Annotated in this window: 209 protein-coding genes, 8 tRNA genes, 4 pseudogenes and 1 riboswitch (2 of these 222 cut by a window edge); of the genes and pseudogenes, 147 read left to right on the top strand and 74 right to left on the bottom strand. The window is 60.2% G+C overall.

Annotated elements, in window-relative coordinates:
* The 6 genes from ND528_RS12595 to ND528_RS12620 all read left to right on the top strand — a co-directional run.
* Positions 1–489 carry the end of an ABC transporter substrate-binding protein gene (locus ND528_RS12595; RefSeq protein WP_024014061.1) on the top strand. The gene continues 813 nt to the left of window position 1, outside the view, so the window shows 489 of its 1,302 coding nt (coding positions 814–1,302); its start codon lies beyond the left edge, outside the window; the stop codon is at positions 487–489.
* Between the two features lie 119 nt (positions 490–608).
* Positions 609–1,517, top strand: coding sequence for a carbohydrate ABC transporter permease (locus ND528_RS12600; protein ID WP_263470451.1), 909 nt, complete (start codon positions 609–611; stop codon positions 1,515–1,517).
* Positions 1,510–2,355, top strand: a complete 846-nt coding sequence (locus ND528_RS12605; protein ID WP_039758116.1) for a carbohydrate ABC transporter permease — start codon at positions 1,510–1,512, stop codon at positions 2,353–2,355. The genes ND528_RS12600 and ND528_RS12605 overlap by 8 nt, the downstream gene beginning before the upstream one ends.
* A gap of 2 nt (positions 2,356–2,357) precedes the next feature.
* Positions 2,358–3,518: an ABC transporter ATP-binding protein gene (locus tag ND528_RS12610; protein ID WP_073472036.1), complete on the top strand. Its 1,161-nt coding sequence runs from the start codon at positions 2,358–2,360 to the stop codon at positions 3,516–3,518.
* A 193-nt stretch (positions 3,519–3,711) separates the two neighbouring features.
* Positions 3,712–5,061: a carbohydrate porin gene (locus ND528_RS12615; RefSeq protein ID WP_016773536.1), complete on the top strand. Its 1,350-nt coding sequence runs from the start codon at positions 3,712–3,714 to the stop codon at positions 5,059–5,061.
* Positions 5,062–5,174: 113 nt separating this feature from the next.
* On the top strand, positions 5,175–6,029 hold the full coding sequence (locus tag ND528_RS12620; RefSeq protein ID WP_263470452.1) for a D-hexose-6-phosphate mutarotase: 855 nt from the start codon (positions 5,175–5,177) through the stop codon (positions 6,027–6,029).
* 200 nt (positions 6,030–6,229) lie between these two features.
* Here the strand turns inward: ND528_RS12620 and ND528_RS12625 are convergent, their stop codons facing one another.
* Positions 6,230–7,090: a MurR/RpiR family transcriptional regulator gene (locus ND528_RS12625; RefSeq protein ID WP_169842436.1), complete on the bottom strand. Its 861-nt coding sequence runs from the start codon at positions 7,088–7,090 to the stop codon at positions 6,230–6,232.
* Positions 7,091–7,316: 226 nt separating this feature from the next.
* Here ND528_RS12625 and zwf point away from each other — a divergent pair, with 226 nt between their 5' ends.
* The 4 genes from zwf (at position 7,317) to ND528_RS12645 (ending at position 10,918) form a co-directional block, all read left to right on the top strand.
* A complete protein-coding gene (gene zwf / locus ND528_RS12630; protein ID WP_016773537.1) occupies positions 7,317–8,783 on the top strand; it encodes a glucose-6-phosphate dehydrogenase in 1,467 nt (488 codons plus the stop codon).
* Positions 8,770–9,483, top strand: coding sequence for a 6-phosphogluconolactonase (gene pgl, locus ND528_RS12635; RefSeq protein ID WP_263470453.1), 714 nt, complete (start codon positions 8,770–8,772; stop codon positions 9,481–9,483). Before zwf ends, pgl begins: the two co-directional genes overlap by 14 nt.
* 17 nt (positions 9,484–9,500) lie before the next feature.
* Complete coding sequence (locus ND528_RS12640; protein ID WP_016773539.1) at positions 9,501–10,166, top strand: bifunctional 4-hydroxy-2-oxoglutarate aldolase/2-dehydro-3-deoxy-phosphogluconate aldolase; 666 nt, start codon at positions 9,501–9,503, stop codon at positions 10,164–10,166.
* A gap of 170 nt (positions 10,167–10,336) precedes the next feature.
* The gene (locus tag ND528_RS12645) at positions 10,337–10,918 is read left to right on the top strand and encodes a peptidase associated/transthyretin-like domain-containing protein (protein WP_263470454.1); all 582 of its coding nucleotides are present in this window, start codon (positions 10,337–10,339) and stop codon (positions 10,916–10,918) included.
* Here ND528_RS12645 and ND528_RS12650 read toward each other — a convergent pair.
* Together ND528_RS12650 and ND528_RS12655 are read right to left on the bottom strand one after the other, a co-directional pair.
* Complete coding sequence (locus tag ND528_RS12650) at positions 10,915–12,096, bottom strand: aminotransferase class V-fold PLP-dependent enzyme (protein WP_263470455.1); 1,182 nt, start codon at positions 12,094–12,096, stop codon at positions 10,915–10,917. The genes ND528_RS12645 and ND528_RS12650 overlap by 4 nt on opposite strands.
* Positions 12,097–12,126: 30 nt before the next feature.
* Positions 12,127–12,363, bottom strand: a complete 237-nt coding sequence (locus tag ND528_RS12655; RefSeq protein ID WP_003227425.1) for a DUF3820 family protein — start codon at positions 12,361–12,363, stop codon at positions 12,127–12,129.
* Between the two features lie 206 nt (positions 12,364–12,569).
* Between ND528_RS12655 and ND528_RS12660 the strand changes: the two genes are divergently transcribed.
* Complete coding sequence (locus ND528_RS12660) at positions 12,570–13,037, top strand: ferritin-like domain-containing protein (protein WP_016773542.1); 468 nt, start codon at positions 12,570–12,572, stop codon at positions 13,035–13,037.
* Between the two features lie 292 nt (positions 13,038–13,329).
* On the opposite strand, the gene ND528_RS12665 is transcribed toward ND528_RS12660, so the two are convergent.
* Positions 13,330–13,800: a MaoC family dehydratase gene (locus tag ND528_RS12665; protein WP_003227420.1), complete on the bottom strand. Its 471-nt coding sequence runs from the start codon at positions 13,798–13,800 to the stop codon at positions 13,330–13,332.
* Positions 13,801–13,843: 43 nt separating this feature from the next.
* Positions 13,844–14,788, bottom strand: a complete 945-nt coding sequence (locus ND528_RS12670; protein ID WP_263470456.1) for an alpha/beta hydrolase — start codon at positions 14,786–14,788, stop codon at positions 13,844–13,846.
* Between the two features lie 225 nt (positions 14,789–15,013).
* Here ND528_RS12670 and fadD2 point away from each other — a divergent pair, with 225 nt between their 5' ends.
* Together fadD2 and fadD1 are read left to right on the top strand one after the other, a co-directional pair.
* Positions 15,014–16,702, top strand: coding sequence for a long-chain-fatty-acid--CoA ligase FadD2 (gene fadD2 / locus ND528_RS12675; protein WP_263470457.1), 1,689 nt, complete (start codon positions 15,014–15,016; stop codon positions 16,700–16,702).
* 347 nt (positions 16,703–17,049) lie between these two features.
* Positions 17,050–18,747 (top strand): long-chain-fatty-acid--CoA ligase FadD1, encoded by a 1,698-nt coding sequence (gene fadD1, locus ND528_RS12680; protein WP_024014053.1) that lies wholly within the window; start codon positions 17,050–17,052, stop codon positions 18,745–18,747.
* A gap of 238 nt (positions 18,748–18,985) precedes the next feature.
* Here fadD1 and ND528_RS12685 read toward each other — a convergent pair whose 3' ends face one another.
* Positions 18,986–19,363 (bottom strand): hypothetical protein, encoded by a 378-nt coding sequence (locus ND528_RS12685; RefSeq protein ID WP_016775519.1) that lies wholly within the window; start codon positions 19,361–19,363, stop codon positions 18,986–18,988.
* A gap of 194 nt (positions 19,364–19,557) precedes the next feature.
* Between ND528_RS12685 and ND528_RS12690 the strand changes: the two genes are divergently transcribed.
* The 3 genes from ND528_RS12690 to def all read left to right on the top strand — a co-directional run bounded on the left by ND528_RS12690 (position 19,558) and on the right by def (position 21,405).
* The gene (locus ND528_RS12690) at positions 19,558–19,749 is read left to right on the top strand and encodes a CsbD family protein (RefSeq protein WP_042607250.1); all 192 of its coding nucleotides are present in this window, start codon (positions 19,558–19,560) and stop codon (positions 19,747–19,749) included.
* 163 nt (positions 19,750–19,912) lie between these two features.
* Entirely contained in the window at positions 19,913–20,869 is a 957-nt protein-coding gene (locus ND528_RS12695; RefSeq protein ID WP_137213982.1) for a YihY/virulence factor BrkB family protein, read from the top strand.
* Complete coding sequence (gene def, locus ND528_RS12700; RefSeq protein WP_130910672.1) at positions 20,866–21,405, top strand: peptide deformylase; 540 nt, start codon at positions 20,866–20,868, stop codon at positions 21,403–21,405. The genes ND528_RS12695 and def overlap by 4 nt, the downstream gene beginning before the upstream one ends.
* A gap of 114 nt (positions 21,406–21,519) precedes the next feature.
* Here the strand turns inward: def and ND528_RS12705 are convergent, their stop codons facing one another.
* Positions 21,520–21,942 carry a GNAT family N-acetyltransferase gene (locus tag ND528_RS12705; protein ID WP_137214182.1) on the bottom strand — a complete coding sequence of 141 codons (423 nt, stop codon included), beginning with the start codon at positions 21,940–21,942 and terminating at the stop codon, positions 21,520–21,522.
* Positions 21,943–22,767: 825 nt separating this feature from the next.
* Here ND528_RS12705 and ND528_RS28405 point away from each other — a divergent pair.
* Both ND528_RS28405 and ND528_RS28410 read left to right on the top strand, forming a co-directional pair.
* A pseudogene (locus ND528_RS28405) lies at positions 22,768–23,436 on the top strand (PAS domain-containing protein); the annotation flags it as partial.
* Positions 23,437–23,556: 120 nt separating this feature from the next.
* A pseudogene (locus ND528_RS28410) lies at positions 23,557–23,982 on the top strand (methyl-accepting chemotaxis protein); the annotation flags it as partial.
* 228 nt (positions 23,983–24,210) lie between these two features.
* Here the strand turns inward: ND528_RS28410 and ND528_RS12720 are convergent.
* Entirely contained in the window at positions 24,211–24,651 is a 441-nt protein-coding gene (locus tag ND528_RS12720; protein ID WP_263470458.1) for a PACE efflux transporter, read from the bottom strand.
* Positions 24,652–24,773: 122 nt separating this feature from the next.
* Between ND528_RS12720 and ND528_RS12725 the strand changes: the two genes are divergently transcribed.
* The gene (locus ND528_RS12725; RefSeq protein ID WP_263470459.1) at positions 24,774–25,646 is read left to right on the top strand and encodes a LysR family transcriptional regulator; all 873 of its coding nucleotides are present in this window, start codon (positions 24,774–24,776) and stop codon (positions 25,644–25,646) included.
* 139 nt (positions 25,647–25,785) lie between these two features.
* Here ND528_RS12725 and gntR read toward each other — a convergent pair whose 3' ends face one another.
* On the bottom strand, positions 25,786–26,817 hold the full coding sequence (gene gntR / locus ND528_RS12730; protein ID WP_024014046.1) for an HTH-type transcriptional regulator GntR: 1,032 nt from the start codon (positions 26,815–26,817) through the stop codon (positions 25,786–25,788).
* A gap of 216 nt (positions 26,818–27,033) precedes the next feature.
* Between gntR and ND528_RS12735 the strand changes: the two genes are divergently transcribed.
* Positions 27,034–27,567, top strand: coding sequence for a gluconokinase (locus ND528_RS12735; RefSeq protein WP_016773550.1), 534 nt, complete (start codon positions 27,034–27,036; stop codon positions 27,565–27,567).
* A gap of 82 nt (positions 27,568–27,649) precedes the next feature.
* Entirely contained in the window at positions 27,650–29,002 is a 1,353-nt protein-coding gene (locus ND528_RS12740) for a GntP family permease (protein ID WP_016773551.1), read from the top strand.
* A gap of 178 nt (positions 29,003–29,180) precedes the next feature.
* Here the strand turns inward: ND528_RS12740 and alaC are convergent, their stop codons facing one another.
* Entirely contained in the window at positions 29,181–30,398 is a 1,218-nt protein-coding gene (alaC, locus tag ND528_RS12745) for an alanine transaminase (protein WP_263470460.1), read from the bottom strand.
* Between the two features lie 138 nt (positions 30,399–30,536).
* Between alaC and ND528_RS12750 the strand changes: the two genes are divergently transcribed.
* The 3 genes from ND528_RS12750 to ND528_RS12760 all read left to right on the top strand — a co-directional run bounded on the left by ND528_RS12750 (position 30,537) and on the right by ND528_RS12760 (position 32,331).
* Entirely contained in the window at positions 30,537–31,199 is a 663-nt protein-coding gene (locus ND528_RS12750; RefSeq protein ID WP_263470461.1) for a LysE family translocator, read from the top strand.
* A 69-nt stretch (positions 31,200–31,268) separates the two neighbouring features.
* Positions 31,269–31,754 carry a GyrI-like domain-containing protein gene (locus ND528_RS12755; RefSeq protein WP_263470462.1) on the top strand — a complete coding sequence of 162 codons (486 nt, stop codon included), beginning with the start codon at positions 31,269–31,271 and terminating at the stop codon, positions 31,752–31,754.
* Positions 31,755–31,842: 88 nt separating this feature from the next.
* On the top strand, positions 31,843–32,331 hold the full coding sequence (locus ND528_RS12760; RefSeq protein WP_263470463.1) for a GNAT family N-acetyltransferase: 489 nt from the start codon (positions 31,843–31,845) through the stop codon (positions 32,329–32,331).
* Between the two features lie 132 nt (positions 32,332–32,463).
* On the opposite strand, the gene ND528_RS12765 is transcribed toward ND528_RS12760, so the two are convergent.
* Together ND528_RS12765 and ND528_RS12770 are read right to left on the bottom strand one after the other, a co-directional pair.
* Positions 32,464–33,069, bottom strand: coding sequence for a pyridoxamine 5'-phosphate oxidase family protein (locus ND528_RS12765; RefSeq protein WP_212616957.1), 606 nt, complete (start codon positions 33,067–33,069; stop codon positions 32,464–32,466).
* An 18-nt stretch (positions 33,070–33,087) separates the two neighbouring features.
* Complete coding sequence (locus ND528_RS12770; protein ID WP_137213974.1) at positions 33,088–33,573, bottom strand: GNAT family N-acetyltransferase; 486 nt, start codon at positions 33,571–33,573, stop codon at positions 33,088–33,090.
* A gap of 142 nt (positions 33,574–33,715) precedes the next feature.
* Between ND528_RS12770 and ND528_RS12775 the strand changes: the two genes are divergently transcribed.
* From ND528_RS12775 to ND528_RS12785, 3 genes are read left to right on the top strand one after another with little or no spacing between them, the layout of a single operon-like run.
* Positions 33,716–34,141, top strand: a complete 426-nt coding sequence (locus ND528_RS12775; protein ID WP_212616956.1) for a YybH family protein — start codon at positions 33,716–33,718, stop codon at positions 34,139–34,141.
* A 40-nt stretch (positions 34,142–34,181) separates the two neighbouring features.
* Positions 34,182–34,526 (top strand): YciI family protein, encoded by a 345-nt coding sequence (locus ND528_RS12780; protein ID WP_130909739.1) that lies wholly within the window; start codon positions 34,182–34,184, stop codon positions 34,524–34,526.
* Positions 34,519–35,754 (top strand): RNA polymerase sigma factor, encoded by a 1,236-nt coding sequence (locus ND528_RS12785; RefSeq protein WP_212616955.1) that lies wholly within the window; start codon positions 34,519–34,521, stop codon positions 35,752–35,754. The genes ND528_RS12780 and ND528_RS12785 overlap by 8 nt, the downstream gene beginning before the upstream one ends.
* A gap of 755 nt (positions 35,755–36,509) precedes the next feature.
* On the opposite strand, the gene ND528_RS12790 is transcribed toward ND528_RS12785, so the two are convergent.
* Positions 36,510–37,364, bottom strand: a complete 855-nt coding sequence (locus tag ND528_RS12790; protein WP_263470464.1) for a LysR family transcriptional regulator — start codon at positions 37,362–37,364, stop codon at positions 36,510–36,512.
* 89 nt (positions 37,365–37,453) lie between these two features.
* Here ND528_RS12790 and ND528_RS12795 point away from each other — a divergent pair, with 89 nt between their 5' ends.
* Positions 37,454–37,891, top strand: coding sequence for a multidrug/biocide efflux PACE transporter (locus tag ND528_RS12795; protein WP_212616954.1), 438 nt, complete (start codon positions 37,454–37,456; stop codon positions 37,889–37,891).
* Between the two features lie 122 nt (positions 37,892–38,013).
* Here the strand turns inward: ND528_RS12795 and ND528_RS12800 are convergent, their stop codons facing one another.
* A complete protein-coding gene (locus ND528_RS12800) occupies positions 38,014–38,772 on the bottom strand; it encodes an SDR family NAD(P)-dependent oxidoreductase (RefSeq protein WP_263470465.1) in 759 nt (252 codons plus the stop codon).
* Positions 38,773–38,893: 121 nt separating this feature from the next.
* Here ND528_RS12800 and ND528_RS12805 point away from each other — a divergent pair, with 121 nt between their 5' ends.
* Complete coding sequence (locus ND528_RS12805) at positions 38,894–39,790, top strand: LysR family transcriptional regulator (RefSeq protein WP_263470466.1); 897 nt, start codon at positions 38,894–38,896, stop codon at positions 39,788–39,790.
* Positions 39,791–39,914: 124 nt separating this feature from the next.
* On the opposite strand, the gene ND528_RS12810 is transcribed toward ND528_RS12805, so the two are convergent.
* On the bottom strand, positions 39,915–41,528 hold the full coding sequence (locus ND528_RS12810; RefSeq protein WP_137213969.1) for an inorganic phosphate transporter: 1,614 nt from the start codon (positions 41,526–41,528) through the stop codon (positions 39,915–39,917).
* Between the two features lie 247 nt (positions 41,529–41,775).
* Positions 41,776–42,798: a transporter gene (locus ND528_RS12815; RefSeq protein WP_263470467.1), complete on the bottom strand. Its 1,023-nt coding sequence runs from the start codon at positions 42,796–42,798 to the stop codon at positions 41,776–41,778.
* Between the two features lie 855 nt (positions 42,799–43,653).
* Here ND528_RS12815 and ND528_RS28415 point away from each other — a divergent pair.
* Both ND528_RS28415 and ND528_RS28420 read left to right on the top strand, forming a co-directional pair.
* Positions 43,654–43,812, top strand: a pseudogene (locus ND528_RS28415) (HAMP domain-containing protein); the annotation flags it as partial.
* 117 nt (positions 43,813–43,929) lie between these two features.
* Positions 43,930–44,697, top strand: coding sequence for a methyl-accepting chemotaxis protein (locus tag ND528_RS28420; RefSeq protein WP_408005036.1), 768 nt, complete (start codon positions 43,930–43,932; stop codon positions 44,695–44,697).
* A 261-nt stretch (positions 44,698–44,958) separates the two neighbouring features.
* Here ND528_RS28420 and ND528_RS12825 read toward each other — a convergent pair whose 3' ends face one another.
* Together ND528_RS12825 and ND528_RS12830 are read right to left on the bottom strand one after the other, a co-directional pair.
* On the bottom strand, positions 44,959–45,264 hold the full coding sequence (locus ND528_RS12825; RefSeq protein ID WP_016773566.1) for a PepSY domain-containing protein: 306 nt from the start codon (positions 45,262–45,264) through the stop codon (positions 44,959–44,961).
* 156 nt (positions 45,265–45,420) lie between these two features.
* Positions 45,421–46,548: a glycerophosphodiester phosphodiesterase gene (locus tag ND528_RS12830; RefSeq protein WP_263470469.1), complete on the bottom strand. Its 1,128-nt coding sequence runs from the start codon at positions 46,546–46,548 to the stop codon at positions 45,421–45,423.
* A gap of 220 nt (positions 46,549–46,768) precedes the next feature.
* On the opposite strand from ND528_RS12830, the gene ND528_RS12835 reads away from it, so the two are divergent.
* Positions 46,769–47,095, top strand: coding sequence for a DUF2025 family protein (locus ND528_RS12835; RefSeq protein WP_263470470.1), 327 nt, complete (start codon positions 46,769–46,771; stop codon positions 47,093–47,095).
* Positions 47,096–47,203: 108 nt separating this feature from the next.
* On the opposite strand, the gene ND528_RS12840 is transcribed toward ND528_RS12835, so the two are convergent.
* The 3 genes from ND528_RS12840 to ND528_RS12850 all read right to left on the bottom strand — a co-directional run bounded on the left by ND528_RS12840 (position 47,204) and on the right by ND528_RS12850 (position 50,000).
* Positions 47,204–47,725 (bottom strand): DUF1003 domain-containing protein, encoded by a 522-nt coding sequence (locus ND528_RS12840; RefSeq protein ID WP_137213966.1) that lies wholly within the window; start codon positions 47,723–47,725, stop codon positions 47,204–47,206.
* A gap of 114 nt (positions 47,726–47,839) precedes the next feature.
* Entirely contained in the window at positions 47,840–49,159 is a 1,320-nt protein-coding gene (locus ND528_RS12845) for a methyl-accepting chemotaxis protein (RefSeq protein ID WP_212616948.1), read from the bottom strand.
* 232 nt (positions 49,160–49,391) lie between these two features.
* Complete coding sequence (locus tag ND528_RS12850) at positions 49,392–50,000, bottom strand: TetR/AcrR family transcriptional regulator (protein WP_016773570.1); 609 nt, start codon at positions 49,998–50,000, stop codon at positions 49,392–49,394.
* A 212-nt stretch (positions 50,001–50,212) separates the two neighbouring features.
* Between ND528_RS12850 and ND528_RS12855 the strand changes: the two genes are divergently transcribed.
* Positions 50,213–51,268 carry an MBL fold metallo-hydrolase gene (locus ND528_RS12855; protein WP_263470471.1) on the top strand — a complete coding sequence of 352 codons (1,056 nt, stop codon included), beginning with the start codon at positions 50,213–50,215 and terminating at the stop codon, positions 51,266–51,268.
* 10 nt (positions 51,269–51,278) lie between these two features.
* On the opposite strand, the gene ND528_RS12860 is transcribed toward ND528_RS12855, so the two are convergent.
* The 4 genes from ND528_RS12860 to ND528_RS12875 all read right to left on the bottom strand — a co-directional run bounded on the left by ND528_RS12860 (position 51,279) and on the right by ND528_RS12875 (position 53,174).
* A complete protein-coding gene (locus ND528_RS12860; protein ID WP_122602120.1) occupies positions 51,279–51,596 on the bottom strand; it encodes a helix-turn-helix domain-containing protein in 318 nt (105 codons plus the stop codon).
* Positions 51,586–51,933: a type II toxin-antitoxin system RelE/ParE family toxin gene (locus ND528_RS12865; RefSeq protein WP_263470472.1), complete on the bottom strand. Its 348-nt coding sequence runs from the start codon at positions 51,931–51,933 to the stop codon at positions 51,586–51,588. Before ND528_RS12865 ends, ND528_RS12860 begins: the two co-directional genes overlap by 11 nt.
* Positions 51,934–51,995: 62 nt before the next feature.
* Positions 51,996–52,313 (bottom strand): helix-turn-helix domain-containing protein, encoded by a 318-nt coding sequence (locus tag ND528_RS12870; RefSeq protein ID WP_137213962.1) that lies wholly within the window; start codon positions 52,311–52,313, stop codon positions 51,996–51,998.
* Between the two features lie 93 nt (positions 52,314–52,406).
* Entirely contained in the window at positions 52,407–53,174 is a 768-nt protein-coding gene (locus tag ND528_RS12875; protein ID WP_263470473.1) for an AraC family transcriptional regulator, read from the bottom strand.
* A gap of 112 nt (positions 53,175–53,286) precedes the next feature.
* Here ND528_RS12875 and ND528_RS12880 point away from each other — a divergent pair, with 112 nt between their 5' ends.
* Genes ND528_RS12880 through ND528_RS12890 form a run of 3 tightly spaced genes read left to right on the top strand, consistent with a single transcriptional unit; the run spans position 53,287 to position 55,248 of the window.
* Complete coding sequence (locus ND528_RS12880; protein WP_263470474.1) at positions 53,287–54,102, top strand: sulfite exporter TauE/SafE family protein; 816 nt, start codon at positions 53,287–53,289, stop codon at positions 54,100–54,102.
* A 60-nt stretch (positions 54,103–54,162) separates the two neighbouring features.
* The gene (locus ND528_RS12885) at positions 54,163–54,525 is read left to right on the top strand and encodes a hypothetical protein (RefSeq protein ID WP_137213959.1); all 363 of its coding nucleotides are present in this window, start codon (positions 54,163–54,165) and stop codon (positions 54,523–54,525) included.
* A gap of 33 nt (positions 54,526–54,558) precedes the next feature.
* Complete coding sequence (locus ND528_RS12890; RefSeq protein ID WP_130911169.1) at positions 54,559–55,248, top strand: DUF6933 domain-containing protein; 690 nt, start codon at positions 54,559–54,561, stop codon at positions 55,246–55,248.
* 3 nt (positions 55,249–55,251) lie between these two features.
* Here the strand turns inward: ND528_RS12890 and ND528_RS12895 are convergent, their stop codons facing one another.
* Complete coding sequence (locus ND528_RS12895; protein WP_263470475.1) at positions 55,252–56,241, bottom strand: hypothetical protein; 990 nt, start codon at positions 56,239–56,241, stop codon at positions 55,252–55,254.
* Positions 56,242–56,426: 185 nt separating this feature from the next.
* Between ND528_RS12895 and ND528_RS12900 the strand changes: the two genes are divergently transcribed.
* Positions 56,427–57,524, top strand: coding sequence for an HNH endonuclease (locus tag ND528_RS12900; protein WP_263470476.1), 1,098 nt, complete (start codon positions 56,427–56,429; stop codon positions 57,522–57,524).
* Between the two features lie 136 nt (positions 57,525–57,660).
* On the opposite strand, the gene ND528_RS12905 is transcribed toward ND528_RS12900, so the two are convergent.
* From ND528_RS12905 to ND528_RS12915, 3 genes are all read right to left on the bottom strand, one after another.
* A complete protein-coding gene (locus ND528_RS12905; RefSeq protein WP_212616941.1) occupies positions 57,661–58,194 on the bottom strand; it encodes a BRO-N domain-containing protein in 534 nt (177 codons plus the stop codon).
* Positions 58,195–58,546: 352 nt separating this feature from the next.
* Positions 58,547–59,797, bottom strand: a complete 1,251-nt coding sequence (locus ND528_RS12910; RefSeq protein WP_016773579.1) for a ribonucleotide-diphosphate reductase subunit beta — start codon at positions 59,795–59,797, stop codon at positions 58,547–58,549.
* Between the two features lie 550 nt (positions 59,798–60,347).
* Positions 60,348–60,608 (bottom strand): DUF2790 domain-containing protein, encoded by a 261-nt coding sequence (locus ND528_RS12915; RefSeq protein WP_016773580.1) that lies wholly within the window; start codon positions 60,606–60,608, stop codon positions 60,348–60,350.
* A gap of 409 nt (positions 60,609–61,017) precedes the next feature.
* Here ND528_RS12915 and acs point away from each other — a divergent pair, with 409 nt between their 5' ends.
* The 7 genes from acs (at position 61,018) to argR (ending at position 69,050) form a co-directional block, all read left to right on the top strand.
* The gene (gene acs, locus ND528_RS12920; RefSeq protein WP_263470477.1) at positions 61,018–62,973 is read left to right on the top strand and encodes an acetate--CoA ligase; all 1,956 of its coding nucleotides are present in this window, start codon (positions 61,018–61,020) and stop codon (positions 62,971–62,973) included.
* Between the two features lie 694 nt (positions 62,974–63,667).
* Positions 63,668–64,441, top strand: a complete 774-nt coding sequence (locus tag ND528_RS12925; RefSeq protein ID WP_024014020.1) for an ABC transporter substrate-binding protein — start codon at positions 63,668–63,670, stop codon at positions 64,439–64,441.
* A gap of 91 nt (positions 64,442–64,532) precedes the next feature.
* A complete protein-coding gene (locus ND528_RS12930) occupies positions 64,533–65,222 on the top strand; it encodes an ABC transporter permease (RefSeq protein WP_016773583.1) in 690 nt (229 codons plus the stop codon).
* A complete protein-coding gene (locus ND528_RS12935) occupies positions 65,219–65,917 on the top strand; it encodes an ABC transporter permease (RefSeq protein WP_130911161.1) in 699 nt (232 codons plus the stop codon). The genes ND528_RS12930 and ND528_RS12935 overlap by 4 nt, the downstream gene beginning before the upstream one ends.
* Before the next feature lies 1 nt (position 65,918).
* Positions 65,919–67,031: a succinylglutamate desuccinylase/aspartoacylase family protein gene (locus ND528_RS12940; RefSeq protein ID WP_137213949.1), complete on the top strand. Its 1,113-nt coding sequence runs from the start codon at positions 65,919–65,921 to the stop codon at positions 67,029–67,031.
* Positions 67,032–67,058: 27 nt separating this feature from the next.
* Positions 67,059–67,823 (top strand): ABC transporter ATP-binding protein, encoded by a 765-nt coding sequence (locus ND528_RS12945; RefSeq protein ID WP_003227281.1) that lies wholly within the window; start codon positions 67,059–67,061, stop codon positions 67,821–67,823.
* A 246-nt stretch (positions 67,824–68,069) separates the two neighbouring features.
* Positions 68,070–69,050 (top strand): transcriptional regulator ArgR, encoded by a 981-nt coding sequence (argR, locus tag ND528_RS12950; RefSeq protein ID WP_024014018.1) that lies wholly within the window; start codon positions 68,070–68,072, stop codon positions 69,048–69,050.
* 7 nt (positions 69,051–69,057) lie between these two features.
* Here the strand turns inward: argR and ND528_RS12955 are convergent, their stop codons facing one another.
* Positions 69,058–76,839: a dermonecrotic toxin domain-containing protein gene (locus ND528_RS12955; RefSeq protein ID WP_263470478.1), complete on the bottom strand. Its 7,782-nt coding sequence runs from the start codon at positions 76,837–76,839 to the stop codon at positions 69,058–69,060.
* Between the two features lie 303 nt (positions 76,840–77,142).
* On the opposite strand from ND528_RS12955, the gene ND528_RS12960 reads away from it, so the two are divergent.
* The 7 genes from ND528_RS12960 (at position 77,143) to astE (ending at position 85,025) form a co-directional block, all read left to right on the top strand.
* Complete coding sequence (locus tag ND528_RS12960; protein ID WP_263470479.1) at positions 77,143–78,363, top strand: aspartate aminotransferase family protein; 1,221 nt, start codon at positions 77,143–77,145, stop codon at positions 78,361–78,363.
* A gap of 246 nt (positions 78,364–78,609) precedes the next feature.
* Positions 78,610–79,629, top strand: coding sequence for an arginine/ornithine succinyltransferase subunit alpha (gene aruF, locus ND528_RS12965; RefSeq protein ID WP_024014015.1), 1,020 nt, complete (start codon positions 78,610–78,612; stop codon positions 79,627–79,629).
* A gap of 51 nt (positions 79,630–79,680) precedes the next feature.
* Positions 79,681–80,706 (top strand): arginine N-succinyltransferase, encoded by a 1,026-nt coding sequence (astA, locus tag ND528_RS12970; RefSeq protein WP_024014014.1) that lies wholly within the window; start codon positions 79,681–79,683, stop codon positions 80,704–80,706.
* On the top strand, positions 80,703–82,172 hold the full coding sequence (gene astD, locus ND528_RS12975; protein WP_263470603.1) for a succinylglutamate-semialdehyde dehydrogenase: 1,470 nt from the start codon (positions 80,703–80,705) through the stop codon (positions 82,170–82,172). The genes astA and astD overlap by 4 nt, the downstream gene beginning before the upstream one ends.
* 138 nt (positions 82,173–82,310) lie before the next feature.
* Positions 82,311–83,657 (top strand): N-succinylarginine dihydrolase, encoded by a 1,347-nt coding sequence (gene astB / locus ND528_RS12980; protein ID WP_130912331.1) that lies wholly within the window; start codon positions 82,311–82,313, stop codon positions 83,655–83,657.
* A 57-nt stretch (positions 83,658–83,714) separates the two neighbouring features.
* Positions 83,715–84,005, top strand: coding sequence for a hypothetical protein (locus ND528_RS12985; RefSeq protein ID WP_016773591.1), 291 nt, complete (start codon positions 83,715–83,717; stop codon positions 84,003–84,005).
* 12 nt (positions 84,006–84,017) lie between these two features.
* Positions 84,018–85,025: a succinylglutamate desuccinylase gene (gene astE / locus ND528_RS12990; protein ID WP_263470480.1), complete on the top strand. Its 1,008-nt coding sequence runs from the start codon at positions 84,018–84,020 to the stop codon at positions 85,023–85,025.
* A gap of 116 nt (positions 85,026–85,141) precedes the next feature.
* Here astE and ND528_RS12995 read toward each other — a convergent pair whose 3' ends face one another.
* Positions 85,142–85,651: a 6,7-dimethyl-8-ribityllumazine synthase gene (locus ND528_RS12995; RefSeq protein ID WP_263470481.1), complete on the bottom strand. Its 510-nt coding sequence runs from the start codon at positions 85,649–85,651 to the stop codon at positions 85,142–85,144.
* Between the two features lie 103 nt (positions 85,652–85,754).
* Positions 85,755–85,926: riboswitch (FMN riboswitch) on the bottom strand.
* Positions 85,927–86,202: 276 nt separating this feature from the next.
* Between ND528_RS12995 and ltaE the strand changes: the two genes are divergently transcribed.
* The 7 genes from ltaE to ND528_RS13030 all read left to right on the top strand — a co-directional run bounded on the left by ltaE (position 86,203) and on the right by ND528_RS13030 (position 92,163).
* Entirely contained in the window at positions 86,203–87,207 is a 1,005-nt protein-coding gene (ltaE, locus tag ND528_RS13000; protein WP_217878692.1) for a low-specificity L-threonine aldolase, read from the top strand.
* A gap of 146 nt (positions 87,208–87,353) precedes the next feature.
* Positions 87,354–89,969: an alanine--tRNA ligase gene (alaS, locus tag ND528_RS13005; protein WP_263470482.1), complete on the top strand. Its 2,616-nt coding sequence runs from the start codon at positions 87,354–87,356 to the stop codon at positions 89,967–89,969.
* Between the two features lie 90 nt (positions 89,970–90,059).
* Positions 90,060–91,301 (top strand): aspartate kinase, encoded by a 1,242-nt coding sequence (locus tag ND528_RS13010; RefSeq protein ID WP_016773595.1) that lies wholly within the window; start codon positions 90,060–90,062, stop codon positions 91,299–91,301.
* A 187-nt stretch (positions 91,302–91,488) separates the two neighbouring features.
* Positions 91,489–91,677: a carbon storage regulator CsrA gene (gene csrA, locus ND528_RS13015; protein WP_002554426.1), complete on the top strand. Its 189-nt coding sequence runs from the start codon at positions 91,489–91,491 to the stop codon at positions 91,675–91,677.
* Between the two features lie 62 nt (positions 91,678–91,739).
* Positions 91,740–91,830 (top strand) — tRNA-Ser (locus ND528_RS13020).
* 107 nt (positions 91,831–91,937) lie between these two features.
* Positions 91,938–92,014 (top strand) — tRNA-Arg (locus ND528_RS13025).
* 72 nt (positions 92,015–92,086) lie between these two features.
* Positions 92,087–92,163, top strand: a tRNA-Arg gene (locus ND528_RS13030).
* Positions 92,164–92,182: 19 nt separating this feature from the next.
* Here the strand turns inward: ND528_RS13030 and ND528_RS13035 are convergent.
* Positions 92,183–92,695 (bottom strand): cell envelope protein SmpA, encoded by a 513-nt coding sequence (locus ND528_RS13035; protein WP_263470484.1) that lies wholly within the window; start codon positions 92,693–92,695, stop codon positions 92,183–92,185.
* 321 nt (positions 92,696–93,016) lie between these two features.
* Here ND528_RS13035 and mgtE point away from each other — a divergent pair, with 321 nt between their 5' ends.
* Positions 93,017–94,459 (top strand): magnesium transporter, encoded by a 1,443-nt coding sequence (mgtE, locus tag ND528_RS13040; RefSeq protein ID WP_016773597.1) that lies wholly within the window; start codon positions 93,017–93,019, stop codon positions 94,457–94,459.
* A gap of 256 nt (positions 94,460–94,715) precedes the next feature.
* Here mgtE and ND528_RS13045 read toward each other — a convergent pair whose 3' ends face one another.
* Positions 94,716–95,042, bottom strand: coding sequence for an Arc family DNA-binding protein (locus ND528_RS13045; protein WP_003178899.1), 327 nt, complete (start codon positions 95,040–95,042; stop codon positions 94,716–94,718).
* A 388-nt stretch (positions 95,043–95,430) separates the two neighbouring features.
* Here ND528_RS13045 and phnN point away from each other — a divergent pair, with 388 nt between their 5' ends.
* Entirely contained in the window at positions 95,431–96,000 is a 570-nt protein-coding gene (gene phnN / locus ND528_RS13050) for a phosphonate metabolism protein/1,5-bisphosphokinase (PRPP-forming) PhnN (protein ID WP_263470485.1), read from the top strand.
* On the opposite strand, the gene ND528_RS13055 is transcribed toward phnN, so the two are convergent.
* Together ND528_RS13055 and ND528_RS13060 are read right to left on the bottom strand one after the other, a co-directional pair.
* Complete coding sequence (locus ND528_RS13055; RefSeq protein ID WP_016773599.1) at positions 95,975–96,154, bottom strand: PA3371 family protein; 180 nt, start codon at positions 96,152–96,154, stop codon at positions 95,975–95,977. The two genes, phnN and ND528_RS13055, sit on opposite strands and share 26 nt — an antisense overlap.
* Before the next feature lie 20 nt (positions 96,155–96,174).
* Positions 96,175–96,408 carry a hypothetical protein gene (locus tag ND528_RS13060; protein WP_041479268.1) on the bottom strand — a complete coding sequence of 78 codons (234 nt, stop codon included), beginning with the start codon at positions 96,406–96,408 and terminating at the stop codon, positions 96,175–96,177.
* Between the two features lie 298 nt (positions 96,409–96,706).
* Here ND528_RS13060 and ND528_RS13065 point away from each other — a divergent pair.
* A tRNA-Arg gene (locus ND528_RS13065) sits at positions 96,707–96,783 on the top strand.
* A 74-nt stretch (positions 96,784–96,857) separates the two neighbouring features.
* Here the strand turns inward: ND528_RS13065 and ND528_RS13070 are convergent.
* Complete coding sequence (locus tag ND528_RS13070; protein WP_263470486.1) at positions 96,858–100,994, bottom strand: CheR family methyltransferase; 4,137 nt, start codon at positions 100,992–100,994, stop codon at positions 96,858–96,860.
* A gap of 185 nt (positions 100,995–101,179) precedes the next feature.
* Positions 101,180–102,532, bottom strand: coding sequence for a lysozyme inhibitor LprI family protein (locus ND528_RS13075; RefSeq protein ID WP_212616930.1), 1,353 nt, complete (start codon positions 102,530–102,532; stop codon positions 101,180–101,182).
* A gap of 217 nt (positions 102,533–102,749) precedes the next feature.
* On the opposite strand from ND528_RS13075, the gene ND528_RS13080 reads away from it, so the two are divergent.
* The 4 genes from ND528_RS13080 (at position 102,750) to ND528_RS13095 (ending at position 107,992) form a co-directional block, all read left to right on the top strand.
* Complete coding sequence (locus ND528_RS13080) at positions 102,750–104,354, top strand: tetratricopeptide repeat-containing response regulator (protein ID WP_016773603.1); 1,605 nt, start codon at positions 102,750–102,752, stop codon at positions 104,352–104,354.
* The gene (locus ND528_RS13085) at positions 104,351–105,043 is read left to right on the top strand and encodes a sensor histidine kinase (RefSeq protein WP_016773604.1); all 693 of its coding nucleotides are present in this window, start codon (positions 104,351–104,353) and stop codon (positions 105,041–105,043) included. Before ND528_RS13080 ends, ND528_RS13085 begins: the two co-directional genes overlap by 4 nt.
* 249 nt (positions 105,044–105,292) lie before the next feature.
* Positions 105,293–106,534, top strand: a complete 1,242-nt coding sequence (locus ND528_RS13090) for a glutamine synthetase family protein (protein ID WP_212617050.1) — start codon at positions 105,293–105,295, stop codon at positions 106,532–106,534.
* A 69-nt stretch (positions 106,535–106,603) separates the two neighbouring features.
* Complete coding sequence (locus ND528_RS13095; protein ID WP_263470487.1) at positions 106,604–107,992, top strand: MFS transporter; 1,389 nt, start codon at positions 106,604–106,606, stop codon at positions 107,990–107,992.
* A 73-nt stretch (positions 107,993–108,065) separates the two neighbouring features.
* Here the strand turns inward: ND528_RS13095 and ND528_RS13100 are convergent, their stop codons facing one another.
* From ND528_RS13100 to flgA, 4 genes are all read right to left on the bottom strand, one after another.
* On the bottom strand, positions 108,066–108,812 hold the full coding sequence (locus ND528_RS13100) for a flagellar brake protein (RefSeq protein ID WP_137213935.1): 747 nt from the start codon (positions 108,810–108,812) through the stop codon (positions 108,066–108,068).
* Positions 108,813–108,904: 92 nt separating this feature from the next.
* Positions 108,905–109,372 (bottom strand): flagella synthesis protein FlgN, encoded by a 468-nt coding sequence (locus tag ND528_RS13105; protein ID WP_041479278.1) that lies wholly within the window; start codon positions 109,370–109,372, stop codon positions 108,905–108,907.
* 48 nt (positions 109,373–109,420) lie between these two features.
* The gene (gene flgM, locus ND528_RS13110; protein WP_042607188.1) at positions 109,421–109,747 is read right to left on the bottom strand and encodes a flagellar biosynthesis anti-sigma factor FlgM; all 327 of its coding nucleotides are present in this window, start codon (positions 109,745–109,747) and stop codon (positions 109,421–109,423) included.
* A gap of 162 nt (positions 109,748–109,909) precedes the next feature.
* Positions 109,910–110,671: a flagellar basal body P-ring formation chaperone FlgA gene (gene flgA, locus ND528_RS13115; protein ID WP_073472167.1), complete on the bottom strand. Its 762-nt coding sequence runs from the start codon at positions 110,669–110,671 to the stop codon at positions 109,910–109,912.
* A gap of 82 nt (positions 110,672–110,753) precedes the next feature.
* Between flgA and ND528_RS13120 the strand changes: the two genes are divergently transcribed.
* From ND528_RS13120 to flgE, 6 genes are all read left to right on the top strand, one after another.
* Positions 110,754–111,686, top strand: a complete 933-nt coding sequence (locus ND528_RS13120) for a chemotaxis protein CheV (RefSeq protein ID WP_016773611.1) — start codon at positions 110,754–110,756, stop codon at positions 111,684–111,686.
* A 46-nt stretch (positions 111,687–111,732) separates the two neighbouring features.
* Positions 111,733–112,560 (top strand): protein-glutamate O-methyltransferase CheR, encoded by an 828-nt coding sequence (gene cheR, locus ND528_RS13125; RefSeq protein WP_016773612.1) that lies wholly within the window; start codon positions 111,733–111,735, stop codon positions 112,558–112,560.
* Between the two features lie 367 nt (positions 112,561–112,927).
* Positions 112,928–113,338 (top strand): flagellar basal body rod protein FlgB, encoded by a 411-nt coding sequence (flgB, locus tag ND528_RS13130; RefSeq protein WP_016773613.1) that lies wholly within the window; start codon positions 112,928–112,930, stop codon positions 113,336–113,338.
* A 3-nt stretch (positions 113,339–113,341) separates the two neighbouring features.
* Positions 113,342–113,785: a flagellar basal body rod protein FlgC gene (flgC, locus tag ND528_RS13135; protein WP_016773614.1), complete on the top strand. Its 444-nt coding sequence runs from the start codon at positions 113,342–113,344 to the stop codon at positions 113,783–113,785.
* Positions 113,786–113,800: 15 nt separating this feature from the next.
* Entirely contained in the window at positions 113,801–114,529 is a 729-nt protein-coding gene (gene flgD, locus ND528_RS13140) for a flagellar hook assembly protein FlgD (RefSeq protein WP_130912377.1), read from the top strand.
* Between the two features lie 31 nt (positions 114,530–114,560).
* Positions 114,561–115,895, top strand: coding sequence for a flagellar hook protein FlgE (gene flgE, locus ND528_RS13145; protein WP_130912376.1), 1,335 nt, complete (start codon positions 114,561–114,563; stop codon positions 115,893–115,895).
* A 1,040-nt stretch (positions 115,896–116,935) separates the two neighbouring features.
* On the opposite strand, the gene ND528_RS13150 is transcribed toward flgE, so the two are convergent.
* Positions 116,936–119,830: a ribonucleoside-diphosphate reductase subunit alpha gene (locus ND528_RS13150; protein WP_263470488.1), complete on the bottom strand. Its 2,895-nt coding sequence runs from the start codon at positions 119,828–119,830 to the stop codon at positions 116,936–116,938.
* An 862-nt stretch (positions 119,831–120,692) separates the two neighbouring features.
* Between ND528_RS13150 and ND528_RS13155 the strand changes: the two genes are divergently transcribed.
* Positions 120,693–121,415 (top strand): response regulator, encoded by a 723-nt coding sequence (locus tag ND528_RS13155; protein ID WP_024013985.1) that lies wholly within the window; start codon positions 120,693–120,695, stop codon positions 121,413–121,415.
* Positions 121,412–123,022 (top strand): ATP-binding protein, encoded by a 1,611-nt coding sequence (locus ND528_RS13160; protein WP_130909940.1) that lies wholly within the window; start codon positions 121,412–121,414, stop codon positions 123,020–123,022. The genes ND528_RS13155 and ND528_RS13160 overlap by 4 nt, the downstream gene beginning before the upstream one ends.
* A 107-nt stretch (positions 123,023–123,129) precedes the next feature.
* On the opposite strand, the gene ND528_RS13165 is transcribed toward ND528_RS13160, so the two are convergent.
* Complete coding sequence (locus tag ND528_RS13165; protein ID WP_263470489.1) at positions 123,130–123,855, bottom strand: 4'-phosphopantetheinyl transferase family protein; 726 nt, start codon at positions 123,853–123,855, stop codon at positions 123,130–123,132.
* A 153-nt stretch (positions 123,856–124,008) separates the two neighbouring features.
* Positions 124,009–124,800 (bottom strand): dienelactone hydrolase family protein, encoded by a 792-nt coding sequence (locus ND528_RS13170; RefSeq protein WP_263470490.1) that lies wholly within the window; start codon positions 124,798–124,800, stop codon positions 124,009–124,011.
* 143 nt (positions 124,801–124,943) lie between these two features.
* On the opposite strand from ND528_RS13170, the gene ND528_RS13175 reads away from it, so the two are divergent.
* The 3 genes from ND528_RS13175 to ND528_RS13185 all read left to right on the top strand — a co-directional run bounded on the left by ND528_RS13175 (position 124,944) and on the right by ND528_RS13185 (position 127,714).
* Positions 124,944–125,549, top strand: coding sequence for a hypothetical protein (locus tag ND528_RS13175; protein ID WP_130909943.1), 606 nt, complete (start codon positions 124,944–124,946; stop codon positions 125,547–125,549).
* Positions 125,550–125,693: 144 nt separating this feature from the next.
* Positions 125,694–126,371, top strand: coding sequence for a response regulator transcription factor (locus tag ND528_RS13180; protein WP_016773623.1), 678 nt, complete (start codon positions 125,694–125,696; stop codon positions 126,369–126,371).
* Positions 126,368–127,714 carry an ATP-binding protein gene (locus ND528_RS13185; RefSeq protein WP_130909944.1) on the top strand — a complete coding sequence of 449 codons (1,347 nt, stop codon included), beginning with the start codon at positions 126,368–126,370 and terminating at the stop codon, positions 127,712–127,714. The genes ND528_RS13180 and ND528_RS13185 overlap by 4 nt, the downstream gene beginning before the upstream one ends.
* 95 nt (positions 127,715–127,809) lie before the next feature.
* Here ND528_RS13185 and ND528_RS13190 read toward each other — a convergent pair whose 3' ends face one another.
* On the bottom strand, positions 127,810–128,808 hold the full coding sequence (locus ND528_RS13190; RefSeq protein WP_130909946.1) for an AraC family transcriptional regulator: 999 nt from the start codon (positions 128,806–128,808) through the stop codon (positions 127,810–127,812).
* A gap of 347 nt (positions 128,809–129,155) precedes the next feature.
* Here ND528_RS13190 and ND528_RS13195 point away from each other — a divergent pair, with 347 nt between their 5' ends.
* Complete coding sequence (locus ND528_RS13195) at positions 129,156–130,490, top strand: dicarboxylate/amino acid:cation symporter (RefSeq protein ID WP_024013978.1); 1,335 nt, start codon at positions 129,156–129,158, stop codon at positions 130,488–130,490.
* 145 nt (positions 130,491–130,635) lie between these two features.
* A complete protein-coding gene (locus tag ND528_RS13200; RefSeq protein WP_263470491.1) occupies positions 130,636–131,817 on the top strand; it encodes a CaiB/BaiF CoA transferase family protein in 1,182 nt (393 codons plus the stop codon).
* A 310-nt stretch (positions 131,818–132,127) separates the two neighbouring features.
* On the opposite strand, the gene ND528_RS13205 is transcribed toward ND528_RS13200, so the two are convergent.
* Positions 132,128–132,622 (bottom strand): SprT family zinc-dependent metalloprotease, encoded by a 495-nt coding sequence (locus ND528_RS13205; protein ID WP_024013976.1) that lies wholly within the window; start codon positions 132,620–132,622, stop codon positions 132,128–132,130.
* A 148-nt stretch (positions 132,623–132,770) separates the two neighbouring features.
* Positions 132,771–133,373, bottom strand: a complete 603-nt coding sequence (locus ND528_RS13210) for a Yip1 family protein (RefSeq protein ID WP_016773629.1) — start codon at positions 133,371–133,373, stop codon at positions 132,771–132,773.
* A 425-nt stretch (positions 133,374–133,798) separates the two neighbouring features.
* Between ND528_RS13210 and ttcA the strand changes: the two genes are divergently transcribed.
* Together ttcA and ND528_RS13220 are read left to right on the top strand one after the other, a co-directional pair.
* The gene (gene ttcA, locus ND528_RS13215) at positions 133,799–134,623 is read left to right on the top strand and encodes a tRNA 2-thiocytidine(32) synthetase TtcA (protein ID WP_024013975.1); all 825 of its coding nucleotides are present in this window, start codon (positions 133,799–133,801) and stop codon (positions 134,621–134,623) included.
* 167 nt (positions 134,624–134,790) lie between these two features.
* Complete coding sequence (locus ND528_RS13220) at positions 134,791–135,465, top strand: DNA-3-methyladenine glycosylase I (RefSeq protein WP_263470492.1); 675 nt, start codon at positions 134,791–134,793, stop codon at positions 135,463–135,465.
* Positions 135,466–135,554: 89 nt separating this feature from the next.
* Here ND528_RS13220 and ND528_RS13225 read toward each other — a convergent pair whose 3' ends face one another.
* Genes ND528_RS13225 through arsC form a run of 3 tightly spaced genes read right to left on the bottom strand, consistent with a single transcriptional unit; the run spans position 135,555 to position 136,926 of the window.
* The gene (locus tag ND528_RS13225) at positions 135,555–135,980 is read right to left on the bottom strand and encodes a DUF2069 domain-containing protein (protein WP_130911304.1); all 426 of its coding nucleotides are present in this window, start codon (positions 135,978–135,980) and stop codon (positions 135,555–135,557) included.
* Positions 135,980–136,576, bottom strand: a complete 597-nt coding sequence (gene wrbA, locus ND528_RS13230; RefSeq protein WP_041479575.1) for an NAD(P)H:quinone oxidoreductase — start codon at positions 136,574–136,576, stop codon at positions 135,980–135,982. Before wrbA ends, ND528_RS13225 begins: the two co-directional genes overlap by 1 nt.
* Positions 136,573–136,926 carry an arsenate reductase (glutaredoxin) gene (gene arsC / locus ND528_RS13235; RefSeq protein WP_016773635.1) on the bottom strand — a complete coding sequence of 118 codons (354 nt, stop codon included), beginning with the start codon at positions 136,924–136,926 and terminating at the stop codon, positions 136,573–136,575. The genes wrbA and arsC overlap by 4 nt, the downstream gene beginning before the upstream one ends.
* Positions 136,927–137,039: 113 nt before the next feature.
* Here arsC and ND528_RS13240 point away from each other — a divergent pair, with 113 nt between their 5' ends.
* The gene (locus ND528_RS13240; RefSeq protein WP_024013973.1) at positions 137,040–137,507 is read left to right on the top strand and encodes a TlpA disulfide reductase family protein; all 468 of its coding nucleotides are present in this window, start codon (positions 137,040–137,042) and stop codon (positions 137,505–137,507) included.
* A gap of 237 nt (positions 137,508–137,744) precedes the next feature.
* Here ND528_RS13240 and ND528_RS13245 read toward each other — a convergent pair whose 3' ends face one another.
* The gene (locus ND528_RS13245) at positions 137,745–138,149 is read right to left on the bottom strand and encodes an META domain-containing protein (RefSeq protein ID WP_123443634.1); all 405 of its coding nucleotides are present in this window, start codon (positions 138,147–138,149) and stop codon (positions 137,745–137,747) included.
* The gene (locus tag ND528_RS13250; protein ID WP_016773638.1) at positions 138,149–138,583 is read right to left on the bottom strand and encodes a hypothetical protein; all 435 of its coding nucleotides are present in this window, start codon (positions 138,581–138,583) and stop codon (positions 138,149–138,151) included. The genes ND528_RS13245 and ND528_RS13250 overlap by 1 nt, the downstream gene beginning before the upstream one ends.
* A gap of 134 nt (positions 138,584–138,717) precedes the next feature.
* On the opposite strand from ND528_RS13250, the gene ND528_RS13255 reads away from it, so the two are divergent.
* Positions 138,718–139,176, top strand: coding sequence for a hypothetical protein (locus tag ND528_RS13255; RefSeq protein WP_122611647.1), 459 nt, complete (start codon positions 138,718–138,720; stop codon positions 139,174–139,176).
* Positions 139,177–139,182: 6 nt separating this feature from the next.
* Here ND528_RS13255 and ND528_RS13260 read toward each other — a convergent pair whose 3' ends face one another.
* Together ND528_RS13260 and ND528_RS13265 are read right to left on the bottom strand one after the other, a co-directional pair.
* A complete protein-coding gene (locus ND528_RS13260; protein WP_197892568.1) occupies positions 139,183–140,172 on the bottom strand; it encodes a 2-hydroxyacid dehydrogenase in 990 nt (329 codons plus the stop codon).
* Between the two features lie 81 nt (positions 140,173–140,253).
* Complete coding sequence (locus ND528_RS13265; RefSeq protein ID WP_130912608.1) at positions 140,254–143,007, bottom strand: response regulator; 2,754 nt, start codon at positions 143,005–143,007, stop codon at positions 140,254–140,256.
* A 206-nt stretch (positions 143,008–143,213) separates the two neighbouring features.
* On the opposite strand from ND528_RS13265, the gene ND528_RS13270 reads away from it, so the two are divergent.
* The 7 genes from ND528_RS13270 (at position 143,214) to ND528_RS13300 (ending at position 151,711) form a co-directional block, all read left to right on the top strand.
* Positions 143,214–143,936 (top strand): response regulator transcription factor, encoded by a 723-nt coding sequence (locus ND528_RS13270; RefSeq protein WP_263470493.1) that lies wholly within the window; start codon positions 143,214–143,216, stop codon positions 143,934–143,936.
* Positions 143,923–145,347: a sensor histidine kinase gene (locus ND528_RS13275; protein WP_263470494.1), complete on the top strand. Its 1,425-nt coding sequence runs from the start codon at positions 143,923–143,925 to the stop codon at positions 145,345–145,347. Before ND528_RS13270 ends, ND528_RS13275 begins: the two co-directional genes overlap by 14 nt.
* A 210-nt stretch (positions 145,348–145,557) precedes the next feature.
* On the top strand, positions 145,558–146,460 hold the full coding sequence (gene cysM, locus ND528_RS13280) for a cysteine synthase CysM (RefSeq protein ID WP_041479583.1): 903 nt from the start codon (positions 145,558–145,560) through the stop codon (positions 146,458–146,460).
* Positions 146,460–147,836, top strand: a complete 1,377-nt coding sequence (rlmD, locus tag ND528_RS13285) for a 23S rRNA (uracil(1939)-C(5))-methyltransferase RlmD (protein WP_263470495.1) — start codon at positions 146,460–146,462, stop codon at positions 147,834–147,836. Before cysM ends, rlmD begins: the two co-directional genes overlap by 1 nt.
* 101 nt (positions 147,837–147,937) lie before the next feature.
* Positions 147,938–150,181: a GTP diphosphokinase gene (gene relA, locus ND528_RS13290; RefSeq protein WP_039757831.1), complete on the top strand. Its 2,244-nt coding sequence runs from the start codon at positions 147,938–147,940 to the stop codon at positions 150,179–150,181.
* A 127-nt stretch (positions 150,182–150,308) separates the two neighbouring features.
* Positions 150,309–151,142, top strand: a complete 834-nt coding sequence (gene mazG, locus ND528_RS13295; RefSeq protein ID WP_024013963.1) for a nucleoside triphosphate pyrophosphohydrolase — start codon at positions 150,309–150,311, stop codon at positions 151,140–151,142.
* Between the two features lie 26 nt (positions 151,143–151,168).
* A complete protein-coding gene (locus ND528_RS13300) occupies positions 151,169–151,711 on the top strand; it encodes a DUF2058 domain-containing protein (RefSeq protein ID WP_016773645.1) in 543 nt (180 codons plus the stop codon).
* A 68-nt stretch (positions 151,712–151,779) separates the two neighbouring features.
* On the opposite strand, the gene ND528_RS13305 is transcribed toward ND528_RS13300, so the two are convergent.
* The 6 genes from ND528_RS13305 to ND528_RS13330 all read right to left on the bottom strand — a co-directional run bounded on the left by ND528_RS13305 (position 151,780) and on the right by ND528_RS13330 (position 159,312).
* Positions 151,780–151,968: a hypothetical protein gene (locus ND528_RS13305; RefSeq protein ID WP_016773646.1), complete on the bottom strand. Its 189-nt coding sequence runs from the start codon at positions 151,966–151,968 to the stop codon at positions 151,780–151,782.
* 390 nt (positions 151,969–152,358) lie between these two features.
* Positions 152,359–153,579 carry a beta-ketoacyl-ACP synthase I gene (fabB, locus tag ND528_RS13310; protein WP_016773647.1) on the bottom strand — a complete coding sequence of 407 codons (1,221 nt, stop codon included), beginning with the start codon at positions 153,577–153,579 and terminating at the stop codon, positions 152,359–152,361.
* A gap of 11 nt (positions 153,580–153,590) precedes the next feature.
* Complete coding sequence (fabA, locus tag ND528_RS13315) at positions 153,591–154,106, bottom strand: 3-hydroxyacyl-[acyl-carrier-protein] dehydratase FabA (RefSeq protein WP_024013962.1); 516 nt, start codon at positions 154,104–154,106, stop codon at positions 153,591–153,593.
* A gap of 247 nt (positions 154,107–154,353) precedes the next feature.
* Positions 154,354–156,258, bottom strand: coding sequence for an ATP-binding protein (locus ND528_RS13320; protein WP_016773649.1), 1,905 nt, complete (start codon positions 156,256–156,258; stop codon positions 154,354–154,356).
* Positions 156,255–157,187 carry an ABC transporter substrate-binding protein gene (locus ND528_RS13325; RefSeq protein WP_137213915.1) on the bottom strand — a complete coding sequence of 311 codons (933 nt, stop codon included), beginning with the start codon at positions 157,185–157,187 and terminating at the stop codon, positions 156,255–156,257. Before ND528_RS13325 ends, ND528_RS13320 begins: the two co-directional genes overlap by 4 nt.
* A 1-nt stretch (position 157,188) precedes the next feature.
* A complete protein-coding gene (locus ND528_RS13330; RefSeq protein ID WP_263470496.1) occupies positions 157,189–159,312 on the bottom strand; it encodes a TonB-dependent receptor plug domain-containing protein in 2,124 nt (707 codons plus the stop codon).
* A 197-nt stretch (positions 159,313–159,509) separates the two neighbouring features.
* On the opposite strand from ND528_RS13330, the gene ND528_RS13335 reads away from it, so the two are divergent.
* The 9 genes from ND528_RS13335 to ND528_RS13375 all read left to right on the top strand — a co-directional run bounded on the left by ND528_RS13335 (position 159,510) and on the right by ND528_RS13375 (position 167,692).
* Complete coding sequence (locus ND528_RS13335; protein ID WP_263470497.1) at positions 159,510–160,535, top strand: NAD(P)H-dependent glycerol-3-phosphate dehydrogenase; 1,026 nt, start codon at positions 159,510–159,512, stop codon at positions 160,533–160,535.
* 23 nt (positions 160,536–160,558) lie between these two features.
* Positions 160,559–160,906, top strand: coding sequence for a DUF4389 domain-containing protein (locus tag ND528_RS13340; protein ID WP_016773653.1), 348 nt, complete (start codon positions 160,559–160,561; stop codon positions 160,904–160,906).
* The gene (gene sixA / locus ND528_RS13345) at positions 160,903–161,355 is read left to right on the top strand and encodes a phosphohistidine phosphatase SixA (RefSeq protein WP_263470498.1); all 453 of its coding nucleotides are present in this window, start codon (positions 160,903–160,905) and stop codon (positions 161,353–161,355) included. The genes ND528_RS13340 and sixA overlap by 4 nt, the downstream gene beginning before the upstream one ends.
* 203 nt (positions 161,356–161,558) lie before the next feature.
* Complete coding sequence (locus ND528_RS13350) at positions 161,559–163,214, top strand: AMP-binding protein (protein WP_263470499.1); 1,656 nt, start codon at positions 161,559–161,561, stop codon at positions 163,212–163,214.
* A 31-nt stretch (positions 163,215–163,245) separates the two neighbouring features.
* Positions 163,246–163,689: a hotdog fold thioesterase gene (locus tag ND528_RS13355; RefSeq protein WP_016773655.1), complete on the top strand. Its 444-nt coding sequence runs from the start codon at positions 163,246–163,248 to the stop codon at positions 163,687–163,689.
* Between the two features lie 313 nt (positions 163,690–164,002).
* Positions 164,003–164,809 (top strand): alpha/beta fold hydrolase, encoded by an 807-nt coding sequence (locus ND528_RS13360; protein WP_263470500.1) that lies wholly within the window; start codon positions 164,003–164,005, stop codon positions 164,807–164,809.
* Positions 164,806–165,660: an alpha/beta hydrolase gene (locus ND528_RS13365; protein ID WP_263470501.1), complete on the top strand. Its 855-nt coding sequence runs from the start codon at positions 164,806–164,808 to the stop codon at positions 165,658–165,660. The genes ND528_RS13360 and ND528_RS13365 overlap by 4 nt, the downstream gene beginning before the upstream one ends.
* Before the next feature lie 115 nt (positions 165,661–165,775).
* Positions 165,776–166,582 (top strand): DUF4892 domain-containing protein, encoded by an 807-nt coding sequence (locus ND528_RS13370; RefSeq protein WP_263470502.1) that lies wholly within the window; start codon positions 165,776–165,778, stop codon positions 166,580–166,582.
* Positions 166,583–166,651: 69 nt separating this feature from the next.
* Positions 166,652–167,692 (top strand): AI-2E family transporter, encoded by a 1,041-nt coding sequence (locus ND528_RS13375; protein ID WP_016773659.1) that lies wholly within the window; start codon positions 166,652–166,654, stop codon positions 167,690–167,692.
* Positions 167,693–168,422: 730 nt separating this feature from the next.
* Here ND528_RS13375 and ND528_RS13380 read toward each other — a convergent pair.
* Together ND528_RS13380 and ND528_RS13385 are read right to left on the bottom strand one after the other, a co-directional pair.
* Complete coding sequence (locus ND528_RS13380) at positions 168,423–169,472, bottom strand: sensor histidine kinase (RefSeq protein WP_212616910.1); 1,050 nt, start codon at positions 169,470–169,472, stop codon at positions 168,423–168,425.
* Positions 169,472–170,221, bottom strand: coding sequence for a response regulator (locus tag ND528_RS13385; RefSeq protein ID WP_263470604.1), 750 nt, complete (start codon positions 170,219–170,221; stop codon positions 169,472–169,474). Before ND528_RS13385 ends, ND528_RS13380 begins: the two co-directional genes overlap by 1 nt.
* Before the next feature lie 262 nt (positions 170,222–170,483).
* On the opposite strand from ND528_RS13385, the gene pyrF reads away from it, so the two are divergent.
* Positions 170,484–171,182, top strand: coding sequence for an orotidine-5'-phosphate decarboxylase (gene pyrF / locus ND528_RS13390; RefSeq protein ID WP_263470503.1), 699 nt, complete (start codon positions 170,484–170,486; stop codon positions 171,180–171,182).
* Between the two features lie 126 nt (positions 171,183–171,308).
* On the opposite strand, the gene ND528_RS13395 is transcribed toward pyrF, so the two are convergent.
* On the bottom strand, positions 171,309–172,313 hold the full coding sequence (locus tag ND528_RS13395; RefSeq protein ID WP_137213906.1) for an NADP-dependent oxidoreductase: 1,005 nt from the start codon (positions 172,311–172,313) through the stop codon (positions 171,309–171,311).
* A complete protein-coding gene (locus ND528_RS13400; RefSeq protein ID WP_161984071.1) occupies positions 172,310–172,447 on the bottom strand; it encodes a hypothetical protein in 138 nt (45 codons plus the stop codon). The genes ND528_RS13395 and ND528_RS13400 overlap by 4 nt, the downstream gene beginning before the upstream one ends.
* Before the next feature lie 101 nt (positions 172,448–172,548).
* Between ND528_RS13400 and ND528_RS13405 the strand changes: the two genes are divergently transcribed.
* The 4 genes and pseudogenes from ND528_RS13405 (at position 172,549) to ND528_RS28430 (ending at position 176,977) form a co-directional block, all read left to right on the top strand.
* Positions 172,549–173,310 carry an SDR family oxidoreductase gene (locus ND528_RS13405; RefSeq protein ID WP_137213905.1) on the top strand — a complete coding sequence of 254 codons (762 nt, stop codon included), beginning with the start codon at positions 172,549–172,551 and terminating at the stop codon, positions 173,308–173,310.
* A 190-nt stretch (positions 173,311–173,500) separates the two neighbouring features.
* Positions 173,501–174,901 (top strand): aminotransferase-like domain-containing protein, encoded by a 1,401-nt coding sequence (locus ND528_RS13410; protein WP_263470504.1) that lies wholly within the window; start codon positions 173,501–173,503, stop codon positions 174,899–174,901.
* 990 nt (positions 174,902–175,891) lie between these two features.
* Positions 175,892–176,116 (top strand): annotated as a pseudogene (locus tag ND528_RS28425) (HAMP domain-containing protein); the annotation flags it as partial.
* Positions 176,114–176,977 (top strand): methyl-accepting chemotaxis protein, encoded by an 864-nt coding sequence (locus tag ND528_RS28430; protein ID WP_371699606.1) that lies wholly within the window; start codon positions 176,114–176,116, stop codon positions 176,975–176,977. The pseudogene ND528_RS28425 and the gene ND528_RS28430, both read left to right, overlap by 3 nt.
* 255 nt (positions 176,978–177,232) lie before the next feature.
* Here the strand turns inward: ND528_RS28430 and ND528_RS13420 are convergent, their stop codons facing one another.
* Complete coding sequence (locus tag ND528_RS13420; RefSeq protein WP_178083664.1) at positions 177,233–177,991, bottom strand: hypothetical protein; 759 nt, start codon at positions 177,989–177,991, stop codon at positions 177,233–177,235.
* Positions 177,992–178,374: 383 nt separating this feature from the next.
* Here ND528_RS13420 and ND528_RS13425 point away from each other — a divergent pair.
* The 5 genes from ND528_RS13425 (at position 178,375) to ND528_RS13445 (ending at position 180,353) form a co-directional block, all read left to right on the top strand.
* A tRNA-Glu gene (locus ND528_RS13425) sits at positions 178,375–178,450 on the top strand.
* A gap of 2 nt (positions 178,451–178,452) precedes the next feature.
* Positions 178,453–178,528, top strand: a tRNA-Gly gene (locus ND528_RS13430).
* 104 nt (positions 178,529–178,632) lie between these two features.
* Positions 178,633–178,708 (top strand) — tRNA-Glu (locus ND528_RS13435).
* 3 nt (positions 178,709–178,711) lie between these two features.
* Positions 178,712–178,787: transfer RNA gene (locus tag ND528_RS13440), tRNA-Gly, on the top strand.
* Positions 178,788–178,991: 204 nt separating this feature from the next.
* Complete coding sequence (locus tag ND528_RS13445; RefSeq protein WP_137213902.1) at positions 178,992–180,353, top strand: MATE family efflux transporter; 1,362 nt, start codon at positions 178,992–178,994, stop codon at positions 180,351–180,353.
* Between the two features lie 60 nt (positions 180,354–180,413).
* On the opposite strand, the gene ND528_RS13450 is transcribed toward ND528_RS13445, so the two are convergent.
* From ND528_RS13450 to ND528_RS13465, 4 genes are all read right to left on the bottom strand, one after another.
* Entirely contained in the window at positions 180,414–182,153 is a 1,740-nt protein-coding gene (locus ND528_RS13450) for a dipeptidase (protein ID WP_263470506.1), read from the bottom strand.
* Between the two features lie 186 nt (positions 182,154–182,339).
* Positions 182,340–182,978 carry a LysE family translocator gene (locus ND528_RS13455; RefSeq protein WP_016773667.1) on the bottom strand — a complete coding sequence of 213 codons (639 nt, stop codon included), beginning with the start codon at positions 182,976–182,978 and terminating at the stop codon, positions 182,340–182,342.
* Position 182,979: 1 nt separating this feature from the next.
* Positions 182,980–183,750 carry a 2OG-Fe(II) oxygenase gene (locus tag ND528_RS13460; protein ID WP_076563824.1) on the bottom strand — a complete coding sequence of 257 codons (771 nt, stop codon included), beginning with the start codon at positions 183,748–183,750 and terminating at the stop codon, positions 182,980–182,982.
* 90 nt (positions 183,751–183,840) lie between these two features.
* Positions 183,841–184,467: an alanyl-tRNA editing protein gene (locus ND528_RS13465; RefSeq protein WP_130911834.1), complete on the bottom strand. Its 627-nt coding sequence runs from the start codon at positions 184,465–184,467 to the stop codon at positions 183,841–183,843.
* An 89-nt stretch (positions 184,468–184,556) separates the two neighbouring features.
* On the opposite strand from ND528_RS13465, the gene ND528_RS13470 reads away from it, so the two are divergent.
* A complete protein-coding gene (locus ND528_RS13470; protein ID WP_024013940.1) occupies positions 184,557–185,555 on the top strand; it encodes a LysR family transcriptional regulator in 999 nt (332 codons plus the stop codon).
* Positions 185,556–186,183: 628 nt separating this feature from the next.
* Here the strand turns inward: ND528_RS13470 and ND528_RS13475 are convergent.
* A complete protein-coding gene (locus tag ND528_RS13475; protein WP_039760212.1) occupies positions 186,184–186,591 on the bottom strand; it encodes a PA2817 family protein in 408 nt (135 codons plus the stop codon).
* 73 nt (positions 186,592–186,664) lie between these two features.
* Positions 186,665–189,112, bottom strand: a complete 2,448-nt coding sequence (locus tag ND528_RS13480) for an acyl-CoA dehydrogenase (protein WP_263470507.1) — start codon at positions 189,110–189,112, stop codon at positions 186,665–186,667.
* 247 nt (positions 189,113–189,359) lie between these two features.
* On the opposite strand from ND528_RS13480, the gene ND528_RS13485 reads away from it, so the two are divergent.
* The 4 genes from ND528_RS13485 to ND528_RS13500 all read left to right on the top strand — a co-directional run bounded on the left by ND528_RS13485 (position 189,360) and on the right by ND528_RS13500 (position 192,528).
* Positions 189,360–190,019, top strand: coding sequence for a transglutaminase-like domain-containing protein (locus tag ND528_RS13485; protein ID WP_071173232.1), 660 nt, complete (start codon positions 189,360–189,362; stop codon positions 190,017–190,019).
* Between the two features lie 43 nt (positions 190,020–190,062).
* Positions 190,063–190,686 carry a glutathione S-transferase family protein gene (locus ND528_RS13490; protein WP_016771011.1) on the top strand — a complete coding sequence of 208 codons (624 nt, stop codon included), beginning with the start codon at positions 190,063–190,065 and terminating at the stop codon, positions 190,684–190,686.
* A gap of 133 nt (positions 190,687–190,819) precedes the next feature.
* Complete coding sequence (locus tag ND528_RS13495) at positions 190,820–191,752, top strand: ABC transporter ATP-binding protein (RefSeq protein WP_122611441.1); 933 nt, start codon at positions 190,820–190,822, stop codon at positions 191,750–191,752.
* The gene (locus tag ND528_RS13500; RefSeq protein WP_056788203.1) at positions 191,749–192,528 is read left to right on the top strand and encodes an ABC transporter permease; all 780 of its coding nucleotides are present in this window, start codon (positions 191,749–191,751) and stop codon (positions 192,526–192,528) included. Before ND528_RS13495 ends, ND528_RS13500 begins: the two co-directional genes overlap by 4 nt.
* Before the next feature lie 139 nt (positions 192,529–192,667).
* On the opposite strand, the gene ND528_RS13505 is transcribed toward ND528_RS13500, so the two are convergent.
* Positions 192,668–193,186 (bottom strand): DUF2062 domain-containing protein, encoded by a 519-nt coding sequence (locus tag ND528_RS13505; RefSeq protein WP_016770668.1) that lies wholly within the window; start codon positions 193,184–193,186, stop codon positions 192,668–192,670.
* 136 nt (positions 193,187–193,322) lie between these two features.
* On the opposite strand from ND528_RS13505, the gene ND528_RS13510 reads away from it, so the two are divergent.
* From ND528_RS13510 to ND528_RS13565, 12 genes are all read left to right on the top strand, one after another.
* Complete coding sequence (locus ND528_RS13510) at positions 193,323–195,557, top strand: DNA internalization-related competence protein ComEC/Rec2 (protein WP_263470508.1); 2,235 nt, start codon at positions 193,323–193,325, stop codon at positions 195,555–195,557.
* 101 nt (positions 195,558–195,658) lie between these two features.
* Complete coding sequence (locus ND528_RS13515; protein WP_016771007.1) at positions 195,659–196,294, top strand: MotA/TolQ/ExbB proton channel family protein; 636 nt, start codon at positions 195,659–195,661, stop codon at positions 196,292–196,294.
* Positions 196,291–196,719 (top strand): ExbD/TolR family protein, encoded by a 429-nt coding sequence (locus ND528_RS13520; RefSeq protein WP_016771006.1) that lies wholly within the window; start codon positions 196,291–196,293, stop codon positions 196,717–196,719. The genes ND528_RS13515 and ND528_RS13520 overlap by 4 nt, the downstream gene beginning before the upstream one ends.
* The gene (lpxK, locus tag ND528_RS13525; RefSeq protein WP_133339569.1) at positions 196,719–197,729 is read left to right on the top strand and encodes a tetraacyldisaccharide 4'-kinase; all 1,011 of its coding nucleotides are present in this window, start codon (positions 196,719–196,721) and stop codon (positions 197,727–197,729) included. Before ND528_RS13520 ends, lpxK begins: the two co-directional genes overlap by 1 nt.
* Before the next feature lie 23 nt (positions 197,730–197,752).
* The gene (locus tag ND528_RS13530; RefSeq protein WP_003179363.1) at positions 197,753–197,938 is read left to right on the top strand and encodes a Trm112 family protein; all 186 of its coding nucleotides are present in this window, start codon (positions 197,753–197,755) and stop codon (positions 197,936–197,938) included.
* A complete protein-coding gene (gene kdsB / locus ND528_RS13535) occupies positions 197,935–198,699 on the top strand; it encodes a 3-deoxy-manno-octulosonate cytidylyltransferase (RefSeq protein WP_130911825.1) in 765 nt (254 codons plus the stop codon). Before ND528_RS13530 ends, kdsB begins: the two co-directional genes overlap by 4 nt.
* Positions 198,699–199,163 carry a low molecular weight protein-tyrosine-phosphatase gene (locus tag ND528_RS13540; RefSeq protein ID WP_130911824.1) on the top strand — a complete coding sequence of 155 codons (465 nt, stop codon included), beginning with the start codon at positions 198,699–198,701 and terminating at the stop codon, positions 199,161–199,163. Before kdsB ends, ND528_RS13540 begins: the two co-directional genes overlap by 1 nt.
* Entirely contained in the window at positions 199,160–200,179 is a 1,020-nt protein-coding gene (gene murB / locus ND528_RS13545; RefSeq protein WP_263470509.1) for a UDP-N-acetylmuramate dehydrogenase, read from the top strand. Before ND528_RS13540 ends, murB begins: the two co-directional genes overlap by 4 nt.
* Before the next feature lie 299 nt (positions 200,180–200,478).
* A complete protein-coding gene (locus ND528_RS13550; protein ID WP_016771000.1) occupies positions 200,479–200,949 on the top strand; it encodes a (2Fe-2S)-binding protein in 471 nt (156 codons plus the stop codon).
* A complete protein-coding gene (locus ND528_RS13555; RefSeq protein WP_263470510.1) occupies positions 200,946–203,267 on the top strand; it encodes a xanthine dehydrogenase family protein molybdopterin-binding subunit in 2,322 nt (773 codons plus the stop codon). Before ND528_RS13550 ends, ND528_RS13555 begins: the two co-directional genes overlap by 4 nt.
* Complete coding sequence (locus ND528_RS13560) at positions 203,267–204,247, top strand: XdhC family protein (protein ID WP_130911821.1); 981 nt, start codon at positions 203,267–203,269, stop codon at positions 204,245–204,247. Before ND528_RS13555 ends, ND528_RS13560 begins: the two co-directional genes overlap by 1 nt.
* On the top strand, positions 204,244–204,840 hold the full coding sequence (locus tag ND528_RS13565) for a nucleotidyltransferase family protein (RefSeq protein ID WP_263470511.1): 597 nt from the start codon (positions 204,244–204,246) through the stop codon (positions 204,838–204,840). The genes ND528_RS13560 and ND528_RS13565 overlap by 4 nt, the downstream gene beginning before the upstream one ends.
* Positions 204,841–205,031: 191 nt before the next feature.
* On the opposite strand, the gene rne is transcribed toward ND528_RS13565, so the two are convergent.
* A complete protein-coding gene (rne, locus tag ND528_RS13570) occupies positions 205,032–208,298 on the bottom strand; it encodes a ribonuclease E (protein ID WP_263470512.1) in 3,267 nt (1,088 codons plus the stop codon).
* A 699-nt stretch (positions 208,299–208,997) separates the two neighbouring features.
* Between rne and rluC the strand changes: the two genes are divergently transcribed.
* The 3 genes from rluC to sppA are packed head-to-tail and all read left to right on the top strand — an operon-like array spanning position 208,998 to position 211,620.
* Entirely contained in the window at positions 208,998–209,957 is a 960-nt protein-coding gene (gene rluC / locus ND528_RS13575; RefSeq protein WP_016770994.1) for a 23S rRNA pseudouridine(955/2504/2580) synthase RluC, read from the top strand.
* Positions 209,944–210,606: an HAD-IA family hydrolase gene (locus tag ND528_RS13580; RefSeq protein WP_263470513.1), complete on the top strand. Its 663-nt coding sequence runs from the start codon at positions 209,944–209,946 to the stop codon at positions 210,604–210,606. Before rluC ends, ND528_RS13580 begins: the two co-directional genes overlap by 14 nt.
* Before the next feature lie 24 nt (positions 210,607–210,630).
* The gene (gene sppA / locus ND528_RS13585) at positions 210,631–211,620 is read left to right on the top strand and encodes a signal peptide peptidase SppA (protein WP_076563808.1); all 990 of its coding nucleotides are present in this window, start codon (positions 210,631–210,633) and stop codon (positions 211,618–211,620) included.
* A gap of 120 nt (positions 211,621–211,740) precedes the next feature.
* Here sppA and ND528_RS13590 read toward each other — a convergent pair whose 3' ends face one another.
* Positions 211,741–212,319 (bottom strand): Maf family protein, encoded by a 579-nt coding sequence (locus tag ND528_RS13590; protein WP_263470514.1) that lies wholly within the window; start codon positions 212,317–212,319, stop codon positions 211,741–211,743.
* A 105-nt stretch (positions 212,320–212,424) separates the two neighbouring features.
* Between ND528_RS13590 and ND528_RS13595 the strand changes: the two genes are divergently transcribed.
* The 19 genes from ND528_RS13595 to ND528_RS13685 all read left to right on the top strand — a co-directional run.
* Entirely contained in the window at positions 212,425–212,952 is a 528-nt protein-coding gene (locus tag ND528_RS13595) for a YceD family protein (RefSeq protein ID WP_003204262.1), read from the top strand.
* Positions 212,953–212,965: 13 nt separating this feature from the next.
* A complete protein-coding gene (gene rpmF, locus ND528_RS13600; RefSeq protein ID WP_003179396.1) occupies positions 212,966–213,148 on the top strand; it encodes a 50S ribosomal protein L32 in 183 nt (60 codons plus the stop codon).
* Positions 213,149–213,152: 4 nt separating this feature from the next.
* Positions 213,153–214,163: a phosphate acyltransferase PlsX gene (gene plsX / locus ND528_RS13605; protein WP_081932528.1), complete on the top strand. Its 1,011-nt coding sequence runs from the start codon at positions 213,153–213,155 to the stop codon at positions 214,161–214,163.
* 123 nt (positions 214,164–214,286) lie between these two features.
* Positions 214,287–215,225 (top strand): ACP S-malonyltransferase, encoded by a 939-nt coding sequence (gene fabD / locus ND528_RS13610; RefSeq protein ID WP_024013921.1) that lies wholly within the window; start codon positions 214,287–214,289, stop codon positions 215,223–215,225.
* A 16-nt stretch (positions 215,226–215,241) separates the two neighbouring features.
* Positions 215,242–215,985, top strand: a complete 744-nt coding sequence (gene fabG, locus ND528_RS13615) for a 3-oxoacyl-ACP reductase FabG (protein ID WP_034155354.1) — start codon at positions 215,242–215,244, stop codon at positions 215,983–215,985.
* A gap of 196 nt (positions 215,986–216,181) precedes the next feature.
* Complete coding sequence (acpP, locus tag ND528_RS13620; RefSeq protein ID WP_003175607.1) at positions 216,182–216,418, top strand: acyl carrier protein; 237 nt, start codon at positions 216,182–216,184, stop codon at positions 216,416–216,418.
* A gap of 108 nt (positions 216,419–216,526) precedes the next feature.
* Positions 216,527–217,771: a beta-ketoacyl-ACP synthase II gene (fabF, locus tag ND528_RS13625; RefSeq protein WP_038860467.1), complete on the top strand. Its 1,245-nt coding sequence runs from the start codon at positions 216,527–216,529 to the stop codon at positions 217,769–217,771.
* Complete coding sequence (gene pabC / locus ND528_RS13630; RefSeq protein ID WP_263470516.1) at positions 217,771–218,586, top strand: aminodeoxychorismate lyase; 816 nt, start codon at positions 217,771–217,773, stop codon at positions 218,584–218,586. The genes fabF and pabC overlap by 1 nt, the downstream gene beginning before the upstream one ends.
* A gap of 3 nt (positions 218,587–218,589) precedes the next feature.
* Positions 218,590–219,759 carry an endolytic transglycosylase MltG gene (gene mltG / locus ND528_RS13635; RefSeq protein ID WP_130911815.1) on the top strand — a complete coding sequence of 390 codons (1,170 nt, stop codon included), beginning with the start codon at positions 218,590–218,592 and terminating at the stop codon, positions 219,757–219,759.
* 19 nt (positions 219,760–219,778) lie between these two features.
* Positions 219,779–220,411, top strand: a complete 633-nt coding sequence (gene tmk, locus ND528_RS13640; RefSeq protein WP_016770985.1) for a dTMP kinase — start codon at positions 219,779–219,781, stop codon at positions 220,409–220,411.
* Positions 220,404–221,387, top strand: coding sequence for a DNA polymerase III subunit delta' (locus ND528_RS13645; RefSeq protein WP_137213887.1), 984 nt, complete (start codon positions 220,404–220,406; stop codon positions 221,385–221,387). The genes tmk and ND528_RS13645 overlap by 8 nt, the downstream gene beginning before the upstream one ends.
* Positions 221,388–221,429: 42 nt before the next feature.
* A complete protein-coding gene (locus ND528_RS13650; RefSeq protein ID WP_016770983.1) occupies positions 221,430–221,786 on the top strand; it encodes a PilZ domain-containing protein in 357 nt (118 codons plus the stop codon).
* Between the two features lie 15 nt (positions 221,787–221,801).
* Positions 221,802–222,593, top strand: coding sequence for a TatD family hydrolase (locus tag ND528_RS13655; RefSeq protein WP_130911812.1), 792 nt, complete (start codon positions 221,802–221,804; stop codon positions 222,591–222,593).
* Positions 222,594–222,944: 351 nt separating this feature from the next.
* Positions 222,945–223,583 (top strand): TetR/AcrR family transcriptional regulator, encoded by a 639-nt coding sequence (locus tag ND528_RS13660; protein ID WP_016770981.1) that lies wholly within the window; start codon positions 222,945–222,947, stop codon positions 223,581–223,583.
* Positions 223,584–223,721: 138 nt separating this feature from the next.
* Entirely contained in the window at positions 223,722–224,690 is a 969-nt protein-coding gene (locus tag ND528_RS13665; RefSeq protein WP_263470517.1) for a GTP 3',8-cyclase MoaA, read from the top strand.
* Between the two features lie 128 nt (positions 224,691–224,818).
* Positions 224,819–225,424, top strand: coding sequence for a DUF4823 domain-containing protein (locus tag ND528_RS13670; protein ID WP_024013915.1), 606 nt, complete (start codon positions 224,819–224,821; stop codon positions 225,422–225,424).
* Positions 225,425–225,438: 14 nt separating this feature from the next.
* Positions 225,439–226,005, top strand: a complete 567-nt coding sequence (locus ND528_RS13675; protein ID WP_130911810.1) for a DUF1285 domain-containing protein — start codon at positions 225,439–225,441, stop codon at positions 226,003–226,005.
* Between the two features lie 192 nt (positions 226,006–226,197).
* Positions 226,198–226,914: a FadR/GntR family transcriptional regulator gene (locus ND528_RS13680; RefSeq protein ID WP_130888455.1), complete on the top strand. Its 717-nt coding sequence runs from the start codon at positions 226,198–226,200 to the stop codon at positions 226,912–226,914.
* A gap of 133 nt (positions 226,915–227,047) precedes the next feature.
* Positions 227,048–227,396: the 5' end (the start) of an SMP-30/gluconolactonase/LRE family protein gene (locus ND528_RS13685; protein ID WP_024013913.1), read on the top strand. Its footprint extends 527 nt past the window's final position; only the first 349 of its 876 coding nucleotides appear in the window; its start codon is at positions 227,048–227,050; its stop codon lies off the right edge, out of view.

Consider the following 227,396-nt stretch of genomic DNA (forward strand, 5'->3'; position numbering starts at 1 on the left):
ATGCAGATCATGGGTGACTGGGCCAAGTCCGAATGGACCGCCGCCAAGAAAGTCGCCGGCAAGGACTACGAGTGCGTAGCGTTCCCGGGCACCGACAAGGCGTTCACCTACAACATCGACTCGCTGGCCGTGTTCAAGCAGAAGGACGCAGGCACTGCGGCCGGTCAGCAGGACATCGCCAAAGTCGTGCTGGGTGAGAACTTCCAGAAAGTCTTCAGCATCAACAAAGGCTCGATCCCGGTGCGCAACGACATGTTGAACAACATGGACAAGCTCGGCTTCGATTCCTGCGCGCAGACCGCTGCCAAGGACTTCCTCGCGGACGCCAAGTCCGGCGGCCTGCAACCGAGCATGGCGCACAACATGGCGACCACGCTGGCCGTGCAGGGCGCGTTCTTTGACGTAGTCACCAACTACATCAACGACCCGAAAGCCGACCCGGCCGATGCGGCGAAGAAACTCGGCGCGGCGGTTCAGTCAGCTAAATAGGCGCCTTGACGGCGAGCTGCAAGCTTCAAGCTTCAAGCTGCAAGTTATAGGCTTGCGCGCTGCTGGTCTTGTAGCTTGCAGCTTGCAGCTGTTCTTCTCTTTCTTTTCTGGATTTGCTCATGAGTTCTGTTGCTGTGTTCAGCAAGGCCTCGCCGTTCGATGCATTGCAGCGCTGGCTACCGAAACTGGTGCTGGCGCCGAGCATGTTCATCGTGCTGGTGGGCTTCTATGGCTACATCCTGTGGACGTTCATTCTGTCGTTCACCACCTCGACCTTCCTGCCCAACTACAAGTGGGCCGGTCTGGCGCAATACGCGCGGTTGTTCGACAACGATCGCTGGTGGGTGGCGAGCAAGAACCTCGCCGTGTTCGGCGGCATGTTCATCGGCATTACCCTGGTGATCGGCGTGTTGCTGGCGGTGTTCCTCGACCAGCGCATCCGTCGCGAAGGCTTTATCCGCACCATTTACCTGTACCCGATGGCGCTCTCGATGATCGTCACTGGTACCGCGTGGAAATGGCTGCTCAATCCGGGCATGGGCCTGGACAAATTGTTGCGTGACTGGGGCTGGGAAGGCTTCCGTCTGGACTGGCTGATCGACCCTGATCGCGTGGTCTACTGCCTGGTGATCGCCGCTGTGTGGCAAGCCTCGGGCTTCATCATGGCGATGTTCCTCGCCGGCCTGCGTGGCGTCGACCAATCGATCATCCGTGCGGCGCAGATCGACGGTGCGAGCATGCCGCGCATCTACTGGAAAGTCGTGCTGCCAAGCCTGCGTCCGGTGTTCTTCAGTGCGGTGATGATCCTCGCGCACATCGCGATCAAGAGCTTCGACCTCGTTGCGGCAATGACCGCCGGCGGTCCGGGTTATTCCTCCGACCTGCCAGCGATGTTCATGTATTCCTTCACCTTCAGTCGCGGCCAGATGGGCATGGGCTCGGCCAGTGCGATTCTGATGCTCGGTGCGATTCTCGCGATCATCATGCCTTACCTGTACTCCGAGCTGAGGACCAAGCGTAATGACTAGTCTCGCTGCCAAACCTGCGATCAGCTTGAGCCGCATCGCAATCTACGCGGTGCTGATTCTCGCGGTGTTCCTCTATCTGGTGCCGCTGGTGGTGATGTTGCTGACCAGCTTCAAGACCCCGGAAGACATCAGCACCGGCAACCTGCTGAGCTGGCCGACCGTGGTCAGCGGCATCGGCTGGGTCAAGGCCTGGGCCACGGTCGACGGCTACTTCTGGAACTCGATCAAGATCACCGTTCCGGCGGTAATCATCTCCACCGCCATCGGTGCGTTGAACGGTTACGTGCTGTCGATGTGGCGCTTCCGTGGTTCGCAGTTGTTCTTCGGTCTGCTGCTGTTCGGCTGCTTCCTGCCGTTCCAGACCGTGCTGCTGCCGGCCTCGTTCACCCTCGGCAAGATGGGCCTGGCGAGCACCACCACCGGCCTGGTCTTCGTCCACGTGGTCTACGGTCTGGCGTTCACCACGCTTTTTTTCCGCAACTACTACGTGAGCATCCCCGATGCGCTGGTCAAGGCTGCGCGGCTGGATGGCGCGGGGTTCTTCACGATTTTCCGCCGCATCATCCTGCCGATGTCGACGCCGATCATCATGGTCTGCCTGATCTGGCAGTTCACCCAGATCTGGAACGACTTCCTCTTCGGTGTGGTGTTCTCCAGCGGTGATTCGCAACCGATCACCGTGGCGCTGAACAACCTGGTCAACACCAGCACCGGCGCCAAGGAATACAACGTGGATATGGCAGCGGCGATGATCGCCGGCCTGCCGACCCTGCTGGTCTATGTGGTCGCAGGCAAGTATTTCGTGCGCGGGCTGACGGCCGGCGCGGTCAAGGGGTAATCATGGCTACGCTTGAACTTCGCAACGTAAACAAGACCTACGGGGCCGGCCTGCCGGACACCCTGAAGAACATCGAACTGTCGATCAAGGACGGTGAATTCCTGATCCTCGTCGGCCCGTCGGGCTGCGGTAAATCGACCTTGATGAACTGCATCGCCGGCCTGGAAACCATCACCGGCGGCGCGATCATGATCGGTGATCAGGACGTCAGCGGCATGAGCCCCAAGGATCGCGACATCGCCATGGTGTTCCAGTCCTACGCCCTGTACCCGACCATGAGCGTGCGCGAGAACATCGAGTTCGGCCTGAAGATTCGCAAGATGCCCCAAGCAGCGATCGACGAAGAAGTCGCCCGTGTGGCCAAGCTGTTGCAGATCGAACACCTGCTCAATCGCAAGCCGGGCCAGCTCTCCGGTGGTCAGCAACAGCGCGTGGCGATGGGCCGTGCTCTGGCGCGGCGGCCGAAGATCTACCTGTTCGACGAACCGCTGTCGAACCTCGACGCCAAGCTGCGCGTCGAGATGCGCACCGAAATGAAACTGATGCACCAGCGCCTGAAAACCACCACGGTCTACGTGACCCACGACCAGATCGAAGCAATGACTCTGGGCGACAAGGTCGCGGTGATGAAGGACGGCATCATTCAGCAATTCGGTACGCCGAAAGACATCTACAACAACCCGGCCAACCTGTTTGTGGCGAGCTTCATCGGCTCGCCGCCGATGAACTTCATCCCCCTGCGTTTGCAGCGCAAGGACGGCCGACTGCTGGCGCTGCTCGACAGCGGCCAGGCGCGCTGCGAATTGCCGATGAGCATGCAGGACGCCGGGCTTGAAGATCGCGAAGTGATCCTCGGCCTGCGTCCGGAGCAGATCGTGCTGGCGAACGGCGAGGGCAATGGTCTGCCGAGCATCCGCGCCGAAGTGCAGGTCACCGAACCGACCGGTCCGGACACCCTGGTGTTCGTCAACTTGAACGACACCAAGGTCTGCTGCCGACTGGCGCCGGACGTGGCACCGCAGGTAGGCGAAAGCCTGACGCTGCAGTTCGATCCATCGAAAGTGTTGTTGTTCGATGCCAATACCGGCGAGCGCCTGGGCGTTGCGGGCCAGGTGCAGACAGAGACCCGGTCGGCGAATGTGGCGCAATTCAAAGGCCGCTGAAGTACAAAATGTGGGAGCGAGCCTGCTCGCGAAAGCGGTCTGACATCCAGCATTGATGTCGCCTGTTCCACCGCATTCGCGAGCAGGCTCGCTCCCACAGGGGGCAAGCAGTGCCCGGCCTGTCGAGCACTGCACTTTATGTAAACCGCGTTAGATAAAAACAGTTAATAACAATAAAGACGAGGATGTAGGGATGAAAAAGAAACACGTCAATGCCCGGTTGATCTGCCAGGTTTCTGCGGCAGCTGCACTGGTGCTGGCCGGTAATGCGATGGCGGCGGATGCCTTCAGCTCGGACTCCAAATGGATGACCGGCGACTGGGGCGGCGAGCGCACCAAGCTGATCGAGCAGGGTATCGACATCAAGGCCGACTACGTTGGCGAGATGGGCGCCAACCTGAACGGCGGCTACAACGACGACAAGACTGCGCGTTACGCTGACCAGTTCGGTCTGGGCGTGGCCCTTGACCTGCAGAAGCTGTGGGGCTGGGACAACACCCAAGCGAAGATCCAGCTGACCAATCGTAACGGCTACAACATCTCCAACGACCGCGTTGGCGATCCGCGTGCCGGCACCCTCAGCTCCTCGCAGGAAGTCTACGGCCGTGGCCACATGGTGCGTCTGACCCAACTGTGGATTCAGCACCAGTTCTTCGACAACAAGCTCGACGTCAAGGCCGGTTACTTCGGCGAAGGCGAAGATTTCAACACCTTCCCGTGCGACTTCCAGAACCTGGCGTTCTGCGGTTCGCAAGTGGGTAACTGGGCGACCAACATCTGGTACAACTGGCCAGTCAGCCAGGCTGCGATCCGTGTGAAGTACAACATCAACGACGAGCTCTACGCGCAAATCGGTGCGTACAACCAGAACCCGTCGCAGCTGGAACACGGCAACGGCTTCAAGCTCAGCGGCAGTGGCACCAAGGGTACCGTGCTGCCGGTTGAGTTGGTCTGGTCGCCGAAGGTCAACAGCCTGCCGGGCGAATACCGCGTCGGTTACTACAAGAGCACGGCCGATGCCGACGACGTTCGCGAAGACGTCAACGGTCTCGATGCGGCAACGACCGGTGATGACTACAAGTCGCACAACAGCAAAAGCGGTTACTGGTTCGTTGCGCAACAGCAACTCACCAGCCACAACGGTGATGCGACTCGCGGTCTGAACATCGCTGCCAACGCGACTTTCCACGACAAGGACACCAACTTCATCGACAACTACCAGTCGGTGATGTTTGTCTACAAAGGCCCGTTCGATGCGCGTCCGAAGGATGACATCGGTATCGGCGCGGCGCGTATCCACGTCAACAAGGACGTCAAGCGCAACGCTGAACTGCTGAACGCTGCGAACGGTGTGTCCGACTACGACAACGCCGCGTTCTCGCCGATTCGTGAAACCGAATACAACTACGAACTCAACTACGGCATCCATGTCACCAACTGGCTGACCGTGCGTCCCAACCTGCAATACATCACCCATCCGGGCGGTGTGGATGAAGTCGATAACGCTTTGGTCGCTGGCCTGAAAATTCAGTCAACGTTCTGACGCGTCTGCGATAAGCTCCTCTCTATGTGCGCATTTTGCGGACAGCCAAGGCTGTCCGCTTTTTTTTGGAGGGTTCGCGCCGCCCATGAAAGTTGAATTCGGAACCGTAGCCAATGCATGAGCATCCGCTGCAACGCTTCTTCAAATCCCTGCGCGAGCGACCGGTGTTCGCCTGGGAGCGCTATCAGATGCGCGACGTGCTGGTGATCGATCATCCGCTGTGTCAGGCGGTGTTCAGTCGTCAGGGCGCGCAGTTGCTGCATTTTCAACCGCGCGGGCAGAAGCCGTGGTTGTGGTGCGCGGCGAAGTGGCCGCATGTCGGCGCGATTCGCGGTGGCGTGCCGGTGTGCTGGCCGTGGTATGGCCGTCATCCGAGCGAAAACGCGTGGCCGTCGCATGGTTGGGCGCGATTGCTCGACTGGAAACTGCTCGACAGCAGCAGCGCCGAAGACGGCGTGCGCCTGCACTGGCAATTGCAACTGTGCGATTGGCAGGTCGACCTGCACGCGCATCTGGGCGAACGCATGGAATTACGCCTGAGCACCGAGCATCAGGACGACATGCCGTGCCAGTTGAGCCAGGCTTTGCACGCTTACTGGCGTATTGGCGATGTCGGTGAGATAGCGCTGTCTGGGCTCGAAGGCGCACAGGGTTATGACCAGTTGAACCGTCAGATTTGTCAGCAGGAAGGTGAGTTGCGCGTTGATGGCGGCTGTCAGCGGGTGTTCCAGCATGACGGCGAATTGCAGCTGAAAGATCACGCCTGGCAGCGCGAGTTGTGCATCGATACCGGTGACAGCGGCGACACCGTCGTCTGGCATCCCGGCGCGCGGCCGTTGCTGGGGGTGAGTTGGGACGAGGTATCGGAATTCGTTTGCGTAGAAGCAGCGGCGGGCGGCACGGACAGCCTGCACTTGGCGCCGGGGGAGAAGGCGCATTTGAGTTTGCAGGCGTGGGCGGCGGCTTAGTGCGTCAAGTACACCGATACCCTAGCCCTCTCCCAGAGGGAGAGGGGACCGAATGGGGGATGCTCAAGAATGACGCCGACATGAAAGTGCAGTTCTGAATCCATAATCGATTGGATATTTCAGGTCGATGTACCGCGCAAGACACCTCGGTCGGCTCCCTCTCCCTCCGGGAGAGGGCTGGGGTGAGGGGCTTTTGATCTTTAGTTGAACTCGTCACCCACTGGATACCGGCTGGCATTCAAACTCTCTTTGATCTTGCGCAGATGCGGCTGGAAGTCCACGCCACGGCGCAAGGTCATCCCCGTCGCCAGCACATCCAGCACCGTCAACTGAATGATCCGCGACGTCATCGGCATATAAATGTCGGTGTCTTCCGGCAGCGGAATGTTCAGGCTCAGGGTACTGGCCTTGGCCAGCGGCGAATTCTCCGCCGTCAGGCCCAAAACCGAAGCGCCGTTCTCCCGGGCGATCCGCGCCACTTCCACCAGCTCGCGGGTACGTCCGGTGTAGGAAATGATCACAAACAGCTCGCCGGTATGCGCCACCGAAGCAATCATCCGCTGCATCAACACATCGGCATGCGCAGTGACCGCGAGGTTGAAGCGGAAGAACTTGTGCTGCGCATCCAGCGCCACCGGGGCTGAAGCGCCGAGGCCGAAGAAGTGGATCTGCCGGGCCTGGATCAACAGGTCGACGGCGCGGCTGATCAGGTTCGGGTCCAGCGCCTGGCAAGCGCTGTCCAGCGAGGCGATGGCGCTGCCGAAAATCTTCTGCGTGTACGCCTCGGGATTGTCGTCCGCCTCGACCGCGCGGCTGACATACGCCGCGCCACTGGCCAGGCTCTGGGCCAATTGCAGCTTGAGTTCGGGATAACCGCTGACACCGAACGAGCGGCAGAAACGGTTGACCGTCGGTTCGCTCACCGAGGCGGCCTGGGCGAGGGCGGCGATGCTGAAGCGGGTGGCCTGCTGCGGGTTGAGCAGGATCACCTCGGCGACCTTACGTTCGGCCTTGTTCAGCTCTTCAAGGCGACTCTGGATCTGTTCCAGTAAATTTCGCACGCGGTCCATATGGAATTCCTGATTCACCGACGCAGAGTTGCGTCGGGCTATGCAAATTGGGCCTTTGATATGGCCCGTGACGGTGGCCTATCCTACTGATGCGTCCGGGCGACCACCACTCGGATTGAGTATTCTGCGAAAATGTTGTGGTTATTACTACATTTTCCCTTGAGTGATGCCTTGAAAAAAGGTATTTGTAGCTTAACTTGATAAAAGAACAAACATCATGCCTTCCATTACGGTTGAACCGTGCACCTTTGCCTTGTTCGGCGCGCTTGGCGATCTGGCCCTGCGCAAGCTGTTTCCTGCCCTGTATCACCTTGACGGTGCCGACCTGCTGCACGAGGACACGCGCATCATCGCGCTGGCCCGTGAGCCCGGCAGCGAGCAGCAGCACATGGCGTTCATCGCCGCCGAATTGCGCCGTTACGTCGGCAAAGAGCTGAACGAAACCGTAGCCGAGCGCTTTCTCGCGCGCCTGACCTATCTGCACGTCGACTTCCTCAAGGCTGAGGATTATGTGGCGCTGGCGGAACTGGCCGGCAGCAGCCAGCGCATGATTGCCTACTTCGCCACCCCGGCGGCGGTGTACGGCGCAATCTGCGAGAACCTCGAGAAAGTCGGTCTGGCCGAAAACACTCGGGTGGTGCTGGAAAAGCCGATCGGCTCAGACCTGGAGTCGTCGCGCAAGGTCAACGACGCAGTAGCGCAGTTCTTCCCGGAAGACCGCACCTACCGTATCGACCACTATCTGGGCAAAGAGACCGTTCAGAACCTGATCGCCCTGCGTTTCGCCAACAGCCTGTTCGAAACCCAGTGGAACCAGAATTACATCTCCCACGTGGAAATCACCGTGGCCGAGAAGGTCGGCATCGAGGGCCGTTGGGGCTATTTCGACAAGGCCGGCCAACTGCGCGACATGATCCAGAATCACCTGTTGCAGCTGCTCTGCCTGATTGCCATGGACCCGCCGGCCGACCTGTCCGCCGACAGCATCCGTGACGAGAAAGTGAAGGTGCTCAAGGCGCTCGCGCCGATCAGCCCGGAAGGCCTGACCACTCAGGTCGTGCGCGGCCAGTACATCGCCGGCCACAGCGAGGGGAAATCCGTTCCGGGTTACCTCGAAGAACCGAATTCCAACACCCAGAGCGACACCGAAACCTTCGTCGCCCTGCGTGCCGATATCCGCAACTGGCGCTGGGCCGGCGTGCCGTTCTACCTGCGTACCGGCAAGCGCATGCCGCAGAAGCTGTCGCAGATCGTCATCCACTTCAAGGAACCGTCGCACTACATCTTCGCCCCGGAGCAGCGTCTGCAGATCAGCAACAAACTGATCATCCGCCTGCAACCGGACGAAGGCATTTCCTTGCGCGTGATGACCAAGGAGCAAGGCCTGGACAAGGGCATGCAACTGCGCAGCGGGCCGCTGCAACTGAATTTCTCCGACACCTGGCGTAGCGCGCGGATCCCCGATGCCTACGAGCGGTTGTTGCTGGAAGTGATGAACGGCAATCAGAACCTGTTTGTCCGTAAAGATGAAATCGAAGCCGCGTGGAAGTGGTGTGACCAGTTGATCGCCGGGTGGAAGAAATCCGGTGACGCGCCCAAGCCGTATGCGGCCGGGTCGTGGGGGCCGATGAGCTCCATTGCTTTGATCACGCGGGACGGGAGGTCGTGGTATGGCGATATCTGATGTGCAACTGCCGACGGGCGTGACTGCCAGCGAATTCAACAGCCCGGTGCTGCTCGCCGAAGGCCTGGCGCTGAACGTTGCCAAGCAACTGAGCGAGGCCATTGCCGCGCGCGGCAACGCGGTGCTGGTGGTGTCCGGCGGGCGCAGCCCGGTCGCGTTCTTCCAGCACCTGGCCAAGCAGGAGCTGGACTGGTCGAAGGTCGTTGTGACCCTGGCCGACGAACGCTGGGTGCCGGTGGAACATGCCGACAGCAATGCCGGCCTGCTCAAGCAGTATCTGCTCAAAGGCCCGGCAGCCAAGGCGCAGTTCCTCAGCCTCTACAGCGCGGCGGCCAACGTCGAGCAGGCTGCGGAACAGGCCGATCGTCTGCTCGCAGAGCTGCCGCCAATCGATGTGCTGGTGCTGGGCATGGGCGATGACGGTCACACCGCGTCGCTGTTCCCCGACAGCCCGAACCTCGCGGCAGCCCTGCAAGCCGATGGCTCGCGCCGTTGCTGGCCGATGCTGGCGCCCAGCGTGCCACGTCAGCGCCTGACCATGAGCCGTGCGCTGCTGGCCTCGGCCAAGCACAAGATTCTGTCGATTTCCGGTCAATCGAAACTGACCACCCTGAATGCCGCGCTGGCATCCGATGACGTTGCGGCCATGCCGGTGCGCGCGTTTCTGCAACCTACGTTAGAGATTTACTGGTGCCCATGAGCCAAGGAACAGCCGCTATGACAACCCCATCCCCGACCGTTTCCATGGCGGACAAAGTTGCCCTGATCGACAGTCTCTGCGCCAAGGCGCGGATCCTGCCAGTGATCACCATCGCCCGCGAACAGGACGTGCTGCCACTGGCCGACGCCCTCGCCGCCGGTGGCCTGACTGCGCTGGAAGTGACCCTGCGTTCGCAGTTCGGCCTCAAGGCCATTCAGATCCTGCGCGAACAGCGCCCGGAACTGATGACCGGTGCCGGCACCGTGCTCGACCGCAACATGCTCGCAGCGGCGGAAGCGGCCGGCTCGCAATTCATCGTCACCCCGGGCATCACCCGCGACCTGCTCGAAGCCAGCGTCGACAGCCCGATTCCGCTGTTGCCGGGCATCAGCAATGCCTCGGGGATCATGGAAGGCTACGGTCTGGGCTATCGCCGCTTCAAGCTGTTCCCGGCGGAAGTCAGCGGTGGCGTGGCGGCAATCAAGGCGCTCGGCGGCCCGTTCGGCGAAGTGAAATTCTGCCCGACTGGCGGCGTCGGCCCGGCCAATATCAAGAGCTACATGGCGCTGAAAAACGTCATGTGCGTGGGCGGTAGCTGGATGCTTGATCCGGAATGGATCAAGAACGGCGACTGGGCCCGCATTCAGGAATGCACCGCCGAGGCCCTGGCGCTGCTGGACTGATTGTCACCCGACACCTCGTTGTGTGCTTTACGGCTTTATGGTGCGCTTGGTCGGCGCACCTTTTTTTTGCGCTGAAAAAAGTGCCGGTACATGTCGCGATACATAGTTACTGCACGCTGTCTTTTTCACGGAGTTAACCTGCGTTCATCTTATGGAAGAGAGAACGCCTCATGGACGACTTTCAGTCTCTGACCCTTGCGCCACAATCCCCTTATCAACCGAAGCAACTTCCCCTCGGCCGCCCCGATCGGCCCGCAGCCGAATCCCATGTGCGCAATATCAGCCAGGGCGTCGAAGGCCTGCCGCTGATCCTGCGTCTTTCGCTGGTCGATGCGATGACCAGCGAGCCGGTTATCGGTGCGCTGGTGCTCATTCGGCAGACGATTGATACCGACACCAGCCTGTGCGGCATTCAATCGACCGACAGCCATGGCATCGTCCGTTTCACCAGTGTCTATCCGGATCGAGCGGTGCACGGCGCTGCTTGCCTGAAGCTGAGCGTATTCATTCCCGGCGACGAAGCAGGAGCGCAAGCTCACCACGAGGCCTGGGCCGGCACCTTGCATTTGCTCGGCCACTGCGGCTGTGAAGCTGCCGCTGAGGACGCCATGCAGTTGGTATTGCAGCCGATCGCCGGCGCCGATCTTGAAGACGGTGCCTTCGCTTGCCAGACCCTCGGCATCGACACGTTCGCCGTGTCGTCGCAGTTGGGTCTTGAAGGCTACGAAAAAAACTCCGGAGCGCCGTTCTAGCGCAGCTGGTTCAATGCGTGGACCAACTGCTCCATCTCGCCAGCCGTGGTGGTCAGCCCCGGTGTGATGCGAATGCATGGCCCGCACGCGGCGCCGGTGCGCACCACGGTGAACAGGTTGAATTCGCTGAGCAGACGCTCGGCCATGGCCTGCTGATCGGCATGCCGGGTGAAGCGCATAGCGGTGATCCCGCAATACAGTTGCGGATCGTCCGGCGTCAGTACCTCGATGCCTGGCAGATGCCGCACGGCGTTGACCCACAGGTTGCGCAGGTAATTCAGGCGTGGGCTTTTGGCTGCGGCGCCACCGAGGGCGTCGTGCTCTTCGAACACCAGCGGCAAGGTCATCAGCGCCGGGATGTTCGGCGTGCTGTACGAGGTGCGCGCGCGAATATCGGTGACCGGGTAATGCATCTCGCCCATGTCCGGATCAATGTCGGCCAGACGCTGCGGAGCGATGTAGATGAAGCCAAGGGTCAACGGTGCGCCGATCCATTTGTGCAGGTTGTAACCGGCGAAGGCGATGCCCAAGGCTTGCAGGTCAAATTCAATCTGGCCGAGAGCGTGGGCACCGTCGAGGATGATGTCGACGCCGTGCTCTTTGGCCAGCGCGGCGATGGCTTGCACCGGCATGACCAGGCCGGTGCGATGGGTGACATGGGTCAGGGCCATCAGTTTGAGTTTCGGGTGGCGGATGAAAGCCTCGCGGTAGCTTTCCAGCAGGCTGTCGAAACTGGCCGGGTGGCGGTGGGATATTTCGATAACCTCAACGCCACGGTGTTGCGCCAGCCAGCGCATGGCGCCTTTGACCGTGTCGTACTCAAGATCACAGATCAGCACCTGATCGCCCGGTTGCAGGCGATTGTAATTGCGGATCAGCGATTGCAGGCCTTCGGTGGCATTGCGCGTCAGCGCCACGCTTTGCGCGCGTACGCCAATCAGTTCTGCCAGTTGCGCGCGGATTTCGAGGTTGCCGTGCTGCTCGAAGCGTTGCCGCGCATAAACCGAGTTGCTGGTGTTGATCAGCTCGATGTTGCGCTGGTACTCCTCGATCACCGTGCGCGACATGCGCCCGAAGTAACCGTTTTCCAGATTGACCGGGCCGGGCTGCACATCGTATCTGTCGGCGAATGTCTGCCAGAAGGCTTCGTCACGGGCGCGGCGGGTGTTGTCAGGCATGTTCGACAAGGCTCAAGAGAGGAGGGCGCATCAGTGGCGCGGGGCGGGTTTGCCATGTTTGGCGCGTAGCGGCTCGAGCAGGTCGGACAAGCCGTTGTGGTCGATCTCCTGCATCAACGCCAACAGGCCACCGAGTTCACCGTGGGGAAAGCCTTCGCGGGCGAACCAGTTCAGATAGGGGCCAGGCAAGTCGGCAATGATCCGCCCTTTGTATTTGCCGAAGGGCATCTCGCGGGTGATCAGTAGTTCGAGTTTTTCCGGATTCATCAGCACGCTTCATCGATTCACATGACCGCCTGGAAAATACAGGCATTCTGCATGCAGGCCAAATGACAGATCATGCAAAAAACCAGCATACAGATGGTTCAATCTTTATTAAGTCACTGAAAACAAAGATATTTTTATCCGAAGCGAAGCTGGCACGCACGCTGCAATATCCCTTGCATCTTCAACCCATCGCAAGGAATTGAAAAATGACCGACATGAATAAAGAAGCCATTTCTGTACTCAACGACCTGATTGAAACCTGCAAGGACGGTCAGGAAGGGTTCAAGACTTGCGCCGAAGACATTAAGCACCCAGAACTGAAAACCCTGTTCGTGCAGCGCTCCGCCGATTGCGCCACCGCAGCAGCCGAGCTGCAGGCTCAGGTACGTTCGCTGGGCGGTGATCCGGAAACTTCGACCAGTGTTGCCGGTGATCTGCACCGTCGCTGGGTCGACGTCAAATCCATGTTCACCGGTAAAGATGAAGAGGCTGTGCTGAACGAAGCCGAGCGCGGTGAAGACCATGCGCTGAAGGCTTATCGTGAAGCGATCGAGAAGATCAACAAGCACAATCTGGTTGGCATCAAGGATCTGGTTGAGCGTCAGTACCACGGCGTACAACGCAACCACGACCAGGTGAAAGCCCTGCGTAACCAGGCTCGTGCGAATTCGTAAGAGTTAGTCGGCTGATAAAAAACGCCAGCTTGTCTGGCGTTTTTTTGTGCCCGCAGGAAAAGCCCCTCACCCTAGCCCTCTCCCGGAGGGAGAGGGGACTGACCGAGGTGAATGCCGGAGTTACGCCGACTTGAGCGATCTGAGTTGAACTCTGGTTCTGGAAGGTCTTGAAGATCGCCCGCGCCGAGCGCAGGATTTGAATCCGATGCAGATCAGCTCCCTTTCCTCCTCGCCCCCTTGGGGGAGAGGGCTGGGGTGAGGGGGTAGCAATCTACCTGACACTTCCCAATCATCAGCCAATACTGATCGCCGGCAAAGTCGGCAACGTTACCGTCTGCTGTTTACGCGGCGCGAGAATCTCCGCCTCGCCATCCACCACCAACTCATCACGCTGATTGAACACGCGAGTGGCAATGCGCACGCGGAATTTCGGCAGTTTCTCCAGAATTTCCAGGCGCACCGTCAGCGTGTCGCCGATCTTCACCGGCTTCTGAAAGCTCATCTGCTGGCCGATATAAATGGTGCCCGGCCCAGGCAATTCACAGGCCACCGCTGCGCTGATCAGCGCACCGCTGAACATGCCGTGGGCGATGCGCTCCTTGAACATGCTGGCGGCGGCAAACTCGGCGTCCAGGTGCACCGGGTTGTGGTCGCCCGACATCGCGGCGAACAGCTGAATGTCGCGCTCTTCGACAGTCTTGCTGTAGCTGGCGGTCTGGCCGACTTCAAGGGCTTCGTAAGGGATGTTGGTAACCTGGGTCATCGGTTTCGATTCCTGTGACGGATTTCAGTGAATCCACAAAAAATTATTCGCTACGCTGCGGGCGCCGGTGGCTCAGGGCCTGGTCGATCCAGGCGAGCACATCGGTAGTCACTTCGTCGCGATTGCTTTCATTGAACAATTCGTGCCGGGCCTGCGGGTAGATCTTCAGTTGCAGATGCTGGCTGCCGGCCCTGCGCAAGGCATTGGCCAGATCTGTCAGACGCTTGCCCTCGCTCACCGGATCACATTCGCCGCCAATCACCAGCAGTGGCAGGCCCGGATCGATCTGCGCGAGATTGGACGCTTTGCTGATTTGCTGCAAGCCGCCGAGCAGGTCGATCCAGAACTGATTGGTACAGCGAAAGCCACACAACGGGTCGGCGGCGTACTTGTCGACCTCCGCCGGGTCGCGGCTCAGCCAGTCGAAACGGGTGCGCACCGGTTTGAATCTATTGTTGAACGAGCCGAACGACAGCCACTCGATCAACGCACTGCGGCCCTTGCCGCCCTGACGCAGTTTTTCCAGCCGGGCAATCTGCCGCGCAGCGCGATACAGCGCCACTGGCTGGAAATTCGAGCCGCTGAGAATCGCCCCGTGCAGACTGGCGCTGTGATGCAGCAGATAGGCCTGGGCGATGTAGCTGCCCATGCTGTGGCCGAGCAGGATGATCGGCACGCCGGGGTGTTGCTGGCCGATGTGCTGGTTGAGGCTGGCCAGATCGCCGACGACCTTGCACCAGCCATCGTCATCGGCGAAGTGGCCGAGGGTGCCGTTGTCGGCTGTGCGGCCATGGCCGCGCAGATCCGGGGCGTAGACGCCATAGTCTTTGTCGCAAAACGTGTCGGCGAGGCGGGCGTAGCGAGCACTGTGTTCGGCCATGCCATGGGCCAGCAGAACCACCGCTTTCAATGGCGTGGCCGGCAGCCAGCGGTTGACGTACAGGCGGCTGCGGTCATTCGCGTCCAGCCAGAAGGTGTCGTGTGTCATGGCGATTCCTTTGCTCAGCATCGCCACAGTGTATAGCGCGTCTGATCAGCTCACGCCATGGCAGGAAGATTCACGGGATCAATGAGGGCTTGCGTCATATTTGCCTCAATGGCCATAGCTGCTAGTGTCCGTGAAGCTCCGCTTTGTGCTTTTCGCCTTCAATGGACGAAGCAGAAACGACAGAAAGCGGCTCCCGGATCGGCTCAGGTAAAGAGGACAAGAACAATGCAACCTGATTTCTGGAATGACAAGCGCCCGGCCGGCGTACCGCTGGACATCGACATGGGTGAATTCAAGTCGGTCATCGAAGTGTTTGAGCGTTCCTGCAAGAAATTCGCCGACCGCCCGGCGTTCAGCAGCATGGGCATCACCCTGACCTACGCCGAACTCGAACGCCAGAGCGCGGCGTTCGCCGGTTATCTGCAGGCCCATACCGATCTGGTGCCGGGGGATCGCATTGCGGTGCAGATGCCCAACGTTCTGCATTATCCGATTGCCGTGTTCGGCGCGCTGCGCGCCGGGCTGATCGTGGTCAACACCAACCCGCTGTACACACCGCGGGAAATGCGCCACCAGTTCAAGGATTCCGGCGCACGCGCGCTGGTCTACCTGAATCTGTTCGGGCAGAAAGTCCAGGAAGTGTTGCCCGACACCGACATCCAATATTTGATCGAAGCGAAGATGGGCGACCTGATGCCCACCGCCAAAGGCTGGCTGGTCAACACCGTGGTCAGCAAAGTGAAGAAACTGGTTCCCGAGTATTCGCTGCCGCAAGCCACCTCGTTCAAAAGCGCGCTGCGCATGGGCCGCGGTCAGGGTATCAAGCCGCTGAACGTCGGCCTCGACGACATCGCCGTGCTGCAATACACCGGCGGCACCACCGGCCTGGCCAAGGGCGCGATGCTCACCCACGGCAATCTGGTGGCGAACATGCAGCAGGTGCGCGCGTGTCTGGCTCAGCTCGGCCCGGACGGTCAACCTCTGTTGCGCGAAGGCCAGGAGGTGATGATCGCGCCGCTGCCGCTGTACCACATCTATGCCTTCACCGCGAATTGCATGTGCATGATGGTCTCGGGCAACCACAACGTGCTGATCTCCAATCCGCGCGACATTGCCGGCTTCATCAAGGAACTGAAAAACTGGCGCTTCTCGGCGCTGCTGGGTCTGAACACCTTGTTCGTTGCGCTGATGGACCACCCGGATTTCAAGACCCTGGATTTCTCCAGCCTGAAGCTGACCAACTCCGGCGGCACCGCGCTGGTCAAGGCCACCGCCGAGCGCTGGGAGCAGATGACCGGTTGCCGTATCACCGAAGGCTACGGCCTGACCGAAACTTCGCCAGTGGCCTGCACCAACCCTTACGGCGATCAGTCGCGGCTGGGCACTGTCGGCTTGCCGGTGCCGGGCACGCTGGTGAAAATCATCAACGATGACGGCGTCGAACAGCCGCTGGGCGAGCGCGGCGAGCTGTGCATCAAAGGCCCGCAGATCATGAAGGGTTACTGGAACAAACCCGAAGCCACCGCCGAAGTGCTGGATGCCGAGGGCTGGTTCAAGTCTGGCGATATCGCCGTGATCGACCCGGACGGTTTCGTGCGCATCGTCGATCGCAAGAAGGACATGATCATCGTCTCCGGCTTCAACGTGTACCCCAACGAAATCGAAGACGTGGTCATGGCCCACCCGAAAGTCGCCAACTGCGCGGTCATCGGCGTGCCGGACGAGCGTTCGGGAGAGGCGGTGAAGCTGTTTGTGGTAGCGCGGGAGAGCGGGGTCAGCCTGGAAGAGCTGAAGGCCTACTGCAAAGAAAACTTCACGGCCTACAAGGTGCCGAAACACATCGTGTTGCGTGAGTCGTTGCCGATGACGCCTGTAGGGAAAATTCTGCGGCGCGAGTTGCGGGATATCGCCTAGGCCTGAACCGCAGCGCGCGTGACATTCGCGAGCAGGCTCGCTCCCACAGGTATCGATGTTTTCTGTGAGAGCGAGCCTGCTCGCGAATCTTTTGTGCCCGCTGAATTCGGGGGTTTTGGGGAGTTATAGGATTTTTGCTCTAAAATGACCGCTGGCAAGTCTTGAGTCAAAAATATGACTGTAGGGGCCTCTTTTGGCTCTGGTCGACCCTTGGCAAAGCTGCTACTCTCGGCGCGCTTTGTGACTTCTCGGCCTGTAAAACGCCGGATTCACCAATACAAAACACACACCAATAATAATCGCATCAAATGCGGTGAAGAATTCGCGTTGCTGAGGAGTGGGCTTCCATGATCGAAGACTTTTGGAAGGATAAGTACCCGGCTGGAATCGCAGCCGAGATCAATCCAGACGAGTATCCGAACATTCAGGCAGTGTTGAAGCAATCCTGCCAACGCTTCGCCAACAAACCGGCTTTCAGCAACCTGGGCAAGACAATCACCTACGGTGAGCTGTACGAGCTGTCCGGTGCCTTTGCCGCGTATCTGCAACAGCATACCGACTTGCAGCCCGGTGATCGAATCGCCGTGCAACTGCCCAACGTCCTCCAGTACCCGGTCGCGGTCTTCGGTGCCATTCGCGCCGGGCTGATCGTGGTCAACACCAACCCGCTGTACACCGCGCGGGAAATGGAACACCAATTCAACGACTCCGGCGCCAAAGCCCTGGTGTGCCTGGCGAACATGGCGCACCTGGCCGAAGCCGTGGTGCCGAAGACCGGCGTCAAGCACGTCATCGTCACCGAAGTCGCCGACTTGCTGCCGCCGATCAAGCGTCTGCTGATCAACAGCGTCATCAAGTACGTGAAGAAAATGGTCCCGGCCTATCACTTGCCCAAAGCCATCAAATTCAACGACGTCCTGAGCAAGGGCCACGGCCAGCCAGTGGCCGAAGCCAATCCGGACAGCGGCGATGTCGCGGTGCTGCAATACACCGGCGGTACCACCGGCGTGGCCAAGGGCGCGATGCTGACGCACCGCAACCTGGTCGCCAACATGCTGCAATGCAAGGCGCTGATGGGCTCCAACCTCAACGAAGGCTGCGAGATCCTGATCACGCCGCTGCCGCTGTATCACATCTATGCGTTCACCTTTCATTGCATGGCGATGATGCTGATCGGCAACCACAACATCCTGATCAGCAACCCGCGTGACCTGCCGGCGATGGTCAAGGAACTGTCGAAGTGGAAGTTCAGCGGTTTCGTCGGCCTCAACACGTTGTTCGTGGCGCTGTGCAACAACGAAGGTTTCCGCAAGCTGGATTTCTCCGCGCTGAAAGTCACCCTGTCCGGCGGCATGGCCCTGCAACTGGCGGCGGCCGAGCGCTGGAAAGCCGTGACCGGTTGCGCCATCTGCGAAGGCTACGGCATGACCGAAACCAGCCCGGTGGCCACGGTCAACCCGATCCAGCACATCCAGATCGGCACCATCGGCATTCCGGTGCCGTCGACCCTGTGCAAAGTCATCGACGATGCCGGTGTCGAGCAGCCGCTGGGCGAAATCGGCGAGCTGTGCGTCAAGGGCCCGCAAGTGATGAAGGGTTACTGGCAGCGTCAGGAAGCCACCGATGAAATGCTCGACAGCGACGGCTGGCTGAAAACCGGTGACATCGCGCTGATCCAGCCGGACGGCTACATGCGCATTGTCGATCGCAAGAAGGACATGATTCTGGTGTCTGGCTTCAACGTCTATCCGAACGAACTGGAAGACGTGCTGGCGACTTTGCCGGGCGTATTGCAGTGCGCGGCGATCGGCGTGCCGGACGAGAAGTCGGGTGAGGCGATCAAGATTTTCATCGTCGCCAAACCGGGAGTGACCCTGACCAAAGAACAGGTCATGGACCACATGCGCGCCAACGTTACCGGCTACAAAGTGCCGCGTTCGGTGGAGTTCCGCGATGCGCTGCCGACCACCAACGTCGGCAAGATCCTGCGCCGCGAATTGCGAGATGAAGAACTGAAGAAGATCAAGGCCAAGTCTGCCGCGTAAATAAAAAGCCCCGCAGATGCGGGGCTTTTTGTTGGTGCGGAGTAGGGCTTGAGTCATGCTTCGAGACTGCCCCTCACCCCAGCCCTCTCCCAGAGGGAGAGGGAGCCGATCAGGGATAATTCGGATCTTGAGTTCGGCTGGATATTTCAGGTCGGCATATTCCGCGAGAGCAACTCGGTCAGTCCCCTCTCCCTCTGGGAGAGGGCCAGGGTGAGGGGAACGGGCCGCGCCGCCGATACTACTGGCGAAACGGCGCAAAATTCACATTGGTCCCCGCCGGACGCATGTCCTGCAGATACGAATCCTTGTCCGCGCTCAATTCCAGGCTCAGCGCCGCCTTGCGTTTGCCTTCGTTGCGAATCACCAGGCCTTCGAGCTTTTCGCGCAGGAACACCGTCGGCACTTTCAGGTGCAGCAACTCATCGGTGGCCGGGGTGTGCAGCAGCAAGTGAATCCACTCGTACTGACCGATGGCCAAGCGCGACACCGGCAGGTCGAACCACCAGATGTTGCGGTTACGGTTCAGTTCGGCGAAGTGGCAGTTGTTGGTGCCGAGCACGGCGCCGCCCAGTTCCTGGTTGCGACGGGCGATGGCCTGGGTTTTATTGAGCTTCATGACATTCCTGCGAATCGGTGTGCCGGGCTCAGCGCCCGTAGGCTGAGCATTCTCGGGGCAACGCCGGCAAACATAAAGCGCAACCTGCATGCCACGACGAAATGCTGGCAAAATAAATGAAACTCGGCGCAAAGCGCACCGGTCAATCGTTACGTAATGACTTTTCTTCCCTTTATGCTTCACGGAGAAACACCATGAGTAGCACAGGCGATAAAGTAAAAGGCATGGCCAACGAAGCCGTCGGCAACGTCAAGCAAGGCGTCGGCAAAGCTACTGACAACGACAAGCTGCGCGCGGAAGGCAAAGTTCAAGAGAAAAAAGGCGAAGCCCAGCAAGCGGTCGGCAACGCCAAGGACGCTGTGAAAAAAGGCGTCGACAAGGCGTAAGCGAGCCTTGAACGAATCACACGAGCGGCCATCCAAGGATGGCCGTTTTTGTATCAGAACCCTGCGGTCATCCGCCAAAGGCTCGTCAACTAGGCTACCTTGAGGTAAAAAACGGCCCCTGAGTCGCCACGACTTCAACCTTTTGCGGCGCAAGGAGACGCGAATGATATTCCCGGACATGAAAGGTCTGCCCCTGCACCGGGTGATGGTGCGCACGGTCACTGAATTCGTCGATGACGAAATGTCGACCTACGCCTCGGCGCTGGCCTACCAGATGCTGTTCTCGCTCTTCCCGTTCATTCTTTTCCTGATCGCCCTGATCGGTTTCCTGCACCTGCCGGACTTTTTCTCCTGGCTGCGCCTGCAATCTGAACTGGTGCTGCCGCCGCAGGCGCTGGAGCAGGTCAATCCGGTGATCGATCAGTTGCAGCAATCCAAGGGTGGCCTGCTGTCCATCGGTATCGTGATTGCCCTGTACACCGCGTCCGCCGGCGTGCGCCTGATGATGAGCGCGATGAACGCCGCTTACGACGTGGTCGAAGGCCGACCGGTGTGGAAGCGTTTCCCCTTGTCGATCGTCTACACCGTCGGCATTGCCGGCATGCTGCTGATTGCCGCGGCGCTGATGGTGCTCGGGCCGCAGGTGATGGGCTGGATCGCCGCACAAGTGGGGCTGGAAGACTTCATCGTCACGGTGTGGACTATCGCGCGCTGGCCGGTGATCGTGATTCTGATGATGGTCGCGGTAGCGCTGATCTATTACGTGATGCCTGACGTCAAACAGGACTTCCGTTTTATCACCCCAGGTTCGGTGCTGGCCGTGGTGGTGTGGATTCTCGCTTCACTGGGCTTTGCCTTCTACGTAAAAACCTTCGCCAACTACAACGCGATGTATGGCAGCATCGGGGCGATCATCGTGCTGTTGCTGTATTTCTACATTTCCGCCGCGGTGCTGTTGCTCGGCGCAGAAATGAATGCGGTGATCGAGCACATGTCCGCCGAAGGCAAGGACAAGGGCGAAAAAGCCCCTGGCGAGCCCGACGAATCCACCAAACAACACGTCTCCGGCCTGGGCCGCGATCACTCGCTCAAGCCGGACACTGATGAAGCCCGACCATGATTCGTGAAATTCTGAAAATGGGTGATGAGCGCCTGTTGCGCATCGCCGCGCCGGTACCGCCTGAGATGTTCAACAGCGCCGAGCTGTGGCAACTGATCGACGACATGTTCCAGACCATGGAAAGCGTCGGCGGCGTTGGCCTCGCGGCGCCGCAGATCGGCGTCGACCTGCAACTGGTGATCTTCGGCTTCGAACACAGCGAGCGTTACCCGGATGCTGAAGCAGTGCCGCAGACGATCCTGATCAATCCGCTGATCACGCCGTTGAATCCGTTGATGGAAGAGGGCTTCGAAGGCTGTCTGTCGGTGCCGGGCCTGCGCGGTGCGGTGGAGCGCTATCAGCAGATTCGCTACGAAGGCTTTGATCCCAAGGGCGAGCCGATCGTGCGCGTGGCCTCGGGGTTTCATGCGCGAGTGGTGCAGCATGAATGCGATCACCTGATCGGCCGGCTTTACCCGTCACGGATTACCGATTTCAGCAAGTTCGGCTTTACCGAAGTGCTGTTCCCGGACCTTGATCCCAACGCTGACGAATGATTGTCAGAACACCATAATACCTGTGGGAGCGAGCCTGCTCGCGAACGCGGAGTATCAGAACCCAATTCGGCGCTGACACACCGCATTCGCGAGCAGGCTCGCTCCCACAGGGTTTCAGCGTAAATCTGCGGGATTAAGCCCCATCGCAATCATCGGCTTGCTCCGCGCGTACCGACTCAACCGCTCGGCCATCGCCTGCGGCAGCAGCGGATCGAAACTGAACCCACGCCGCTCATAAAACCCGCGCAGATCCGGATGGCAGAACAGCCACACCGGCTCGTCCACCTTAGCAACCGCCGCCGCGATCAGTTGCGCAGCAATTCCCTGCTCGCGACACCCCGGATCAACAAACAACCCCGTCAGCCAATGCCCGCCCGCTACCGGACGCAAACACAGCGCCGCAACGATTTCACCGCGCCTTGCCACCCACAACTGCGCCTCGCGCACGGCTTTCATCGACGACTGGTGGCTGCGGTAGAACTTGTTCATCAGTGGCCACAACGATTCGTCGAGCTGGCTGTAGTGGATATCGGACATGGTTCGGGCTGTCGCTGCGAAAAGCGCCGATTATAAAAGAACGCGCGCTTCGGGATAGGTGTATACCTGAACTCACATCCCCTGTGAGTGGAGTATCGATCATGTCCAAAGGTATGGATTCAAAGAAAGCCGCGAAGAAGAAGCCGGCCAAGACTGCGATTGAAAAACGCGCCGAGAAGAAAGCCAAGAAGGTCGACATCTTCGGCCATTGAGCAAACCCTACGGGAGCCCGGTTCGCGGGCTTCCGCTTCGCTGGCGAAAACGTCCGTTCTCACCACGCCGTTCCCCGCGCTGAACCGTTTCTTGTGCAAAAAATGCCAGATACTGGCCGACTAGTGGCCTTGCGCCCGGCGTCGGGCTGGCTATGCTTGCAGGTAACTAACCATGTCGACCGTCATGCCAACCGGCCGACGGCACCGGTTGGTCCGTGATTCATGCTGCCAGAGTGCGCAACCCAAGGCACCGACACTGAACCAACAAGGAGCGTCATCTAAATGGAAGTTCTTCTACGCGTTAGGGCTGGCCCGCTTGCGGGCTATCAAGAAAAGGATGTCTTGATCAGAGCGTCGCTGCACGAACCCTCCGATTGATCATCATTTATCACCTGACAACTTCCTCCCGTGGAGGAAGGCGTGTGCCTGTTCTGTGGAACGTAGTGATGGATCTTGCAAGACCTGAACTTTCATCAAATCAAAAGAACGCGCGGAAGGTGATACAACCATGTTCAACCTACATCACAAGGCTGACCTGCGGGAAATCGAGCGTTTCAGTTGTGCGCTGACTGAGGCCAACGCGAAAATCGAAGCGATCAGCCGCTCGATGGCGATGATCGAGTTCACTCCGGACGGCATCGTTCTCGACGCCAACGAGAACTTCTGCAAGACCATGGGCTACAGCGCCGATGAAGTGCGCGGCAAACACCATCGGATCTTCTGCGAAGAAAGCTTTTATCGCAGCGAGGACTACGCGAAGTTGTGGCGCGACCTGGCCCGTGGTGAACCGCTCAGCGGCACTTTTCTGCGCCTGAACAAGAGCGGCCGCGAGATCTGGCTCGAAGCCAGTTACATGCCGGTGTTCGGGCCAGACAAACAGGTCAGAAGTGTCATCAAGGTTGCGGCGGACATCACCGCACGCATCAACAAAGAACATGAAGAAGAAGCCATGCTGGCGGCGATCGGCCGTTCCATGGCGGTGATCGAGTTCACCCCCGAAGGCCATGTCATCCGTGCCAACGACAACTTTCTGCAGACCATGCAGTACGCGCACCCTGAAATTGTCGGCCAGCACCACAGCCTGTTCTGTCACCGCGCCGAAGCGGAATCTGCGCAGTACAAGGCATTCTGGGCTTCGCTCAATCGCGGCGAATATCACTCGCACCGCTTCGAGCGCAAGAACAAGTCCGGGCAGATGGTTTACCTGGAAGCCTCGTACAACCCGCTGTTCGATGCCAAGGGCCGCTTGTACAAAGTGGTCAAGTTCGCCAGCGACATCACCCGGCAAATGACCACCCTGCAAAACGCTGCGGAATCGGCCCACAGCACCTCGGTACAAAACGACGCCTGCGCGCAAAAAGGCTCACAGGTGGTGCAGCAGACCGTGCAGATCATTCAGGACATTTCCCGCGACCTGAACGAAGCCGCGGTGAGCATCGATGCGGTAAGCAAACAGTCGGACATCATCGGCACCATCGTCCAGACCATTCGCGGCATTGCCGACCAGACCAACCTCCTGGCGCTCAACGCAGCGATCGAAGCGGCGCGGGCCGGTGAACATGGACGCGGTTTCGCGGTGGTTGCCGATGAGGTGCGCAGCCTCGCCGCGCGAACCAGTCAGGCGACGCTGGAAATTGTCGATGTGGTACGCAAGAACCACGACTTGTCGCTGAGTGCGGTGTCGAGCATGCAATCGAGCCTGAGCCGCACCGGGCTGGGCGTGGAACTGGCGAACGAGGCGGGCGAGGTGATTCTGGAAATTCAGCAAGGGTCGCGGCATGTGGTGGATGCGATCAGCCAGTTCAATGAGACCCTTCAATTGAATTGAGCTGTTTCAACATCACCAATACCCAATGTGGGAGCGAGCCTGCTCGCGAAAGCGTTTTGTCAGCTAGAACATGCTTGTCTGACACGACGCCTTCGCGAGCAGGCTCGCTCCCACAGTTGGGTCCTGTTTTGGCCTTCAGCGATGCGCAATATTCTCCAACGCCAGATTGCGCGTGCGCGGGCCGAATCAGCCAATGGTCAACATCGCGATCAATATGTTACTGGCGCGTCACGCGCTTGTTGCTGAGTCGGGCAGTGCCGACGTTGGCAAACCGAAAATCCGGTCAAACAACCAGTTGAACGCAAACGTGTAGCATGGGATGAAAATGATTAGAGCCAGATCCAGCAGGAACGCCTGCACCAGACTGATGTTCATCCACCACGCAATCAACGGAATCAGGAACACGATCAGCGTCAGTTGAAAGCCGACGGCGTGGGCGATACGTCGTTTGACCGTACGGGTGCGCGAGACCTGGCGACTTTCCCAGCGCTCGAACAACGAGGTGTAAATGAAATTCCAGGTCACGGCGATGCTGGTGATGATCACTGCCAGTGGTCCTGTGCTGCCCGGCGAAGTGCCCGACAACAGGGCCAGACCGAGGGCCGAGAAGGTCATGCCGATCACTTCATAGAGCGACACATAGACCAGTTTGCGTTTCACGCCTTGCATGCAGATTTGCCTCTTTCTTGGCTAATGTTGGCCAGCAGGGCTGGCGAAGGCGGCGAAAGATAGCTTCAATAGACCTGACAGAAAAAGTCGGTAGCTTTCAGTTTTATTGATAGGTGGGCGGGTTGAATTTCAACAGCGACAGCATCGAATTGTTTCTCGCGGTCATCGAGCGCGGCTCGTTTTCCGCCGCTGCCCGGCAATTGGGCAAGGTGCCGTCGGCGGTGAGCATGGGCATTGCCAATCTTGAGGCCGAACTCGGTTACCCGTTGTTCGACCGCAGTCATCGCGAGCCGCTACCCACGGCGATGGCGCAGTCACTGGTGCCGCACGCGCGACTGATCGCCGAGCAGCTCAAGCAGCTGCAAGTGCACGCGGTGGAGCTGTCGTTGGGACTGGAAAGCAGATTGTCGGTCGGCGTGGTCGCGGACATCGATCGACGGCGCTTGCTGGCAGCGATCAAGGTGATTGCCGAGCGGCATCCGTTGCTCGACATCGAAGTGCTGACTGCGCCGCAGGATGATGTGCTGGCGATGTTGCACACTGGCAGGGTCAGCGTGTGTCTGGCGTTCGCCGGTTTGAGCGTGAATGCGCTGGAGCGGTTTCAGTTTGTCGGCAGCGAACGCATGATCGCCACGCTGGCGGCGGACAGCCCGTTGTTGCAGGGGCGGGATGTGTTTCTTGAGGATCTGGTGCAGGTGCGGCAGATCATCGTCGCCAGCCGTGACTTGCCGATCAGCGAAACGCGACCGTTGGTGGCTGAATCCTACTGGCGTACGGACAATCTCGAGACGGCAATGGAGATGGTCGAAGCGGGGTTGGGCTGGGGTAATTTTCCGCTGTCGGTGGTACAGCCGTGGCTGGAGGCCGGACGCTTGAAACGGCTGAATTTTCGCAACATCGAAAATGGCCTGGTGCTGCCGGTGCACGCGGTGTGGCTCAAGAGCCAGCCCTTGCAGAAGGGCGCGCAGGCCCTGGTTGACCTGCTCAGCCATTGAATTTGATAGAGATCCCCTGTGGGAGCGAGCCTGCTCGCGAAGGCGTCGTGTCAGCTGCATCAATGCTGACTGACCCACCGCTTTCGCGAGCAGGCTCGCTCCCACAAGGGTTGTGTTTCAACTCAGCATTTGTGAAGGGTCAGGTACTCTCGCGCACCTTCAGCTCAAACCCCATGTCCTCCACCGGTCGCGCTACCTTGTTGCCCGCCATCAACGTCAGCATCTGCTCCGCCGCGCGCCGGCCTATTGCCTCACGGGGGGTATTGATGCTGCTCAGGCGCGGCACCATGTGTTCGGACATCGGCAAATCGTTGAAACCGAGAATCGCCACTTGCTCGGGAATCTTGATGCCGTTACGCAAGGCTTCCAGCAGCGCGCCTTGGGCCAGGTCATCGTTGCCGAAGAAAATCGCATCAACATCCGGATGCGCCGCCAGCAATTGCAGGAACAACTCGCCACCCAAGCCCACTGACGAAGCACGTGGCGTCAGCACTTCCAGATCCGGGTCGTAGCGGCCCGCCTTCTGCAACGCCTTGCGGAAGCCTTCACCGCGCAACAACGTGCGCTGATCCAGCTGCGCACCAATGTAGGCCAAGCGCTTGCGTCCGCGAGACAGAAGGTGTTCGGCGGCAGTTTCCCCGGCGCTCAACTGCGAGAAACCCACGCAATTGACTCCGGCGGCGCTGTCCAGCTCCATCATGTACACGCAGGGAATGTTGCTGGCCTCGATCATCCGCCGCGAACTTTCCGTGCGATCAAACCCGGTCAGCAAAAAGCCGCGCGGCTGATAGGCCATGTAGTTGCGCAGCAGGTTTTCTTCTTCATCGCGCGAATAGTGAAAGTTGCCGATCAGCACTTCGAAGCCCTTGGGCGTCAGCACCCGATGAATGGCTTCCAGCGTGTCGATGAACAGCAGGTTGGACAGCGATGGCACCAGTACGACAACCGAATGGCTCTGCGCCGAGGCCAAAGCACGGGCGGCGGGGTTGACCACATAGTTGAGTTCGAGCGCGGCTTTCTGCACTTTTTCCACCAGTTCGGTGGCTACCGTGCTCACCCCGCGCAACGCGCGCGAGGCAGTGATCGGGCTGACGCCGGCCAGGCGGGCTACTTCGTTGAGGGTCGGACGGCCGGTGGTGCGGGTATTTTTATCGTTCTTGGGGGAGGTCATCGGGCGGCTTGCCAAACAAAAATCAAGGCACTAAGGTAGCGCTGTCCTGATGCAGCTGCAAATGCGTGAGCGCGGTCCTGCCTGATCTGTGCTCTTTGGCGTCGGGAACAAACCTGCTGCAACCCAAAAAAACGACAAGAAGGCGTCGGCAACTTCTGCCTGTGCACTAGAGTCATAGCTAGCAAAGGTAGCGCTGTCTGCGCGCTGAGGTGTTATATGAGTCATCCCATCACCGCCCTGGTCATCATGGGCGTTGCCGGTTGCGGCAAGACGTGCGTCAGCCAGGCCCTGTGCCAATTGAGCGGCGCCACTGCCATTGAAGGCGATACTTTTCATCCGGCCGCGAACATCGAAAAGATGAGCGCGGGGATCCCCCTGAACGACGAAGACCGCGCTGGCTGGCTCGACAGCCTGTGCGATGAACTGCGTCGCGTCGATGCCCAAGGCCAGCGCCCGGTGTTGACCTGCTCGGCCCTTAAACACAGCTATCGCGAACGTCTGCGCAGTGCCTTGCCGGGCCTGGGTTTCGTGTTTCTTGAATTGACCCCGGAAGTCGCCGCCGAGCGCGTATCGCACCGCCCGGGCCACTTCATGCCGGCGACGTTGATCGAAAGCCAGTTCGCCACCCTCGAATCGCCAAAGGGCGAGCCGCTGACTCTGCCGCTCAATGCCTCGATTCACAGCGTCGAAGAGCTGGCCCTGCAGGCTCACGTCTGGTGGCAGGCCAACGGTTTGAAACAGGCGGTATGAGTATGTTGAAAAAGACAGCGCTGTCCTCCCGACTTCTGTTCAACCCGCTTTAATAACAACAACAATCCAGGAGACACCCCCCATGTTTGGCATGTCCCACGAGACGTTCCTGCTGCTCGATGCGGTGGTCACGGTAATCGGCCTGATTATCCTGATCACCAAATTCAAGATTCACCCGTTCATAGCCCTGACCATCGCCGCCGCTTTCCTCGGCCTGACTTCCGGCATGCCGATCAACACCATCATCAAGGCGTTCCAGGACGGCTTTGGTGGCGTGCTCGGTTTTGTCGGCATCATCCTTGCCCTGGGCACCATGCTCGGCAAAATGATGGCCGAATCCGGCGGCGCCGATCAGATCGCCCAGACCCTGATCCGCGCCTTCGGCAAGGACAAAGTCCAGTGGGCAATGATGTTCGCCGCGTTCCTGGTGGGCATCCCGCTGTTCTTCGAAATCGGCTTCGTGCTGCTGATTCCGCTGGTGTTCATCGTTGCCCGTCGTACCGGTGTGTCGATCATCAAGATCGGTATTCCGCTGCTCGCCGGCCTCTCTGCGGTGCACGGTCTGGTGCCGCCGCACCCGGGTCCGCTGCTGGCCATCGGCGTGTTTGGCGCTGACATCGGCAAGACCATCCTCTACGGTCTGATCGTCGCGCTGCCGACTGCAATCATTGCTGGTCCGATCTTCGGTACCTTCATCGCCAAGCACATTCCCGGTCACCCGAATCAGGAACTGGTCGATCAACTGGCCCGCGAAAACGATTCGGCCAACCTGCCGAGCTTCAGCATTACTCTGGTCACCGTGCTGTTGCCGGTGTTCCTGATGCTGCTGAAAACCTTCGCTGACGTGGCGCTGCCGGACGGCAACTTCTTCCGCATCTGGATGGACATGATCGGTCACCCTATCTCGGCATTGCTGCTGGCGCTGTTGCTGTCGCTGTACACCTTCGGCTACAAGCAGGGCATCGGTTCCAACCAGATGCTCAAGTGGCTCGACGCGAGTCTGGCGCCAACCGCTGCGATCATCCTGATCATTGGTGCGGGCGGTGGCTTCAAGCAGATGCTGGTGACCAGCGGCGTGGGTGACGTGATCGGCCACATGGCGGTCAGCGCGCAGATCTCGCCGATCCTGCTGGCGTGGCTGGTGGCGGCGGTAATTCGTATCGCGACCGGTTCGGCCACTGTGGCGACCATCACTGGCGCTGGCATTGTGGTGCCGGTTGTCGGCATGATTCCGGGCGTCAACCGTGAGCTGCTGGTGCTGGCCACTGGCGCGGGTTCGTTGATCCTGTCCCACGTCAACGACGCCGGTTTCTGGCTGGTCAAGCAGTACTTCAACATGACCGTGGCCGAAACCTTCAAGACCTGGACCGCGATGGAAACCATTCTGTCGGTGGTGGGCCTGGGCTTCATCCTGCTGTTGTCGCTGTTCGTATAAGCGACGCTTTGCAGGCACAAAAAAACCGCAGCGATGCGGTTTTTTTGTGTCCTGATTTCACGGTTCACTGAAAGCCATTGTGGGAGCGAGCCTGCTCGCGAAGGCGTCGTGTCAGCTGCATCTATGCTGACTGACCCACCGCTTTCGCGAGCAGGCTCGCTCCCACAGGGGACAGGTGTCAGGCAGGGGATTTCGGATTGAAGCCATCCGCCCGAAACATCCCGCGAATCCCGCGCACGGCCTGGCGAATCCGATCCTGGTTTTCGATCAGCGCGAAGCGCACGTGGTCATCGCCGTACTCGCCAAAGCCCACCCCCGGCGAGACGCAGACCTTGGCCTCGGCCAGCAGTTTCTTGGCGAACTCCAGCGAACCCAGATGTGCATACGCCTCGGGAATCTTCGCCCAGACGTACATCGACGCTTTCGGATTCTCGACCATCCAGCCCAGTTCATGCAGGCCCTTGACCAGCACGTTGCGACGCTGGCGATACTGCTCGGCGATGTCGCGCACGCACTGTTGATCGCCTTCCAGCGCGGCAATCGCCGCCACTTGCAGCGGGGTGAAGGTGCCGTAGTCGTGGTAGCTCTTGATCCGCGCCAGGGCGCTGACCAGTTCCGGGTTGCCGACCATGAAACCGATGCGCCAGCCGGCCATGTTGTAGCTCTTGGACAGGGTGAAAAACTCCACCGCAATGTCCTTGGCCCCCGGCACCTGCATGATCGACGGCGCTTTCCAGCCGTCGTAAACGATGTCGGCGTAAGCCAGGTCGTGGATGACCAACACGTCGTATTGCTTGGCCAGGGCGATCACTCGCTCGAAGAAATCCAGCTCCACGCACTGCGCGGTCGGGTTCGACGGGAAGCCAAGAATCATCATTTTCGGCTTGGGGATCGAACCACGGATGGCGCGCTCCAGCTCATCGAAGAAATCCACCCCCGGCACCAACGGCACCGAACGCACTTGAGCGCCAGCGATCACCGCACCGTAGATGTGAATCGGATAGCTCGGGTTCGGCACCAGCACGGTGTCGCCCTGATCCAGGGTCGCCAGCATCAGATGCGCCAAGCCTTCCTTGGAACCGATGGTGACGATGGCTTCGCTTTCCGGGTCGATATCGATTTCGTAGCGCTGCTTGTACCAGTTGGAAATCGCCCGGCGCAGGCGCGGAATGCCTTTGGACGTCGAGTAACCGTGGGTGTCCTCACGTTGGGCGACCTGCACCAGTTTTTCGACAATGTGCGGCGGCGTGGCGCCGTCGGGATTGCCCATGCTCAGGTCGATGATGTCTTCACCACGGCGGCGAGCGGCCATTTTCAGCTCGGCGGTGATGTTGAAAACGTAAGGGGGGAGTCGATCTATGCGCGCAAAGCGGCGCGGCGAACCTTGTTCGGCCATTGTTGCCTCGGATAACGTAAGCGCCCGGAACCGTCCGAGCGACGCTGGTCACTGCGGTGACCTGTGGCGGAAGATAAGGGCAGTGATGGCATACTGTCCAGCGCGGTTGTAAACATTTTTTTCAAGGGAAATCGGTCAATGGAATTCACCAGCGGCTTCTTGCTGAGCCTTTCGCTGTGCCTGGATATCGGCGTAGCCAACATCGCGATGATCACCCTGGCCATGCAGCGCGGCTACTATCAGGGCTTCGCCCTGGGCCTGGGAACTTGTGTCGGCGACCTGATCTACGCGGTGCTGGCGCTGGCCGGCATGACCGTTTTGCTCCAGTACGAAACCGTGCGCTGGGTCCTGTGGATTGGCGGTTCGGCGCTGCTGATCTACTTCGCGGCGAAGATGATTTACTCGGCGATTCACCACGAAGCGCTGCTGGCGGAAACGGCGGAAGTGGGGCAGAACTCCCATCGCAAGGAGTTTTTCCGGGGGATCTTTCTAGCCATGTCATCGCCGAGTGCGATTCTCTGGTTTGCTGCCGTCGGCGGTACGTTGATCGCCCGGTCCGGTGGCGGTGGTCCGTTGAGTTCGGCGCTGTTTCTCGGTGGTTTTCTCTGCGCCGGGCTGCTGTGGTCGGCCGGTCTGTGCTTCGCTGCGAGCCACGGCGGCAAACTGCTGGGCGACAAGCTTCTGCGCTACTCCTATCTGGCATCGGCGGCGATCTTCTGTTATTTCGCGGTGTACGTGATCGTTTCCGGCTACAACGAGTTTGTCGGTTCAGGTGCCGTCGAGCAGTTGCACTCGCTGTGAACGTGCGAAACGGGTCGGGCTTTCTATACTCCCAGCCGAATCCACTTTTGCGTTCTGAGGAGTCGCGTCATGGATGAACAACAACGCGTCGAGATAACCGAGCCTCGCTTCGAACACGGGCAATTTCTGCTGATTGCCGGTTTCGGCGGGCGATTCACTCAGGAGACCACCGAAGACATTCCCGCGTTGTGGGAAAAACTGATCCCGCACTTGGGAAAAATCCCCGCGCAAGTCAACGAAGTGACCTACGGCGTTTGCTGCAATGCGGACGGCGAGAGCGGTTTCGAATACATCGCCGGGGTGCAGATCGACAAGCTCGACGACCTGCCGGAAAAGTACCGCTGGGTTGAAATCCAGCCGCAGAAATATGCGGTGTTTGAGCACAAGGGATCACTGGCGCAACTCCCTGACACCTTCCAGTACATCTGGAACACTTGGCTGCCGCAGTCCGGCCACGAAGCGGCGGACGCGCCGGAGTTCGAGCGCTACAGCGAGGATTACAACCCGAAATTCAATACCGGCACCCTGGAAATCTGGCTGCCGATCAAGGCCTGAGCGGCGTAACAATCGAGGCGGAGCATGTCCGCCCCGGTGGTTCTGCATTATGCTGGCAGGCCTTGTTTCCACAGATTTCAGAGCTGCCATGAACACCGTGATCCGCAACGTCAGCGCCGCCGACCTCGAGCGCTGCTACGCCATCGAAACCGTCGCCTACGAAGGCGACGAAGCCGCCACCCGCGAGAAGATCGCCACGCGCATCGCCACCTGGCCGGACGGCTTCATCGTCGCCGAGGTGGACAGCGTGGTCGCCGGTTTCATCAATTCCGGCGCGGCGTTCGACGTGCAGATGTCCGACGAGGCCTTCAAGGAACTGATCGGCCACGACCCGAAAGGCCCGAACGTGGTGATCATGTCGGTGGTGGTGCACCCGGATTACCAAGGGCTGGGCCTGGCCAAGCGCCTGCTCGCCGAATTCGTCGAGCGCATGCGCGCCTTGGACAAAGCGACAATTCATCTGATGTGCAAAGAGCAGCACATTGCGCTGTATGCCGGGTTCGGATTTGCCTACATCAAGCCGTCCGAGTCCGACCACGGCGGCATGGCGTGGCACGAGATGATCCTCACTCTCTAAGCCTCAATCAAAACTGTGGGAGCGAGCCTGCTCGCGAAGAGGCCGTGTCAGCCAACCAATTTGTTGACAGATATGACGCTTTCGCGAGCAGGCTCGCTCCCACAGGGGGTTGTGGCGTTTTGAGTTCCGCGTTTAGTAGAGGGTATCGCGCACCCGTTTCGGCGCTTCCCGGTCGTAGGTTTCGGCGTCGAACTGGCCGTCATTCAGCCGCTTGTGGAACGCGCCAGCAGATGGCAGGGCCGAGCGCGGCAGGTGCGTTTCGGGATTCCACGCATCCGAGCGCACAAACGCTTTCGAACAATGGAAGAACGCCGCTTCCACCGTCACCAGCAGCACCGTTTTCGCCGGTTTGCCATTTACTGCAAAACTCTCCAGCAACGCTGGATCAGCGCTGATTGTGGCGGTGCCATTGACCCGCAAAGTCTCGCCGATCCCGGGAATGATGAACAGCAGCGACACTCGCGGATCGTGCAGCACATTGCGCAAGGTATCGATGCGGTTGTTGCCCGGGCGATCCGGCAGGGCCAACGTGTTTTGATCAATGATCCGAACAAATCCCGGCGCATCACCGCGCGGCGAGTTATCGAGGCCATCGGTCCCCACCGAGCTGACAATCACGAGCGGTGACAGGCGCACCATCGCCTGATAATCCTCGTTGAGAAAGCCGATCTGCTTGCGCACCGCACGTTCGTGGGGCAATCCGTAAATAGCTTCCAGTGCTTCGATTGAATCGATCATCGTGCATCCCTCTACGATCTAGAAAAACAGCCCCATACGCCGCTCGTAACCGATTCGGCCCTTGTAGGCTTCGCCGCTGTCGACGTAGCCGTGTTTGGCGTACAGCGCGATGGCCGCTTCGTTGTCGGCGTCTACCGACAGCTCCAGCCCTTTGATTTCCGGCCAGGCTCCAAGCGCGACGGTGGGCAGTGCTTGCAGACAGGCCTTGCCGTAACCCTTGCCCTGCGCGCGCCGATCGACCTGCAGCGCATGCAACGTGGCGCTGTGTTCGTCGGCCCAGTCGGGCAATACCGGCGGGCGCTTGAGCAGCAGAAACGCCACCGGTACGTCGTCCGCCAGCAGGGCAAAACCTTTCACGCCGGGGCCGGGTTTCGACAGCAGGGTGTGCAGGGCACCGTGGATGTCGCCGGAGAACTTGATCTGCTCGGGATGGATTTCAATCGACTCGACTTGCTCACGCTGCAAAGGGCTGAGGCTGTCGTAAGGCACGAGTTGGGCTGACACGGGAATTTCCTTTTTCCTACAAGGATTGAAGCTCGGATTCTAGCGACATTGTTGTCGGCGAAATTTTTTTGTTTGCCCTGTCGATCTGCGCAAAGGGCAAACGACTAAGGGTGTCTTCACAACAAAAACCACGGAGAACACCATGAGCGCACAAAGCGAAATCCAGACTCTGATCAACACCTACCGCGAAGCGGTAATGGCCAAGGACGTCGAGAAAGTCATGGCCCTGTACGCCGACGACATCGTCTCGTTCGATGCGATCAAGGCGCTGCAATTCAAAGGCAAAGCGGCGTACCGCGCGCACTGGGTCGAGTGCATGGAAATGTGCCCCGGCCCGCACATCTTCGAGTTCCACGAAATCGCCATCGAAAGCGCCGACAACATCGCTTTCGCCCACTGGGTGGCCAACTGCGGCGGCACCAACGACAAGGGCGAAACCCAGAGTTGCTGGATGCGTGTCACCGCCTGTTATCGGCAGACTGGCGGGGCGTGGAAGATTGCCCATGAGCACTGGTCGGCACCGTTCGATCCGATGAGCGGCGCGACGCTGTTCGATGTAACCCCCTGATCTTCAGCCATAGTTGATCCGTTCGATTCAGGAGATCGCCATGAAATACTTATGCCTGGTCTACAGCGATGAACGCCTGCTGCACACCTCGCCCGACAGCCCGGAAGACGCCGAATGCTGGGCCTACGCCGAGTCGGTACAGGGCAGCGGGCGGATGATCGCCGCCGAAGCGCTGGAATCGGTGGAGACCGCCACAACGGTACGCATGCGCAACGGCAAGTTGTCGATCACCGACGGGCCTTTTGCTGAAACCAAGGAGCAACTGGCCGGTTTCTACCTGATCGACGCCAAGGATCTCAACGAAGCGATTCAGGTGGCCGGCAACATTCCGGCAGCGCGGGTCGGCAGCGTTGAAGTGCGTCCGGTGCGGCAGTTGAATGTCTGACGTCAGGGCGCGGGTCGAGCAGGTCTACCGCGAGGAGTCGCGGCGGATCCTGGCCACGCTGATCCGCCTGCTCGGTGATTTCGACCTCGCCGAAGAAGCCTTGCACGAGGCGTTCTTCGTCGCGGTCGAGCGCTGGCAACGAGACGGCGTGCCGGACAACCCGCGCACCTGGCTGGTCTCCACCGGACGTTTCAAAGCCATCGATGTGCTGCGCCGGCGCGCGCGGTTCAAGGCGTCGCAACCGTTGCTGCTGGCGCAACTCGATGAGCTGGAACAGGCTGACTGGAGTGGCGAAGACGTGGAAGACGATCGCTTGCGGCTGATCTTCACCTGCTGCCACCCGGCACTGGCGGCAGATGCGCAAGTGCCGCTGACCTTGCGTGAAGTCTGCGACCTCACCACCGAGGAAATCGCCCGTGCTTTTCTCTCGGCGCCGGCGGCGATTGCCCAGCGCATCGTGCGCGCCAAGGCCAAGATCCGCGACGCGAAAATCCCCTATCAAGTACCCACGCTGAACGAATTGCCCGAGCGCCTCGACAGCGTGTTGCGGGTGATTTATCTGGTGTTCAACGAAGGCTATTCGGCCTCGGTCGGTGCCGAGCTGACCCGCGAGGATCTGACGCGCGAAGCGATTCGGCTGGGGCGCTTGTTGATGGAGTTGCTGCCGGAGCCGGAAGTCATGGGGCTGCTGGCGCTGATGCTGCTGCACGAATCACGTCGACCGGCGCGCACCTCGCCGAGCGGTGAACTGGTGTTGCTCGACGATCAGGATCGCTCGTTGTGGGACGCCGGGTTGATGGCCGAAGGCTGCGCGCTGGTCGAGCGCGCCCTGAGTACGCGACGTTTCGGGCCATATTGCCTGCAAGCGGCGATTGCGGCGGTGCATGCGGAAGCGCCGTCGGCGGCGCAAACGGACTGGGAGCAGATTGTCGGTCTGTATGACGTGCTGCTGCGAGCGGTGCCGTCGCCGGTGATCGAGCTGAACCGCGCGGTCGCGGTAGCCAAACGGGATGGAGCGTTGGCCGGGTTGTTGTTGGTAGAAGGGATTTTGGCGCGTGGGGAGTTGCAGGATTACCACTTGGCGCATTCGGCGCGGGCGGAGTTTTGTCGGCAGTTGGGCCGGGTGGAGCAGGCGCGGGCAGCGTATCAGCGGGCGCTGGAGCTGACGCGGCAGGAGCCGGAGCGGCGGTTTATTCGAGCACGTATCATGGCGCTGGAAATGCTCTGACCTTGGTGCTCTGGCGATTGTGGGCAGCCTGTGGATTGCCCTCACCCTAACCCTCTCCCAAAGGGAGAGGGGACTGATTGGGGGATATTGGAGGGATTCACCGACTTGAACGAATTGTCTTGAATCCATAATCGATAAGGTTTTCAGGTCGATGCATAACGCCAGACACTTCGGTCGGCCCCCTCTCCCAAAGGGAGAGGGGACTGATTGGGGGATATTGGAGGGATTCACCGACTTGAACGAATTATCTTGAATCCATAATCGATAAGGTTTTTCAGGTCGATGAATAACGCCAGACACTTCGGTCGGCCCCCTCTCCCAAAGGGAGAGGGGGCTGATCGGGGGATATTGGAGGGATTCACCGACTTGAACGAATTGTCTTGAATCCATAATCGATAAGGTTTTTCAGGTCGATGAATAACGCCAGACACTTCGGTCGGCCCCCTCTCCCAAAGGGAGAGGGGACTGATCGGGGGATATTGGAGGGATTCACCGACTTGAACGAATTGTCTTGAATCCATAATCGATAAGGTTTTTCAGGTCGATGCATAACGCCAGACACCTCGGTCGGCCCCCTCTCCCAAAGGGAGAGGGGACTGATTGGGGGATATTGGAGGGATTCACCGACTTGAACGAATTGTCTTGAATCCATAATCGATAAGGTTTTTCAGGTCGATGAATAACGCCAGACACCTCGGTCGGCCCCCTCTCCCTCCGGGAGAGGGCTGGGGTGAGGGGCTTTTGATCTCAAGCGCTTATTCAAGCATCTTGCTGAGCAACCAGCTCCCTGCCGGCCCCGGCGGATACAAGCGCGACCACAAGGCGTCGACAAACACCGGTTTCGGCCAGCCGCGCACGTCGAGCTCTATCAGCAAATCATTGGCATAACGCTGCACCAGCCACCTCGGCAACGGTGCCCAGCCAAAGCCTTTTTCCGCCATTTCCAGCAGCATCAGGTAACTCGGCGCCGACCACACCCGGCCTTTGCCGCGACTGTCGTAGGGATTGACGATGGTCGCCAGCCGCAGCTCGCGATGTTGCTCGAGGATCTGCTGATCGACATGCTGAAGCTTGGCCAACGCATGCTCACGGCTGACGAACAGGGCAATCTCGGTGCGCTCGGCCACGGTCGAAGTCACCAGATCCGGCGGGTAGTTGTCCTGCATTTCCGCGAAGGCCAGATGCGCCCGGCCGCGCTGGACCAGTTCGATCAGGTCTTCGCATTCGGCAATCAGGCATTCCAGCTCAAGCTCCGGATAACGCTGCTCGAAATCTACCAGCGCCGCCTCGAAACGATACGACTGATAGGTATCGGAAATCGCCACGGTCAGCTTCGGTTCCACGCCCTGGGCCAATTGCCGTGCGCTCATCTCCAGGCGACTGGTGGCGGCCAGAATCGCCTCGGCTTTCTGCAGCATGACGTGGCCGGCGGGGGTGAGCGTGGGCTTGCGGCTGCTGCGGTCGAACAGCTGCAGATCCAGATCGATCTCCAGGCTTGCCACTGCCGCGCTAATGGTCGACTGACTGCGCCCCAGTTTGCGCGCCGCTGCGGAAAATGAGCCTTGCGTCGCTGCCTGGACAAACGCCAGCAGCACTTCCTGCGAAGCCATGAACTATCGCCTTGATCGATGGTTATTGGTTTTGAAGTATCGGTATTCAATTGGATCATGGCAACCATCGTCAAACAAGGAGTCAGGCCATGACTGCCCACAAGTCCATCACCGAACGCGTTTTCCAGGCTGTTGGTTTCGAGTTTCTTGCCATCCTGATCTGCACACCGTTGCTCGCCTGGATCATGCAAAAGCCGCTGCTCGATATGGGCGTGGTGACCGTGTTGATTGCGCTGTTGGCGCTGGCGTGGAACGTGGTTTTCAACCGTTTTTTCGACCGTGCATTGGCGCGGATGAATCTGCCGCACAACGCCTGGGTCCGTGTAGTGCATGCGTTGCTGTTCGAAGGTGGACTGATCGTGATGGGTGTGCCGCTGATTGCCTGGTGGCTGTCGGTCAGCCTGTGGCAGGCGTTGTTGCTCGACATCGGCGTACTGCTGTTTTTCCTGCCGTACACCTACGTGTATCACTGGGGCTATGACGTACTGCGCGAGCGCTTCATGACCCGCCGCACGTATGAAAGCTGAGCTAAACCTGTGGCGAGGGGATTTATCCCCGTTGGGCTGCGCAGCGGCCCCAAAATCGGTCTGCTACGCAGCCCAGCGGGGAAAAATTCCCTCGCCACAAAGGTGAGTCATCGTGCACAAAGTCAGAGAAACATGCCGCCAGACGCCTCGACCCGCTGACCGTTGATCCACTGTCCACCCTCCGACAGCAGCAGCGCCAGTGCTCCGCCAATATCATCCGGCAGCCCGACACGACCCAGCGCGGTGTTGCTGGCGACCATCGCGTTGACAGCGCTGTTGTCGCGCACCGTGCCACCGCCAAAATCGGTTTCAATCGCACCCGGCGCCAGAACGTTCACGCCAATCTGCCGCGCGCCAAGCTCTTTCGCCTGATACCGCGTCAGCACTTCCATCGCACCTTTCATTGCCGCATAAGCGCCGTAACCCGGCAGGCTGAAGCGGGTCAGGCCGCTCGAGATATTGACGATGCGCCCACCGTCATTGATCAGTGGCAGCAGTTGCTGGGTCAGAAAGAACGGCCCTTTCAACTGCACGTTCATCAGCAGATCGAATTGCTCCGGGGTGGTTTCGCTGAACAGCGCATGCACGCCGACCCCGGCGTTGTTGATCAGGAAATCAAAGCGCTGACGCTCAAAGGTTTGCCCCAATACCTGCTCAACCTGCGCGGCAAACGCGGCGAAATTCTCGCTGCGGCCGACGTCCAGTTGCAGCATCGCCGCTTTCGCGCCAAGTGTTTCTAACTCAGTGATCAGCGCCTGGGCCTCGTCGGCGCGGCTGTTGTAGGTGCCGATGATGTCGATGCCCTGCGCGGCAAGGTGCACGGCGGCGCTGCGGCCGAGGCCACGACTGGCGCCAGTGATCAGTGCGATTTTGCGGTTCATGCTGACTTCCTCGATTGCGTTGAGTGGTGATGGATAAAGTTTATTTATCCGCCCTGAGGTGATAAACACGGCAAAAGCGGAATCACTGATCGGCTCAGCCGAACAATCACCGGGGCTTGTCATGAACAAACTGGAACTGCTGCGTACCTTCGTCCGGGTCAGCGAACTGTCGAGTTTCACTCTCGCCGGGGAAAGCCTCGGCCTGCCGCGCTCCACGGTGTCCGAACAGGTGCAGGCGCTCGAAGCCTTGCTCGGCACGCGGCTGTTGCAGCGCACCACGCGCAAGGTGCAGGCCACTCAGGATGGACTGGTGCTGTATGAGCGCAGCAAGGACTTGCTCTCGCACATGGATGAAATCGAAGGGCTGTTCCGTCAGGACGAGGCTTCGCTGACCGGGCGCATCCGCGTCGATATGCCGAACATCCTCGCGCGACGCTTGATCATGCCGCGCCTGCCGGAATTCATGGATCGCCACCCGAATCTGCAGATGGAAATCAGCAGCACCGACCGCCGTGTCGATCTGCTGGGCGAAGGTTTCGACTGCGTGTTGCGCATCGGCGCGCAGCCGGATCAGTCGGTGGTTGCCCGGCACCTCGGCGACTTCCCGATGGTCAACTGCGCCAGTCCTGCTTATCTGCAACGCTACGGCGTGCCGCAGACCATCGAGGATCTGGCGCAGCATCGACTGGTGCATTACGTCGGCGTACTGGGCTCGCGTTCGGAGGGGTTCGTCTATGAGGAGAACGGCGAGGTGCGGCGTGTGGCGATGGCCGGCAGTGTCACGGTCAACAGCACCGATGCCTATGAAGCGGCGTGCCTGGGCGGCTTCGGCCTGACGCAGGTACCGCGCACCGGCATGCAACCGCATCTGGAAAATGGCGAACTACTGACGGTACTGCCGCAATACACCGCACCGCCAATGGCGATTTCCTTGTTGTATGCACGGCAACGGCATTTGCCGCTGCGGGTGCGGGTGTTTATGGATTGGCTCGGCGATGTGGTTCGTTCGACGCTCTGACAGATCACCTTCGACCGAGCTGTGGGAGCGAGCCTGCTCGCGAAGAGGGCGTGTCAGTTCATGCAGAGTTGTCTGACCCAGCGCTTTCGCGAGCAGGCTCGCTCCCACAGAGATTTGCACAGGGTCAGAAGATTTGGGTGAACAGCCAGTAAAGGCTGCCCGACAGCAGGATGGCCGCTGGCAGGGTCAACACCCAGGCCATGAGCAGATTGCGGATTGTGCGCATCTGCAATCCGGCGCCATTGGCAACCATGGTCCCGGCCACGCCCGATGACAGCACATGGGTGGTCGACACCGGCAAACCGAACATGTCCGCCGCGCCGATGGTCAGCATCGCCACGGTTTCCGCCGAGGCGCCCTGGGCGTAGGTCAAGTGAGTCTTGCCGATCTTCTCGCCGACGGTCACGACGATGCGCTTCCAGCCGACCATGGTGCCGAGCCCCAGCGCGATGGCCACGGCGATTTTCACCCATAGCGGAATGAACCGCGTGGCGTTGTCGATCTGCTGTTTGAACAGCTGCAGTTTGCTGCTGGTGTCGGCATCGAAATTGCCGACCTTGTTCTTCTCCATCAGGCGGATGCTTTCGCTGGCCAGATACATGTCGTTGCGCACGTTGCCCATGGCTTCGGCCGGGACTTTTGCCAGCGAGCCGTAGCCTCTGACTTCCTCGCCGATGTGCCCGGTCAGGGCGGCGAGGGCGGGGATCAGTTGCGGCGTCGGTTCCTTGCTGCGCATGTAGTCCGAAAGAATCGGACGCGGATCGGCCGGTGCCGGCAGTGGCGCGTTTTTCACCAGCGCTTGCTGGGTGACTTGGGCCACGGCGGCGAATTGCAGCGATTGTTCTTCCGGCATGGTGCGGTTCAGTGCATAAGCCATCGGCAGTGTGCCGACCAGAATCAGCATGATCAGGCCCATGCCTTTCTGGCCGTCGTTGGAGCCGTGAGCGAATGACACACCGGTGCAGGTGGCAATCAGCAAACCGCGAATCCACCACGGCGGCGGGGCGTTGCCTTCGGGCGCCTTGTACAGCGCACGGTTTTTGACGAACGCGCGCAACGCCAGCAGCAACAGCGCCGCACAGCCGAAGCCCACCAGCGGCGACAGCAGCAAGGCATAACCGATCTTGGTTGCCTGCGCCCAGTCGACACCGCTGGTGCCATCGCGGCCGTGCATCAGGGCATTGGCCACGCCGACGCCGATGATCGAGCCGATCAGAGTGTGCGAAGAAGAGGCTGGCAAACCCAGCCACCAGGTGCCGAGGTTCCATAGAATCGCCGCGATCAACAGGGCGAAGATCATCGCAAACCCGGCGGACGAGCCGACCTGCAGAATCAGCTCCACCGGTAACAGCGCGATGATGCCGAACGCCACCGCACCGCTGGACAGCAGCACACCGAGGAAATTGAAGAAGCCCGACCAGACCACCGCGACATTCGGCGGCAGCGAGTGGGTGTAGATCACCGTCGCCACGGCGTTGGCGGTGTCGTGGAAACCGTTGACGAACTCGAAACCCAACGCAATCAACAGTGCCACGCCGAGCAGCAGAAACGGCGTCCAGGTGGTGACCACCGTGCCGAGCTCGTGCATGTCGTGCATCAGGCTGTAGGCGGTGAACAACATGCCCATGGCCAGCACGGCGAAAAAGATCACGTAGGTAAACGGACCGGGTTTCTTGTCGAGCGCCGGTCTGCCGCCGGCGGCGGACGCGGGGCTGGCGGTCAGTGAGGGCGTAGCCATGGCGGACAATCCTGAGCGAGGGAAGGAGTGTCGCCCATGATCGTTGCAGAATGTTACAGAGAGACTGCTTCAGGTCAGTGTTTGGGCGTTCAAGCCCGCCGCTGATCCGAAGGCTGAAAAAGAAACCTGTGGGAGCGAGCCTGCTCGCGAAAGCGCCATGTCATTCAACATTGATTTATCTGACACACCGACTTCGCGAGCAGGCTCGCTCCCACAGGGAGGGCTGTGTTGTGTGTGGGATTTGCGCTCAGTAATCGCAACGCTTGCGAAACGCCCAACGTCCGGCAATCACGGTGAACGTCGCCACCAGCGCGACCAGTACCCAAAATCCATGCGGATCCTGCGACAGCGGTACACCGCCGACATTCATGCCGAAAAAACCGGCAATGATGTTGATCGGCAAGGCCAGCACCGTCACCACGGTCAGGGTGAACAGCGTGCGGTTGCTCTGTTCGTTGAGGTTGGCGGCGATCTCTTCCTGCAACAGTTTGATGCGCTCGCCGAGGGCGGTGAGGTCGTTGATGATCAGCGCAAACTCCTCGGTGGATTTGCGCAGCTCCTTGACGTCCTCCTTCTGCAACCACGGCGGCGGACGATTGAGCAAGCGCAGCAACGAGCCCGGTTCCAGCGCCAGCAGCCGTTGCAGACGCACCAGCACGCGGCGATTGGCACCGAGTTCGGCGCGGTTGGTCGACAGGCGCGAGGAGAGCAATTCGTCCTCGACCTGATCAACACTCAGGCTGGTCTTGCGCACGATCTGCGTCAGCACTTCGCCCTGATCGCGCAGCAGATGTACGAGCAATTCCGAGGGCGAGCGAAAGCACTCGCCGGCCTTCACCGACGAGCGCAACTTGTCCACGGAGTGCAGCGGTTGCAGGCGCGCGCTGACGATGAGTTTGCTGCGCACGCAGACCCACAGCGTCGACACGTCGGAGGAGACCATGCTGCTGAGGTTGAACACCACATCGTTGACCACCGCCAGCAGCGCCGAATCGACATGCTCGATGCGCGTCGAACGCGAACCTTCATGCAGCGCTTCGAAAAACTCATCGGGCAATTGCAGATGACTTTTCATCCAGCGCTCGCACGCGGCGTGGGCCAGGTTCAAGTGCAGCCAGAGGAATTCGCCGCTGTCGCTGTCGTCCTGCAAACAGCGCAAAGCCGTCGCCGAATCGATCTCCCGACCGCGCTCACCGGGCAGAAAACGAAAGCCGTAGAGCAAGCCGAACAGGTTCGGGTCGCGATGGCTGATATCGAGGCTGTGGTTCATGGCGGCTCGCTGCGAGGAGGGTCTTTGGTGCGGGATTTTCAGGTTCACCTGAGCGGCATCATCGCAAGCTCACATGACCGTTTTGTGACAGCAAAATGACGTCAAATCAATGCGTTACCGGCTGTCGGAAGTTTCTCAAGGAAGGCTCTGGCGCGCCGATCTCAGGTGAGTCAGGTTGCGCGCCATTGGCGTTTTGCCACGGTGCGACGACAGGGAAGTCTGGCCAATTTTCACGTCCGTTCGGGCGTGCCTCATCCCTGCTTCGAGTACCTTGCAATGCTGCAAAAATCCCTGAGAACGCAAATTCTCGCCCTGTTGAGCGGCAGTCTGCTGGCGATATTGTTGATCGCGCTGGCCTGCTTTCATTTCCTCTCCAACGGCGTGCAAAGCTATAGCCAGTTGATCGCCGGCCCGCTGCACACTTCGCAATTGATCGATGAAGCCAACCTGCAATTCAAAGTGCAGGTGCAGGAATGGAAAAACGTTCTGCTGCGCGGCAAGCAACCGGCGGATCTGGCGAAATACTGGAGCCAGTTCGAAGAGCGTCAGCGCGATGTGCAGAATATTCTCGGCGAACTGGCCAGCCAGAAAGGCATCGAGGCCAATCTCAAATCCCGCATCGAACGCTTGCGCGAGGAGCATCGCCAGTTGGGCGCGGCCTACCAGAAGGGCCGTGATGCCTACGTGGCTACCGGTGGTGATGCGAGCGCCGGCGACGCCGCTGTCAAAGGCCTCGACCGCGCCACCAGCGAGCAGATGAGCGCGTTGGTTGCCGAGCTGCGCGAGCAGGGCACCGCGCAATCGGCATTGATCAGTGCCAGCGCTGATCGCACCGTGTGGCTGGGCCTGTTGGTGATGCTCGCGTCAGGCTTGCTGATCGGTCTGCTGAGCCTGTGGCTGGTCAGCCGCAACCTGATCGAGCCGATCCGCAACCTCATCGATTACGTCACCCGCTTGAGCCGTGGGCAGTTGGCTGAACGTGTTGTCAGCGAGCGTCGCGATGAACTGGGCAACCTCGCCGCCGCAGCGAACACTCTGCGCGATTTTCTGGCGGACACCTTCACTCGCTTGCAACGCAGCGCCGGTGATCTGGACAGCGCCAGCGGCGAGTTGAACGCCATCGCCACGACCATGGCCGGCGGCACCAGCGAGCAATTCAATCGCACTGACCAAGTGGCCACGGCGATGAATGAAATGTCCGCCACGGCCCAGGAAGTCGCCCGTCATGCCGCCGATGCCGCGCGTGCTGCCGACGATGCCGATCAGTCGGCGCAGCAGGGTGAAAAGGTCATGCAGACCACCATTCACTCGATCACGCAGATGCGCGGCGAAATCGCCAACACCGCCACGGTAATCCGTCGCCTGGAAACCGACAGCGGTCGTATCGGCAAGGTGCTGGAAGTGATTCGTGGCATCGCCGAACAGACCAACCTGCTGGCGCTCAACGCAGCCATCGAAGCGGCGCGGGCGGGTGAGGCCGGGCGTGGTTTTGCCGTGGTCGCCGATGAGGTGCGCAACCTCGCTCAGCGCACGGCGGAGTCGATCATCGAGATCAACCAGATCATTCAGAACGTGCAGACCGGCGCTGTCGATGCCGCGCAAGCTATCGAGAGCGGCCAGGCACGCAGTGATGAAAGCGTCGAACAGGTGACCCAGGCCGGCGCGATGCTGGAGCGCATCACCTTGGCGGTGGAGGCTATTCGCGACATGAACCGGCAGATCGCCACGGCGGCAGAAGAGCAGACTTCAGTGGCCGAGGATATCTCGCGCAACCTGACTGAAATCACCGCGATCGCCAGCACCAACCTCGACAACGTTCAGCGCACCGAGAGTGCCAGTCAGAATCTGCATGGGTTGTCGGGGCAGTTGAATGAGGTGACGGCGCGGTTGAGTGCTTGATTTTGGGTGATGGTTTGTCAGCCCCTAACCCTCTCCCGGAGGGAGAGGGGACTGACCGCAGGGAATGTGTGAATTGCACCGAACTTGCAATACCGAGTCGAACTCGGGTTTGAGCGGCCCGCAAATCGGCTCCCTCTCCTGGGGGAGAGGGCTGGGGTGAGGGGGATCGATTTCCCAGACCACACAAAGTTTGCGCCCCAATCCGCAGCCACAAAAAAACCGCACGATCTTTCAATCGTGCGGCTCTTCAACAGCGGTCTATCAAGTGTCTTGCTTGTCGCTCAGCACTTTACCGGTGGTGGCATCAAAGTCCACGTCGAACTCTTTACCATCAGCAGTCTTCAGTTCAACTTCATACTCATAACCGTTGAAGTGGTTATCCAGGTCGGTGTCGGTAATCGTTGCGCCCGGGTGCAGTTTCAGTGCTTCGGCGTTCATCGATTCCAGCGACTTGATCTTGCCGTCCTTGACCAGTTGCGGGATCTGGTCGATGCGAACATCGGCCTGAGCCAGGCCAGCGGTGAGGGTCAGGGCAGCGGCGGTAAACAGGGCAGTCAAAGTTTTCATCGGTTCATTCCTTGGCAGTGCGTTGAAGTGGTTGATCTGTGTAAGTGGGTTCAGATTAACCAGCGCAACTTAACTCACCCTTAAATCTCTGCCTCGCGATAAAACTGCTCTTCGTGGGAGCGAGCCTGCTCGCGAAGCAGACGACTCGATAACAACTTAGAAACCGTTCTTCTTCAAAACTTCATCAACACTGCCAGCCGCCGGACGCTTGTAAAACTTCAACAGTTCACTGGCGCGGTTGGTGAAGATGCCATCAACCCCCGCTGCCATGACTTTCTCGTAGTCCACCGCCTCGTCGACCGTATAAACATGCACCAGCATGCCTTGGTCGTGGGTGTACTGATTCATCCACGGTTGCACCAGATCGGAATAGCTCTGATCACCACCCTGAGTCAGCTGCGCCGAAGGGCCGGTGCCGATCGCGCCCTGGGCCTTGGCGTAGTCGACCCATTGCTTGAATTCAGCTTCGGATTTTGGCTCCTGCTTGCCGTAGAACACGTTTTTGTCTTTCTCGCCGGACGCGGCAAACGTCACGGCGGATTTCGGCTCGATGCTGCCTTCGCCGACCCACAACAGCAGGATCTTCGGCACTTGCGGCATCTCCTTTTCCAACAACTGCAGGCTGTTTTTATCGAAGGTCTGCAGGATCACCTTGCCTTTGCCCTGACCGACGCCCAGCGCACTTTTAGCCAGTTTCGAACCGGCCGGACTGAGCCAGCCGCGATCCTGCAGTTTTTCCTTGAGGTCATGTTCGATGCCGGGAAACAGCTGCGGCTCTTTGGTTTCGATGTACAGGCCCGGCTTGTGCTGCGGGTTGGCGCGGGCGATGTCGATGATTTCATCGAGGGTAAGAATCTTAAGCCCGGCGTAGGAGGGGCGTGCGCGGTCAGGATATTTGCTGTTGAACCAGCTGCCGGCATCCAGGGTTTTCAGCTCGGCCATGGTGAACTCGGTGGCCGGGCTGTCCTTGCGCTCGGGGAATTTGCTGGCGACGTCGGTGGTGCGTTGCAGGTTGTCGTCGTGCAGGGCGAAGAGCACGCCGTCCTTGCTGCGCTGCAAATCCATTTCCAGGTAATCGGCGCCGAGGTCACGGGCCAGCTTGTAGGCCGCAGCGGTGGATTCCGGGGCATCGAACGACGCGCCACGGTGGGCGATCACCGCTGGATGCGGAATGCCATGGGCGGCAGCGATTGCCTTGGGCTCCGGGTGGCTGGCGGCGTGCGCCTGACCGAGGCCGAACAACAGACTCAGCACCAGGGCGCTTCGGGTAAAAGTGGCAGGCATGGTCGAGTTCCTTTCGCAGGTTTTTTTCGAGACGTACCTTTTAACAATTGACGCGCCGCAGGGCTATCGCCAGACCGACATAAACCGAGCAAAACGGAAATTTCCTGCACTTTTGTGGCGCTGTTTGCAGTACGCTTGCCCACGGCAGACGCCCCGGCAGAGGGCGCGCCGCTGCGTTGCCCTGCGTGTAAACCATCGATCATCTTTCGTGAGGTTTACCATGCGCATCACCTCCCAACTCATCTGCCAGGCTGCCGACGATCTCAAAGGCTTCGTCGGCCTCAACCGCAAGACCGGCCAGTACATCGTGCGTTTCAGCGAAGATTCGTTCGGCATGGACGTGGCCGACGACGGCATCATTGCGGCCAGCGAATTCGTCTGGGCACCGCTGTCGGACACCGCCATGACGCTCAAGCGCGAGTTGATTCAGCTGCTGCTCGATCAACATATCGACGAGCGCATCAACATCACTGAGCCGTTGCGGGTTTACATGAGCAAGGTTGAAGTGCCGGAGATTGTTGCGGTGCGGAGTCTGGTGCGCGGTTGAGGTTTTGCTGTGTGGTTGCGGGCCTCTTCGCGAGCAGGCTCGCTCCCACAGGGATTTTGTGAACGCCACAGATCCAATGTGGGAGCGAGCCTGCTCGCGAAGGCGGCCTTAGTTCTGGCACACGTGAGCGTGTAACTCGCTGGTCAGGCCTTCGATGCGCTCGGTGAGGGTTTTCGTCATTTCGGTAAGGCGCGTGTTTTGTTCCAGCAATGCCAGCAATTGCGCGGAATTCTTCGCCGCCTCAGCCTGACGTTCGGTATTGGCCAGTGCCAGCGCTTCGCGGTGCTGCGCATCGGCGTCGGCCTGCGCTTTATCGCGCGCGGCCTGACGGGTTTGTGCAAGCAGGATCAATGGCGCGGCGTAGGCCGCCTGCAGACTGAAGGCCAGGTTCAGCAGGATGAACGGGTAGACGTCGAATTGAGTCACGCCCCATACGTTGAGGCCGATCCATACCGCAACGATCAAGGTTTGCGCTCCAAGGAACAGCGGCGTGCCGAAGAACCGCGCAAAGGCTTCGGCGCGCAGGGCGAAGGCATCGTTGCCGAAGGTCGTATTCAGGTGGGCGTGGGGGCGGTGAAAGCGCAGGTGATCAATCGGGGCGTTGGATACTTCGGGTTTTTCGCTATTCATGGGGCACTCGGCGGGGCTTGGGACGTGTCGTCACTATAGCTCTGCGTTGTGGTGGCCGATCTTCGCGGGCTTGCCGCGAAGATCGCGACTCGTTCTATCGACCCTGCACAAACCTCAATTCGGCGCCCGCTCATTGGCAAACATGCTCACTGCATCCACCGCCTCACTGGCGCCATCGCGAATCTGCAGAATCACCGTGCCGGCCTGATTGGCCAGTTCCACGCCTTCTGCGGCGCGGTCGCGGGTGCCTTGCATGCTCTTGATCGCCTGCCGTGTTTCGCTCTGGATCAGGCTGATCATGGTGGAGATCTCGGCGGTGGAACCGCTGGTGCGCGCCGCCAGTTGCCGTACTTCATCGGCCACCACGGCAAAGCCGCGACCCTGTTCACCGGCGCGCGCGGCTTCGATGGCGGCGTTGAGGGCGAGCAGGTTGGTCTGATCGGCGATCGCGCGGATGGTGTTGACGATGGCGGTGATCTGCTCGGAGCGGTCGCCCAGTTGCGCGATCAGCGTTGAGGACTGGCTGATGTCCTCGGCGATTTCGCGCATTTCGCTGGCAGCCTGTTGAATAACCTGCGTACCTTGCTCGGCGACTTTTCGCGTCGCTACCGAGATGTGATAAGCGGTGCTGGCACTGCGCGCGTCCTGCTCGTGTTGCTCGACACGGGCGGTAACGTCAGACGCGAACTTCACGACTTTGTACAAACGCCCCGAAGCGTCGTAGACCGGGTTGTAGTTGGCCTCCAGCCAGACGATCTGACCGCGTTTATCCACGCGCTCGAACTGCCCGTGGAAGAACTCGCCCTGATTCAGACGGCGCCAGAAATCCTGATAGGCGCTGCTGTTGACCAGCGCCGGGGTGCAGAACAAACGGTGATGCTGGCCCTTGAGCTCGGCGAGGTTGTAACCCATGCGCGTAAGAAAATTCTGGTTGGCGGTAAGAATGTTGCCGTCGAGATCGAACTCGATCACCGCCATCGCCCGATCAATCGCCTGCAGCTTGGCGTTGGCCTCGTTCTCCTGCTGCACCTTGGCGGTGACATCCATGGCGTACTTGACCACTTTGATCACCCGTCCCGACGCATCCTTGATCGGGTTGTAACTGGCCTCGAGCCAGACCGGCTGGCCTTTGCTGTCGACCCGTTCAAAAGTGCCGGACTGGAACTGGCCATTCTTCAGGCGCGACCACAATTCAGTGTATTGGGCACTGCGACCGAATTCCGGCGTGCAGAAATGCCGGTGCGGCTGGCCGATCGCCTGGGCAGCCGTGTAACCCATGGTCTTGAGGAAATTGTCATTGGCACGTAACACCACGCCATCAAGATCGAACTCGATCAACGCCATCGAACGGTTGATCGCTTCGAGCATCGCAGCTTGGTCAAAAACGGTGTGTTGCAGTTCAGCGAGGGCGGCTTTCTGGCGATTGAAAAACATGCTTGCGATACTCGGGAAGTGGGGAAAATCAAAAGGATTCAGTCCCTATTCCTGCGCCGGCAGACCGAAATGCACAGGCGGCATTCGGCGGTGACTGCTCAATGCCAGCGTTCCGTTACTGGCAGTTGGCTACTTATACAAAACTTCATAAAGTTGTACAAGAAAGGAATTTTTCACGAGTTTGTATAACTTTTTGCGAGATTAGTTGTACGCGACTCGACGCGTCAGTGATTCACCGTTGATACAGTGCCAGGAACATCTCCAGCGCCGACTCGGCAACTGCATTCTGCGCGTCTGGATCAAGGGCCGCGCGACCCAGCGAGATCTGCGGCCAGAACGCGAATGCCTTGAGCAAACCTTGTACTTGATGCGCGGCAAATTCTGGATCCACCGGTTTGAGCCGTCCGTCGGCTTGCGCTGCGCGTATCCAGACGGTCAGGCCTTCCTCGCGTTCGCCCATGCGCTCGATCATGTTCTGCGCACGCTCAGGGGAATGAATGGTTGCGGCAATTGCCACTCGGGCGAGGGTGAGAAAATTCTCGTCAGCCATCATCTGCACTTTTTCTCGCAGCATCAGGCGCAGCTGCTCATGCAGCGGTTGCTCGCGGTCGTAGCTCACCGATGGCTCGGCAATGATCCGCGCCCACAACTGATTAAGGATTTCGGCGAACAGCTCTTCCTTGCTCGGGAAGTGGTTGTACACCGTCCGCTTCGACACCCCGGCCGTGGCGGCGATCTTGTCCATGCTGGTGATTTCGAACCCGTGGGCACGGAATTCGGCGATCGCCGCCTGGATGATGGCTTCGCGTTTGCGATCGGTGAGGCGTTGTGGAGCGGTCATGAGCGGACTTCGGCAGAGAAGGGGCGGAAATTACACTCGGCAGTTTACTTGGCGCCGGCTTTGATGCAACCTAGAAACTACACCGCTCAGTGTAATGTTGCGTTAATCCTCGCACCTTACAAACCAGAGCGTTTGGCCTTTGCGTGCAGCTTGGCCATTTTCATTTCCCGTGGAATACCGTGCAGCACACGGTTTTTCGGAGTCGTTCAGCCATGGCCAATCCAGTCTCTCTCCCGGACAACACACCCACGCCTGAAGCCTCGCGCCAGGATCAAGGGCTGTTTCGCAATCATGCGCCGGTTCAGCGCGAAGGCCTGCGCAAAATGCTGCGGATCATGTGGAACATGATTTTCCACAAACCGCGCGACACCCGTCCGAGCGCCGCCATTCCTGTGCAACCGCTGACCCGTGAAGATCTGCTCGCAGCGCCCAATCACAGCGTTTACCGCTTGGGGCACTCGACGCTGCTGCTGAAGATGCGCGACAAATTCTGGATCACCGATCCGGTCTTCGCCGAGCGCGCCTCGCCGGTGCAATGGGCGGGTCCGAAACGCTTCCACCAACCGCCGATCAGCATTGACGAGCTGCCGTCGATCGAAGCGGTGATCCTCTCGCACAATCATTACGACCATCTCGACTACGAAGCGGTGCTCAAACTCGCCGCCAAAACCACTTACTTCCTGACTCCGCTGGGCGTGGGCGACACCCTGATCAAATGGGGCATCGACGCCAGCAAGGTGCGCCAGTACGACTGGTGGCAGGGCACCGAAATCGCCGGTATCCGCTTCATCGCCACCCCATCGCAGCACTTCTCCGGCCGTGGCCTGTTCGACGGCAACAGCACGCTGTGGGCGTCATGGGTGATGATCGATGCCGACACACGAATCTTCTTCAGCGGCGACAGCGGTTACTTCGACGGCTTCAAACGCATCGGCGAACAATACGGCCCGTTCGACCTGACCCTGATGGAAACCGGCGCCTACAACGTCGAATGGCCCCACGTGCACATGCAACCGGAAGAAACCCTGCAAGCCCACATCGACCTCAAGGGCCGCTGGCTCTTCCCGATCCACAACGGCACCTTCGACCTGGCCATGCACGCCTGGCATGAACCGTTCGACCGCATCCTTGCGCTTGCATGGGAACGCAGTATTGCGATTACCACACCGCGGATGGGGGAGGCGTTCAACCTTGCGCATCCACAACGGGGGAGTGCGTGGTGGATGGCGGTTGAAGAGGAGGGGGAGGCGCTTGCTCAGAATGCCTGACGCGTTCGCCTCAAGCGAATACCACCTCAATACGGCCCTCTTTCCGTGATCGGGGGGCCGATTTGACTACAATTTGCACATCTCGCCCGAGACGTGAAAGGCATTCCATCATTTTGGCCTCACTGATTCCGCGAAATTTGCCACGCAACATTTCGGAAAGCTTGGGTTGTGATAGTCCCAAGATTTCTGACGCCTGAATCTGAGTGAGATGACGCGCCTTAATGATTGCGCCAATTTTCGCTGCGAGCTGCGACTTCACCTGCATTTCACTTGCATTGGGTAAGTCCAGATCGTGATAGACGTTTCCGCTACCTACTTCAATCTCCATGGTTTTCTGATCCTTTCGCATGTTCCTGGGCGGCTCGAAGTCTGTTTCTGATCAGATCAATGTCCGACTGGGCGGTTTTAATCCCGCTTTTCGACTTTTTCTGAAAGCAGTGCAAAACGTAAATTGCACTGCCAAAACGAACCGTATAAATGGCGCGGTAGGTGTCGGTGTCGAAGTCTTCTATCAACTCCAGGACACCTGCGCCTCCGAACCCTTTCAATGGTTTTGCATCTGAATACTTCAGGCCACATTGAGCCAGATCCAGTGCGTGACCAAAAACGTCTTGTACCCCTGTGGGCATCTGCTTGAGATCTTTTTTACTACTGCAGACCCACATAAGCGGCTTCCTTGCACTCATGCGAAATATACCTATTTTGGAATAATTATCAAATTGCCATTTCAGTCAGCCATCGCAAAATCCCCACGCCCCACCGATTCCCCCGCCATACCCTGCGCCCTGACACTGCGCCCCGGTGCAAACCCCGGGAAGAACACCAACCCCTGCGCTTCAAACCGATAAGCCAGTGCCAGTCTTGCGGCGTCCGCCACGTCCTGCTGCGCTTCGAACCGCTGGATATCTGCCACCGCCACCTCGGCTTCGCGCGACAGTTGCTCAACGCTCCAGCCCAGGATGGCGCGGGCCTGGACGCAGTGGGTCGGGGTGAACTGGAAAAGGGCAATGCGTTCGAGGACGTGGTTCATCGCAAGAGAGGCCATGGTGTGCTCCGGGCTCAAAAGTGCTGATTGAAAATGTACTGTGTTTTTGTACAGTTGTTTTCGGCCGGGATCAAACGCATTTTTCGAATTTGCCTAGTTCGTCGGCTCCAACCAGACGGACGGTGCCTGTCCCAGCACACGCCGAAACATCGTCGAAAACGCCGCCGGGCTCTCGTAGCCAAAGTCCAGGGCAATCCGCGTCACCGCTTCCCCTGCTGCCAACCGTGCCAACGCCTGCACGACGCACGCCTGCTGGCGCCACTGACGAAAGCTGAGCCCGGTCTGCTGCCGAAACAATCTGTTAAAGGTACGCAAGCTTATGTGTAACTGATCGGCCCAATCCTGCGGGGATTGATGGGTGTTGGGCATGTTCAGAAAGGTCTGACACAGACTGAGGAGCTTTCCTTCGGCGGGCATGGGAATGTGTAGGGCAAGGGGCGCGCTGCGTGCCAGTTCATGCAACAGCAAGTTGATCAGCATACCGTCGCGTCCGGCCTGGTCGTACATCAGTGGCACGTCCACCGCTTCCATCAGTAGATGCCGCAGCAGCGGCGACACGTTGAGCACTTGGCAGTCCGGCCCCAATTCCACGTTGCCCGGCTCGATGTAGAGGCTGCGCGTGCTCACTCCGAGCATTAATACCTCGTGGGCCACGCCCGGCGGAATCCACACCGCGCGCTGCGGCGGGACCACCCAATTACCGTTCCGGGTGCTGACTTGCATCACGCCGGTGGCGCCGTAGAGCAATTGCCCACGGCGATGCGTATGAAACGGGAGTAGGTGGCCGTGGGAATAATCGGTACCGATGGCCACGACCGGGCGAGGCGTGTCATCGAGCTGATTGATCGAAATATTGCGCATCAGGCGTGTTCCAGCGATTGGCGTAAACGCGAACATTATTGGCCCAACTACTGAAGCCGGCCAGTGCATCACGCTCTAATGTCCTGGGCTCCCCCGATCCTGGACGCCCACCATGTTCTACCTCCTGCTTACATTGTTCGGCTGCCTCACCGGCATCAGCGCCGTGCTCTTCGGTTTCGGCGGCGGCTTCGTCATCGTGCCGCTGCTCTATCGCATGCTCACCGCCAGCCACGCAGCCGACGACCCCATCGCCCAGTCGGCCATGCACATCGCCGTGGCCACCTCGACCTGTGTGATGATCGTCAACGCCCTGATCGCCACGCGCAAACACCAGCGCGCGGGCAATCTGCTCCGGGACTACCTCTGGCCATTGGGCGGGTTTATCGGCGTGGGTGCGGTCGTCGGCGCCATCGCTGCGATGTGGGTCAGCGGCGAAGTGATCCGCTACGCCTTCATCGCCTACCTGGGCGTGACCATCGTCGATTGCCTGCTGCGCCGAGGGTTTCTCACACAGTCCCAAACGACAATCCCACGGCGACTGACCATGACGGAAACATCGGCCGGCGGCGTAGGCATCGGCGCCATCGCGACCTTCCTAGGTGTAGGAGGAAGCGTCATGACCGTGCCGCTGTTGCGCCGTTGCGGGTTGAGCATGTCGCAAGCCACATCGATGGCCAATCCGCTCAGCGTGCCGGTAGCGTTGGCCGGCACGCTGACGTACATGGCGCTGGCCGGTTTCACCGGTGCTGATCTGGGTGTTTGGTATGTCGGGTATGTCGATGTGCTGGCATTTGCGCTGCTGACGGTTGGTTCGTTGCTGGGGATCAGATTGGCTGCGCGGTGGATTGGGCGGATACCGGATAGAATGCATGCCCAAATCTATGTTGGCTTACTTATGCTAGTGATGCTGGGTATGTGGACGAGATGAGCTAATGCGGTTAACCGGGTTAATCTTGCTGAGGTCAAACAGAACATACGGGGGAACGTCATGTCGATCAGTGAAAGTGACTGGAAGAAATTCAAGCAACTGCGCAAAGTCGCGCTCGACCGTTTTTGCCAAGGCGTGCTCGCCGATACCAAGACAATCACTCAACACGGTGCGCTGTCCGCCCATGCCCGTTACGGCATGATCTATGGCTTGATCAACGATCGAAACCACGACATGGCTCGCATGTTCGATGGACTGTCTCGTTCCTCCGCAATGTGGAAGCTGACCCTCATGATTTCGCATGATTTATTGACCGATGCGGAGTTGTCGATTCTGAGCGATGAAGTACAGACGCGTATCTCTGATATCGAACGTCAGCGATATGAAATTGAGTGGGTCGAAGAGATCGTTCGAGATGACTGACCCAATGTCACCCGCGCTTCCAAGAGAACCTGAATGTTGATCTTTAATTGCACCGAAGCCGCCAGCAAGTTCTTCAGCCGTGTCCATAAAGGCAAAACGATCACGCCGGTGGACACCAAACCGCCGTCATCAGTTATTGAGGATGATGAGCTGAACGGCGCGGACGAACAGTGGCTGGTTCATGCGATCACTGTGCAGCGCAAACATGTGTTGTTGGTCCTGCACATCAAAACCCGCTATTGCGTGATCCTGGCTGATGCCAAAAAGGCCGACGCCGAAGGGTTTGTAGCGTGGTTTAACGAGCGTTGGCGCGAAGGTCTGATCCGCGATGCAATCAATCATGACCTCATGCAATGGGTTGATGCGGGGACAATGACCGATCGTCTCGAGCTGAGTCGCGAGTATCGTTTTTATCGCCGTGGCCATCGCAGCGCACAAAAGCACATCGAACAAATCGCCTGGTTTTTCGAGGATTGCACGGCAGAGTGGGGCTGTTTGCCCCAAGGCGAACGTGCAGCTATCGGTTTCGATGCGCGGATGAATTCGCAAATTCGAAACACCAAGGACCGAAAAGATTACTTTCGCCCTGATGAAGAAATGCTCGCTCATTGGCTGCGCCAGTATTGCGGAGTGGAAGATCTGGGCGTTCAGGCTGCACTTGAGCGACGCAGGGAGGCGGAGCGGGAGATTCGAGCGTTTGAAGAAGGGGCACGCATCAACTGAGCGTCACTCCAACCCCGGCGCTTCACGAATAATGAAGTGATCCAGGTTCTCGATATTGGCATTGAAGACCTCGAAAGGTTTTTCGGGGTTCTTCTTGCCGGGCACCTGCTTCAACTCCGGCGTCACCCCATAGAAGAAACAGAACAATGCCTTGTCGCTATCCGCCGCGTGCTTGATCTCCTCCAAAAACGCCTTGCGCTTGCGGTAGTTGTCGATCAGCTTCTTGTTCAGATAAACGCTGACCGGATACGGCTTCTTCTTACTATCCTCGGGCTTCTTGAACCAGACCTTGTCTACGAAATCGATGCGAAAACTGGCGCCGCTATGGAAGTCCTCGATCTTCTTGATCCGCCCCCAATAAATCAGCCCCTTGTTGTCCGTCAGATATTCAATCTTCTTGAAGAACGAACTGTACGGCGCCGTATGCTCGCCAATCTTCAACGGCATCCGCTTGAGCAAATCCTTGTCGGCGAAGTTGGAAACAAAACACTCCACCGGATGCGCAAACACACTGGTCTTGTCCGGCGCCGACTCACGACCCACCGACTCTTTATCACTGTCTGCCGCCACCCGCACCGGATCCTCCCGCAACACATCCGCCGCCCCCGCTGGCGCGACAGGCTTGCGCACATACTCACGCCGGGTCAGCAACAACTCCGATGGGAAATGCTCCTCACGCCCGTCATCCACCTCGCCATCCGCCGTCTCAACACCCGACGCCGACGCCTTCAAACTCGCATACGGACAACCCGTCACATGCTGCGTCGTGGGCAGATTCTTGAAGTGCGGCGTGCGCACGTAATTCACATTCTTGGCATTGAACGTACCCAACTCATTGGAAGGCTCAAACGCTGAACGACAAGCATCGTTGGGGCACTGGAAGTGTTCCTTCGCCGAGTCAAACGCCACCGTCTCATCGAAATTGAGATCGCGAACGTCATAGATCGACAACTTGTCGTCGAGGCTGAGGCAGTAGGCGAGATCGAATTTCATGGTGGGGCTCGGATCCTTGAGGAGATGATGGTGAATTAAGACGAGTAAACGAGTAGGGGAGCAAGCCGATATTAAAAGTAGGCCCAGAAATAGTGGCTCTTTGCTCTGTCATGTATTGAAACCCTTTTGGAGTTTGGCGACTATAGGAAATTTCCTACAGCCATTGACTACAAAGGGCGGCACTCGTGGTGATCAAAGCGGTCTCGAAGGAACGAATAGGCAGCGCGATGCTGGAGTTTGATCACAAATTTCGGAGTAGGCCTGAGTGGCAAGGTTGGGAAAAAAACCAATCGCATCGTTATGCCATTAACGCGAGCGGGAACCTGTATCCAGCGAAGAAAATTGTCTCTTTGGCGACTGGCATTGCGGTAGGCGAGTTTTCGGGTGGGCATCCGACCAACAGTTACCTTAAGAAGCGAGGCTTCACTATTGTGGAGTTACCTCGTGAAGAAGGTGAGCTTGTGTTGCAGTTCACGCCAGGGGCTGTTTATGACCGAAGAACTGAAATCAATGGGCCGTTCGGTGGTAGTCGACAAAGCGGCATAGCAGCGTCAGCTTTCTATCCTGTGATTTTTTTGTTCACTGGCGATAGCGGTGAGCAATATGGTTATGCCGACCGTTGTGAAGATGGCGTCTATTTTTACACCGGTGAAGGTCGACGAGGGGCGATGACTTTGACTCGAGGCAACCGCGCTATTGCTGAGCATGCTGTGGATGGCCGAGCACTGCATTTGTTTAAGTCACTCGGCAAAGGTAAAGGCTGCGCTTATGTGGGGGAGTTTTCTTGTGCTGATATGTTCATGCGGACTCAACCGGATGTAACTGGCCAGGCTCGTGCGGCTATTGTGTTTCGACTAGTCCCTGTTGGTATTTCTGGCGGAACGATTGAGGTTGGTGAAGAGGACGAAGATAAGGCTGACCTTCCCGAATCTCTAGCTGCTGCGCGGCTGTTGGCGCTGGATGCTTGTAAGCTTGCTAGTGATGGAGTCGGGCAATCCGCCCCGCGTAAGATTTATCAGCGTAGCCGGAAGGTCTCGTACTACGTATTGATGCGTGCTCAGGGAATATGCGAAAGCTGTGAGATGCCTGCTCCATTCTTGAAGAAAGATGGCACACCCTATTTAGAACCTCATCATGTGAATAGGCTCTCCGATGGTGGTTTAGACCACCCACGGTATGTGGCAGCTGTATGTCCAAGTTGTCACCGGGAAATTCATTCTGGGGTGCATGGCGCATTGGTGAATCAGAGATTGAAGCTTCGGTTGGAAGCAATTGAAGGTTGAATATTCCAATCACGGTTGTTCTTTTTCCTACCCATACGATCGCCGAGGGTGCGAACCCTCGGTCGATATTGAATGGCTGTCATGAACTGCTTATGAAGAGTCGTGGGGCTCGAAAGTGCTCCTATAAACACGTCACCTAGCCCATTGAGCGCTTCGAAGATTGGAACGCCTGAGCAACTCGTCGCCACCAAGGTCGAATCGGAGTTGCTCTCCGCTGCGTCTGATCATTTAACAGGTGCGGCATATCCCGTAGCCGAATCCAGCCCTCATCCTGCCAATGCAGCAAACTCAACGACATCTCCGGCCAATCCAACAAGCTCAACATTGGCCGATTTGAATCTCCCGAATCCGCAGCGTCACGCAAGGTCGGCACGACCTCGTTGGTGAGCCATTCACGCAATAACCGATTTCCCGGAACGTAGTGATAGACCAACAGCGCATAAACCCCAGACTCACTGAGCATCAGATGCTGTTCAGGTTCTCGAAAGTACTCAATCCACATAACGCGGCGCTGGTCGCTATCTAGCTTGTTGACCACCCGATCATTCAGATGGAAACCCATCAAACGGCCGACATCGCGGGCGGAGAACCAAGGCTGGTTCTCTAATAGAAGGGCATGTAGAGAAAGATTGTGGCGAGAGAAGACGGTTACCGAGCATGGATCAGACATATCTATGACCTCTACGTTTTGGATTTTAGGAGAGCCTGGCCCCAACGTAGAGTGGACTTAAAAAATCCCAACGTGCAGGCAATCACTACCGACGACGTACGCGTCTGTAAGTTGACCATGCTTTCTACGTTGGGCGTTTCTTAGGCACCTGAAATTGAGCTTAGAGGTGCTTGTGGTAGGTATCAATGCGGAAGCGGCTGTAACTGCTGTAGGAGATTTGGCGCTGAGATGTAGGGATGGAAAGGGATTACCCATCACCTATAAAAAAGCCCCGATCAGATCGGGGCTTTTTGCTTTTTCGACTTGTCGACTCAGACCGCAATCGTCAAATCGTGGCGAGTGAGACTATTAGTTAGTCCCAGCTCAACGCCCCACCAGTCTGATACTCAATAACCCGAGTCTCAAAGAAATTCTTCTCTTTCTTCAAGTCCATAATCTCGCTCATCCAAGGGAACGGGTTAGTCGTCCCTGGATATTCCTCTTTCAAACCAATCTGCGACAAACGACGGTTAGCGATGAATTTCAGATAATCCTCCATCATCGCCGCGTTCATACCCAACACCCCGCGAGGCATGGTGTCACGCGCATATTCAATCTCCAGCTGCGTACCCTGCAGAATCATCTGGGTCGCTTCTTCCTTCATTTCCGCATCCCACAGGTGTGGGTTTTCGATTTTGATCTGGTTGATCACGTCGATGCCGAAGTTCAGGTGCATGGATTCGTCGCGCAGGATGTATTGGAACTGCTCGGCGACGCCGGTCATTTTGTTGCGGCGGCCCATGGAGAGGATTTGGGTGAAGCCGCAGTAGAAGAAGATGCCTTCCAGAACGCAGTAGTAAGCGATCAGGTTGCGCAGCAACTCTTTGTCAGTTTCCGGGGTGCCGGTTTCGAACTTTGGATCGGAGATCGAGCGGGTGTACTTCAGGCCCCAGGCTGCTTTCTTCGCGACCGATGGGATCTCGTGGTACATGTTGAAGATTTCGCCTTCATCCATGGCCAGCGATTCGATGCAGTACTGGTAGGCGTGGGTGTGGATCGCTTCTTCGAACGCCTGGCGCAGGATGTACTGGCGGCATTCCGGGTTGGTGATCAGGCGGTACACGGCCAGGACCAGGTTGTTGGCAACCAGGGAGTCGGCGGTGGAGAAGAAGCCGAGGTTGCGCATGACGATGCGGCGCTCGTCGTCGGTCAGGCCTTCCGGGTTTTTCCAGAGGGCGATGTCGGCGGTCATGTTGACTTCTTGCGGCATCCAGTGGTTTGCGCAACCGTCCAGATACTTCTGCCAGGCCCAGTCGTACTTGAATGGCACGAGTTGGTTGAGGTCGGCGCGGCAGTTGATCATGCGCTTTTCGTCAACGGCGACACGGGCGGAGGCGCCTTCGAGTTCGGCGAGGCCTTCGGCGACGTCGAGGGAGTTCAGTGCAGCCTTGGCGCGGGCCACGGCGGCCGAGTCGTCGGCGGTGACGGCGCGGGCTTCCAGCGCTGCGGCGCCGCCGGCGTTGTCGAGGCGGTCCATGTTGGCTTCGCTTGCGTGGCCGGCGTTGGCGCCTTTCACGGTTGCGACTTCACTGTCTTCTTTATCGAATTCGTCCCAGCTCAGCATGACGTGTCGTCTCCTGCGTGAGGGCTTGTGCCCGTGTGAAACCTGAAGGGTTGGTTTTTCACACGGCCAAACAAGCCGCGTTGGATGTCGTTTTTTGCAGCGCTGCACGCAGGCAAATAAACAGAAATTTTGACGGGTTCCGAGAGCCTCTGATGGGCGCAATCAGCGTCGGGCACTGTTGCGGGGCTTCAGAATGGCTTTTGCTCCCTGTAAGGGAATATTGCTGACCCGTATAGGGCGGCATTATAGGGAAATTTTTACCGGCGTGGTGCGGCGAATCGGCTCATGGCGAGGCCGAGGAGGGGGGGGATTTCGGTCCGACCGAGGGATTACAGGGCTTTGCGCGGAATCGACCCGAGCAGATTTTTTTTCGTTAATTTTTTGGCAGGTGGTTTTTTGTTTAAAAAATAGCCAGAAAATTGGGTTTTTCACTATATCTAGTGTTTTGCAAGCGTTTTTCACGGCTCCAGACACAACTGAGCCCGACCGAAGCCGGGCTGGAATCGACCCTCAATGTAGCGCTGAGCGATCCGATTCGGTGCAGTCTGATTCAGTTCGTGCAGCCGTTGCCCATGATGCTGTAGCGCAGGATGTGGCGTTGGCCTTTGGAGTCGTCGTATTCCATTTTTGCCGGTACTACTTCGCAGACATTTGGAATTTCGCTCATCGATACAACTTTGGCGATGTCCAGGTGTGTGGAGTAAGTGTATTCCTCGATGACCGGTTGTTGCTGTGCGACATCAGTCGGGACCTCGTCTGCCATGGCGGTTGCGCACAGACTGCTGAGGGCCAGAACCAATAAAGCTTTCATTTCTAATTCACCTTTTTGAGGTCGAGTGGGGTCACGCAACCTTTTTAGGGTTGCGTGTGGAGCTTGAGTAGTTGATGCGTTACTTGGAGAGCTGGATTAACGGCCTTCGTGGGGGCTGTAACGTTGTTAATCGCGGTTGCCTTGTTGGCGAGGTGAATTTTAGGGCGGTGGGGCCGGGGTAAACAGAGCGGGTTTTGATAAACACTTTTGGCATATTTGGTAACAATCCCTCGCGCGGCCCCTGTAGGAGCTGTCGAGTGCAACGAGGCTGCGATCTTTTGATCTTGCTTTGAAGATCAAAAGATCGCAGCCTGCGGCAGCTCCTACAACCATCGTCGAATGGTTCTATGGGGCCCACCCGGCTACAACGGGGTCATACAAAAACAACTATTACACCGAGGTAGGAAAGATGAGTGCGGCTTCTCTGTATCCCGTTCGTCCCGAGGTTCTGGCAAACACGCTGACTGACGAGGCGACCTACAAAGCCATGTACCAGCAGTCGGTCGTCAACCCTGACGGCTTCTGGCGCGAGCAAGCCAAGCGTCTGGACTGGATCAAGCCCTTCACCACGGTGAAACAGACCTCGTTCGACGATCACCATGTCGACATCAAGTGGTTTGCCGACGGCACCCTGAACGTGTCCTATAACTGCCTTGACCGCCATCTGGCCGAGCGCGGCGACCAAGTCGCGATCATCTGGGAAGGCGACGATCCTTCCGAAAGCCGCAACATCACCTACCGCGAACTGCACGAGCAAGTGTGCAAACTGGCCAACGCCCTGCGTGGTCAGGACGTGCACCGTGGCGATGTGGTGACCATTTACATGCCGATGATTCCCGAAGCCGTGGTCGCCATGCTGGCCTGCACCCGGATCGGCGCGATTCACTCGGTGGTGTTCGGCGGTTTCTCGCCGGAAGCCCTGGCCGGTCGCATCATCGACTGCCGTTCGAAAGTGGTGATCACCGCTGACGAAGGCATCCGTGCCGGCAAGAAGATTTCCCTCAAGGCCAACGTCGATGACGCCCTGACCAACCAGGAAACCAGCAGCATCCAGAAGGTCATCGTGTGCAAGCGCACCGGTGGCGACATCAAGTGGAACCAGCATCGCGACATCTGGTACGAAGACCTGATGAAAGTCGCGGGCACTGTGTGCGCGCCGAAAGAGATGGGCGCCGAAGAAGCGTTGTTCATCCTTTATACCTCCGGCTCCACCGGCAAGCCGAAGGGCGTGCAGCACACCACCGGCGGTTATCTGCTGTATGCGGCGATGACCCACGAGCGCGTGTTCGACTACCGCCCGGGCGAAATCTACTGGTGCACCGCCGACGTCGGCTGGGTCACCGGCCACAGTTACATCGTCTACGGCCCGCTGGCCAACGGCGCGACCACCGTGCTGTTCGAAGGCGTGCCGAACTACCCGGACATCACCCGGGTGGCGAAGATCATCGACAAGCACAAGGTCAACATCCTCTACACCGCGCCGACCGCGATCCGCGCGATGATGGCCTCGGGTCAGGCTGCCGTGGAAGGCGCTGATGGCAGCAGCCTGCGTCTGCTCGGTTCGGTCGGTGAGCCGATCAACCCGGAAGCCTGGGACTGGTACTACAAGAATGTCGGCAAGTCGCGTTGCCCGATCGTCGATACCTGGTGGCAGACCGAGACTGGCGGCAACATGATGAGCCCGCTGCCGGGCGCCCACGCGCTGAAGCCGGGTTCGGCGGCGCGTCCGTTCTTCGGCGTGGTGCCGGCGCTGGTCGACAACCTCGGCAACATCATCGAGGGCGAGGCCGAGGGCAATCTGGTGATTCTCGATTCGTGGCCAGGCCAGGCGCGTACGCTCTATGGCGATCACGATCGTTTCGTCGATACCTACTTCAAGACCTTCCGTGGCATGTACTTCACCGGTGACGGCGCGCGTCGCGATGCCGACGGTTACTACTGGATCACCGGGCGCGTGGACGACGTGCTCAACGTGTCCGGCCACCGCATGGGCACCGCCGAAATCGAGAGCGCGATGGTCGCGCATCCGAAGGTGGCCGAAGCTGCAGTGGTGGGTGTGCCGCATGACATCAAGGGGCAGGGCATCTATGTCTATGTGACCTTGAAGAACGGCGAGGAGCCGACCGAGCAGTTGCGCCTGGAGCTGAAGAACTGGGTGCGCAAGGAGATCGGCCCGATCGCTTCGCCGGACGTGATCCAGTGGGCACCGGGGCTGCCGAAAACCCGTTCGGGCAAGATCATGCGCCGCATCCTGCGCAAGATCGCCACGGCGGAATACGATGGGCTGGGCGACATCTCGACCCTGGCGGATCCGGGTGTGGTGCAGCATTTGATTGATACGCACAAGACCATGAATGTTGCTTAAGCGTTAGAAGCATAGGAGCCCTGTCCGGTGATGCCGGATGGGGCTTTTTTGTGCCTAGTGGATTTGTGTTGATCGGGCTGGCCTCTTCGCGAGCGGGCTCGCTCCCACAAGGAAACGGGCGCATTTCAAATGTGGGAGCGAGCCTGCTCGCGAAGGCGATCTGTCAGACACCGCAGTAGTCAGCTGTAGGAACCCGCAACACCCCTACCAATAATTATCGATCTGCACCGTCAGACCTTTCCCGCTGTTACCCGCCACAACCCAATGTGTAACCGCCCGCGCCAAACCGGGGCGAAGGGAAACGCGGTGCGCCGTTTTAGAGCCGCCAAAGCCCCGCGGAAAAATAAGACATAACGCTGCGCTTGCCGGATTAGAAGGGTTTACGAATAATAGGCCCGCAACTTGCAATATGTATCGGTTCACTGTCTTTCGCTCTTGCATGAATTTGCAGGGCTGTCAATGAGCTCAAACCGCTTTCTCGGTGCATCTGTAATTAGTTGTCGCATTGAAGAAATATCGGCTTCGGGCCTGTCGTTAGAATGCCGATCACTCGCTCATCGTGGCTGACGTTGAAATCGCCTGCGGTTTCAACGGGAAATTTCCGCCGATGCGCAACCGATTTCCGATTCACCCATTCGCATATTGGGCTGTCGCTCACTCTGCCGTTTTTGCCCTTTACCGATGGAGTCCCAAGATGAAGAAACTTGTGCTGCTTGGCGCCCTGGCACTGTCCGTGCTGTCGCTGAATGCCGTCGCTGACGAAAAACCTGTGAAGATCGGCATCGAAGCGGCTTACCCTCCATTCGCTTCGAAAGCACCGGACGGCAGCATCGTCGGTTTCGACTACGACATCGGCAACGCGCTGTGCGAAGAGATGAAGGTCAAGTGCGTGTGGGTCGAGCAAGAGTTCGACGGTCTGATCCCGGCACTGAAAGTGCGCAAGATCGACGCGATCCTGTCGTCGATGTCGATCACCGAAGATCGCAAGAAGTCGGTCGACTTCACCAACAAGTACTACAACACCCCGGCGCGTCTGGTCATGAAGGCCGGTACTCAGGTCAGCGAAGGTCTGGCTGAGCTGAAAGGCAAGAACATCGGCGTACAGCGTGGCTCGATCCACGAGCGTTTCGCCCGCGAAGTTCTGGCTCCACTGGGCGCCGAGATCAAGCCGTACGGCTCGCAGAACGAAATCTACCTCGACGTGGCTGCCGGTCGCCTCGACGGTACCGTGGCTGACGCGACCCTGCTGGACGATGGTTTCCTGAAAACCGACGCCGGCAAAGGTTTCGCGTTCGTTGGCCCGGCCTTCACCGACGTCAAATACTTCGGCGACGGCGTAGGTATCGCAGTGCGCAAGGGCGACGCCCTGAAAGACAAGATCAACACTGCCATCGCGGCCATCCGCGAAAACGGCAAATACAAAGCAATCCAGGACAAGTACTTCGCCTTCGACATCTACGGCAAGTAAGACGTCTCTGCGACAAGTCCGAAATGGCGCAAGCAACAGAATCTCTGCGGTTTGCGCCATTTTTTCATCCCAACTTTCGAGGACCTGAATCATGTTGAAAGGCTACGGGGCTGTCATCCTCGATGGCGCATGGCTGACGCTTCAGCTCGCCTTGTCGTCCATGGCTCTGGCCATCGTTCTCGGGCTGATCGGTGTCGCGTTGCGCCTGTCGCCGGTGCGCTGGCTGGCGTGGCTGGGCGACCTGTATTCGACGGTGATCCGCGGCATTCCCGACCTGGTGCTGATCCTGCTGATCTTCTACGGCGGTCAGGACCTGCTCAACCGCGTCGCGCCAATGCTCGGCTATGACGACTACATCGACCTGAACCCGCTGGCCGCCGGTATCGGCACCCTCGGTTTCATCTTCGGTGCGTACCTCTCGGAGACCTTCCGTGGCGCGTTCATGGCGATCCCCAAGGGCCAGGCCGAAGCGGGCATGGCGTACGGCATGAGCAGTTTTCAGGTGTTCTTCCGGGTGATGGTGCCGCAGATGATTCGTCTGGCGATTCCCGGCTTCACCAACAACTGGCTGGTACTGACCAAGGCCACCGCGCTGATTTCCGTGGTCGGTCTGCAAGACATGATGTTCAAGGCCAAGCAGGCGGCAGATGCCACGCGCGAGCCTTTCACCTTCTTCCTCGCAGTGGCGGCGATGTACCTGGTGATCACCAGTGTCTCGTTGCTGGCATTGCGTCACCTTGAGAAGCGCTACTCGGTAGGCGTAAGGGCGGCTGATCTATGATCTTCGACTACAACGTCATCTGGGAGGCACTGCCGCTGTACTTCGGCGGCCTGCTGACCACCCTCAAACTGCTTGCGCTGTCGCTGTTTTTCGGTTTGCTCGCGGCGTTGCCGCTGGGGCTGATGCGCGTCTCGAAAAACCCGCTCGTCAACGGCGCCGCGTGGCTGTACACCTACGTGATTCGCGGCACTCCAATGCTGGTTCAGCTGTTCCTGATCTACTACGGTCTGGCCCAGTTCGAAGCGGTACGCGAAAGCTTCCTGTGGCCGTGGCTGTCCAGCGCAACGTTCTGTGCCTGCCTGGCTTTTGCGGTCAACACCAGCGCCTACACCGCGGAAATCATTGCCGGCAGCCTCAAGGCCACGCCGAACGGTGAGATCGAAGCGGCCAAGGCCATGGGCATGTCGCGCTTCAAACTGTACAAGCGCATTCTGCTGCCGTCGGCCCTGCGCCGCGCGCTGCCGCAGTACAGCAACGAAGTGATCATGATGCTGCAGACCACCAGTCTGGCGTCGATCGTGACCCTGATCGACATCACTGGCGCGGCACGTACCGTCAACGCGCAGTTCTACCTGCCGTTCGAGGCGTACATCACCGCTGGCGTGTTCTACCTGTGCCTGACCTTCATTCTGGTCAAGCTGTTCAAGCTGGCCGAGCGTCGCTGGTTGAGCTACCTCGCGCCACGGAAGCACTGATATGCAACGCATCGACCACGTATTGCCGTGGAGCCATCTGGGCAGCGAGCGCAAGGTTTCGGTTTTCCGTTTCGGCAGCGGCGAGCGCAAGGCCTACATCCAGGCCAGCCTGCACGCCGATGAACTGCCGGGCATGCGCACTGCCTGGGAGCTGAAAAAGCGCCTCGGCGAACTCGAAGCGCAAGGCTTGCTCAACGGTGTGATCGAGCTGGTGCCGGTGGCCAATCCGATCGGTCTCGGGCAATTGCTGCAAGGCAATTTCCAGGGCCGTTTCGAGGCGGGCAGCGGCAAGAATTTCAACCGTGACTTCGTCGAGCTCAGCGCGCCGGTCGCGACGGCGCTGGGCGAAAAACTCGGTGATGATCCGCACGCCAACGTGCGCCTGATCCGCCAGGCAATGGCCGACCACTTGGCCGGCTTGCCTGAAGCGAGCAGCCAGTTGCAGGGGATGCAGCGTGTGCTGCTCAGCCACGCCTGCACCGCCGATGTGGTGCTGGATCTGCACTGCGATGCCGAAGCCGCGCTGCACATGTACGCGCTGCCGCAGCACTGGCCGCAGTGGCGTTCGCTGTCGGCGCACCTGAACGTCAAAGTTGGTTTGCTCGCAGAAGATTCCGGCGGCAGCTCGTTCGATGAAGCCTGCTCCTTGCCGTGGCTGCGCCTGTCGCGGCAGTTCCCCGATGCGCAGATTCCGCTGGCGTGTCTGGCGACGACCATCGAACTGGGCGGCCAGGCCGACACCGGCCGCGTCGAAGCCGAGGCTTACGCCGAAGGCATTCTGGCGTTCCTTGCCGAGCAAGGCCTGATCACTGGCGAGTGGCCGAACCCGATACACGAAGCGTGCGAAGGCATGCCTTTCGAAGGCACCGAATTGTTGTTCGCGCCGCACCCCGGTGTGGTGAGTTTTTCCCGCAAGCCCGGCGAATGGGTCGAGGCGGGCGACGAGATTTTTCAAGTGATCGACCCTGTGTCCGATCGGGTCAGCACGGTATGTGCTGGTACGTCCGGGGTGCTGTTTGCCATTGAACGGCTGCGCTATGCCCAACCCGGTTTCTGGCTGGCCAAGGTGGCGGGGCGCGAAGCGCTGCGTCACGGGCGCTTGCTCAACGACTGACTGACTGTTTTTGTGAGAACCGACCGCATGTACAAACTTGAAGTCCAAGACCTGCATAAACGCTATGGCAGTCACGAAGTGCTCAAGGGTGTGTCCCTGAAAGCCGCCGCCGGCGATGTGATCAGCATCATCGGCTCCAGTGGCTCCGGCAAAAGTACTTTCCTGCGCTGCATCAACCTGCTCGAGCAGCCGCACGCGGGCAAGATCCTGCTCAACAACGAAGAGTTGAAACTGGTGGCGAATAAGGACGGCGCGCTGAAAGCCGCTGACCCGAAGCAGCTGCAGCGCATGCGTTCGCGCCTGTCGATGGTGTTCCAGCATTTCAACCTGTGGTCGCACATGACCGCGCTGGAAAACATCATGGAAGCGCCAGTGCATGTGCTTGGCGTGTCCAAGGCCGAAGCCCGCGAAAAGGCCGAGCATTACCTGAACAAGGTCGGCGTGGCCCATCGCAAGGACGCGTTCCCGGGGCACATGTCCGGCGGCGAGCAGCAGCGCGTGGCGATCGCCCGTGCGCTGGCGATGGAGCCGGAAGTGATGCTGTTCGACGAGCCGACTTCGGCCCTCGACCCGGAACTGGTCGGCGATGTGCTGAAGGTGATGCAGGCGCTGGCGCAGGAAGGTCGCACCATGGTTGTGGTGACACACGAAATGGGCTTCGCCCGTGAAGTGTCGAACCAGTTGGTGTTCCTGCACAAAGGCGTCGTCGAAGAAAGCGGCAACCCGCGCGAAGTGCTGGTCAACCCGCAGTCGGAGCGCTTGCAGCAGTTTCTGTCGGGCAGCCTGAAATAAATCAGGACTGCCGTTGTGCACCAGATTAGGTCATGCTTCGCGACCTGAAGCCTGACCCAGATCCCCTGTAGGAGCTGCCGAGTGCAACGAGGCTGCGATCTTTTGATCTTGTTTTTCGAAAATCAAAAGATCGCAGCCTTCGGCAGCTCCTACATGGATCTGTGTCGGACTCAGGATTTGTATTCATTTCCGGGCTAGCATTGGCCCATGCCTTCATCACCGTTGTTCGTTTCGGATTGCCCGCCCATGACTGCCCATCGAATTGGTTTCCTGATTTGGCCCAGTACTAAAGCGTTGACGCTGGCGCTGGCGGAGGAGGCCTTGCGTGTTGCGCAGCGGGTGCACCCGGACGTGGTTTACGAACTGTCGTTCCTGCAGGCCGAGCCGCAGAGCGAAGGGGCCTGGCAATTGCCCGGCGAACCCTGGGCCGGCAAGCTCGAGAATTTCCAGAAACTGTTCCTGCTCGCTGACGAGCCACCGACCACCCTGGCGCCGGCGCTGAGCAGTGCGCTCAAGCAACTGGTGCGTGCCGGTTGCGTGATCGGTGGGCTGTCGGCCGGTGTCTATCCCTTGGCCCAGCTCGGTTTGCTCGACGGTTATCGCGCCGCCGTGCACTGGCGCTGGCAGGACGATTTTGCTGAGCGCTTCCCGAAAGTCATCGCCACCAGTCATCTGTTCGACTGGGATCGCGATCGTCTGACCGCTTGTGGTGGCATGTCCGTGCTCGACCTGCTGCTGGCGGTGCTGGCCCGCGATCACGGTGCGGAACTGGCCGGCGCAGTCTCGGAAGAACTGGTGGTCGAGCGCATCCGCGAGGGCGGTGAGCGTCAGCGCATTCCATTGCAGAATCGCCTCGGCTCCAGCCATCCGAAGCTCACCCAAGCGGTGTTGCTGATGGAAGCCAACATCGAAGAGCCGCTGACCACCGACGAAATCGCCCAGCATGTGTGCGTATCCCGTCGGCAGTTGGAGCGGATCTTCAAGCAATACCTCAACCGCGTGCCGAGCCAGTACTACCTGGAATTGCGCCTGAACAAGGCCCGGCAGATGTTGATGCAGACCAGCAAGTCGATCATCCAGATCGGCCTGTCCTGTGGCTTCTCCTCGGGGCCGCATTTTTCCAGCGCCTATCGCAATTTCTTCGGTGCCACGCCGCGCGAAGATCGCAACCAGCGGCGCAGCAGCAGCCCGTTCGAATTGTCGTCAGTACCGCCGGAGCGCGGCTGACAGCGCGTCAGTCAGGGTCGCTCGGCGGTAACGGTCGCTCCTCGCCATCGGAAAAATCCGAATCCATGAAATCGTCAAATTCATTCCAGGCGGGAGTACTCGATGCGCGCGTCTCGATGTCGTGCGCGCCAAGGGCCGTGTTGTACCTGTCCAGACGTTGCTGACTTTCCGCTTGCAGCGGATTTGCGCTGAAATCGTACTCGGTCATCATGATGTCGGGACGGGACGGAAACCTGGACGGCAACGCCCTGATTCTGTTGTTGGACAGGTCAGCCTTGCGCAACTGAGTCAGCCGGAACAAGCCAGCGGGCGGCATGGTCAGGCCGGTGTTGCTCAGGTCCAGCAACTGAAGGTCGGGAAAGTGGATCAGATCGGGGCTGTGCCCCAGTGGGTTGTTACTCAAATCCAGAGAACCGAGATTTTTCAGCGGTGCGAAAGCCTCTGCCGTGCGGGCAGTCATTGCGATCTCACAGCCCGAGAGGTTCAGGCTACTCAGGGTTTCGAGGCCAAAGACCGGCGCAGGAACCCGACGTAACGGGTAATTGCGGATATCCAGCACCCTGAGCCGGGGAAACAGCTCCAGCAAGCGATCGACGGGAGGAGGAGTGCTCGCCGTGCTGGTCAGCCGCAATTGGTCGATGTAATCGAAACGCCCAGACAGCGGCGGCAGCTCGCCGGTGAACGAAAGGTCGCAGACGAACTCGCCGTCCATGGGGTTGACCGGGAAGTGCCGCAGGCGTTTTTCCAGGTTGTCCTTGAAGCGTTGGCGCTGGACGACTTGCTCGCGCCACGCTTCATTTTCCGGCACGCCCTGGTTAACCGAATCAGTGGGCGTTGCATTGACCCAGGCATCAAGACTGCCGAGTAACGAGGTGAGCTCGGTCTGCCGACGCAGCAGTTCGCTGCGTCCGTCCGCCATTGAACCGGGCAGGCGATAGACCAGGTCATTGGCATCGAAGGCAGTCAACCCCGGGTACAGCGTCTGGGCCAGATCGAGATCCGCCTGTTCGGCCCAGACACCGAAATTGTCGTCCTTGAGCAGGTAGCATGACTTGATCTGTTCGCGCGAGGTGGCAGACAGTGGATTGGCAGCCAGATCCACGCCGCGGTTGGCGAAAGCCGTGAGATCCTCAGGTAATCCGATGATGTTGTTTTCGCCCAGCAGCGCCGTTTTCAGGCGCGCAGGTCGATCCAGCCCGGCGGGCACACGCTCGATTCCCGTGCGGATCAGATCGATGAAGGTCAGGTTGGCAAGCGTCGATACATCGGGCGTCTGGCCCAGCGGATTACCGAACAGATCCAGCGCCGTCAGGCGACTCAGGGTCGACAACGTGGCTTGTCCGGCAGTATCGAGGGTGATATTGCATCGGCTGAGCATGAGCGTTTCAAGCGAAGGCATGCGCTCCAGCGCTTGCGGGATTCGGCCCAGTGCGAAACCAGGCAATTCCAGTCCCTCCAGCCCAGTGAAGCAATCGAGAAAGCCATCGGCAATACTCAGCTGTGGATTGCCCTGGATTTTCAGGTGCGTGATCTGGCTGAAATCGGCGCTCAGTTGTGGCAGTTCGCCGACGAATGGAGCCTCGGTAGTCAAGACTTCCAGGCGCAGATCCGGCATGTCGATACGACTGCCGCGCCAGAGATCCTCAAGACTTTCGCTGAACTGGTTTCGCGCCTCAAGTTGCGCTGCTCTTTGCTGCGCGGTCCAGAGTTGGCCCGTTGTCGGATCATGACTCGGTACGCGCTGCTGCCACGCTTCGAGGTCGCTGAGCAGTCGGGTCACTTCGGCTTCCCAGCTCATCAGTTGCGCCGTACCTGCCTGCAATGTGCCGGGGAGGCGATAGATCATGTCGATGGCCATATCGTCTCTCAAGTGCGGGAACACTCTGCGCGCCATCGCAACGTCATTCGGGGCGGGCAGTATGCCGAAGTGGCGATTGTGTTCGGCATGGTAGGTCTTGATTCGCTCGCGAGCAGCCAGAGACAGCGGATTGCCGGCCAGCCGCACGCCGGCGGTGCGATTCGGATTTGCGCTGAACAATGCTTCCGGCAACTGTGTGATCTTGTTGTCGTTGAGATACAGGGACTGCAAAGCCGGGTGTTCGGCAATACCTTCGGGCAGAGACGAGAGATTGCAACGGGTCAGAAAAGCGTCCTGCAATGCCGGCAGCGTCTGTAGATCGGGTGTCACGGTCAGTGGATTGTTGCTCAGGTCCAGACGCTTGAGCTTGCTCAGCGACACGAGCACATCATGTCCGGCGGAGGTGTAGTTGATGGCGCAGCCGTCCAGGCGCAGCTGTTCGATATTGTTCAGGTTGGCGATGAAGGGCGGAATTTCATTCAGCGCGAATTTCTTCATTTGCAGCACCCGCAGCTCGGCAAAGGACTCCACGAACGTGTCTATGCCGGTGATCGCTGCATTGCCCGTCAGCTTCAGGGTTGAGACATGGCTGAAGTCGACGTTCAGGCGAGGCATCTGGCCGACGAATTTCAGATCGGTCACAAGGGCCGTGCTGCGCTTGCCGTCCACTTTGGACCGCTGGCGCCAGAAAGCCTCCAGGTCTTGCTTGAATGCGGTCCGTGCCGAATGCTGTTGCGCCTGCTCCATTTCCGAAAGCTCACGGCCTGTGATCGGATGCGTGGACGGCGTTTCCTGCACCCAGCGCTCGAGATCCAGTTGCATCTGCGCCAGCTCCGCTTTCCAGCGAAGCAGTTGCGCGCGGCTGTCGGCCAGATTGCCCGGCAGATCGTAGATCATGCCGCTGGCCTTCTGCTGATCGAGATTGGCGAACAATTCCTGCGCCAGGCCAATGTCCTCGTCGGCGGCCATGACATGGAAGTCCTTGCGATGGCTGCGATAGTAGGTCTGGACGTTGTCGCGCGCCTCGGTCGACAAGGGATTGTCGGAAAGATCAATGCTGCCGCTGCGCTCGGCAGGCAGATCGAACAGGGCGTCCGGTAATTGCGTGATGCGATTGCCGGACAGAATTGCGGAGCGCAGATTCGGGTGGCTGGCCAGTCCATCCGGGACAACGCTGAGGCCGCTGTTGGACAGGTCAATGTCCCACAGCCGGGGCAACAGGTTGAGGTCGGGGAAGGTTCCCAACGGGTTATCGCTCAGATCCAGTTGGTGCAGATGGTCGAAAGACAGCAGCGCCGCCTGATTCTCCGGAGTCAACAGCACGCCGCAGTTTTTCATCTGCAGTTGGAACAGACGAGTCAGCGTATTCATCGGCAACGCCTTCGGTTCGAGTTCGAAGTTGTTCAGCTTGAGCCTGGTCAGTTGGGGGAAGCACTCCAGAAACGGCGCGATCGCCGAAATCTCCCGATTGCCAGTCAGGGTCATATCGTAAACGTGCTCGAAGTTTGCGCTGAGCACGGGCATGTCACCACTGAACGCAGCGCTGGCCTCAAGACTGCCCTCGCGAGTGGACACGGATCTGCTGCGCCAGAACTGCTCAAGTTGTTGCGCGAAGCTCCGCCTGGCATCCAGCTCACGCGTCTGTTCGGCGATCGGCAGGCGTTCACCTGTTTCAGGGTGAAACGTGGCCGCCTGGTTGATCCATTGGCTGAGTTCCAGGTTCAACTGGCTGACCTCGGCTTCCCAGAGCGCCAACTGGGCACGGGCCTCAGTCAGTGTTCCGGGCAAGCGGTAGAACACTTTGGTGGCTTGCTCCTCGTTGAGGTCAGGGAACAGTGCGATGGTGCGCTGCAGATCTGCGCTCTCCGGACGAATGTCGAAGTGTCGGCCGGAATATTCATGGAAGTTTTTCACGCGTTCGCGCGCCGCTGGGGTCAGCGGGTTGTCAGCGAAGGTGAAGTTATCGCTCAAGGAGGGGGGCAAATTGAAGAACCCTTCGGGCACCGCTGTCAGGCGATTGCCATCGAACTGGCCGGAACTCAGCCGAGGATGATCCAACAGGTCATCTGGCAGACTATGTATGCCGGTCCGCGACAAATTGACGTAACGCAACGAGGGCAACGCGTGCAGGTCGGGTGGCAAACCGAGGGCGTTGCCCTGCAGATCGAGGATGGTCAGCTGTGGCATGGAGGCGAGCACTGCCTGCGTGGTGATCGTAAGGCTCAGCCCGCATTTGCGCATTTTCAGTTCGCGCAGATAAGGCATGTGTGTGAGTGCCTGAGGCAGCGACGGCAGCCTCAGGTTTTGTGCATCGAGAATCCGTAATCGCGGAAACTGTCGCAGAAAACTGTCCAGTGAGCCCGGCGTGGCGCCGCCATCAAGGATCAGGGTGGTGATATGCCTGAGGTCAGCCGACAGCGTGGGCAGGTCGCCGATGATCGGGTGCACAAGCTTCATGGCGTGACCTGATGCCATGGCGTAATCATCGAGGTCGGTAGGGTACTCCCGACGCCAGCCTTTGAGGATTTCTTCCCTGAGCAATCGTCGGTTCTGGATTTCCGCGCGTTTCTGCACCGGAGTGAGTGCAATGCCGGTATCGGGATGACTGAGGGGCGGGTTGTTGGCCCAGACATGCAGCTCGTTCTGTAATTGCAGGTATTCATCCTGCAGCCGCTGGATCTCAGCGCGCTGGCCCAGCGGACTGGCGCGCATGTTCTGCTCCACTGTGCTGATCTGCAGGTCGGTCAGCTTCGGGTAAAGCGCACGGATGTCCTGCCGGTAGCCTTCCAGGATTTCCTCATCGCTTTGTTCAACTCGGGAATAACCGTCGCTGCCCAGCAGCCTTAGCGTATCGAAGACCGGTGGCCGAATCGGCGTCTCCTGTAGCACGACGCGCAGCTCTTCACGTTCCATGGCGCGTTCGCGGATGGCGGCTTTCAGCACGTTGCCCTGGCCCACCCTGATATTGAGACTGCTGCGCTCACTGTCGGGCAATGCGTACAACAGGCTGGAATGGAAATCGCCGAATGAGTGCAGTGCCTGGCCGCGGTCGTCGAAGGGCTGATAGCGCCCGTCATCGCGCCTGACCAGTACCTTTTGTTCAGGCGCGTCCTCGCGCCCGATGCTGTCGACCACCGGACCCTCGTAGCGACCGTCGCGGATTTCGATCCGCACATCGCCGCTCCAGCCCGGCAGGAATTTCAGGCTGTGCAGCGACAGCGAGTCGGAATCGGGATTTTTCACCGAGTCCAGTTCGAGCCCCTCGTAGGCCCGGGTCATGCGCACTTCCTGGCTGGCCAATTGCATCAGTTCCTGTTGGCGCGGTGGCAGCTGTCCATCGCTGATCTGTAGCAGTTCACCCCCCGTGGCAGTGTCGAGCAGCTCGCGGGTGACGCTCGCTGGTAATTCGGGGTTGTGAGTCTTGAGCTGTTGCGCCAGCGGATCGTCGAGGTGCTGCAAGGCTCGATAGCGGGATTCGAACAGTGTGCTTCGGTGCGTTCTGGCGAGCTCGACCACTTGCTTGCGCAGGGTCTGGCAGCGCACGTCCAGTGGCGGTGTCGCGGTGAAGGGTTCGGCGAGCAGTGCCTTGATCTGTGCTTGATCGAGAACCGAAAGCAGGCTTTTGAGCAGGTCGCCGCCGATCAGTTGGTCCTGACGCAACTCCGTCAACGGCAGGCTTTCGTCTGCGCTGGACTGCCAGAGCAGCTCGCCCTTGCGATCGATCAGGCGCAGGCGCTGGTTGCTCGGCCAGCGGCCATGTTCGCTGAGCAATTGCAGTTGAGTGACCTGGTCGGCGCGCAGAAATTCTTGCGCAACGTCGCTGTCGAGTTGATCGATGAAGCGCTGCAACTGCTGGTCAAGCTTGAAGCGCTGGATGCTGTCGGCCAGCAGCGGCGGGACTTTCTCCTGATTCACATGCATTTTGCGCACGGCATCTTCGCTGCTGCCGCTGACCTGAAGAATGGTTTTGCGCTCGGCCGGGGTAAAGCTCTCTACCGCCGGGCCGATGCGCCGCAGTGCGGTCTCGCCGTCCCATTCCACGGGGCGTTCGAGCTCGGTGTGCCAGGCCCCGTCGCCGTTGTGCCGTACCACAGGCTGATAAGCGTCGGGGCGAGTCGGATGTTCGATGCGGTACTGGCCGGGCACTGTGTGTTCCTGCACGGAGAAATGCGCATCTTCGAGCGGCAGCAACTGTTTGTCCTGATGTGGATGCAGGCCCAGTGCGGTCGGTTGCGAATCCGGTTCGGGCCGGGCCGGGTATTCGTAGCGCTCGAGATCGGGTTGCCAGTAGCGGGTTTCACCATTGGCGAGTTTTACCGATTTGAAACGGTCGATAAACGCTACGACTTCCTTGGGCAAGACGTTGCGAAACTCAGCCGAGGCAATCGCACCGCCAACCGCAAACATGCCCAACTGGATCAGCGATTCCACGGTGCCCATCAGATGTTCGAAGGCTTCGGTGGTGCGGCCCTGCGCCCATTCGATGATGCCTTCGAACGCTTCGTCGAGCATCTGGTAAGCCATGTACCCCATCATGACTTCGCCCAACACCGGTACGAAGGGGGCGACGATCAGTGCGGCGGTCTGGGCGATCGTGGAAATGATGTCGACCACCGAGTCCCAGAACGCCCAGCGTGCCTTCTGGTCGACTGCTGCGGTGGGCACGGCGATGCTGCGGCCGTCATTGAAGATCTTGTTCAGTTTCGTCTGATAGAGGTGCTGCCACAGGTCGTCCTGAAACGGCACCAGCGCAGTCTGCAGATCGGGTCGCTCCACAGGCGCCTCGCGCCAGGCCGGCAGGGAGCTGCCGGGTTCGTGGGGATGCCACTTGATTTCGCTGAGACGGCTGTTGAGGGTGCCGAAGAAAAATCCGCGCTGTTCATGATTGACGAAGCGGCTGAAGAACCGCTGGTACTCCCTGGAGCGCAACTGGCGCGTCAGTTCAACGACCATTTCCAGCGGCGAGGCATATTCCTTGAACGGGTGCTCGGGATCGTCCGGCACATAGGCCACGATCCGCGCGTTGGTTCGCGACACGGTCAAGTCCGGCCCGAAGACGACGATGCCGGTCAGTGGCGCGCAGAGCATCGTCACGTCATGGCACAACAAGGGCGCACCATGGATGTAGATGCCTTTCATGCCATCGAGCAGGGCCTCGACCAGGCGCACTGCGTTCTCTGACACATCGCGGTTCATCCGTGCCCATTGCAAAGCGGCTTTCATGGCAGCCTTCTCGCTGGCGTCCAGCTTGCTGCGCAATACCGAGGCGATCATGGGATCGGAGTAGCCGAGATTTTCTTCCAGGCTGGCTTGATACTTCGCGCCGACATCCAGTCGGCGACACAACTGGGTGAACGCGGCGATGCTCATCGTTGATTTGATCGCGGGCAAGGTGTCGAACTGTCCCGTCGTGGTCGGTGGCGTGGTGAAAGTTGACTCGGCTTCGAAGGCGTCGGTGCGGGTTTCCTTGTCTTCAAAGTTATGCAATGCGGCGTCGAGCAGCGAAATGCTCCACACCCTTGCGCCGGTCTTGATAGGGAACCAGGGAGTGGTGGCAGGGATGTACAAACGCACATAGGTGTTTCTGACATCCAGATCCAGATCGAAAGCGCGTTTCAGTTCTGCCTTGAGCAGGGGCTCGGCGAACGCTGCCGCGTCCTGCAAATGCTCCAGGCTTTTATCCACTTCACTCTGGGCACTGATGTGCGCGGCATTCAGACTTTTCATCTGCGCATGCTGCTCGGCTGGAGCGGTCTTGAGCGGTTCGGGCAGTTGCGGGACGCTCTTCTTCAGTGCGTCTCGCCGTGTGGCCGAGATGTCGCCCAGCCAGTCGGGGATCGCCTTTTTCAGCGGTTGGTAATGCTCAGCGGGATGTCGCGCGTCGTTGGCGACAGTCGGGGTTGCCGGTGGGTGTCCTTCAGACAGGTGCATGGCCATTCCTTGGCGTTGGGAAGAGCCCTCAGCAAATCAGCAGCCAGCGCACCTCGTGCGGTACATATTTATGTCTCTGCCGCGAGGCTGACTTGGTATTCTGCGCGGCCTGCCGCAAATCGGCCGCGCCCGGTAAACTGCGCCTTTGCGACGCTATATGTCGCATTGCCGTAAACCCGGGAAAATCCGGGGTTTGCGCTATAAGAAGTTGTCGCTTGGCGACAAGGCCGGGCACCCAACTGTCCTTACAATCCCCTCATCGCTCGCCAGTTCCAGGCGGGTGTTCCTCTTCAGGAGACTCCGATGTCCGTTGAGCACGCTGCGGTACAACGCGCCGATTTCGACCAGGTAATGGTTCCCAACTACGCGCCTGCCGCTTTCATTCCGGTGCGTGGCGCCGGTTCCCGGGTCTGGGATCAGGCCGGCCGCGAGCTGATCGACTTCGCCGGCGGGATTGCCGTCAACGTCTTGGGCCACGCGCATCCGGCGCTGGTCGGTGCGTTGACCGAACAGGCGAACAAGCTGTGGCACGTGTCCAACGTGTTCACCAACGAACCGGCCCTGCGTCTGGCGCACAAGCTGATCGACGCCACGTTTGCCGAGCGTGTGTTCTTCTGCAACTCCGGCGCCGAAGCCAACGAGGCCGCGTTCAAGCTGGCCCGTCGTGTCGCATTCGACCGTTTCGGCACCGAGAAATACGAAATCATCGCCGCGCTGAACAGCTTCCACGGCCGTACCCTGTTCACCGTCAACGTCGGTGGCCAGTCGAAGTATTCCGACGGTTTCGGTCCGAAAATCACTGGCATCACCCACGTTCCCTACAACGATCTGGCCGCACTGAAAGCCGCGGTGTCCGAGAAGACCTGCGCGGTTGTGCTCGAGCCGATCCAGGGCGAGGGCGGCGTACTGCCGGCCGAGCTGGCTTACCTGCAAGGTACCCGCGAACTGTGCGACGCGAACAACGCGCTGCTGGTGTTCGACGAAGTGCAGACCGGCATGGGCCGCAGCGGCAAGCTGTTCGCTTACCAGCATTACGGCGTGACGCCGGACATCCTCACCAGCGCCAAGAGCCTGGGGGGCGGTTTCCCGATCGCGGCGATGATGACCACCGAAGCGCTGGCCAAACATCTGGTCGTCGGCACCCACGGCACCACCTACGGCGGCAACCCGCTGGCCTGCGCTGTCGCCGAAGCGGTGATCGACGTGGTCAACACCCCTGAAGTGTTGAACGGCGTGAACGCCAAGCACGACAAGTTCAAGACCCGCCTGCAACAGATCGGCGAGAAATATGGCCTGTTCACCCAGGTGCGTGGCCTCGGTCTGCTGATCGGTTGCGTGCTCAGCGAAGCCTGGAAAGGCAAGGCCAAGGACATCTTCAACGCCGCCGAGCAGGAAGGCCTGATGATTCTCCAGGCCGGCCCGGACGTGATCCGTTTCGCCCCGAGCCTGGTGGTGGAAGATGCCGATATCGACGCAGGTCTCGACCGCTTCGAACGTGCTGCGGCGAAGTTGACGCAAGCCTGATGGACCTTTCGGCGCCTGAACCTTTTCAGGCGCCGAACCAATTTTTGATACCGGGCACATTCACCTGTTGGATTGAACCTGTGGTGAGGGGATTTATCCCCGATGGGCTGCGCAGCGGCCCCAGATTTTTGGGGGTGCTTCGCCCCCCAGCGGGGATAAATCCCCTCGCCACAAGTCCCATTCCTGCATCGATCTTTATGTGGGCCCGGTTTTTTCTGTGAATTTTGAAGAGAAAGGAGTGACACCATGCTGGTGATGCGCCCCGCGCAAATGGCTGATCTGGGCGAGGTACAGCGTCTGGCTGCGGACAGCCCGATTGGTGTCACTTCCTTGCCGGATGACGTGGAACGTCTGAGCGACAAGATCGCCGCGAGCGAAGCTTCGTTTGCCGCCGAAGTGAGCTTCAACGGTGAAGAGAGTTACTTCTTTGTCCTTGAAGACTCGAGCACCGGCAAACTGGTCGGCTGCTCGGCCATCGTCGCTTCCGCCGGTTATTCGGAGCCGTTCTACAGCTTCCGCAACGAGACCTTCGTTCACGCCTCCCGCGAGCTGAAGATCCACAACAAGATCCACGTGCTCTCGCAGTGCCACGACCTGACGGGCAACAGCTTGCTGACCAGTTTCTACGTGCAGCGCGAGCTGGTCGGATCGCCATGGGCCGAGCTCAATTCCCGTGGCCGTCTGCTGTTCGTCGCCAGCCACCCGGAGCGTTTTGCCGACTCGGTGGTGACCGAGATCGTCGGTTACAGCGACGAGAATGGCGACTCGCCGTTCTGGGATGCGATCGGGCGCAACTTCTTCGACCTCAACTACGCCGAAGCCGAGCGCCTGTGCGGGCTGAAAAGCCGCACCTTCCTCGCCGAACTGATGCCGCATTACCCGATCTACGTGCCGCTGCTGCCGGATTCCGCCCAAGAGGCGATGGGCCAGGTGCACCCACGGGCGCAGATCACTTTCGACATCCTGATGCGCGAAGGTTTCGAGACTGATCACTACATCGACATCTTCGACGGCGGCCCGACCCTGCATGCGCGGGTTTCCGGGATCCGTTCGATCGCCCAGAGCCGCGTAGTGCCGGTGAAGATCGGCGAGCCGGTCAAAGGCGCCGGGCGTCAGTATCTGGTGGCCAACGCACAGTTGCAGGATTACCGCGCGGTGTTGCTGGAGCTGGATTACGCGCCGGGCAAACCGGTGACGCTGGATATGGAAGCAGCCGAAGCCCTGGGCGTCGGTGAAGGTGCCAGCGTGCGCCTGGTGGCGGTTTAACGCCTTAGCGAGTTTCACGGGTGGCGCGAGCGGCCCGTTTGAGGAGATAGCATGATTGTTCGTCCCGTACGCAGCAGCGATTTATCCGCGCTGATCGACCTGGCCCGCAGCACCGGCACCGGCCTGACTACCTTGCCGGCCAACGAAGAGCGCCTGACCCACCGGGTCGGCTGGGCCGAGAAGACCTTTCGCGGCGAAGCCGGGCGTGGCGATGCCGACTATCTGTTCGTGCTCGAAGACGATGACGGCCGCGTGGTGGGCATTTCCGCCATCGCCGGTGCGGTCGGCCTGCGCGAGCCCTGGTACAACTTCCGCGTCGGTCTGACCGTCAGCGCTTCGCAAGAGCTGAACATCTACCGCGAAATTCCGACGCTGTTTCTGGCCAACGACCTGACCGGCAATTCCGAGCTGTGCTCGCTGTTCCTCCACGCCGATTACCGCAACGGCCTCAACGGCCGCATGCTGTCCAAGGCGCGCATGCTGTTCATCGCTGAGTTCCCGGAGCTGTTCGGCAACAAGATCATCGCCGAAATGCGTGGCGTGTCCGATGACGCCGGGCGCTCGCCGTTCTGGGAAAGCCTCGGCCGCCATTTCTTCAAGATGGAATTCAGCCAGGCCGATTACCTGACCGGCGTCGGCAACAAGGCGTTCATCGCCGAACTGATGCCGAAATTCCCGCTGTACACCTGCTTCCTCTCGCCGGACGCGCGCAACGTCATCGGCCAGGTGCACCCGGACACCGAACCGGCACTGGCGATGCTCAAGAGCGAAGGCTTCAGCTATCAGGGTTACGTCGACATCTTCGACGCCGGCCCGGCCATCGAATGCGAAACCAGCAAGATCCGCGCGGTGCGTGACAGCGAAGCGCTGGTGCTGGCCGTCGGCACGCCGGGCGATGACGCCACGCCGTTCATCATCCACAACCGCAAGCGTGAGGATTGCCGCATCACGGCTGCACCAGCGCGACTGGCTGCGGGCACCCTGGTGGTCGATCCGCAGACCGCGAAACGTCTTCAACTCAGCGCCGGCGATCAGGTTCGCGCCGTGGCGCTGTCCGCTGCACGGGAGTCGAAATAATGAATTCGCTATACATCGCAGGTGAGTGGCTGGCCGGTCAGGGCGAAGCCTTTCAATCTTTGAACCCGGTGACCCAGCAAGTGCTGTGGGCGGGCGAGGGCGCCACTGCCGCGCAGGTCGAATCGGCGGTTCAGGCTGCTCGCCAGGCGTTTCCTCAGTGGGCACGTCGCACCCTCGAGGAGCGCATCAGCGTCCTCGAAGCTTTTGCTGCTGCGTTGAAAAACCACGCTGACGAACTGGCTCGCACCATCGGCGAGGAAACCGGCAAACCCTTGTGGGAAGCTGCGACTGAAGTGACCAGCATGGTCAACAAGATCGCCATTTCGGTGCAGAGCTACCGCGAGCGCACCGGCGAGAAGAGCGGCCCACTGGGCGACGCCACCGCCGTATTGCGCCACAAGCCCCACGGCGTGGTCGCGGTATTCGGCCCTTACAACTTCCCCGGTCACCTGCCTAACGGTCATATCGTCCCGGCGCTGCTGGCCGGTAACAGTGTGCTGTTCAAGCCCAGCGAACTGACGCCGAAAGTCGCCGAGTTGACGGTCAAGTGCTGGATCGAAGCCGGTCTGCCGGCAGGCGTGTTGAACCTGCTGCAAGGCGCGCGGGAAACCGGTATCGCGCTGGCGGCGAACCCGGGTATCGACGGTCTGTTCTTCACCGGTTCCAGCCGCACCGGCAATCACCTGCACCAGCAATTCGCCGGTCGCCCGGACAAGATTCTTGCGCTGGAGATGGGCGGCAATAACCCGCTGGTGGTCGATCAGGTCGCTGATCTGGACGCGGCGGTGTACACGATCATTCAGTCGGCATTCATCTCTGCCGGCCAGCGCTGCACCTGCGCCCGCCGTCTGCTGGTGCCGCAAGGCGCGTGGGGCGACAGCCTGCTCAAGCGTCTGGTTGAAGTCAGTTCGACCATTCAAGTCGGTGCCTTCGATCAGCAACCGGCACCGTTCATGGGCTCGGTGATTTCCCTCGGCGCGGCCAAAGCCTTGATGGATGCGCAGGAACAACTGCTGGCCAACGGCGCGGTGGCGCTGCTGGAAATGACTCAGCCGCAAGCGCAATCGGCTTTGCTGACCCCGGGCATTGTCGATGTGACGGCCGTGGCCGAGCGTCCGGACGAAGAACTGTTCGGGCCGCTGCTGCAAGTGATCCGCTATGCCGATTTCGGCGCGGCGATCACTGAAGCCAACAACACCGCTTATGGACTGGCCGCCGGTTTGCTCTCCGATTCCGAAGCGCGTTACCAGCAGTTCTGGCTGGAAAGCCGCGCCGGCATCGTCAACTGGAACAAACAGCTGACCGGCGCCGCGAGCAGCGCGCCATTCGGCGGCGTCGGCGCCTCGGGCAACCACCGCGCCAGCGCCTATTACGCAGCGGATTACTGCGCGTACCCGGTGGCCTCGCTGGAAACCCCGAGCCTGGTGTTGCCTGCCTCGCTGACACCCGGCGTGAAAATGGCGTAGCGCCCATTCGCGAGCAGGCTCGCTCCCACAGGGAAATGCATTCCAGTGTGGGAGCGAGCCTGCTCGCGAAGGCCGCGCCTCGGTCTTAAAGAATAGTTACTGAAGCCTATAACAACAGATTCTCGTGGAGCCTCGCTGATGAAATCCTATGAAGTCAATTTTGACGGTCTAGTGGGGCCGACCCATAACTACGGTGGTCTGTCCTACGGCAACGTCGCCTCGCAGAGCAACAGTCAGCAATCCTCGAATCCGAAGGAAGCGGCGCTGCAAGGTCTGGCGAAGATGAAAGCGCTGATGGACATGGGCTTTCAGCAAGGCGTGCTGGCTCCGCAGGAACGTCCTGATGTGGCCGCGCTGCGTCGCCTGGGCTTCAGCGGGACTGACGCGCAAGTGATCGAACGCGCCGCCAAAGAAGCGATGCCGCTGCTGGTCGCCAGTTGCTCGGCGTCGAGCATGTGGGTGGCCAACGCCGCCACGGTCAGCCCGAGTGCCGACACCGCTGACGGCCGCGTGCACTTCACCGCCGCCAACCTCAATTGCAAATACCACCGCAGCATCGAACACCCGACCACCAGTCGCGTGCTCGGCGCGATGTTCGCCAATCAACAGCACTTCGCCCATCACGCCGCTTTGCCGGCAGTGGCGCAGTTCGGCGACGAAGGCGCGGCCAACCACACGCGTTTCTGCCGTGAATACGGCGAAGCGGGCGTCGAGTTTTTCGTGTTCGGCCGCAGTGCGTTCGACAACCGCTTCCCGGCGCCGCAGAAATACCCTGCACGCCAGACCCTCGAAGCCTCGCAAGCCGTCGCGCGTCTGCACGGTCTGCGTGACGAAGGCGTGGTCTACGCGCAGCAGAACCCCAACGTCATCGATCAGGGCGTGTTCCACAACGACGTGATCGCCGTGGGCAATGGTGAAGTGCTGTTCTATCACGAGGACGCGTTCCTCGAGACCGACAAGATGCTCGCCGAACTGCAAGGCAAACTGGCCAAGGTCGGCGGTAACTTCCAGTCCGTTTGCGTGCCGCGTTCGGCAGTCAGCGTCGATGACGCGGTGCGTTCCTACCTGTTCAACAGCCAGTTGCTCTCGCGTGCCGATGGCTCGATGCTGCTGATCGTGCCGCAGGAATGCCAGGCCAACGAACGCGTCTGGGCTTATCTGCAAAGCCTGACCAGTTCCGGCGGGCTGATCCGCGAAGTGAAGGTCTTCGATCTCAAGCAAAGCATGCAGAACGGCGGTGGCCCGGCGTGCCTGCGTCTGCGTGTGGCGCTGAATGAAACCGAACTGGCGGCGGTCAACCCAGGCGTTATCATGACGGCCCCGTTGTACGGTTCGTTGACCGCATGGGTTGAAAAGCACTACCGCGACCGCCTGAGCGAAACCGACCTGGCGGACCCGCAGTTGCTGCTTGAATGCCGGACGGCACTGGATGAACTGACGCAAATCCTTAAACTGGGCGCGGTTTATCCCTTCCAGATCAATTGATCGCCGGCGCGCTGCCTGAACGCGGCGCGCGGCGTGTCACCCCAAGAGAGTAAAAACATGAGCGATTCCCTGCAGCTGATCCTTGAAGACACCGACGGCACGCAATTGCAAACCTCGTGCACCCGCGTCGCGGTGATGTGGCAAGGCAAAGAGCTGTGGATCCAGCAGGACGGCCGTGGCCAGCTGCTGATCGGCGTGGACGTCGAGGAAGGTGACGAAGAGTACGCCAACCTGCTGCTGCGCCCATTGGCGACTAATCTGGTAAGTCTGCAACTGGAAATGGAACCGGCTGACCTCGGCGCTGACGAGGATCACGTACACGGCCCGGATTGCAACCACGACCACTAAGGAAACCGCTCTATGCTCGCCCTCGGCAAACTGCTTGAACTGACCCTCGCCGGCCGCGAACCGGCGGAGAAGACTCAACTGACTGTCGAAGGCGTGCGCATGCGCTGGTTGAGCGAAGGGGCGCTGGAAGTGCGGCCCCCGGAAGCGCGCGACAATGGCCTCGACCTGCTGCTGTCGGCAGGCATCCATGGCAATGAAACCGCACCGATCGAGTTGCTCGATCGGTTGCTGCACGACATTGCACGCGGCGATCTCAAGCCGCGCGCACGCATTCTGTTCCTGTTCGGCAACCCGGAAGCGATTCGCAAGGGCGAGCGTTTCGTCGAGCAGGATGTCAATCGGCTGTTCAACGGCCGCCACGAACAAAGCAGCGGCTCGGAAGCGTTGCGCGCCTGTGAGCTGGAACGGCTGGCGGCGAGTTTCTTCAGCAAGCCCGAGCGCGAGCGTCTGCACTACGATCTGCACACCGCGATTCGTGGGTCGAAGATCGAACAGTTCGCCTTGTACCCGTGGAAGGAAGGGCGCCAGCATTCCCGCCGCGAACTGGCGCGCCTGCGCGCCGCCGGCATGGAAGCAGTGCTGTTGCAGAACAAACCATCCATCGTCTTCAGCTCGTACACCTACGACAAACTCGACGCCGAGGCTTTCACCCTGGAACTGGGCAAGGCGCGGCCGTTCGGGCAGAACGACGGCGTCAACGTCTCACTGCTGGAAACCCGTCTGAAGCAGATCATCGAAGGCACTGAGCCGGAGACAGAAGCAGGGCTGGACGGTTTGCAGCTGTTCAGCGTGGCGCGGGAAATCATCAAGCACAGCGATGCGTTCCGCCTGAATCTGCCGGCGGACATCGAGAACTTTTCCGAGCTGGAACCGGGTTATGTGCTGGCCGAAGACCTGGCCAATACCCGCTGGGTGATCGAAGAGCAGGGCGCACGGATCATCTTCCCCAACCCCAAGGTCAAGAACGGCTTGCGCGCCGGCATCCTGATCGTCCCGGCCACAGACGAAAACCTCGCCTGAGTTCACCACATCCCATGTGGGAGCTGCCGAAGGCTGCGATCTTCTGATCTTGCTCTTGAAGATCAAAAGATCGCAGCCTCGTTTCACTCGTCAGCTCCTACAGGTTTTGCCGCGTCCTAGACCGCTACAGCGCGCGGCTCGGTGCGGCGCAATGCGCGAATCTTCTGCAACGTATCCGCGCAAGTCCGCGCTGCTTCCTGGCCCTTGTGCACAAAGTGCTCGAAGAAGAACTTCTGATGCTCTTCGCCCGAATGGAAGTGATGCGGGGTCAGCGACACCGAGAACACCGGCACTTCGGTTTCCAGCTGCACCTGCATCAGGCCGCTGACCACCGATTGCGCAACGAACTCGTGACGGTAAATGCCGCCGTCCACCACCAGGGCGGCGGCGACGATGCCGGTGTAACGGCCGGATTTGGCCAGCAGCTTGGCGTGCAGCGGCATCTCAAAGGCGCCGCCGACTTCGAAGAAATCGATGTCCGATTCCTGATAGCCCTGCACCAGCATTTCAGCGACGAAGCCTTTACGGCTCTGGTCGACGATTTCCTTGTGCCAGCAGGCCTGGATGAACGCGACGCGCTCGCCCTGTGGGTGTTTGCTTTTGCTGTCGATAGCGGTGGGTTGCATGTTCTGACTCCTGTTTGTGTGAAAAACAGGGCGTTATGAATCGAAAGGGATGCAAGGGTGCGAACGCAGGCACGGATGCACGCGGACGGCCCTTTGGCGTCGATCCCGTTCTCTCTTCATCCGGACTATGACCGTCGGCCCCGGGATCACACCGGGTCTGCTGACCTTGCCGACGCACCCGACTCAAGTCGTGTGCAACGCCAAGCGCTCGCGGGCTATGCGCATTGCGCGCAATTACCGCCGGTGGGGAATTGCACCCCGCCCTGAGAACGTTTGTGCCGCCCATAGGCGGGCGGCGGCAAGTTTGTAACACATATTTCCCGGCCATGCACATGACACTGTGGGAGCGAGCCTGCTCGCGAATGCGGCTTCACATTCAACGCATATGCTGACTGTTACTGCGCTTTCGCGAGCAGGCTCGCTCCCACAAGGATTGTGCTTTTTCCTGAGGGCGGTGATTTTTCCTCGGTCAAGGGTTGATTAATCTGCGCGATGACCGCAGTAATCCCACTTCACAAAGGGATTCCCCCTGCTGACCAGAGGCCAGGTTCATGAGTGTTATCGATCTTCGCAGCGACACCGTCACCCAACCGACTCCCGCCATGCTCGAGGCGATGACCGCAGCGGACACCGGAGACGATGTGTACGGCGAAGATCCGACGGTCAATCGCCTCGAGGCCGAACTGGCCAAACGCCTGGGCTTTGCCGCCGCGCTATTCGTGCCGACCGGTACCATGAGCAACCTGCTCGGCCTGATGGCGCACTGCGAGCGGGGCGACGAGTACATTGTCGGTCAGCAGGCGCACACCTATAAGTACGAAGGTGGCGGGGCGGCGGTGCTCGGTTCGATTCAGCCGCAGCCGCTGGAGGTGCAGGCCGACGGTTCACTGGATCTGGATCAGGTTGCGGCCGCGATCAAGCCTGACGATTTCCATTTCGCCCGCACGCGTTTGCTGGCGCTGGAAAACACCATGCAGGGCAAAGTGCTGCCGCTGGAATATCTGGCGCGCGCGCGACGCTTTACGCAGGAGCATGGCCTGCAATTGCACCTGGACGGCGCGCGGCTGTACAACGCGGCGGTCAAGCTCGGCGTCGATGCCCGCGAGATCACCCAGCATTTCGATTCGGTGTCGGTGTGCCTGTCCAAAGGCCTCGGCGCGCCGGTCGGCTCGGTGCTGTGCGGCTCCGAGCAACTGATCGGCAAGGCGCGGCGTTTGCGCAAAATGGTCGGTGGCGGCATGCGTCAGGCCGGGTTGCTGGCGGCGGCTGGCTTGTACGCGCTGGATCATCACGTCGAACGGCTGGCCGACGACCACGCCAACGCCCAGTTGCTCGCCGAGGGTCTGCGTGAGGCCGGTTTCGTCGTCGAACCCGTGCAAACCAACATGGTGTATGTGCAAATGGGCGACAAGGCCGCAGCACTCAAGGACTTTGCCGGCGAACGCGGAATCAGGCTCAGCGCCGCCGCGCGCTTGCGCATGGTCACGCACATGGACGTCAGCCGCGCGCAAATCGAACAAGTGATCGCGACATTCGTCGAGTTTTCACGCAAGTGACAGCGTCAGCCGTCCAATTGACCGTTTCTATCGTATAAACACGCTGTACCCCGCGCGCAGGGCCGATATAATGCGGCCCTTTGCCGTCGCTTCGTCTCATGACGTTTCGAACAGGCCTTTGGCCGCAGCCTCCGTGGAAGAACCTAATGAAAAGCGCAGAAATCCGTGAAGCCTTCCTTCGCTTCTTCGAAGAGCAAGGCCACACCCGTGTAGCCTCCAGCTCTTTGATTCCGGGCAACGACCCAACCCTGCTGTTCACCAACGCGGGGATGAACCAGTTCAAGGACTGCTTCCTGGGCCAGGAAAAACGTGCGTACACCCGTGCCACCAGCAGCCAGAAATGCGTGCGCGCCGGCGGCAAGAACAGTGACCTGGAAAACGTCGGTTATACCGCGCGTCACCACACGTTCTTCGAGATGCTCGGTAACTTCAGCTTCGGCGACTACTTCAAGCACGACGCGATCACCTTCGCCTGGACCTTCCTCACCGGCGTGCTCAAGCTGCCGAAGGAAAAGCTCTGGGTCACTGTCTACGCCACCGACGACGAAGCGTATGACATCTGGACACAGAAAATCGGTGTGCCAGCCGAGCGCATGATCCGCATCGGCGACAACAAGGGCGCGCCTTACGCTTCCGACAACTTCTGGACCATGGGCGATACCGGCCCGTGCGGCCCGTGCACCGAGATTTTCTACGACCACGGCGAGCACATCTGGGGCGGCCCGCCGGGCTCGCCGGAAGAAGATGGCGACCGCTACATCGAAATCTGGAACAACGTGTTCATGCAGTTCAACCGCACCGCCGACGGCGTGTTGCATCCGTTGCCAGCGCCGTCGGTGGACACCGGCATGGGCCTGGAGCGGATCAGTGCGGTGATGCAGCACGTCAACTCCAACTACGACATCGACCTGTTCAAGTACCTGCTCAAGGCTTCGGCTGAAGCGATCGGCTGCGAAAACGGCGATCAGTCGTCGCTCAAAGTCGTCTCCGACCACATTCGTTCCTGCGGTTTCCTGATTGCCGATGGCGTGCTGCCTTCCAACGAAGGTCGCGGTTACGTGCTGCGCCGGATCATCCGTCGCGCCTGCCGTCACGGCAACAAGCTCGGCGCTACCGGCAGCTTCTTCTACAAGATCGTCGCGGCGCTGGTCGCCGAGATGGGCGAAGCCTTCCCGGAACTGCAGAAGCAGCAAAGCAACATCGAGCGCGTGCTCAAGGCTGAAGAAGAGCAGTTCTCCAAGACCCTGGAGCACGGCCTGAAAATCCTCGAGCAGGATCTGGCCGAGCTCAAAGGCACCGTGGTGCCAGGCGACGTGGTGTTCAAACTCTACGACACCTACGGTTTCCCGATGGACCTGACCGCCGACATCGCCCGCGAGCGCGGCCTGACCGTCGACGAAGCCGGTTTCGAGCGCGAGATGGAAGCGCAGCGTGTTCGCGCGCGTTCGGCCAGCTCGTTCGGTCTGGACTACAACACCCTGGTCAAGGTCGACGTGGCCACCGAGTTCACCGGTTACGCCGCCACCAGCGGCTCGGCGAAAATCGTTGCCATCTATAAGGATGGCCAGTCGGTCGACGTGCTGAGCGAAGGTCAGGAAGGCGTGATCGTGCTCAACCAGACGCCGTTCTACGCCGAATCCGGTGGCCAGATCGGCGACTGCGGTTTCATTCAGGCCGGCAGCAGCCGCTTCGACGTGCGCGACACCACCAAGACCGGCGGCGCATTCCTGCACCACGGTGTGCTGGCCGCGGGCAGCCTGACCATCGGCGCGCCGGTGGAAACCCATGTCGACGCCGAAGTGCGTCACGCCACCGCGCTGAACCACTCGGCGACGCACTTGCTCCACGCCGCGTTGCGTCAGGTGCTCGGCGAGCACGTGCAGCAGAAAGGTTCGTTGGTCGACAGTCAGCGCCTGCGTTTCGACTTCAGCCACTTCGAAGCGATCAAGCCTGAGCAGATCAAGCAGCTGGAAGACATCGTCAACGCCGAGATTCGCAAGAACTCCGCCGTTGAAACCGAAGAAACCGACATCGAAACCGCGAAGAACAAAGGCGCCATGGCGCTGTTCGGCGAGAAGTACGGCGACAGCGTGCGCGTGCTGAGCATGGGCGACTTCTCAGTTGAACTGTGTGGCGGTATCCACGCCAACCGTACCGGCGACATCGGCCTGCTGAAAATCATCAGCGAAGGCGGTGTGGCCTCGGGCGTGCGTCGTATCGAGGCAGTCACCGGTGCTGCGGCGCTGGCCTACTTGAACGCGGCGGAAGAACAACTCAAGGAAGCGGCCAGCCTGGTCAAGGGCAGCCGCGACAACCTGATCGACAAGCTCTCGGCGGTACTGGAGCGCAACCGTCTGCTGGAGAAACAACTCGAGCAGTTGCAGGCCAAGGCAGCCAGCGCGGCGGGCGACGATCTGTCGGCCTCGGCAATGGACGTCAAGGACGTGAAGGTGCTGGCCGCCCGTCTGGACGGTCAGGATGGCAAGGCGCTGCTGGCGCTGGTCGATCAGCTGAAAAACAAACTCGGCCGCGCAGTGATCCTGCTCGGCGGTGTCCATGAGGAAAAGGTCGTACTGGTTGCAGGTGTAACCAAGGACCTGACTGGCCAACTCAAAGCCGGTGATTTGATGAAACAGGCTGCTGCGGCAGTGGGCGGGAAGGGCGGTGGTCGTCCGGACATGGCGCAGGGCGGCGGTGTCGATGCCGCTGCGCTGGATGGCGCACTGGCGCTGACCGTTCCATTCGTCGAGCAGGCTTTATAAGACGGCTCGCCGGGCTCGCAGTCTAGTGGCGGGCCTGGCGACTGTTCGAAAGATTATTGGGCGCCCTTCATGGGCAGAGGCGGCTTTGAAATGGCTTTGATCGTACAGAAATTTGGAGGCACCTCGGTCGGCACTGTCGAGAGAATCGAGCAGGTCGCCGACAAGGTTAAGAAATTCCGCGATGCCGGCGATGACCTGGTGGTTGTGCTGTCTGCAATGAGCGGCGAAACCAACCGTCTGATCGATCTGGCCAAGCAAATCAGTGGCGAGGCGCAACCGGTTCCGCGCGAGCTGGACGTGATCGTGTCCACCGGTGAGCAGGTGACGATTGCCCTGTTGGCCATGGCGCTGATCAAGCGCGGTGTGCCGGCGGTGTCGTACACCGGTAATCAGGTGCGGATCCTGACTGACAGTGCGCACAATAAAGCGCGTATCTTGCAGATTGATGACCAGAAGATTCGCGGTGATCTGAAGGCCGGCCGCGTGGTAGTTGTCGCCGGTTTCCAGGGTGTCGACGAGCACGGCAACATCACCACCCTCGGTCGCGGCGGTTCCGATACCACTGGTGTGGCACTGGCTGCAGCGTTGAAGGCGGATGAATGCCAGATCTACACCGACGTCGACGGTGTCTACACCACCGACCCGCGTGTGGTGCCGGTCGCTCAGCGTCTGGACAAGATCACCTTCGAAGAGATGCTGGAAATGGCCAGCCTCGGCTCCAAGGTGCTGCAGATCCGTGCGGTGGAATTCGCCGGCAAGTACAACGTTCCGCTGCGCGTACTGCACAGCTTCAAGGAGGGTCCGGGCACCCTCATTACTATTGATGAAGAGGAAACCATGGAACAGCCGATCATTTCCGGCATCGCTTTCAACCGCGATGAAGCCAAGCTGACCATCCGTGGCGTGCCAGACACCCCGGGCGTGGCGTTCAAGATTCTCGGCCCGATCAGTGCCGCGAACATCGAAGTCGACATGATCGTGCAGAACGTCGCGCACGATAACACCACCGACTTCACCTTCACCGTGCACCGCAACGACTACCAGGCCGCACAGACCGTGCTGGAAAACACCGCTCGCGAGATCGGTGCCCGTGAAGTCGTTGGCGACACCAAGATCGCCAAGGTCTCGATCGTCGGCGTCGGCATGCGTTCCCACGCAGGCGTGGCCAGCCGCATGTTCGAATCCCTGGCGAAAGAAAGCATCAACATCCAGATGATCTCGACTTCGGAAATCAAGGTTTCCGTAGTGATCGAAGAGAAGTACCTGGAACTGGCCGTGCGCGCGCTGCACACGGCTTTCGAACTGGATGCTCCGGCCCGTCAGGGCGAGTAATCCGATTCTGTGAAGGGCGCGGTCTGACCGCGCCCTTTATTTTTGAATGGCGCGGGCCCCGGAACTGTTCTTTTGCTCGCGCTGGTCAATACTCAGGCATGTAGGGCTACGATCGCTGCGGTTGTAGGTCGGGTGCCTTTTTTTTGCAGACTGTTGTCCCTGAAATGAATGGCGTAAGGAGAAAGGTATGCTGATTCTGACTCGTCGGTGCGCGGAAAGCCTGATTATCGGTGACGGCGAAATCACCGTGACCGTGCTCGGCGTCAAAGGAAACCAGGTGCGTATCGGCGTCAACGCTCCGAAAGAGGTTGCGGTGCACCGTGAGGAAATTTACCTGCGTATAAAGAAAGAGAAGGACGAAGAACCAAGCCATTAATTTTTATCGATTTTTATGTTTGCAAACGGGGAAGAAGCTGGTTAATATACGCCCCGTGTTGCGGAGAGCTGGCCGAGTGGCCGAAGGCGCTCCCCTGCTAAGGGAGTACACCTCAAAAGGGTGTCGGGGGTTCGAATCCCCCGTTCTCCGCCATTATTTGCTTAGTACGTCGTAATCTGGCTTCTTCTGTAAGTTGTTGAAATTACTAGAAAAAGTGTTTGACATAGAGATTAGACGGCCTATAATGCGCGGCAACAAATGCACTCGTAGCTCAGCTGGATAGAGTACTCGGCTACGAACCGAGCGGTCACAGGTTCGAATCCTGTCGAGTGCACCATTTAAGAGTTATTTGCTGTAAGGTGAGTAACTCGGCTTCAGCCAGTTGTGGTCTGGTTTAAAAACACAAAATGCACTCGTAGCTCAGCTGGATAGAGTACTCGGCTACGAACCGAGCGGTCACAGGTTCGAATCCTGTCGAGTGCACCATATACCAAGAAGCCCGCGTTTAACGCGGGCTTTTTGCTGTCCGGGATTTGGCTTTTCCCTTCACACAGCCTCTTTCATCAAAATCAATTTGAGCACTGCGGCCTCGCTTGAGGTCGTAACGATAGCTCGTGGTCGACGTGCGAGTGTTGATCTTGTCGGGCTTGCCCAGTGCGCTTTCGACGTCCCGCTGGCTCATGCCGGCAATCACTCGCCGATTGATGATCGCTTCGCGCCGCTGTTTGTTATCGATCAGGTTTCCACATTTGTGTTCGATGCTGCCGACGATGCCCGGTTCGCGTCCGCTGTCTTTCATGCCGGTCGCGGCTTCGTGATTGAACTCCGGCATGATTGTGACCCAGCCGGGTGAATAGGGGTGGACCTCCTGAATTGAGAGTTGCTCGCCAGTTGCGCAGCTCATCGATGTGAAGGTGACGCCGCCGTCAGTGGCCTGGCAACGATGAAGTGTGGTGGCGTTGGCAGGCGTGATGTGGAGCAGGGCGGTCAGTAGATATAGCGCGGGTTTCGCTGGCATTCGATGTCCTCCATGACGATCTAAGCTCAAGGGTAGTCGCTGCTTTTTGCATTGCCGGTGTGTTTTCTTTTCAAGATGAGTCGTCGCATTTGCACGGGTCAGGCAGGTGCTCAGGTTTGTTTCGCAAGCGCTTGTTTCAGCCGTGATTTTTTCAACGTTTTAAACCGTCAGGCGTGTATCATTGCGCCCGTCAGCCCCGCCGGGGCTTATGGAAAACCTCCATGGACTTACCCAGTAGTTGTTCAGTAAACCGTTTCACCAATCATGAATTGACTGATTGATCCTTCCGGCGTGCCCCGCTGCTGGGAGTGGAGTTCGCCTATGTCCGAAATCGAAGTAAAGAAAACACAGGAAAGCCTGCAGGACCGCCTGGCTCAGGTCGTCGAGTTGCTGCAGCGCCAACGTGTCGTTGAAGACCTGACTCATCGCCAGGAAGGTCCGCACCACGACCGCGTGGAAAACCTGGTTCACCGGCAAAACCTCGTCGAGCTGCAACGCAAGCTCGATGATCTGCACTCCGCCGACGTAGCCTACATTCTTGAAGCCTTGCCGCTGGACGATCGTCTGACGCTCTGGCAACTGGTCAAGGCCGATCGCGACGGCGACATTCTTCTTGAAGTATCCGATTCCGTCCGTGAGACGCTGATCGCCGACATGGACGATCACGAGCTCCTGGCTGCGGCCAAGGACATGGACGCCGACGAACTCGCTGACCTGGCCTCCGAGCTGCCGCGAGACGTTGTCCATGAGCTGATGGAGAGTCTGGATAACCAGCAGCGCGAACGCGTGCGCTCGGCGCTGTCCTATGACGAGGATCAGGTCGGTGCGCTGATGGACTTCGAGATGGTGACGATCCGTGAGGACGTCAGCCTTGAAGTGGTCCTGCGTTACCTGCGTCGCCTGAAAGAGCTTCCTGGTCACACCGACAAACTGTTCGTGGTCGATTACGACGGCGTGCTCAAGGGCGTGCTGCCGATCAAGCGTCTGCTGGTCAACGATCCGGAGAAGCAGGTCGCGGAAGTCATGGCCAGCGATCCGGTCAGTTTCCACCCGGACGAAGATGCCTACGACGCCGCTCAGGCATTCGAACGTTACGACTTGATCTCGGCGCCGGTGGTCGACAAGAACGGCAAACTGATCGGCCGTCTGACCATCGACGAAATGGTCGACCTGATCCGTGAGGAAAGCGAAAGCGAAGTCCTCAACATGGCCGGTCTGCGCGAAGAGGAAGATATCTTCGCCTCGGTGTGGAAGTCCCTGCGTAACCGTTGGGCGTGGCTGGCGGTGAACTTGATCACTGCATTTGTCGCATCGCGGGTGATCGGTCTGTTCGAAGGTTCGATCGAGAAGCTCGTGGCACTGGCGGCGCTGATGCCGATCGTGGCGGGTATCGGTGGCAACTCCGGTAACCAGACCATCACCATGATCGTGCGCGCCATGGCGCTGGATCAGGTCAGCACCGGCAACACCTCGCGCTTGATGCGCAAAGAGCTGGCGGTCGGTTTGATCAACGGTCTGGTCTGGGGCGGGGTGATCGGTGTGGTCGCGTACATGCTCTACGGCAGTTGGTCACTCGGCGTGGTAATGACGGCGGCGATGACGCTCAACCTGTTGCTGGCGGCGTTGATGGGCGTATTGATCCCGATGACGCTGGCGAAAATGGGGCGCGATCCGGCGATGGGCGCCAGTGTGATGATCACGGCAATGACCGACAGCGGTGGCTTCTTCATCTTCCTCGGGTTGGCGACCATCTTCCTGCTCTGACCTCGTGCAATGAAAAGCCCGTCAAATCGACGGGCTTTTTTGTGCCTGCCAAACAGATATAAGCGCAAGTACAAGTAACCGTGGCGAGGGGATTTATCCCCGCTGGACTGCGCAGCAGTCCCATTGTTTTTGGGGCTGCCATGCAGCCCAGCGGGGATAAATCCCCTCGCCACACTCAATTGCCAAGCGGCCATCTGTCATATTGCGGGCAAAAAAAAGCCAGCAATCATGCTGGCTTCAATATGTTCGGTATAACTCAGGACGCGTCTGCGGCCATTTCTGCGTCGTGTGCGATCAGCGACACCAGGGCGTTCTGCTGACGGTGCGACAGCTGACGGAAGCGTTGCAACAGCTCGCGCTCGTGCAGCGACAGCTCCGGGCTGTCCAGGCGCATGCTCAGCTCTTCGCCCAGTGCGCCTTCCTGAATAAGACTCTGCTCAAGGCGCGCAATGATCTCGGAGTTCATGCTGCGATGATGATTGCGAGCCACCTCGGCAATGCGTTCACGCATTCCGTCTGGCAGACGTACGACAAACTTGTCAGCCGTACGGCTGGAATAAATTGCCTGTTTCAATGGGCGCATATATTTAACCGGTTAGTTCAGGGGAGCGGTTCTCGGGATTGGCCGCAGGATGTGTGGTAGGACAAGCATCCGGACCAATTGGTTCAACCTGAATTGTTAAGAGGCCGGCATCATGCCTCAAAATTGCCAGATCATTGGCGTCAATTCTGTGACAAATATTGAGCCGGGTAAAGGCGTAATGCCAGCACCAGTTGTCAGAAATGCGGACTGGTTGGAAAACTTTCCATCCTTCCGTATCGCTGCCCGCTTTTGAATGCACATCTGTTGATGTCCGAAAACTTCGGAACGTGCATGCTATGCGGCTCGCTATTCTTGATCCCTATGTGTACAGGATAGTGGCAATTTGCCGATTTACTAGAGGCAGGACCCGTCGGAGGGCGTTTTCGGGATGGATGGCAAGCTTTTTTACCTGATGGGGCCGTCCGGTTCGGGCAAGGACAGCCTGATTGATGCATCGCGTGAGCCACTGCGGGCGTTGAACTGTGAAGTAATGCGCCGGGTGATTACCCGCTCGGCGGAGTCCGTCGGCGAAGATGCAATTGGCGTGACGCCTGAAGAGTTCGAGCGGCGACAGCACGCCGGCGCTTTTTCCTTGGCCTGGCAAGCCAACGGCCTCTCCTACGGCATTCCAAGGGAAATGGATGAATGGTTGCAAGCGGGCCGGCACGTACTGGTTAACGGGTCAAGAGCGAACCTGCGTCAAGCAATGGAGAGGTATCCAACCCTGGTGCCGATTCTGCTGACAGTCAACGATGATGTCCTGCGCAAGCGCTTGCTCAGCCGAGGCCGGGAAACCCCTGGGCAGATCGATGCGAGGCTGGCTCGCAACGCACTGTTCAAAGACCGAAGATCCAGCGACAGCCCCGTTCATCAGATCGACAATTCTGCTGATCTTGCTGCAGCTGTCTCTGCATTACTCGAGGTGATCCGGCTCAACGCAGAACCGGATCGAACTTGATCTTGCGCCCTGCAATCAGCGCCAGCACGAACAGCACCGCAAACACGCCACAGCCAACCAGAGGCAAGGTGACTTCCGTCTCCTCGAACAGCGCCAGGTGGGTAACGCCACTCAGTAAAGCGAGGATCAGAAATCCTGTCGCCGATTTGGACATGTTGTACTCCTGAAGATATTTCAAAAAACCAGACGTTCGGTGATTGGCGCCGAGGCTTGCTCAGGCTCGCTGACCATTTGTGTAGAAGCGTCGCTGCGTTCACTCAACACTGCCCACTGCGGCGCTTTCTGCACTTGCAGGTAATGCGGCATGCGCTGCGCCACTGGCTGCTCAACGTCAGCCTTGGGAAAAAAATGCGATCCGAGCAAGAAAGCCAATGCCGCTGCGTTTGCAAGCAAGAGGGTGCTGTTCATGGCACGACGCTCCAAATTGTTCTTTTTGATAGAACAGGCATAGCAGCCGCCGTGCCAACAGTGTAACGGCTGATAAGTCCTTTAAAAACAAGGGTTTGGTATGTTTTTTCTGGCGACGCTGATTGCAATCTGCAATGACCGCATTTCCGCGTAGTGCAATTTGCCCGGTAAAAGTTCCCGCAATCTTCCAGGGCGTTTGCCTACACTTAAAAAGCCCTACGGACGACATGACAAAACAGGGGCCGGCCGTTAACATGCACGCCGTCTGTCGCGCCGCATACAGCCCGCGTCAATCAGTGTCTCAGTAGCTCAATTGGATAGAGCATCCCCCTCCTAAGGGGAAGGTTGCAGGTTCGAACCCCGCCTGGGACACCACCTCTTCAAAAACGAAAAGCCCCGCCTCACTTGATTGTGTGGCGGGGCTTTTTGCGTTGGAGCGCTGGCGAGCTCTACAGCAACTCCGAGCGGCGCAACGCCTCGATGGTTTCAATCAGGTCGTCGTACGCCACCGGTTTGCCCAGATGCTGATCGAATCCGGCTTCACGGGACTTCTGCATGTCGCTCTGAGTGCCATAACCGGTGAGGGCGATCGCCGGTACGTTTTTCACCAGTGGCAGCTTGCGCAGGGCAGCCATCAGTTCATAGCCGGTCATGACCGGCATGCCGAGGTCTGAGATGATCAGATCGAAGCGCGTGCTCTCAGCGGCTTTCAGCGCTGCCACCGGATGATCGAAGGCCGTTACGTCGGCGTCTTCCATCTCCAGCAGCAGCTTCAAGGTCTCCAGCACTTCCGGCGAGTCGTCGACCAGCAGAATGCTCAAGCCATCGAGCTTGCCGGAAACCGGTTCAACCTCGGCTGTTGCAGCGGTTTCTTCGACATCAGTCGACAGCGGCAGGCGAACGGTAAAGGTGCAACCGGCGCCGAGCCCCGGCGAAGTAACCTTCACCGTGCCGTGCTGGGCTTCGGTCAGTTGCCGCACCAGTGACAGGCCGATGCCCAAGCCTTCACGTTGATGGTTGGTGTGCTGTTTTTCCGCCTGGCCGAACAGATCGAAGACGTGTTCGAGGTTTTCCGCTGCGATGCCGACGCCGTTATCCTTGACGTCCAGTTGCGCCATTTTCCCGCTCTTGCTGGCGATCAACTCAATGCGCCCGCTCGGTGGGGTGAACTTCAGCGCATTGTTGACCAGATTCCAGATGATCTGCTCGACCCGTGTCGGGTCGGCATGAATGATCAACGGTGCTTCAGGCAATTGCAGGTCGATGCGCGTGGCGTGCTGCTCATTGAGCACTACCGTGTGTATGTCACGCAGAACCGCGCTCAGATCGACACGCGCCAATTGCAGTTTGAGCTTGCCGGTGCGCACCCGTGCTACATCAAGCAGGTCGTCGATGATCCGCGCCTGACTGTTCACGGCATCGCAGATGGTATTGACCGCTTTGGTCGCCGGGCCGGCAGTACGGATCATCGGCAGGCGCCGCAGCAGTTCGGCGTTGAGCTGGATCAGGTTGAGCGGGTGCTTGAGTTCATGGGACATGACCGCGAAGAACTCATCACGCAGGGACACGGTATTGCGCGTCTGCGCCAGTTCCTTGCTCTGTTCATCCTGCTGGCGCTTGTGTCCGGTCAGGTCGCGGGCGATTTTTACATAGCCCTGCAAGCGGTCGCCGCTGAGCCTGGTGACCTCGCCGCTGCAGAAGAATCGGCTGCCATCCTTGCGCACATGCCAGCGCTCATCCTCCGAGCGGCCGTGCTGGCGGGCGGTGGACAATTCGCTTTCAGCCATGCCGGCAGCACGGTCTTCGGCTGTGAAGATGAAATCGTAGTACTGACCTTCGGCCTCGTTTTTGCTGTGGCCAAAGATCAGTTCAGCGCCTTTGTTCCAACTGGTGATCGCACCCATTTCATCGAGGATGATAATCGCGTAATCACGCGTACTCTCAGCGACCAGACGCATGCGTTCTTCGCCCAGGCGCAGCTCTTCCTCGGCTTCGCGGCGTTTGCTGATGTCGATGAAGGTCAACACGGTGCCGTCGATGTGGTCTTCGCTGGAGCGATAAGGCAGCAAGCGGGCGATGTACCAGCGGTTATCGGTACTGTTGACCTCGCGTTCGATCATGTTCAGCGATTCGAACACTTGCGCCGCGTCCTCGGTCATCGCGGGGTAATTCAGGCGATGGGTGATATCCAGCAGTGAACGGCCGGTGTCTACCGGCAACATGCTGAAGATGTCGGTGGCGCGCGGCGTGAACCATTTGATGCGCATGCTGCGATCGACGAACACCGTAGCAATGTCGGTAGAAGCGATCAGATTGGTCAGATAATCGTTGATCTTGTCGGTTTCTTCGACTTTGGTCTTCAGCTCGTAATTGACCGTCAACAGCTCTTCATTGATCGACTGCAACTCTTCCTTGCTGGTCTCGAGCTCTTCGGTGGCCGAGCGCAATTCTTCGTTGATCGCCTGCATCTCCTCGTTGGAAGCCTTGAGCTCTTCGCTGGAGATTTCCGACTGTTCGATGGTGTCCTGCAAATGCAATTTGGTGCGTTGCAGCTCACGTTCCAGGTTCGAGAGCACTTGGCTTTCAGTCTGCAGCACCGTGGTCAGCGCCTGCTCGTGCGCGTCGATCTCCGTTTCATCGAAGGTCACCAGCACGCACTCGCTGTCGAAGTCGTCGTCCTTGTACGGCTGCGCAATCAGCGTGATGCGGTACTGGCGCTCCTCGCGCTTGAGCAGCACTTCACGCGAGCACACAGTGAGGTTGCTTTGCTGCACCTGGAACAGTGTCGTGCGAATTTCCAGGCGCAGTTCCGGCAGGATCAGCGTCAGCAAGTTGCGTGACAGCTCGCCGCCGACATGCCGCAGGAAACGCCCGGCGGCTTCGCTCATGTGAAGAATATCGGCATTGGTGTCGACGATGATGCTCGGCGGGGCGAAGCGTTCTATGGCGCGGCGGTGGATATCGGCAAACGACAGCTTGACGGGCTCGATGGCTTTCGATGGCGGTCGGGAAACGCTGGTGCGCATGTAACCGCCACGTGGCATGGTCGGGGTGCGACGGCTGTTCGGGGTACCGGTCTTGGCGCGGAAGATGCGGTTGCGCTTGTCCACTGGCGCGAACAATTCATGGCAGGCATCGGCGCTTTCAGAGGTGCCGAGAAACAGGAAACCGCCCGGTCGCAGGGCAAAGTGGAACATCTGCAGGATTTCCCGCTGCACCTCGCGATCCAGGTAAATCAGCAGATTGCGGCAAACGATCAGGTCGATCTGCGAGAACGGCGGGTCGGACAACAGGCTGTGCTTGGCGAACAGCACTTTCTCGCGGATTTCCTTGCGAATCCGGTAATGCTCATTGTCCTTGACGAAATAATGTCGCAAGCGGGTTGGCGGTACGTCGGTAACGATGGCTTGCGGGTAGGTGCCGGCGCGGCCGGTGGTGATCGCGCGTTCGTCGATATCGGTGGCGAACACTTGCAGGTTGGCCTTGCTGCTTTGTACCTGCATCTGATCGTCGAGCAGGATCGCCAGGCTGTAGGCTTCCTCGCCGGTCGAGCAACCGGCAGACCAGATGCGCAGTTCTTCTTTTTCCGACGAGTCGGCAACCGACTGCACCAGTTGCGGCAGCACATCGCGCTCGAGGGCTTCGAAGGCTTCGCGGTCACGGAAGAAGTTGGTCACGCCGATCAGCATATCGCCGAGCAAGGCCTTGGCTTCTTCCGGGGTATTTTGCAGGTAGTTGTAGTAAGCGCTGAGGTCAGACTGGCTGGTGACCTGCATGCGCCGCTCGATGCGGCGCAGCACGGTGGCGCGCTTGTAGTGTTTGAAATCGTGACCGGTGCTGCTGCGCAGGTACAACAGGATTTCATGCAGGCGTTGTTCGGCGATCGACGCCTCGTGTTCGTTTGCAGGCTTCAAGGCTTTCAGGTCGGGATCATTGGCGCTGGGTAATTTGATGTTCTGAGAGTTGCGCCACAGCTCCATCAGTTTCTGCGGCATCTCGACCACTGGCAGTATCAGATCGACCATGCGCGTCTCGATGGCGGCGCGCGGCATGCCGTCGAACTCGGCGTCTTCCGGCACTTGTACCAGCGTCACGCCACCCTGTTCCTTGATTCGCGACAAGCCCACCGCACCATCGGAGCCGGTGCCTGACAACACCACGCAGAACGCCCGCTCACGGTGCACATCGGCCAGATCGCGAAAGAACAGGTCGATGGCCGTGTGGCGCGCCTGCGGCGAACCGGCCGTGCTGACCCGCAGATAGCCGTCGTTCATCGACAGCGAATGCGCTGGCGAGATCACGTACACACAGTTCTTTTCGATCGGCACCGGCTGCGTCACTTGCAGCACCGGCATGCGCGTCGATTCCTGAATGATCTGGTCGGCGATGCTTTGGTGATCGGGCGACAGGTGCAAAATGATCACGAACGCCATGCCACTGTCCTTCGGCATATGCTCGAAAAACAGCTTGATCGCTTGCAGGCCGCCCGCCGAGGCGCCGATGCCCACCACCGGGAAATTCAGGTGGCTGGGGGTCACATCCTTGCGCTCGGGCGCAGAGGGCGAGGCAGGGGTTTTCGAGGTCATCACTTCGGCCTTTTTTTGTGGCGGTACAAGCGTATCGCGGACGTCCGGGGGCGCAGGTAATTGAGCAGAATAAACCTCATTTGGGGATCTGCCTGCATTTTTGAAGGACAAATGTGCTGTCTGTGTCTTTGACCTCCGGCGATTGGCAACCGTGCCGATTATTTTGCCGGTGTGATGATCGGTGGTCAGTCGTCGTTGATTTCGACTTTGCCAAGGCTCCCGCTGACCTCGGTAACATGCCGGCGGCCGTAGACTTCGTAGCTAGTCCCGCTGGCCTCGACGCCCGGCTTGCGCACGGCCAGTTGGGCGAATAACCCAGCCTTTTCGCTGTAGCTGCCGAACCAGTTGACCAGCGCCCCGATGTAGCATTCGCCGCCAATCATTACCGGCAGGTCGGTGATCTTTTCGATGGCATAGTGCGTTGGGCCGTAGCTGTAGTAATCGCCGTCTCCGGTACCCGTGGGAGGAATTGGGCAAAGGGGCGAGGTATTGGTTGAGTCGGGGGCGGCTTTCATCGCTTGAGTGACGGCGTGGTCGAGTGCCGCGTGCAAATCCGCTTCGAGGTCATAGGTGCTGGTGCCGTCTTCTTTATGTTGCGTGGTTGGCACTTGCAGGGAGTAAGCGTAACGCACGGACACCGTCGGTACCTGACGGTTGATCTTCAGCGGATTGAGCAGGTACAGATTATCGACACCATAGGCGCCGTTTCGGTAAGCGGCATAAATTCTGTCGTGAAGCCTGATCCAGCTGATTGCCTGATTGGCGCCACGGTCGTTGGTGTAGAACAGCGAGCTTTCCGGCTCGACCGATCTTTTGACAAACCGCTCGCCCGTTCGGCGCCAGGTTTCCACGTAGGTGAACAAGCCAGTGCCGCCTGCGTATGTGTCGACGATAAGGTCGCGCTGGCCATCATTGTCCAGATCCAGCAGTGCGTAGGAAGTCCGTCCGGTCTCGGCGGCGCCTTCAATGCGTGAGGCGTTCAATGCTTTCCATTCGTCCTCGCTCACGCCTTTGGGGCGCGACTTGGGGAAGTGGGTTTGCTCGCCATAACTGTCGACTGGATCGCCCGCGAATGATGTCTGCGAAGACTCGAAAGCCCGTGCGGCCAAGGCATGTTCCAGCGCAAATTCCGGGTGCTTTTTGCTCTCGGCACGAATGCTTTCCTGCAGATCGTTCATCGCCTGAAGATCCACGGCGTCCGGCTGCCACATTGCGGCTCGCGTCCACTGTGCCTGCAATGCTTGCAGGCGCTGGCGGTAGCTGCCATCCAGGCAAGCGACATCGACTGCGCAGGCATTGCGGGTTTTTAGCCAGGCGCGCTGGGTGCGCTTGAGCTCAGGTTGCGTCGCTGTGGCAGTTGTCATCAGTTGGCGATACTGCGTGCCCATTTGCGCGTCGAGCTCATAAAGCGGTTTATTCGCGCAAATCGTGTTTTCCACGTCGTTCGCCGCTTTGGTGCAGTCCATTGCCGCCGCACGCATTGGCTGGATAAACAGCAGCAAAAAGGCCGACAGGATGTAGCGTCCCTTGATGTACACGATTCAGTCCCTATGAAAATCCTTGAGCAGGCGCGCAGAGTAATACTCCAGGCAACATTCTTGAAGCATCACCCTCAGGCCCGGGCATTTTTGGCCGATAACCCGAACGGTGAGTTCAGACTCCAGCGAAATCGCTTGATGGCGCATGGCCTCCAGCTATCATCTGCGCGCCTGAAATCGCCTCGGTTCGTTTTCTTCAATTGCCTGGAAATCCTCGATGTCGTCGTATCACCAAAAAAGCTTTCTGATCGTCGATGATTTTTCCGATTTCCGCAGTTCCGTGCGTTCGATGTTGCGTGAGCTCGGCGTCAAGGATGTCGATACTGCCGACACTGGCGAGCAGGCGCTGAAGATGTGCTCGCAGAAGTCCTACGATTTCATTCTTCAGGACTTCCATCTCGGCGACGGCAAGAAGAACGGCCAGCAGGTGCTCGAAGACCTGATGTCGGAAAAGCTCATCAGCCACGAAGCCGTTTTCGTCATGGTCACCGCTGAGACCAGTCAGGCGATGGTGCTCAGTGCGCTGGAGCATGAGCCGGATGCGTACCTGACCAAGCCGTTCAACCGTTCCGGACTGGCCCAGCGCCTTGAGCGTCTGGAGCAACGCAAGACGTTGCTCAAACCGATTCTGCAAGCCCTCGATCGCGGTAAGCCGGTCGAGGTGCTCAATGCCTGTATTGCCCTGTGCAAACAGGACATCCGCTATTCGCCGCTGTGCCTGCGCTACCGCGCCGATGCGCTGCGCGACATGAATCAGAACGAAGCGCTGGAGCGACTCTACGACGGCATCATTGCCGACCGTCCGTTGCCGTGGGCCTTCGCTGGATTGGGCAAGTTGCTGTTCAAACGCGGGCAGGTCTCGCAGGCCAAAGAGGTCTATGAAAAGGCCTTGAAAGTGTTCCCGATGATGCCGGCGCTGTATGACGGCATGGCTGATGTGCTGGTGGCCGAAGGCGACAGCAAAGGCGCGCAGCGGGTGCTCGAAGAAGCGATCCGTCTGTCGCCGCTCGCGGTGCGCCGCCAGGCTTTGCTCGGCAAATTGGCCATGGCCAACGAAGATTTCGAAACCGCCTCGCGTGCTTATCGCCAAGCGGTAGCGCAGGGCGCGCAGTCGCGTTTCAAGGACCCGGAAAGCAATCTCGGCCTGGCGCACGCGCTGATCAGCAAGGGCAGCGATCGCGGCCTCGACACGCGCACGCGGCTGGAGATCAACACCACCCTCAGCGCCGTGGCCAAGGAGAATCCGAGCGATCCCGGCCTGCAAATTCGCGCGCGTCTGATGAAGGCCACCAGCCTGTTGCTCAACGACGCCGAAACCGCTGACAAACTCACCGAACAAGCGCTGATGCGCCTCGATGGCATGGAGCAATTCATGAGCCCCGAGGCGGCGTTGCTGGTGGCCAAGCAGTTGCAGATGCTCGGTCAGGCCGAGGCGGGCACTTCGATGCTCAAGAGCTGCGCAGAGATCTACGGTGATGACCCGGCGGTGATGAAAGACATTGCCAAGCTCACCGACGATCCGACCATTCTCAGTTCGAGCAACGCTGCGGCCGATCTCAACCGCCAGGGCGTGCGCGTGTACAAGACCGGCAATCTGGTCGAGGCCCGCGAGGTCTTCCGCAAGGCGCTCAAGCTGCAACCGAAAAACATCAGTATTGCGCTGAACCTGGCCCAGTCGCTGCTGCACGGCACCGACACCAGTGTGCCGTCGGCGGAGCTGGAAGAATGTCGGGCCTGCCTGAAACTGGTGGGCCTGATGCCCGACACCGACGCGCGTTTTGCGCGTTATCAGAAGCTGAAAAGCAAGGCGTTTGGCGAATGAACCCAATTGATCCGGCGCTGGATTTTTCCACGGTGATTGCCTCCACCGTCCACGACATGAAGAACTCCCTGGCCATGCTGATGCAGGCGCACAGCCAGTGGCTGGCGCGTCTGCCGAAAGAGCTGCGCGACGGCTCGGAGCAGGGCGTGATCGACTTCGAGTTCGCCCACCTCAACGGCATGCTGGTGCAGTTGCTCGGGCTGTACAAACTCGGCGTGAATCAGTTGCCGCTGCAGCCGGCGTATCACGAACTCGACGATTTCATCGAGGCGCAACTGGCCGCGCATCAGGAAGTGTTTGCCAGTCGCGGCATCATCGCCACCTATGAAGTCGATCCGTTGAGCCCGCTGGGTTTCTTCGATCGCGAGCTGATCGCCTCGGTGCTCGGCAACTGCATCAACAATGCGATCCGTTACGCCCGCGAGTCGCTGCTGATTACCGTCAGCGACGAAGCCGGGCAACTGGTGCTGAGCATCAATGACGATGGCGACGGCTATCCAGCAGAGATGCTCGAGCGTCAGGCCGATTATGTGCAGGGCATCAATCACAGCAGCGGCAGCACCGGCCTGGGCCTGTATTTCGCCAATCGCATCGCCGCGCTGCATCAGCGCAACGGCGTGGAAGGGCGCACCGAAATCAGCAATGGCGGGCCGTTGGGTGGTGGGGTGTTCAGCCTCTACCTGCCCTGAGGTCTCTTGCACTCGTCAGCTCCTACGCAGCTCCTACGGGTTCTGCAGGATAGGGATTTTTGTGGGCGCTGCTTGATATTCCGAACAGGCGAAGCCTATTTTGTCCGGGTCGCCGTTCGCGGCTCGCACAATAACAAGGATTGCGTCATGACAACCGATGGCCAGGGTTCACTCGCGCAGCGATTGACCGGCATTGATGAGATTGAATGTGTCACCCCGGATCTGAACGGTGTGCCACGGGGCAAGGTAATGACCGCCGAGGGTTTCCTCGAGGGGCGGCGTTTGCAGTTGGCGCGGGGTGTGCTGCTGCAATGCATCATGGGCGGCTATCCGCCGGCGCGGTTCTACGGCAGCGATGACGGCGATCTGGCGCTGGTCGCCGATCCTGCGCAGATTCACCGCTTGCCCTGGAGCGACGAGCCGCGCGCCATGGCGATTTGCGACGCTGACGAACTGAGCGGGGAGAGCTCCAGTCTCTCGACCCGTGGCCAGCTCAAAGCGGTCATCGCCCGTTACGCTGCGCACGGCCTGGCGCCGGTGGTGGCGACCGAACTGGAATTTTTTGTCTTCGCACCCAATACCGATCCGACCCAGCCGTTCCGTCCGCCAGTCGGCCTCGACGGCCGCCGCGAGGACGGTTTGTCGGCGTTCAGCGTCAGTTCCAACAACGGTCTGCGGCCGTTCTTCAGCGAAGTGTATAAATGCATGGCGGCCCTCGGCCTGCCGCGCGACACCTTCATGCATGAAATGGGCGTCAGCCAGTTCGAGATCAATCTGCTGCACGGCGACCCGCTGCTGCTGGCCGATCAGACGTTCCTGTTCAAGCACTTGCTCAAGGAAGTCGCGCTCAAGCATGGCCTGAGCGTGGTGTGCATGGCCAAACCGCTGGCGCATACGCCGGGCAGTTCGATGCATATTCACCAGAGCATCGTTGAGATCGGCAGCGGCAAGAATGTATTCACTGACTCGAACGGCGAGCCGACGTCGATGTTCCGCCACTTCATCGGCGGACAACAGGCAGGCCTCGCCGATTTCACCGCACTGTTTGCGCCCAACGTGAATTCCTATCAGCGCCTGTGTCATCCGTACGCGTCGCCGAACAATGCCTGTTGGTCCCATGACAATCGCGCCGCCGGCTTGCGTATTCCCGCCAGCTCGCCGGCCGCACGTCGGGTCGAAAACCGCTTGCCGGGCGCCGACGCCAACCCTTATCTGGCGATCGCCGCCAGTCTGGCTGCGGGTTTGCATGGCATCGAGCAGGAACTGGAGCCGAGCGCGGCAATCCAGGGTGAGTTCGCCGTGCCGGATAATCTGGCCTTGCCGTGTACCTTACACGCCGCGCTGGAGCGTCTGAAACGTAGCCAGTTGGCGAGGGAACTGTTCGGGTCGGAGTTCATCGAAGGCTACATCGCTTCGAAGACCATGGAGTTGACCAGTTTCTTTGATGAAATCACTCCCTGGGAGCGCCGTGTGCTGGCCGCCCAGGCCTGACGTATCGCTGCTGCCGGGCAGTCGTTCTGACCGCCCGGTATTTACTGCAAGGAGCCGCTCGGAACGCCGATGCGCCAAATCTGGAAATCCTTTCGAGCGCTGTATTTCGCCTCGCTGATGATGTTGATCGGCTCAGGTCTTCTCTCTACTTATCTGGCTTTGCGTCTGGCCGCCGACAACGTCGACGGTTTGTGGGTCGGGGCGCTGATGGCGGCCAACTATTTCGGTCTGGTGCTGGGCGGCAAGATCGGCCATCGCCTGATTGCCCGGGTCGGGCATATCCGTGCGTACTCGGCGTGTGCCGGGATCGTCGGCGCGGCGGTGCTCGGCCATGGGCTGGTGGACTGGCTACCGGCGTGGCTGGTGCTGCGGACGATCGTCGGTCTCGGCATGATGTGCCAGTACATGGTCATCGAGAGCTGGCTCAACGAGCAGGCCGACGCCAATCAGCGCGGGCTGGTGTTCAGCGGTTACATGATCGCCTCGTACCTGGGCCTGGTGCTGGGCCAGCTGATTCTGGTCATGCACCCTGGGCTCGGCCTGGAACTGCTGATGCTGGTGGCGCTGTGCTTTGCCCTGTGTCTGGTACCGGTGACGCTGACCCGGCGGATTCACCCGGCGCCATTGCATCCGGCGCCGATGGAGCCGCGCTTCTTTATCAAACGGGTGCCGCAATCGCTGAGCACGGTGCTCGGCGCCGGTCTGATCATTGGTTCGTTTTATGGTCTGGCACCGCTGTACGCCTCGCAGCAAGGGCTGTCGACCGAGCAGGTCGGTCTGTTCATGGGTAGCTGCATTTTTGCCGGTCTGCTGGTGCAGTGGCCGTTGGGCTGGTTGTCCGACCGCTACGACCGCGCGCTGCTGATTCGCTGCTTTGCCGGGTTTCTGGCGGTGGCGGCGTTGCCGTTGGCGATCATGCCGCAGGTGCCGCTGGAGGTGCTGTTCGTCGTCGGTTTCTTCTGTTCGCTGGTGCAATTCTGCCTGTATCCGCTGGCGGTGGCGTTTTCCAACGACCACGTCGAAGGCGATCGCCGGGTGTCGCTGACCGCCATGCTGCTGGTGACTTACGGCGTCGGCGCGAGCATTGGGCCGCTGCTGGCGGGTGTATTGATGAAGTTTCTCGGCAGTCAGAGCCTGTATGCGTTCTTCAGTTTCTTCGCGTTGGTGCTGGTCTGGCGGATTCGTCCGAAAGCAGTGACCAACCTGCACCAGGTCGACGACGCACCGCTGCATCACGTGGCGATGCCGGACAGCATGTCGAGCTCGCCGCTGGTGGCGGCCCTTGACCCGCGTGTCGACGAGCAGGTGGTGCAGGAGCAGATGGTCCAGGACCCGGCGCCGGTCACTCCTGAGCCTGAGCCTGAGCCCGAAGCGCAGCCGGAAGCAGTCGTTGAAACCGAACTGGACAGCGGCAATGACGATAAGCCTGCGCCGGATATCAGCGGTGGCAGGCCCTGAATCGAAGGTAAACACCGGCGCATAAAAAAGGGCAGCCCTGTGCGGGACTGCCCTTTTTTTTGATCGCTGCGACTCAGAGATCGTCTTTGTCAAAACGCCGTGCTTCACGTTGCAACTGGTAAACAAAACGCTCGACGTTGCGCGCAGCCTGGCCACTGATGTTGTGGAAGCGCAGACCGGCGAAGGTGATGTTGAGTTTTTCTTCGAAATGCAGATAGCGCAGCTCCACCGACGTTGGCTGATTGCCGAACAGCGGCGGGGCGATCAGACGATCGTAGACCTGGCCCAGTTGCAGGCGATCAGTGATGTCGCCTTCGAAGCGGAACTTGCAACCGGTCGCGGAAATATCCAGCAGCTTGCCGTGGATAGGCGCCTTGAGCTTTTCGCCGCCCAGTTCGACGCTGACCAGATCGGTGAGTTTCAGCGCAGCGCGGAAGGCGTTACGGCGCTGGTGGTAGACCACTTCGCTCGGCAGGTCGCCGGTGTAGAAACGGTCGCCGTCGGATTCTTCGATGTTCAGCGTGCCGTTGCATTCCCAGGCAATCCGCACGCCGTCATGAAAGCCTTCGACCTTGAACGGTTCGCCAGCCTGGAGGAAGCGCTCTCCATCGCGCGGGATCATTTCGTCCAGCGCAATCGTTGCGGTTTCGCGGTCGACCTTGATCAGGTAACTCTGAAAACGCTGGCTGCGTTCATGGAAGGTGATGATCAGCGGATCGTGGCTGTCTTGCAGCTGGCGCAGATTGCTGGAGATTTCCAGTGGCGTGGTGAGCACCTTCGGAGGCTGCGGAGCATCATCCGCGCTTAGGGTGTTGGACACGGTTCTTCAATCTCCAGACAAAATAAGACTACGGCTGGCCAGTATTTTGCCAGCATGTTGCGCAAGTGGATAGTGCAGGGTCAGCGAATGGCTCATGCCTGGCTGAGCGTTCGCGGCTTGACCGGTTTGGCAAAGGTGCCGCTGGCGTCGTAAAGCGCTGGCGGCTCGCCGCCGGTGAGGATTTTCAGCTGATTGGCCGTGGTCGCCTGCTGGATCTGGATCGACTGGCCATTCTTGACGTTGGCAGCCTGGCACTGGGCGATCAGCGCGGTCAGGGCGTCGCCCTGGGTTAGCAACTGGTCGCCAATGCTCGACTGGCTGGCCAGTTGCTCGAGACCTGTGCGATCGGTCGGCAGGTTGAGGCTGGCGAGGATTTCGCTGCGCTTGCGGCCATGCTGCTCGAGCAGAATGATCAACGCTTGCTTGGTCGCCAGAATTTCTTCCAGCAACGGCATGTCACGACCATGCAAAGCGAGGGATTCGGTTTGCAATAACTCCAGCAATTGTTGCGCTGGAGCAAAGTCGTCGTTGATCAGTTGCAATAAGTTAGTGTCGTGCATGGCTGGCCTTGGGGTTTAAGCGTCCAAAAGCCTGGCGCCGGCAAAAGCCTAGCGCTGGGCTTCGAAGTTGAGCAGTTTGCTGGCTACACGGTTGCTGTCGACTTTATAGCTGCCATCGGCAATCGCGGCTTTCAACTCGGCCACACGGGCTTTGTCGACAGCAGGCTGATCGCGCAGCTTGTCAGTGACCTTCTGCAACTGTTGAGCCTCATTGCTGAGGTGTACCGATTCCCCGCTTTTGGCGGCACTGGCCGGTTCGGCCTGAGTATTCAGCGGTGCGGAGGGGCTGTTTTCAGCGCTTTCCTTGGCGTTGCTGGTACGTGTGCTGCCGGTTAGTGACGAGGAACTGTTCAATCGGTTGAAATCGATAACCATGATAAAAAACCTCTGGGAATTTGGACGCTTGCCATGTTTTCGGCTATCCCCTGAAAAACTTTAGGCCCAATCAACCATAAGCTTGCATGCGCCGTTGCGAGACCTGCTGCGGCACAGTTTAGGGAAGCGACGGGATCGGCGCCAGTTTTCTCCACGAGGCTTTTACATGGCCACTTCGACCTGTCCCGGCGCAATCACCTGCGCCTTGATAACTCTTTGAGAGTTAAGGTTTTTTACTCGAATCTGTTCTTTCATGCCGCCATTGGAGAGCGCTTCCCCCGGCATGCGTACGGCAAGGGTGCCGCTGCGCGCAGTGATCACCACCTGGTCACCCTTGCGCACCACTTCGGCCTGTTCCAGATGCACCAGGGTGATGACCTGATCGGCGACCGTTGGTCGGGTAAGTTTCTGCCCGATCGCTTCGTCGACCGAGGTCAGGAAACCCTGATTGATCGTGCTGACGTCGCGCTCGCGCAAGGTCACGTCCTGCGGCTCGATAATGCCGGCGCGTTTCAGCGGACGAGTGGTTGTCACGATCTCGCGAAACAGGCGGACTTGAGCGGGTACGAACACCGTCCAGGGCGAACTGCCTTCGCAGCGAACCTTCACCGTGACGCGGCCCAGCGGGCGTGCCGGGCTCTCCAGCGTGGCTGTCAATTCCTTGTCGCACATGGGCATGCGCATGCGCGGGTCGAGCTGGTTCACTTCGATTTCGTAGCGGCCTTCGGTTTGACTGGAAGCCAAATAGTCTTCTACGGTGAATTCAAGAAAGCCCTGAGTCACGCCGATAAGCATATCAGGCAAGGTAACCGCATCTGCATGGGCAGGACTGCCAGCAAGCAAGCAGCAAACGGCGGACACCGCGCAAAGCCCTTTGCGAAGGGAGGATGTCAGGCGTCGGGAAAATGTCGTTTGAGCGTTCATACGAGTTAAAAAGCAAGCGCCGTGCCGTTTAGCAATGAATGTGCGTCGCAACAACACTTGGCGTTGGTGTAGGAGTCTGGGCATGGCTGGTGTAATGGATTCGGTGAACCAGCGCACGCAACTGGTAGGGCAGAATCGCCTCGAGCTGCTGTTGTTCCGTCTCGACGGGCCGCAGCTCTACGGGATCAACGTGTTCAAGGTACGGGAAGTGTTGCAATGCCCGTCGCTGACGTTGATGCCCAAATCCAGTCCTGTCGTGTGCGGGGTAGCGAATATACGGGGAGCGACCATTCCGATCCTGGATCTGGCAATGGCAACGGGCTCCGGTGCGTTGAAAGACAAGAACAGTCCGTTCGTGATCATCACGGAGTACAACACCAAGACCCAGGGTTTCCTGGTCCGCTCGGTGGAGCGCATCGTCAACATGAACTGGGAAGAGATCCATCCGCCGCCCAAGGGCACCGGTCGCGATCACTACCTGACGGCTGTGACGCGGGTCGACAATCAGTTGGTCGAAATCATCGACGTCGAGAAGGTGCTGGCCGAAGTGGCGCCGACGCCGGAAGCGATTTCGGTGGGCGTGGTCGATGTCGAGACGCAGACCAAGGCGTTGTCGCTGCGGGTGCTGACGGTCGATGACTCGTCGGTGGCGCGCAAGCAGGTTACCCGTTGTCTGCAGACCATCGGTGTCGAAGTGGTGGCGCTGAACGACGGCAAGCAGGCGCTGGATTACCTGCGCAAGCTGGTCGACGAGGGCAAGAAGCCGGAAGAAGAGTTCCTGATGATGATTTCCGACATCGAGATGCCGGAGATGGACGGGTACACCCTGACGGCGGAAATCCGCGGCGACGCACGCATGCAAAAGCTCCATATCATCCTGCATACTTCGTTGTCGGGGGTATTCAATCAGGCGATGGTCAAGAAAGTCGGTGCTGATGACTTCCTGGCCAAATTCCGTCCTGATGACCTCGCATCCCGGGTAGTCGACCGGATCAAAGCAGCAGATATCAGCTAGGGGCCTTCTGCCCCTGGCGGTCAACACGATTTAAGAGGCGGCATCATTGTCTACGGGTAATTTGGATTTCGAACAGTTCCGGGTCTTCCTGGAAAAAGCCTGTGGCATTCTGCTCGGTGAAAACAAGCAGTATCTGGTCTCGAGCCGTCTCAACAAACTGATGGAGCAGCAAGGCATCAAGTCCCTGGGTGAGCTGGTACAGCGCATCCAGACCCAGCCGCGCAGCGGTTTGCGCGAGCAGGTGGTCGATGCCATGACGACCAACGAAACCCTGTGGTTTCGCGACACCTATCCGTTTGAAGTCTTGAAGAACAAGGTACTGCCGGAAGCGATCAAGGCCAGCCCCAACCAGCGTCTGCGGATCTGGTCGGCGGCCTGCTCGTCGGGACAGGAACCGTACTCGCTGTCGATGTCGATCGACGAGTTCGAGCGCAGCAACCTGGGTCAGTTGAAGATGGGCGTGCAGATCGTTGCCACCGATCTGTCGGGCCTGATGCTCAACAACTGCAAGACCGGCGAGTACGACAGCCTGGCGATCGGTCGTGGCCTGTCGCCGGAACGCCTGCAACGCTACTTCGACCCGAAAGGGCCGGGGCGCTGGGTGGTCAAGGCGCCGATCAAGAGCCGGGTGGAATTCCGCTCCTTCAACCTGCTCGACAGCTACGCAGCGCTGGGCAAGTTCGACATCGTGTTCTGCCGCAACGTGCTGATCTACTTCTCTGCCGAAGTGAAGAAGGACATCCTGTTGCGCATTCACAGCACGTTGAAGCCGGGCGGGTATCTGTTCCTTGGCGCTTCGGAAGCGCTGAACGGATTGCCGGATCATTACCAGATGGTCCAGTGCAGCCCGGGGATTATCTACAAGGCGAAATAAGCGGTTTGCGGCAATACAGAAACGGGAGGCCTTCTAAGCCTCCCGTTTTTATGCCCGAATTATTTTCCACGAACACCACAAACCCTCTGTGGGAGCGAGCCTGCTCGCGAAAGCGGTCTGTCCGTAAGACAGTTGGCGCCTGACACGCCGCCTTCGCGAGCAGGCTCGCTCCCACAGGGATCTGCGCTGACCTGGCAACGACGGCAAGCGGCAGAAAAGCGGCATCCGGCGGTAACCGGTTGCCGCTTTTCTGGCATTGCCGCTTAGCCTGTTCGGCGCAAAGCCCCGGAATACGGGGGTTCCTCCATTTGGCACGGCGCTTGCTAAAGCTCAGATACGAAAAACCGGTCACCTGAAGGTTCCCGACATGAGCATCAGCTTCGACAAAGCGCTGGGCATCCACGAAAAGGCATTGGGCTTCCGCGCCCAGCGTGCCGAAGTGCTGGCCAACAACATCGCCAACGCCGACACCCCGAACTACAAGGCGCGGGATCTGGATTTCTCCAAAGTGCTCGAAGCACAGACCGAGAAGACCAAGACCGGCGGCCACTTTGCCCTGAACATGACCAACAGCCGGCACATCGAGGCTGAAGGGCTGGGCAACGGCGACGAGTCGCTGATGTATCGCACGCCGATGCAGCCTTCGATCGACCAGAACACCGTCGACGCTCAACTGGAACAGTCGAACTACGCGGAAAACGCCGTCGGCTTCCAGGCCAGCTTCACCTTGCTCAACAGCAAATTCAAAGGGCTGGTGTCAGCCCTGCGCGGAGAATAATCCATGTCCCTGTCCAGCGTTTTCAACATTGCCGGCAGCGGCATGAGCGCGCAGACCACACGCCTGAACACCGTGGCCTCGAACATCGCCAACGCCGAAACCGTTTCGTCGAGCATCGACCAGACCTACCGCGCGCGCCATCCGGTATTCGCCACCATGTTCCAGGGCGGCCAGGCTGGCGGCAGCAATTCGCTGTTCCAGAACCAGGACGCAGCCGGGCAGGGCGTGCAGGTGCTCGGCGTCGTCGAAGACCAGAGCAACCTCGAAGCGCGCTACGAGCCGAACCATCCGGCCGCCGACGCCAAGGGCTATGTCTACTACCCGAACGTCAACGTGGTGGAAGAAATGGCTGACATGATTTCCGCGAGCCGCTCGTTCCAGACCAACGCGGAAATGATGAACACCGCCAAAACCATGATGCAGAAGGTACTGACCCTCGGTCAGTAATAAGGGGCGACTGCCATGAGCGTTACGGATACCACCAGCAGCCTGAGCATGAACGACATCCTGGCCAACTCGTCGAAGAAGGCCAGCAGCACTACGTCGGGCGGCATCGCTTCGGCGACCAACAGTGCCACCGGCGGCCAGGCACTGGGCAAGGATGCTTTCCTGCAATTGCTGGTCACCCAGCTGAAAAACCAGAACCCGCTCGACCCGCAGGACAACAGCGCGTTCGTTGCGCAACTGGCGCAGTTCAGCAGCCTTGAAGGCATCACCACGCTGAACTCCACCGTCAGTGGCCTTGCCGGCAACTACAACTCGTCGCAGGCGCTGCAAGCGTCGTCGCTGGTCGGTCGCAACGTGATCGTGCAGACCAACACCGCCCAGCTCGATGACCCGAGCAAAGGCCTGACCGGTTCGGTCACCGTGCCTTCGTCGATTGCCGGCGGCACCGTGACCATCACCGACAAGGACGGCAAAGCCGTGCGCACCATCGACCTCGGCAGCCGCGCTGCCGGCGATGCCAGCTTCACTTGGGACGGCAAGGACACTGCCGGCACCGTGGTGCCAGTCGGCACTTACACGTTCAAGGCCAACGCACCGATCAACGGCACCGCGACCGATCTGGCGACCTACCTGCCAGCGACCGTCAACAGCGTGACGATCAGCCAGACCGGTGGCGAGCTGATGCTCAACCTGGCCGGCAAGGGCACCGTAGCCCTGTCCAAAGTACAAACCATTGGTATATAGAGCCGACTAACCCGGCACGAAGGAGTGGAACATGTCTTTTAACATCGGCCTTAGCGGTCTCTATGCCGCCAACAAACAACTCGACGTCACCGGCAACAACATCGCCAACGTCGCCACCGCCGGGTTCAAATCCTCGCGCGCAGAATTCGAAGACGTCTATTCGTCGACTCGTCTGGGCAGCGGCAGCAAAGTCATCGGCAACGGCGTGCGCCTGGCCAACGTGTCCCAGCAGTTCACCCAGGGTGACATCAACAACACCGGTAACGTGTTGGACATGGGTATCAACGGTTCCGGTTTCTTCACCATGAGCAACAACGGCTCGATCTCGTACACCCGTGCCGGTACGTTCAAGGTCGACAACGCCGGTTACATCACCAACACCGACTACACCTCGCGTCTGCAGGGTTACGGTGTGGATGCCAACGGCAAAATCATCAACGGCGTGTTGACCGATCTGAAGATCGACACCTCGAACCTGGCGCCGAAGTCGTCTTCTTCGGTGACTTCGAGCATCAACCTCAACTCGTCGGCGCCAGTGATCGTTGATACCGGCGCCAGCGCCGTCAAGTTTGATCCGTCGAAGCCTGAGACTTACACCAAGTCGTTCAGCACGCCGATCTATGACACCCAGGGCAACTCCCACGTCATGGACCAGTACATGGTCAAGACCGGCGAAAACACCTGGAAGGTTTACACCCTGGTCGATGGCCGTAACCCGGATGCTACCGGTAGCAACCCCGTGACCACTGCGCCGGTTGCTTCGACATTGTCGTTCGACAGCTCCGGCAAGCTGGTTCAGGTGAGCACGCCTAACCCGGCGGATCCAGCCAACCCGATCATCAGCAGCGATCTGAAGTTGACGGGCTGGGTACCGGGCACTGTGACCAATGGTGTGTTCACGCCTAACGGCGCGGCAGCGAACCCGAATGGCGTGACCATTTCGATGGCCAAGACCACTCAGTACAACGCTGATACCTCGCGTACGATTCCGACTCAGGATGGTTACGCCACTGGCCAGATCACCAACCTGACCATCGACGGCACCGGTACGCTGTTTGCCAACTTCAGCAACAACCAGAGCAAGGCGATCGGTCAGGTTGCGCTGGCCAGCTTCACCAACGAACAGGGCTTGCAGGCTGTGGGTGGCACCAGCTGGAAAGAGACGTTCGCTTCGGGTATTCCGGGCTACGATGCGCCGAAGACCGGTACGTTGGGTGAGGTGGTGTCCAACTCGCTGGAAGAGTCGAACGTTAACCTGACCAATGAGCTGGTTGATCTGATCAAGGGTCAGAGCAACTATCAGGCGAACGCCAAGACCATTTCGACGCAGAGCACGATTATGCAGACCATTATTCAGATGACCTGATTGGGTTTCTGAGCTGGTTTTTTGGGCCCCTCGGTTTTGAGGGGCTTTTTTTTGGGCCGTGGCGGCCTTTGGGCCGACCAGGCTTTTGGGGTTTTGGGTGAATATCCGTTTTTGCGGGTGTTGCTGATTACGGTTCCGCCCTTACGGCGGGTCACCTTTTTCAAACGCCGAGTGCCGGCCCAGCAAAAAGGTAACCCAAAAGGCTTGCTCCTGCGTTCGGCCCTCGCAGGCTCGGGTTCCTTCGCTGCGGGATCGATCCGGGCGCAGCGGCTCCGGTTTGCTTCGCTGCACCTCCTTCCGCTGTGTCTGGCTGCGCCAGACGGTCGCTGCGCTCCCACGCCCGGATCAATCCCTCCACTCAGCCTTCCGACGTCGCCCGTAGATCAAAAGCACTCGAGCTTGCGCTCATTGTTGAGTGGGGCGGCTTCGCCGCGGCAGCTGCGCTGCTTTGCTTTTGCTTTTGTGGGAGCGAGCCTGCTCGCGAAGGCGGCCTGGCGGCCGACCTGGTCTTGAGGTAACACTCGATCCAACTGTAGGAGCTGCCGAAGGCTGCGATCTTTTGATCTGGCTTTTGCTTTTGCTTTTGGTTTTGGTTTTGTTTTGGCTTTTGATCCGGCTCTTGATCTTTTGCCCCTTCGGCAGGCTTCGTTACGGGATCGATCCGGGTGTGGGAGCGCAGCGACCGTACGACGCAGTCGTACACAGCGGAAGGAGGTGCAGCGAAGCAAACCGTAGCCGCTGCGCCCGGATCGGTCCCGTAACGAAGGTACCCCGAGCTTTAGCGAGCGGGCCGTACGCCGGGGCAAAGCCTTTTGGGTTACCTTTTTGGCGTCTGAAAAAGGTGACTCGCTGTAAGAGCGAAACCGCCAGCGGCAACACCCGCAGCAACGGATATACACCCAAAACCTCAAGAGCCCGGTCGGCCCAAAGGCCGCCAAGGCCCTTCAAAAAACAAAACCCCCAACAAACCAGAAGTCTGTCGGGGGTTTTCTCTTGCCTTGAGATATCAGGCGTCTCGCAACGCCTGATCTCAGCTCAGCTTATTGGCAAGCTTCGCAATCCGGCTCGTCAATCGCGCACGCCTTTGGCACGGGTGCCGGACCTGCCGGAGCGGCCAGAACCGAATCGTCGCCGTGGTTGCCGCCGCTGGAAACAGCGTTCAGCTTACCGGTGTTGATGGTCGACTTCTCGGTGCTGGTCGCGGCCAGGGCACGGAGGTAGTAGGTGGTTTTCAGGCCACGGTACCAGGCCATGCGGTAGGTCACGTCGAGCTTCTTGCCCGATGCGCCGGCGATGTACAGGTTCAGCGACTGGGCCTGGTCGATCCACTTCTGACGACGGCTGGCGGCGTCAACGATCCACTTGGTGTCCACTTCGAACGCGGTCGCGTAGAGCTCTTTGAGTTCTTGCGGGATGCGCTCGATCTGCTGCACCGAACCGTCGTAGTACTTCAGGTCGTTGATCATCACCGAGTCCCACAGACCGCGAGCCTTCAGGTCGCGAACCAGGTACGGGTTGATCACGGTGAATTCGCCCGACAGGTTCGATTTCACGTACAGGTTCTGGTAGGTCGGTTCGATCGACTGCGAAACGCCAGTGATGTTGGCGATGGTCGCGGTCGGTGCGATGGCCATGATGTTCGAGTTACGGATGCCTTTCTGTACACGGGCGCGAACCGGTGCCCAGTCGAGGGTTTCCTTCAGGTCGACGTCGATGTACTTCTCGCCACGCTGTTCGATCAGGATCTGTTGCGAATCCAGCGGCAGGATGCCCTTGGACCACAGCGAACCGTTGAACGTCTCGTAGGCGCCGCGCTCGTCGGCCAGGTCGCAGGAAGCCTGGATCGCGTAGTAGCTGACCGCTTCCATCGACTTGTCGGCGAACTCGACGGCAGCGTCGGAGCCGTAGGCGATGTGCTGCAGGTACAGCGCGTCCTGGAAGCCCATGATGCCCAGACCGACCGGACGGTGGCGGAAGTTGGAGTTCTTCGCTTGCGGCACCGAGTAGTAGTTGATGTCGATCACGTTATCGAGCATGCGCACGGCGGTGTTCACGGTGCGTTGCAGCTTGGCGGTATCGAGCTTGCCGTCGACGATGTGGTTCGGCAGGTTGATCGAGCCCAGGTTGCAAACGGCGATCTCGTCCTTGTTGGTGTTCAAGGTGATCTCGGTGCACAGGTTCGAGCTGTGGACCACGCCGACGTGCTGCTGCGGGCTGCGCAGGTTGCACGGGTCCTTGAAAGTCAGCCATGGGTGGCCGGTTTCGAAGAGCATGGACAGCATCTTGCGCCACAGGTCTTTGGCCTGGATGGTCTTGAACAGCTTGACCTTGCCCGGGTACTCGGTCAGCGCTTCGTAGTACTCGTAGCGCTCTTCGAAGGCCTTACCGGTCAGGTCGTGCAGGTCCGGTACTTCGGATGGCGAGAACAGGGTCCACTTGCCGTCATCGAGGACGCGCTTCATGAACAGGTCAGGGATCCAGTTGGCAGTGTTCATGTCGTGGGTACGACGACGATCGTCACCGGTGTTCTTGCGCAGCTCGATGAACTCTTCGATGTCCATGTGCCAGGTTTCCAGGTAGGCACACACAGCGCCTTTGCGCTTGCCACCCTGGTTCACGGCCACAGCGGTGTCGTTCACTACTTTGAGGAACGGCACAACGCCTTGCGACTTGCCGTTGGTGCCCTTGATGTACGAACCCAGCGCACGAACAGGCGTCCAGTCGTTGCCCAGGCCGCCGGCAAATTTCGACAGCATGGCGTTGTCGTGGATCGCGTGATAGATGCCCGACAGGTCATCCGGCACGGTGGTCAGGTAGCAGCTCGACAGCTGTGGACGCAGGGTACCGGCGTTGAACAGGGTCGGGGTCGAAGCCATGTAGTCGAACGAGGACAGCAGGTTGTAGAACTCGATCGCACGGTCTTCTTTCTGCTTCTCTTCGATCGCAAGGCCCATGGCCACGCGCATGAAGAAGATCTGCGGCAGTTCGAAACGCACGCCATCCTTGTGGATGAAGTAGCGGTCGTACAGGGTCTGCAGGCCCAGGTAGGTGAATTGCTGATCGCGCTCGTGGTTGATCGCCTTGCCCAGTTTTTCCAGGTCGAAGGTGGCCAGCACAGGGTTCAGCAGTTCGAACTCGATACCTTTGGCGATGTAGGCCGGCAGTGCCTTGGCGTACAGGTCGGCCATTTCGTGATGGGTGGCGCTTTCGGCGACTTCGAGGAAGTTCAGGCCTTCGGCACGCAGGGTGTCCATCAGCAGGCGGGCGGTGACGAACGAGTAGTTCGGCTCGCGCTCGACCAGGGTACGGGCGGTCATCACCAGGGCGGTGTTGACGTCGGTCAGGGCCACGCCGTCGTACAGGTTCTTCAGGGTTTCGCGCTGGATCAGGTCGCCGTCGACTTCTTCCAGGCCTTCGCAGGCTTCGGTGACGATGGTGTTCAGGCGGCCCATGTCCAGCGGCGCGAGGCTGCCGTCGGCGCGGGTGATGCGGATCGACGGATGCGCGTTGACGGCTTCTTCGGCCGGAGCGTGAGCAGCGCGTTCTTTCGAACGGCCGTCACGGTAGATCACGTAGTCGCGTGCAACTTTCTGCTCGCCGGCACGCATCAGGGCCAGTTCGACCTGGTCCTGGATTTCTTCGATGTGGATAGTGCCGCCCGACGGCATGCGACGCTTGAAGGTCGCGGTGACCTGTTCGGTCAGGCGCGCAACGGTGTCGTGGATTCGCGACGAAGCGGCAGCGGTGCCGCCCTCAACTGCGAGGAACGCTTTGGTGATAGCGACGGTGATCTTGTCATCGGTGTAAGGAACGACAGTGCCATTACGCTTGATCACGCGCAGCTGGCCAGGCGCGGTGGCTGCCAGATCCGAAGTCGAATCGGCGGCCTGCGGCAAGGTGCCCTGCGGGTTCTCGCGAGTTGTGTCGGTTTGCATGGGGGGTGGTCTCCACATTCTCTATGTTTGTTTGGCACCGTCATGGTGCTCACCGTTCTGTACCGAAGCACTGCAACCGACGGGCGTCGGCATTACAAACTTCGGAACAGTAGGAAAAAGGCTGCAACGCCGCGTCCTTGCCGAAGTTTTGGTCGCAAGCACAAGCTCGCTACCGGATTCCTTCGCGGGTGGCAGTCATGACTGCAACACCCATACCGTTTTGTCCGTTTCGGACCAAATAAAACGGTGCCATCCGCCAGTGCGGTTTGGGCTTGAAAAAACTCGCTTGTTCTACCGGAAACTGGCCATAAAGCACTTGAGTTTCAGGTCTGAAATGTGGTTGGGCGTTTTAGGTGAAAACCCTATATGTAGGGTCTCTGTTTTCGCCGTGCTACAAGATAATGCGTTTCAGGGGGGGATTGCAACGTACTACCTGTGGATAAGCCTGTGCGTAATTTGTGTAAGAAACAGGGAAAACGCGTGTAGGCCGCGAACCTGCTGAGCCAGACCGTTTGTCACTGTTTTTTTGCCTGGAAAAACGCTTCAGCGGTTTTTTAAGGGCGCGAACCCTATCACAGAATTCCGCCTTGTCCGAACGCATTTACCGACTTGTTTTCCGGGTGAGCGGCGTTTATACAATCGCTGGGTGCATGGGCATTTTTATCCTCCTGAAACATGACAGATGATCGGGAGGACTCCTGTAGGAGCTGACGAGTGCAACGAGGCTGCGATCTTTTGATCTTGCTCTTGAAAACCACAATCAAAAGATCGCAGCCTCGTTTCACTCGTCAGCTCCTACAGGGGCCGCGTTCATTCAGCGAAACCTTCATATATCAATAAAAACAGCAAGCAGAGGTCACCGGTGGAGCAACAAACCTGGCAGGTATTGATCGTCGAGGATGACCAGCGACTGGCCGAGCTCACCCGCGATTACCTGCAAGCCAATGGCCTGCGCGTGGAGATCGAAGGCAACGGTGCGCTGGCGGCGGCGCGGATCATCAAGGAGCAACCGGATCTGGTGATCCTCGACCTGATGCTGCCTGGCGAGGATGGCCTGAGCATCTGCCGCAAGGTGCGCAGCCAGTATGACGGGCCGATCCTGATGCTCACCGCGCGCACCGACGACGCCGATCAGATCCACGGCCTCGATCTGGGGGCCGACGATTATGTGTGCAAACCGGTGCGTCCGCGCTTGTTGCTGGCGCGGATCCAGGCGTTGCTGCGCCGCAGTGACACACCGGAGCCGGCCGCGGAAAAATCCCGGCGTTTGCAATTCGGTCCACTGGTGGTCGACAACGCGTTACGCGAAGCCTGGCTGAGCGACAACGGCATCGAGCTGACCAGCGCCGAGTTCGACCTGCTGTGGCTGCTGGTGTCCAACGCCGGGCGGATACTTTCCCGGGAAGAAATCTTCACTGCATTGCGCGGCATCGGCTACGACGGCCAGGATCGCTCGATCGACGTGCGCATCTCACGCATCCGCCCGAAAATCGGTGACGACCCCGACCATCCGCGCCTGATCAAGACTATCCGCAGCAAAGGCTATCTGTTCGTCCCGGAAGCCTGCGCAGACCTGGCGCTGTGAATTCGATCTTCCTGCGCATCTACGGCGGCATGTGCGCCGCGCTGATTCTGGTGGCGGTGCTCGGCGTGCTGGCGCTGAACCTGCTCAATCAGGTGCGCAGCGAGCAATACCGCGAGCGCCTGGCCCACGGCACTTTTTCGCTGATGGCCGACAACCTGCAGCCGATGAACCAGACCGAACGCCATCGCGCGCTGCTGGTGTGGGAGCGGCTGCTCGGTATACCGCTGACACTGAAGAAATTCTCTGAAACCGACCTCGATCTGGCCCAGCGCACCCGTGTGCTGCGCGGTCAGGCGCTGGTCGAGCAGACCGGGCCACATGCGGCCAAGGTCTATCGGCTGATCAGCGAAAAAGAGCAAATGATGCTGGTGGGCGAGGTACAGCAAATCAGCGAGCAACTGGCGCGGGCGACCATCTACCTGCTGGCCGATGAACTGGTGCGGGTGCCGGTCGGCGAACAGCCCAAACGTCTGGCGCAGATAAAACAGGAAAAGGGCTTCGGCTTCGATCTGCAGCTGGTCACGGTAAATGAAGCCGACATGGACGAAGACCAGAGTCGTCGCGTGGCCGAGGGCGACACGGTGATGGCGCTGGGCAAGGGCGGCGATTCGATCCGCGTCTTCGCCGGTATGGTCGGCACGCCGTGGGTGCTGGAAATCGGCCCGCTGTATCAGATGAATCCGTACCCGCCGGAATGGCTGGTACTGATTGCCGCGCTGGGCCTGACCCTGATCGGCCTTATCGTTTATCTGTTGGTGCGTCAGCTCGAGCGACGTTTGCGCGGCCTCGAAGCGGCGGCCACGCGGATCGCCAAGGGCAGCCTGGAAACCCGTGTGCCAGCGCGCGGTGCCGACTCGGTCGGGCGGCTGGCGTTGGCGTTCAATGGCATGGCCGAGCACTTGCAGCAACTGCTGGCGATCCAGCGTGAACTGGTGCGCGCGGTGTCTCATGAACTGCGCACGCCGGTGGCGCGGCTGCGTTTCGGGCTGGAAATGATCGGCACGGCTACCACTCCGCAAGCGCTGGAGAAATACCGCGAAGGCATGGATCACGACATCGAAGACCTCGATAAGCTGGTCGACGAAATGCTCACCTACGCACGACTGGAGCAAGGCTCACCGGCGCTGACCTTCCAGCGCATCGACCTGGATGCGCTGGTCAATCAGGTGATCGAAGAATTGGCGCCGCTGCGCGCCGAGGTCACGGTACAGCGCGGTTTGTGTCTGTCATCGGCCGACAACGACGGCGCCTGGGTCGAGGCCGAGCCGCGTTATCTGCATCGGGCGCTGCAGAATCTGGTGGGCAACGCGATGCGCCATGCGCATTCACAAGTGACGGTGAGTTATCAGGTCGGCCAGTTGCGTTGTCGGATTGACGTCGAGGATGACGGGCCGGGCGTGCCGGAGGTGGCGTGGGAGCGGATCTTCACGCCGTTTCTGCGCCTCGACGATAGCCGCACGCGGGCCTCGGGCGGGCATGGTCTGGGCTTGTCGATTGTGCGGCGGATCATTCACTGGCACGACGGCCGCGCGATCATTGGCAAGAGCAAGAGTCTGGGTGGGGCGTGCTTCAGTCTGAGCTGGCCGAGGAATCAGGAGCGCCGCTGAGATGCGGGATACCGCCTTCGCGAGCAGGCTCGCTCCCACATTTGAAATGCAATCCCCTGTGGGAGCGAGCCTGCTCGCGAAGGCGCCATAACAGGCAATGCAAAACTTCAGGCAGGAATGCTGACCAGACTCAACAACTGCCCATCCTGCACTGCAAACTGCGCCTCCAGCTCCGATCCGTTGCGCCATTCGCTGGACAAATCAGTCAACAACCGCAGCCTGACCTGACCCGCCGCAGTCCATTCCAGCACTTCGGCATGCTCGAAATAAAAGCGCTGCTGCACGATCGGGTAGAGCGCCTTGAACAAACTCTCTTTGACCGAAAACGTCAGGGTCACCCGCAGCGCCAATTGCTCCTGAGAACCCGCCGCCATGCGTTGCAGTTCCGCTGGCGTGAGGATTTCCCCGGCCAGGCGTTCAGCGCGCTCGTGGCTCAACAGGTTTTCCAGATCCATGCCCAAGCCGCGCCAGTGCTGTTTGTTGGCGACAATCGCCGCCGCGCGGCCAGTGCTGTGGGTGATTGAGCCGCAGATGCGCGCCGGCCAAACCGGCGCGCGGTCTTCGCCAATCGGCGGGACGATATTCAGACCTTCGAGTTGTTGCAGCGCGGCCCGCGCGCAGATGCGTCCAGCGAGAAACTCGGCCTGGCGCTTGGCTACCGAGCGCTGAATGCTCGGCGGCGCCAGCACAGCGCTGCGCTGGAAGTCATCGCCAAGCAGGCGTGCCGGGTCGAAGTGGGTACTGAGCAGCACGGTGTCGGCCAGGACCGTCGGCAACGGCCAGTGGCTGTCGAGCGCAGTGCAGCAGGCGGGCAGGGCGGGGGTGGTATGCATGGCGGGCATTTTGCCGGTTAGTCGGGGCGAGGTCGAGATCGGCGGTGAAGCCTTCGCGAGCAGGCTCGCTCCCACAGGGGATCTTCTGTGCGACAGGGATCCAATGTGGGAGCGAGCCTGCTCGCGGAAGGCCGCGCCTCGGTCGCTACTGACTCAGCCGAAAATCTTCTTGAAGAACGCCTGCATATCCGCCCAGGATTTTTCATCTGCCGCCTTGTTGTAACCAATATCCGGCCCGCCATGCTCGCCATGGCTCAAACGATCGGCATCCGGATTGCTGAAACCATGCTTGGCGCCATCCAGACTGACGAACCGGTAATCCGCCCCGGCCTTGTCCATCTCCGACTTGAACGCGGTGACGTGGTCCTGAGTGACCATGCTGTCCAGCGCACCGTGCTCGACGAGGATTTTCGCCTTGACGCTGCCCGGAGTCGCCGGGGTCTTGGTTGCCAGCGCGCCATGGAAACTCACCACGCCGGCCAGCGGCACACTCTGACGCGCGGCATTCAGCACCACGCCGCCACCGAAGCAATAGCCGATGGCGGCGATTTTGTTCGGGTCGGTCTGCTTTTGTTTCTTCAACAGATCGAGCCCGGCGGCGAAGCGTTTACTGGCGGCATCGGCGTCCTTGGTCGCTGCCTGCATGAAGGCCATGGCGTCTTTCGGGTGCTCGGTGTTCTTGCCGTCGCCGTACATATCGATGGCCAGCGCGCTGTAGCCGAGTTCGGCAAGATCCCGCGCGCGGCGCTTGGCGTAATCGTTCAGCCCCCACCATTCGTGAACCACGACAACGCCGGGGCGTGGGCCTTTGATCGCGTCGTCATAGGCGTAGTAGCCGATCAGTTGGCTGCCGTCGGCGCTTTGGTAGGGGATTTCTGCAGTCTTGATCGCAGCCTGGGTGAAGCTGCTGACTGCCAGCAAAGTGAGGGCGAGGAACAGGCGCATGGTCGGGTCTCCTTGATGAAAGTGGTCAGAACAGCCTAGTCGATCTGGTTCAGGTCAGGTTCAGAGACGGTTCAGGGGCCGTACAGGGGTGGCTCAGTAATCTTGCGTCATACCCAAACAGCACTGTGAAAGAGGAAATACCCATGACTCGTTTAAACAAATTGCTGCTGGCTTTTACCCTGTTAGGCTCCAGCATCGCGGCGAACGCCGACGACACCAGCAACTTCGCCGGCCTGACGTTCGGCCAGACCAGCGACAAGATCGACAAGTCCCATGCGCTCAACAACAATCTCGGCAACCCCAACGTTACCGGGGCCATCGACGGCAACAACACCTACGGCTTGCGCCTCGGTCAGCAAAACAGCCAGGGCCGCTACTACGCCACTTACGACAACGTTTCCGGCTCGCACAATGGCGTTAAACTGCGCCAGGAAAACCTGCTCGGCAGCTATGACCTGTTCTACCCGGTGGGCGGCAGCACCAAGTTGTTCGGTGGCGCCACGGCCGGTCTGACCAAGCTGACGCAGGATTCGCCAGGCTTCAGCCGTGACAGCGACATCGGTTACGCCATCGGTGGCCAGGTCGGTGTGTTGCAGCAAGTTTCGCAGAACACCTCGGTGGAACTCGGTTACCGTTACCTGCGCAGCAACGCCAGCACCGAAATGAAAGAGAGCGGCGGCAGCAAACAGGGCTCGCTGGGCTTGACCAGCAGCGCGCAGACCTACCTGTCGGCCAACTACTATTTCTAAGCGGTTGCCGTCGATTGAATGTGGGAGCGAGCCTGCTCGCGAAAGGTGTATCAGCCGACACTTGCTTGGCTGATCCACCGCTTTCGCGAGCAGGCTCGCTCCCACAGGTTGTGTCTGGAGTGTTCAAGTGATGGGGAGAAAGGCATGAAACTGTTGGTCGTCGAAGACGAGGCGCTGTTGCGTCATCACCTGCAAACCCGCCTGACGGAGAGCGGTCACGTGGTCGAGTCCGTGGCCAATGCCGAGGAGGCGCTGTACCAGACCGGCCAGTACAACTTCGATCTGGCGGTGATCGATCTCGGCCTGCCGGGCATGGGCGGCCTCGACCTGATCCGCCAGTTGCGCTCGGGCGGCAAGACCTTCCCGATCCTCATACTCACCGCGCGCGGCAACTGGCAGGACAAGGTCGAAGGCCTCGCCGCCGGTGCCGACGATTACGTGGTCAAGCCGTTTCAGTTCGAAGAACTCGACGCACGCCTGAACGCATTGCTGCGCCGCTCCAGCGGGTTCACCCAGTCGACCATCGTTGCCGGGCCTTTGCTGCTCGACCTCAATCGCAAACAGGCCAGCCTCGATGAACAACCGCTGGCGCTGACCGCTTACGAATACCGCATCCTCGAATACCTCATGCGCCATCACCAGCAAGTGGTGCCCAAGGATCGCTTGATGGAGCAGCTGTATCCGGATGACGACGAGCGCGATCCGAATGTCATCGAAGTGCTGGTCGGCCGTCTGCGCCGCAAGCTCGAAGGCCCGGCCGGGTTCAAACCGATCGACACCGTGCGCGGCCTCGGCTACCTGTTCAATGAGCGCTGCACTTGATCCGTTCCCTTCGCGTTCGCTTGATGCTCGCCGCCACCACGTTGGCGGTGTTGTTCATGCTCGCTTTGTTGCCGGCGATGCAGGGCGCCTTCAGCCTTGCCTTGCAGGACTCGATCGAGCAACGCCTGGCCTCCGACGTCACCACATTGATCTCCGCCGCCCGGGTGGAAAACGGTCGGCTGGTGATGCCGTCGCAATTGCCGGACGAACGCTTCAACCTCACCGACTTCCGTTTGCTCGGCTATATCTACGACCGCGACGGCAAACTGGTGTGGCGCTCGAAGGCCACCCAGGAAGAACAGATCAACTACAAACCGCGTTACGACGGCCTCGGTAACGAGTTCGCGCGGATTCGTGAAGCCAGCGGTCAGGAGTTCTTCGTCTACGACGTCGAAGTCAAATTGCTCGGCGGCAAGAGCGCAGCGTTCAGCATCGTCGCTCTGCAACCGGTGCGTGAATACGAAACCACCCTCGAAGGCCTGCGCGAAAACCTCTATCTGGGCTTCGGCGCGGCATTGCTGGTTTTGCTGGCGTTGTTATGGATCGGCCTGACCTGGGGCCTCAAGGCCTTGCGCCGATTGAGCCAGGAACTCGACGAGATCGAAAGCGGCACCCGCGAAAGCCTGACGGAAAAACACCCGCGTGAACTGCTGCGCCTGACCGGCTCGCTCAACCGCTTGCTGCTCAGTGAACGCCAGCAACGCAGCCGCTACCGCGACTCCCTCGACGATCTCGCCCACAGCCTGAAAACCCCGTTGGCGGTGCTGCAAGGCGTCAGCGAAGACATGGCCCAGCGCCCCGACGACCGTGATCAAGCCTGGGTCCTGCAAAGCCAGATCGAACGCATGAGCCAGCAGATCGGCTACCAACTGCAACGGGCCAGCCTGCGCAAAAGCGGTCTGGTGCGCCATCAGGTGCGCCTGCAACCGGTGCTCAAAAGCCTGTGCGACACGCTGGACAAGGTCTACCGCGACAAACAGGTGCGCGTGACCTTTGATCTGCCCGAGCATTGCTACGTGCCGATCGAGCAGGGCGCCTTGTTGGAAATGCTCGGCAATCTGCTGGAAAACGCCTATCGCCTGTGCCTCGGCGAAGTGCGGGTCAGCGTGCGCGAGTCCTTGGCCGGGATCGAGTTGTGCGTCGAGGACGATGGCCCGGGTGTTCCACTCGATCAGCGTGCGCGGATTCTCGAACGCGGTGAACGCCTGGACGCCCAGCATCCCGGGCAGGGCATCGGGCTGGCGGTGGTCAAGGACATCATCGAAAGCTACAACGCGCGTTTGGCTTTGGGCGATTCACCGATGGGCGGGGCGGCGTTCAGGATTCATTTTCCGGCGGTGTAAAGGTTGGCAGTGCCAGCCTCTTCGCGAGCAGGCTCGCTCCCACCTTGAAACGCATTCTCCTGTGGGAGCGAGCCTGCTCGCGAAGGCGTCTGACTTCACAACTCCTGCGCCCGATAAGCCCCCGGTGTCAGCCCCGTCCATTTCTTGAACGCCCGGTGAAACGCCGATGGCTCGGAAAATCCGAGCTGCTCGGCAATCTGCTGCAACGACAGGTCCGCCCGCCCCAGATGGTAGATGGCGATATCCCGCCGCAGCTGATCCTTGAGCTCCTGAAAACTCGTGCCTTCCTCACGCAAATGCCGCCGCAAGGTTTGCGGGCTGATATGCAGATGCGCCGCGACACCCTCCAGATCAGGCCAATTCGCAGCATCGCGGCTGAGCAAGCGGCGCAGGCGGCTGCTCAGGCTGTCGCCGTCGTCCGGGCGTGAGAGCAGGTCGGCGGGGGAGCGTTCGAGAAAATGCTTGAGCGTGCGTTCGTCCTGCAACAGCGGCATGGCCAGGTAGCGACTGTGAAACAGCAGGCTGCTTTGCTCGGCGTCAAAGGTCAGCGGGCAGGGGAACAGCAGGTCGTATTCGCTGCCGTGCTCGGGGCGCGGATAGCTGAAGGTTGCCTGCTCGAGGCGAATGCGCTGGCCGATCAGCCAACTGCCGAGGCGGTGCCAGATCACCAACAAACTCTCGCTGAGAAAATGATCCGGGTCCCACCACTGCGCGTCGTCCAGGCTCAAACGCACCCAGTCGTCTTCGCGACGCAGGGTCAGGCGTGGGGCGTCGGGGAACAGGCTGTAGAACAACAAGCCACGTTGCAGAGCCTTCTCCAGGTTGCGGCAGTGAATCGAGGCGTGGCACATCATGGCGAAGCTGCCGGGCTTGCTCGGGGCGTTACCGAAACCCAGGTATTCGTCGTCCAGCGCCAGCCACAAGCCCTGAATCAGCCGGGTGAACTGCTCAGGAGCAATGCGCGCGCGGGGCTCGTCGAGCAATTCCGCGCTGATCCCAAGTTGCTGCAACAGGCCTGAATAATCCAGGCCGCGCCGGCGTGCACCGCCAAGGGCGGCACGGGCGAAATGGCTGGCGATGGTGCGTTCGCGCATAAGCGGCAATCCTTGTTCAGGCACCGATCGTAACGGCGGGCCGGCAACGCAACAAGGCGGATTTCCGCCAAATTGCAGGACGCTGAATGCTCAGTTGGCGGAAATCCGCCATGCCTCAACTCACTGATTGGTGACAGGAAAATCCCCCAGCCCCTGATATCAAAAGGCTTGCTGCCATTCGCACCAATCTGGCACGACGTTTGCGATACAAGCGACAGAAGCGTGCATTTCTCCCCGCCGGAGAGATGCCGTTCCAACAACAAATCCCTCCAGTGCAGGAGGGTTCGCAATTAAGGTTCGGCGCTCGACAGATGGATGTTGCCGCTGGACGCTTGAGGAAACCTGCAATGACGACTCGTCAGCCACTGTACAAATCCCTGTATTTCCAGGTGATCGTTGCCATCGCCATCGGCATCCTGCTTGGTCACTTCTATCCGCAGACCGGTGTGGCCCTCAAGCCACTGGGTGACGGCTTCATCAAGCTGATCAAAATGGTCATCGCCCCGATCATCTTCTGTACTGTTGTCAGCGGCATCGCCGGCATGCAGAACATGAAGTCGGTAGGCAAGACCGGCGGCTACGCGCTGCTGTACTTCGAAATCGTTTCGACCATTGCCCTGCTGATCGGTCTGGTCGTGGTCAACGTTGTGCAACCGGGCGCCGGCATGCACATCGACGTCACCACCCTCGACGCCTCGAAAATCGCCACCTACGTGACGGCCAGTAAAGACCAGAGCATTGTCGGTTTCCTCCTCAATGTGATCCCGAACACCATCGTCGGCGCGTTCGCCACCGGTGACATCCTGCAAGTGCTGATGTTCTCGGTGATCTTCGGCTACGCCCTGCATCGCCTCGGCTCGTACGGCCGTCCGCTGCTGGACATGATCGATCGCTTCGCCCACGTGATGTTCAACATCATCAACATGATCATGAAACTGGCGCCACTGGGTGCGTTCGGTGCCATGGCGTTCACCATCGGTGCCTACGGTGTCGGCTCGCTGGTGCAACTGGGCCAGTTGATGATCTGCTTCTACATCACCTGCGTCCTGTTCGTCGTGCTGGTGCTGGGTGCAATCTGCCGGGCTCACGGTTTCAGCGTGTTCAAACTGGTGCGCTACATCCGTGAAGAGCTGTTGATCGTACTGGGTACGTCCTCGTCGGAATCGGCATTGCCACGCATGCTGATCAAGATGGAGCGTCTGGGCGCGAAGAAATCGGTTGTTGGTCTGGTGATCCCGACCGGTTACTCGTTCAACCTCGACGGTACTTCGATCTACCTGACCATGGCCGCCGTGTTCATCGCCCAGGCGACCGATACGCACATGGACATCACCCACCAGATCACTCTGCTGCTGGTACTGCTGCTGTCCTCCAAAGGCGCGGCGGGTGTGACCGGTTCGGGCTTCATCGTTCTGGCCGCGACACTGTCGGCGGTAGGTCACCTGCCGGTTGCCGGTCTCGCGCTGATCCTCGGTATCGACCGCTTCATGTCCGAAGCCCGCGCACTGACCAACCTGGTCGGTAACGCTGTAGCGACCATCGTCGTCGCCAAGTGGGTCAAGGAACTGGACACCGATCAACTGCAGACCGAGCTGGCTTCCGGCGGTCGCGGTATCTCCGACGAGCGTGAAGAAGACGACCTGGGTGTGGCTGAAGGCCCAACCCCGAGCAATGTGAAGTAAGCATCGCTTGCACAGAAAAACCCGCTTCGGCGGGTTTTTTTGCCCCCGGAATTTGAGCGCAACGGTCACACCTGCTGACATTTGCGGTGATTGCCCCATCGGCGATGGCTGCCTAGGCTGAGTACATCGCCCAAGGAGTTCGCCCATGTCTGCACCGCTGGCCTCACTGAAGATTCTCGATTTCTCCACCTTGCTGCCGGGGCCGTTCGCCTCGTTGCTGCTGGCGGACATGGGCGCCGAGGTGCTGCGCATCGAATCGCCGACGCGTATGGATCTGCTGCGGGTGCTGCCGCCGCATGATGGCGGGGTCTCGGCCAGCCACGCCTATCTGAATCGCAACAAGCGCAGTCTGGCGCTGGATCTGAAACAGCCCGAAGCGCTGCAGATCATCAAGCAACTGCTGGGCGAGTACGACATCGTGCTCGAGCAGTTTCGCCCCGGGGTGATGGAGCGTCTGGGCCTGGGTTATGAAGCGTTGAAAGCGATCAATCCAAAGCTGATTTATGTGTCGATCAGCGGTTACGGCCAGACCGGGCCGTACAAGGAACGCGCCGGGCATGACATCAACTATCTGGCGCTGGCGGGACTCGCCAGCTACACCGGACGCGCCGACAGCGGGCCGTTGCCGTTGGGCATGCAGGTGGCGGACGTGGCCGGCGGCTCGCTACACGGAGTGATCGGTTTGCTGGCAGCGGTGATTGCCCGCCAGCAAACGGGGCAGGGTACCCATCTGGATGTGAGCATGACCGATTGCGCGTTCAGCCTGAACGCCATGGCCGGCGCGGGTTATCTGGCCTGCGGCGTGGAACCGGGTCGGGAAGACCAGATGCTCAATGGCGGCAGCTTTTACGATTATTACCGCACCCGGGATGGGCGCTGGATGTCGGTGGGGAGTCTGGAGCCAGCGTTCATGCAGCAATTGTGCACGGCACTGGGCCGGCCGGAACTGGCGGCGCAAGGGTTGTCGCCCAGGCCTGAGCAACAACAGGCCTTGAAAGAGGCGTTGCGCGTCGAGTTCGAGCGGCATGATTTTGCAGAACTGTGTGAGTTGTTCGCCGGGGTAGATGCCTGTGTCGAGCCGGTGTTGAGTTTGGGCGAGGCGCTGGGCCATCCGCAAATGCAGGCGCGGAAGCTGGTGACCCAGGTGCCGCGCGGCGATGGCACGACGCAGGCGCAGATGGCCTGTCCGTTGAAATTCTCTCAAGCATTGCCGACGCCAAGGCATGTTGGCGCGGGGTTGGGGCAGCATACGGATGAGGTGTTGGGGGAGTTGGGGTTGAGTGCTGAGCGGATCGCCGAGTTGCGTTCGGCCAAGGCGATTCTGTAGCGCTCATGCCGCCGCCTTCGCGAGCAGGCTCGCTCCCACATTGAAATGCATTCCCCTGTGGGAGAATTGCCGAGTTGCGTTCGGCCAGGGTGATTCTGTAGCGCTCATGCCGCCGCCTTCGCGAGCAGGCTCGCTCTCACATTGAAATGCATTCCCCTGTGGGAGAATTGCCGAGTTGCGTTCGGCCAGGGTGATTCTGTAGCGCCCATGCCGCCGCCTTCGCGAGCAGGCTCGCTCCAACATTGAAATGCATTCCCCTGTGGGAGCGAGCCTGCTCGCGAAGGGGCCAGTCAGGGCACCGCAGAACTGACTATTCCACCCGCATCTCGCCACTGAACACCAGCGTACTGCGGCAGCGCCGGCACAGGTACCGCCGCCCTTGCCGCACAAGGCCATGGCGCTGGGCGGTAAACGGGAAATCACTGTCGGGGCACGGGCATTTGTAGATATAGCGGGTCACGCTGCGCCGCTTGATTTCATAGGTGTGGCAGCGGTCCGGCGGCAGTTCGTAGACGCCGCGCATGATCAGTTGCCACTCCTCGCCATGGGGCTGGATGCGGTCGCCGAACAGTTGATGAGCGATCAGGTGGGCGACTTCGTGGGCCACGGTCTGCTTGAGGAAGTGCTCGGTGTTTTCCCGGTACAGCTGCGGATTGAAGCGCAGCAGGTTCTCGTGCAGATGCGCGACACCGGCTTTCTGCCCGCGCAGCTTGAGACTGACCACGGGGCGTTTGAAGGAGCGTTTGAAAAAGGATTCAGCGAGTTGGTAACAGTCTTCGACGCGGGTATTGAGTTGCTCGGGCATGCTTGATGGATCTCCAGAGACGCCGAGTATGCCGCAACCCCGGCGACTTGCGAATCGCCGACCTGCCGAATGGTCGTCGCCCCAACGAGAAGGCCGCCTTGCGGCGGCCTGTATTGGCAGATGTTGTTTTTCTCAGGCAGGAAACAGGTCAGTTGGTATAGACCGGGCCGACACCCAGGCCCCAGACAATCACGGTGAACGCCATGATCGCCACCAGCACCACCAGGCCGACGGCAAGCACCGAGCTGGAAAACAGGAAACCTTCATCCGAAGGGATGTTCATGAAGGTCGGCAGGCCGACATACAACAGATACACCGTGTAGCAGATGGCCGCTGTGCCGACGATCATCCCCAGCCACATGTGCGGATACAGCGCCGCCAGACCGCCGACAAACAAAGGTGTCGCCGTGTAAGTGGCAAACGCCACGCAACGGGCCAGGCTTGGATTGGCGTCATAGGTGCGGGCCATCCAGTGCACGAAGGCGCCCATCACCGCGACCCCGCCGAGCATCGCCAGGTACGACATGATGGTCATCCACAAGGCGCTTTCGAACGTGAGCATCACCGGCGCGCGGTTGCCGATCACCCAACCGACCTGGGTCGTGCCGATGAACGCCGAGACCGCAGGGATCGCCGCCAGGATCAGCGTGTGCGTCAGGTACATGTGGCTGATGCTTTCCTCTTGGTCGCCACGGATCTCCTTCCATTCCTGATCGGGGTGGGTAAACAGTCCCACTACGTGATGGATCATGCCATTCACTCCTCTTGTCATTGCCATCGCCCCCCAACGGAGCGCCTACGGGCCAAGATGGCCGAGCAAATACAGGTCTTCAGATGTGTGCGACCTTATGTCGCAGTATAGAAAGGACTCCAGCGCACCGGTATGCCGGGCTTAGAGCAAATCGCGCTGTAAACGGGGTGGATAATCGCCTCGGGGTCTTGCGGGGAAGGAATTTTTGGGGTTGAAACACTTTTGTGGCGAGGGGATTTATCCCCGTTCGGCTGCGCAGCAGTCGCCAAGCCATTCACCGCGCAGTGTCAGGCAATACGAGTTCTCGGGTTTTGGGGCTACTTCGCAACCCAGCGGGGATAAATCCCCTCGCCACAGATGCTTCGCGCTACTGGGGTTTTTGCGTAAAATGCCGGCCTTTCGTCACACCTCACGGATTTCGCGTCATGGGCACTCTTACGGTCAACCAGAACAAACTGCAAAAGCGCCTGCGCCGCCTGGCCGGCGAAGCGGTCGCCGATTTCAACATGATCGAAGACGGCGACAAGGTCATGGTCTGCCTGTCCGGGGGCAAGGACAGCTACACCATGCTTGACGTGCTGATGCACCTGCAGAAGGTTGCACCGATCAAGTTCGACATCGTCGCGGTGAACATGGACCAGAAACAGCCGGGCTTTCCCGAGCACGTGCTGCCGGCCTACCTGAAAGAACTGGGCATCGAGTATCACATCGTCGAGAAAGACACTTACTCGGTGGTCAAGGAACTGGTGCCGGAAGGCAAGACCACCTGTTCGCTGTGCTCGCGCCTGCGTCGCGGCACGCTGTACACCTTCGCTGACGAAATCGGCGCGACGAAAATGGCCCTCGGTCATCACCGCGACGACATCGTCGAAACGTTCTTCCTCAACATGTTCTTCAACGGCACCCTGAAAGCGATGCCGCCGAAGCTGCGCGCCGACGATGGCCGCAACGTGGTGATTCGCCCGCTGGCGTACTGCAACGAGAAGGACATTCAGGCCTACTCGGACTTGAAGCAATTCCCGATCATCCCGTGCAACCTCTGCGGCTCGCAGGAAAACCTGCAGCGCCAGGTGGTCAAGGAAATGCTCCAGGACTGGGACCGCAAGACCCCGGGCCGCACCGAATCGATTTTCCGCAGCCTGCAGAACGTGGTGCCGTCGCAACTGGCCGACCGCAACCTGTTCGACTTCACCAGCCTGAAGATCGACGAGACCGCGGCTTCGCGTTTCGTCAATGTCGTCAATCTGTAAACACAACCTGTAGAAGCGAGCCCTGTGGCGAGGGGATTCATCCCCGCTGGGGCGCGAAGCGGCCCCAAAATCTCGGGGTCTGCTGCGCAGCCCAGCGGGGATGAATCCCCTCGCCACAGGGGCCTGCTTCTGCAGGTGTTATTCATTTCCAAACCTCAGGAGAGGGCATGCGCGATTACAAGTGGCTGCACGAATACTGTCTGAACCGTTTCGGTTCGGCGGCTGAACTGGCAGCCCATCTGCCCGTTCCCAAGACCCCCGCACAACTGCGCAAGATCCGCGACGACCGCTACCTCTCGACCATGGCCCTGCGGGTTTTTCGCGCCGGGCTCAAGCACAGCCTGGTTGATGCCAAGTGGCCGGCGTTCGAAGAAGTGTTCTTCAAGTTCGATCCGGAAAAAGTCGTGCTGATGAGCGCCGAACACCTCGAGCGGCTGATGCAGGACGCACGGATCATCCGTCACCTCGGCAAACTGAAAAGCGTGCCGCGCAATGCGCAGTTCATCCTCGATGTGGAAAAGGACAAGGGCAGCTTCGGCGCGCTGATCGCCGACTGGCCAGTGACCGATATCGTCGGCCTGTGGACCTACCTGAAAAAGCACGGCCACCAACTCGGCGGGCTGTCGGCGCCGCGCTTTTTGCGCATGGTCGGCAAGGACACTTTCGTGCCGAGCTACGACGTGGTCGCGGCGCTGAATGCGCAGAAGATCGTCGACAAAGTGCCGACCAGCCAGCGTGATCTGGCGACGGTGCAAAACGCGTTCAACCAATGGCACGAACAGAGCGGCGGACGGCCGATGAGCCAGATTTCGATGATGCTCGCCTATACCGTCAACCATTAAAACCGCGTCGCTGCATTCGCGAGCAGGCTCGCTCCCACCCCTGGAATGCATTCCCCTGTGGGAGCGAGCCTGCTCGCGAAAGCGGTTGGTCAGGCGACGCTGATCTCGCCTTCGCCAGCCAATTTGCGATTCAACTGATAGCGCCAGCGCACATACAACAGCGCCGAGCAGAACACCGCCAGGCTGGCGGCCATTTCCAGCAGGCCGAACAGCTGCCGGTTGGGGTCGTACGCCGCCAGTGCGCCTTTGATGAAATACAGGTTCACCACAAAACACATCCACGAATGGCCACGGGCGCTGCCCATGATCATCGCCGGGGCGAGCACCAGCCACGGGATCAGCTCGACCAGCAGAATCACCCAAGGCCGCGCGCCATGCAGGTCGGCGAACACCAGGTAATAAACAGCGAGCAAGCCGGCGAGGGCGAAAAAGCTCAGCAGGCTGAGCACGCGCATCGCCGTCACCCGTGGCTCAAGCCACTCTATCGAGGGCAGGACTTTCGGCTTCTTCGCCATCAGCCCACCAGCTTCTGCGCGGTTTTCGCCAGACGCAGACCGAGTGCGCGACACAGCGCCACTTCATGCTGATCAAGACCGTTCTTGCCGTCGGCACCGGCGTGATGGCTGGCCCCGTACGGCGTGCCGCCACCTTCGGTTTCGAGCAGCGCCGATTCGCTGTAGGGCAGGCCGGTGATCAACATGCCGTGATGCAACAGCGGCAACATCATCGACAACAGCGTGGTTTCCTGACCGCCGTGCAGGCTGGCGGTGGAGGTGAACACACCGGCCGGTTTGCCGACCAGCGCGCCAGTCAGCCAGAGGTTGCTGGTGCCGTCGAGGAAGTACTTGAGCGGCGCGGCCATGTTGCCGAAACGCGTCGGACTGCCCAAGGCGAGGCCGGCGCAGTTCTTCAGATCATCGAGGCTGGCGTAGAGCGCGCCCTCAGCGGGAATCTCCGCCGCCACCGCTTCGCACTCGGTGGAAATCGCCGGCACTGTGCGCAGACGCGCTTCCATTCCGGCCTGTTCGATGCCACGGGCGATCTGCCGGGCCATCTCGTTGGTCGAACCGTTGCGGCTGTAATAGAGAACCAGAATGTACGGCGTGCTCATGGCAACAACTCCAGCACGTTTTCCGGTGGGCGACCGATGACGGCCTTGTCGCCGACTTCCAGAATCGGCCGCTCCATGAGTTTCGGGTGTGCGGCGATGGCGTCGATCAATTGCTGCTCGCTGAGGCTGGCGTCGGCCAGGTTCAGGGTTTTGTATTCCTCTTCACCGCTGCGCAGCAGCTGCCGCGCGCTGATCCCGAGCTTGCCGAGCAGGGCCTTGATCTGCGTGGCGCTGAGCGGCGTTTCCAGGTAGCGCACGACAGTCGGAGTCAAGCCGCGGGCTTCGAGCAGTTCCAGCGCGCCGCGGGATTTCGAGCAGCGCGGATTGTGATAAAGCGTCAGATCGGTCATGGCGGGTCGCTTCTGGCGTAAAGTGGCGGCTATTCTAACTGTGCGGCGCGCAATCCAGAACCGTCAGAGGCGATGGGTCGCAGGCGCTTTCGAATTTTCACAAGGAACACGACATGACACGGCGATTGGCAGCGGCATTGACGATTCTCGGGGCGTTGATGCTGGGGGGCTGCGGCAATGATTACGGGATCGACCAGAACGGCCAGAAGGTAGCGTCCGAACGTCTGGACAAGCAGTGGGTGGTGCTCAATTACTGGGCAGAATGGTGTGGCCCGTGCCGCACGGAAATTCCCGAGCTGAATCATTTGGCTGATGAGCTCAAGAGCAAGAATGTCGGGGTGTTCGGGGTCAACTTCGACAACGTGCAGGGCGCGGAGCTGAAAGAAGCCAGCGAAAAGCTTGGCATCAAGTTCACCGTGCTCGCGCAGGATCCCGCCGAGCTGTTCGACCTGCCGCGCAGTGAGGCGCTGCCGGTGACGTTCATCATTGATGACAAGGGCAAGGTGCGTGAGCAGTTGCTGGGTGAGCAGACGGCGGCGGGGGTGCTGGCGAAGCTGGAGGCGTTGCAGGCTACGAAGTAAACCGCCAGAAGCCCCTCACCCCAGCCCTCTCCCGGGGGAGAGGGGGCCGACCGAGGTGTCTTTCGTCGTACATCGACCTGAGACACCGAGTTGATTATGGTCCCGTCAGACAGGATCCAGTCGATTATGGATTCGGCGAAGAATTACCACGTCGACATAACTCTTCAATATCCCCCAATCAGTCCCCTCTCCCTCTGGGAGAGGGCTAGGGTGAGGGCCTTGGCGATCCAGGGCGGATCAACCCTCTTCCAGCCACCAGCGCAATGGTTTGCCTTGAGCAGGCCAAAAGCGAACCTGCTCGATCGGCGAAATGTCCCAGCGCTCGACTTTTTCCAGCGCCTGCAAGAAGCGCTGTTCCTGCTCCATCAACGCCGGGGCGCAGAGCTTGCGGGTCTTGCCGATCTTGCCGAAGCTCAGCTTGTCGCCATCCTGCGTGTACGGCGCAAACCAATGGTTGCAACCGCCGTTGCCGTAGGCGCGGCCGTCATCGCCGAGGGTCACGGTCAGGTGGCTGTAATCCATCAGTGGCCGCTCGCCGATCCATTCCAGAATGTAGCTGCGGTTGTGCTGCAGTTGCACCGGCTCTGCGGCGCAACCAACCAGGCCGACACCGATCAGTGCGGTCAGGGCGAGGCGTTTCATCACGCAGGCTCCTGGCATTTCGGGCACAGGTGCTTGTCGCCGACGGCTTTCCAGCCCAGCTCGGCGATGCGCGCGGTGGCGGCGGGTTTCTCGGCGGACTTGCCGAGTTTGGCATCCACGGCGAATTCGAAGCTCAGCTCTTTCGCGCAGCTGTCGCAGTTGACCTGCCAGGTGTGAATGGCCAGTTCGCCGAACACCGGGCCTGTGGTCATCGCGGTCCATTGGCCTGGCGGATTGATCAGGTGGCGCACAGTGTCGACGGTCAGGCGCATGGACAAATCCTTGCTGCCTTTGAGCGTGACCAACAGGGCATCACCGATACGGATCGAGCCACCGTTGCCGGTCACCTGATAGCGGCCCGGAACCAGGGCGCGGCATTCGGTGAGGGTGTGTTGCGGGTTCATCAGGGTGTAGCGGAAATCGTGTTCGACCATGGGTCCTCCAAATATGCGCGACATGCTAGCACGGGCTCGATTGCAGAATGATGCACGCGTGCGACCTTCGATCCGGTTCAAATGCGCCGACAGTCATGGCAAACTGCCGGCCCCCGAATCTGAAGGAACGGAACATGGCGCTGATCGAATGTTATGAATGCAAGCGGAGCATCAGTTCCGAAGCGCTGGTGTGCATTCACTGCGGCGCGCCGATGGCTGAACACGCCGCCATGCAGGCGCAATCGACGGCGGCACCGGTGCAAGCCTCGACGATTTCCTTCGGCAGCCTGCCACGCAACAACGCAGTGCCCGAGGCGGTTGCGCCGCCAGTGTCCGAGCCTTTACCCAAAGTGATGCCGGCAGCGGCGGGGCGCCGACGTCGTCAGCAGGCTGCGGAACAGGCCCGCCAGGAACAACAACCGCTCAACGCCGATGGCAGCCGCCCGGTGGAGGGCTGGCTGAAAATCATGGTGTTTCTGCTACCGGCGTTTTTCGTCTGGTTCCTGCTGCGCAACGGCCATTCCAGCAAGCAGCGCCTGCTCGGCTTCGGCTGGCTGGGCTTGCTGATCCTGGCGTCTTCGCTGTCCAAGTAAAACCGTTCAACCCTCGACCTGGTTCTGCGGCGCACCTGCCGCCCAGGTCGCGATGTTGTGCAGGGTGGTCGCGGCAATCGCGCCCAGCGCCTCGCGGGTCAGAAACGCCTGATGCGCAGTGATGATCACGTTGGGAAACGTCAGCAGACGCGCCAGCACATCGTCCTGCAACGGCAGGTCGGAGCGATCCTCGAAAAACAGCTGCGCCTCTTCCTCGTAAACATCCAGCCCCAGATAACCGAGTTGGCCGTCCTTCAGCGCGTCGATCAGCGCCGGCGTGTCCACCAGCCCGCCACGCCCGGTGTTGATCAGCATCGCCCCGGCCTGCATGTGCGCCAGTGAGTCGCGATTGATCAGATGCTTGCTCTGTTCGTTGAGCGGGCAATGCAGGCTGATGATCCGTGATTGCGCGAGCAACTCCGGCAGGCTCAGATAACGTGCGCCCAAGGCCAGCACCTCGGGGTTGGGATACGGATCGTAGGCGAGCAATTCACAGCCGAAGCCGTGCATGATTTTCGCGAAGGTCGCACCAATCTGCCCCGTGCCGACGATGCCGACAGTCTTGCCGACCAGATCGAAACCGGTCAGGCCATGCAGGCTGAAATCACCTTCGCGGGTGCGGTTGTAGGCACGGTGCAAACGACGATTGAGGGCGAGGATCAGCGCCACCGCATGTTCGGCCACGGCGTGCGGCGAGTAGGCCGGCACACGAACCACGGCCAGGCCGAGGCGTTTCGCCGCCGGCAGGTCGACATGGTTGTAACCCGCCGAACGCAGGGCAATCAGCCGCGTGCCGCCGGCAGCGAGGCGTTCCAGCACCGGGGCGCTGAGGTCGTCATTGATGAACGCGCAGACCACTTCGTGCTGCTCGGCCAATGCCGCCGTATCGAGGCTGAGCCGCGCCGCTTGAAAATGCAGTTCAAGCCCGGCCGGGCAGTCGGCGCCGAGAAAGCTGTCGCGGTCGTAGGTCTGGCTGCTGAAAATGATTGTGCGCATGAATCCTCCTGGAACATCGACGCGGGCCGCAACGGCCCGCGACAACTGTAGCGCTTTGCGCGCGCCGTGCCTTGCCGCAGGTCAGGCGCTGATGCGCGCCTGCGCCGCGAGTCGATTGATCGAGCGCTCCAGTTCATCCAGTGCGGCGGCGGCTTTCGGATCGTCCTGCTTGAGCAGGGTTTCGCTGCGCTGGCAGGCGGCGCGCAGTTGCGGCACGCCGCAATAACGGGTCGCGCCATGCAAACGGTGCACGCGTTCGAGCAGGGCATTCTGGTCGTGGCTGTCACGCGCAGCGCGAATCGCTTCGCGGTCGGCCTCCAGCGAGGCCAGCAGCATGGCGAGCATGTCCGCCGCCAGATCCGCCTTGCCGGCCGCCAGACGCAAGCCTTCTTCATGATCGAGCACCGGCAGTTCCTGCTGACTCGCCGCGCTGTCGCCGCTGCGCTCCGGCGCCTGATTGCGCAGGGCCAGTCCGGTCCACTTCAACACCACCTGCGCCAGTTGCCGCTCGCTGATCGGTTTGGTCAGGTAGTCGTCCATGCCGCTTTGCAGCAGCGCGCGTTTTTCGTTGGCCATGGCGTGGGCGGTAAGGGCGACGATCGGCAGCGGCGTGCAATGCCGTTCGCTTTCCCACTGGCGAATGGTTTCAGTGGTCTGGCGTCCGTCCATGCCGGGCATCTGCACGTCCATCAACACCAGATCGAAGGATTCGCTCTGCACGGCTTTGACGGCCGCGTAACCGCTTTCGACCGCGAGCACTCGGGCGCCCATGTCTTCGAGCAGGGTCTGCACCAGCAGCAGATTGGCCGGGTTGTCGTCGACACACAGCACGCGCGGCGCACGGCTGGACAGCGGCTCGCCCGGTTCGCTGCGGGTCTGGCGCGGATTGACCAGATCGGACAACGCCCGGCGCAGCTTGCGGGTACACGCCGGTTTGGCTTGGAGCTGGCTGTGCGGGTTGGGCACCGACAGATGAAACAGCGTCTGTTCGGTGGTCGGGCACAGCACCAGCACTTTGCAGCCCAGATGTTCAAGGTCCCAGATGTGCTGGTTCAAGCGTTCCGGGAGCATGTCGTTGCTGGTGATGCCGATCACCGCCAGGTCGATCGCCTGATCGGTCTGATGCGCGCCGGTAACGCCATTGCTCAGGCTCTCCAGAGTGTTGAACGGCGTAACTTGCAGTCCGCAGTCTTCCAGCTGATGTTGCAAGGCCTGACGCGCCAGTTCGTGATTTTCCAGCACCGCCACACGGCGCCCGAGCAGCGGCGCGGCGGGCAGGTCTTCGGCGTCGTCGCGAGTCTTGGGCAGGCTCAGGCTGATCCAGAATTCCGAACCTTCGCCCGGCGTGCTGTCGACGCCGATCTCGCCGCCCATCTGCTCGATCAGGCGCTTGGAGATCACCAGCCCCAGGCCGGTGCCGCCGGGTTGGCGCGACAGCGAATTGTCGGCCTGACTGAAAGCCTGGAACAGCGCGCGGACATCCTGACTGGACAAACCGATGCCGGTGTCCTGAATGCTGATGCGCAGTTGCACGCTGTCTTCGTGTTCGTCTTCGAGCATTGCCCGAGCGACGATGGTGCCTTCGCGGGTGAACTTGATCGCGTTGCTGACCAGATTGGTGAGGATCTGCTTCAGGCGCAGCGGATCGCCGACCAGCGACAGCGGCGTATCGCGATAGACCAGGCTGACCAGCTCGAGCTGCTTGGCGTGCGCTGCCGGGGCGAGGATGGTCAGGGTGTCCTGCAACAGGTCACGCAGGTTGAACGGAATGTGGTCGAGCACCAGTTTGCCGGCCTCGATCTTCGAGAAATCGAGAATCTCGTTGATGATCCCCAACAGGCTGTCGGCGGACTTTTCGATGGTGCCCAGATAGTCGAGCTGGCGCGGGGTCAGTTCGCTTTTCTGCAATAGATGAGTGAAGCCGAGAATGCCGTTGAGCGGCGTGCGGATCTCGTGGCTCATGTTGGCGAGGAATTCGGATTTGATCCGGCTGGCTTCCAGCGCTTCTTTGCGCGCCAGGTCCAGTTCGATGTTCTGGATCTCGATGGTTTCCAGGTTTTGCCGCACGTCCTCCGTGGCCTGATCGACGCTGTGCTGCAATTCTTCACGAGCGTTCTGCAGGGTGCCGGCCATGCGGTTGATACCCGAGGCCAGTTCATCCAGTTCCTGACTGCCGAGGGGCGGCAAGCGGGTTTCCAGATGACCGTCCTTGAGTTGCGCGACCGCTTGTTTGATCTGGCTCAGCGGACGGTTGATGGTGCGGCCCATGCGCAACGCGAGGAGGGCGGCGCCAGCAAGTCCGGCGGCGATCAGCAGCAGGCTGGCGAACAGGCTGCGATAGCCGCGCAGCAACATGCCGTTGTGCGACAGCTCCAGCTCGACCCAGCCGAGCAGGCGTTCGGATTCTTCGGGAATGATTTCGCCGGCGAGGTTGCGGTGCTTGCCGAACACCGGCATCAGGTAGCGCGTCGCGTCATTGCCGCTGCGTCGTTGCAGCAGCGCGCTGTCACCGCTCGGGGCCTGATTGAGCATGGTCGGCCCGGCGTGGGCCAGTGGCGAGCGGTCCGCCGCGAGGAAGGTCACTGCGCGCACGTCGGGTTGTTCAAGGGACTGGGTGGCGATGCGTTCAAGCAGATCGGCATCGCCGTGACCCATTGCCGGCGCCACCAGTGGCGCCAGTTGCTCGGCGATCATTTCGCCGCGCTGCATCAATTGGCTTTGCAGGTCGGTCTGCTGCGTCCAGGTGAAATAGCCACCCAGCACCAGCGCCATCAGGCTGGTCGGCAACAAGGTCAGCAACAGCACGCGACCTTTGATTCCCAGTTTCTTGAGCACGCCTATCTCCCGCATCCCGCTGATCTGTTGACACATGCGTGCATCCGGCACGCGACATGGGCGCAGTGTAGCGATTTGCAGGCGGGCAATCTTGCGGAAAATGCAGCGCCGCCCACGCACTCGTTCGTCCGACAGGCCAAGCTTGTGTTGCCCGCTGTCGGACAATCTTGAATAATCCGCCAACTGAGAATTACTTGCAGATACTCATGACTCCTGTTTCCGTTGGCCAGCCACGCATCCTTTCCATTGAAGACGATCCGGTCCTCGGCGCGTATGTGCACGAGCATCTGGGCCGCAGCGGTTTTCAGGTGACCTGGTGCCAGAACGGCCAGGAAGGTCTGAACATCGCCCAGCGTCAGCCTTTCGACGTGGTGCTGATGGATATTCTGCTGCCGGGTCTCGATGGCCTACAGTTGTTGACGCAATTGCGTCAGAGCCATTCGACGCCGGTGTTGCTGATGTCGGCGCTGGGTGCCGAGGCCGATCGCATCAGCGGTTTCCGCCTCGGTGCCGATGACTATCTGCCCAAGCCGTTCAGCATGGCCGAGTTGCATGTGCGCATCGAAGCGATCCTGCGCCGCGTGGCGCTGGATCGGCGCCCGCCTGCGGTTACCGCCGCGGTGGTCAGCGGTACCTTGCGTTTCGATGACGAACAGTGCGATGTGTTTTTCCGCGAGCAAGCGGCGGGGTTGACCCGCAGCGAATTCCGTCTGCTGGAAACCCTGCACCGCAACAACGAGGAAGTGCTGAGCAAGGCCTTCCTTTATCAGCACGTCCTGCAACGCGGCTTTGCGGCGCACGACCGCAGCCTCGACATGCACATCAGCCAGATCCGCCGCAAACTCAAAGCCATCGGTTACACCGAGCGTGAAGTGCGCACGGTGTGGGGCAAGGGCTATGTCTTGAGTGGCGCCGATGAAACTGTCTGAACTGCCGGGGCGGCATTCGCTGTTCTGGAAACTGGCGTGCCTGCTGGTGGCGTTCTGTCTGCTGATGATCTGGTTGAGCTGGTCGTGGGGCCGTTACATGGAGGAGCGCAATCAGTTTCTCTCCAGTGACGCGCGCAGCACCCTCAGCCGTTACGCCGCGCAAGCCGAACAGGCGTGGCAGCGCGGCGGGCGCAATGGCGTGGATGACTGGTTGCAGAGCATGGAATTGCGCGAGGCCAGTTGGGTCGGCGTGATCGGCGCTGATTTGCAGTCGCTGAGCAGCCAGCCGTTGAACGCGGCAGAGGTGCAGCACCTGACCTTTTTGCGCGGCCTCGACTGGCCGATCCACAAGAAGGGCCGACCTTGGCTGAGGGTACCGTTCCCTCAGGATCCGGCCGCCGGCATCCTCGTCATCGAGCTGCCTGAACGTTTTGTGCCAGGCAAGTACCGGGTGTTCTGGCGGGTGATCACCAACGGTGTGATTCCCGGGCTGTTCACTCTGTTGCTCTGCGTCGGCCTGTATCGCCTGTTGGTGGTGCCGCTGAACAACCTGCGCGAACAGGCCAACGCCTGGCGCGCCGACCAGTTGAATGTGCGCCTGTCGAGCGGCATCACCCAGCGCCCGGATGAGCTCGGTGAGCTGGCGCGGGCCTTCGATTCCATGTCCGAGCGCCTGCAAACCACGGTCGCCTTGCAGCAGCAGCTGTTGCGCGACTTGTCCCACGAACTGCGCACGCCGCTGAGCCGCCTGCGCGTGGCCAGCGAAAGCGAACAGGGCCTGTTGCAACTACGCGAGCGCATCGGCCGCGAGGTCGACGGCATGCAACGTTTGGTCGAAGACACCCTGCAACTGGCCTGGCTCGACACCGACCGCTCACCGTTGCCGGATGAAGCGATCCAGATTCAGGCGCTGTGGGAAATGCTCACCGACAACGCCTGCTATGAAAGCGGCTGGCCGAGTCTGCAACTGCAGTGCTCGGTCGAAGCATCGTGCTGGGTGCGCGGCAACCTCAACACTCTGGCGCAAGCACTGGAAAACATTCTGCGCAATGCCATTCGTCACTCGCCCGAGGGCGGGATTGTGCGTCTCGATGCACGGCGCGATGGCGAGTATTGGCATTTGTGGCTGGAGGATCAGGGCGGCGGCGTGGCTGACGAAGATCTGCAGCGAATCTTTTCGCCGTTCATTCGATTGGACGGATCAAGGCCCGGGGATGGTGGGTTTGGGCTGGGATTGAGCATTGCGCGCAATGCGGTGCAGCGCCAGGGCGGGTTGCTCTGGGCGGAAAACGCGGGGGCGGGGCTGCGGTTGAATTTGCGCTTGCTGGCGGATGATGGTGTTGCGCCGACTGACGCTATCGCGAGCAGGCTCGCTCCCACAATGGATGTACATTCACCGCAGATCGCATAAGCAACATTCATCCCCTGCGGGAGCGAGCCTGCTCGCGAATTCCAAGCATCACCACGAGAACTGAGTGTTGCGCAAATAAAAGTCGCACCACTGGCGCGACTTTTATTTGCTTATTCCCATAAACCATAAGCACCGCACTTTGCGTGATATGGCCTGCGCGGGTTTGCCGGTATGATAGGCGCCCCCGCACGTCTGGATTGCGAATACGCCATGACCCTGCAGTACCCAACCATCGCCGATTGCGTCGGCAACACGCCGCTGGTGCGTTTGCAGCGCCTGCCCGGCGCCACCAGCAACACCCTTTTGCTCAAGCTCGAAGGGAACAACCCGGCGGGTTCGGTCAAGGACCGCCCGGCGTTGTCGATGATCACTCGCGCCGAGTTGCGCGGGCAGATCAATCCCGGCGATACGCTGATCGAGGCGACCTCCGGCAATACCGGTATCGCTCTGGCGATGGCCGCTGCGATCAAGGGTTACAAGATGATCCTGATCATGCCGGACAACTCCAGCGCCGAGCGCAAGGCGGCGATGACCGCGTATGGCGCCGAGCTGATTCTGGTGACTCAGGAAGAGGGCATGGAAGGCGCCCGCGATCTGGCCCAGCGTATGGAAGCCGAAGGCCGTGGCAAGGTGCTCGACCAGTTCGCCAATGGCGACAACCCGGAAGCGCACTACACCACTACCGGCCCGGAAATCTGGCGTCAGACCCAGGGCAGCATCACCCATTTCGTCAGTTCGATGGGCACCACCGGCACCATCATGGGCGTGTCGCGCTACCTCAAAGAGCAGAGCGACAGCGTGCAGATCGTCGGCCTGCAACCGATGGAAGGCTCGGCCATTCCCGGCATCCGCCGCTGGCCGCAGGAATACCTGCCGAAGATTTATCAGGCTGACCGCGTCGATCGCATCGTCGACATGGCGCAAAGCGAAGCCGAAGACGTTACCCGGCGCCTGGCCCGCGAAGAAGGCATCTTCTGCGGCGTGTCCTCGGGCGGTGCGGTGGCAGCGATGCTGCGCCTGTCCAGAGAAGTTGAAAACGCGGTGATCGTCGCGATCATCTGCGACCGTGGCGACCGTTACCTGTCGACCGGCATTTTCGACGCGCCCAACTGATGGCAAAGCACGAACGAGGCCTGCGCTTCCAGCCTACCGGCGGCAGCAAGGCGCCACAGATCCCGACCGGCAAAAAGCAGCGCTTGAGTATCGAGCGCCTGGCCAATGACGGTCGCGGTATCGCGTTTTTCGAAGGCAAGACCTGGTTCGTCCTCGGCGCCCTTGCCGGTGAAGAGGTCGAAGCACGGGTGCTCGGCGCCCACGGCAAAGTGGTCGAGGCGCGTACCGAGCGCGTGTTCACGGCCAGCGAATTGCGGCGCCCGGCAGCATGCCCACACTTCGGCCGCTGTGGCGGTTGCAGCGTTCAGCATTTGCCCCACGGCGAACAGCTCGCCCTGAAACAGCGCATGCTCGCCGAGCAATTGTCGCGGGTGGCCGGTGTCGAACCCGAAGAGTGGGCGGCGCCGCTGACCGGCCCGGAATTCGGTTACCGTCGGCGCGCGCGGATCGCCGTGCGCTGGGACATGAAGGCAAAAAAACTCGAAGTGGGTTTCCGCGCTGCTGGAAGTCAGGACATCGTCGCGATCAGCGAATGCCCGGTGCTGGTACAGCCCTTGCAGCCGATCATGACCCGCTTGCCGGAGATGCTGCGGCGCTTGAGCAAACCGCAGGCGCTGGGCCATGTCGAGCTGTTCAGCGGCTCATCACTGGCGCTATTGCTGCGGCACATGGCGCCGTTGTCCGAAGCGGATCTGAGCATCCTCAAGGATTTCTGCCAGTTCCACGAGGCGCAGTTGTGGCTGCATGGCGAAGGTGAACCGCAACCGGTCGAGGCCGGTCAGAGCCTCGGTTATCGCCTGGAACAGTGGGATCTCGAGCTGGCTTATCGGCCGGGAGATTTCGTTCAGGTCAACGCCGGGGTCAACGAAGCGATGATCGCCCAGGCGCTGGACTGGCTGAAACCGACGGCTGAAGAACGCGTGCTCGACCTGTTTTGCGGGTTGGGAAATTTTGCGCTACCGCTGGCCAAAAGCGTCCGTGAAGTGGTGGCGGTGGAGGGCGTGCAGACCATGGTCGAGCGGGCCGCTGCCAACGCCGTCAGTAACAATTTGCATAACACAAAGTTTTTTCAAGCCGATTTATCCCAGCCTTTGAGCGATGCCCAGTGGATCGGAAACGGCTTTTCTGCGGTACTCTTGGACCCACCGCGTGACGGTGCTTTCGAGGTGGTGCGCAAGCTCGCGACCCTGGGTGCCAAGCGGTTGGTATACGTGTCGTGCAACCCGGCCACGCTGGCGCGCGACACGCAGGAATTGATCAAGCAGGGCTACCGGTTAAAACGTGCCGGGATTCTCGATATGTTTCCTCAGACGGCACATGTCGAGGCCATGGCGTTATTTGAAGCGAGCCAGGACGGCTCGTCTGAATCCGTCTGATCTGTCCGCGCAGCGCTCGCCTGAGCCCCGCGAGCGCGAACGGACACTGAGGATCAGCGATTTGACGCATTGAATCTGCGTCGTAGGGAAGGTAAAGCAGCATGGTACAGGTGAGAGCACACCAGCCGATCAACACCGACGGCAGTATCAATCTTGAGGCCTGGCTCGATCACGCGGTCAGTGTCGATCTGGCACTGGATCGCGAGGCCTTGAAAGAAGCCTGCGAGTTCGCTCGCGAGGCCGAACAGCAGTCCAATGCGAAGAAGAACCTGTGGGCCGAAGGCTCCGGCAGTTTCAGCACGGGCCTTGAGATCGCCGAGATCCTCGCCGACCTCAAGCTCGATCAGGATTCACTGGTCGCCGCCGTTTTGTATCGTGGCGTGCGCGAAGGCCAGATTGAACTGGCAGCCGTCGGCCAGCGCTTCGGTCCGGTGGTGGCCAAGCTGATCGACGGCGTGCAGCGCATGGCGGCCATCAGCGCCAGCCTCAGCCCACGGCAATCGATGGTCATGGGCACGCAAGGGCAGGTCGAGAACCTGCGCAAAATGCTCGTGGCCATGGTCGATGACGTACGCGTTGCGCTGATCAAACTGGCCGAACGCACCTGCGCCATCCGTGCGGTGAAAACCGCCGACGATGAAAAGCGCAACCGCGTCGCTCGCGAAGTCTTCGACATCTATGCGCCGCTGGCCCATCGCCTCGGCATCGGTCATATCAAATGGGAACTGGAGGACTTGTCCTTCCGTTATCTGGAACCCGATCAATACAAGCAGATCGCCAAGTTGCTCCACGAGCGGCGGCTGGACCGCGAGCGTTTCATCAGCGACGTGATGACCCAGCTCAAGGACGAACTGCAGGCCACCGGCGTCGACGCCGACATCAGCGGCCGGGCCAAACACATCTACTCGATCTGGCGCAAAATGCAGCGCAAGGGTCTGGAATTCAGCCAGATCTACGACGTTCGCGCGGTGCGCGTGCTGGTGCCGGAAATGCGCGACTGCTACACCGCGCTCGGCATCGTCCACACCCTGTGGCGGCACATCCCGAAAGAATTCGACGACTACATCGCCAACCCGAAAGAGAACGGCTACCGCTCGCTGCACACGGCGGTGATCGGTCCGGAAGGCAAGGTCCTCGAGGTGCAGATCCGCACCCATTCCATGCACGAGGAGGCCGAACTCGGCGTTTGCGCGCACTGGCGCTACAAGGGCACCGACGTCAAATCCGGTTCGAACCATTACGAAGAGAAAATTTCCTGGCTGCGTCAGGTCCTCGAATGGCATGAAGAGCTGGGTGATATCGGCGGTCTGGCCGAACAGTTGCGCGTCGATATCGAGCCTGATCGGGTTTACATCTTCACTCCCGACGGTCACGCCATCGATTTGCCGAAAGGCGCGACGCCGCTGGATTTCGCCTATCGCGTACACACCGAAATCGGCCACAACTGCCGGGGCGCGAAGATCAACGGCCGTATCGTGCCGCTGAACTACAGCCTGCAGACCGGCGAGCAGGTCGAGATCATCACCAGCAAGCACGGCACGCCGAGCCGCGACTGGCTGAACCCGAACCTCGGTTACGTCACCACCTCGCGGGCGCGGGCGAAGATCGTTCACTGGTTCAAATTGCAGGCTCGCGATCAGAACGTTGCGGCCGGTAAAACCCTGATCGAGCGCGAACTCAATCGCCTCGGCCTGCCGGCGGTGGATTTCGACAAGCTGGCTGAAAAGGCCAACATGAAAACCGCCGAAGACATGTTCGCCGCCCTCGGTGCCGGCGACCTGCGTCAGGCGCATCTGGTCAACCTTGCGCAGCAACTGGTTGAACCGGAGCGTGGCAACGAGCAACTGGAACTGATCCCGCGCAAGGCGACCGGTTACAAGCCGGGCAAGCGCGGCGATATCCAGATCCAGGGCGTCGGCAATCTGATGACGCAAATGGCCGGTTGCTGCCAGCCACTGCCGGGCGATGCGATCGTCGGTTACATCACCCAGGGCCGGGGCGTGAGCATTCACCGCCAGGACTGCGCCTCGGTGCTGCAACTGGGCGGGCGCGAACCGGAGCGGATCATCCAGGTCAGTTGGGGGCCGGTGCCGGTGCTCACCTATCCGGTGGACATCATCATCCGCGCCTACGACCGTTCCGGCCTGCTGCGTGACGTCTCGCAGGTGCTGCTCAACGAGCGCATCAACGTGCTGGCGGTCAACACCCGTTCGAACAAGGAAGACAACACTGCGCTGATGTCGCTGACCATCGAGATCCCCGGTCTGGATGCGCTGGGGCGGTTGCTGGGGCGGATTTCGCAATTGCCGAACATCATCGAAACGCGGCGTAACCGTACCCCGTGATGTGGTTTCTCTGTGGGAGCGAGCCTGCTCGCGAAGAGGGCGTGTCAGTCGACATCTTTGTTGCAGACACAGCGCTTTCGCGAGCAGGCTCGCTCCCACAATGGTTCTGTGGTGAGACAGAAAAATGATGTACAGCCTCGAAGACCTGCTCCACCTGATGTCCCGTCTGCGCGATCCGCAGTTCGGTTGTCCGTGGGACATCAAGCAAACCTACGCGACCATCGTCCCGCACACCCTCGAAGAAGCCTATGAAGTGGCCGATGCCATCGAACGTGGCGATCTCGATCACTTGCAGGGCGAGTTGGGCGATCTGTTGTTTCAGGTGGTGTATTACAGCCAGTTGGCCAAGGAAGAGGGGCGGTTCGAATTTGCCGGGGTGATCGACAGCATCACGCGCAAACTGATCCGCCGTCATCCGCATGTGTTCCCGACGGGCGATCTGTACGCGCCGCTCGACGTGCCGCGCTTGAGCGAAGAGCAGGTCAAGCAGCGCTGGGAAGAAATCAAGGCCGAAGAGCGTGCCGAGAAAGCCTCGGCGCCCGAGCAGTTGTCCTTGCTCGACGACGTGCCGGCCACATTGCCGGCACTGTCGCGCTCGGCCAAGTTGCAGAAGCGCGCCGGGCAGGTCGGTTTCGACTGGCCGGATGCCTTGCCGGTGCTCGACAAGGTGCGCGAAGAGCTCGATGAAGTGCTCGAAGCCATGTCGGAAAATGATCCGGTGGCGGTGGCCGACGAGATCGGCGATCTGCTGTTTTCCGTGGTCAATCTGGCCCGGCATCTGAAGGTCGATCCGGAAACCGCCCTGCGCGGCGCCAATGGCAAGTTTGAACGACGTTTCCGTTTTATCGAACAGGCATTGCGCGACACCCACCGTCCCATGGAAGATTGCACCCTCGAAGAGTTGGACGCCCTGTGGGGCGAAGCCAAACGCCAGGAAAAGAATGAGCCCAGCTGCGGCTGAGCCGTTGCCCAAGTGAGTAAGCATTGATGAGCCTTTCCCTTCGCGACCAGTTGCTCAAAGCAGGCCTGGTCAACCAAAAGCAGGCCAAGCAGGTCAGCAAAGACAAGCAAAAGCAACAGCGCCTGGCCCACAAAGGCCAGGCCGAGCTGGACGATTCGCAGCAGCGCGCCGCCCAGGAAGCCATGGCCGAGAAGGTCAAGCGCGACCAGGAGCTGAACCGTCAGCAGCAGGAGAAGGCCGAGGCCAAGGCCCGCGCCGCGCAGGTCAAGCAATTGATCGAGGTCTCGCGTCTGCCCAAGCTGACCACCGAGGACTACTACAACTTCGTCGACGACAAGAAGGTCAAGCGCATCTCGGTCAACACGCTGATGCGCAACAAGCTCAGCAGCGGTTCGCTGGCGATCGTGCACCACAATGGCGGCTATGAAGTGATTCCCCGTGAAGCGGCGCTGAAGATCCAGGAGCGCGACCCGCAGCGCATCGTCCAGCTCAACGTGCAGACCGAAGAGGTCAACGCCGAGGACGATCCGTACGCGGCGTACCAGATCCCTGATGATCTGATGTGGTAAATCCACGGCTGTAACAACGACGAACCCCGCTCATGGCGGGGTTTGTCGTTTTCAAATGCTGTGTTGTTTCAGGCGGACTTCAGTTCTCTTTGCTGTTCCTGCACTTCCAGTTCGGCCTTGTAGTTATGCGCATCTATTTCGTTGTGGAACATGCCGACCAGCAAGTCTTGTTGATGCACATCCCAGATACGGATGCCGGCGGCCAGGCCTTCGTGGGACATGTGTGAATCGTCGCGTTCAGTTACTTTTACAGTCATCTGCTAGCTCCAGATCTCAAGTTACTGCACCAAGGCGTGTGCAGGACTCTGTTATAGGATTTGTTAGCCAGCTAAGTAAACTGCCGATTGGCGCAAGGTGTTGTTGCGGATTTCGCAACAAAGCTGCAGGCCGCGTAAACCGCGACATTCGGTCGCAGGGTGGTAAGTTTCATGACAGAAGTTTCATCTCCAGACCCATGCGAACCCTTGTGTAGGAGCTGCCGAAGGCTGCGATCTTTTGATCTTGCCCTTTAAAGTCAAAGTCAAAAGATCGCAGCCTACGGCAGCTCCTACACAGGGGATTTGTGTTGAGTCATGAGGTTTTCTGCAGGCCAAAAAAAACGCCCCGAACCAGTCGGGGCGTTTTTTGTGTGGCTCAGCAGCGGGGAATTACTTGCCTTCCCAGCGCTTCAGTACCAGCGTGGCGTTGGTGCCGCCAAAGCCGAAGCTGTTGCTCATCACGGTGTTGATAGTGGCGTTCTCGCGGGTCTTGGTCAGCACCGGCAGATCGGCCACTTCCGGGTCGAGCTCGTCGATGTTGGCGGAGCCGGCGATGAAGTTGCCTTCCATCATCAGCATGCAATAGATCGCTTCGTGCACGCCGGCGGCGCCCAGGGAGTGACCGGACAGGCTCTTGGTCGAGCTGATCGCTGGAGCCTTGTCGCCGAACACTTCACGCACACCTTTCATTTCCGCGACGTCGCCGACCGGAGTCGAAGTGCCGTGGGTGTTCAGGTAGTCGATCGGGGTGTCGACGGTGGACAGCGCCTGCTGCATGCAGCGGATCGCGCCTTCGCCGCTCGGGGCAACCATGTCGTAGCCATCGGACGTTGCGCCGTAGCCAACGATCTCGGCGTAGATCTTCGCGCCACGGGCCAGAGCGTGTTCCAGCTCTTCGACGACAACCATGCCGCCGCCGCCAGCGATGACGAAACCGTCGCGGTCCTTGTCGTAGGCGCGGGAAGCTTGTTCCGGGGTGTCGTTGCGCTTGCTGGACAGGGCGCCCATCGCGTCGAACAGGAACGACTGGCTCCAGTGCTCTTCTTCACCGCCACCGGCGAAGACGATGTCCTGCTTGCCCATCTGGATCTGTTCCATGGCGGTACCGATGCAGTGAGCACTGGTGGCGCAGGCAGAAGCGATGGAGTAGTTCAGGCCCTTGATCTTGAACGGCGTGGCCAGGCAAGCGGAAACGGTGCTGCTCATGGTCCGCGTGACGCGGTACGGGCCAACGCGCTTCACGCCTTTCTCACGGAGGATGTCGAGCGCTTCCATCTGGTTCAGCGTGGAAGCACCACCGGAACCAGCGATCAGGCCGGTACGCGGATTGGACACTTGCTCTTCGGTCAGGCCGGAGTCAGTGATGGCATCTTTCATGGCCAGGTAGGCGTAAGCCGCTGCATGGCCGACGAAGCGATAGATCTTGCGATCGATCAGCTCTTCAAGGTTGAGGTCGATGGAGCCGGAAACCTGGCTACGCAGACCCATTTCAGCATATTCCGGGTTGAACCGGATGCCAGGGCGGCTTGCACGCAGGTTAGCGGAGACGGTCTCTTTGTCATTGCCCAGGCACGAAACGATGCCCAGACCAGTGATAACGACGCGGCGCATGCGAATAACCCTTAGAAGTTGTCAGTGGAGGTGAACACGCCGACGCGCAGGCCTTCGGCGGTGTAGATTTCGCGTCCGTCGACACTGACCGAACCATCGGCGATGGCCATGTTCAGCTTGCCCTTGAGGACGCGTTTGATATGAATGTTATAGGTGACTTTCTTCGCGGTCGGCAGCACCTGACCGAAGAATTTCACTTCGCCCGAACCCAGCGCACGGCCGCGGCCCGGCAGGCCTTGCCAGCCCAGGAAGAAACCGACCAGTTGCCACATGGCATCCAGACCCAGGCAGCCCGGCATTACCGGATCGCCTTCGAAATGGCAGGCGAAGAACCACAGGTCAGGGTTGATATCCAGCTCGGCGACCAATTCACCTTTGCCGTACTTGCCGCCTTCTTCGCTGATATGGGTGATGCGATCCACCATCAGCATGTTCGGGGCGGGCAGTTGCGCGTTACCTGGGCCGAACAGCTCACCGCGACTGCAGCGCAGCAGGTCTTCCCGAGTAAAGGCGTTTTGTTTGGTCATGCGAGCTCCTCAATAATCCCATGCGGCAGGTGGGGCAGATCTTCCCGACCGTTCAAGGCGTTCATGCCTCGAACCGGCAGCCTACTCATAGACTATTGCGTTGTGGTGAAAGTCACAGCACCAAGGACATGAATGTACACTTGTGCACTGAAATTTTTAATCAAGCCCCTTTTGGGGCTCGTTCGGGTGCCTAAGACTGCCGCACTTTCGCTTTTCACGCCAGTCGCAGATGGTCGAAAGGCCCACACTACGACACCCAGCGCTGCAAAATCTGCTGCAGGTCATTGCGTTTGAACGGCTTGGCCAGGTAATCGTTCATCCCCGCTGCCAGACACGTTTCGCGATCGCCCTGCAAGGCGTTGGCGGTCAGCGCGATGATCGGCACATCGCGGCGTCCGGGCAGGTCGCGGATCTGTCGCGTGGCCTCGTAGCCGTCGATGATCGGCAGCCGGCAATCCATCAGAATCACTTCGAACTCGCCACCCTCGGCACTGCGCACCGCTTGTGCGCCATCGGTCGCCACGCTGACCGCGAAGCCCAGGCTGCGCAGCATTGCCTCGATCACGGTCTGGTTGACCGGATTGTCTTCGACCAGCAACACATGGCGTCCCTCGCCCTGACCACTGCCGTTCAGGGTGCGCGGCGCGGCCAGCGCTGGCATTGCCTGCTTATATAGCGCCAATGGAATTTCCAGAGTGAATACCGAACCGCGTCCTTCCTCACTCTGCGCGCGCAAGGTGCCGCCCATACGTTCGGCCAAAGTCCGCGCGATCGGCAGACCAAGGCCGGTGCCACCGTAACGACGGGAGATCGAACTGTCGGCCTGCTGGAAGGCGTTGAACATCAGCTCCAGACTCTCAGAAGAAATACCGATGCCGCTGTCACGCACCGAGCAGGTGAACCACAGCAGTTCGTGATCCAGCGACTGCCATTGCGCCTCGATGCTGACCCGGCCCTGCTCGGTGAACTTCAAGGCATTGCCGACCAGATTGACCAGAATCTGCCGGATCCGCGTCGGATCGCCCTGCACCTGCAAGCCGCGCATGTCGTCGGGGATGCGCAGATTCAGCGCCAGGCCGCGCTGCACCGCGCTGTGCTGGAACGACTGCGCGCAGGCGCCGATCAGCTCGGCGAGATTGAACGGGATATGCTCAAGCTCCAGCTCCGAACGTTCGATTCGCGAGAAGTCGAGAATGTCGTTGATGACCTTGAGCAAATGCTCGGTGGACTCCGAAGCGAGCGCGGCGTATTCGACCTGCTCCTCGGTCATCTCGGTGGTTTCGAGCAATTGCAACATGCCCAGCACACCGTTCATGGGCGTGCGCAGCTCATGGCTCATCATCGCCAGGAAATCCGATTTGGCGTTGTTGGCCTTTTCCGCCTCTTCGCGGGTCTGGATCAGTTGCGCCATCGCCTGCTGCTGTTCGCGACTGGCCTGCTCCAGCGCCTGAGCAAGGTTGTTGATGTGCTGCGACAGCGCACCCAGTTCAGTGTCATCGACAATCGGCAGCGGGGTTTTGTAGTCGCCTTCCTGAATCGCCTTGACCGCATCGCCGATATCGCGGATCGGTTGCGAAAGACTGCCGGCCAAACGACGGGCGACGACAAAAGTGAAGAGCAGGGCGAACAGCGCGAGAATCCCGGCCTTGAACAGGATCTCCTGCTGGCGCTGACTGAAAGCATCGTTGGACAGCCCGACGATCACTCGCCCCAGATAATCCTCGCCGGCGGCGCTGTTGCTGACCTTGCCGTCCTGGAAAAAATCATTGTGCAAGGCGATCCGCTGCAAACGCACCGGCGCCTGGAACACTTCGACCTGATGCGGGCGGCTGTGGCTATCAGCCGGTTGTTCGACATACACCAGAATCCGGTTGGCGCTGTCCTGCACTTCGAGAAAACGCACGTTGGGCGTGGCCAGGGTTGCCTTGAGCAGGCTTTCCAGCACTTCGTTGTTGCCGGAGATAACCCCGTATTCCGTGGCCGGGGCCAGTTGATTGGCGATCAACTGGCCGGTGTGGTTCAGCTCCTGACGCAAATCCTGGATACGCACGAAGGTGAAGAAGCTGATCAACAGCAACGTCAGCAGCAGCGCCGGCCCGAGGCTGATCAGCTGCGTGCGGGTGTTGATGTCCCAACGGCGACGAAAACTCATGGGCGGCGCTCTCCTTCGGCCAAGGCACTGGCGACAGATGCTTCATTCAGCGGTTCGATGCCTAGGGAACGAGCCACCTGCGCATTACTTGAGACTTTGAAACGAGCGGGGTAAAGCGTTCGCGGCCAGGCGCTGGTGGGCTGATCGAGCAAATGGTCGAGAATCGCCAGCCAGTCGCTCTGGTCGCTGTAGGTACTGGCAAGGCTGCCAGCGCGAACGAATGCAATGTTGGGGCCGATCAGCGCAACCTGCCGCGAGTAGCTGCTGAGCAAGAGGTTTTTTGCCGTCTGCGAGTTGTACAGGTCGGGGTCATCGAGGCCGAGCAAGACGTCGCTGCTTTTCAGCACCGCTTGCAGCGGACGGCTGTCGTGAATGTTGTCCCAGCGCTGGCTGACAATCTGCAGATTCAATGGCCGCGCAGCCACGCGCAATTCGTCGAGGAGGAACTCGCCGTGCTCATCGAACAGCACGCCGACGCGCCGGGCTTGCGGCAGGATTCGCCGGATCAGTTGCAGTTGCCGGCTCAGCGGCGGGTCGCTCCAGAGCAGGCTCAGGCGCGCCGGTTGGGCATCGGCGAAACGCTGGCGCGCCTGCAAGCGGCTGATGCGCAACACCAGCGTCGACGGGCCTTGTGAGTCTTGCAGACGCCAGTCGAGGCTGGGCAGATCGAGCAGGATCAAGCGCAGACTGGCCGGCAGTTTGCCCGGAGCCGGCAAACTGGCCAGCGGCTGGAACCGCACATTGTCGGTCGGGCGCAGTTCACTCAGCGCTTGCACGAAGGCCTGCACGCCGGGGCTTTCCTCGGCGCCGGTCAACAGAATATCCGCCGCTTGCACCGCGACGCCGTGCAGCCACGCGGTCATGAACAGGCAGAGCCCGGCCAGCCAGTGGCCCAGGGTGGGCGTCTTCCGTGACGGGCCGGTGCGCATCCTAGAACTCCAGCTCGGCACTGAAATACATCACCCGGCGTTCATCGTAATTATTGTCGACGAAGGTGTTCGGCTGATGGTCGAGGCGCTGTTGCAGCACGCCGGCCAATTGCAGCTGAGCTTTGCCAATGGCGATGCGTTTGGCGATGCGCGTGTCGACGCGTTCGAAGCGATAGCCGTTGAGCGCGTTGTCACCGTAATAGAAGAGGGCGCTGTTCCAGCCCTGGCCCCAATTGCGCAGCCAACCGGCGGAACCGCTGTTGCGCGAGGTCAACTGCTGGTCCAGCGGATTGCTCGCCTCGGCATCGACGAAGGCATAAGTGAAGCGCAAACGGTCGGCGTTGCTGAGGCGCCAGTCGAGTTGCGTTTCGCTGCCGCGAAAGCGCGAGCTGTTGGCGTTGCTGGCGATGTACTGGTTGTTGCGCAGCGGTTCACTGATCATCCCGGTGATTTCGTCGTAGAACAGCTTCACGTCCACGGCCAGACCGAGTTCGGCGAAATAACCGTTGTAGCCCAATTCGCGAGAACGCATGTGCTCCTGATCGAGATCGCCGGGGCCACGGGTCTTGACGAAATAACGCGCCGACGATTGGCCGTAAGCCGAGGGTCGCAGGTTGCTGACCTGATAGCTCCAGTTGACGTTGTTCTCGAACATGTCCGGCGAACGGATCGCCTCCGAGTACACCGCGCGCAGGCCATGACGCGGGTTGATCAGGTAGTTGACCGCGAAGCGCGGGGTCAGCGAGCTGCCGATCAGTTGCGTGTCTTCGAACATCGCGCCGCCCTGCACCAGCCAGTGCTCGGTGGCGCGCCATTCCAGTTGGCCGAAAGCGCGCCAGGTGGTGTCGTCGAGGGTGCCGTTGAAATAGGTCTCGGAATCGGCACGGTCGTAGCGGTAGTTGAGGCCGCTGACCAGGCGCAGGCTGTCGGACAGGCTGAGGGTGTCCTGCAGTTCGAGGTCGTAGCGCGATTCGCGGGCGCTCTGGTCGATATCGCCGCACAAGGTCTGGCTGGCGCCGTTGCGCCATTGTTCGAGCACTTGATTGGCCAGCGCCATTTCCTGCGGCGTGCCGGGTGCCGCGCCGGGGCCGGTGAACTGGTTGATGTTGCGCGCCAGCCGTTCGGTGTAATTCGGGTTGAGCTGCCACAGCTGCGTCAGTTCAGGGCTGAACGACACCTCGGCATCGCAGGCGCGCCAGACTTGCTGGCGATCCCAGTGCTGCGCCGAACCTTGCACATAAAGGCTATGTTCGGGATTGATATCGAGGTTCCAGCGTACCGAACCGGCGTAATCCTTGGCCACCACGTCGGAATTGTTCCCGGCGTCGGTAATCCCCGAGAACACCGGGCGGTAGGTATAAGGTCGCTGATTGCTGCCGTCCTTGGCGTTGAGCTGCCAGTCGAGGCTTTGCCCTTCATTGAGGTCGTGGCTGACCGCCAGGCTCAGACGATTCAAGCGTCGACTGTCGCGATAATCGGCGCCGTTGCGGTCGCTGTCGAAACCGTCGTCTTCCTGGCCGGACAGCGACAGGCGCAGATCGCCGCCATCCCAACCGGTGCCCTGGCTGGCATAAAAGTCGTTGATGCCACGCTGGCCGCGAGTGATCTTCAAACGCGTGCCGTGGCTGTCGGCCGGGTGGCGAGTGATGATGTTGATCACCGCCATCAACGCGTTGGCGCCGTAGCTGACGGTGTTCGGGCCACGAAACACCTCGATCCGCTCGATGTCTTCCATCGCTACCGGGATATCACTCCAGTCCACCGTCGCCAGGCCTGCGCGATACACCGAGCGGCCATCGATCAACACCTGCATGCGCCGTGCTTCGCTGGCGTTGGTGCCGTGGTAATTCACCGCCGGCTGATTGCCGTTGATGCTGCCAACCATCATCCCCGGCACCAGTCGCAATAGCTCGCTGATGTCGCGGGCACCGCTGGCGCTGATCAATTCGCTGTCGAGAACGGTCATGCTCCCGGGCACTTCCGCTGGCGTCTGTTTCAGCCGCGTGGCTGTGAGTACCTGCGGCAGCGTCTGGCTGTCGACGAACAGGTCGTCCGCCAGCACCAGCGGGCTGAACAGCAGCGCCAGTAGCAGCGGCGAGCGCGGGGGAGGAGGGCCAGAAAACACGACACAGCCTGCAGAGAGAGGAATTGGCGCGCATGTTAACCGAGGGCGGCGACTTTTCCAGTGACGTTGCAGGCATTTTCCTAGGTTTTATTGGTCTTCTTCCTACAAATGTCGGTAATTGTTGCTGGGGCTGGCCGCGACCGGGTCGCGCCGTATAATGCCCGGCATCGCCACTGGTATGGATTAACGGATTGCATATGACTGAACAGCGCCCGATTGCGGTCCTGGGAGGCGGAAGTTTTGGTACCGCCGTGGCCAATCTGCTGGCCGAGAACGGCCATCAAGTCCTTCAGTGGATGCGTGACCCCAAGCAGGCCGAGGCCATCCGGGTCAATCGTGAAAACCCGCGTTACCTCAAAGGCATCAAGATTCTGCCGAGCGTGACCGCCGTCACCGACCTGCAAGCCACCCTCGAGGCCTGTGATCTGTGCTTCGTCGCGCTGCCGTCCAGCGCCTTGCGCACAGTGCTCGCCGCCCACGCCGAACGCTTGAGCGGCAAGATGCTGGTCAGCCTGACCAAAGGCATCGAAGCGCAGACCTTCAAACTGATGAGCCAGATCCTCGAAGAGATCGCCCCGCAGGCGCGTATCGGTGTGTTGTCCGGGCCGAACCTGGCGCGGGAAATCGCCGAGCACGCGCTGACCGCCACGGTGGTCGCCAGTGAAGACGAAGAACTGTGCAAAGCGGTGCAAGCCGCTCTGCACGGGCGCACCTTCCGCGTCTACGCCAGCGCCGACCGTTTCGGTGTCGAGCTGGGCGGCGCGTTGAAAAACGTTTACGCGATCATCGCCGGCATGGCGGTGGCATTGGAAATGGGCGAGAACACCAAGAGCATGCTGATCACTCGCGCCTTGGCCGAGATGACCCGCTTTGCGGTGAATCAAGGCGCCAACCCGATGACCTTCCTTGGTCTGGCCGGGGTCGGCGATCTGATCGTCACCTGTTCGTCACCCAAGAGCCGCAACTACCAGGTCGGCTTCGCCCTCGGTCAGGGCTTGAGCCTCGACGAAGCGGTGTCGCGTCTTGGCGAGGTCGCCGAAGGGGTCAACACCCTCAAAGTGCTCAAGGCCAAGTCCCAGGAAGTCGGCGTGTACATGCCGCTGGTCGCCGGGCTGCACGCGATCCTGTTCGAGGGACGCACGCTGGAGCAGGTGATCGGTCTACTGATGCGTGCCGAGCCGAAAACCGACGTCGACTTTATTTCCACCAGCGGTTTCAACTGATTCACACGGACAGGAAGCAAGCCATGAACGATCCGAAAAGCGAAACCCAGTACGAATCCATTCTCCTGCGGGTGTTGTGGATGATCGTTTATCTGCTGGTCTGGCAAGTCGCGCAGTTCATCCTCGGCGCGGTGGTATTGGTGCAACTGATCTACCGCCTGATCTACGGCGCACCGAGCGCCAGCCTGATGAATTTTGGCGACAGCCTCAGCCAGTTCCTCGCGCAGATCGGCCGCTTCGGCACGTTCCACAGTGACCAGAAGCCTTGGCCGTTCGCCGACTGGCCGGCGCCGCGCACCCCGGAAGGAGAAGCGCCGCACACCGTCGCCCCGGCCGCGCACCCGGTGCGCGATGAGGAGCCCAAACTATGAAACTGTGGGTATTGCGTCACGGTGAGGCGGTGCCTCACGGTTCGAAAATCGATTCCGAGCGCGAGCTGACCGAGCATGGTCGTAAAGAAGTCCTGAGCAGCGCGGCGCATCTGATGGGCCAGCCGCTGACGGCGATTTACGCCAGCCCTTATCTGCGCGCGCAGCAGACCGCGCAGATCGTGCGCGAGGCGCTGGGGTTCGAGCCGGAGATCCGTACGGTCGAGTGGCTGACGCCGGAGAGCGATCCGGACAAGGTCGCCGAGCAATTGGTCGCGGTGAGCAACGTGCTGCTGGTCAGCCACAACCCGTTGGTGGGCAATCTGCTCAGCTATCTGCAGCACGGCGCCGGACATCCGCCGGAGCGGGTGAGTACGGCGGGGCTGGCCGAGCTTGAGCACAGTGAACTGCTGATTGGCTCGATGAAGCTCAATAGCCTCAAGCACCCTTAACGCCATATCCCTGTGGGAGCGAGCCTGCTCGCGAAGGCGGCGTGTCATTCACCCTTTTTGGGGCTGACATACTGCATTCGCGAGCAGGCTCGCTCCCACATTGATTTCTGCCAACCCATGAAATTATTTGTTTGAAAATTCCAACCAAGCACTTGCTTGGTTGACTACGCTTGCTCCAGACCAAAAAAACAGGAGCGAGTCGCATGTCTGCCGCCTTCCGTTTGCCGCTGGACGTGTTCTACGAACGGGAAGCCCGGCACCCGCGCCAGCGCTTTCTGGTGCAGCCGATCGGTGGCGGGCAGGTCGAGACGCTGACGTGGGCCGATGTCGGCCATCAGGCCCGCTGTGCGGCGCACTGGTTGCGCGCGCGGGAGTTACCGCCCGGCAGCCACATCGCGCTGATCTCGAAAAACTGCGCGCACTGGATCATCGCCGACCTGGCGATCTGGATGGCCGGGCATGTGTCCGTGCCGCTGTACCCCAATCTCACCGCCGAATCCGTGGCGCAGGTGCTGACTCATTCGGAAAGTGCGCTGGCGTTCATCGGCAAACTGGATGACTGGGCAGGCATGTCGCAGGGCGTGCCGGCGGGCCTGCCGACCATCAGCCTGCCGCTGAATCCGCCAGGCGAGTTCGATTACAGCTGGGCGGACCTGCAGAGCTGTTCGCCAATCCAGGACGATCCACGCCCCGCCGCCGAACAACTGGCGACGATCATCTACACCTCCGGCACCACCGGCCTGCCCAAAGGCGTGATGCACAGTTTCGCCAATCTCGGTTTCGCCACCAGTCGTGGCACGCAGCTGTTCGGGCTCAATGAGAATGATCGGCTGCTGTCGTATCTACCGCTGTGCCACGTCGCCGAGCGCATGTTTGTCGAACTGGCGTCGATCTACACCGGGCAGACGGTGTTCTTCGCTGAAAGCCTCGACACCTTCATCACTGATCTGCAGCGCGCGCGGCCGACCGCTATGTTCGGCGTGCCGCGTATCTGGACCAAATTCCAGATGGGCGTGTACAGCAAGATCCCGGCGCAGCGCCTGGATTTTCTCCTCGGGCTGCCCTTCATCGGCAAGCGCGTCGGGCACAAAGTGCTGGCCGGGCTCGGCCTGGATGCCTTGCGCGTGGCATTGTCCGGCGCTGCGCCGGTACCGCAGACCTTGCTCGCCTGGTATCAGAAACTCGGCCTCGAGGTGCTGGAGGTGTACGGCATGACCGAGGGCTGCGGCTATTCGCATATCTGCCTGCCGGGGCGATACAAACAGGGCTGGATCGGCCAGCCGTGCCCGGAAGTCGAGGTGCGCATCGATGAGTCCGGCGAAGTGCAGGTGCGCAGCCAGGCCAACATGCTCGGCTATTTCAAGGAACCGCAGAAAACCGCTGAGACCCTCACCGCAGACGGCTTTCTGCGCACCGGCGACAAGGGTGAACAGGACAGCGAAGGGCGCCTGCGCCTGACCGGGCGACTCAAGGAAATCTTCAAGACCAGCAAGGGCAAATACGTCGCGCCGGCGCCGATCGAAAACCGTCTGGCCGTGCATTCACGCATCGAACAGGTGTGCGTGGTCGGCGATGGCCTGAGTGCACCGCTGGGGTTGTGCGTTCTGTCGACGGTCAATCAGCAAGAGCCTCGTGCCAGTCTGCACGCGAGCCTGGAAAAGCTGCTGGAGGAGGTCAACGCCGCCCTCGACAAGCACGAACGCCTGCGCCGGCTGGTGGTGGTCAAGGACAACTGGGCGGTGGATAACGGCTTCCTCACCCCGACTCTGAAAATCAAACGCAACGTCATCGAAGACCGCTACGGCGCACGCTTCGAAGAATGGAGCGCGCGCAGCGAGGCGGTGCTGTGGCAGGATTGAGCATCGATTACAACAACAAAGGAAGTCTGCGATGAGCTTGTGGCGTACTACTCCCGACATCGAACAGTTGAACGCAATCCAGAAGAACACCATTGGCGAAGTGCTGGATATTCGCTTCGAAGCCTTCGACGAACAGTCGCTGACCGCGAGCATGGTCATCGACCATCGCACCCATCAGCCTTACGGTCTGCTGCATGGCGGCGCCTCGGTGGTGCTGGCGGAAACCGTGGGTTCGATGGCCAGTTATCTGTGCATCGATGCCAGCAAGTTCTACTGCGTGGGCCTGGAGATCAACGCCAACCATTTGCGCGGGTTGCGCAGTGGGCGGGTGACGGCGGTTGCCACGCCGATCCATATCGGCCGCACCACGCATGTCTGGGACATCCGTTTGACCAGCGATGAAGGCAAGGCCAGTTGCGTGTCGCGCCTGACCATGGCGGTGGTGCCGCTGGGGGAACAGCCGCCGCTGCGTTGACATTTATCGGGTTCCGTCAGGACGAGCCCTCACCCCAGCCCTCTCCCAGAGGGAGAGGGGGCCTACCGTGTGGTTTTCGCGATCCTCGTCGACCTGATAGTTCGAGTCGAGCTCAGGTCCCGGACACTCCCCCGATCTGCTCCCTTTCCCCCTCGCCCCCTTGGGGGAGAGGGCTGGGGTGAGGGGGCAGCGGTCTCGCTGATACACATCACCCTGACCGGACTGTCATCATTCCTGGCACTTACAGTCATTGCTGCGACGCCGGCTCTTGCGGACAATCAACGCCACGATTCCCGCTCATGGATTTGCCCGCATGTCGCAACCGATCTTTTTCGCCCACGCCAACGGCTTCCCTTCGGGGACCTATGGCAAGTTGTTCGCGGCGCTGGCGCCGGAGTATCGGGTCGTGCATCTGGAGCAGCACGCCCATGACCCACGTTTTCCGGCGGACGACAACTGGTACAACCTGGTCGATGAACTGATCCATCACCTGGAGCAGCAGGAACAGCCGGTATGGGGCGTCGGCCACTCCTTTGGCGGTCTGCTGCACTTGCACGCGGCGTTGCGCTGTCCCGAGCTGTATCGCGGCGTGGTCATGCTCGACTCACCGGTGCTGACCCGCACCGATCAGTGGGTGATTCGCGCGGCCAAGCGCTTTGGTTTCATCGACCGGCTGACCCCGGCCGGGCGCACCCTCGGGCGCCGTGAAGAATTCGCCGATCTCGACAGTGCACGCAGTTACTTTTCCGGCAAGACCCTGTTTCGCGGCTTCGATCCGGAATGCTTCGATGCCTACCTGCAACACGGTTTGCATCAGGTCGACGACAAGCTGCGTCTGCGTTTCGACCCAGCCACGGAAATCAGCATTTATCGCGGCGTGCCGCACACCAGTCCGGGGCGCACCCGCCAGTTGCAGGTGCCACTGGCCATGGTGCGCGGGCACAAGAGCCGCGTGGTCATGCGCCATCACACACGTTTCGTCTCGCGCCTGCCCCAAGGGGAGGCGCTGAGCATGCCTGGCGGGCACATGTTCCCGCTTGAGCGCCCGCAAGATACGGCGCGCCTGCTCAAGAGCCTGTTCACCCGCTGGGAGCAGCGCCAGAACAAGGATTGCGCATGAGCCCGACCTGCGAAGAAGTGCGCCTGAATCTGCCGCACATCGAGTTGGCCGCGCACTTGTTCGGTCCCGAGGACGGCGTGCCGGTGATCGCGTTGCACGGCTGGCTCGACAACGCCAACAGCTTTGCCCGACTGGCGCCCAAGCTCCACGGTTTGCGTATCGTCGCGCTGGACATGGCCGGCCACGGTCATTCCGCGCATCGCCCGAACGGCGCCGGTTATGCCCTGTGGGACTACGCCCATGATGTGCTGCAAGTCGCCGAGCAATTGGGCTGGAAGCGTTTCGGCCTGCTCGGGCATTCAATGGGCGCGATTGTCTCGATGGTGCTGGCCGGTTCGCTGCCCGAGCGCATCAGCCATCTGGCCCTGATCGATGGAGTGATTCCTCCGACAGACAAAGGCGAAAACGCCGCAGAGCGCATGGGCATGGCCCTACAGGCGCAACTTGATCTGCGGGAAAAGCGCAAACCGGTCTATACCACCCTTGAGCGTGCCATCGAAGCGCGAATGAAAGGCCTGGTGGCAGTCAGTCGCGAGGCCGCCGAACTGTTGGCCCAGCGCGGTTTGATGCCGGTGCCCGGCGGTTACACCTGGCGCACCGACAATCGCCTGACCCTGCCATCGCCGCTGCGCCTGACGGAAGAACAGGCAATGGCGTTTGCCTCGCGCGTCGGTTGCCCGGCCCATCTGGTGGTCGCGGCGGATGGCATGCTGGCCAGGCATCCGGAGTTGCTGAAGCGTCTACCCTTCAGCCACGAACAGTTGCCGGGCGGGCATCATCTGCACCTGAATGACGAGGCTGGCGCAGGTCTTGTAGCAGACTGTTTCAATCGCTTCTTCGCCATGCCTTGACTTGCTACCGGCAACTGCCGAGGCTGGGCGGGTTGAAACAGGAGACAAACTCGATGGATTTCTATACCGCTGCGACCCCGACCCGCCCAGCCATGACCGTCCGGTGAGCCTGACTATGCGGCCACTCAGTCTATTCGCGCTGTGCTGCTTCAGCTCCTTGTCCTTCGCTGCCGATGTGCCGGGCAGCCAGGATCTGCAAATCGTGCCGCGTCTGGCCGATGCTCAGATTGTCGACTATCGCCCGGCCGCCGAGCTGGAGCGCATCTACCCGCTGGGTTCGATCCGCAAGATCAGCGGCCAGTTGCGTTATGACGGCCAGGTCACCGCCCGCGGCCAGACCACCTCGGTGACCTACGAGTTGCCGCCGGAACATTCCGCCACCGAAGCCTTCACCGCCGCCCGCGAAGCCCTGCAACAGCAGGATGCCGAGTTGCTGTTCTGGTGCCAGGCCCGTGACTGCGGCGAAAGCAGCCTGTGGGCCAACGAGGTGTTCGGCAACGCCAAGCTGTATGGCGCTGACGAGCAGCAGGCTTATCTGTTGCTCAGGCTGGCGGCGCCAAAGGACAACACGCTGGTGGCGCTCTACAGCATCACTCGAGGCAATCGTAAAGCCTATCTGCATGTCGAGCAGTTCGAGGCGACTGCGCCGTTGGGCGAACTGCTGCCGACCTCGGCGACCCTGCTGCGCCAGCTGAAAAGCACCGGCGAGCTGGATTTGCCGAAACTGGTCGATGAGCCGGATGCTACCTGGCTGCGCCTGATTTCCCGTGGCCTGAATCTCGACACGACCTTGCGGGTCACGGTTTCCGGGCCCAAGGCCGAAGCCTGGCGCCAGGCGTTGATGACTCAGGGTGTGCGGGCGGCCCGGATGGAAACCGGCAATCTCGAAGGCTCTGGCCTGCGCATCGACCTGTTGCGATAAGCTGTGCCGGGGGAGCACGCACGCAGTGTTCGCCTACTCTTTCGCTGACTGACTTTGCCGGGACTTTCCATGCTCAATAACGATCGCCTGCTGGTGCAGATTCTGCTGCTGGTGTTGTTTGGTGCCAGCCTGTGGGTGATGGCGCCGTTCTGGTCGGCGCTGTTCTGGGGCGCGGTGCTGGCGTTCGCCAGTTGGCCGCTGATGCGTTTGCTGACCCGTGCGCTCAATGGCCGCGAATCGCTGGCCGCGTTGATCCTGACACTGGGCTGGATGTTGCTGGTGGCGGCGCCGCTGGTGTGGCTGGGCTTCAATCTTGCCGATCATGTGCGCGATGCCACGGCATTCATCAAGGATGTGCAGGTCGACGGTTTGCCGGAAGCGCCCACCTGGCTTGGCAGCGTGCCATTGGTTGGTGAGCGGCTGGTGGCGATGTGGGACAGCATCGATCAGCAGGGCGCGGCGTTGATGGTCTCGATCAAGCCGTATCTGGGCCAGGTCGGTAACTGGCTGCTGGCGCGCAGTGCGCAGATCGGCGGCGGGATTCTCGAGCTGACGCTGAGCCTGGTGTTCGTGTTCTTTTTCTACCGTGACGGGCCACGACTGGCGGCGTTTGTGCACAGTCTGTTGCAGCGCTTGATTGGCGATCGTGCCGGTTATTACATCGAATTGGTGGCGGGCACGGTGCAGCGCGTGGTTAACGGTGTGATTGGTACGGCGGCGGCGCAGGCGGTGCTGGCGTTGATCGGCTTTTTCATTGCCGGGGTCCCTGGGGCGCTGGTGCTGGGGATTGTCACGTTTATGCTGAGTCTGATTCCGATGGGGCCACCGCTGGTGTGGGTGCCGGCAACGGCTTGGCTGGTGTGGAAGGGTGAGTACGGGATGGCGATCTTTCTCGGGATCTGGGGGACGTTCATCATCAGTGGCGTGGACAATGTGCTCAAGCCGTATCTGATCAGCCGTGGCGGGAATCTGCCGTTGGTGATTGTGTTGCTCGGGGTGTTTGGCGGGTTGATTGCGTTTGGCTTTATCGGGTTGTTTATCGGGCCTACTTTGTTGGCGGTGGCTTATAGTCTTTTGACGGATTGGAGTAAGAGTCAGGCTCGGGTCTAGGGGGGGCTTGGCGGCCTTTGGGCCGACCATGCTTGGGTTTGTCTGGTGTGAATATCCGAATGTTTCGCTGCGGCGGCTGGCGGTTTCGCCTGACGGCGACTTACTTTTTTACAAGCGCCAAAAAAAGTAAGCAAAAAACGCTAGCTCCTGCGTTCGGCCCTCGCAGGCTCGGGTTCCTTCGCTGCGGGATCGATCCGGGCGCAGCGGCTACGGTTTGCTTCGCTGCACCTCCTTCCGCTGTGTCTGGCTGCGCCAGACGGTCGCTGCGCTCCCATGCCCGGATCAATCCCTCCGCTCAGCCTTCCGACGTCGCCGGTGGATCAAGATCAAAAGCACTCGAGCTTGCGCTCATTGTTGAGTGGGGCGGCTTCGCCGCTGGCAGCTGCGCTGCTTTGCTTTTGCTTTTGATTTTGTGGGAGCGAGCCTGCTCGCGAAGGCGGCCTGACAGCCGACCCATTTCTTGCTGGACGCGCTCGATCAAACTGTAGGAGTGAGCCTGCTAGCGATAGCGCCCTCAAAGCCAACCCATCTCTCTCTGAAACCACTAGATCCCTGTGGGAGCTGGCTTGCCAGCGATAGCGCCTCCACATCCAACCAATATCTGCCGAATACACTCAGTTTCATTGTGGGAGCGAGCCTGCTCGCGAAGAGGCTGGTGCATTCAACAGATGCATTGAATCATCAGACGCTTTCGCGAGCAGCCTCGCTCTCACTTCAAGTCGGCTGAGCCTCAGCCCCGTGGCAAGCGGACAATGGCAGTCAGCCCGCCACCCGGCGTTTCTTCCAGATTCAACCGCCCACCCAGCCGCTGCGCGGCCTCGCGGGCGATGGTCATGCCCAGTCCTACGCCGCCGGAGTTGCGGTTACGCGAGCCTTCCAGTCGGTAGAACGGTTCAAACACGGCTTCACGCTGGTCCTCAGCAATCCCCGGTCCGTGATCAATCACCCGAATCAGCAATTCCTCACGCTGTTGCAGCAGTTCAATCCGCGCCTGTCCGGCGTAACGCAGGGCGTTGTCCAGCAGGTTGTTGATGCACGAGCGCAGCGCCATCGGTTGTACTGGCAAAGGCGCGCAGTGGCCGCTGACCTGTACATCGGCGCCCTGGTCCTGGGCGTTTTCGCACAGCGATTCGACCAGCGCCTGCACGTCCAGCAACTGCAAGGCTTCGCTGGTGCGTTGTTCGTGCAGATAGGTGAGGGTGGCGTCGAGCATGCCGATCATGTCGTCCAGATCCTGGCGCATCTGGCTTTGCAGCTTGTCGTCGCTGATGTTTTCCAGGCGCAGTTTCAGCCGTGACAGTGGCGTGCGCAGGTCGTGGGAGACGGCGCCGAGCATGCGCGCGCGTTGCTGGACCTGTTCGCGGATGCGCCGTTGCATGAGGTTGAAGGTGTGCGCCGCTTGCCGGGCTTCGCGCGGGCCGGATTCGTCGAGGGGGTCGCTGTCGAGGTCTTCGCTCAGGCGCTCGGCGGCGTCGCTCAGGCGCTGGATCGGCCGGCTGAGCAGCTTGGCGCCGTACCATGCGGCAATCATCAGGGTGATGAACTGAAAGGTCAGCGGCACCACCGGGCCGCCGAACCATGGGCGTGTTTGCCTCGGTGGGTAAGCGGCGTTGTGCAGCGGCGGTTGGTCGTCGATGTTCGTTGAGAACTCGGGCGGCGGTGGGGGTGGAGGGGGGCCGTAGAGCCTGAACCAGGCGAAAGCCAGCAGGTGCGCCAGTACAATCGCCAGAAACAGCACTCCAAACAAGCGACCGAACAGAGTGTCGAAGCGCGCCTTCATCAACCGATGTCCCGCGCGTCGAACAGGTAACCCTCGCCGCGCACTGTCTTGATCAACTGCGGGGCTTTCGGGTCGTCACCGAGTTTCTGTCGCAGGCGCGAGACCAGCAGGTCGATGCTGCGGTCGAAAGCCTCGATCGAGCGACCGCGAGCGGCGTCGAGCAGTTGTTCGCGGCTGAGCACGCGGCGCGGGCGTTCGATGAAGACCCAGAGCAGGCGGAATTCGGCGTTGGACAAGGGCACTACCAGGCCATTGTCGGCGACCACCTGGCGCAGGACGCTGTTCAGGCGCCAGTTGTCGAAGCGAATGTTCGCGCGCTGTTCGCTGCGGTCGTCGCGCACGCGGCGCAGGATGGTCTGGATACGGGCGACCAGTTCGCGTGGTTCGAACGGTTTGGCCATGTAATCGTCGGCGCCCAGTTCCAGGCCGATGATGCGGTCGGTGGGTTCGCAGCGGGCGGTGAGCATCAGGATCGGGATGTCCGATTCGGCGCGCAGCCAGCGGCACAGCGATAGGCCGTCTTCGCCGGGGAGCATCAGGTCGAGGACGATGACGTCGAAATGTTCACCCTGCAGCGCCTGGCGCATTGCCGCGCCGTCGGTGACGCCGCTGGCGTGGATGTTGAAGCGGGCGAGGTAATCGATCATCAGCTCGCGGATCGGCACGTCATCATCGACGATCAGCGCGCGGATGCTCCAGCGCTTGTCGTCTTTGCTTTCATCCGTCAGGGTTGTCGGGGTGTTGTGCATGGGGCTGTTCACTGCCAGGGGTGGTTTCAGCATAGGCGTCCGGCCGGGAGGCGGGAAGTGCTGTTGTAAGGACGTGTTGCGCCGGGCGAGGCTAACCCGCATGCGTGTTGCCGGCGTGTCGGCTGTGTATCGGAGTCGACACAATGGCCGCGGCGGCTAAGCTGATCACGTTCGGCGCGACGATTTACCGATCATCGGGTGCCGCGCCGCCGCCGGTTCCGCTACAATGCGCGCCGTTTTCGACCAGCCTGAGAGCCCATCCATGTCCGCCTGCCAGACTCCTATCATCGTCGCCCTGGATTTCCCCACCCGTGACGCCGCACTGAAGCTGGCCGACCAGTTGGACCCGAAGCTGTGCCGGGTCAAAGTGGGCAAGGAACTGTTCACCAGTTGCGCGGCGGAAATCGTCGGCACCCTGCGTGACAAGGGTTTCGAAGTGTTCCTGGACCTGAAATTCCACGACATTCCCAACACCACCGCAATGGCCGTGAAAGCCGCTGCCGAGATGGGCGTGTGGATGGTCAACGTGCACTGCTCCGGCGGTCTGCGCATGATGGCTGCCTGCCGTGAAGAGCTGGACAAGCGCAGCGGCCCGCAGCCGTTGCTGATCGGCGTGACCGTGCTGACCAGCATGGAGCGCGAGGATCTGGCCGGTATCGGTCTGGATATCGAGCCGCAGGAACAAGTGCTGCGTCTGGCGGCACTGGCCGAGAAGGCCGGGATGGACGGTCTGGTGTGTTCGGCGCTGGAGGCATTGGCGCTGAAAACCGCGCACCCGTCGCTGCAACTGGTGACCCCGGGGATTCGCCCGGCGGGCAGCGCGCAAGACGATCAACGGCGCATTCTGACCCCGCGTCAGGCACTGGATGCCGGTTCCGATTACCTGGTAATCGGCCGTCCGATCAGCCAGGCGGCAGATCCGGCGCAAGCGTTGGCCGCAGTCGTAGCCGAAATTTCCTAAAGCTTATTGAAGATCCAACTGTGGGAGCGAGCCTGCTCGCGAAGAGGGAGTGTCAGTCGGCATCATTACTGACTGATCCACCGCTTTCGCGAGCAGGCTCGCTCCCACATTGGTTTCAGGCTGGCCTTAAACCTTCAACACCAACTTGCCAAAGTTCTCGCCGTTGAACAGTTTCATCAGCGTCTCCGGGAACGTCTCAAGTCCTTCAACCACATCTTCCTTGCTCTTGAGCTGCCCGTTGGCCATCCAGCCGGCCATCTCCTGCGCGGCGCTGGCAAATTGCGCGGCGTAGTCCATCACCACAAAACCTTCCATGCGCGCGCGATTGACCAGCAGTGACAGGTAATTGGCCGGGCCTTTGACCGCTTCTTTATTGTTGTACTGGCTGATGGCGCCGCAGATCACCACCCGCGCTTTCATGTTCAAGCGGCTCAGCACCGCGTCGAGAATGTCGCCACCGACGTTATCGAAGTACACGTCCACGCCTTTCGGACATTCGCGCTTCAGTCCGGCCACGACGTCTTCGGCCTTGTAATCGATGGCGCCGTCGAAGCCCAATTCGTCGATGAGGAATTTGCACTTGTCGGCCCCGCCGGCAATGCCGACGACGCGGCAGCCTTTGATCTTGGCAATCTGCCCGGCCACGCTGCCCACCGCACCGGCCGCGCCGGACAGCACCACGGTTTCACCGGCCTTCGGTGCGCCCACGTCGAGCAGGGCGAAGTAGGCGGTCATGCCGGTCATGCCCAGCGCAGACAGATAGCGTGGCAATGGCGCAAGTTTCGGGTCGACCTTGTAGAAGCCGCGCGGCTCGCCGAGGAAGTAATCCTGCACACCGAGCGCGCCGTTGACGTAATCGCCGACGGCGAAGCCGGGATTGTTCGAAGCGATGACTTTTCCCACGCCCAGTGCGCGCATGACTTCACCGATCCCGACCGGCGGGATGTAGGACTTGCCTTCGTTCATCCAGCCGCGCATGGCCGGGTCGAGGGACAAGTATTCGTTTTTCACCAGAATCTGTCCTGCCTGTGGCTCGCCGACCGGTACTTCCTGGTAAGTGAAGGTCTCGCGGGTTGCGGCGCCCACCGGGCGTTTGGCGAGCAGGAACTGGCGATTGGTCTGGTTGGTCATGACAGGCACTCGAACGGAATGAAGCCTTGTTGATAGCCCTTCGGCGGCGATGTCGCAAGGTTGGCCGATGCGGCGAATGCAGGTCGATCCAGTGCAGTGATGGTTACGGCGCGGGTTTTATCACTGCGGCGCATGCGCCGGTAAACAGCGATTGCATAGTGCTGACGCGCGTTCGCTGCGCTTGGCTATGCTGCGACGCCAACATCCCCCAGTTTTTGCGTTCGAGGACATACCCATGAGCATGACGTTTTCCGGTCAGGTGGTTGTAATCACGGGAGCCGCCCACGGCATCGGCCGCGCGACAGCCCTGGCGTTTGCCGCCGAGGGCCTGAAAGTGGTGGTGGCTGACCTGGACGCTGCCGGCGGTGAAGGCACTGTGGCGCTGATTCGTACCGCCGGTGGCGAAGCGTCCTTCGTGCGCTGCGACGTGACGCTGGAAAGCGATGTAAAAAATCTGATGGATGAGGTAATCAATACCTACGGTCGTCTCGACTATGCCTTCAACAACGCCGGGATCGAAATCGAGAAAGGCAAACTCGCCGACGGTTCGCTGGACGAATTCGACGCGATCATGGGCGTCAACGTCAAAGGCGTCTGGCTGTGCATGAAGTATCAGTTGCCGCTGCTGTTGGCGCAGGGCGGTGGCGCGATCGTCAACACGGCGTCGGTGGCCGGGCTGGGCGCAGCGCCGAAGATGAGCATCTACGCGGCGTCGAAACACGCAGTGATCGGCCTGACCAAGTCGGCGGCGATCGAATACGCGAAGAAGAAAATCCGTGTCAACGCAGTGTGCCCGGCAGTGATCGATACGGACATGTTCCGCCGCGCCTACGAAGCCGATCCGAAGAAGGGCGAATTCGCCAACGCCATGCACCCGGTCGGGCGCATCGGCAAGGTCGAGGAAATCGCCAGCGCGGTGCTGTATCTGTGCAGCGATGGCGCAGCGTTCACCACCGGGCACTCGCTGGCGGTGGATGGCGGCGTGACGGCGTTCTGAATGTTGTCGTTATACAAAGAGCCCGCCTGCGTGCGGGCTTTTTTGCGTCTCGCGTCCTGGGATGTGAATACAGTTAAACAATGTGTATCAAACCGTTAGAACTGCCGCATTTGGCGGCGTTGTCGCACAGCCTCGGCGGCGCCGCTGTGATTTACTGCTGCCAGCAAAACTGACAGGAGTTTGCGAGCTCATGGAACTGAGAATTGACCGACAGGCAATGGTGCCGGTCGTGCAGCAGATTGTCGATGGAATGACTGACTGGATCGTGCAAAGCGGTATCCCGCCGGCCACCCGGTTGCCCTCCGTACGGCAAATCGCCCGGGGTAATCTGCTCAGCCAGTCGTGCGTCGTCGAAGCCTGCGAGCGCCTGGTTTCGCAAGGTGTGTTGACTGCGCGTCAGGGCGCCGGATTCATCGTCGCGGCCGCGCCGTCGTTGCGCGAAGCGGACTCGGAACTGGCAACGTTCGAGGGTCGCCAGGCATGGTGTGATGAGGTGAACGCCTCAACGAATCGCTTGATATTGGGCCAGGGAAGCCTGCCGCCGAGCTGGCGCGAGCCCGACGACCTCAGCTACGCGTTGCGCGAGGTGGCACGCACCGACATGGCGAGTCTGTTCAATTACAGCTCGCCGCTGGGGCTGCCAGCGTTGCGCGAGCAGATTGCCAAGCGCCTCAAACTGCTGAATATCGACGCCTGCAGTACCCGGGTGATGAGCACCAGCGGTGCCAGTCATGCGCTGGATCTGATCGTGCGTACCCTGTTCAAGGCCGGCGATTGCGTGGTGGTGGAAACGCCCGGATATGCACCGTTGTTTGACCTGCTGCGTCTGCACGGCGTACGCATGCTCGAAGTTCGTCGCACGCCGAGCGGGCCGGACACCGAAATGCTCGAGTCGGTGCTGCGTCAGTTTCGTCCCGCTGCCTTGTTCATCGGCAGTCATCACCACAATCCCACCGGCAGTTGCCTGACGCCCGCCGTTGCCCAGCGCATCGTGCAGTTGAGCAAGATCTACGACCTGCGCGTGATCGAAGATGACGTCTATGCTGATCTGCACACTGGCAACGGTACGCGGCTGGCAGCGCTGGATCATGAGGGACGGGTCGCTTATGTGGGCAGCTTCTCCAAGACACTGAGCAGTTCGTTGCGGGTCGGTTTTGTCCTGGCGGACAGCGAGCTGCTGACGCGGCTGGCTGAGGTCAAGATGATCAGCGGCCTGGGCTGTTCGAGGCTGGCCGAAGCGGTGCTGGCCAGGCTGATGGCGACCGGCGCCTATCGCAAACTGGTGCAGCGCCAGCGCCAGCGCTTGAATGCCGATCGCGCGGCGGCCTTGCAGGCTCTGGAAGATGCCGAGTGGGAAGTGTTCGGCAAGCCGGTTGGCGGGCTTTTCATCTGGGCGCGTGCACGGTTGAAGGATCAGACGTCGGTGCGCAGGCAGGCCCAGCGTTGCGGGCTGGAGTTATCGGCAGCGGACGCCTTCAGTCCCAGCGGTGAGTGCGGTGACTGGCAGCGCATCAATGTGGCCTGTGCCTGCGACCCTCGGGCTCGGCAGTTTTTTCGCAATACTTGCGCGGATCGACCTCCAGCATTCTGAAAACGACGCGGGCGTAGCTTTTTGCCATTATTCCGACGCCGGAGACTTGTGCTGGTTCGAGCCCGTTGCGAATCTTCGTTCACAGACTTTGGCAGGGGACTACGCGCAATGATTTCGGCCGTGCAAGGACGTTTTGCCAACCTCGGTATGGCGAAAAAACTGGGTATCGGATTCGTGCTGGTCTTGCTGCTGACTGCACTGGTCGCGGCGATCGGCGTCTGGTCCCTGCAAACCATCAGTCTGCGTTTCGACGGCTTGAAGCAGATGTCCGCGCTCAACAGCGGCCTGCTCAAGGTGCGCCTGCTCGAGCAGGAGTACGCGCTGCGCGGCAACCCGAAAACCGCCGACGCCTTGCGCGAGGGCGTCGATGGGCTGATTGTTCTTGCCGGTGAGCTCAAGGCACATTCACCGGCCAATGTGCCGGTGATGAGCGATGTCGAGCAAGCGCTGGGCGCGTATCGCAAGGCCTTCGATGAATTCGTCTCGCTGAGCCAGGCCAAGGACCTCGCACTGGAAATGGCCAGTTGGTCGGTGTCCAGCGTGGCCAATAACCTCGACGTGTTGCAGAGCGGGCTGGCCGATGATGGCGCCTATACGCTGAAAGACACCGAGGGCAAGGACGGCGCGCAGTTCATCGAACAGGCGAATCAGGTCAGTCAGGTCTCGCGACTGATGCTGCAAGCGATGAACGAAGCGCGGGTGCGGCTGGATCAAAGCCGCAAGGGCGATGCCGACAATGCCGGCCAGGGCAACATCGAGCAGGCCGCGCAAGCGCAGGAGCAGGCTGAAGCGTTGAAAAGCACGGTCAAGGATGAGGGCTATCTGACTGTGCTCAATGAAGTCTCGGGGCATATCGCCGGATTCAACGAGAAACTGGCGGAGTACACCGGTTTGCTGGCGCAAGAGAAAACGGTTTATGACCAATTGCATCAGCGTGCTGCGCAGGTGGTGGACCGGGTCAATCAAGCCTATGTCGCCGAAGACGCATCGATGCAGACGGAGCTGAAAAAGAACACGGTATTGATCATTGGTTCTTCGGCGCTGGCCTTGTTGGTCGGATTGCTCGCTGCATGGGTGATCACGCGTCTGATCGTGGCACCGTTGCGCAGTGTGATTCGTGTGGCGCAGCAGATTGCTGCGGGTGATCTCACGGCAAAGGTCGAGGTGACACGCCGTGATGAAATGGGCCAGCTGATGTTGGCGATGCAGCAGATGGCTGCCGGCCTGGGCACGATTGTCAGTGGCTTGCAGGCCGGAATCGAGCGCTTGGCCGGTTCCGCGCAATCACTGTCGGCGGTGACCGAGCAGACCAATCTGGAGGTCAACAGCCAGAAGGAGGAAACCGAGCAGGTCGCCACCGCCATGAACCAGATGACCGCCACCGTGCATGACGTTGCGCGCAATGCCGAAGAGGCGGCGCTGGCGGCGCAGACGGCGGATGACAAGGTCGAGAGCGGACAGCAAGTGGTGCGCCAAAGCATGGCGCGGATCGAGCAGTTGGCGGATTCAGCGACCTCGGCCAGTTCCAGCATCGAGAGCCTCAGCGCCGAGATTCAGAATATCGGCACGGTGCTGGAGGTGATCAAGAGCGTGGCCGAGCAGACCAATCTGTTGGCGCTGAACGCGGCGATCGAAGCGGCGCGGGCCGGCGAGCAGGGCAGGGGATTTGCCGTGGTGGCCGATGAGGTGCGTGCGCTGGCGCGGCGTACGCAACAGTCAACCGAGGAGATCGAACGCTTGGTGAGTGCCTTGCGGGCGGCGGCGCAGTCGTCGGTGCAGCAGATTCGCAGCAGTGGCGAACTGGTGAAGCTGGCGGTCAGTGATGCGTTGCAGACCGAGAGTGCGCTGGGGAGTATTGCGGCGGCGGTGTCGTTGATTCAGCAGATGAATCAGCAGATCGCGGCGGCGGCGGAGGAGCAGAGTTCGGTGGCAGAGGAGATCAATCGCAGTGTTACGCAGATTCGTGCGAGCGCGGATCACTCTTCCGTGGCGATGCGCGGGAATGCGGCTTCGAGTGTTGAGCTGGCGCAGTTGGGCGGGGAGTTGCGCTCGATGGTTGGGCATTTTCGGCTTTGATTCTTGGCGGCCTTTGGGCCGGCCAGGCTCTCGGCTTCGCCGCGTGGGGATGGCCCGGGTTTGCTTTTGCTGTTCTGTGGGAGCTGACTTGCCAGCGAAGGCGGCCTGACAGCCGACCGATTTTTACCTGAGAACACTGCTTCCCAATGTGGGAGTGAGCCTGCTCGCGAAAGCGGTCTTCAATTCACATTCTCTTCCAAGTCGCCCACAAAAAAGCCACCAATAACGGTGGCTTTTCTCCCCAGCATTCGCGACTCAGTCGTAAATCACTTTCTTCTTCCAGTCGGCATCCGCTTCGGCATCTTTCAAGCCGGCGGTCAGTTGGTTTTCTTCACCTTCCACCGGGGCGATCTTGTCCATGACCTGGGCGTTGGCTCGGGCGAGGAGTTTTTCCAGATATTGCAGTTGCTCGGCATACATCTGCGGATCCTGCTGTTTGCGCAGATATTGCACGCCGCGTTCGAAGGCGAGGCGGGCCTGGCCGGGTTGGTTTTGTTGCAGGGACTGTTGGCCGAGGTTGTTGAAGAATTCGATGTGCAGCAGCACGAGGATATGGCGCACTTCGCGAATCCATTGTTTGGCTTCGTTCGGAGGCAGGAAACCGTCGTGGGCGGCGCGGGTGATCTGGCCGTGCAGGGCTTCGAGGAGGAAGCGTACGTCTTTGGCCTTGGCTTCGGTCAGGATCGGCGCGGGCGGGTTGTTCACCGGGATCGATTCGCCCTGGGCAACGAGGGCGCTGAGTTCGGTGATGCGGGCCTTGGTGGTTGCGCTGGTCTTTTCCAGATTGAGCAGGCGCTGGCAGACGTTGAGTTCCAGGCGGGTCAGCAGCAGTTTCAGCGCCGGGGTCATGAACTGGCCAGGGAAGGTTTCGGTCAGTTCGCCGCATCGGCGCAGGCGGTCGTTGAGTTCGACTTTGGTGCGGGCCTTCTCCAGTTTGTTGTTTTCCACCACATGGTTCATGTAGCCAATGGCGATCAGAATTGCGATCCCGGCTACGACTAGCAGGGTGATCATGAGTGGTGTCACCGGTAAGACCTCTTTATAGGGTTCGCATGCGAGTGTAGTGGCTGGGCATTTAGGCGCCTAGCGCCGCTCGACGGGTTTGATCGGCTGCTGCAATCTGTATCGGCCGCCGGCTGTATAGATGAATGCTGGCGCTTGATGTGCAGATTGCCATCACTGTGCGGTGACTATAACGTCTTGGCGAGTGGCGGAATATAGGCGTCAGGTTTCGGACGACGGAAAAGCCCTACGCGGCCCGTAATCCAGGTCGAAGTCATTGATTTAAATAAATTTATATCAGGGGGTTGACGACCCCTCAATCCATCCATAGAATGCGCGCCACTTGCAGCGTAAAGCACACAGCGAAACGCGGCAGGGAGTGAATGTTGTAGTGTGTCCCCTTCGTCTAGTGGCCTAGGACACCGCCCTTTCACGGCGGTAACAGGGGTTCGAGTCCCCTAGGGGACGCCAATGCGGGAATAGCTCAGTTGGTAGAGCACGACCTTGCCAAGGTCGGGGTCGCGAGTTCGAGTCTCGTTTCCCGCTCCAATTTTAAACAGCAGTGCTTTCGGGCGGTGCTGAGTGAAACCAGAACCAAATCTTCGGATTCGGATCTGGACACCGAAACACACACCATGTGTTCCGGGTAGCGTGTCCCCTTCGTCTAGTGGCCTAGGACACCGCCCTTTCACGGCGGTAACAGGGGTTCGAGTCCCCTAGGGGACGCCATTTGCGGGAATAGCTCAGTTGGTAGAGCACGACCTTGCCAAGGTCGGGGTCGCGAGTTCGAGTCTCGTTTCCCGCTCCAATTTCATAAAAACGCCGATCAGTGATGATCGGCGTTTTTGTTTGTGCGCGTTTTGTACCTGCCGCGCTCTGTTACAACTTTCCTACAGCGATCCCGTGAAACTCGGAAGCAGCCGACAGCCAGCGCATGGGCAATTCTGAGATAACGACGCCGTTCCTGGCTATGACGCCAGCATCGGCCAGTCGATTCTGAGGATCTCATTCAATGTTTCAAAAAACTGCCACTGTTGATGCTTTGCGAGAAATACGGGCCACCGCCTGGCTGGCGTTGCCGTTGGTCATCGGGCATGTCAGTGCCGGGCTTATCGCCTTCGTTGATAACCTGATCGCCGGCAACCATGGCACCGATACCCTGGCGGCGGTGACTTTGGGCACTGCCTTGTTGTGGCTGCCGATGCTGGTGCCGATCGGTACGCTGATTGCGCTGACCGCTTCGGTCGCACGTTTGCACGGCGCGGATCGAATAAGCGAGATCGGTCCGGTGTTCCGCCAGGCACTCTGGTTGGCGCTGTTCATGGGGGGCGTGATGTTCGCTTTTCTCAGCCTCGCGCCGGCATTACTGGCGCCGGCAGGAATTGCGCCGCAAATGATTCCCGGCGCACGAGACTTTTTGCACGCCGTGCGATGGGGCAGTCCGGCGCTGACGCTGTTTTTCTGCATGCGTTATCTGTGCGAAGGAATGCACTGGATGCGCCCGACCATGATTCTAAGTTTTGGTGGGTTGCTGTTGCTGGCGCCAATGGGTTACGTGCTGACCAACGGCAAGCTTGGGTTTCCGGAACTGGGTGCTCAAGGCCTGGGCATTGCCTCGGCATCGTTGATGTGGCTGCAGGCGCTGCTGTTCGCCTGTTACCTGTGGCGCGGCAAACGGTTGGCGCATTTGCAGCTGTTTTCCCGGTTTGATCTGCCGTGTCGCGCTGGCATCCTCGATTTGCTGAAGGTCGGAATGCCAATCGGTATTGCGATTCTGACCCAGGGCAGTCTTTTCATCGTTACCTCGTTACTCATCGGCCGACTCGGTTCGACCTTTCTCGCGGCGCATCAGATCGCAGTCAATCTCGCGCAGCTGTGTTTCATGATTCCGGTCGCCGTCGCCGAGGCGACAACCGTGCGGGTCGGTCACGCGCTGGGCCGAGGCGACTTCAGGGCGGTGCGGCGGGCGGCGTATGCGGGTTGTGTCATCGTTGTTGTCGCCCAGAGTTTTTCGATGTTGGCCATGCTTTTGGGCAATCAGATGATTGCCGGCTGGTACAGCTCGGATCTCGCGGTCACCGCGCTGGCCTCAACGCTGCTCCTCTACGCTGCGGCTTTGCAGTTCCCAGATGGCATGCAGATGCTCGCGGCGGGAGCGTTGCGCGGTTTGCAGGACACGCGAATCCCCATGTGGCTGGCGATTTTCTGTTACTGGGGAATAGGTCTACCGTTGGGATGCCTGATGGCATTTGGTATGGGCTGGGGGCCGCAAGGGATATGGGCAGGACTCATCACTGCGTTGACGCTGGCGACGGTGTTGATGGGGTGGCGCTTCGTCCACCGCAGCCGGGAAGCGACCACGGTCACGCAATGAAAGAAAGGCCCGAGGGTGCATACCCTCGGGCCTTTCTTTACCACCGGGTTGAACCGATATTCAAAGCTTCGGCAACTGCCCGACACGCCCCATCATTTCCGTGACGATCTGCAGGTCCAGCAGGAACTGCTCAACGGTTTTGAATTCGCCATCGGTGTGGCCGGTGTATTTGGCCTCAGGTCGCGCCAGGCCGAATTGCACGCCGTTCGGCAATTCGTGAACCGAAGTCGCGCCAGCGGAAGTACCGAATTCCGACTTCATGCCGAGGTTTTCGCTGGCTACGGCAAGCAGCGCCTTGACCCACTCCCCCTCGGGGTTGCGATACATCGGCTCGGCCACGGAATAGTCGAACGCTACAGCGACATGAGTCTTCTTGCTCCAGGCATCCAGTTTCTCAGCAATTTCAGCCTTGAGCTTTTCCGGAGACTTGCCCTTCGGTACGCGCAGATTCACCGCCAGCTTGAAGGTTTTGTCATCCTCACCGACGTAGGTCAGCGAGGTGGTCAGTGGTCCCATGAACGAATCAGAGAAGCCAACGCCAAGTTTTTTGCCCAGATAATCCAGGCCCCAGTTGTCATCGGCATAGCGCGCCGCGTCGGTGAACTGGTTGTGCTTGAGCGCGATTTGGCCGTTCAGGCTGTTGAGGAAACTCAACATGCGCGCGACCGGGTTGACGCCGGACTCAGGCTCGGAGGAGTGCGCAGAAACGCCGGTGACGGTCAGTTTGACGTCCTTGCCATCAACCTTCGCCGCGACTTCGAAATCGCCGCCATTGGCTTTGGCATAAGCGTCGCCGGCTTTTTGCAGACTGGCGGCGAGCTCGGCTGGCTTGTCGGTTACCAGTGTGACCACCGAAGCCGATGGGATCTGGTTGGTCGCTTTGCCGCCAGTCATCGAAACGATTTCCGCGCCGGTGCCTTCAGCTTTGCGTTTGGCAAAGTTGGCCATGACGGTGCCGTAACCTTTTTCGGCGATCACCACCGGATAACCGCCGTCCAGCGCCATGTTGTAGTTCGGCGTCGGGTTGCGTTCGAAGTAATAAGGAATGGCGTCGCCGCTGGTTTCTTCGGTGGTGTCGACCAGCAACTTGAAGTTGCGCGCCAGGGGCAGTTTCTCGTCCTTGATCACTTTCATGGCATACAGCGCTACGACGATCGCGTTCTTGTCGTCTTCAGTGCCCCGGCCGTACATGCGATCACCGATCAGCGTGACTTTGAACGGGTCGAGTTTGGTGCCGTCCTTCAGCACCCAGTTTTCCGGCGTCACCGGCACCACATCGGCGTGCGCGTGAATACCGACGACTTCGTCGCCTTTGCCTTCCAGAGAAATTTCGTAGACACGGTTATCGACGTTGCGGAATTTCAGACCGAAAGATTCGGCGAGTTTCTGGATCTCGCCGGCAATCTTGATGAATTCCGGGTTGTCGTGTTGCTCCACGCCGTCCTTGCGGAAGGTCGGGATCTCGACGAGTTGGCGCAGGGTTTCCAGCGCGGCCTTGCCATATTTCACGCGGGTATAAATGCCCAGCAAGCGATGAATTTCATTCTGCTGTTCGGCGTTCAGGGTCTTGTTGTCGAGAAAGGCGCTGATGGACGGGTTGAGCTTATCCGTCTTGGCCAGGTCGCTTTTCGCCAGGCTGCCAAGGAAGCTACGGAAGTCCGTCACGTTCTTGCCATCGAAGGATTTCAGAATCGCTGCACTTTGCTCGGCAGTGATGTTGGCTTGTGCGGCGCTGGTAAACGCGGTGAGGCTGGCCATGACGAGCGTGGCAGCGGCCAGTTTTTTCAGGGAAAAGACCATGTAACAGGCATTCCTTTGCTAGAGATTGGGAGAATATGTCTGACGCTTGCGGCAGAAACATTTTGCAACCTACCACCATGAGCAGGTGAAGAGGGAGTCACAAACTTGATCTGTCGCACAGAAATGCAAAAGAGGCGCACAAATGAAAAAATCCCGGCAACTGATGCCGGGACTTTTTTGTGCGAGTTACATCGACAGCATCAGGCGTCCGGCAAATAGAATGAGGATGACGCCCATGCTGCGCTCGAACCAGTGTCCAAGGCGCATGAACAGCAGGCGCACTTTGTTGCTGGAGAAAAACAGCGCGACGATCACGAACCACAGCGCGTTGACGAAGCACATCCACAAACCATAGAACGCCTGGATCTGCAGCGGTGTGCTGGCACTGATGATCGTGGTGAAGATGGCCAGGAAAAACAGCGTGGCCTTGGGGTTGGTCGCGTTGGTCAGAAAACCGGTGCTGAATGCCTTGAACAGTGACTGTTCAACCAGTGGCTCATCGGCGGTTTTTTCGCCTTCGACGCTGCTCTTGGGTTTGCTGCGGATCAGGCTGACGCCCAGATAGAGGATGTAAGCCCCACCGACCACTTTGGCCACAGTCAGCAGCCACGGCGTGGTGTGCATCAAGGCGCCGACGCCGAGCAGGGTATACAGCACGTGCACGGAGATTCCCGCGCCGATGCCCAGCGCAGTGCAGATGCCGACGAGCCGGCCGAAGCGCACGCTCTGGCGGATGGTCACGGCGAAGTCCGGACCGGGCGCCACCACGGCGAGAAAGTGGATGGTCGCCAATGCGAGAAATTCGCCCAGGTAATTGGAAAGCATGTCAGCTCCAGAAAGTCAGAGGGGAGGCATTGCCGCGATAGCCGACAAAGAACGACAGGCTCAAACGCGGATCGGCCACGCCCGGAGTCACCGAGTGCATGCGCCGCGAATTGAACATGATGAAATCGCCGGGCTGCGGTCGTACTTCCAGCGCCGGCGGCCCCAGCAGCGACGGCTCGATGCCATAACTGTCGCCGCGCATTTCGTCGAATTGATCCGGGGTGATGTGGTCATTCCACATCTGCAAGGCGCCACCCTCGGTGGGCATGTTCAGGTAGACGTTGCAGGCAAATTGCGCCTCGAGGCTGCGCGCCTGAAAACTGTCCGGGGCGTCCTTGGCGAAGATGTCGTGATGGGCAAGAAAGCACACGCCGGGTTTGACCACCCGCGACAAGCCGACATACATCTTGCGTCCGTAGAGATTTTCCAGATGCGCGCCGGCGGGCCAGGACTCATCGAGCATGCAGCGCAGGGTGTCGATCGGCGAGGAGTAGGGCGCGCAGCGCTGGCGCAGTTCGGCGATGTTGCGGGTGGCGCGTTCGAAGTAATCTTCGATCAGCAGCGGCTGGTTTTCCGCCTCGTAGAAGGCCATGCCGATGCGGCCTATGCTGGGCGCGTTGATGTAGCCCTCAAAGCCCGGGGCGAGGATCTTGTCGCCAATTTCGATCGCCAGCGGCTCGGGGAGAAAGCGTTTGACGCGGATGGCGAGGACTTCTTCGTTGGCCAGTTTTTTTATGCACGTCTCATCGAGACGCTCGACGTCTAGCATCATTTGTTTTAGGTCCATCTATCGATAGTCAACGGAACCGGCGAGTGCGGTTCCCCGGCGTCGGAGGTTGCGCGACGGCAACGTCCGAAATGCTCAATCCACGCTGTAGTGGACGGACAGCGTGCCTTTCTTCTGCGAAAGCGACGCGATCGTGACTGTGCCCAGATCCTTCAGGCTGCGTACATGGGTGCCACCGCAGCCATAGGCTGGCAGCTCACCGAAACTGATTTCCCGCGCGCCCTCGCGCAGTGAAGTCAGACGCGGCAGATCGTGTTCGATCCACTGCTCGATACCGGTTTGCACGGTTGGCGCATCGACTTCTTCCGCGCCATCGCCCGGTTTGAATTGCACCCGGCCTTCGTCCGGCCAGTGGTGCGCCTTGATCGGCATCCAGCCCATGGCCTGAATGAAATGACCGATCAGGTGCCCGGCCGAGTGCATGCGTGTGTTGAAGCGGCGGCGTTCTTCATCGATGCGGATGACGGTCATGCCCAGCGGCAGCGGTCGGTCGACGAAATGCACAATGCACTCCGGCTCTTGTACCACTCGCGACACCCGGCTTTCACCGATCCAGCCGGTATCGCTAGGCTGTCCACCGCCCTGGGGGTGAAACAGGGTCGCGCGCAGCACTACGGCGAATTCGTTCTCGTGGGGTGTGCAGTCGAGGACTTCGACATTCGCCTTGAGGTCGTCACTGTGAAAAAACAGGCGAAGCGTCATATTCCATGCCCTGATCGAAGTTCTGTTTTTATTATATGAATCGTGCAATAACGTGATAATCCATTCGAACATCAAAGGACTTGTGCGTTGTGAGCATCAATCTTCCGCTGCCGCTGCTGGGTGAAATGGCGATTTTCGTCAAGGTCGTCGAGACCGGCAGCTTCTCCGAAGCAGCCCGGCAGATGGGTTCCTCACCCTCGGCGGTCAGTCGCAGTATTTCCCGCTTGGAAAAGGCGTTGGCCACGCGCTTGCTGCAGCGCACCACGCGTAAGCTGCGCTTGAGCGATGGCGGCGAAGAGGTGTTCAAGCGTTGCCAGGAAATGGTCAGTGCGGCCAGGTCGGTGATGGAAATCAGCGGCCAGTTCACCCACGAAGCCGAAGGTCTGGTACGGGTCAGCGTGCCGAAAGCGGTGGGGCGCTTTGTGATTCATCCGCACATGCCGGAGTTTCTGCGCCGCTATCCCAAGGTCGATGTCGAGTTGTTGCTGGAAGATCGTCAGGTCGATCTGATCGATGATCACGTTGATCTGGCGATACGCATCACTGATCGTCCGCCGGCGGGTCTGGTCGGGCGGCAGTTGCTGACCATCGATCATTTGCTTTGCGCCACGCCGCAATACCTGGCCGAACACGGCACGCCGACGCATCCTCACGATTTGCTCAACCACAGTTGTATTTATCTGGGCGAAACGCCGAGCGATGCACGCTGGAAATTCAAGAAGGGCAGCAAGGCGGTGACGGTCGGTGTGCGTGGGCGTTATGCCGCCAATCACACGGGCGTGCGCTTGGGGGCGGTGTTGCAGCACATCGGCATTGGCAGTCTGCCGTATTTCACGGCGCGTTATGCGCTGGAACAGAAGTTGATTGTGCAGGTGTTGCCGGACTGGACGTTTCTTGCTTCCTATCATGGCGGGTTGTGGTTGCTGCATTCGCCGACGCGTTATTTGCCGCCGAAGTTGCGGGTGTTTATTGATTATCTGGTGGAGTGTTTGCAGAAGGAGCCGACGTTGGGTAGGCCCGGGAAATCTGCCGGTGGGAGCAATGCGGCTGTGGCGTATGAGCTGCCGGAGAGTGAGGGGTTGCTTTGAGGTTTTTTTGGTGGGACTTGGCGGCCTTTGGGCCGACCATGCTCTGGTGGTTTGGGTGAATATCCGTTGCTTCGGTTGTTGCTTCTGGCGGTTTCGCCCTTACGGCGAGTCACTTTTTCAGACGCCAAAAAGTAACCAAAACGCTTGCTCCTGCGTTCGGCCCTCGCAGGCTCGGGTTCCTTCGCTCCGGGACTGATCCGGGCGCAGCGGCTACGGTTTGCTTCGCTGCACCTCCTTCCGCTGTGTACGACTGCGTCGTACGGTCGCTGCGCTCCCACGCCCGGATCAATCCCTACGCTCAGCCTTCCGACGTCGCCTGTGAATCAAGATCAAGAGCGGTACTCGAGCTTGCGCTCATTGTTTTGAGTGGTTAGGAGCGGGAGGTGTCTGGCTTTGGTTTTGTAGTGGATTTTTCCCTCACCCCAGCCCTCTCCCCAGGGAGAGGGAGCCGATTTTTTGGCTTTTCGAATCTCATTCGACTCGGTAATTCAGGTCGACGTACTTCATCCAAACAGCGCGGTCAGTCCCCTCTCCCTCCGGGAGAGGGCTAGGGTGAGGGGCTTTTGATCTTGAAAAAAAAGGCCCGCACGGAATCACCAGTGCGGGCCTTTCGATTACCTGTCGAATATCAATGCTTGCTGTCCTGCGCCGACATGGCCAGCAGTTGTTTTTCCTGGTTCCAGTCGAACGGTTCGTCGTTCTGTTCGGCTTCGTAGCGGCGTTCTTCGAGGGCCTGGTAGAGGTCGATTTCTTCGTCGGAGAGGTAGTGCAGGCAGTCGCCGGCGAAGAACCACAGCAGGTCGCGGGGGATCAGGTGGGCGATTTGCGGGTAGCGGCTGATGACTTGGGTGAGGATGTCCTGGCCCAGGTATTGGCTTTCGATAGGGTCGATCGGCAGGGAGGCCAGCAGTTCGTCGAAGCGCTCGAGGAACAGGGCATGGCTTTCTTCGGGCACTTGTTCGGCCTCACCTACGGCGACCAGGATACTGCGCAGGTGGTCGAGCAACACGAGATGATCGGCAACGACGTTGGACACGAGATAAGTCCTCAAGAGCAAAACGGGCGCGGGAGTATAAAGCCCTCGCGCCGTTTTTTCACATAAACCGGGATCAGCGGACTTTGCCCGCTGCCTGGCTCAGTTCCTCTTTGGCGAAATCATCGACGTCGATCACCTTGCGGCGGGCCGCTTCGGCGTCACGCAGGCTTTGCGCTTCGACGGCTTGCAGCACGCCGGCTTCCAGCGCGGCATCGATGGCATGTTCGCCGGCTGCCGGTTTGACCTGCCCGCTCTTCAGTGCGGTGTGCAGTTTTTTGTGCAGCGGTTGCGCGGCATTGAGCAGGTCACTGGCGTGTTGCAGCGCGCCCACGGCATCGTCCGCCGATTGCGGGCGGTAGCAGCCGGCGAGCAGTTCTTCCAGCGCCGGATCGCCCTTGGCGCGACCGATGACCGCAGCGACTTCGGCGCCGAGTTTGTCCGATGGACCTTTGTGACGGCGACCGAACGGGAAGACGATGACCCGCAGCAGGCAGCCGAAGACTTTGTTCGGGAAGTTGCTCAGCAGTTCATCCAGCGCACGCTCCGACTGGCCGAGGCTTTCTTCCATGGCCCAGCGGAACAGCGGCTCCATGTACTCCGGCGAATCCAGGTCGTGATAACGCTTGAGCGCGGCGGAGGCCAGATACAGGTTGCTCAGTACATCGCCAAGGCGAGCCGACAGGCGTTCGCGGCGTTTCAGTTCGCCGCCCAGGAGCATCATGCTGAAGTCGGCGAGCATGGCGAATGCGGCGGCCTGACGGTTCAGCGCGCGGAAGTAGCCTTGGCTGATCCTGTCGCCCGGCGCATGTTCGAAATGACCGAGCCCGAGGTTCAGCACCAGTGTGCTGGCGGCATTACTCACGGCAAAACCGATGTGCTTGAGCAACAGGCCATCGAATTCCTTGAGTGCCTGGTCTTTATCCTGGCGACCGGCCAGGGCCATTTCCTTGAGTACGAACGGATGGCAACGGATCGCGCCCTGACCGAAGATCATCAGGTTGCGCGACAGGATGTTCGCGCCTTCGACGGTGATGAAGATCGGCGCGCCGTTCCAGCTGCGGCCGAGGTAGTTGTTCGGCCCCATGATGATTGCTTTGCCGCCGTGCACATCCATGGCGTGGCTGATGCATTCGCGGCCGCGTTCGGTGAGGTGGTATTTGAGGATCGCCGACAGCACCGAGGGTTTTTCCCCGAGATCCACCGCGTTGGCGGTGAGCATGCGGGCGGCGTCCATCATCCACGCGTTACCGCCGATGCGCGCCATGGCTTCCTGGATGCCTTCGAAAGCGGACAGCGGCACATTGAATTGCTCACGAATCTGCGCGTACTGACCAGTGACCAGACTGGTGAACTTGGCCGCGCCGGTGCCCACGGCTGGCAGCGAGATCGAACGCCCGACGGACAGGCAGTTCATCAGCATCATCCAGCCTTTGCCGAGCATTTCCTGACCACCGATGAGGTAGTCCAGCGGAATGAACACGTCCTTGCCGGAGTTCGGGCCGTTCATGAACGCGGCGCCCAGCGGCAGGTGCCGACGACCGATTTCCACACCTGCGGTATCGGTCGGGATCAGCGCCAGACTGATGCCGAGGTCTTCTTCTTCACCGAGCAGGTGATCCGGGTCATAAGCCTTGAATGCCAGGCCAAGCAGGGTAGCGACCGGGCCGAGGGTGATGTAGCGCTTTTCCCAGTTCAGGCGCAGGCCGATGACTTCTTCACCTTCCCACTGGCCTTTGCAGATGATCCCGGTGTCGGGCATCGCGCCGGCGTCGGAACCGGCCAGCGGGCCGGTGAGGGCGAAGCACGGGATATCGTCGCCACGGGCCAGGCGTGGCAGGTAGTGATTACGTTGTTCATCGGTGCCGTAATGCAGCAGCAATTCGGCCGGGCCGAGAGAGTTGGGCACCATCACGGTTGAGGCGAGGTCACCGCTGCGCGTCGCCAGTTTCATTGCCACTTGGGAGTGAGCGTAGGCGGAGAAGCCTTTGCCGCCGTATTCCTTGGGAATGATCAGGGCGAAAAAGCCGTGTTCCTTGATGTGCGTCCAGGCCTCGGGCGGCAGGTCCATGGACTGGCCGATCTGCCAGTCGCTGACCATCGCGCAGAGTTCTTCGGTCGGGCCATCGATGAACGCCTGTTCTTCTTCGCTCAGTTGCACTTTTGGATAGGACAGCAGTTTGTCCCAGTCCGGACGGCCGCTGAACAGCTCGCCGTCCCACCATACGGTGCCGGCATCGATCGCGTCGCGTTCGGTCTGCGACATCGGCGGCAGGGTTTTCTGGAACCAGTTAAACAGCGGCGCGGTGAAGTGCTTGCGGCGCAGGTCAGGCAGCAACAATGGCGCGGCGACCACCGCCAACAGGACCCAGAAGATGAACAGCAGCCAGCCCGGCGCGTGACTGAAAATCCCCATGGCGACCAGATAGGCCGCCACGATGCCCAACGCGGGCAGCGGGGCGATGCGTCGATGGGCGAGATACGCCACGCCGACGATCAAAACCAGTATCCACAACAACAGCATATTCAGTCCTCCGTGAACCAAGGCAAATCGACCCTCCAGAGCTTAGACGGCATCTGTGAAACCGGGTGGTCAGAGCATGGTGATTGAAATCGTGGGAAACCCCGGATGGTTTTCGTAGGTTCGGTGGGCAACACGTGTGGGAAATCGTTCGTTGCTGCGCAGCTTTGCTTTCAGGTTTGGCCGAAACGTCGTTATCTCTGTGCTCAGGCTGTCGCTAGACTCGTGACTCATCCAGGAGATTGCCGTCATGCACGAGTATCTGAGCCCCGGCCGCTTCATCGATAGTGACCACCCGGCAGTGGTGGAGTTCGCCGAGCAGCATCGCGGTGCCAGTAATGATCCGCGTGAGCAGGCGATCAGTCTGTATTACGCCGTGCGCGAGGCGGTGCGCTACAACCCGTACACCTTCAGCCGTGATCCGCAAACCCTGCGCGGCAGTTACGCACTCGCAGCAGGGGAGAGTTACTGCGTGCCGAAAGCCACGCTGCTTGCCGGTTGTGCGCGGCATTGCGGGATCCCGGCGCGCATCGGTCTGGCCGATGTGCGCAATCACCTGTCGACGCCACGTCTGCTCGAGTTGCTGAAAAGCGATGTGTTTGCCATGCATGGCTACACCGAGCTGTTTCTCGACGGCCGCTGGGTCAAGGCGACGCCAGCGTTCAACCAGCAATTGTGCGAGTTGTTCAACGTCGCAGCGCTGGAGTTCGATGGCATCAATGACAGCGTTTTCCATCCGTTCAACCGTGACGGCGCGCAGTTGATGGAGTATCTGCTCGATCACGGCCAATTCACCGATGTGCCGGAAACCTTCTTCTTCGAGCACCTGCAAAAGTGCTATCCGCATCTGTTCAGTGAGCAACTGCCGGTGCTGCTGGGCGATATGCAGGCCGATTTGAGTCGCACCTGATCCGGCGTATGCTGGCCGTCCACTCACTTGCAAAGAGGCGGTCATGCTGAAGATCTGGGGACGGAAAAATTCATCGAACGTCAGAAAGCCATTGTGGGCTGCTGAAGAGTTGGGCCTGGCGTACGAGGCCATCGACGCCGGCGGCGCGTTCGGTGTGGTCGACACGCCCGAGTACCGCGCGATGAACCCGAATGGCCGGGTGCCGGTGATCGAGGATGACGGTTTCGTGCTGTGGGAATCCAACGCCATCGTTCGCTATCTGCTGGCCAAACACGCCCCGGACAGCGCCTGGTATCCGGCGGATGCGCAAGCCCGCGCCACGGCGGACAAATGGATGGACTGGACCACGTCGAGTTTCGCCGGGCCGTTTCGCACGGTGTTCTGGGGTGTGCTGCGCACGCCTGCGGAGAAGCAGGACTGGAAGGCGATCAACGCCGCGATCAAGGAATGCGATGAATTGCTGAACATGGCCGACCACGCCTTGATCAGCCAGCCCTATCTTTCCGGCAATGACATCGGCATGGGCGACATTCCGCTGGGCAGCTTCATTTACGCCTGGTTCGAAATGCCCATCGAGCGCGCTCCGCAACCGCATCTGCAGGCCTGGTATGAACGTTTGAAGCAGCGTGCGGCCTATCAGAAGGCGGTCATGACCGCGTTGACTTGATAATTACTATCGACACACTTGACTGTACTTGTGCGGCGGGGGCAAGCACCATTGCGAACTTGCGCCGCGGTTGTTTCCCTCGCCGCCCGCCCTTATTTACTTCTTTCCTTCCTTCTTGGTGCGTAAATCCGATATGAGTTCCGCTCTGTCCATCCGGCAGCTAACCAAAACCTACGGCAACGGGTTCCAGGCCTTGAGTGGTATCGATCTGGACGTCGCCGAAGGTGACTTTTTCGCCTTGCTCGGCCCCAACGGCGCCGGCAAATCCACCACCATCGGCATCCTCTCGACCCTGGTCAACAAGACCAGCGGCACGGTGAATATCTTTGGCCACGATCTGGACAAGAACCCGGCGGCGCTCAAGCGCTCGATCGGCGTGGTGCCGCAGGAATTCAATTTCAACCAGTTCGAAAAGACCTTCGACATCGTCGTGACCCAGGCCGGTTACTACGGCATTCCGGCGAAAGTCGCCAAGGAACGCGCCGAGCAGTACCTGACCCAGCTCGGCCTGTGGGACAAGCGCGATGTGCCTTCGCGTTCGCTGTCCGGCGGCATGAAACGGCGTCTGATGATCGCCCGTGCGCTGGTGCATGAACCGCGTCTGCTGATCCTCGATGAGCCGACTGCGGGCGTCGATATCGAACTGCGCCGCTCGATGTGGACCTTCCTCACCGAGCTGAATCAGAAGGGCATCACCATCATCTTGACCACGCATTACCTGGAAGAGGCCGAGCAGCTGTGCCGCAACATCGGCATCATCGACCACGGCACCATCGTCGAAAACACCAGCATGAAACAGTTGCTGGGCCAGTTGCATGTGGAGACCTTTTTGCTTGACCTGAAGAACGACTTGAGCGCGGCGCCGCAATTGCTCGGCTACCCGGCCCGATTGCTCGACGGCCATACCCTGGAAGTGCAGGTCGACAAATCCATGGGCATCACGGCGTTGTTCACCCAGCTGGCGCAGCAGAACATCGAAGTGCTGAGCCTGCGTAACAAAACCAATCGCCTCGAGGAGTTGTTCGTGTCCCTGGTGGAGAAAAATCTGTCGAAGGTGGCGGTATGAGTTCCGAGTTCGGTCCCAACCTCGTTGCCCTGCAAACCATCGTCTACCGCGAGGTCAAACGCTTCATGCGGATCTGGCCGCAGACCCTGCTGCCGCCGGCGATCACCATGGTTCTGTACTTCGTGATCTTCGGCAACCTGATCGGCCGGCAGATCGGCGACATGGGTGGCTTCACTTACATGGAGTACATCGTGCCGGGGCTGATCATGATGTCGGTGATCACCAACTCCTACGGCAATGTGGTCTCGAGCTTCTTCGGCAGCAAGTTCCAGCGCTCGATCGAAGAGCTGATGGTCTCGCCGGTGTCACCGCACACGATCCTGATCGGCTTCACCATTGGTGGCGTATTGCGCGGTCTGGCGGTGGGGCTGATCGTGACGATCCTGTCGCTGTTCTTCACCCATCTGCAGGTGCATCACCTCGGCGTGACCATTCTGGTGGTAGTGCTGACCGCGACAATCTTCTCGCTGCTGGGCTTCATCAACGCGGTGTTTGCGCGCAACTTCGATGATATTTCGATCATTCCGACCTTTGTGCTGACCCCGCTGACTTACCTGGGCGGCGTGTTCTACTCGATCACTTTGCTGCCACCGTTCTGGCAGACCGTGTCGCTGGCCAACCCGGTGCTGCACATGGTCAACGCCTTCCGCTACGGCATCCTTGGTGTCTCGGATATCCGTATCGGCATCGCCATCACCTTCATGCTGGTGGCGACCGTGGTGCTGTATCTCGGCTGTGCGCGGTTGCTGGTGAGCGGGCGCGGAATGCGTACCTGATCCCGACCGCAGCGCTTCCATCGCGAGCAGGCTCGCTCCCACACTGGAATGATGTTCTCTGTGGGAGCGAGCCTGCTCGCGAAGGGGCCAGCGCAGACACAACAAAAAACGGCCTCCCATCGCGGAGGCCGTTTTGCATTCATTTCTGCCGGCTTTTCTTGCGCCGCCGCCATTGCCGCGCCACCCACCAGCGCCAGTACAGCATCACCAGAAAGTAGGCGAGGACGCCAAGCACCAGACCGACGACCACCGAGCCCAACAAAAACGGCTGCCACAACGTCGACAGCTCACCGCTGATCCATTCCCAGGTCAGCTCGTCCGGCAGATGCCGCGCCGGCACATCCATCAGGAACGCCCCGGCCTGGTAGGTGCAGAAAAACACCGCCGGCATGGTGATCGGATTGGTCAGCCAGACCAGGCTCACCGCGATCGGCATATTGCCGCGCACCATCACCGCCAATGCCGCCGCGACCAGCATCTGCGCAGGTATCGGCAGGAATGCCGCAAACAGGCCGACCGCCATCGCCCGGGCGACCGAGTGGCGGTTGAGATGCCAGAGGTTAGGGTCATGCAGCAACGTGCCGAGAAAGCGTAAGGATTTGTGTTCCCTGATGCTCGTCGGGTCGGGCATGTAACGTTTGAATAAGCGCCGGGGCATAAGGCTTCTCGGTCGGTTAAGGCGGCAAGTATGTCTGGATTCTACGAACCGCCCATTCAGACTTTGTGACAATTGTTGACGACAGTGGTGCCGCAGACCCGCTATGCCTAAGGAGGGGACTCTCAAGGACGGGCATATGCGCACAGGGATGATGGCGCTGGCAGTCGGTCTGCTGGCCCCGGTTTTTTTGCCGGCCTTGCCGCCGGTCGGCTTGTTGGTAGTGCTGCCAGTGGTGGCGCTGATGCTGCTGCCGTTTCGCAGCTATCCATTGGCATTTTTGCTGTTTGGCTTTACCTGGGCCTGCGTTAGCGCGCAGTGGGCGCTGAATGACCGCTTGCCACCGAGTCTGGACGGAGAAACCCGTTGGCTCGAAGGGCGTGTGGTCGGCTTGCCGCAGCACAGCGATGGCGTGGTGCGTTTCGAGCTGGCTGATGCGTGTTCACGCCATGAAAAACTGCCATCGCTGCTGCGCCTGGCCTGGTACGCCGGGCCGCCGGTCAATAGTGGTGAGCGTTGGCGTCTGGCGGTGAAATTGAAGCGCCCGAGTGGCTTGCTCAACCCGGACGCCTTCGATTACGAGGCCTGGCTGCTGGCGCAACGGATCGGGGCGACCGGCACTATCAAGGATGGCCAGCGCCTGGCTGAGGCCCGGTATGCATGGCGCGACGGCGTCCGCCAGCGCCTGCTGGCGGCCGATGCGCAAGGACGAGAGGGCGCGCTGGCGGCGCTGGTGCTTGGTGACGGTTCAGGCCTCAGTCGCGAGGATTGGCAGGTGCTGCAAGACACCGGCACCGTGCATTTGCTGGTGATCTCCGGCCAGCACATCGGCTTGCTCGCCGCAGTGATGTATCTGCTGGTCGCCGGGCTGGCGCGGTTCGGAATCTGGCCATTGCGCTGGCCATGGTTGCCGTGGGCCTGTGGTCTGGCCTTCGCGGCGGCGCTGGGTTACGGCTTGCTCGCAGGCTTCGATGTGCCGGTGCAGCGCGCCTGCGTGATGGTGGCGCTGGTGCTGTTGTGGCGCCTGCGTTTTCGCCATCTCGGCGCGTGGTGGCCGTTATTGCTGGCGTTCAATGGCGTGCTGCTGTTTGATCCACTGGCCAGTTTGCGTCCCGGCTTCTGGCTGTCCTTCGCGGCGGTGGCAGTGTTGATCTTCACTTTCGGCGGGCGGCTGGGGGCCTGGCGCTGGTGGCAGACATGGACCCGCGCGCAGTGGCTGATCGCAATTGGCTTGTGTCCGGTGTTGCTGGCGCTGAGCTTGCCGATCAGCGTCAGCGGGCCTGTAGCCAATCTGCTGGCCGTTCCGTGGGTCAGCCTCGTGGTGCTGCCGCCGGCATTGCTTGGCACGCTATTGCTGCCCGTGCCTTATGTCGGCGAAGGGCTGCTATGGCTGGCCGGTGGTTTGATCGACTGGCTGTTTATCGGGCTGGCGCTGATTGCCGGGCAATGGCCAGCGTGGATACCTGCCGCCATTCCATTTTGGGCGTTGATACTGGGCAGCCTTGGCGTGATTTTATTGTTGTTGCCCCGTGGTGTGCCGCTGCGTCCGTTGGGCTGGCCGCTGCTCTTGCTCTTGGTGTTGCCGCCCCGAGAGCGCATGGAAGAAGGGCGGGCCGATGTCTGGCAACTCGACGTCGGCCAAGGCCTGGCCATCCTCATCCGCACCCGCCATCACGCGCTTCTCTATGACGCCGGCCCACGTTTCGGCGAGTTCGATCTCGGCGAGCGAGTGGTATTGCCAGCGTTACGTAAATTCAATGTGCAAGCGCTAGACCTGATGCTGCTCAGCCATGCCGACGCCGATCACGCTGGCGGCGCCCGGGCGGTTATGCGGGGATTGAAGGTGCACCGCGTGGTCAGCGGCGATGTGCCAAACCTGCCGCCGGAGCTGAACGCCGAAGCCTGCGCGAGTGGCGAACAGTGGCAGTGGGATGGCGTGCAGTTCCGGCTTTGGCAATGGTCGGCAGCCGATGACAGCAACCAGCGCTCCTGTGTCTTGCAGATCGAGGCCAACGGCGAACGCCTGCTGCTCACCGGCGACATCGACACTCACGCCGAGCGCGTTCTGCTCGACAGCCCACTGGCCGTGCCGACGCAGTGGCTGCAATCGCCACATCACGGCAGCCGCAGTTCATCATCGATGGTCCTGCTCAAAGCCTTGCAGCCCGAAGCGGTGCTGATCTCCCGTGGCCACGGCAACTCCTTCGGTCATCCTCATCCAACCGTGCTGGCGCGCTACCGCAAGCAAGGTCTGCGCATCTACGACAGCGCCGAGCACGGTGCCATTCATCTGCAACTGGGCAGCTTCAAACCGCCGTGGACGATGCGTCAACAGCGGCGTTTCTGGCGCGATCCGCCGGTCCCGGGCCGTTGATCGGTGCCAGCATGGGTGCCACCTCACGGTCGTCGGGGCGGCGGGTCTTAATCGCGGATCGGTATGGTAAAGTGGCGCACTTTTTCGAGGGGACTGTCACTGTGTGGGAATTGGTCAAATCCGGCGGCTGGATGATGTTGCCGATCATTCTGAGTTCCATCGCGGCCATGGCGATCGTCGCCGAGCGCCTGTGGACACTGCGCGCCAGTCGCGTCACCCCCGAGCATCTGCTGGGTCAGGTCTGGGTCTGGATCAAGGACAAGCAGCTCAACAAGGAAAAACTCAAGGAATTGCGCGCCAACTCGCCGCTGGGGGAAATCCTCGCCGCAGGCCTGGCCAATTCCAAGCATGGTCGCGAGATCATGAAAGAGTGCATCGAAGAGGCCGCCGCGCGGGTCATTCATGAACTCGAACGCTACATCAACGCGCTCGGCACCATCGCCGCCATGGCGCCGCTGCTCGGCCTGCTCGGCACCGTGCTGGGCATGATCGACATTTTCAGTGCCTTCACCGGCTCCGGCATGACTACCAATGCTTCGGTACTGGCCGGCGGTATTTCCAAAGCGCTGATCACGACCGCAGCGGGCCTGATGGTCGGGATTCCAGCGGTGTTCTTCCACCGGTTTTTGCAGCGCCGCATCGACGAGCTGGTGGTCGGTATGGAGCAGGAAGCGATCAAATTGGTGGAAGTAGTGCAGGGCGACCGTGATGTCGATCTGGCCGAGGGCAAAGCGTGAAATTCCGTCGCAAGCCCCGGGAAACCGTAGACATCAACCTCGCGTCGCTGATTGACGTGGTGTTCATTCTGCTGCTGTTTTTCGTGGTCACTACCACTTTCACTCGGGAAACCCAGTTGCGCGTGGATCTGCCGGAAGCGGTCAGCGGTTCGCCTGCCGAAGATCAGCAGGTCAAACAGCTGGACGTCGCCATCAGTGCCGAAGGCGTGTTCTCGGTGAACAACAAGATTCTGCCGAAGAATGATCTGGCGACGCTGATGGAAGCCATGCAGAAAGAATCCAACGGCGACACCAATATGCCGCTGTCGATCAGTGCCGATGGCAAGGCCCAGCATCAATCGGTGATCACCGCCATGGACGCGGCCGGCAAGCTCGGTTTCAGCCATCTGCGCATGACCACGGTCGAGGCGGCGCCGAAATCCTGATGAGCCTGTCCGATCGCCTGCTCGCCGCGTGGTATCAGGGGCATCCGGCCCTGACGCTGCTGCGGCCACTGGAAATGCTGTATCGCCGCGTGGTGATCAACAAGCGTCAGCGCTTTCTCGACGGCGAAGGTGAAATCTACCAATCGCCGGTTCCGTTGATCGTGGTCGGCAATATCACCGTTGGCGGTACCGGCAAGACGCCGATGATTCTCTGGCTGATCGATCATTGCCGACGCCGTGGACTGCGCGTTGGTGTGGTCAGTCGCGGTTATGGCGCCAAACCGCCGCAACTGCCGTGGCGGGTTGAGGCCGAGCACAGCGCCGAGATTGCCGGTGACGAGCCGCTGCTGATCGTCCAGCGCACCGGCGTGCCGCTGATGATTGATCCCGATCGCAGCGCCGCCGTCAAAGCCTTGATTGCCAGTGAGCCACTGGACCTGATTCTGTCTGACGACGGCATGCAGCATTATCGTCTGGCGCGGGATCTGGAACTGGTGCTGATCGATGCCGCACGGGGCTTGGGCAACCAGCGCTGTCTGCCGGCCGGGCCGTTGCGGGAGCCGGTCGAGCGCCTGCAAAGTGTCGATGGCGTGCTGTTCAACGGTGCCCTTGATGATCGCGACGATGGTTTCGCCTTCCGGCTGCAACCCACCGCACTGGTCAATCTGCGCAGCGGCGAGCGTCAGTCGCTCGAGCATTTCCCGCCCGGGCAAGCGCTGCACGCGGTGGCCGGGATCGGCAATCCGCAACGTTTCTTCAATACCCTCGAAGCGCTAGACTGGCGGCCGATCGCCCATGCATTTGCCGACCACGCCGAGTACAGCGTGCAGGCGTTGAATTTCACCCCGTCATTGCCGTTGGTGATGACCGAAAAGGACGCGGTGAAGTGCCGTGCCTTTGCTGCTGCCGACTGGTGGTATCTGGCGGTCGATGCCGTGCCGTCGCCAGCCTTTGTGGCCTGGTTCGACACTCAACTGATGCGCCTGTTGCCGGATCGTCTGCTGCCTTAACTCTTTTATTTCTGGGAATGTTCATGGACACCAAACTGCTCGACATCCTCGCTTGCCCCGTGTGCAAAGGCCCGCTCAAGCTCAGCGCCGACAAGACCGAACTGATCAGCAAGGGCGCCGGCCTGGCTTATCCGATCCGCGACGGCATCCCGGTGATGCTGGAAAGCGAAGCGCGCACCCTGACCACCGACGAGCGTCTGGATAAATGACCACAGCCTTCACCGTTGTCATCCCGTCGCGATTCGCCTCGACCCGTCTGCCGGGCAAGCCGTTGCTGGATATTGCCGGCAAGCCGATGATCCAGCATGTCTGGGAACAGGCGAGCAAAAGCAGCGCGACCCGCGTCGTGGTTGCCACCGATGACGCGCGCATCGTCGAGGCGTGCAAAAGCTTTGGCGCCGAAGTGGTGCTGACCCGTGAAGATCACAACTCCGGCACCGATCGTCTGGCCGAGGTCGCAGCGAAACTGGGCCTTGCGCCTGATGCGATCGTGGTCAACGTCCAGGGCGATGAGCCGCTGATTCCGCCAAGCGTGATCGATCAGGTCGCCGCTAACCTTGCCGCTCACACCGAAGCGCGCATGGCCACGCTGGCTGAGCCGATCGAAGACGTGGAGACCCTGTTCAACCCCAACGTGGTCAAGGTCGCCAGCGACATCAACGGCCTCGCGCTGACTTTCAGCCGCGCGACCTTGCCATGGGCTCGCGATGCATTTGCCAAGAGCCGCGAGCACCTGCCGGAAGGCGTGCCCTATCGCCGCCACATCGGTATTTATGCCTATCGCGCCGGGTTCCTCCACGACTTCGTGAGCTGGGGGCCGTGCTGGCTGGAAAACACCGAATCCCTCGAACAACTGCGTGCCTTGTGGCACGGCGTGCGTATCCATGTTGCCGACGCGCTGATCGCGCCGCCGACCGGTGTCGACACCGTCGAAGACCTTGAGCGGGTTCGTCGCCTGCTGGGGGCCTGATGCGCGTTCTGTTTGTGTGCCTGGGCAACATCTGCCGTTCGCCCACCGCCGAAGGCGTGTTGCGCCACAAGTTGCGTGAAGCCGGGCTGGCGGATGTGGTCGAAGTGGCCTCCGCGGGCACCGGTGACTGGCACGTCGGCAACCCGCCGGACAAGCGCAGCCAGGCCGCGGCGAAACTGCGCGGTTATGACTTGTCGACGCAACGCGCGCAGCAGGTCAGCCGGGCCGATTTCGCCAGCTACGACCTGATTCTCGCCATGGACAACAGCAATCTGCGCAACCTCAAGGCCCTGCAGCCGTCCACCGGCAGAGCCGAGCTGGATCTGTTTTTGCGTCGTTATTCCGGGCTGGTCGATGAAGTGCCGGACCCGTATTACGACGGTGATCAGGGTTTCGAGCAGGTGCTCGATCTGATCGAAGCGGCCTGCGACCAGTTGCTGATCGAAGTGAAGGGCCGTTTATGAGTTTGCAGGTCCAACCGCAAGTATCGTTGCAGGCCTTCAATACGTTTGGCGTCGATGTGCGCGCGCAGCTGTTTGCCGAAGCCCACAGTGATGACGATGTCCGCGAAGCGCTGGCCTATGCCGCGTCCCATGACGTGCCGTTGCTGGTGATCGGCGGCGGCAGCAACTTGCTGCTGACGGCGGATATTCCGGCGTTGGTATTGCGCATGGCCACGCGCGGCATCCGCGTGCTCAGCGACGATGGCAGTCGCGTGGTGGTCGAGGCGGAAGCGGGCGAACCGTGGCATCCGTTCGTGCAGCACACGCTGGCCCAGGGTTTTGCCGGGCTGGAAAACCTCAGCCTGATTCCCGGCACCGTCGGCGCCGCGCCGATGCAGAACATCGGTGCCTATGGCGTCGAGATCAAGGATGTCTTCGCTGGGCTGACTGCGCTGGATCGCGAGAGCGGCGAGCTGCGGGATTTCAGCCTGGAACAGTGCAACTTCGGCTACCGCGACAGTGTGTTCAAGCAGCAGCCGGGACGTTGGCTGATCCTGCGGGTGCGCTTCAAGCTTGATCGCGCCGCGCACCTGCATCTGGAATACGGCCCGGTCCGTCAGCGCCTGAGCGAGCAGGGCATCGAGCAGCCGACGCCCAACGACGTCAGCCGCGCCATCTGCAGCATCCGCAGCGAAAAACTGCCGGACCCGGCGGTGCTCGGCAATGCCGGCAGCTTTTTCAAGAATCCGCTGGTGCCTGCCGCTGTGGTCACGCAGATCCAAGCGCAGCACCCGGATCTGGTGGCTTACCCGCAAGCCGATGGGCAGATGAAACTGGCCGCTGGCTGGCTGATCGAACGCGCCGGCTGGAAGGGTTTTCGCGACGGCGATGCCGGCGTGCACAAGTTGCAGGCGCTGGTGCTGGTCAACTACGGCACGGCCACCGGCCTGCAACTGCTCGACCTGGCGCAACGTATCCAGAAAGACATCGCCGAACGGTTTCATGTCGAACTGGAAATGGAGCCCAATCGGTATTGAGGCAGCTGCAAGTTTCAAGCTTCGAGCGGCAAGCTGCACTGCGTCATGAGCTATCTGCCGCTCTTGCTTGCAGCTTGTAGCTAGAAACTTGCAGCTAAAAAGCCCTGTATAAGCAGGGCTTTTTTGTTAATGCTGGGTTAACTTAGCCGCCTAACGATACCAATCATTTGCTTCACCCAAGGCGCGGTTGCGAGCTGCAATCTGCGAGCGAATCAGACGCGCCTTCACTTTGAGCTTGCAGCTTGCAGCTTGCCGCTAAGATGTAACCCATAACCACTAAAAAATATGCGGGCGTGCCCATGATTACCCTGAAACTCAACGGTCAAGACCACTCCCTCGATGTCACCGAAGACATGCCGCTGTTGTGGGCGATTCGTGACGTCGCCGGATACAACGGCACCAAATTCGGTTGCGGCATGGGCCTGTGCGGCGCCTGCACCATCCATATCGACGGCTTGCCGGCACGCAGTTGCATCACGCCGATCGGCTCGGTAATCGGCCAGAACGTCACCACCATCGACAATCTCCACGCCGACCCGGTAGGCAAGGTCGTGCAGCAAGCCTGGCTCGACAGCGCCGTGGCTCAATGTGGTTATTGCCAGGGCGGGCAGATCATGTCGGCCACCGCTCTGCTGAAAACCAACCCGAACCCGAGCGACGAGCAGATCGAAGAAGCCATGGTCGGCAACATCTGCCGCTGCGGCACCTACAACCGGATCAAAACCGCGATCCGCCAGGCCTCCACCCACCTGAAGGAGGTGAAGGCATGAGCCGTGTCCCGAATGATTTCGCCCTGAGCAACCTCAGCCGCCGTGGTTTTCTCAAAGGCGTCGGTGCCACTGGTGCGCTGGTCCTCGCCGCGAGCTGGGGCTGGCAGGATGCGCTGGCCGATGACGCTGCGAAGAAGTTTGGCGCCGATGGCATGCCCAATGGCTGGATCGACGATCCCAAGGTCTACGTGAGCATTGCTGCCGATGGCAGTGTCACCGTGGTGTGCAACCGTTCGGAAATGGGCCAGGGCGTGCGCACCAGTCTGACCATGGTAGTGGCCGATGAACTCGAGGCCGATTGGGCTCAGGTCAAAGTGCAGCAGGCGCCGGGTGACGAAGTGCGCTTCGGCAACCAGGACACCGATGGTTCGCGCAGCATGCGTCACTGGTACGAACCGATGCGTCGTTGCGGCGCCGCCGCGCGGACCATGCTCGAACAGGCGGCCGCTGCGCAGTGGAAAGTGCCGGTTGGCGAATGCCATGCGCAACTGCACAAGGTCATTCACAAACCGTCCGGCCGTGAACTGGGCTACGGCGAACTCGCCGCTGCCGCCAGTGCGCTGGCAGTACCAGCACGTGACAGCCTGCGACTCAAGCAGCCGTCGGAATTTCGCTACATCGGTAAGGAAGGTACCAAGGCCATCGACGGTGCCGATATCGTCAATGGCCGCGCAGTGTACGGCGCCGACGTGCATTTCGACGGCATGCTCTACGCCACTATCGCTCGCCCGGCAGTGTACGGCGGCAAGGTCAAAAGCCTCGATGACAGCGCCGCGCTGAAAGTCCCCGGCGTGCTAAAAGTCATGCAGATCGAAGGTCGGCCGTTGCCGTCGGAGTTCCAGCCACTGGGCGGCGTCGCGGTTGTGGCCAGCAACACCTGGGCGGCGATCAAGGGCCGCGAGGCGCTGAAGATCGAGTGGGATGACGGACCGAATGCCAGTTATGACTCGATTGCCTATCGCAAAGAGCTTGAAGCCGCATCGCTGAAGGCCGGCAAAGTGGTGCGCAACACCGGTGATATCGACAAGGCCTTGAGCGGCGCCGCCAGCACTCTCGAAGCCTCGTATTACCTGCCGCATCTGGCGCAGGCACCGATGGAACCGATGGTTGCCATCGCCCGTTACAAGGACGGCGTCTGCGAAGCCTGGGCGCCGAGTCAGGCACCGCAGGTCACCCGTGAGCGCATCGCCGAACGCCTGGGCGTCCCGTTCGAAAAGGTCACCTTCAACGTAACGCTGCTGGGCGGTGGTTTCGGGCGCAAGTCCAAACCGGACTTCGTCGTCGAAGCGGCGATTCTCGCCAAGGAATTTCCGGGCAAGGCTGTACGGGTGCAGTGGACCCGCGAAGACGACATCCACAATTCGTATTTCCACACTGTGTCGGCGGAATATCTCAAGGCGGGTATCGACAAGAACGGTATGCCGTCCGGGTGGCTGCATCGCACCGTGGCGCCAAGCATCACCGCGCTGTTTGCGCCGGACATGAACCATGAGGCGGCGTTCGAGCTGGGCATGGGCTTTACCAACATGGCCTACGCGATTCCCAACGTGCGCCTGGAAAACCCCGAAGCCAAGGTACACACGCGGGTCGGCTGGTATCGCTCGGTGTCGAACATTCCCCACGGCTTTGCGATTCAGAGTTTCGTCGACGAACTGGCGCACAAGGCCGGGGAAGATCCGCTCAAGTATCAGATCAAACTGCTCGGCCCGGATCGTCAGATCGATCCACGCACCTTGAGCGAAGAGTGGAACTACGGCGAATCGCCCGAGCGTTATCCGATCGACACCGGACGCATGCGCACGGTGCTGGAAACTGCCGCCAAGGCTGCCGGTTGGGGGCGCAAACTGCCCAAGGGCCGTGGTCTCGGTCTGGCGGTGCATTACAGCTTCGTCACCTATGTCGCGGCGGTGATTGAAGTCGAGGTCAAGGACGATGGTTCGCTGATCGTGCACAAGGCCGACATCGCCGTGGACTGCGGGCCGCAGATTAACCCTGAGCGCATCCGTTCGCAGTTCGAAGGTGCGTGCGTCATGGGCCTGGGCAACGCTGTGCTCGGTGAGATCAGCTTCAAGGAAGGCAAGGTCCAGCAGGACAACTTCCATATGTACGAGGTCGCGCGCATGTCGCTGGCGCCCAAGGAAGTCGCTGTGCATCTGGTGACGCCGCCGGGTGAGGTGCCGTTGGGTGGCGTCGGTGAGCCGGGTGTGCCGCCGATTGCCCCGGCGCTGTGCAATGCGATCTTCGCCGCGACCGGCAAGCGCATCCGCAATCTGCCGGTGCGGTATCAGTTGCAAGGCTGGCAGAAGGCGCAAGCGTAATGGATAGCGTCGATCTCAACGTCCTGCGCAGCGTCCTCGAGTGGCGCCGCGCAGGGCAGCGGGTGGTCCTGTTCAGCGTGGTGCAGACCTGGGGCACCGCGCCGCGCTCGCCCGGCGCCATGCTCGCCTTGCGCGAGGACGGCGTGGTGATCGGCTCGGTGTCGGGCGGCTGTGTCGAAGATGACCTGATCGCGCGGCTGCACGACGGCCGCATCGCCACCGATGGTCCGCCAGTGCAGATGATTACCTACGGCGTGACCCGCGAGGAGGCCGCGCGTTTCGGCCTGCCTTGCGGCGGCACCCTGCGCCTGACCGAAGAGCGCGTCGGTGACCCGGCGTGGGTCGCCGAGCTGCTGCAGCGTTGCGAAAACCATGAAATCGTTGCCCGAGAACTGAACATCGAAACCGGCGAGGTGCGACTGGCTCCGGCGAATAAAACCGATTCGCTGGTGTTCGACGGCAAGGTTTTGCGGGCGATTTACGGCCCGCGCTGGCGCTTGTTGCTGATCGGTGCCGGGCAGTTGTCGCGCTACGTCGCCGACATGGCGCGGCTGCTGGATTTCGAAGTGCTGATCTGCGATCCGCGCACCGAGTTCGTTTACGGCTGGGAAGAGCAGCATGGCCGTTTCGTCCCCGGCATGCCGGACGAGGCGGTGTTGAACATCCACACCGACGAGCGCACGGCGATCGTCGCCTTGACTCACGATCCACGCCTGGACGACATGGCCTTGCTCACTGCGCTTGACTCGCCGGCGTTCTACGTCGGCGCGCTCGGTTCGCGAGTCAACAGCCAGAAGCGCCGGGAAAATCTGGCTCAGCTAGGCTTGTCGCAAGCATCGATTGATCGCTTGCACGGGCCGATCGGCCTGCACATCGGCAGTCATTCGCCGGCAGAGATCGCCTTGTCGTTACTGGCGGAAATTGTCGCGATCAAGAACGGTGTGGAGCTGAAACAGAAAAAACCGCTGGAGGGTGCATGAGCCAATCCATCGCAGTGATTGTGCTGGCGGCGGGCGAGGGCAAACGCTTTCGCCAGATCGCCGGCCCCGACAAAGACAAACTGCTCGCTGATTGCACCGGGCGCGACGGCGCCGTGCGCTCGGTGATCGAGCAGGTGTTGGTGAACCTGCCGGCCAGTCTCGACAAGCGCGTGCTGGTCACGACCGAGGCTCGACCGCAGGCGATGCGAATGGCCCAGGCGTACGGCTGCAACGTGGTGTCGATCGAATCGACCGGCATGGGCGACAGCATTGCCGCAAGTGTTGCGGCCAGTGCTGATGCGGATGGCTGGTTGATAGTGCTCGGCGATATGCCGTTTATCCTGCCATCGAGTATCGAGCGAGTGGTCGCGGCGATGGCTGATGACGCGGTGAGCGTGCCGATGCTGGATGGCGAATTTGGCCATCCCGTGGGGTTTGGTCGTTCGTTTGGCGCGCAATTGCAGGCGCTGACCGGCGATCGTGGCGCACGGCCGTTGTTTGCGCAGGGTAGGGTGGTGGAAGTGGCGGTGGATGATCCAGGGGTGTTGTGGGATATCGATGTGCCTGAATCTTTGGTATTTCCTCAGCCCTGAGCCGTGTTGAAATTCCTTGTGGGAGCGAGCCTGCTCGCGAATGCGCTGGTTCAGTTACATGAATAGTGTCTGCCCCAGCGTTTTCGCGAGCAGGCTCGCTCCCACAAAGATTCCGGATGATGCTGGAATTTCAGGCATAAAAAAGCCCCGCCAGGCTTTCACCAGGCGGGGCTTTTTATCGGCTTCAGGAATTACACGAGTGGTTTAGGCTCGTGCTCTTTTTCCTGGGCTTCTTCGCGCTGTTCAACCGCGTCCTGAACGGAGCGTGGTGCTTCAGCGATCACCGATTCTACCGATGCTTCTTCCGCGACCGGGGCAGGGGCTGCCTCGGTCACTTCAGCTGCAGGGGCTGGTTCGGCTGCGACTGGAGCCGCAGCAGCAGCCAGTTCGGCTTCCTTCTGCAGACGCTCGGCTTCACGCTTGCGACGACGCACTTCACGCGGATCGTTTGGCGCGCGGCCGTTTGGCGTCAGGGCGCTGACCGGAGCCGGAGCTTCAACCACAGGGGCTGGCGCTTCGACTGCGGCTGGCGCTTCTTCAACCTGAGCTTCGGCAACCGGAGCTTCAACCACTGGTGTCGGCGCTGGCTCTGCTGCTGCAACTACTGGCTCGGAAACCATGGCTTGCGGCACTTCGGCTTCAGCGACTGGTGCTGGTGCTTCGGTGACGGCTGGCTCGGCAACCCAGTTGAACGCAGTCTGCTCTTCGCGAACTTCACGCACGGTTTTGGTCACGCTTTCGCTGACGGTTTCTACCGCTGGCTCAGTGATGGCCGCTGGTGCTTCGACGACAGCTTCCGGTTCGGCAGTTGCTTCAACCTGAGGCTGAGCTTCGCGGACCGAAGCGACTTCGATTTCCGGTGCAGCAGTCACTTCCACAGGAGTGGTGGCTTCGACAACCGGCGCTTCGACTGGAGCAGTTTCCAGTGTGGCGGCGGTGGCGCGTTCAGCCTGCTCGTGGGCTTGGGCTTCTGCCGGAGCGCTGATGGTGCTGCTGGCAACGGCGGCGGTGACGGCCAGGCCAGCGGCCAGGTCGGCAGTGCTTGGCTCGCCAGCGTTTTCAGCGGACTCTGATTCTTCCGAACCTTCGATCACGTTGCCGTTGGCATCACGTTGACGCTCGCGACGGTTGCTGCGACGACGCTGGCCACGGGAGCGACGACGTGGACGATCGCCTTCGGCGTTGTCCTGACCGTCTTCCGGCAGTTGCTCTTCGTTGTTGCTGTTCACTTCTTCTTCAGCGACGGCAGCAGCGGCCTGCTCGGCACGCGGTTGACGCTCTTCACGCGGCGGACGCGGAGCGCGTTCTTCGCGTGGCTGACGGGCCGGACGCTCTTCAGCGGTCACGGCAGCAACGGCTGCGGCTGGCGCGGCGTCCAGTGGCTCGCGCAATTCACGTACGCGTTCTTCGCGCTCGCCACGCGGCTTGCGATCTTCACGTGGGGCACGCGGTGCACGTTCTTCACGCGGGGCACGTGGTGCGCGCTCTTCGCGGGCGACAGGCGCTTCGCTGCGGGTTTCACGCGGCTCGCGGGCTTCACGTGGCTGGCGCTCTTCGCGCGGCTCGCGTGGTGCGCGCTCTTCACGTGGAGCACGTTCTTCGCGCGGCTTGCGTTCTTCATCGCGGCGACCGTTACGGTTGCGGCTCTGCTGGCGACCGTTGCGACGCTCTTCGTTGCGGGCAGGACGCTCGGTGGCAGCCGGTTTCGCAACCGCGACCGGTGCGGCTGGCTCTTCCTTGGTGGCGAACAGGCTGACCAGCGACTTCACCAGGCCCTTGAACAGGCTTGGCTCAGGCGCGGCAGCGGGTGCCGGAGCAGGTGCGGCAGGAGCAACTTCAGTCGGCACCGGTGCGTTGGCACGGGCCGGCGCAGTCTTCACTGCAGCTTCCTGGCGAACCAGAGTGCGGGTCGCAGCGGCTGGCTGGACTTCTTCGACTTCGGCAGCGGCGGCAGCGATTTCGTAGCTGGACTGGTTGGTCGCGGCTTCCGGGCTGTCGTCACGCAGACGCTGAACTTCGAAGTGCGGCGTTTCGAGGTGATCGTTCGGCAGAATGACGATACGGGCACGGGTGCGCAGTTCGATCTTGGTGATCGAGTTGCGTTTTTCGTTGAGCAGGAACGCAGCGACCGGGATCGGCACTTGCGCGCGAACTTCGGCAGTACGGTCTTTCAGGGCTTCTTCTTCGATCAGGCGCAGGATGGCCAGCGACAGCGATTCAACGTCACGGATGATGCCGGTGCCGTTGCAACGCGGGCAGACGATGCCGCTGCTTTCGCCCAGCGATGGACGCAGGCGCTGACGGGACATTTCCAGCAGGCCGAAACGCGAGATGCGACCGATCTGCACGCGGGCGCGGTCAGCTTCCAGGCATTCGCGGACTTTCTCTTCCACGGCGCGCTGGTTCTTGGCCGGGGTCATGTCGATGAAATCGATGACGATCAGGCCGCCGATGTCGCGCAGGCGCAACTGACGGGCGATTTCTTCGGCGGCTTCAAGGTTGGTCTGCAGGGCGGTTTCTTCGATGTCGCTGCCTTTGGTTGCGCGCGCCGAGTTGATGTCGATGGACACCAGGGCTTCGGTCGGATCGATGACGATGGAGCCGCCCGAAGGCAGTTCGACGACGCGCTGGAATGCGGTCTCGATCTGGCTTTCGATCTGGAAACGGTTGAACAGCGGCACGCTGTCTTCGTACAGCTTGATCTTGCTGGCGTACTGCGGCATCACCTGGCGGATGAAGGTCAGGGCTTCGTCCTGGGCTTCAACGCTGTCGATCAGCACTTCGCCGATGTCCTGGCGCAGGTAATCGCGGATGGCGCGGATGATCACGTTGCTTTCCTGGTAGATCAGGAATGGCGCGGAGCGATCCAGCGAGGCTTCTTTGATGGCGGTCCACAGTTGCAGCAGGTAGTCGAGGTCCCACTGCATTTCTTCGCTGCTGCGGCCCAGGCCGGCAGTGCGCACGATCAGGCCCATGTCGGCTGGAGCAACCAGGCCGTTCAGCGCTTCACGCAGTTCGTTGCGCTCTTCGCCTTCGATGCGACGGGAGATGCCGCCGGCACGCGGGTTGTTCGGCATCAGTACGAGGTAACGACCGGCCAGGCTGATGAAGGTGGTCAGGGCGGCGCCCTTGTTGCCACGTTCTTCTTTCTCGACCTGAACGATGACTTCCTGGCCTTCGCTCAGGACGTCCTTGATGTTGACGCGGCCTTCGGGGGCTTTCTTGAAGTATTCGCGGGAGATTTCTTTGAGGGGCAGGAAGCCGTGGCGCTCGGAGCCGAAATCGACAAAGGCAGCCTCAAGGCTTGGTTCGATGCGAGTGATGCGGCCTTTATAGATGTTGGCCTTCTTCTGCTCGCGTGCACCGGATTCGATGTCCAGGTCGTAGAGGCGCTGGCCATCTACCAGTGCAACACGCAACTCTTCGGGTTGAGTTGCGTTAATCAGCATTCTTTTCATGTAGTACCGTCGGTTTCCGGGCTGCCGGAAACGGCGTTCGGCACACACGACTTCTCACGGTCGGTGTCAGGTGCGTCGGGAGTGGTTGGCCATTCCCGTGTCCAGCGATGTGCGGCCAATTGGGCCGATACCGCGACGTACGCGTCCTGCTTGCTGTGGCTACTTAAGCACTCAGTCAGGAGGAGGAATCAACCAGCGGCTGTGGACGAGATGAAGCGTCTTGATCAAAGCTTGTTGCTACACAGTCCGGCGGTTGTGCATCTCCACCCTACACGTATCCCTGATAATTCGGGTGCTGCCGCGCGCAGAATCCGCAGCGGGTTGGCATTTACCGTGAGCTCCGAAAGGGGAGGTCACGCATCATGGCTAATTCAGGCGATGTTTCCGAAGCAATCGCTCGGGGTCATTCGCAGTCGACTGCACTTTGTGAACTGGCCTTGAATGTTGCCTGCCGGGCGAGTCAGAACTCTGCACGGCGGTGTAATTCAGGCCTCATGTCACCTGCGCTCGTTACAACCGCAAACTCCACCGTTACGTAGCGAAAGCCCCGTAGGACGGCCTCGCGCCCTGGTGAATTGCGTTGGTCAGGGCCGGTCTTTGACCGTGGTTCCGCTGTCCAGGCCGCTTTTGGCGGCGTTCGCGACTATAGCAGCAATGATTAAGTGCTTCAATTCCATAAAAATTGTTATCATCCGCGGCATGACAACTACTGCCCCTTCGACTCCAGGCGTTCAACTGCTTGAAGTCTCGCCGGAGTATGCCGGCCAACGAATCGACAACTTTCTCCTCGCCCGGCTCAAAGGCGTGCCCAAGACCTTGATTTACCGCATTTTGCGCAAAGGCGAAGTGCGTGTTAACAAAGGTCGGATCAAGCCCGAATACAAGCTGCAGGCCGGCGATATCGTGCGCGTGCCGCCGGTTCGTGTACCTGAGCGCGACGAACCGGTGCCGCTGGCCCAGGGGTTGTTGCAACGCCTGGAAGCTTCGATCGTCTTCGAAGACAAGGCCCTGATCGTGATCAACAAGCCCGCCGGCATTGCGGTTCATGGCGGCAGCGGGCTGAATTTCGGCGTGATCGAAGCCTTTCGTCAGTTGCGTCCCGACGCCAAGGAGCTGGAGCTGGTTCACCGTCTCGACCGTGACACCTCCGGCCTGCTGATGATCGCCAAAAAACGCAGCATGTTGCGCCACCTGCACGAGCAACTGCGCGGCGATGGCGTCGACAAGCGCTACATGGCGCTGGTCCGTGGCAACTGGGCAACCTCGATCAAGCAGGTTCGCGCACCGTTGCTCAAGAGCAACCTGCGCTCCGGCGAGCGGATGGTCGAAGTCAATGACGAGGGCAAAGAAGCCCTGACGCTGTTCAAGGTGCTGCGCCGCTTCGGTGATTTTGCCACCATGGTCGAGGCGAAACCGGTTACCGGTCGTACCCACCAGATTCGCGTGCACACCTTGCATGCTGGCCATTGCATTGCCGGTGACAGCAAATATGGCGACGAGGATTTCACCAAGGAAATCCGCGATCTGGGTGGCAAGCGCTTGTTCCTGCACGCCTACATGCTGACCGTGCCGCTACCCGACGGCGGCAAGCTGAATCTGCAAGCGCCCGTCGATGAAATGTGGGCCAAGACCGTGGAGCGATTGAGTGCGCCCATCTGATTACAAACTGCTGATTTTCGACTGGGACGGCACTCTCGCCGATTCCATCCATCGGATCGTCGAGGCCATGCACTCGGCGTCCGGGCGTTCCGGTTTCGAGCTGCGCGATGACTTCGCCGTCAAAGGCATTATCGGTCTCGGCTTGCCGGAAGCGATTCGTACGCTGTATCCGGAAATCAGCGACGCAGAAATGCTCGCGTTTCGCGAGTACTACGCCGATCACTACATCGCTGCCGAAGCCGTGCCTTCGCCGCTGTTCGAGGGCGTGGTCGAGTCGATGGCATCGTTTCGTGAGCAGGGTTATCACCTGGCGGTAGCGACGGGCAAGAATCGTCGCGGTCTGGATCGGGTGCTCAAGGCCAATGGCTGGGAAGATTATTTCGATATCACCCGCGCTGCCGATGAAACTGCCAGCAAGCCACACCCTCTGATGCTTGAGCAGATTGTCAGCCACTGCGGCGTACGCCCGGAGCAGGCGTTGATGGTCGGTGATTCGTCGTTCGACCTGCTGATGGCGCGCAACGCGGGGATGGATTCGGTGGCGGTCAGTTATGGCGCGCAATCGATCGAGTCCCTGCAACAGTTCGAGCCGCGCCTGTCGATCGACCATTTTTCTCAATTGCACGCCTGGCTGGGTCAGCGGGCTTAATACGTTTTTGCTGGGGTAGATGGCATGACCGACGAATGGAAAGCACCGGCCAAGGCAAGTGCCGACGACGGTGACGCGAAAAGCTGGAAGCTGTTGGAAAAGACTTTGCTGGCCGGCGTGCAGGAACAACGCCGTTCGCGGCGCTGGGGGATTTTCTTCAAGCTGCTGACGTTTGTTTATCTTTTCGTTGCGCTGCTGCTGTTCACGCCGCTGATGGACATGGAAAAAAGCGCCACCCGCGGTCCGAACTACACGGCGTTGATCGAGATCGACGGCGTAATCGCCGACAAGGAACCGGCCAGCGCCGACAATATCGTTGGCAGCCTGCGTGCGGCGTTCGAAGACAAGAAGGTCAAGGGCGTAGTCCTGCGCATCAACAGCCCGGGCGGCAGTCCGGTGCAGTCCGGTTATGTCTATGACGAGATCAAGCGCCTGCGTGCGCTGCATCCGGAGATCAAGCTCTACGCGGTGATTTCCGATCTTGGTGCTTCGGGCGCCTATTACATCGCCAGCGCGGCGGATCAGATCTACGCCGACAAGGCCAGTCTGGTCGGCTCAATCGGCGTGACAGCAGCGGGTTACGGTTTTGTCGGCACCATGGAAAAGCTCGGGGTTGAGCGTCGCACCTACACCTCGGGCGAACACAAGGCATTCCTGGATCCGTTCCAGCCGCAAAAGCCTGAAGAAACCGCATTCTGGCAAAGCGTGCTCGACACCACGCACAAGCAGTTCATCAACAGCGTCAAGCAGGGGCGTGGGGATCGCCTGAAGGACAAAGAGCATCCGGAGCTGTTTTCCGGGCTGGTCTGGTCGGGTGAGCAGGCGCTGCCGCTGGGCCTGATCGATGGCTTGGGCAGTGCCAGTTCGGTGGCGCGTGATGTGATTGGCGAGAAGGAGCTGGTGGACTTCACCGTGCAGGAATCGCCGTTCGATCGTTTCTCGAAAAAGCTCGGCGCCAGCGTGGCCGAGCAGTTGGCGATGTGGATGGGTTTCCACGGGCCTTCGTTGCGGTAAATTGCCGGTAGATCAAAAGATCGCAGCCTGCGGCAGCTCCTACAGGATTAATGTTCACCCGCTTTTTTTTGCGGTGACGCCGATTCTGTAGGAGCTGCCGAAGGCTGCGATCTTTTGCTGTTAAGGGATTTGCACACCTTCGGTCAGCAACATATCGATCAGGCGAATCAGCGGCAGGCCGATCAGGCTGGTGGCGTCCGGACCTTCGGTCGATTGAAACAGGCTCACGCCCAGTCCTTCGGCCTTGAAGCTGCCGGCGCAGTCGTACGGCTGCTCGATGCGCAGGTAGCGTTCGATGCGCGCCTGATCCAGCTGACGCATGTGCACGGTAAACGGCACGCAGTCGACTTGGCATTGCCCGGTCTGGCTGTTGAGCAGTGCCAGGCCGGTCAGGAAGGTCACGCTCGCGCCGCTGGCCGCCATCAATTGCTCGCGAGCCTTTTCGAAGGTGTGCGGCTTGCCGATGATATGTTCGCCGAGGACGGCGACCTGATCCGAGCCAATGATCAGATGAGTAGGGTGGCTGTCCGCCAGGGCGCGGGCTTTTTCCTCGGCGAGGCGTTTGACCAGATCGATCGCGGATTCGCCCGGGCGGTGGCTTTCGTCGATGTCCGGCGAGCTGCAGACGAACGGCAGGTGCAGGCGGGCGAGCAATTCGCGGCGATAAGTCGAGCTTGAGGCGAGTAATAAAGGCAGCATGGACGTCTCCTGAGGCAGGTGCGGATTCTAGCGGAGGCGCGCAAGTGACGGACAGGGCACAATTTCCTTTGACATGGGTGGGTGCATCCCTATAATGCTGCGCCTATGTTGAATGACCCGATTCCACCTCACGTTGACCCGCGCAAATTGGCTGACCGTGGCACCACCCTTCAGGGTGAACTGCTGCTGGCCGATTTGAAGAGACTCTGCGACCCGCTTTCCGACGATGTCGGTACGGTGCAGGCCAAATTCGTTTTTGAACGAGATGAACGTAAGTCTGTGGTCATCCACAGCTTTATCGACACCGAAGTCAAAATGGTTTGCCAGCGTTGTCTTGAGCTGGTCACCCTGCCGATCCACAGCGAATGCAGTTACGCGGTGGTGAAGGAGGGTGCGAATACCCAGTCGTTGCCGAAAGGTTATGACGTGCTGGAACTGGGCGAAGATCCATTGGATCTGCAGTCACTGATCGAGGAGGAGCTTCTGCTCGCCTTGCCCATTGTGCCTGCTCATCATCCGGAAGAATGCCAGCAGCCGGCGGGAGCAGATGAGCCCGAACCGAGCGAGGACGAGGTAACGCGGTCCAACCCGTTCAGTGTATTGGCGCAGTTAAAGCGTGACCCAAACGTTTAGGAGTTAATCAATTATGGCTGTTCAGCAGAACAAAAAATCCCGCTCTGCCCGTGACATGCGCCGTTCGCACGACGCTCTCGAGGCTAGCACCCTGTCTGTAGAAAAAACCACTGGTGAAGTTCACCTGCGTCACCACGTATCGCCAGAAGGTGTATACCGTGGCCGTAAAGTGATCGACAAGGGCGCTGACGAGTAATCACTTGTCTGCTCAAGTCATCGCGATTGACGCAATGGGCGGGGACTTCGGTCCCCGCAGCATTGTTCAGGCCAGTCTCGCTTGCCTGTCTGCTACCCCCTCGCTGCACCTGACCCTCGTCGGTCAACCCTCCCTTCTTGAAGAACTGATCCACGGCCAGTCGGCTGCCGATCGCGCGCGCCTGACGATTGTTGCGGCCAGCGAAGTCATCACCATGGACGAAAAACCTGCCCAGGCCCTGCGTGGCAAGCCGGATTCGTCGATGCGTGTGGCCCTCGAACTGCTGCGCGATGGCAAGGTGCAGGCCTGTGTCAGTGCCGGCAATACCGGCGCGTTGATGGCCTTGTCGCGATTCGTCCTGAAGACATTGCCCGGCATTGATCGTCCGGCCATGGTCGCGGCGATTCCGACGCAGACCGGTTATTGCCAGTTGCTCGATCTGGGCGCCAACGTCGATTGCAGTGCCGAGCACCTGTTGCAGTTCGCGGTGATGGGTTCGGTGGCCGCGCAGACCCTGGGTATCGCCCGTCCGCGTGTGGCACTGCTGAACATCGGCACCGAAGACATCAAGGGCAATCAGCAGGTCAAACTGGCCGCCACGCTGTTGCAGGCTGCGCGTGGGATCAACTACATCGGGTTTATCGAAGGCGACGGCTTGTATCGCGGTGAGGCCGACGTGGTGGTGTGTGACGGCTTCGTCGGCAACATCCTGCTCAAATCCAGCGAAGGTCTGGCGACGATGATTGCGGCGCGCATCGAGGCGTTGTTCAAGAAAAACTTCGCTTCGCGCGCTGTCGGCGCTCTTGCGTTGCCGTTGATGAAACGTCTGCAGGCTGATCTGGCCCCGGCGCGACATAATGGCGCAAGCTTTCTCGGACTGCAGGGCATCGTCGTGAAAAGCCACGGATCGGCCGGGGTGCAGGGCTTTCAGAGTGCCATTCAACGGGCGTTGATCGAGATTCAGGAGAACCTGCCCGAGCGTCTCCACGGTCGTCTGGAGGAGCTGTTGTCTTAGGCGTTTTCGTCGGACAATGCTTAAATGTGACCGCCCGGTTCAAAGGGCCATCCAAACTGTCAGTTTCTGGCGTCCCCAACGGGGCGTTATTTTCCGACGACAAGATCATTAGGGGCTTGTTACATGTCTGCTTCCCTCGCATTCGTCTTTCCAGGACAGGGTTCGCAGTCCCTCGGCATGCTGGCCGAGCTGGGCGCGCAACATCCGCTGATCCTCGAAACCTTTCAAGAAGCCTCTGCTGCGCTGGGCTACGACCTGTGGGCACTGACCCAGCAGGGCCCGGAAGAGCTGCTCAATCAAACCGACAAAACCCAACCGGCCATTCTGACCGCTTCGATCGCCCTGTGGCGTCTGTGGCTGGCAGAAGGCGGCGCGCGTCCGGCGTTTGTCGCCGGCCACAGCCTGGGTGAATACAGCGCGCTGGTTGCTGCCGGCAGCCTGAGCCTGGCTGACGCGGTCAAGCTCGTCGAGCGCCGTGGTCAGTTGATGCAGGAAGCGGTGCCGGCCGGGCAGGGCGGCATGGCCGCGATCCTCGGCCTGGAAGATGCCGACGTGCTGGCTGCCTGCGCCGAAGCGGCGCAAGGCGAAGTCGTCAGCGCAGTGAATTTCAACTCGCCGGGCCAGGTGGTGATCGCCGGCGCCAAGGCGGCTGTCGAGCGCGCCATAGAAGGCTGCAAGGCCCGTGGCGCCAAACGCGCCATGCCGTTGCCGGTGAGCGTGCCGTCGCACTGCGAACTGATGCGTCCGGCTGCCGAGCGCTTCGCCGAATCCATCGCCGCCATCGACTGGCAGGCGCCGCAGATCCCGGTGGTGCAGAACGTCAGCGCGCAAGTGCCGGCCGATCTGGAAACCCTCAAGCGTGATCTGCTCGAACAACTCTACAAGCCGGTGCGCTGGGTTGAATCGGTGCAGACCCTCGCCGCTAAGGGCGCCACCAATCTGGTCGAATGTGGCCCGGGCAAGGTCCTTGCCGGCCTGAACAAGCGTTGCGCCGAAGGCGTTTCGACTTCCAACCTCAATACCCCAGATGCCTTCGCTGCCGCTCGCGCAGCGCAGGCCTGAATCAGGAGAAACTTGCATGAGTCTGCAAGGTAAAGTTGCACTGGTTACCGGTGCAAGCCGCGGCATCGGCCAGGCCATCGCGCTGGAACTGGGTCGTCAGGGCGCCATCGTGATTGGCACCGCGACCTCCGCGTCGGGCGCCGAGCGGATTGCCGCGACCCTGAAGGAAAACGGTATCCAGGGCGCCGGTTTCGAACTCAATGTCACCAGCGACGAATCGGTCAGCGCCGTGCTGGCAGGCATTCAGGAGCAGTTCGGTGCGCCGGTGGCGATTCTGGTCAATAATGCCGGCATCACCCGCGATAACCTGATGATGCGCATGAAAGACGACGAGTGGTACGACGTGATCGATACCAACCTGAACAGTCTGTATCGCCTGTCCAAGGGCGTTTTGCGTGGCATGACCAAGGCGCGCTGGGGTCGAATTATCAGTATTGGTTCGGTGGTGGGTGCCATGGGCAACGCTGGCCAAGTAAACTATGCAGCCGCCAAGGCCGGTCTGGAAGGTTTCAGCCGGGCGATGGCGCGTGAAGTCGGTTCGCGTTCGATTACGGTCAACTCGGTAACCCCTGGGTTCATCGACACCGATATGACCCGCGAGCTGCCTGAAGCACAGCGTGAAGCCTTGCAGACGCAGATTCCGCTGGGTCGTCTGGGGCAAGCTCAAGAGATCGCGTCCGTGGTCGCTTTTCTTGCATCCGACGGTGCGGCATACGTTACCGGGGCTACAATCCCGGTGAACGGTGGGATGTACATGTAAGTAAAATGTGACGGATCGTTTCAAAAAAATGTCATACGAGCTGTCTAAAATCCGTTATAAAGCTGCAATCTATTTATAGGCAGAGGGTCGCAGGGTTTGAGGAGTGAAGCTTTCAGTTGAAAAACTGAAAAGGCTTTCTATACACTTACCCACTGGCCAGCTGCCTGAATTTGTCCATTAGGAGTGAAAACAAGGTATGAGCACCATCGAAGAGCGCGTCAAGAAAATCGTTGCCGAGCAACTGGGTGTTAAGGAAGAAGAAGTGGTCAACACCGCTTCCTTCGTAGAAGACCTGGGTGCCGACTCCCTTGACACCGTTGAGCTGGTGATGGCTCTGGAAGAGGAATTCGAGACCGAAATCCCTGACGAAGAAGCTGAAAAGATCACTACTGTACAAGCTGCAATCGACTACGTTACCAGCCACCAGGCGTAACAGTTTGTAATCGTTGCTTGCTGTCATGGAAAAACCGCACTGCCATCATGGCGTGCGGTTTTTTCTTTAGGCCTGAAGCAAAGTCGTCATTTGAAAAAGGAGAGTGCTGTGTCGCGTAGACGCGTCGTAGTCACCGGTATGGGTATGTTGTCGCCACTGGGCACGGATGTGCCGAGCAGTTGGCAGGGCATTCTGGCTGGCCGCAGTGGCATTGGTCTGATCGAACACACCGACCTTTCTGCCTATTCGACCCGCTTTGGCGGTTCGGTCAAAGGCTTCAATGTCGAGGAATACCTGTCGGTCAAGGAAGCGCGCAAGCTCGACCTGTTCATTCAGTACGGCCTCGCCGCAGGCTTTCAAGCCGTGCGCAACGCCGGTCTGGAAGTCACTGATGCCAACCGTGAACGCATTGGCGTGGCCATGGGTTCGGGTATCGGCGGTCTGACCAACATCGAAGAGACCAGCCGCACCCTGCACGAGACCGGCCCACGGCGGATCTCGCCGTTCTTTGTGCCTGGCTCGATCATCAATATGATTTCCGGTTTCCTGTCGATCCATCTGGGCGCACAGGGACCCAACTACGCCATCGCCACCGCGTGCACCACCGGTACGCACTGCATCGGCATGGCGGCGCGCAACATCATGTACGACGAAGCCGACGTGATGATTGCCGGCGGTGCGGAAATGGCTGCCTGCGGTCTGGGCATGGGCGGCTTCGGCGCGTCCCGTGCGCTGTCGACCCGCAACGACGAGCCGACCCGCGCCAGCCGTCCGTGGGACAAGGGGCGTGACGGATTTGTCCTGTCCGACGGCGCCGGTGCGCTGGTCCTCGAAGAACTCGAACACGCCAAGGCCCGTGGCGCGACGATCTACGCCGAGCTGATCGGTTTCGGCACAAGTGGCGATGCGTTCCACATGACCTCACCACCCGCCGATGGCGCCGGTGCCGCGCGCTGCATCACCAATGCCCTGCGCGATGCGAAAATCAACGTCGACCAAGTGCAGTACATCAACGCCCACGGCACCTCGACCCCGGCCGGCGACCTTGCCGAAGCCAATGCGATCAAGTCGGTGTTCGGCGATCACGCCTACAAGCTGGCGGTCAGCTCGACCAAGTCGATGACCGGCCACCTGTTGGGTGCGGCGGGCGCGGTCGAGGCGATCTTCAGCGTGCTGGCGATCAACAGCCAGGTGGCGCCGCCGACCATCAACCTCGATGAGCCGGACGAAGGCTGCGATCTCGATTTCGTCGCGCACACCGCGCGTAACATGGACATCGATGTCGTGCTGTCCAACTCCTTCGGTTTTGGCGGCACCAACGGCACGCTGGCGTTCCGCCGGTTCGCCGGCTGATGGACAGCTGGGTCGACGGTCAACCGGCTGACGCGCTGTCGCTGAAAGATCGCGGCCTGGCTTACGGCGATGGTCTGTTCGAGACCATTGCCGTGCGCAGTGGACAGCCGGTCCTGCTGGATCGACACCTGATGCGCCTGGCCGATGGCTGCGCGCGTCTGGCCATTGCGACCGATCTCGAGCTGGTTCGCCATGAGCTGCTCAGCTATGCCGCTGCGATGGGCGAGGGTGTGCTCAAGCTCATCCTCACGCGTGGCGACGGCTTGCGTGGTTATGCGCCCGATCCTGCGGCGCAGGGCCGACGCATTCTGCAAGGCAATCCGCCGGCGGCTTATCCCGCTACTCATGCCGAGCACGGCATCCGCCTGTTTCCCTGCAACACCCGTTTATCTACGCAGCCGTTGTTGGCCGGGCTCAAACATCTGAATCGACTGGAACAGGTGCTCGCCCGCGCCGAATGGCAGGACAGCGAGCATGCCGAAGGCTTGATGCTCGATCAGACCGGGCGCGTCGTCGAAGGTGTGTACAGCAATATTTTCCTGGTGCGCGACGGTGGCTTGATCACGCCCGACTTGAAGCGCTGCGGCGTCGCTGGGGTGATGCGCGCGGAAATTTTGTTTCAGGCCGAGTCACTGGCCATCCCCACGCAAATCGCCGATATCAGCCTCGAACAGCTGCAATGGGCTGATGAAGTGTTTGTCTGCAACAGCGTTTATGGCGTCTGGCCGGTACGCGCCTGTGCTGCACTGAGCTGGCCGGTTGGCCCGCTCACCCGTAAACTGCAAACCATTGCCCGCGCGCTACTGGATGCTTGATTCGTGAGACGTAAATTTTTGCTGCTGCTGGAAACCGGACTGGTTCTGGCAGGGCTGCTGTTGGGCGCCAGCGCCTGGAAGATTCATTCGGCGCTGGAACAGCCCCTGAACATCCCGCAGGAACAACTGCTGGATGTGCCGAAAGGCTCTACACCGACCCGTACCTTCCTTGAACTCGAAACCGATGGCGTCATCAAGGACGCGTTCTGGCTGCGCGTCTACTGGCGCTTCAATCTTGCCGGTACACCGATTCACAGCGGCGAGTACCGCATGCAGCCGGGCATGACCGTCAACGGTCTGATCGATTCGTGGAAGCGCGGCGACGTGGTTCAGTACAGCCTGACCCTGGTCGAAGGCTGGACTTTCCATCAAGTGCGCGCCGCCCTGGCCAAGGACGACAAGCTCGAGCAGACCCTCAACGGTCTGAGCGACGGCGACGTCATGGCCAAGATTGGCCACAAGGGCTTGTTCCCTGAAGGCCGGTTCTTCCCGGACACCTATCGGTTCGTGCGCGGTATGTCCGATGCCGAGCTGCTGAAGAAGGCCTTTGATCGCCTCGACGAAGTGCTTGCCAAAGAGTGGGCGCAGCGATCTGCCGATGTGCCTTACAGCGAACCTTATCAAGCGCTGATCATGGCCTCGCTGGTCGAGAAAGAGACTGGCGTTCCGCAGGAGCGCGGGCAGATTGCCGGAGTGTTCGTACGGCGCATGGCGCTGGGCATGCAGTTGCAGACCGATCCGACAGTGATCTATGGCCTCGGCGATCGTTACACCGGCAAGCTGACCCGCGCGCATCTGAAAGAACCGACACCCTATAACACCTATGTGATTCCCGGTTTGCCACCGACGCCGATTGCGATGGTCGGGCGCGAAGCGATTCATGCTGCGCTCAACCCGGTGGAAGGCAGCAGCCTGTATTTCGTCGCCCGTGGCGATGGCAGCCATGTGTTCTCCGATGATCTGGATGCGCACAACAACGCGGTGCGCGAATACCAGCTCAAGCGCCGTGCGGATTACCGTTCCAGCCCGGCACCAGTAACTGCCCCGGCCACCGATGAGGCGATTCCGGCGGCCTCGCCGAACACCGCGCCCGAGGCGCTGCCGCAAGTTCCGCCGCAGGAACCTGCGCCAACACCGGAACCGGACGCCGCTGCACCACAGAACGCGCAATGACTTTGATGAAGGACTGCCTGTGACTGGCTTGTTTATTACCCTGGAAGGCCCGGAAGGCGCGGGCAAGAGCACCAACCGCGAATACCTCGCCGAGCGCCTGCGCGCCGCCGGTATCGAAGTGCTGCTCACCCGTGAGCCTGGCGGTACGCCGCTGGCCGAGCGGATTCGTGACGTGTTGCTGACCCCGGCCGACGAAGTGATGCATCCGGACGCCGAGCTGCTGCTGGTGTTCGCCGCACGCGCCCAGCATCTGGCAGAGGTGATTCGTCCGGCGCTGGCCCGTGGCGCTGTGGTGCTGTGCGATCGTTTCACCGACTCGACATACGCCTACCAGGGCGGCGGTCGTGGTTTGTCGCTTGAGCGCATCGCCACCCTGGAAACTTTCGTGCAGGGCGACTTGCGGCCCGATTTGACACTTATTTTCGATCTGCCCGTAGAGATCGGTCTGGCCCGCGCCAGTGCCCGTGGCCGACTGGATCGTTTCGAACTCGAAGGCCGGGCGTTTTTCGAAAACGTGCGCAATGCGTTCCTGAAGCGCGCCGAAGCCGACCCGTCGCGTTACGTGCGCATTGATGCCGGTCAGCCATTGGCCAAGGTCCAGCAATCGCTGGACACCTTGCTGCCGAATTTGCTGGAGCTGGCCCGTGGCTGAGGCCTATCCATGGCAGGACAGCCTCTGGCAGCAACTGGCCGGACGCAGTCAGCATGCCCACGCGTATCTGCTGCACGGTCCGGCCGGGATCGGCAAGCGTGCGCTCGCCGAGCGTTTGATGGCCAGTCTGCTGTGTCAGCGCCCGACGCCCGAGGCGTGTGGCGAGTGCAAATCCTGCCTCCTGCTCAGGGCCGGCAGCCATCCGGACAATTACATTCTCGAACCGGAAGAGGCGGACAAGGCGATCAAGGTCGATCAGGTTCGTGATCTGGTCAGTTTCGTCGTGCAGACCGCGCAGCTCGGCGGGCGCAAAGTAGTGTTGATCGAGCCGGTCGAGTCGATGAACATCAACGCTGCCAACGCCTTGCTCAAAAGCCTTGAAGAGCCGTCCGGCGATACCGTGCTGCTATTGGTCAGCCACCAGCCAAGCCGTTTATTGCCAACCATCAAGAGCCGTTGCGTGCAGCAGGCCTGCCCGCTGCCGGGCGAGGCGATGAGCCTGCAATGGCTGGCCCAGGCGCTGCCGGATTGCTCGGAAGAAGAACGCGTCGAACTGCTGACGCTGGCCGCCGGGTCGCCGCTGATGGCCGTCAGCCTGCAATCGCAAGGTGTGCGTGAACAGCGCGCGCAAGTTGTCGAAGGCGTGAAGAAGTTGCTCAAGGGCCAGCAATCGCCGACGCAACTGGCGGAAGAGTGGAAAAGCATTCCGATGTTGCGTCTGTTCGACTGGTTCTGCGACTGGTCGAGCCTGATCCTGCGCTATCAACTGACTCAGGACGAAACCGGCCTCGGCCTGGCAGATATGCGCAAGGTCGTGCAGTACCTGGCGCAGAAAAGCGCGCAGGGCAAAGTGCTGGATATTCAGGACTGGATTCTCGCCCAACGGCAGAAAGTGTTGAGCAAGGCCAACCTCAATCCGGCCCTGTTGCTGGAAGCATTGTTGGTGCAATGGGTGGGATTGCCTGGTCAAAGATAAGAATGTGTACCTAGACTCTGAAGATCAGCAGTGGAGGTGAACATGATTGAACCTGTCAGCCCGGGGCCGCGTAACGGCATTTTGTCCCTGACCATCAAGGACAAGTCGGTCCTTTACGCCGCCTACATGCCGTTCATCAAGAATGGTGGCCTGTTCATCCCGACCAACAAAAGCTACCGGTTGGGCGACGAGGTGTTCATGCTTTTGCACCTGATGGACGAAGCGGAGAAAATTCCGGTCGCCGGCAAAGTCGCCTGGATCACCCCGAAAGGTGCACAAGGCAATCGCGCCGCCGGTGTCGGCGTGCAGTTCAATGACGGCGACGACACTGCGCGCAGTCGCATCGAAACTCATCTGGCCGGAGCGCTGAAATCCGACCGTCCCACTCATACGATGTAAGTTGCAGTCCTTTTTATGCTCGTAGATTCCCATTGTCACCTTGATCGTCTCGACCTCGCCGCCCATGGCGGCTCGCTGGATGCCGCACTCGCTGCGGCCCGCGAGCGTGGGGTCGGACATTTTCTGTGCATCGGCGTCAGTGCCGACAACGCCGCCGACGTCAAAGCTCTCGCCGAGCGTTATGCCGATGTCGATTGCTCGGTCGGTGTGCATCCGCTGGATGTGCAGCCGGGCGCGGCACCAGCGCTGGACTGGCTGCTGCACGAACTCGATCACCCGAAAGTGGTGGCGATCGGCGAAACCGGCCTCGACTATCACTACGAGCCGGAAGCCGCCGAGTTGCAGCAAGAGTCGTTTCGCCTGCACCTGCAAGCGGCGCAGCAGACCGGCAAACCGGTGATCATCCACACCCGTGGCGCCCGTGCCGACACCCTCGAACTGCTGCGCGAAGCGGCGTTGCCCCAGGCGGGTGTGTTGCATTGCTTCACCGAAGACTGGGACATGGCCAAAGCGGCGCTGGACATGGGCTATTACATTTCCCTGTCGGGCATTGTCACGTTCCGCAATGCCGACGCCTTGCGTGATGTGGCGAGCAAAGTGCCGGCCGATCGCCTGCTGGTGGAAACCGACTCGCCGTATCTGGCGCCGATCCCGTATCGCGGCAAGCCGAACCTGCCCCAGTACGTGCGCGAAGTGGCGGAGTTTCTGGCGATGCTGCGTGGTGAAAACTACGAGCGCTTTGCCGAGCAGACCACAGAGAACTTCAAGCGTCTGTTCCCGCTGGCGAGTGTTAAATCTGCCCTGTGACGGCAGGCCAAATCGCAGGCAAAAAAAACCCGGGTTCTGGGGGGTGAATCCGGGTTAAGACCATTAGGAGTAAAACAAAGGCACGCGGTCCGTTGGTACCTTTACCGGCACGACACTTGGGGGAGATGTCGCCCGACAGTTCAAGTATTGATCAGTCTGGCGTGCAGTCCAGTGAGCCGGTCGGGGTTTTTAAACAAATTTGGAATACGTTTGCTTCAGTTGAGTTCTCATTGCACCTGAATCGTTCTCGAAATGAACAACAAACACAGATTTGGTCGATGAACCGTGCTTTTTTGCGCAAGTTAGGCATAATACGCGGCTTCGAATTTTGACCCTTCAGACCTTTTTCTTATGCATAAAGAACCTCGTAAGGTCCGTGAATTTCGTCGCCGCGAGCAGGAAATTCTCGATACCGCGCTCAAGCTGTTCCTCGACCAGGGTGAAGACAGTGTCACCGTCGAGATGATTGCTGATGCCGTGGGTATCGGCAAAGGCACGATCTACAAGCACTTCAAATCCAAGGCGGAGATCTACCTGCGCCTGATGCTCGACTACGAGCGCGATCTGAACGAGCTGCTGCATTCGGCCGATGTCGACAAGGACAAGGAAGCGCTGTCCCGCGCCTACTTCGAATTCCGCATGCGCGACCCGCAGCGCTATCGCCTGTTCGACCGCCTCGAAGAGAAAGTGGTCAAGGGCAATCAGGTGCCGGAGATGGTCGAGGAGCTGCACAAGATCCGTGCCTCGAACTTCGAACGCCTGACGCTGCTGATCAAGGGGCGCATCAGCGAAGGCAAGCTCGAAGACGTGCCGCCGTACTTCCACTACTGCGCATCCTGGGCGTTGGTGCACGGCGCGGTGGCGCTGTATCACTCGCCATTCTGGAGCAACGTGCTGGAAGATCAGGAAGGCTTTTTCCAGTTCCTGATGGACATCGGCGTGCGCATGGGCAACAAGCGCAAGCGCGACCCGGAAACCCCGAGCACATAAGTCATTCAGCGGGCTGATTGCGCCGTGTTTTCGCAACATGGCGCAATAGCACAGGAATATACTCAGGCATAGGGCTTGCTAAAACCTGATTTCTCAGTCAAGTTTTGCTCGCTCGATTTTCTTTCGCCGGAGTGTTTCATGATCGTTGACCGTCAAGGCAGGCGTTTTCGCAATCTGCGCATCAGCCTGACCTCTGCCTGCAATTACGCCTGTACCTACTGCGTGCCCAACGGCAAGCGGTTGGTCGCTGCGCAGGATGAACTGTCGGCCGAAGCCATGGCGCGCGGCGTCGAATACCTGATCGAAGCGGCCGGCATCGAGCGCCTGCGCATCACTGGCGGCGAGCCACTGGTCAGCCCCAAACTCGAATCGTTCATGACTGCTGTCGGCCAGATGGGCCTCGACGACATCAGCCTGACCTCCAACGGTCAACTCCTCGCGAAAAAACTGCCGCTGCTGGTCGATGCCGGACTGCGCCGGATCAACGTTTCCCTCGATACTCTCGATGCCGCGGCTTTTCGCAGCATCGCCCGTGGAGGTGATCTGGCCAGCGTGCTCGATGGCATGGATCAGGCTGCCGCCGCCGGGATGAAGATCAAGGTCAACATGGTGCCGTTGCGCGGGCAGAACCTCGATCAGGTCATGCCGCTGCTTGATTACTGTCTGGAGCGCGGCTTCGAACTGCGTTTCATCGAGCTGATGCGCATGGGCCACCTGGCTAAGGATTCCAATGCCTTCCTGCAGCAGTTCGTCAGCCTTGAGCAGTTGCTCGGCCTGATCGGCGAACGTTATGAATACGCCCAGACCGACGCACCGGTGGACGCCACTGCCGTGCGCTATGCGATTCCCGGTCGCGGCAATTTCGGGGTGATCGCCAACGAAAGCGTGCCGTTCTGCCGCACCTGCTCGCGTTTGCGCCTGTCATCGACCGGTTGGCTGCATGGCTGCCTGTCGTCGAGCAACCGCCACTATGTCGGCGATCTGCTCGACAAGCCGCGCCATCAGGCATTGCCAGCGCTGCAACGTTTGCTGGTCAAGGCGTTGGGTGACAAGCAGGAGGTGGCGTTCTCTGGCGGCGCTACTGTCATGAAGATTATTGGCGGCTGATCGGCCGCTTTCGCGAGCAGGCTCGCTCCCACAGGGGAAAGCCTTTTACTGAATTTGGCGAGCTGGCGCAAAAGCTGCATCCAACGGCCATTCGCCGGTTTTCCGACACCGGCTTCTGGAGGAATAGGATGCGTAGCCTGGTTTTGCTGCTGGCCGTTTTGGCGCTTGGCGGCTGCATGAATGTCAGCGATATGGCCGAAGGCACTCGCTATCACATGAGCGATGCGGGGCTTCTGGACCACAGCGACAGCCGCCGGGTGAACAATATCCGCATCCAGCCGGACTCGTTCATCTTCATCGCCCAGGGCGCGTTCGCACCGCCAGGTGGTTCTTATCCACGGCCAAACGTGGTCGCCGAAGAAGCCTTCAAGGGCTTTGTCGAATATTTCCCGATGGTCCGCCGCGCCCGTGCGCCGGAAGGCCTCGACCAGGCCATGGGCGAAGCCCGTGATGCCGGCGCGCATTATCTGCTGTACACACGTTTCGCCAAGGCTGACGACCGCATCGGCAACTCTGACGAGTGGCTGGATCAGGAAGCCGTGGATCGCCTCGGTATCGATGGCGGCGTGATTCAGATCATGTTGATCGAGACCAGCACCCAGTATTTGATTGATACTGCACGGATCAAGAGTCGTGGCGGTTTACTGACGTTCCATGACTCCAAACCCGAAGACCTCATCGGTCCGCCACTGGCGCAATACGCACGCAGCCTGCTGGGGATCGGCGACCAGTAATCAAGGAGTACGCCATGAGTGACCCGCAAACAGCCAATGACCTGCTGGGGCAGATCCCCAAGACCAAAGGCCTGCCACCGGTGCATTTGTGGAACCCGGATTTCTGCGGCGACATCGACATGCGCATCGCCCGCGACGGCACCTGGTACTACCTGGGCACGCCGATCGGGCGCAAGCCAATGGTCAAACTGTTCTCCACCATCATCCGCCGCGACGGCGATGATTATTTCCTGATCACTCCGGTCGAGAAGGTCGGCATCAAGGTCGATGACGCGCCGTTCGTGGCGGTTGCCCTGGAAGTGCAAGGCGAGGGCGAGGGCGAGGCGCAGGTTTTGCGCTTTACCAGCAACGTCGAGGAGACCATCGAGGCGGGGGCTGAACATCCCATCCGCGTGGAGATCGATCCTGAGACCCAGGAGCCTGCGCCCTATGTGCATGTGCGCAGCAACCTTGAAGCGCTGATTCACCGCAATGTGTTTTACCAGTTGGTGGAACTGGCGGTGAGCCGCGAGATCGATGGTCAGCGCTGGTTGGGCGTGTGGAGTGGCGGCGAATTCTTTCGCATCGGCCTGGAGCCCTGACTCAACATCAAAATGTGGGAGCGAGCCTGCTCGCGGACGCGCTGTATCAGTCGCCAGCAATGTTGACTGACACGGCGCTTTCGCGAGCAGGCTCGCTCCCACAATGGTTTGTGCAAGCTGAAAAAATCCGATTGACTGTTAATCGTATGATGATTAGCGTAGGCACCCATCGCGATTCGCCTTGAGGTGTTCATGTCCAGCAGCTTTCATGCGTCGACCGTTGACTGGCTGGGCAGCTGGATTGCTGCCGGTCAGGTCAAGCCGGGGCAGACCATCAAGGTCGAGGCGGATCTGGGCGAGCAGCTTGGTGTCAGCCGCACGGTGATTCGCGAAGCCATCAAAACCCTCGTCGCCAAAGGCATGCTCGAAGTCGGACCGAAGGTCGGCACGCGAGTGTTGCCGGTCCGGCGCTGGAATCTGTTCGATCCGCAAGTGGTCGGTTGGCTATCGCGCAACGGCTTGCCGGAAAACTTCGTCGATGACCTGCTGGATTTGCGCCGCACCATCGAGCCGATGGCGGTGCGTTGGGCCTGTGAGCGGGCGACGCCGGAGCAGATTGAAGCGGTGCAACTGGCCTTCAATGCACTGGAGCGTGCGGTCGACAGTGGCATCGATTACAACCGTGCCGACCAGGCCTTCCACGAATGCATCCTGGCCGCCAGCCATAATCAGTTCATCGAACAAATGGTCCCGGCCCTCGGCGCGTTGCTGGCGGTGTCGTTCGAAGTCTCCGCCGCCGACCCCGATGAACTGCGCCGCACCTTGCCGATCCATAAAGACATGGCCGATGCCATCGCCGCGCGCGATTCGACCCGTGGCGTGTGGGCGTGCATGACCTTGATCGACAACGCCGACCTGGCGATAAAACGCTTTTACCCGAAAGTCATGGCCAGTAAAAAAGCTAGCTGAAAATGTCGAGACATCCTGTGGGAGCGAGCTTGCTCGCGAATGCGTCAGGTCAGATAAATCATCATTGACTGACACTCCGCCTTCGCGAGCAAGCTCGCTCCCACAGTAAAACAACAACCCAGAAGGACTTGATATGCCGTTCACCGCACTGACCCAACATCGCGCGCAACTCGGCGAAGGCCCGTTCTGGGACGCGCCGACCCAGGCGTTGTACTGGGTCGATATCGCTGGCAAACAAGCGTTGCGCCTGATCGGTCAGAACGTGCAGATCTGGCAGATGCCCGAGCACATCTCCGCCTTCATTCCTTGCGCCAGCGGTGATGCGTTGGTCACGCTGAGCAGCGGTGTCTATCGGCTGGATCTCGATTCGCCCGGGCTTGAGCCACGCTTGACACTGTTCTGCGTCGCCGACCCGCAACCGGGCAACCGCCCCAACGAAGCCCGTTGCGATGCCTTGGGCCGGTTGTGGTTGGGCACCATGC

The sequence above is a fragment of the Pseudomonas mercuritolerans genome, from assembly GCF_025706525.1.
Taxonomy (GTDB): Bacteria; Pseudomonadota; Gammaproteobacteria; order Pseudomonadales; family Pseudomonadaceae; genus Aquipseudomonas; species Aquipseudomonas mercuritolerans.

Excerpts from the sequence above, each read along its gene's own strand:
- ND528_RS12600 (WP_263470451.1), top strand. The coding sequence starts at position 609 with ATGAGTTCTGTTGCTGTGTTCAGCAAGGCCTCGCCGTTCGATGCATTG.
- ND528_RS12605 (WP_039758116.1), top strand. The coding sequence starts at position 1,510 with ATGACTAGTCTCGCTGCCAAACCTGCGATCAGCTTGAGCCGCATCGCA.
- ND528_RS12610 (WP_073472036.1), top strand. The coding sequence starts at position 2,358 with ATGGCTACGCTTGAACTTCGCAACGTAAACAAGACCTACGGGGCCGGC.
- ND528_RS12615 (WP_016773536.1), top strand. The coding sequence starts at position 3,712 with ATGAAAAAGAAACACGTCAATGCCCGGTTGATCTGCCAGGTTTCTGCG.
- ND528_RS12620 (WP_263470452.1), top strand. The coding sequence starts at position 5,175 with ATGCATGAGCATCCGCTGCAACGCTTCTTCAAATCCCTGCGCGAGCGA.
- zwf (WP_016773537.1), top strand. The coding sequence starts at position 7,317 with ATGCCTTCCATTACGGTTGAACCGTGCACCTTTGCCTTGTTCGGCGCG.
- pgl (WP_263470453.1), top strand. The coding sequence starts at position 8,770 with ATGGCGATATCTGATGTGCAACTGCCGACGGGCGTGACTGCCAGCGAA.
- ND528_RS12640 (WP_016773539.1), top strand. The coding sequence starts at position 9,501 with ATGACAACCCCATCCCCGACCGTTTCCATGGCGGACAAAGTTGCCCTG.
- ND528_RS12645 (WP_263470454.1), top strand. The coding sequence starts at position 10,337 with ATGGACGACTTTCAGTCTCTGACCCTTGCGCCACAATCCCCTTATCAA.
- ND528_RS12650 (WP_263470455.1), bottom strand. The coding sequence starts at position 12,096 with ATGCCTGACAACACCCGCCGCGCCCGTGACGAAGCCTTCTGGCAGACA.
- ND528_RS12655 (WP_003227425.1), bottom strand. The coding sequence starts at position 12,363 with ATGAATCCGGAAAAACTCGAACTACTGATCACCCGCGAGATGCCCTTC.
- ND528_RS12660 (WP_016773542.1), top strand. The coding sequence starts at position 12,570 with ATGACCGACATGAATAAAGAAGCCATTTCTGTACTCAACGACCTGATT.
- ND528_RS12665 (WP_003227420.1), bottom strand. The coding sequence starts at position 13,800 with ATGACCCAGGTTACCAACATCCCTTACGAAGCCCTTGAAGTCGGCCAG.
- ND528_RS12670 (WP_263470456.1), bottom strand. The coding sequence starts at position 14,788 with ATGACACACGACACCTTCTGGCTGGACGCGAATGACCGCAGCCGCCTG.
- fadD2 (WP_263470457.1), top strand. The coding sequence starts at position 15,014 with ATGCAACCTGATTTCTGGAATGACAAGCGCCCGGCCGGCGTACCGCTG.
- fadD1 (WP_024014053.1), top strand. The coding sequence starts at position 17,050 with ATGATCGAAGACTTTTGGAAGGATAAGTACCCGGCTGGAATCGCAGCC.
- ND528_RS12685 (WP_016775519.1), bottom strand. The coding sequence starts at position 19,363 with ATGAAGCTCAATAAAACCCAGGCCATCGCCCGTCGCAACCAGGAACTG.
- ND528_RS12690 (WP_042607250.1), top strand. The coding sequence starts at position 19,558 with ATGAGTAGCACAGGCGATAAAGTAAAAGGCATGGCCAACGAAGCCGTC.
- ND528_RS12695 (WP_137213982.1), top strand. The coding sequence starts at position 19,913 with ATGATATTCCCGGACATGAAAGGTCTGCCCCTGCACCGGGTGATGGTG.
- def (WP_130910672.1), top strand. The coding sequence starts at position 20,866 with ATGATTCGTGAAATTCTGAAAATGGGTGATGAGCGCCTGTTGCGCATC.
- ND528_RS12705 (WP_137214182.1), bottom strand. The coding sequence starts at position 21,942 with ATGTCCGATATCCACTACAGCCAGCTCGACGAATCGTTGTGGCCACTG.
- ND528_RS12720 (WP_263470458.1), bottom strand. The coding sequence starts at position 24,651 with ATGCAAGGCGTGAAACGCAAACTGGTCTATGTGTCGCTCTATGAAGTG.
- gntR (WP_024014046.1), bottom strand. The coding sequence starts at position 26,817 with ATGACCTCCCCCAAGAACGATAAAAATACCCGCACCACCGGCCGTCCG.
- ND528_RS12735 (WP_016773550.1), top strand. The coding sequence starts at position 27,034 with ATGAGTCATCCCATCACCGCCCTGGTCATCATGGGCGTTGCCGGTTGC.
- ND528_RS12740 (WP_016773551.1), top strand. The coding sequence starts at position 27,650 with ATGTTTGGCATGTCCCACGAGACGTTCCTGCTGCTCGATGCGGTGGTC.
- alaC (WP_263470460.1), bottom strand. The coding sequence starts at position 30,398 with ATGGCCGAACAAGGTTCGCCGCGCCGCTTTGCGCGCATAGATCGACTC.
- ND528_RS12750 (WP_263470461.1), top strand. The coding sequence starts at position 30,537 with ATGGAATTCACCAGCGGCTTCTTGCTGAGCCTTTCGCTGTGCCTGGAT.
- ND528_RS12755 (WP_263470462.1), top strand. The coding sequence starts at position 31,269 with ATGGATGAACAACAACGCGTCGAGATAACCGAGCCTCGCTTCGAACAC.
- ND528_RS12760 (WP_263470463.1), top strand. The coding sequence starts at position 31,843 with ATGAACACCGTGATCCGCAACGTCAGCGCCGCCGACCTCGAGCGCTGC.
- ND528_RS12765 (WP_212616957.1), bottom strand. The coding sequence starts at position 33,069 with ATGATCGATTCAATCGAAGCACTGGAAGCTATTTACGGATTGCCCCAC.
- ND528_RS12775 (WP_212616956.1), top strand. The coding sequence starts at position 33,716 with ATGAGCGCACAAAGCGAAATCCAGACTCTGATCAACACCTACCGCGAA.
- ND528_RS12780 (WP_130909739.1), top strand. The coding sequence starts at position 34,182 with ATGAAATACTTATGCCTGGTCTACAGCGATGAACGCCTGCTGCACACC.
- ND528_RS12785 (WP_212616955.1), top strand. The coding sequence starts at position 34,519 with ATGTCTGACGTCAGGGCGCGGGTCGAGCAGGTCTACCGCGAGGAGTCG.
- ND528_RS12790 (WP_263470464.1), bottom strand. The coding sequence starts at position 37,364 with ATGGCTTCGCAGGAAGTGCTGCTGGCGTTTGTCCAGGCAGCGACGCAA.
- ND528_RS12795 (WP_212616954.1), top strand. The coding sequence starts at position 37,454 with ATGACTGCCCACAAGTCCATCACCGAACGCGTTTTCCAGGCTGTTGGT.
- ND528_RS12800 (WP_263470465.1), bottom strand. The coding sequence starts at position 38,772 with ATGAACCGCAAAATCGCACTGATCACTGGCGCCAGTCGTGGCCTCGGC.
- ND528_RS12805 (WP_263470466.1), top strand. The coding sequence starts at position 38,894 with ATGAACAAACTGGAACTGCTGCGTACCTTCGTCCGGGTCAGCGAACTG.
- ND528_RS12810 (WP_137213969.1), bottom strand. The coding sequence starts at position 41,528 with ATGGCTACGCCCTCACTGACCGCCAGCCCCGCGTCCGCCGCCGGCGGC.
- ND528_RS12815 (WP_263470467.1), bottom strand. The coding sequence starts at position 42,798 with ATGAACCACAGCCTCGATATCAGCCATCGCGACCCGAACCTGTTCGGC.
- ND528_RS28420 (WP_408005036.1), top strand. The coding sequence starts at position 43,930 with ATGGCCGGCGGCACCAGCGAGCAATTCAATCGCACTGACCAAGTGGCC.
- ND528_RS12825 (WP_016773566.1), bottom strand. The coding sequence starts at position 45,264 with ATGAAAACTTTGACTGCCCTGTTTACCGCCGCTGCCCTGACCCTCACC.
- ND528_RS12830 (WP_263470469.1), bottom strand. The coding sequence starts at position 46,548 with ATGCCTGCCACTTTTACCCGAAGCGCCCTGGTGCTGAGTCTGTTGTTC.
- ND528_RS12835 (WP_263470470.1), top strand. The coding sequence starts at position 46,769 with ATGCGCATCACCTCCCAACTCATCTGCCAGGCTGCCGACGATCTCAAA.
- ND528_RS12840 (WP_137213966.1), bottom strand. The coding sequence starts at position 47,725 with ATGAATAGCGAAAAACCCGAAGTATCCAACGCCCCGATTGATCACCTG.
- ND528_RS12845 (WP_212616948.1), bottom strand. The coding sequence starts at position 49,159 with ATGTTTTTCAATCGCCAGAAAGCCGCCCTCGCTGAACTGCAACACACC.
- ND528_RS12850 (WP_016773570.1), bottom strand. The coding sequence starts at position 50,000 with ATGACCGCTCCACAACGCCTCACCGATCGCAAACGCGAAGCCATCATC.
- ND528_RS12855 (WP_263470471.1), top strand. The coding sequence starts at position 50,213 with ATGGCCAATCCAGTCTCTCTCCCGGACAACACACCCACGCCTGAAGCC.
- ND528_RS12860 (WP_122602120.1), bottom strand. The coding sequence starts at position 51,596 with ATGGAGATTGAAGTAGGTAGCGGAAACGTCTATCACGATCTGGACTTA.
- ND528_RS12865 (WP_263470472.1), bottom strand. The coding sequence starts at position 51,933 with ATGTGGGTCTGCAGTAGTAAAAAAGATCTCAAGCAGATGCCCACAGGG.
- ND528_RS12870 (WP_137213962.1), bottom strand. The coding sequence starts at position 52,313 with ATGGCCTCTCTTGCGATGAACCACGTCCTCGAACGCATTGCCCTTTTC.
- ND528_RS12875 (WP_263470473.1), bottom strand. The coding sequence starts at position 53,174 with ATGCGCAATATTTCGATCAATCAGCTCGATGACACGCCTCGCCCGGTC.
- ND528_RS12880 (WP_263470474.1), top strand. The coding sequence starts at position 53,287 with ATGTTCTACCTCCTGCTTACATTGTTCGGCTGCCTCACCGGCATCAGC.
- ND528_RS12885 (WP_137213959.1), top strand. The coding sequence starts at position 54,163 with ATGTCGATCAGTGAAAGTGACTGGAAGAAATTCAAGCAACTGCGCAAA.
- ND528_RS12890 (WP_130911169.1), top strand. The coding sequence starts at position 54,559 with ATGTTGATCTTTAATTGCACCGAAGCCGCCAGCAAGTTCTTCAGCCGT.
- ND528_RS12895 (WP_263470475.1), bottom strand. The coding sequence starts at position 56,241 with ATGAAATTCGATCTCGCCTACTGCCTCAGCCTCGACGACAAGTTGTCG.
- ND528_RS12905 (WP_212616941.1), bottom strand. The coding sequence starts at position 58,194 with ATGTCTGATCCATGCTCGGTAACCGTCTTCTCTCGCCACAATCTTTCT.
- ND528_RS12910 (WP_016773579.1), bottom strand. The coding sequence starts at position 59,797 with ATGCTGAGCTGGGACGAATTCGATAAAGAAGACAGTGAAGTCGCAACC.
- ND528_RS12915 (WP_016773580.1), bottom strand. The coding sequence starts at position 60,608 with ATGAAAGCTTTATTGGTTCTGGCCCTCAGCAGTCTGTGCGCAACCGCC.
- acs (WP_263470477.1), top strand. The coding sequence starts at position 61,018 with ATGAGTGCGGCTTCTCTGTATCCCGTTCGTCCCGAGGTTCTGGCAAAC.
- ND528_RS12925 (WP_024014020.1), top strand. The coding sequence starts at position 63,668 with ATGAAGAAACTTGTGCTGCTTGGCGCCCTGGCACTGTCCGTGCTGTCG.
- ND528_RS12930 (WP_016773583.1), top strand. The coding sequence starts at position 64,533 with ATGTTGAAAGGCTACGGGGCTGTCATCCTCGATGGCGCATGGCTGACG.
- ND528_RS12935 (WP_130911161.1), top strand. The coding sequence starts at position 65,219 with ATGATCTTCGACTACAACGTCATCTGGGAGGCACTGCCGCTGTACTTC.
- ND528_RS12940 (WP_137213949.1), top strand. The coding sequence starts at position 65,919 with ATGCAACGCATCGACCACGTATTGCCGTGGAGCCATCTGGGCAGCGAG.
- ND528_RS12945 (WP_003227281.1), top strand. The coding sequence starts at position 67,059 with ATGTACAAACTTGAAGTCCAAGACCTGCATAAACGCTATGGCAGTCAC.
- argR (WP_024014018.1), top strand. The coding sequence starts at position 68,070 with ATGACTGCCCATCGAATTGGTTTCCTGATTTGGCCCAGTACTAAAGCG.
- ND528_RS12955 (WP_263470478.1), bottom strand. The coding sequence starts at position 76,839 with ATGCACCTGTCTGAAGGACACCCACCGGCAACCCCGACTGTCGCCAAC.
- ND528_RS12960 (WP_263470479.1), top strand. The coding sequence starts at position 77,143 with ATGTCCGTTGAGCACGCTGCGGTACAACGCGCCGATTTCGACCAGGTA.
- aruF (WP_024014015.1), top strand. The coding sequence starts at position 78,610 with ATGCTGGTGATGCGCCCCGCGCAAATGGCTGATCTGGGCGAGGTACAG.
- astA (WP_024014014.1), top strand. The coding sequence starts at position 79,681 with ATGATTGTTCGTCCCGTACGCAGCAGCGATTTATCCGCGCTGATCGAC.
- astB (WP_130912331.1), top strand. The coding sequence starts at position 82,311 with ATGAAATCCTATGAAGTCAATTTTGACGGTCTAGTGGGGCCGACCCAT.
- ND528_RS12985 (WP_016773591.1), top strand. The coding sequence starts at position 83,715 with ATGAGCGATTCCCTGCAGCTGATCCTTGAAGACACCGACGGCACGCAA.
- astE (WP_263470480.1), top strand. The coding sequence starts at position 84,018 with ATGCTCGCCCTCGGCAAACTGCTTGAACTGACCCTCGCCGGCCGCGAA.
- ND528_RS12995 (WP_263470481.1), bottom strand. The coding sequence starts at position 85,651 with ATGCAACCCACCGCTATCGACAGCAAAAGCAAACACCCACAGGGCGAG.
- ltaE (WP_217878692.1), top strand. The coding sequence starts at position 86,203 with ATGAGTGTTATCGATCTTCGCAGCGACACCGTCACCCAACCGACTCCC.
- alaS (WP_263470482.1), top strand. The coding sequence starts at position 87,354 with ATGAAAAGCGCAGAAATCCGTGAAGCCTTCCTTCGCTTCTTCGAAGAG.
- ND528_RS13010 (WP_016773595.1), top strand. The coding sequence starts at position 90,060 with ATGGCTTTGATCGTACAGAAATTTGGAGGCACCTCGGTCGGCACTGTC.
- csrA (WP_002554426.1), top strand. The coding sequence starts at position 91,489 with ATGCTGATTCTGACTCGTCGGTGCGCGGAAAGCCTGATTATCGGTGAC.
- ND528_RS13035 (WP_263470484.1), bottom strand. The coding sequence starts at position 92,695 with ATGCCAGCGAAACCCGCGCTATATCTACTGACCGCCCTGCTCCACATC.
- mgtE (WP_016773597.1), top strand. The coding sequence starts at position 93,017 with ATGTCCGAAATCGAAGTAAAGAAAACACAGGAAAGCCTGCAGGACCGC.
- ND528_RS13045 (WP_003178899.1), bottom strand. The coding sequence starts at position 95,042 with ATGCGCCCATTGAAACAGGCAATTTATTCCAGCCGTACGGCTGACAAG.
- phnN (WP_263470485.1), top strand. The coding sequence starts at position 95,431 with ATGGATGGCAAGCTTTTTTACCTGATGGGGCCGTCCGGTTCGGGCAAG.
- ND528_RS13055 (WP_016773599.1), bottom strand. The coding sequence starts at position 96,154 with ATGTCCAAATCGGCGACAGGATTTCTGATCCTCGCTTTACTGAGTGGC.
- ND528_RS13060 (WP_041479268.1), bottom strand. The coding sequence starts at position 96,408 with ATGAACAGCACCCTCTTGCTTGCAAACGCAGCGGCATTGGCTTTCTTG.
- ND528_RS13070 (WP_263470486.1), bottom strand. The coding sequence starts at position 100,994 with ATGACCTCGAAAACCCCTGCCTCGCCCTCTGCGCCCGAGCGCAAGGAT.
- ND528_RS13080 (WP_016773603.1), top strand. The coding sequence starts at position 102,750 with ATGTCGTCGTATCACCAAAAAAGCTTTCTGATCGTCGATGATTTTTCC.
- ND528_RS13085 (WP_016773604.1), top strand. The coding sequence starts at position 104,351 with ATGAACCCAATTGATCCGGCGCTGGATTTTTCCACGGTGATTGCCTCC.
- ND528_RS13090 (WP_212617050.1), top strand. The coding sequence starts at position 105,293 with ATGACCGCCGAGGGTTTCCTCGAGGGGCGGCGTTTGCAGTTGGCGCGG.
- ND528_RS13095 (WP_263470487.1), top strand. The coding sequence starts at position 106,604 with ATGCGCCAAATCTGGAAATCCTTTCGAGCGCTGTATTTCGCCTCGCTG.
- ND528_RS13105 (WP_041479278.1), bottom strand. The coding sequence starts at position 109,372 with ATGCACGACACTAACTTATTGCAACTGATCAACGACGACTTTGCTCCA.
- flgM (WP_042607188.1), bottom strand. The coding sequence starts at position 109,747 with ATGGTTATCGATTTCAACCGATTGAACAGTTCCTCGTCACTAACCGGC.
- flgA (WP_073472167.1), bottom strand. The coding sequence starts at position 110,671 with ATGAACGCTCAAACGACATTTTCCCGACGCCTGACATCCTCCCTTCGC.
- ND528_RS13120 (WP_016773611.1), top strand. The coding sequence starts at position 110,754 with ATGGCTGGTGTAATGGATTCGGTGAACCAGCGCACGCAACTGGTAGGG.
- flgB (WP_016773613.1), top strand. The coding sequence starts at position 112,928 with ATGAGCATCAGCTTCGACAAAGCGCTGGGCATCCACGAAAAGGCATTG.
- flgC (WP_016773614.1), top strand. The coding sequence starts at position 113,342 with ATGTCCCTGTCCAGCGTTTTCAACATTGCCGGCAGCGGCATGAGCGCG.
- flgD (WP_130912377.1), top strand. The coding sequence starts at position 113,801 with ATGAGCGTTACGGATACCACCAGCAGCCTGAGCATGAACGACATCCTG.
- flgE (WP_130912376.1), top strand. The coding sequence starts at position 114,561 with ATGTCTTTTAACATCGGCCTTAGCGGTCTCTATGCCGCCAACAAACAA.
- ND528_RS13150 (WP_263470488.1), bottom strand. The coding sequence starts at position 119,830 with ATGCAAACCGACACAACTCGCGAGAACCCGCAGGGCACCTTGCCGCAG.
- ND528_RS13165 (WP_263470489.1), bottom strand. The coding sequence starts at position 123,855 with ATGCATACCACCCCCGCCCTGCCCGCCTGCTGCACTGCGCTCGACAGC.
- ND528_RS13170 (WP_263470490.1), bottom strand. The coding sequence starts at position 124,800 with ATGCGCCTGTTCCTCGCCCTCACTTTGCTGGCAGTCAGCAGCTTCACC.
- ND528_RS13175 (WP_130909943.1), top strand. The coding sequence starts at position 124,944 with ATGACTCGTTTAAACAAATTGCTGCTGGCTTTTACCCTGTTAGGCTCC.
- ND528_RS13180 (WP_016773623.1), top strand. The coding sequence starts at position 125,694 with ATGAAACTGTTGGTCGTCGAAGACGAGGCGCTGTTGCGTCATCACCTG.
- ND528_RS13190 (WP_130909946.1), bottom strand. The coding sequence starts at position 128,808 with ATGCGCGAACGCACCATCGCCAGCCATTTCGCCCGTGCCGCCCTTGGC.
- ND528_RS13195 (WP_024013978.1), top strand. The coding sequence starts at position 129,156 with ATGACGACTCGTCAGCCACTGTACAAATCCCTGTATTTCCAGGTGATC.
- ND528_RS13200 (WP_263470491.1), top strand. The coding sequence starts at position 130,636 with ATGTCTGCACCGCTGGCCTCACTGAAGATTCTCGATTTCTCCACCTTG.
- ND528_RS13205 (WP_024013976.1), bottom strand. The coding sequence starts at position 132,622 with ATGCCCGAGCAACTCAATACCCGCGTCGAAGACTGTTACCAACTCGCT.
- ND528_RS13210 (WP_016773629.1), bottom strand. The coding sequence starts at position 133,373 with ATGATCCATCACGTAGTGGGACTGTTTACCCACCCCGATCAGGAATGG.
- ttcA (WP_024013975.1), top strand. The coding sequence starts at position 133,799 with ATGGGCACTCTTACGGTCAACCAGAACAAACTGCAAAAGCGCCTGCGC.
- ND528_RS13220 (WP_263470492.1), top strand. The coding sequence starts at position 134,791 with ATGCGCGATTACAAGTGGCTGCACGAATACTGTCTGAACCGTTTCGGT.
- ND528_RS13225 (WP_130911304.1), bottom strand. The coding sequence starts at position 135,980 with ATGGCGAAGAAGCCGAAAGTCCTGCCCTCGATAGAGTGGCTTGAGCCA.
- wrbA (WP_041479575.1), bottom strand. The coding sequence starts at position 136,576 with ATGAGCACGCCGTACATTCTGGTTCTCTATTACAGCCGCAACGGTTCG.
- arsC (WP_016773635.1), bottom strand. The coding sequence starts at position 136,926 with ATGACCGATCTGACGCTTTATCACAATCCGCGCTGCTCGAAATCCCGC.
- ND528_RS13240 (WP_024013973.1), top strand. The coding sequence starts at position 137,040 with ATGACACGGCGATTGGCAGCGGCATTGACGATTCTCGGGGCGTTGATG.
- ND528_RS13245 (WP_123443634.1), bottom strand. The coding sequence starts at position 138,149 with ATGAAACGCCTCGCCCTGACCGCACTGATCGGTGTCGGCCTGGTTGGT.
- ND528_RS13250 (WP_016773638.1), bottom strand. The coding sequence starts at position 138,583 with ATGGTCGAACACGATTTCCGCTACACCCTGATGAACCCGCAACACACC.
- ND528_RS13255 (WP_122611647.1), top strand. The coding sequence starts at position 138,718 with ATGGCGCTGATCGAATGTTATGAATGCAAGCGGAGCATCAGTTCCGAA.
- ND528_RS13260 (WP_197892568.1), bottom strand. The coding sequence starts at position 140,172 with ATGCGCACAATCATTTTCAGCAGCCAGACCTACGACCGCGACAGCTTT.
- ND528_RS13270 (WP_263470493.1), top strand. The coding sequence starts at position 143,214 with ATGACTCCTGTTTCCGTTGGCCAGCCACGCATCCTTTCCATTGAAGAC.
- ND528_RS13275 (WP_263470494.1), top strand. The coding sequence starts at position 143,923 with ATGAAACTGTCTGAACTGCCGGGGCGGCATTCGCTGTTCTGGAAACTG.
- cysM (WP_041479583.1), top strand. The coding sequence starts at position 145,558 with ATGACCCTGCAGTACCCAACCATCGCCGATTGCGTCGGCAACACGCCG.
- rlmD (WP_263470495.1), top strand. The coding sequence starts at position 146,460 with ATGGCAAAGCACGAACGAGGCCTGCGCTTCCAGCCTACCGGCGGCAGC.
- relA (WP_039757831.1), top strand. The coding sequence starts at position 147,938 with ATGGTACAGGTGAGAGCACACCAGCCGATCAACACCGACGGCAGTATC.
- mazG (WP_024013963.1), top strand. The coding sequence starts at position 150,309 with ATGTACAGCCTCGAAGACCTGCTCCACCTGATGTCCCGTCTGCGCGAT.
- ND528_RS13300 (WP_016773645.1), top strand. The coding sequence starts at position 151,169 with ATGAGCCTTTCCCTTCGCGACCAGTTGCTCAAAGCAGGCCTGGTCAAC.
- ND528_RS13305 (WP_016773646.1), bottom strand. The coding sequence starts at position 151,968 with ATGACTGTAAAAGTAACTGAACGCGACGATTCACACATGTCCCACGAA.
- fabB (WP_016773647.1), bottom strand. The coding sequence starts at position 153,579 with ATGCGCCGCGTCGTTATCACTGGTCTGGGCATCGTTTCGTGCCTGGGC.
- fabA (WP_024013962.1), bottom strand. The coding sequence starts at position 154,106 with ATGACCAAACAAAACGCCTTTACTCGGGAAGACCTGCTGCGCTGCAGT.
- ND528_RS13320 (WP_016773649.1), bottom strand. The coding sequence starts at position 156,258 with ATGAGTTTTCGTCGCCGTTGGGACATCAACACCCGCACGCAGCTGATC.
- ND528_RS13325 (WP_137213915.1), bottom strand. The coding sequence starts at position 157,187 with ATGCGCACCGGCCCGTCACGGAAGACGCCCACCCTGGGCCACTGGCTG.
- ND528_RS13335 (WP_263470497.1), top strand. The coding sequence starts at position 159,510 with ATGACTGAACAGCGCCCGATTGCGGTCCTGGGAGGCGGAAGTTTTGGT.
- ND528_RS13340 (WP_016773653.1), top strand. The coding sequence starts at position 160,559 with ATGAACGATCCGAAAAGCGAAACCCAGTACGAATCCATTCTCCTGCGG.
- sixA (WP_263470498.1), top strand. The coding sequence starts at position 160,903 with ATGAAACTGTGGGTATTGCGTCACGGTGAGGCGGTGCCTCACGGTTCG.
- ND528_RS13350 (WP_263470499.1), top strand. The coding sequence starts at position 161,559 with ATGTCTGCCGCCTTCCGTTTGCCGCTGGACGTGTTCTACGAACGGGAA.
- ND528_RS13355 (WP_016773655.1), top strand. The coding sequence starts at position 163,246 with ATGAGCTTGTGGCGTACTACTCCCGACATCGAACAGTTGAACGCAATC.
- ND528_RS13360 (WP_263470500.1), top strand. The coding sequence starts at position 164,003 with ATGTCGCAACCGATCTTTTTCGCCCACGCCAACGGCTTCCCTTCGGGG.
- ND528_RS13365 (WP_263470501.1), top strand. The coding sequence starts at position 164,806 with ATGAGCCCGACCTGCGAAGAAGTGCGCCTGAATCTGCCGCACATCGAG.
- ND528_RS13370 (WP_263470502.1), top strand. The coding sequence starts at position 165,776 with ATGCGGCCACTCAGTCTATTCGCGCTGTGCTGCTTCAGCTCCTTGTCC.
- ND528_RS13375 (WP_016773659.1), top strand. The coding sequence starts at position 166,652 with ATGCTCAATAACGATCGCCTGCTGGTGCAGATTCTGCTGCTGGTGTTG.
- ND528_RS13380 (WP_212616910.1), bottom strand. The coding sequence starts at position 169,472 with ATGAAGGCGCGCTTCGACACTCTGTTCGGTCGCTTGTTTGGAGTGCTG.
- ND528_RS13385 (WP_263470604.1), bottom strand. The coding sequence starts at position 170,221 with ATGCACAACACCCCGACAACCCTGACGGATGAAAGCAAAGACGACAAG.
- pyrF (WP_263470503.1), top strand. The coding sequence starts at position 170,484 with ATGTCCGCCTGCCAGACTCCTATCATCGTCGCCCTGGATTTCCCCACC.
- ND528_RS13395 (WP_137213906.1), bottom strand. The coding sequence starts at position 172,313 with ATGACCAACCAGACCAATCGCCAGTTCCTGCTCGCCAAACGCCCGGTG.
- ND528_RS13400 (WP_161984071.1), bottom strand. The coding sequence starts at position 172,447 with ATGCGCCGCAGTGATAAAACCCGCGCCGTAACCATCACTGCACTGGAT.
- ND528_RS13405 (WP_137213905.1), top strand. The coding sequence starts at position 172,549 with ATGAGCATGACGTTTTCCGGTCAGGTGGTTGTAATCACGGGAGCCGCC.
- ND528_RS13410 (WP_263470504.1), top strand. The coding sequence starts at position 173,501 with ATGGAACTGAGAATTGACCGACAGGCAATGGTGCCGGTCGTGCAGCAG.
- ND528_RS28430 (WP_371699606.1), top strand. The coding sequence starts at position 176,114 with ATGGCTGCCGGCCTGGGCACGATTGTCAGTGGCTTGCAGGCCGGAATC.
- ND528_RS13420 (WP_178083664.1), bottom strand. The coding sequence starts at position 177,991 with ATGATCACCCTGCTAGTCGTAGCCGGGATCGCAATTCTGATCGCCATT.
- ND528_RS13445 (WP_137213902.1), top strand. The coding sequence starts at position 178,992 with ATGTTTCAAAAAACTGCCACTGTTGATGCTTTGCGAGAAATACGGGCC.
- ND528_RS13450 (WP_263470506.1), bottom strand. The coding sequence starts at position 182,153 with ATGGTCTTTTCCCTGAAAAAACTGGCCGCTGCCACGCTCGTCATGGCC.
- ND528_RS13455 (WP_016773667.1), bottom strand. The coding sequence starts at position 182,978 with ATGCTTTCCAATTACCTGGGCGAATTTCTCGCATTGGCGACCATCCAC.
- ND528_RS13460 (WP_076563824.1), bottom strand. The coding sequence starts at position 183,750 with ATGATGCTAGACGTCGAGCGTCTCGATGAGACGTGCATAAAAAAACTG.
- ND528_RS13465 (WP_130911834.1), bottom strand. The coding sequence starts at position 184,467 with ATGACGCTTCGCCTGTTTTTTCACAGTGACGACCTCAAGGCGAATGTC.
- ND528_RS13480 (WP_263470507.1), bottom strand. The coding sequence starts at position 189,112 with ATGCTGTTGTTGTGGATACTGGTTTTGATCGTCGGCGTGGCGTATCTC.
- ND528_RS13485 (WP_071173232.1), top strand. The coding sequence starts at position 189,360 with ATGCACGAGTATCTGAGCCCCGGCCGCTTCATCGATAGTGACCACCCG.
- ND528_RS13490 (WP_016771011.1), top strand. The coding sequence starts at position 190,063 with ATGCTGAAGATCTGGGGACGGAAAAATTCATCGAACGTCAGAAAGCCA.
- ND528_RS13495 (WP_122611441.1), top strand. The coding sequence starts at position 190,820 with ATGAGTTCCGCTCTGTCCATCCGGCAGCTAACCAAAACCTACGGCAAC.
- ND528_RS13500 (WP_056788203.1), top strand. The coding sequence starts at position 191,749 with ATGAGTTCCGAGTTCGGTCCCAACCTCGTTGCCCTGCAAACCATCGTC.
- ND528_RS13505 (WP_016770668.1), bottom strand. The coding sequence starts at position 193,186 with ATGCCCCGGCGCTTATTCAAACGTTACATGCCCGACCCGACGAGCATC.
- ND528_RS13510 (WP_263470508.1), top strand. The coding sequence starts at position 193,323 with ATGCGCACAGGGATGATGGCGCTGGCAGTCGGTCTGCTGGCCCCGGTT.
- lpxK (WP_133339569.1), top strand. The coding sequence starts at position 196,719 with ATGAGCCTGTCCGATCGCCTGCTCGCCGCGTGGTATCAGGGGCATCCG.
- ND528_RS13530 (WP_003179363.1), top strand. The coding sequence starts at position 197,753 with ATGGACACCAAACTGCTCGACATCCTCGCTTGCCCCGTGTGCAAAGGC.
- kdsB (WP_130911825.1), top strand. The coding sequence starts at position 197,935 with ATGACCACAGCCTTCACCGTTGTCATCCCGTCGCGATTCGCCTCGACC.
- ND528_RS13540 (WP_130911824.1), top strand. The coding sequence starts at position 198,699 with ATGCGCGTTCTGTTTGTGTGCCTGGGCAACATCTGCCGTTCGCCCACC.
- murB (WP_263470509.1), top strand. The coding sequence starts at position 199,160 with ATGAGTTTGCAGGTCCAACCGCAAGTATCGTTGCAGGCCTTCAATACG.
- ND528_RS13550 (WP_016771000.1), top strand. The coding sequence starts at position 200,479 with ATGATTACCCTGAAACTCAACGGTCAAGACCACTCCCTCGATGTCACC.
- ND528_RS13555 (WP_263470510.1), top strand. The coding sequence starts at position 200,946 with ATGAGCCGTGTCCCGAATGATTTCGCCCTGAGCAACCTCAGCCGCCGT.
- ND528_RS13560 (WP_130911821.1), top strand. The coding sequence starts at position 203,267 with ATGGATAGCGTCGATCTCAACGTCCTGCGCAGCGTCCTCGAGTGGCGC.
- ND528_RS13565 (WP_263470511.1), top strand. The coding sequence starts at position 204,244 with ATGAGCCAATCCATCGCAGTGATTGTGCTGGCGGCGGGCGAGGGCAAA.
- rne (WP_263470512.1), bottom strand. The coding sequence starts at position 208,298 with ATGAAAAGAATGCTGATTAACGCAACTCAACCCGAAGAGTTGCGTGTT.
- rluC (WP_016770994.1), top strand. The coding sequence starts at position 208,998 with ATGACAACTACTGCCCCTTCGACTCCAGGCGTTCAACTGCTTGAAGTC.
- sppA (WP_076563808.1), top strand. The coding sequence starts at position 210,631 with ATGACCGACGAATGGAAAGCACCGGCCAAGGCAAGTGCCGACGACGGT.
- ND528_RS13590 (WP_263470514.1), bottom strand. The coding sequence starts at position 212,319 with ATGCTGCCTTTATTACTCGCCTCAAGCTCGACTTATCGCCGCGAATTG.
- ND528_RS13595 (WP_003204262.1), top strand. The coding sequence starts at position 212,425 with ATGTTGAATGACCCGATTCCACCTCACGTTGACCCGCGCAAATTGGCT.
- rpmF (WP_003179396.1), top strand. The coding sequence starts at position 212,966 with ATGGCTGTTCAGCAGAACAAAAAATCCCGCTCTGCCCGTGACATGCGC.
- fabD (WP_024013921.1), top strand. The coding sequence starts at position 214,287 with ATGTCTGCTTCCCTCGCATTCGTCTTTCCAGGACAGGGTTCGCAGTCC.
- fabG (WP_034155354.1), top strand. The coding sequence starts at position 215,242 with ATGAGTCTGCAAGGTAAAGTTGCACTGGTTACCGGTGCAAGCCGCGGC.
- acpP (WP_003175607.1), top strand. The coding sequence starts at position 216,182 with ATGAGCACCATCGAAGAGCGCGTCAAGAAAATCGTTGCCGAGCAACTG.
- pabC (WP_263470516.1), top strand. The coding sequence starts at position 217,771 with ATGGACAGCTGGGTCGACGGTCAACCGGCTGACGCGCTGTCGCTGAAA.
- ND528_RS13650 (WP_016770983.1), top strand. The coding sequence starts at position 221,430 with ATGATTGAACCTGTCAGCCCGGGGCCGCGTAACGGCATTTTGTCCCTG.
- ND528_RS13655 (WP_130911812.1), top strand. The coding sequence starts at position 221,802 with ATGCTCGTAGATTCCCATTGTCACCTTGATCGTCTCGACCTCGCCGCC.
- ND528_RS13660 (WP_016770981.1), top strand. The coding sequence starts at position 222,945 with ATGCATAAAGAACCTCGTAAGGTCCGTGAATTTCGTCGCCGCGAGCAG.
- ND528_RS13665 (WP_263470517.1), top strand. The coding sequence starts at position 223,722 with ATGATCGTTGACCGTCAAGGCAGGCGTTTTCGCAATCTGCGCATCAGC.
- ND528_RS13670 (WP_024013915.1), top strand. The coding sequence starts at position 224,819 with ATGCGTAGCCTGGTTTTGCTGCTGGCCGTTTTGGCGCTTGGCGGCTGC.
- ND528_RS13675 (WP_130911810.1), top strand. The coding sequence starts at position 225,439 with ATGAGTGACCCGCAAACAGCCAATGACCTGCTGGGGCAGATCCCCAAG.
- ND528_RS13680 (WP_130888455.1), top strand. The coding sequence starts at position 226,198 with ATGTCCAGCAGCTTTCATGCGTCGACCGTTGACTGGCTGGGCAGCTGG.